The organism is Bradyrhizobium sp. CCGUVB4N (assembly GCF_024199945.1).
In the GTDB taxonomy this organism is placed as follows: domain Bacteria; phylum Pseudomonadota; class Alphaproteobacteria; order Rhizobiales; family Xanthobacteraceae; genus Bradyrhizobium.
Map to the genome: position 1 here is coordinate 8,687,128 of NZ_JANADP010000001.1, position 226,022 is coordinate 8,913,149.

211 protein-coding genes and 2 tRNA genes (2 of these 213 only partly in view) are annotated in these 226,022 nt (G+C 64.6%); 105 read left to right on the plus strand and 108 right to left on the minus strand.

The genetic code is table 11. From position 1 onward, the window contains the following. The 5 genes from NLM31_RS40525 to NLM31_RS40545 form a co-directional block, all read left to right on the plus strand. Positions 1-140: the final stretch of an ABC transporter permease gene (locus NLM31_RS40525; RefSeq protein WP_254195837.1), read on the plus strand. Its footprint begins 832 nt before the window's first position; only the last 140 of its 972 coding nucleotides appear in the window; the start codon falls outside the window, past its left edge; the stop codon is at positions 138-140. 46 nt (positions 141-186) lie between these two features. Then, positions 187-1,203 (plus strand): sugar ABC transporter substrate-binding protein, encoded by a 1,017-nt coding sequence (locus tag NLM31_RS40530; protein WP_254134739.1) that lies wholly within the window; start codon positions 187-189, stop codon positions 1,201-1,203. A gap of 79 nt (positions 1,204-1,282) precedes the next feature. Next, positions 1,283-3,406 (plus strand): SMP-30/gluconolactonase/LRE family protein, encoded by a 2,124-nt coding sequence (locus tag NLM31_RS40535; RefSeq protein WP_254134740.1) that lies wholly within the window; start codon positions 1,283-1,285, stop codon positions 3,404-3,406. Beyond that, positions 3,403-4,500, plus strand: a complete 1,098-nt coding sequence (locus tag NLM31_RS40540; RefSeq protein ID WP_254195838.1) for a hypothetical protein — start codon at positions 3,403-3,405, stop codon at positions 4,498-4,500. Before NLM31_RS40535 ends, NLM31_RS40540 begins: the two co-directional genes overlap by 4 nt. Continuing rightward, the gene (locus NLM31_RS40545; RefSeq protein ID WP_254195839.1) at positions 4,497-5,993 is read left to right on the plus strand and encodes a sugar ABC transporter ATP-binding protein; all 1,497 of its coding nucleotides are present in this window, start codon (positions 4,497-4,499) and stop codon (positions 5,991-5,993) included. The genes NLM31_RS40540 and NLM31_RS40545 overlap by 4 nt, the downstream gene beginning before the upstream one ends. 9 nt (positions 5,994-6,002) lie before the next feature. Here the strand turns inward: NLM31_RS40545 and NLM31_RS40550 are convergent, their stop codons facing one another. From NLM31_RS40550 to NLM31_RS40560, 3 genes are all read right to left on the minus strand, one after another. Beyond that, positions 6,003-6,491, minus strand: a complete 489-nt coding sequence (locus NLM31_RS40550; protein WP_254195840.1) for a DUF2059 domain-containing protein — start codon at positions 6,489-6,491, stop codon at positions 6,003-6,005. A 12-nt stretch (positions 6,492-6,503) separates the two neighbouring features. After that, a complete protein-coding gene (locus tag NLM31_RS40555) occupies positions 6,504-7,706 on the minus strand; it encodes an OpgC domain-containing protein (protein WP_254134744.1) in 1,203 nt (400 codons plus the stop codon). Between the two features lie 273 nt (positions 7,707-7,979). After that, a complete protein-coding gene (locus tag NLM31_RS40560) occupies positions 7,980-11,018 on the minus strand; it encodes an AAA family ATPase (protein WP_254195841.1) in 3,039 nt (1,012 codons plus the stop codon). A gap of 305 nt (positions 11,019-11,323) precedes the next feature. Between NLM31_RS40560 and NLM31_RS40565 the strand changes: the two genes are divergently transcribed. From NLM31_RS40565 to NLM31_RS40580, 4 genes are all read left to right on the plus strand, one after another. Beyond that, positions 11,324-11,824: a hypothetical protein gene (locus tag NLM31_RS40565; RefSeq protein ID WP_254134746.1), complete on the plus strand. Its 501-nt coding sequence runs from the start codon at positions 11,324-11,326 to the stop codon at positions 11,822-11,824. A 41-nt stretch (positions 11,825-11,865) separates the two neighbouring features. Then, positions 11,866-13,269: an MATE family efflux transporter gene (locus NLM31_RS40570; protein WP_254195842.1), complete on the plus strand. Its 1,404-nt coding sequence runs from the start codon at positions 11,866-11,868 to the stop codon at positions 13,267-13,269. A gap of 237 nt (positions 13,270-13,506) precedes the next feature. Continuing rightward, the gene (locus NLM31_RS40575; RefSeq protein WP_254134748.1) at positions 13,507-14,061 is read left to right on the plus strand and encodes a hypothetical protein; all 555 of its coding nucleotides are present in this window, start codon (positions 13,507-13,509) and stop codon (positions 14,059-14,061) included. 214 nt (positions 14,062-14,275) lie between these two features. After that, the gene (locus NLM31_RS40580) at positions 14,276-15,313 is read left to right on the plus strand and encodes a thermonuclease family protein (protein ID WP_254134749.1); all 1,038 of its coding nucleotides are present in this window, start codon (positions 14,276-14,278) and stop codon (positions 15,311-15,313) included. 114 nt (positions 15,314-15,427) lie between these two features. On the opposite strand, the gene NLM31_RS40585 is transcribed toward NLM31_RS40580, so the two are convergent. Further along, positions 15,428-16,180 carry an SDR family NAD(P)-dependent oxidoreductase gene (locus NLM31_RS40585; protein WP_254195843.1) on the minus strand — a complete coding sequence of 251 codons (753 nt, stop codon included), beginning with the start codon at positions 16,178-16,180 and terminating at the stop codon, positions 15,428-15,430. Positions 16,181-16,275: 95 nt separating this feature from the next. On the opposite strand from NLM31_RS40585, the gene NLM31_RS40590 reads away from it, so the two are divergent. Next, entirely contained in the window at positions 16,276-16,587 is a 312-nt protein-coding gene (locus tag NLM31_RS40590; protein ID WP_254135552.1) for a helix-turn-helix transcriptional regulator, read from the plus strand. Between the two features lie 237 nt (positions 16,588-16,824). Here the strand turns inward: NLM31_RS40590 and NLM31_RS40595 are convergent, their stop codons facing one another. Further along, positions 16,825-17,538: a GntR family transcriptional regulator gene (locus NLM31_RS40595; protein ID WP_254195844.1), complete on the minus strand. Its 714-nt coding sequence runs from the start codon at positions 17,536-17,538 to the stop codon at positions 16,825-16,827. 171 nt (positions 17,539-17,709) lie between these two features. On the opposite strand from NLM31_RS40595, the gene NLM31_RS40600 reads away from it, so the two are divergent. From NLM31_RS40600 to NLM31_RS40615, 4 genes are all read left to right on the plus strand, one after another. Further along, positions 17,710-19,350, plus strand: a complete 1,641-nt coding sequence (locus NLM31_RS40600; protein ID WP_254195845.1) for a sugar ABC transporter ATP-binding protein — start codon at positions 17,710-17,712, stop codon at positions 19,348-19,350. Continuing rightward, positions 19,347-20,684, plus strand: coding sequence for an ABC transporter permease (locus NLM31_RS40605; protein WP_254195846.1), 1,338 nt, complete (start codon positions 19,347-19,349; stop codon positions 20,682-20,684). The genes NLM31_RS40600 and NLM31_RS40605 overlap by 4 nt, the downstream gene beginning before the upstream one ends. Before the next feature lie 37 nt (positions 20,685-20,721). Further along, on the plus strand, positions 20,722-21,639 hold the full coding sequence (locus NLM31_RS40610) for a substrate-binding domain-containing protein (RefSeq protein ID WP_375167563.1): 918 nt from the start codon (positions 20,722-20,724) through the stop codon (positions 21,637-21,639). A 129-nt stretch (positions 21,640-21,768) separates the two neighbouring features. Beyond that, positions 21,769-22,362, plus strand: a complete 594-nt coding sequence (locus NLM31_RS40615; protein ID WP_254195848.1) for a DUF1349 domain-containing protein — start codon at positions 21,769-21,771, stop codon at positions 22,360-22,362. A 91-nt stretch (positions 22,363-22,453) separates the two neighbouring features. Here NLM31_RS40615 and NLM31_RS40620 read toward each other — a convergent pair whose 3' ends face one another. Then, a complete protein-coding gene (locus NLM31_RS40620) occupies positions 22,454-23,230 on the minus strand; it encodes a cyclase family protein (protein WP_254134756.1) in 777 nt (258 codons plus the stop codon). A 59-nt stretch (positions 23,231-23,289) separates the two neighbouring features. Continuing rightward, a complete protein-coding gene (locus tag NLM31_RS40625) occupies positions 23,290-24,279 on the minus strand; it encodes a fumarylacetoacetate hydrolase family protein (protein ID WP_254134757.1) in 990 nt (329 codons plus the stop codon). Positions 24,280-24,391: 112 nt separating this feature from the next. Between NLM31_RS40625 and NLM31_RS40630 the strand changes: the two genes are divergently transcribed. From NLM31_RS40630 to NLM31_RS40665, 8 genes are all read left to right on the plus strand, one after another. Then, positions 24,392-25,318 carry an ABC transporter substrate-binding protein gene (locus NLM31_RS40630; RefSeq protein WP_256561981.1) on the plus strand — a complete coding sequence of 309 codons (927 nt, stop codon included), beginning with the start codon at positions 24,392-24,394 and terminating at the stop codon, positions 25,316-25,318. A gap of 11 nt (positions 25,319-25,329) precedes the next feature. After that, entirely contained in the window at positions 25,330-26,034 is a 705-nt protein-coding gene (locus NLM31_RS40635; RefSeq protein ID WP_254134759.1) for a GntR family transcriptional regulator, read from the plus strand. Next, on the plus strand, positions 26,031-26,837 hold the full coding sequence (locus NLM31_RS40640; protein WP_254134760.1) for an ABC transporter ATP-binding protein: 807 nt from the start codon (positions 26,031-26,033) through the stop codon (positions 26,835-26,837). The genes NLM31_RS40635 and NLM31_RS40640 overlap by 4 nt, the downstream gene beginning before the upstream one ends. Then, complete coding sequence (locus tag NLM31_RS40645) at positions 26,834-27,598, plus strand: ABC transporter permease (protein WP_254134761.1); 765 nt, start codon at positions 26,834-26,836, stop codon at positions 27,596-27,598. The genes NLM31_RS40640 and NLM31_RS40645 overlap by 4 nt, the downstream gene beginning before the upstream one ends. Further along, positions 27,595-28,362: an ABC transporter permease gene (locus NLM31_RS40650; protein ID WP_254134762.1), complete on the plus strand. Its 768-nt coding sequence runs from the start codon at positions 27,595-27,597 to the stop codon at positions 28,360-28,362. The genes NLM31_RS40645 and NLM31_RS40650 overlap by 4 nt, the downstream gene beginning before the upstream one ends. 264 nt (positions 28,363-28,626) lie before the next feature. Next, on the plus strand, positions 28,627-28,833 hold the full coding sequence (locus tag NLM31_RS40655) for a DUF2892 domain-containing protein (RefSeq protein ID WP_254134763.1): 207 nt from the start codon (positions 28,627-28,629) through the stop codon (positions 28,831-28,833). Between the two features lie 5 nt (positions 28,834-28,838). Next, complete coding sequence (locus tag NLM31_RS40660) at positions 28,839-29,384, plus strand: RNA polymerase sigma factor (RefSeq protein ID WP_254134764.1); 546 nt, start codon at positions 28,839-28,841, stop codon at positions 29,382-29,384. Positions 29,385-29,666: 282 nt separating this feature from the next. Next, positions 29,667-30,167 carry an isoprenylcysteine carboxylmethyltransferase family protein gene (locus NLM31_RS40665; RefSeq protein ID WP_254134766.1) on the plus strand — a complete coding sequence of 167 codons (501 nt, stop codon included), beginning with the start codon at positions 29,667-29,669 and terminating at the stop codon, positions 30,165-30,167. 145 nt (positions 30,168-30,312) lie between these two features. On the opposite strand, the gene NLM31_RS40670 is transcribed toward NLM31_RS40665, so the two are convergent. Then, a tRNA-Met gene (locus tag NLM31_RS40670) sits at positions 30,313-30,389 on the minus strand. Positions 30,390-30,769: 380 nt separating this feature from the next. Between NLM31_RS40670 and NLM31_RS40675 the strand changes: the two genes are divergently transcribed. The 5 genes from NLM31_RS40675 (at position 30,770) to NLM31_RS40695 (ending at position 36,699) form a co-directional block, all read left to right on the plus strand. Next, a complete protein-coding gene (locus NLM31_RS40675) occupies positions 30,770-32,146 on the plus strand; it encodes a coniferyl aldehyde dehydrogenase (RefSeq protein WP_375167564.1) in 1,377 nt (458 codons plus the stop codon). Positions 32,147-32,320: 174 nt separating this feature from the next. Continuing rightward, positions 32,321-33,919, plus strand: a complete 1,599-nt coding sequence (locus NLM31_RS40680; protein WP_254195851.1) for a GMC family oxidoreductase — start codon at positions 32,321-32,323, stop codon at positions 33,917-33,919. Positions 33,920-34,239: 320 nt separating this feature from the next. Continuing rightward, a complete protein-coding gene (locus NLM31_RS40685) occupies positions 34,240-34,752 on the plus strand; it encodes a CvpA family protein (RefSeq protein WP_254195852.1) in 513 nt (170 codons plus the stop codon). Positions 34,753-34,930: 178 nt separating this feature from the next. Then, the gene (locus NLM31_RS40690) at positions 34,931-35,713 is read left to right on the plus strand and encodes an SDR family oxidoreductase (protein ID WP_254195853.1); all 783 of its coding nucleotides are present in this window, start codon (positions 34,931-34,933) and stop codon (positions 35,711-35,713) included. Next, on the plus strand, positions 35,710-36,699 hold the full coding sequence (locus tag NLM31_RS40695) for a zinc-binding dehydrogenase (protein WP_254195854.1): 990 nt from the start codon (positions 35,710-35,712) through the stop codon (positions 36,697-36,699). The genes NLM31_RS40690 and NLM31_RS40695 overlap by 4 nt, the downstream gene beginning before the upstream one ends. 70 nt (positions 36,700-36,769) lie before the next feature. Here NLM31_RS40695 and NLM31_RS40700 read toward each other — a convergent pair whose 3' ends face one another. Next, complete coding sequence (locus tag NLM31_RS40700; protein WP_254134772.1) at positions 36,770-37,201, minus strand: DUF3775 domain-containing protein; 432 nt, start codon at positions 37,199-37,201, stop codon at positions 36,770-36,772. Positions 37,202-37,333: 132 nt separating this feature from the next. On the opposite strand from NLM31_RS40700, the gene NLM31_RS40705 reads away from it, so the two are divergent. From NLM31_RS40705 to NLM31_RS40745, 9 genes are all read left to right on the plus strand, one after another. Then, positions 37,334-38,185, plus strand: coding sequence for an MBL fold metallo-hydrolase (locus NLM31_RS40705; RefSeq protein WP_254195855.1), 852 nt, complete (start codon positions 37,334-37,336; stop codon positions 38,183-38,185). Positions 38,186-38,404: 219 nt separating this feature from the next. Continuing rightward, a complete protein-coding gene (locus NLM31_RS40710) occupies positions 38,405-39,247 on the plus strand; it encodes a fumarylacetoacetate hydrolase family protein (protein WP_254134774.1) in 843 nt (280 codons plus the stop codon). A gap of 186 nt (positions 39,248-39,433) precedes the next feature. Then, complete coding sequence (locus tag NLM31_RS40715; RefSeq protein WP_254195856.1) at positions 39,434-40,045, plus strand: glutathione S-transferase family protein; 612 nt, start codon at positions 39,434-39,436, stop codon at positions 40,043-40,045. Between the two features lie 24 nt (positions 40,046-40,069). Next, a complete protein-coding gene (locus NLM31_RS40720) occupies positions 40,070-41,260 on the plus strand; it encodes a serine hydrolase (protein WP_254134776.1) in 1,191 nt (396 codons plus the stop codon). Between the two features lie 17 nt (positions 41,261-41,277). Further along, positions 41,278-42,147 carry an MBL fold metallo-hydrolase gene (locus NLM31_RS40725; RefSeq protein ID WP_254134777.1) on the plus strand — a complete coding sequence of 290 codons (870 nt, stop codon included), beginning with the start codon at positions 41,278-41,280 and terminating at the stop codon, positions 42,145-42,147. Positions 42,148-42,370: 223 nt separating this feature from the next. Continuing rightward, a complete protein-coding gene (locus NLM31_RS40730; RefSeq protein WP_305884462.1) occupies positions 42,371-43,513 on the plus strand; it encodes an alpha/beta hydrolase in 1,143 nt (380 codons plus the stop codon). A gap of 87 nt (positions 43,514-43,600) precedes the next feature. Then, positions 43,601-44,572, plus strand: a complete 972-nt coding sequence (gene mbfA / locus NLM31_RS40735) for an iron exporter MbfA (protein WP_254134778.1) — start codon at positions 43,601-43,603, stop codon at positions 44,570-44,572. 98 nt (positions 44,573-44,670) lie between these two features. Beyond that, complete coding sequence (locus NLM31_RS40740; RefSeq protein ID WP_254195857.1) at positions 44,671-46,143, plus strand: amidase; 1,473 nt, start codon at positions 44,671-44,673, stop codon at positions 46,141-46,143. A gap of 135 nt (positions 46,144-46,278) precedes the next feature. Continuing rightward, positions 46,279-46,632 carry a nuclear transport factor 2 family protein gene (locus NLM31_RS40745; protein WP_254195858.1) on the plus strand — a complete coding sequence of 118 codons (354 nt, stop codon included), beginning with the start codon at positions 46,279-46,281 and terminating at the stop codon, positions 46,630-46,632. A 146-nt stretch (positions 46,633-46,778) separates the two neighbouring features. On the opposite strand, the gene NLM31_RS40750 is transcribed toward NLM31_RS40745, so the two are convergent. Both NLM31_RS40750 and NLM31_RS40755 read right to left on the minus strand, forming a co-directional pair. Then, a complete protein-coding gene (locus NLM31_RS40750) occupies positions 46,779-47,867 on the minus strand; it encodes a Zn-dependent alcohol dehydrogenase (protein ID WP_254195859.1) in 1,089 nt (362 codons plus the stop codon). A gap of 74 nt (positions 47,868-47,941) precedes the next feature. Then, a complete protein-coding gene (locus NLM31_RS40755; RefSeq protein ID WP_254195860.1) occupies positions 47,942-49,726 on the minus strand; it encodes an acyl-CoA dehydrogenase family protein in 1,785 nt (594 codons plus the stop codon). Between the two features lie 246 nt (positions 49,727-49,972). Here NLM31_RS40755 and NLM31_RS40760 point away from each other — a divergent pair, with 246 nt between their 5' ends. The 3 genes from NLM31_RS40760 (at position 49,973) to NLM31_RS40770 (ending at position 51,858) form a co-directional block, all read left to right on the plus strand. After that, positions 49,973-50,674 carry an SDR family NAD(P)-dependent oxidoreductase gene (locus NLM31_RS40760; protein WP_254195861.1) on the plus strand — a complete coding sequence of 234 codons (702 nt, stop codon included), beginning with the start codon at positions 49,973-49,975 and terminating at the stop codon, positions 50,672-50,674. Positions 50,675-50,790: 116 nt separating this feature from the next. Next, positions 50,791-51,621, plus strand: a complete 831-nt coding sequence (locus NLM31_RS40765) for an enoyl-CoA hydratase (protein WP_254195862.1) — start codon at positions 50,791-50,793, stop codon at positions 51,619-51,621. Between the two features lie 66 nt (positions 51,622-51,687). After that, complete coding sequence (locus tag NLM31_RS40770; RefSeq protein WP_254134785.1) at positions 51,688-51,858, plus strand: RNA polymerase sigma factor region1.1 domain-containing protein; 171 nt, start codon at positions 51,688-51,690, stop codon at positions 51,856-51,858. A gap of 10 nt (positions 51,859-51,868) precedes the next feature. Here the strand turns inward: NLM31_RS40770 and NLM31_RS40775 are convergent, their stop codons facing one another. Continuing rightward, entirely contained in the window at positions 51,869-52,777 is a 909-nt protein-coding gene (locus NLM31_RS40775; protein ID WP_254195863.1) for a LysR family transcriptional regulator, read from the minus strand. A gap of 119 nt (positions 52,778-52,896) precedes the next feature. On the opposite strand from NLM31_RS40775, the gene NLM31_RS40780 reads away from it, so the two are divergent. Beyond that, the gene (locus NLM31_RS40780) at positions 52,897-53,739 is read left to right on the plus strand and encodes an oxidoreductase (protein ID WP_254195864.1); all 843 of its coding nucleotides are present in this window, start codon (positions 52,897-52,899) and stop codon (positions 53,737-53,739) included. A 50-nt stretch (positions 53,740-53,789) separates the two neighbouring features. On the opposite strand, the gene NLM31_RS40785 is transcribed toward NLM31_RS40780, so the two are convergent. Then, on the minus strand, positions 53,790-54,413 hold the full coding sequence (locus NLM31_RS40785; protein ID WP_254195865.1) for a GNAT family N-acetyltransferase: 624 nt from the start codon (positions 54,411-54,413) through the stop codon (positions 53,790-53,792). Between the two features lie 69 nt (positions 54,414-54,482). After that, the gene (locus tag NLM31_RS40790) at positions 54,483-54,686 is read right to left on the minus strand and encodes a DUF1127 domain-containing protein (RefSeq protein ID WP_254134788.1); all 204 of its coding nucleotides are present in this window, start codon (positions 54,684-54,686) and stop codon (positions 54,483-54,485) included. A 110-nt stretch (positions 54,687-54,796) separates the two neighbouring features. Here NLM31_RS40790 and NLM31_RS40795 point away from each other — a divergent pair, with 110 nt between their 5' ends. Further along, positions 54,797-55,696, plus strand: a complete 900-nt coding sequence (locus NLM31_RS40795) for a transcriptional regulator GcvA (protein WP_254134789.1) — start codon at positions 54,797-54,799, stop codon at positions 55,694-55,696. Between the two features lie 145 nt (positions 55,697-55,841). Beyond that, a complete protein-coding gene (locus NLM31_RS40800) occupies positions 55,842-57,173 on the plus strand; it encodes an MFS transporter (RefSeq protein ID WP_254195866.1) in 1,332 nt (443 codons plus the stop codon). Positions 57,174-57,231: 58 nt separating this feature from the next. On the opposite strand, the gene NLM31_RS40805 is transcribed toward NLM31_RS40800, so the two are convergent. From NLM31_RS40805 to NLM31_RS40815, 3 genes are read right to left on the minus strand one after another with little or no spacing between them, the layout of a single operon-like run. Continuing rightward, positions 57,232-57,645, minus strand: a complete 414-nt coding sequence (locus tag NLM31_RS40805; RefSeq protein WP_212286813.1) for a Rieske (2Fe-2S) protein — start codon at positions 57,643-57,645, stop codon at positions 57,232-57,234. Then, positions 57,645-58,754 (minus strand): amidohydrolase family protein, encoded by a 1,110-nt coding sequence (locus NLM31_RS40810; RefSeq protein ID WP_254195867.1) that lies wholly within the window; start codon positions 58,752-58,754, stop codon positions 57,645-57,647. Before NLM31_RS40810 ends, NLM31_RS40805 begins: the two co-directional genes overlap by 1 nt. 25 nt (positions 58,755-58,779) lie before the next feature. Continuing rightward, on the minus strand, positions 58,780-59,838 hold the full coding sequence (locus NLM31_RS40815) for an amidohydrolase family protein (protein ID WP_254195868.1): 1,059 nt from the start codon (positions 59,836-59,838) through the stop codon (positions 58,780-58,782). Positions 59,839-60,006: 168 nt separating this feature from the next. Here NLM31_RS40815 and NLM31_RS40820 point away from each other — a divergent pair, with 168 nt between their 5' ends. After that, positions 60,007-60,489 (plus strand): CinA family protein, encoded by a 483-nt coding sequence (locus NLM31_RS40820; RefSeq protein WP_254134793.1) that lies wholly within the window; start codon positions 60,007-60,009, stop codon positions 60,487-60,489. Positions 60,490-60,538: 49 nt separating this feature from the next. Here NLM31_RS40820 and NLM31_RS40825 read toward each other — a convergent pair whose 3' ends face one another. The 13 genes from NLM31_RS40825 to NLM31_RS40885 form a co-directional block, all read right to left on the minus strand. Further along, positions 60,539-60,814 carry a DUF1488 family protein gene (locus tag NLM31_RS40825; protein WP_254195869.1) on the minus strand — a complete coding sequence of 92 codons (276 nt, stop codon included), beginning with the start codon at positions 60,812-60,814 and terminating at the stop codon, positions 60,539-60,541. An 84-nt stretch (positions 60,815-60,898) separates the two neighbouring features. Beyond that, the gene (locus NLM31_RS40830; protein ID WP_254195870.1) at positions 60,899-61,525 is read right to left on the minus strand and encodes a lipopolysaccharide assembly protein LapB; all 627 of its coding nucleotides are present in this window, start codon (positions 61,523-61,525) and stop codon (positions 60,899-60,901) included. A 145-nt stretch (positions 61,526-61,670) separates the two neighbouring features. Next, on the minus strand, positions 61,671-63,140 hold the full coding sequence (locus NLM31_RS40835) for an AMP nucleosidase (protein ID WP_254195871.1): 1,470 nt from the start codon (positions 63,138-63,140) through the stop codon (positions 61,671-61,673). Between the two features lie 214 nt (positions 63,141-63,354). Then, positions 63,355-64,689 (minus strand): HlyD family type I secretion periplasmic adaptor subunit, encoded by a 1,335-nt coding sequence (locus NLM31_RS40840; RefSeq protein WP_254134797.1) that lies wholly within the window; start codon positions 64,687-64,689, stop codon positions 63,355-63,357. After that, positions 64,686-66,434: a type I secretion system permease/ATPase gene (locus tag NLM31_RS40845; protein ID WP_254195872.1), complete on the minus strand. Its 1,749-nt coding sequence runs from the start codon at positions 66,432-66,434 to the stop codon at positions 64,686-64,688. Before NLM31_RS40845 ends, NLM31_RS40840 begins: the two co-directional genes overlap by 4 nt. Positions 66,435-66,689: 255 nt before the next feature. Continuing rightward, complete coding sequence (locus tag NLM31_RS40850; protein WP_254134799.1) at positions 66,690-66,959, minus strand: GlsB/YeaQ/YmgE family stress response membrane protein; 270 nt, start codon at positions 66,957-66,959, stop codon at positions 66,690-66,692. Positions 66,960-67,212: 253 nt separating this feature from the next. Beyond that, positions 67,213-68,187 (minus strand): ABC transporter ATP-binding protein, encoded by a 975-nt coding sequence (locus tag NLM31_RS40855; RefSeq protein WP_254195873.1) that lies wholly within the window; start codon positions 68,185-68,187, stop codon positions 67,213-67,215. Then, positions 68,184-69,599 carry an amidase gene (locus tag NLM31_RS40860; RefSeq protein WP_254195874.1) on the minus strand — a complete coding sequence of 472 codons (1,416 nt, stop codon included), beginning with the start codon at positions 69,597-69,599 and terminating at the stop codon, positions 68,184-68,186. Before NLM31_RS40860 ends, NLM31_RS40855 begins: the two co-directional genes overlap by 4 nt. Beyond that, the gene (locus NLM31_RS40865; RefSeq protein ID WP_254195875.1) at positions 69,596-69,793 is read right to left on the minus strand and encodes a hypothetical protein; all 198 of its coding nucleotides are present in this window, start codon (positions 69,791-69,793) and stop codon (positions 69,596-69,598) included. Before NLM31_RS40865 ends, NLM31_RS40860 begins: the two co-directional genes overlap by 4 nt. Before the next feature lie 11 nt (positions 69,794-69,804). Next, positions 69,805-70,851, minus strand: a complete 1,047-nt coding sequence (locus tag NLM31_RS40870) for an ABC transporter ATP-binding protein (RefSeq protein WP_254195876.1) — start codon at positions 70,849-70,851, stop codon at positions 69,805-69,807. A gap of 78 nt (positions 70,852-70,929) precedes the next feature. Further along, on the minus strand, positions 70,930-71,832 hold the full coding sequence (locus tag NLM31_RS40875; RefSeq protein WP_254134804.1) for an ABC transporter permease: 903 nt from the start codon (positions 71,830-71,832) through the stop codon (positions 70,930-70,932). 163 nt (positions 71,833-71,995) lie between these two features. After that, on the minus strand, positions 71,996-72,949 hold the full coding sequence (locus NLM31_RS40880; protein ID WP_254195877.1) for an ABC transporter permease: 954 nt from the start codon (positions 72,947-72,949) through the stop codon (positions 71,996-71,998). 190 nt (positions 72,950-73,139) lie between these two features. Next, a complete protein-coding gene (locus NLM31_RS40885; RefSeq protein WP_254195878.1) occupies positions 73,140-74,798 on the minus strand; it encodes an ABC transporter substrate-binding protein in 1,659 nt (552 codons plus the stop codon). Between the two features lie 212 nt (positions 74,799-75,010). Between NLM31_RS40885 and NLM31_RS40890 the strand changes: the two genes are divergently transcribed. Continuing rightward, the gene (locus NLM31_RS40890; protein ID WP_254195879.1) at positions 75,011-76,606 is read left to right on the plus strand and encodes an ABC transporter substrate-binding protein; all 1,596 of its coding nucleotides are present in this window, start codon (positions 75,011-75,013) and stop codon (positions 76,604-76,606) included. Between the two features lie 306 nt (positions 76,607-76,912). Here NLM31_RS40890 and NLM31_RS40895 read toward each other — a convergent pair whose 3' ends face one another. Together NLM31_RS40895 and NLM31_RS40900 are read right to left on the minus strand one after the other, a co-directional pair. Further along, a complete protein-coding gene (locus NLM31_RS40895; protein WP_254195880.1) occupies positions 76,913-79,147 on the minus strand; it encodes a CHASE2 domain-containing protein in 2,235 nt (744 codons plus the stop codon). A 76-nt stretch (positions 79,148-79,223) separates the two neighbouring features. Beyond that, on the minus strand, positions 79,224-86,321 hold the full coding sequence (locus NLM31_RS40900; protein WP_256561983.1) for a VCBS domain-containing protein: 7,098 nt from the start codon (positions 86,319-86,321) through the stop codon (positions 79,224-79,226). Between the two features lie 617 nt (positions 86,322-86,938). Here NLM31_RS40900 and NLM31_RS40905 point away from each other — a divergent pair. Both NLM31_RS40905 and NLM31_RS40910 read left to right on the plus strand, forming a co-directional pair. Next, positions 86,939-87,670: a transglutaminase-like cysteine peptidase gene (locus NLM31_RS40905; RefSeq protein WP_254134810.1), complete on the plus strand. Its 732-nt coding sequence runs from the start codon at positions 86,939-86,941 to the stop codon at positions 87,668-87,670. Positions 87,671-87,759: 89 nt separating this feature from the next. Further along, positions 87,760-88,884: a DUF1311 domain-containing protein gene (locus NLM31_RS40910; RefSeq protein WP_254195882.1), complete on the plus strand. Its 1,125-nt coding sequence runs from the start codon at positions 87,760-87,762 to the stop codon at positions 88,882-88,884. A gap of 175 nt (positions 88,885-89,059) precedes the next feature. On the opposite strand, the gene NLM31_RS40915 is transcribed toward NLM31_RS40910, so the two are convergent. The 6 genes from NLM31_RS40915 to NLM31_RS40940 all read right to left on the minus strand — a co-directional run bounded on the left by NLM31_RS40915 (position 89,060) and on the right by NLM31_RS40940 (position 95,805). After that, positions 89,060-90,259 carry an ABC transporter substrate-binding protein gene (locus tag NLM31_RS40915; RefSeq protein WP_254195883.1) on the minus strand — a complete coding sequence of 400 codons (1,200 nt, stop codon included), beginning with the start codon at positions 90,257-90,259 and terminating at the stop codon, positions 89,060-89,062. Between the two features lie 78 nt (positions 90,260-90,337). Then, positions 90,338-92,176: a long-chain fatty acid--CoA ligase gene (locus tag NLM31_RS40920; RefSeq protein ID WP_254195884.1), complete on the minus strand. Its 1,839-nt coding sequence runs from the start codon at positions 92,174-92,176 to the stop codon at positions 90,338-90,340. A 50-nt stretch (positions 92,177-92,226) separates the two neighbouring features. Beyond that, complete coding sequence (locus NLM31_RS40925; RefSeq protein ID WP_254195885.1) at positions 92,227-93,015, minus strand: ABC transporter ATP-binding protein; 789 nt, start codon at positions 93,013-93,015, stop codon at positions 92,227-92,229. Positions 93,016-93,018: 3 nt separating this feature from the next. Then, complete coding sequence (locus tag NLM31_RS40930; protein ID WP_254134815.1) at positions 93,019-93,777, minus strand: ABC transporter ATP-binding protein; 759 nt, start codon at positions 93,775-93,777, stop codon at positions 93,019-93,021. Continuing rightward, complete coding sequence (locus NLM31_RS40935) at positions 93,774-94,925, minus strand: branched-chain amino acid ABC transporter permease (protein WP_254195886.1); 1,152 nt, start codon at positions 94,923-94,925, stop codon at positions 93,774-93,776. The genes NLM31_RS40930 and NLM31_RS40935 overlap by 4 nt, the downstream gene beginning before the upstream one ends. Positions 94,926-94,929: 4 nt before the next feature. Continuing rightward, the gene (locus NLM31_RS40940) at positions 94,930-95,805 is read right to left on the minus strand and encodes a branched-chain amino acid ABC transporter permease (protein ID WP_254195887.1); all 876 of its coding nucleotides are present in this window, start codon (positions 95,803-95,805) and stop codon (positions 94,930-94,932) included. A 275-nt stretch (positions 95,806-96,080) separates the two neighbouring features. Here NLM31_RS40940 and NLM31_RS40945 point away from each other — a divergent pair, with 275 nt between their 5' ends. The 5 genes from NLM31_RS40945 (at position 96,081) to NLM31_RS40965 (ending at position 101,014) form a co-directional block, all read left to right on the plus strand. Next, positions 96,081-96,830: an ABC transporter ATP-binding protein gene (locus tag NLM31_RS40945; RefSeq protein WP_254196345.1), complete on the plus strand. Its 750-nt coding sequence runs from the start codon at positions 96,081-96,083 to the stop codon at positions 96,828-96,830. Then, entirely contained in the window at positions 96,827-98,353 is a 1,527-nt protein-coding gene (locus NLM31_RS40950; RefSeq protein ID WP_254195888.1) for a permease, read from the plus strand. The genes NLM31_RS40945 and NLM31_RS40950 overlap by 4 nt, the downstream gene beginning before the upstream one ends. Before the next feature lie 93 nt (positions 98,354-98,446). Beyond that, positions 98,447-99,262: an MBL fold metallo-hydrolase gene (locus NLM31_RS40955; protein ID WP_254195889.1), complete on the plus strand. Its 816-nt coding sequence runs from the start codon at positions 98,447-98,449 to the stop codon at positions 99,260-99,262. Between the two features lie 66 nt (positions 99,263-99,328). Beyond that, a complete protein-coding gene (locus tag NLM31_RS40960) occupies positions 99,329-99,850 on the plus strand; it encodes a hypothetical protein (RefSeq protein ID WP_254195890.1) in 522 nt (173 codons plus the stop codon). 111 nt (positions 99,851-99,961) lie between these two features. Next, positions 99,962-101,014 (plus strand): amidohydrolase, encoded by a 1,053-nt coding sequence (locus NLM31_RS40965; RefSeq protein ID WP_254195891.1) that lies wholly within the window; start codon positions 99,962-99,964, stop codon positions 101,012-101,014. Positions 101,015-101,096: 82 nt separating this feature from the next. Here the strand turns inward: NLM31_RS40965 and NLM31_RS40970 are convergent, their stop codons facing one another. After that, entirely contained in the window at positions 101,097-101,552 is a 456-nt protein-coding gene (locus NLM31_RS40970) for a cupin domain-containing protein (protein ID WP_254134822.1), read from the minus strand. Between the two features lie 237 nt (positions 101,553-101,789). Between NLM31_RS40970 and NLM31_RS40975 the strand changes: the two genes are divergently transcribed. Beyond that, positions 101,790-102,344, plus strand: coding sequence for a hypothetical protein (locus NLM31_RS40975; RefSeq protein ID WP_254195892.1), 555 nt, complete (start codon positions 101,790-101,792; stop codon positions 102,342-102,344). A gap of 217 nt (positions 102,345-102,561) precedes the next feature. On the opposite strand, the gene NLM31_RS40980 is transcribed toward NLM31_RS40975, so the two are convergent. Together NLM31_RS40980 and pcaB are read right to left on the minus strand one after the other, a co-directional pair. After that, positions 102,562-103,818: an aminopeptidase gene (locus NLM31_RS40980; protein WP_254134824.1), complete on the minus strand. Its 1,257-nt coding sequence runs from the start codon at positions 103,816-103,818 to the stop codon at positions 102,562-102,564. A 112-nt stretch (positions 103,819-103,930) separates the two neighbouring features. Further along, complete coding sequence (pcaB, locus tag NLM31_RS40985) at positions 103,931-105,292, minus strand: 3-carboxy-cis,cis-muconate cycloisomerase (protein WP_254195893.1); 1,362 nt, start codon at positions 105,290-105,292, stop codon at positions 103,931-103,933. 393 nt (positions 105,293-105,685) lie between these two features. Between pcaB and NLM31_RS40990 the strand changes: the two genes are divergently transcribed. Together NLM31_RS40990 and NLM31_RS40995 are read left to right on the plus strand one after the other, a co-directional pair. Further along, the gene (locus tag NLM31_RS40990) at positions 105,686-106,093 is read left to right on the plus strand and encodes a BA14K family protein (RefSeq protein WP_254134826.1); all 408 of its coding nucleotides are present in this window, start codon (positions 105,686-105,688) and stop codon (positions 106,091-106,093) included. A 223-nt stretch (positions 106,094-106,316) separates the two neighbouring features. After that, a complete protein-coding gene (locus NLM31_RS40995) occupies positions 106,317-107,876 on the plus strand; it encodes a winged helix-turn-helix domain-containing protein (RefSeq protein WP_254134827.1) in 1,560 nt (519 codons plus the stop codon). Between the two features lie 175 nt (positions 107,877-108,051). Here NLM31_RS40995 and NLM31_RS41000 read toward each other — a convergent pair whose 3' ends face one another. Next, positions 108,052-108,474, minus strand: coding sequence for a GFA family protein (locus NLM31_RS41000; RefSeq protein ID WP_254195894.1), 423 nt, complete (start codon positions 108,472-108,474; stop codon positions 108,052-108,054). 106 nt (positions 108,475-108,580) lie between these two features. Then, positions 108,581-109,369, minus strand: coding sequence for a methanethiol S-methyltransferase (mddA, locus tag NLM31_RS41005; RefSeq protein ID WP_254195895.1), 789 nt, complete (start codon positions 109,367-109,369; stop codon positions 108,581-108,583). A gap of 133 nt (positions 109,370-109,502) precedes the next feature. On the opposite strand from mddA, the gene NLM31_RS41010 reads away from it, so the two are divergent. Beyond that, complete coding sequence (locus tag NLM31_RS41010; protein ID WP_254195896.1) at positions 109,503-111,053, plus strand: winged helix-turn-helix domain-containing protein; 1,551 nt, start codon at positions 109,503-109,505, stop codon at positions 111,051-111,053. Positions 111,054-111,071: 18 nt separating this feature from the next. Here the strand turns inward: NLM31_RS41010 and NLM31_RS41015 are convergent, their stop codons facing one another. The 3 genes from NLM31_RS41015 to NLM31_RS41025 all read right to left on the minus strand — a co-directional run bounded on the left by NLM31_RS41015 (position 111,072) and on the right by NLM31_RS41025 (position 113,227). Then, positions 111,072-111,641 carry a DUF2147 domain-containing protein gene (locus NLM31_RS41015; protein ID WP_254195897.1) on the minus strand — a complete coding sequence of 190 codons (570 nt, stop codon included), beginning with the start codon at positions 111,639-111,641 and terminating at the stop codon, positions 111,072-111,074. A gap of 32 nt (positions 111,642-111,673) precedes the next feature. Then, positions 111,674-112,336, minus strand: coding sequence for a DUF3313 domain-containing protein (locus tag NLM31_RS41020; RefSeq protein WP_254195898.1), 663 nt, complete (start codon positions 112,334-112,336; stop codon positions 111,674-111,676). 252 nt (positions 112,337-112,588) lie between these two features. Continuing rightward, positions 112,589-113,227 carry a TetR/AcrR family transcriptional regulator gene (locus NLM31_RS41025; RefSeq protein WP_254195899.1) on the minus strand — a complete coding sequence of 213 codons (639 nt, stop codon included), beginning with the start codon at positions 113,225-113,227 and terminating at the stop codon, positions 112,589-112,591. 217 nt (positions 113,228-113,444) lie between these two features. Between NLM31_RS41025 and NLM31_RS41030 the strand changes: the two genes are divergently transcribed. From NLM31_RS41030 to NLM31_RS41045, 4 genes are all read left to right on the plus strand, one after another. Next, complete coding sequence (locus NLM31_RS41030; protein WP_254195900.1) at positions 113,445-114,995, plus strand: ABC transporter substrate-binding protein; 1,551 nt, start codon at positions 113,445-113,447, stop codon at positions 114,993-114,995. A 185-nt stretch (positions 114,996-115,180) separates the two neighbouring features. Continuing rightward, positions 115,181-116,152, plus strand: a complete 972-nt coding sequence (locus NLM31_RS41035; RefSeq protein ID WP_254134835.1) for an ABC transporter permease — start codon at positions 115,181-115,183, stop codon at positions 116,150-116,152. Further along, positions 116,149-116,988: an ABC transporter permease gene (locus NLM31_RS41040; protein ID WP_254134836.1), complete on the plus strand. Its 840-nt coding sequence runs from the start codon at positions 116,149-116,151 to the stop codon at positions 116,986-116,988. Before NLM31_RS41035 ends, NLM31_RS41040 begins: the two co-directional genes overlap by 4 nt. Before the next feature lie 2 nt (positions 116,989-116,990). Beyond that, a complete protein-coding gene (locus NLM31_RS41045; RefSeq protein ID WP_254134837.1) occupies positions 116,991-118,610 on the plus strand; it encodes an ABC transporter ATP-binding protein in 1,620 nt (539 codons plus the stop codon). Positions 118,611-118,625: 15 nt separating this feature from the next. Here NLM31_RS41045 and NLM31_RS43510 read toward each other — a convergent pair whose 3' ends face one another. Beyond that, entirely contained in the window at positions 118,626-118,895 is a 270-nt protein-coding gene (locus NLM31_RS43510; protein ID WP_254134838.1) for a hypothetical protein, read from the minus strand. Between the two features lie 336 nt (positions 118,896-119,231). Between NLM31_RS43510 and NLM31_RS41055 the strand changes: the two genes are divergently transcribed. The 4 genes from NLM31_RS41055 (at position 119,232) to NLM31_RS41070 (ending at position 121,223) form a co-directional block, all read left to right on the plus strand. Next, the gene (locus NLM31_RS41055; RefSeq protein WP_254134839.1) at positions 119,232-119,396 is read left to right on the plus strand and encodes a hypothetical protein; all 165 of its coding nucleotides are present in this window, start codon (positions 119,232-119,234) and stop codon (positions 119,394-119,396) included. Next, positions 119,393-119,602 (plus strand): hypothetical protein, encoded by a 210-nt coding sequence (locus NLM31_RS41060; RefSeq protein WP_212327671.1) that lies wholly within the window; start codon positions 119,393-119,395, stop codon positions 119,600-119,602. Before NLM31_RS41055 ends, NLM31_RS41060 begins: the two co-directional genes overlap by 4 nt. Positions 119,603-119,706: 104 nt before the next feature. Beyond that, entirely contained in the window at positions 119,707-120,642 is a 936-nt protein-coding gene (locus NLM31_RS41065) for an AEC family transporter (RefSeq protein ID WP_254134840.1), read from the plus strand. Between the two features lie 74 nt (positions 120,643-120,716). Continuing rightward, positions 120,717-121,223, plus strand: coding sequence for a PaaI family thioesterase (locus tag NLM31_RS41070; RefSeq protein ID WP_254134841.1), 507 nt, complete (start codon positions 120,717-120,719; stop codon positions 121,221-121,223). A gap of 24 nt (positions 121,224-121,247) precedes the next feature. Here NLM31_RS41070 and NLM31_RS41075 read toward each other — a convergent pair whose 3' ends face one another. From NLM31_RS41075 to NLM31_RS41085, 3 genes are all read right to left on the minus strand, one after another. Further along, complete coding sequence (locus NLM31_RS41075) at positions 121,248-121,535, minus strand: hypothetical protein (protein ID WP_254134842.1); 288 nt, start codon at positions 121,533-121,535, stop codon at positions 121,248-121,250. 126 nt (positions 121,536-121,661) lie between these two features. Next, the gene (locus NLM31_RS41080; RefSeq protein WP_254134843.1) at positions 121,662-122,003 is read right to left on the minus strand and encodes a hypothetical protein; all 342 of its coding nucleotides are present in this window, start codon (positions 122,001-122,003) and stop codon (positions 121,662-121,664) included. Between the two features lie 58 nt (positions 122,004-122,061). Continuing rightward, positions 122,062-122,355 carry a LexA family transcriptional regulator gene (locus NLM31_RS41085; RefSeq protein WP_254128687.1) on the minus strand — a complete coding sequence of 98 codons (294 nt, stop codon included), beginning with the start codon at positions 122,353-122,355 and terminating at the stop codon, positions 122,062-122,064. A gap of 37 nt (positions 122,356-122,392) precedes the next feature. Between NLM31_RS41085 and NLM31_RS41090 the strand changes: the two genes are divergently transcribed. The 7 genes from NLM31_RS41090 (at position 122,393) to NLM31_RS41120 (ending at position 133,656) form a co-directional block, all read left to right on the plus strand. Further along, the gene (locus NLM31_RS41090; protein ID WP_254191295.1) at positions 122,393-123,523 is read left to right on the plus strand and encodes an IS630 family transposase; all 1,131 of its coding nucleotides are present in this window, start codon (positions 122,393-122,395) and stop codon (positions 123,521-123,523) included. Between the two features lie 90 nt (positions 123,524-123,613). After that, positions 123,614-123,934: a hypothetical protein gene (locus tag NLM31_RS41095; RefSeq protein ID WP_254134844.1), complete on the plus strand. Its 321-nt coding sequence runs from the start codon at positions 123,614-123,616 to the stop codon at positions 123,932-123,934. 223 nt (positions 123,935-124,157) lie between these two features. Next, the gene (locus NLM31_RS41100) at positions 124,158-124,880 is read left to right on the plus strand and encodes an outer membrane protein (RefSeq protein WP_254134845.1); all 723 of its coding nucleotides are present in this window, start codon (positions 124,158-124,160) and stop codon (positions 124,878-124,880) included. Positions 124,881-125,046: 166 nt separating this feature from the next. Beyond that, a complete protein-coding gene (locus tag NLM31_RS41105) occupies positions 125,047-127,188 on the plus strand; it encodes a methyl-accepting chemotaxis protein (protein ID WP_254134846.1) in 2,142 nt (713 codons plus the stop codon). A 136-nt stretch (positions 127,189-127,324) separates the two neighbouring features. Then, positions 127,325-128,386 (plus strand): MBL fold metallo-hydrolase, encoded by a 1,062-nt coding sequence (locus NLM31_RS41110; protein ID WP_254134847.1) that lies wholly within the window; start codon positions 127,325-127,327, stop codon positions 128,384-128,386. A gap of 215 nt (positions 128,387-128,601) precedes the next feature. Next, entirely contained in the window at positions 128,602-129,831 is a 1,230-nt protein-coding gene (gene hemA / locus NLM31_RS41115) for a 5-aminolevulinate synthase (RefSeq protein WP_254195901.1), read from the plus strand. 315 nt (positions 129,832-130,146) lie between these two features. Beyond that, positions 130,147-133,656, plus strand: coding sequence for a PAS domain-containing hybrid sensor histidine kinase/response regulator (locus NLM31_RS41120; protein ID WP_254134849.1), 3,510 nt, complete (start codon positions 130,147-130,149; stop codon positions 133,654-133,656). 13 nt (positions 133,657-133,669) lie between these two features. Here NLM31_RS41120 and NLM31_RS41125 read toward each other — a convergent pair whose 3' ends face one another. From NLM31_RS41125 to NLM31_RS41140, 4 genes are all read right to left on the minus strand, one after another. Next, complete coding sequence (locus tag NLM31_RS41125; protein ID WP_254196346.1) at positions 133,670-134,494, minus strand: SDR family NAD(P)-dependent oxidoreductase; 825 nt, start codon at positions 134,492-134,494, stop codon at positions 133,670-133,672. Between the two features lie 9 nt (positions 134,495-134,503). Further along, a complete protein-coding gene (locus tag NLM31_RS41130; RefSeq protein WP_254134850.1) occupies positions 134,504-135,058 on the minus strand; it encodes a cytochrome P460 family protein in 555 nt (184 codons plus the stop codon). Positions 135,059-135,131: 73 nt separating this feature from the next. Further along, complete coding sequence (locus tag NLM31_RS41135) at positions 135,132-136,157, minus strand: alpha/beta fold hydrolase (protein ID WP_254195902.1); 1,026 nt, start codon at positions 136,155-136,157, stop codon at positions 135,132-135,134. Between the two features lie 33 nt (positions 136,158-136,190). Then, the gene (locus tag NLM31_RS41140) at positions 136,191-136,610 is read right to left on the minus strand and encodes an organic hydroperoxide resistance protein (protein ID WP_254195903.1); all 420 of its coding nucleotides are present in this window, start codon (positions 136,608-136,610) and stop codon (positions 136,191-136,193) included. Positions 136,611-136,808: 198 nt separating this feature from the next. On the opposite strand from NLM31_RS41140, the gene NLM31_RS41145 reads away from it, so the two are divergent. After that, positions 136,809-139,649, plus strand: a complete 2,841-nt coding sequence (locus NLM31_RS41145) for a winged helix-turn-helix domain-containing protein (RefSeq protein ID WP_254195904.1) — start codon at positions 136,809-136,811, stop codon at positions 139,647-139,649. Positions 139,650-140,003: 354 nt separating this feature from the next. On the opposite strand, the gene NLM31_RS41150 is transcribed toward NLM31_RS41145, so the two are convergent. Further along, positions 140,004-140,675 carry a response regulator transcription factor gene (locus NLM31_RS41150; RefSeq protein ID WP_254134854.1) on the minus strand — a complete coding sequence of 224 codons (672 nt, stop codon included), beginning with the start codon at positions 140,673-140,675 and terminating at the stop codon, positions 140,004-140,006. 345 nt (positions 140,676-141,020) lie between these two features. Between NLM31_RS41150 and NLM31_RS41155 the strand changes: the two genes are divergently transcribed. Next, a complete protein-coding gene (locus NLM31_RS41155) occupies positions 141,021-142,685 on the plus strand; it encodes an MFS transporter (RefSeq protein WP_375167565.1) in 1,665 nt (554 codons plus the stop codon). Between the two features lie 71 nt (positions 142,686-142,756). Here the strand turns inward: NLM31_RS41155 and NLM31_RS41160 are convergent, their stop codons facing one another. Together NLM31_RS41160 and NLM31_RS41165 are read right to left on the minus strand one after the other, a co-directional pair. Continuing rightward, entirely contained in the window at positions 142,757-143,230 is a 474-nt protein-coding gene (locus tag NLM31_RS41160; RefSeq protein ID WP_254195906.1) for a secondary thiamine-phosphate synthase enzyme YjbQ, read from the minus strand. 49 nt (positions 143,231-143,279) lie between these two features. Further along, positions 143,280-143,798, minus strand: coding sequence for a hypothetical protein (locus NLM31_RS41165; RefSeq protein WP_254195907.1), 519 nt, complete (start codon positions 143,796-143,798; stop codon positions 143,280-143,282). 383 nt (positions 143,799-144,181) lie between these two features. On the opposite strand from NLM31_RS41165, the gene NLM31_RS41170 reads away from it, so the two are divergent. The 5 genes from NLM31_RS41170 to NLM31_RS41190 all read left to right on the plus strand — a co-directional run bounded on the left by NLM31_RS41170 (position 144,182) and on the right by NLM31_RS41190 (position 146,817). After that, complete coding sequence (locus tag NLM31_RS41170) at positions 144,182-144,556, plus strand: AtpZ/AtpI family protein (RefSeq protein ID WP_254134858.1); 375 nt, start codon at positions 144,182-144,184, stop codon at positions 144,554-144,556. A 112-nt stretch (positions 144,557-144,668) separates the two neighbouring features. After that, positions 144,669-145,418, plus strand: a complete 750-nt coding sequence (locus NLM31_RS41175) for a F0F1 ATP synthase subunit A (protein WP_254195908.1) — start codon at positions 144,669-144,671, stop codon at positions 145,416-145,418. A 53-nt stretch (positions 145,419-145,471) separates the two neighbouring features. Next, the gene (locus NLM31_RS41180) at positions 145,472-145,699 is read left to right on the plus strand and encodes a F0F1 ATP synthase subunit C (protein ID WP_018643436.1); all 228 of its coding nucleotides are present in this window, start codon (positions 145,472-145,474) and stop codon (positions 145,697-145,699) included. A 60-nt stretch (positions 145,700-145,759) separates the two neighbouring features. Then, a complete protein-coding gene (locus NLM31_RS41185) occupies positions 145,760-146,326 on the plus strand; it encodes a F0F1 ATP synthase subunit B (protein ID WP_254134860.1) in 567 nt (188 codons plus the stop codon). Between the two features lie 5 nt (positions 146,327-146,331). Further along, positions 146,332-146,817, plus strand: coding sequence for an ATP F0F1 synthase subunit B (locus NLM31_RS41190; protein ID WP_254134861.1), 486 nt, complete (start codon positions 146,332-146,334; stop codon positions 146,815-146,817). 236 nt (positions 146,818-147,053) lie between these two features. On the opposite strand, the gene NLM31_RS41195 is transcribed toward NLM31_RS41190, so the two are convergent. From NLM31_RS41195 to NLM31_RS41215, 5 genes are all read right to left on the minus strand, one after another. Further along, entirely contained in the window at positions 147,054-147,701 is a 648-nt protein-coding gene (locus NLM31_RS41195) for a hypothetical protein (RefSeq protein ID WP_254195909.1), read from the minus strand. A 116-nt stretch (positions 147,702-147,817) separates the two neighbouring features. Beyond that, complete coding sequence (locus NLM31_RS41200) at positions 147,818-148,405, minus strand: GNAT family N-acetyltransferase (protein ID WP_018316343.1); 588 nt, start codon at positions 148,403-148,405, stop codon at positions 147,818-147,820. A gap of 37 nt (positions 148,406-148,442) precedes the next feature. After that, complete coding sequence (locus NLM31_RS41205) at positions 148,443-149,732, minus strand: pitrilysin family protein (protein ID WP_234682064.1); 1,290 nt, start codon at positions 149,730-149,732, stop codon at positions 148,443-148,445. After that, on the minus strand, positions 149,729-151,147 hold the full coding sequence (thrC, locus tag NLM31_RS41210) for a threonine synthase (protein ID WP_254134863.1): 1,419 nt from the start codon (positions 151,145-151,147) through the stop codon (positions 149,729-149,731). The genes NLM31_RS41205 and thrC overlap by 4 nt, the downstream gene beginning before the upstream one ends. Before the next feature lie 526 nt (positions 151,148-151,673). After that, complete coding sequence (locus tag NLM31_RS41215) at positions 151,674-152,318, minus strand: response regulator transcription factor (RefSeq protein ID WP_254195910.1); 645 nt, start codon at positions 152,316-152,318, stop codon at positions 151,674-151,676. 86 nt (positions 152,319-152,404) lie between these two features. On the opposite strand from NLM31_RS41215, the gene NLM31_RS41220 reads away from it, so the two are divergent. After that, the gene (locus NLM31_RS41220; RefSeq protein ID WP_254195911.1) at positions 152,405-153,736 is read left to right on the plus strand and encodes a histidine kinase; all 1,332 of its coding nucleotides are present in this window, start codon (positions 152,405-152,407) and stop codon (positions 153,734-153,736) included. Here NLM31_RS41220 and NLM31_RS41225 read toward each other — a convergent pair. From NLM31_RS41225 to coxB, 9 genes are all read right to left on the minus strand, one after another. Next, positions 153,733-154,098: a nuclear transport factor 2 family protein gene (locus tag NLM31_RS41225; RefSeq protein ID WP_254195912.1), complete on the minus strand. Its 366-nt coding sequence runs from the start codon at positions 154,096-154,098 to the stop codon at positions 153,733-153,735. The two genes, NLM31_RS41220 and NLM31_RS41225, sit on opposite strands and share 4 nt — an antisense overlap. A 107-nt stretch (positions 154,099-154,205) precedes the next feature. After that, positions 154,206-154,970, minus strand: coding sequence for an SURF1 family protein (locus NLM31_RS41230; RefSeq protein WP_254195913.1), 765 nt, complete (start codon positions 154,968-154,970; stop codon positions 154,206-154,208). After that, positions 154,967-155,368: a DUF983 domain-containing protein gene (locus NLM31_RS41235; protein ID WP_254195914.1), complete on the minus strand. Its 402-nt coding sequence runs from the start codon at positions 155,366-155,368 to the stop codon at positions 154,967-154,969. Before NLM31_RS41235 ends, NLM31_RS41230 begins: the two co-directional genes overlap by 4 nt. Positions 155,369-155,464: 96 nt before the next feature. Beyond that, entirely contained in the window at positions 155,465-156,361 is an 897-nt protein-coding gene (locus NLM31_RS41240; protein ID WP_254134869.1) for a cytochrome c oxidase subunit 3, read from the minus strand. Positions 156,362-156,424: 63 nt separating this feature from the next. Next, positions 156,425-157,081 (minus strand): cytochrome c oxidase assembly protein, encoded by a 657-nt coding sequence (locus NLM31_RS41245; protein WP_254195915.1) that lies wholly within the window; start codon positions 157,079-157,081, stop codon positions 156,425-156,427. A 5-nt stretch (positions 157,082-157,086) separates the two neighbouring features. Continuing rightward, entirely contained in the window at positions 157,087-157,263 is a 177-nt protein-coding gene (locus NLM31_RS41250) for a CoxF protein (RefSeq protein ID WP_254195916.1), read from the minus strand. Next, a complete protein-coding gene (locus NLM31_RS41255; protein WP_254195917.1) occupies positions 157,260-158,204 on the minus strand; it encodes a heme o synthase in 945 nt (314 codons plus the stop codon). Before NLM31_RS41255 ends, NLM31_RS41250 begins: the two co-directional genes overlap by 4 nt. A gap of 60 nt (positions 158,205-158,264) precedes the next feature. Next, on the minus strand, positions 158,265-159,881 hold the full coding sequence (gene ctaD, locus NLM31_RS41260) for a cytochrome c oxidase subunit I (protein ID WP_254134873.1): 1,617 nt from the start codon (positions 159,879-159,881) through the stop codon (positions 158,265-158,267). Between the two features lie 87 nt (positions 159,882-159,968). Continuing rightward, the gene (gene coxB, locus NLM31_RS41265) at positions 159,969-160,823 is read right to left on the minus strand and encodes a cytochrome c oxidase subunit II (protein ID WP_254134874.1); all 855 of its coding nucleotides are present in this window, start codon (positions 160,821-160,823) and stop codon (positions 159,969-159,971) included. 439 nt (positions 160,824-161,262) lie between these two features. Between coxB and NLM31_RS41270 the strand changes: the two genes are divergently transcribed. Further along, positions 161,263-161,796 (plus strand): invasion associated locus B family protein, encoded by a 534-nt coding sequence (locus tag NLM31_RS41270; protein WP_254134875.1) that lies wholly within the window; start codon positions 161,263-161,265, stop codon positions 161,794-161,796. Between the two features lie 7 nt (positions 161,797-161,803). Here NLM31_RS41270 and NLM31_RS41275 read toward each other — a convergent pair whose 3' ends face one another. Beyond that, positions 161,804-162,091: a hypothetical protein gene (locus NLM31_RS41275; RefSeq protein WP_254134876.1), complete on the minus strand. Its 288-nt coding sequence runs from the start codon at positions 162,089-162,091 to the stop codon at positions 161,804-161,806. A gap of 172 nt (positions 162,092-162,263) precedes the next feature. Here NLM31_RS41275 and tldD point away from each other — a divergent pair, with 172 nt between their 5' ends. The 4 genes from tldD to NLM31_RS41295 are packed head-to-tail and all read left to right on the plus strand — an operon-like array spanning position 162,264 to position 165,396. Beyond that, positions 162,264-163,691, plus strand: a complete 1,428-nt coding sequence (tldD, locus tag NLM31_RS41280; RefSeq protein WP_254134877.1) for a metalloprotease TldD — start codon at positions 162,264-162,266, stop codon at positions 163,689-163,691. Further along, positions 163,688-164,464 (plus strand): signal peptidase I, encoded by a 777-nt coding sequence (gene lepB, locus NLM31_RS41285; RefSeq protein ID WP_254134878.1) that lies wholly within the window; start codon positions 163,688-163,690, stop codon positions 164,462-164,464. The genes tldD and lepB overlap by 4 nt, the downstream gene beginning before the upstream one ends. Before the next feature lie 9 nt (positions 164,465-164,473). After that, positions 164,474-164,821, plus strand: coding sequence for an MmcQ/YjbR family DNA-binding protein (locus NLM31_RS41290; protein WP_254134879.1), 348 nt, complete (start codon positions 164,474-164,476; stop codon positions 164,819-164,821). An 8-nt stretch (positions 164,822-164,829) separates the two neighbouring features. Further along, positions 164,830-165,396, plus strand: coding sequence for a nucleotidyltransferase family protein (locus NLM31_RS41295; RefSeq protein WP_254135557.1), 567 nt, complete (start codon positions 164,830-164,832; stop codon positions 165,394-165,396). A gap of 157 nt (positions 165,397-165,553) precedes the next feature. Here NLM31_RS41295 and NLM31_RS41300 read toward each other — a convergent pair whose 3' ends face one another. The 3 genes from NLM31_RS41300 to NLM31_RS41310 all read right to left on the minus strand — a co-directional run bounded on the left by NLM31_RS41300 (position 165,554) and on the right by NLM31_RS41310 (position 168,233). Then, the gene (locus NLM31_RS41300; protein WP_254134880.1) at positions 165,554-166,129 is read right to left on the minus strand and encodes a PAN domain-containing protein; all 576 of its coding nucleotides are present in this window, start codon (positions 166,127-166,129) and stop codon (positions 165,554-165,556) included. Positions 166,130-166,263: 134 nt separating this feature from the next. Further along, entirely contained in the window at positions 166,264-167,634 is a 1,371-nt protein-coding gene (locus NLM31_RS41305) for a glutamate--cysteine ligase (protein WP_254134881.1), read from the minus strand. A gap of 101 nt (positions 167,635-167,735) precedes the next feature. Further along, positions 167,736-168,233 (minus strand): MarR family winged helix-turn-helix transcriptional regulator, encoded by a 498-nt coding sequence (locus NLM31_RS41310; RefSeq protein WP_254195918.1) that lies wholly within the window; start codon positions 168,231-168,233, stop codon positions 167,736-167,738. Between the two features lie 126 nt (positions 168,234-168,359). Between NLM31_RS41310 and gstA the strand changes: the two genes are divergently transcribed. Next, on the plus strand, positions 168,360-168,974 hold the full coding sequence (gstA, locus tag NLM31_RS41315) for a glutathione transferase GstA (RefSeq protein WP_254134882.1): 615 nt from the start codon (positions 168,360-168,362) through the stop codon (positions 168,972-168,974). A gap of 228 nt (positions 168,975-169,202) precedes the next feature. Beyond that, positions 169,203-169,511 carry a hypothetical protein gene (locus NLM31_RS41320; protein WP_254195919.1) on the plus strand — a complete coding sequence of 103 codons (309 nt, stop codon included), beginning with the start codon at positions 169,203-169,205 and terminating at the stop codon, positions 169,509-169,511. Positions 169,512-169,962: 451 nt separating this feature from the next. On the opposite strand, the gene NLM31_RS41325 is transcribed toward NLM31_RS41320, so the two are convergent. Genes NLM31_RS41325 through NLM31_RS41340 form a run of 4 tightly spaced genes read right to left on the minus strand, consistent with a single transcriptional unit; the run spans position 169,963 to position 175,663 of the window. Then, positions 169,963-172,176, minus strand: coding sequence for an FAD-dependent oxidoreductase (locus tag NLM31_RS41325; RefSeq protein ID WP_254195920.1), 2,214 nt, complete (start codon positions 172,174-172,176; stop codon positions 169,963-169,965). A 19-nt stretch (positions 172,177-172,195) separates the two neighbouring features. Continuing rightward, complete coding sequence (locus tag NLM31_RS41330) at positions 172,196-173,404, minus strand: acetyl-CoA C-acetyltransferase (protein WP_254134885.1); 1,209 nt, start codon at positions 173,402-173,404, stop codon at positions 172,196-172,198. A 48-nt stretch (positions 173,405-173,452) separates the two neighbouring features. Next, positions 173,453-175,243 carry an acyl-CoA dehydrogenase C-terminal domain-containing protein gene (locus NLM31_RS41335; RefSeq protein ID WP_254134886.1) on the minus strand — a complete coding sequence of 597 codons (1,791 nt, stop codon included), beginning with the start codon at positions 175,241-175,243 and terminating at the stop codon, positions 173,453-173,455. Positions 175,244-175,276: 33 nt separating this feature from the next. Continuing rightward, on the minus strand, positions 175,277-175,663 hold the full coding sequence (locus NLM31_RS41340; protein ID WP_254195921.1) for a nuclear transport factor 2 family protein: 387 nt from the start codon (positions 175,661-175,663) through the stop codon (positions 175,277-175,279). A 174-nt stretch (positions 175,664-175,837) separates the two neighbouring features. Here NLM31_RS41340 and NLM31_RS41345 point away from each other — a divergent pair, with 174 nt between their 5' ends. Then, positions 175,838-176,440, plus strand: coding sequence for a PadR family transcriptional regulator (locus NLM31_RS41345; protein WP_254134888.1), 603 nt, complete (start codon positions 175,838-175,840; stop codon positions 176,438-176,440). Between the two features lie 5 nt (positions 176,441-176,445). On the opposite strand, the gene NLM31_RS41350 is transcribed toward NLM31_RS41345, so the two are convergent. Further along, on the minus strand, positions 176,446-176,622 hold the full coding sequence (locus tag NLM31_RS41350; RefSeq protein WP_254195922.1) for a DUF2934 domain-containing protein: 177 nt from the start codon (positions 176,620-176,622) through the stop codon (positions 176,446-176,448). 276 nt (positions 176,623-176,898) lie between these two features. On the opposite strand from NLM31_RS41350, the gene NLM31_RS41355 reads away from it, so the two are divergent. From NLM31_RS41355 to NLM31_RS41365, 3 genes are all read left to right on the plus strand, one after another. Continuing rightward, a complete protein-coding gene (locus NLM31_RS41355; protein ID WP_254195923.1) occupies positions 176,899-180,387 on the plus strand; it encodes a hypothetical protein in 3,489 nt (1,162 codons plus the stop codon). A gap of 345 nt (positions 180,388-180,732) precedes the next feature. Next, entirely contained in the window at positions 180,733-181,650 is a 918-nt protein-coding gene (locus tag NLM31_RS41360; protein WP_254134891.1) for a sulfite exporter TauE/SafE family protein, read from the plus strand. Beyond that, positions 181,647-182,417 carry a TIGR02186 family protein gene (locus tag NLM31_RS41365; protein WP_254195924.1) on the plus strand — a complete coding sequence of 257 codons (771 nt, stop codon included), beginning with the start codon at positions 181,647-181,649 and terminating at the stop codon, positions 182,415-182,417. Before NLM31_RS41360 ends, NLM31_RS41365 begins: the two co-directional genes overlap by 4 nt. Positions 182,418-182,592: 175 nt before the next feature. On the opposite strand, the gene NLM31_RS41370 is transcribed toward NLM31_RS41365, so the two are convergent. Together NLM31_RS41370 and NLM31_RS41375 are read right to left on the minus strand one after the other, a co-directional pair. Further along, complete coding sequence (locus tag NLM31_RS41370; RefSeq protein WP_254134893.1) at positions 182,593-183,366, minus strand: MBL fold metallo-hydrolase; 774 nt, start codon at positions 183,364-183,366, stop codon at positions 182,593-182,595. 14 nt (positions 183,367-183,380) lie between these two features. Then, positions 183,381-184,289: a DMT family transporter gene (locus NLM31_RS41375; RefSeq protein WP_254195925.1), complete on the minus strand. Its 909-nt coding sequence runs from the start codon at positions 184,287-184,289 to the stop codon at positions 183,381-183,383. A gap of 95 nt (positions 184,290-184,384) precedes the next feature. Between NLM31_RS41375 and NLM31_RS41380 the strand changes: the two genes are divergently transcribed. Then, complete coding sequence (locus NLM31_RS41380) at positions 184,385-185,245, plus strand: LysR family transcriptional regulator (protein ID WP_254134895.1); 861 nt, start codon at positions 184,385-184,387, stop codon at positions 185,243-185,245. Between the two features lie 233 nt (positions 185,246-185,478). Here NLM31_RS41380 and pdeM read toward each other — a convergent pair whose 3' ends face one another. The 4 genes from pdeM to NLM31_RS41400 form a co-directional block, all read right to left on the minus strand. Further along, positions 185,479-186,150: a ligase-associated DNA damage response endonuclease PdeM gene (pdeM, locus tag NLM31_RS41385; RefSeq protein ID WP_254134896.1), complete on the minus strand. Its 672-nt coding sequence runs from the start codon at positions 186,148-186,150 to the stop codon at positions 185,479-185,481. Between the two features lie 52 nt (positions 186,151-186,202). After that, positions 186,203-188,776, minus strand: coding sequence for a ligase-associated DNA damage response DEXH box helicase (locus tag NLM31_RS41390; RefSeq protein ID WP_254195926.1), 2,574 nt, complete (start codon positions 188,774-188,776; stop codon positions 186,203-186,205). A 51-nt stretch (positions 188,777-188,827) separates the two neighbouring features. After that, positions 188,828-190,057 (minus strand): ABC transporter substrate-binding protein, encoded by a 1,230-nt coding sequence (locus NLM31_RS41395; RefSeq protein ID WP_254195927.1) that lies wholly within the window; start codon positions 190,055-190,057, stop codon positions 188,828-188,830. Positions 190,058-190,174: 117 nt separating this feature from the next. Further along, complete coding sequence (locus NLM31_RS41400) at positions 190,175-191,101, minus strand: class I SAM-dependent methyltransferase (protein WP_254195928.1); 927 nt, start codon at positions 191,099-191,101, stop codon at positions 190,175-190,177. A 52-nt stretch (positions 191,102-191,153) separates the two neighbouring features. Between NLM31_RS41400 and NLM31_RS41405 the strand changes: the two genes are divergently transcribed. From NLM31_RS41405 to NLM31_RS41420, 4 genes are all read left to right on the plus strand, one after another. Continuing rightward, positions 191,154-192,191 carry a ligase-associated DNA damage response exonuclease gene (locus tag NLM31_RS41405; RefSeq protein WP_254195929.1) on the plus strand — a complete coding sequence of 346 codons (1,038 nt, stop codon included), beginning with the start codon at positions 191,154-191,156 and terminating at the stop codon, positions 192,189-192,191. Continuing rightward, positions 192,188-194,056, plus strand: coding sequence for a cisplatin damage response ATP-dependent DNA ligase (locus NLM31_RS41410; RefSeq protein WP_254195930.1), 1,869 nt, complete (start codon positions 192,188-192,190; stop codon positions 194,054-194,056). The genes NLM31_RS41405 and NLM31_RS41410 overlap by 4 nt, the downstream gene beginning before the upstream one ends. A 168-nt stretch (positions 194,057-194,224) precedes the next feature. Next, positions 194,225-194,527 (plus strand): DUF6460 domain-containing protein, encoded by a 303-nt coding sequence (locus NLM31_RS41415; protein WP_254134902.1) that lies wholly within the window; start codon positions 194,225-194,227, stop codon positions 194,525-194,527. 85 nt (positions 194,528-194,612) lie between these two features. Then, positions 194,613-195,995, plus strand: coding sequence for an MATE family efflux transporter (locus NLM31_RS41420; protein WP_254195931.1), 1,383 nt, complete (start codon positions 194,613-194,615; stop codon positions 195,993-195,995). Between the two features lie 86 nt (positions 195,996-196,081). Here the strand turns inward: NLM31_RS41420 and NLM31_RS41425 are convergent, their stop codons facing one another. Together NLM31_RS41425 and NLM31_RS41430 are read right to left on the minus strand one after the other, a co-directional pair. After that, a complete protein-coding gene (locus NLM31_RS41425; RefSeq protein WP_254195932.1) occupies positions 196,082-197,179 on the minus strand; it encodes a quinone-dependent dihydroorotate dehydrogenase in 1,098 nt (365 codons plus the stop codon). Beyond that, a complete protein-coding gene (locus NLM31_RS41430; protein WP_254195933.1) occupies positions 197,176-197,520 on the minus strand; it encodes a DUF952 domain-containing protein in 345 nt (114 codons plus the stop codon). The genes NLM31_RS41425 and NLM31_RS41430 overlap by 4 nt, the downstream gene beginning before the upstream one ends. A gap of 213 nt (positions 197,521-197,733) precedes the next feature. Here NLM31_RS41430 and NLM31_RS41435 point away from each other — a divergent pair, with 213 nt between their 5' ends. Next, on the plus strand, positions 197,734-198,387 hold the full coding sequence (locus tag NLM31_RS41435; protein WP_254195934.1) for a helix-turn-helix transcriptional regulator: 654 nt from the start codon (positions 197,734-197,736) through the stop codon (positions 198,385-198,387). Between the two features lie 194 nt (positions 198,388-198,581). Here the strand turns inward: NLM31_RS41435 and NLM31_RS41440 are convergent, their stop codons facing one another. The 5 genes from NLM31_RS41440 to NLM31_RS41460 all read right to left on the minus strand — a co-directional run bounded on the left by NLM31_RS41440 (position 198,582) and on the right by NLM31_RS41460 (position 202,931). Then, on the minus strand, positions 198,582-200,225 hold the full coding sequence (locus NLM31_RS41440) for a lysine--tRNA ligase (protein WP_254195935.1): 1,644 nt from the start codon (positions 200,223-200,225) through the stop codon (positions 198,582-198,584). A gap of 226 nt (positions 200,226-200,451) precedes the next feature. After that, complete coding sequence (locus NLM31_RS41445; RefSeq protein WP_254196347.1) at positions 200,452-201,399, minus strand: transporter substrate-binding domain-containing protein; 948 nt, start codon at positions 201,397-201,399, stop codon at positions 200,452-200,454. A gap of 92 nt (positions 201,400-201,491) precedes the next feature. Then, positions 201,492-202,082 (minus strand): SCO family protein, encoded by a 591-nt coding sequence (locus NLM31_RS41450; protein WP_254134908.1) that lies wholly within the window; start codon positions 202,080-202,082, stop codon positions 201,492-201,494. A 24-nt stretch (positions 202,083-202,106) separates the two neighbouring features. Continuing rightward, entirely contained in the window at positions 202,107-202,301 is a 195-nt protein-coding gene (locus tag NLM31_RS41455) for a hypothetical protein (RefSeq protein WP_254134909.1), read from the minus strand. 108 nt (positions 202,302-202,409) lie between these two features. Next, the gene (locus NLM31_RS41460; RefSeq protein WP_254134910.1) at positions 202,410-202,931 is read right to left on the minus strand and encodes a hypothetical protein; all 522 of its coding nucleotides are present in this window, start codon (positions 202,929-202,931) and stop codon (positions 202,410-202,412) included. Between the two features lie 250 nt (positions 202,932-203,181). Here NLM31_RS41460 and NLM31_RS41465 point away from each other — a divergent pair, with 250 nt between their 5' ends. The 4 genes from NLM31_RS41465 to NLM31_RS41480 all read left to right on the plus strand — a co-directional run bounded on the left by NLM31_RS41465 (position 203,182) and on the right by NLM31_RS41480 (position 206,745). Beyond that, positions 203,182-204,852 (plus strand): FAD-binding dehydrogenase, encoded by a 1,671-nt coding sequence (locus tag NLM31_RS41465; protein WP_254195936.1) that lies wholly within the window; start codon positions 203,182-203,184, stop codon positions 204,850-204,852. Positions 204,853-204,855: 3 nt separating this feature from the next. Beyond that, on the plus strand, positions 204,856-205,773 hold the full coding sequence (locus NLM31_RS41470; RefSeq protein WP_254195937.1) for a PHB depolymerase family esterase: 918 nt from the start codon (positions 204,856-204,858) through the stop codon (positions 205,771-205,773). A gap of 100 nt (positions 205,774-205,873) precedes the next feature. Further along, positions 205,874-206,224 (plus strand): RidA family protein, encoded by a 351-nt coding sequence (locus NLM31_RS41475; protein ID WP_148774597.1) that lies wholly within the window; start codon positions 205,874-205,876, stop codon positions 206,222-206,224. A 155-nt stretch (positions 206,225-206,379) separates the two neighbouring features. Further along, the gene (locus NLM31_RS41480; protein ID WP_254195938.1) at positions 206,380-206,745 is read left to right on the plus strand and encodes a nuclear transport factor 2 family protein; all 366 of its coding nucleotides are present in this window, start codon (positions 206,380-206,382) and stop codon (positions 206,743-206,745) included. 194 nt (positions 206,746-206,939) lie between these two features. Here NLM31_RS41480 and NLM31_RS41485 read toward each other — a convergent pair whose 3' ends face one another. The 14 genes from NLM31_RS41485 to NLM31_RS41550 form a co-directional block, all read right to left on the minus strand. Then, the gene (locus NLM31_RS41485; RefSeq protein WP_254195939.1) at positions 206,940-207,782 is read right to left on the minus strand and encodes an amidohydrolase; all 843 of its coding nucleotides are present in this window, start codon (positions 207,780-207,782) and stop codon (positions 206,940-206,942) included. A gap of 3 nt (positions 207,783-207,785) precedes the next feature. Next, complete coding sequence (locus tag NLM31_RS41490; RefSeq protein ID WP_254195940.1) at positions 207,786-208,766, minus strand: aldo/keto reductase; 981 nt, start codon at positions 208,764-208,766, stop codon at positions 207,786-207,788. A 97-nt stretch (positions 208,767-208,863) separates the two neighbouring features. Next, positions 208,864-209,796 carry a sugar-binding protein gene (locus tag NLM31_RS41495; RefSeq protein WP_254134916.1) on the minus strand — a complete coding sequence of 311 codons (933 nt, stop codon included), beginning with the start codon at positions 209,794-209,796 and terminating at the stop codon, positions 208,864-208,866. Between the two features lie 175 nt (positions 209,797-209,971). Then, positions 209,972-211,042: an ABC transporter permease gene (locus NLM31_RS41500; protein ID WP_254134917.1), complete on the minus strand. Its 1,071-nt coding sequence runs from the start codon at positions 211,040-211,042 to the stop codon at positions 209,972-209,974. Beyond that, on the minus strand, positions 211,042-211,800 hold the full coding sequence (locus NLM31_RS41505; RefSeq protein WP_254195941.1) for an ATP-binding cassette domain-containing protein: 759 nt from the start codon (positions 211,798-211,800) through the stop codon (positions 211,042-211,044). Before NLM31_RS41505 ends, NLM31_RS41500 begins: the two co-directional genes overlap by 1 nt. A gap of 8 nt (positions 211,801-211,808) precedes the next feature. Next, positions 211,809-213,131, minus strand: coding sequence for a xylose isomerase (xylA, locus tag NLM31_RS41510; protein ID WP_254195942.1), 1,323 nt, complete (start codon positions 213,129-213,131; stop codon positions 211,809-211,811). Next, positions 213,132-214,586 (minus strand): xylulokinase, encoded by a 1,455-nt coding sequence (xylB, locus tag NLM31_RS41515; RefSeq protein WP_254195943.1) that lies wholly within the window; start codon positions 214,584-214,586, stop codon positions 213,132-213,134. Positions 214,587-214,731: 145 nt separating this feature from the next. Then, complete coding sequence (locus NLM31_RS41520) at positions 214,732-215,790, minus strand: LacI family DNA-binding transcriptional regulator (RefSeq protein ID WP_254195944.1); 1,059 nt, start codon at positions 215,788-215,790, stop codon at positions 214,732-214,734. A gap of 91 nt (positions 215,791-215,881) precedes the next feature. Continuing rightward, complete coding sequence (locus NLM31_RS41525; RefSeq protein ID WP_254196348.1) at positions 215,882-216,343, minus strand: GNAT family N-acetyltransferase; 462 nt, start codon at positions 216,341-216,343, stop codon at positions 215,882-215,884. 2 nt (positions 216,344-216,345) lie between these two features. Continuing rightward, positions 216,346-216,858, minus strand: a complete 513-nt coding sequence (locus NLM31_RS41530) for a GNAT family N-acetyltransferase (RefSeq protein ID WP_254195945.1) — start codon at positions 216,856-216,858, stop codon at positions 216,346-216,348. Then, a complete protein-coding gene (locus tag NLM31_RS41535; protein WP_254134923.1) occupies positions 216,858-217,439 on the minus strand; it encodes a helix-turn-helix domain-containing protein in 582 nt (193 codons plus the stop codon). Before NLM31_RS41535 ends, NLM31_RS41530 begins: the two co-directional genes overlap by 1 nt. A gap of 155 nt (positions 217,440-217,594) precedes the next feature. Beyond that, a complete protein-coding gene (locus NLM31_RS41540; protein ID WP_254195946.1) occupies positions 217,595-220,717 on the minus strand; it encodes a VCBS domain-containing protein in 3,123 nt (1,040 codons plus the stop codon). A 249-nt stretch (positions 220,718-220,966) separates the two neighbouring features. Further along, on the minus strand, positions 220,967-221,392 hold the full coding sequence (gene rpiB / locus NLM31_RS41545) for a ribose 5-phosphate isomerase B (RefSeq protein ID WP_254134925.1): 426 nt from the start codon (positions 221,390-221,392) through the stop codon (positions 220,967-220,969). Between the two features lie 37 nt (positions 221,393-221,429). Beyond that, a tRNA-Gly gene (locus NLM31_RS41550) sits at positions 221,430-221,503 on the minus strand. A 176-nt stretch (positions 221,504-221,679) separates the two neighbouring features. On the opposite strand from NLM31_RS41550, the gene NLM31_RS41555 reads away from it, so the two are divergent. From NLM31_RS41555 to NLM31_RS41580, 6 genes are all read left to right on the plus strand, one after another. Continuing rightward, complete coding sequence (locus NLM31_RS41555) at positions 221,680-222,258, plus strand: methylated-DNA--[protein]-cysteine S-methyltransferase (protein WP_254134926.1); 579 nt, start codon at positions 221,680-221,682, stop codon at positions 222,256-222,258. 9 nt (positions 222,259-222,267) lie between these two features. After that, complete coding sequence (locus NLM31_RS41560; RefSeq protein WP_254195947.1) at positions 222,268-223,107, plus strand: helix-turn-helix transcriptional regulator; 840 nt, start codon at positions 222,268-222,270, stop codon at positions 223,105-223,107. Between the two features lie 80 nt (positions 223,108-223,187). Beyond that, complete coding sequence (locus tag NLM31_RS41565; protein WP_254195948.1) at positions 223,188-223,466, plus strand: hypothetical protein; 279 nt, start codon at positions 223,188-223,190, stop codon at positions 223,464-223,466. Positions 223,467-223,601: 135 nt separating this feature from the next. Further along, the gene (locus NLM31_RS41570; protein WP_254195949.1) at positions 223,602-223,961 is read left to right on the plus strand and encodes a VOC family protein; all 360 of its coding nucleotides are present in this window, start codon (positions 223,602-223,604) and stop codon (positions 223,959-223,961) included. A 139-nt stretch (positions 223,962-224,100) separates the two neighbouring features. After that, complete coding sequence (locus NLM31_RS41575; protein ID WP_254195950.1) at positions 224,101-224,502, plus strand: SRPBCC family protein; 402 nt, start codon at positions 224,101-224,103, stop codon at positions 224,500-224,502. Positions 224,503-224,602: 100 nt separating this feature from the next. Further along, positions 224,603-225,082, plus strand: coding sequence for a hypothetical protein (locus NLM31_RS41580; protein WP_254195951.1), 480 nt, complete (start codon positions 224,603-224,605; stop codon positions 225,080-225,082). An 89-nt stretch (positions 225,083-225,171) separates the two neighbouring features. Here the strand turns inward: NLM31_RS41580 and NLM31_RS41585 are convergent, their stop codons facing one another. Continuing rightward, positions 225,172-226,022 carry the 3' portion of an MATE family efflux transporter gene (locus NLM31_RS41585; RefSeq protein WP_254195952.1) on the minus strand. The gene runs 592 nt beyond the window's last position, so only the last 851 of its 1,443 coding nucleotides appear in the window; the start codon falls outside the window, past its right edge; its stop codon occupies positions 225,172-225,174.

A 226,022-nucleotide genomic window follows, 5' to 3' on the forward strand; every position in this document is an offset into this window, starting at 1 on the left:
TGCTCAATGGCATGACCATCATGGACATCTCCTACGCCGGGCAGAATTTGATCAAGGGCGTGGTTCTGCTGCTCGCCGTCATCACGGACTCTTTCCTGAATCCGCGCAACGAAGAAACGGCACAGCAGGGCGATATCTGAACGACCGACAAGAACGACAATGACAAATACAACCAAGGAGGAAGCAATGAAGACCTTTGGCAACCCGACACGGGTGACCCTCGCCGCACTGGCTCTCGCGGCACTGACCGGACCGGCACTCGCTCAGCAAGGCCTGGACGAACCATTCCAGAAGCCGTTCAAGGAAGCGCTCGCCGGCAAGACCGTGGCCTATGTGCCGGTCGCCATGAACTTCGACCTCACCGAGGGCTGGTACGCCGGCCTGAAGAAGGAGCTCGAGCCATTCGGCGTCAAGTTCGTGATCCGCGATGCCAACTGGAACACCAATGCCGGCGCGCAGGCCGTCACCTCGTTGATCTCCGAGAAGCCGGCGGTGATGGTCGTGCATAATCCGGACGTGCAGACCTATGCCAAATTGCTCCAGCGCGCCGAGAGCGAAGGCATCTACGTCATCCAGATCAACATGGGCTCGGCCTACCGCAGCTCCGCCTTCGTCGGCGCCAACTGGGTCGAGATCGGCGAACGCCAGACCGAAGGCGTGGTCAAGGCTTGCGAGGGCAAGTCGAACAAGATCGCGATCATCCAGGGCGCGCTGTCGGCGGCCGCGAGCGCCTACACGCTGAAGGGCGTCGAGAACGTGCTCGCCAAGCATCCGGAGATCAAGGTGGTGTCGAGCCAGGCCGCTGACTGGGATGCCGCCAAGGCCAAGGCAATCACGCAGACGGTGCTGAAGCAGAATCCCGATCTCTGCGGCATCGTCGGCTTCTGGGACGGCATGGATATCGGCACCGCAGCGGCCGTGAAGGAAGCAGGTCTCACCGGCAAGGTGTTTCTCGCGACATCGGGCGGCGGCGAGCGGAAGGGCGCCTGCGAGCTGGTGAAGTCCGGCGCGTTCGACCTCAACATGAGCTACGACGTGCCGACCCAGGCTGCGCAGATGGCCGGCACCATCAAGTGGCTGCTGTCGTCGGGCGCCAAGCCTGGCTCGATCAAGGGCTCGGAATACACCACGCTGATTCCGATCACCAAGGAGAACGCCGACAGCCAGACGGCCTGCTGGAATCTCAGCGACCTCAAGAAATAGTTCGACGCTGACGCACGCGATCCCCGGGCGCATCAACGCCCGGGGACCCTCCGCCCGATAATTTCCATGCCCTGCTGGAATGCCGATGCGCGACACAATCACAAGCCTGCGTTACCGCTACTGGCCTGACCATCTCCTCGGTGAAATCCTGTCCAAGCGATGGACCGAGACTGCCATCCCGGTCATCCTGCTCCTGATCGTGGGCTTCGCGTTCAGCCGATCCATCGACAACTTCCTGTCACCGGCGAGCCTCGCCGACACCGCGCGCCAGGCCGGAGAGATCGGCTTCATCGCACTTGGGCTCGCGCTCGTCGTCATCGTCGGCGGCATCGATCTGTCCGTCGGTTCGATCTTCGCGCTGACGGATTTCTGCGCGCTCTATCTGCTCGACGTTGCCGGCTGGCCGGTTCCGGCCGTGGTGATCGCCACGCTGCTCTGCGGTGCGATGCTCGGCGCCGTCAACGGCATCCTGGTCGGATATCTGCGGCTACGCGCTTTCATCACCACGCTGATCACGCTGATCATCTATCGTTCGGCTTACGATCTCCTGATCCAGCGATACTCCAACGCCATTGCCTCAGCTTTCCCCGACATCCCGTCCTGGGATTTCATCGGCGCAGGCAGCATCTTCGGCATCCCGACCGTGGCGCTCGCCTATATCGCGATCGCCATCTTCGGCCACATCTTCATGACCCGGCTGCGGCCGGGCTGGCACATCACCGCGATCGGCGGCTCGCGTCGTTCGGCCTACAATTCAGGCATTCCCGTTCGCCGCACCATCGCGCTCTGCTACGTCGCAAGCGGCGCGCTGACCAGCGTCGGTGCGCTGTTCTTCGCCTCGCGGCTCGGCACCGTCGGCGGCGACATCGGCGTCGGCCTGGAAGTGATCGTGCTGACCGCGACCGTGCTCGGCGGCATCACGCTTGGCGGCGGCAAGGGCTCGGTCGCGAAATCCGCAGTTGGTGTCCTGATCGTGCTCCTGATCACCAACGGCCTCACAACCATGAACGCGCGCGGCGGCGTCAACCGCATGGCGCTCGCCGGCATTCTGCTCGTCGCAGCCATGGTCGACATCCGCTGGCAGAAGAACCGAACCCGCATCATCAGCAAGGTCTATGTCGCGCCGACCTACCACGAACTGCCCCCGCCGCCACCAACCGAAATCGGACAAGGCGGCCCGTTCGAGCAGAACGACAAGCTGCGTATCGTCGAGGCGATCGGCCTTGGCCGCATCGAGGCGCCGGAAGACGTCATCCTCGATCGCCACGACAACCTCTATGCCGGCTCACGCCATGGCGACATCATGCGCTTCCTCGCGCCCGACTACGAGAAGATGGAAGTATTCGCCCATATCGGCGGCCAGCCGCTCGGCATGGCCTTCGACCGCGAAGACAATCTCTATGTCTGCATCGGCGGCATGGGGCTCTATCGTATCAAGCCTGACGGCACGGTGGAAAAGGCGACCGACGAGACCAACCGCAGCATGCGCTCGGTCAACGATGACAGCCGGCTGCGGCTCGCCGACGACCTCGACATCACCGACGACGGCCTGATCTTCTTCTCGGAAGCGACGGTGCGCTACGAGATGGACGAGTGGCCGATCGACGGACTGGAGGCCCGCGGCAACGGCCGCATCATCTCCTACGACACCAAGACCGGTACCACGCGTACCGAGCTGCGCGGCCTCAAATTCCCGAACGGCATCTGCGTCGCCAGCGACGGCCAGTCGATCCTGTTCGCCGAGACCTTTGGCTGCTCGATCAAGCGCTACTGGTTTGCTGGACCGAAGAAGGGCCAAGTCGAAGTGGTCATGGACAACCTGCCCGGCTACCCCGACAACATCAACCTCGCCTCCGACGGCAATTACTGGCTGGCACTGGTCGGGATGCGCAGCCCTTCGCTCGATCTCGCCTGGAAGATGCCGGGCTTCCGCCGCCGCATGGCCAAGCGCGTGCCGGTCGACGAATGGCTGTTCCCCAACATCAACACCGGCTGCGTGGTCAAGTTCAACGAGCAGGGCAAGATCGTCGAATCGTTCTGGGATCTGCATGGCGAGAACCATCCGATGATCACATCGATGCGCGAGCATCGGGGCTATCTCTATCTGGGCGGCATCCTCAACAACAGGATCGGCCGCTACAAGCTCGACAACGCCGATCCGAACTTCGTCCAGTATGACAAGCGATGGGGGAAGCTCTCGTGATCGCTGCCGTCAAAGACTTCGCCAACCGCTTTCTCGGGCGCGGCGACGCCACCATCACCGTGCCGTCCTTCGACGGCGCATTGAAGCCCAACCAGAAGCTGGAATCGGCCGAGACCTTGCTGACGTGCGAGGCGCCGGAGGATATCGCCACCGAGGGAAGCAACCTCTTCATCGCTGACGGCCGGCGGCTGATGTGCCTGAGCGGCGGCACGGCATCGGAGGTACGCAGCTTCGAGCGGCCGATCTCGGCGCTATGCGCTCTTCCCGGTGGCGGCCTGACCGTCGCACTCGGCGGGCGCGAAGTGCGCGTTTACGCAAGTCCCTCGGCGGAGCAGCCGCGCGTCGCGTTCACCGATGCCGCGTTCAACGCCGTCAATGCGCTGGCATTCGCGGAAGACGGCACGCTGATTGCAACCGACGGCTCGACGACATGCGGCGTCGACGATTGGGCGCGCGACCTACTGGAGCTCAATCGGACGGGCCGCGTGTTCAAGCTCGATCCCGGCAGCAAAGCCGTGACCCGATTGGCACAGGGGTTCGGCTATGCCTTCGGCACCTGCGCCCACGGCAACGCCATGCTGGTCAGCGAGAGCTGGCGTCATCGTCTCGTTCTCGTCTCGCCCGGCGCATCCCCAAAGGTCGTGCTCGCTCACCTCCCCGTCTATCCGTCGCGACTGACAAAAGCTTCCGGCGGCGGCTACTGGCTCACCGCCTTCACCGCGCGGACCCAGCTTGTCGAGTTCGTGTTGCGTGAACCGGGCTACCGGCGCCGCATGATGGCCGAGATCGATCCGGCCTATTGGGTCGCGCCGCGGTTGCGCTCCGGGCGCTCGTTCAAGGAGCCGATGCAAGGCGCGCACATCAAGACCATGGGCGTGATCAAGCCGTGGGCACCGCCGCGCTCCTACGGCCTCGTCATCCGTCTCGATGCGGATGGCCAGCCGCTCTATTCGCTACACAGCCGGGTCGACGGCATCAATCACGGCGTCGTTGCAGCCATCGAGATGGGCGGCGACCTCGTCCTGATCGCCAAGGGACCGGGCCGCGTCCTGCGATTGCCACTTGCTGGCCTTGCCGAGGAGTTTCGCCCATGAGCGACATCGCACTCTCGTTGCGCAAGGCCACAAAACTCTACGCCGGCGTACCCGCCATCGACGGGGTCGACTTCGACCTCCGCCGCGGCGAGATCCACGCGCTGGTCGGCGAGAACGGCGCCGGCAAGTCGACCCTCACCAAGGTGATGGCCGGCGTGGTGACATTGACCTCGGGGACGATGACGGTCGACGGCGCCGATGTCGCGCCGAAGACGCCATTGGAGGCACGCAATCTCGGCATCGCCATGGTGTTCCAGGAGAACAGCCTGGTGCCGACGATGACGGTCGCGCAGAATTTGTTTCTCGGACAGGAGAAGTTCTACAACCGCCTGCGCGGCATCTACATCGCCGCGCAGCAATTCCTGCAATCGCTCAATTTCGACGTCACGCCGACCGCCACCGTCAGCGGCCTCGGCGCAGCCAAGAAGCAGATGGTCGAGATCGCGCGCGCAGTCCTGCACCGCGCCAAGGTCATCATCTTCGACGAGCCGACGGCATCACTGACGCCGGAGGAGAAGAAATACTTCTTCGACCTCGTCCGCGACCTCAAGAAGCGCGGTGTCTCGATCGTCTTCATCTCGCATGCTCTCGAAGAGGCGCTGCTGCTGGCCGACCGCATCACGGTGCTGCGCGACGGCAAGCATGTCGTGACCGACGATGTCGCCAAGTTCGACCGCGCCGCGATCGTGCAGGCCATGGTCGGGCGCGATCTCTCCAACACGCTCTATGGCGCGCGGAAGAGCACCGTGAGGCCAGCGGGCGCGCGCGTGCTCACGGTGCAAAATCTGAAGATGGCACCGATGGTGAAGAACAATTCGCTGTCGGTGTTCGCGGGCCAGATCACCGGCGTGTTCGGCCTCGTCGGTGCGGGCCGCACCGAGACGTTCAAGATCGTTGCGGGCGTGCTCAAGCGCGATTTCTTCCATGGCGGCGAGATTCTGCTGCACGACCAGCCGGTGCGCTACCGGGTACCGGCGCCGGCAGTCAAGGCCGGCATCGCCTATGTCACGGAGGATCGCAAGGTCGAGGGCTTCTTCGAGACGTCCTCCATCGCGCGCAACATCTATCTCGGCCTGCTGTCGAAGTTTCCGAAGGGCCGCATGATGCTGTCGCGGCGGGAAACCGACACGGTCGGCAAGACCTGGATCGAGAGGCTCAAGGTTCGTGCCATCGGCGACGACGGCAAGGTGGTCGAGCTGTCCGGCGGAAATCAGCAGAAGGTCGTGATCGCGAAATCGCTGGTGCAGGAGCCCGATTTGATCATCTTCGACGAACCGACCCGCGGCGTCGACGTCGGCGCCATCGTCGAGATCCACGAGCTGATCAACCGGCTCGCCGACGAGGGCAAGGCGGTTGTCGTGATCTCATCCTATCTGCCCGAGATCATGGCGCTGTCCGACCGCATCCTGGTCTCACGCCAGGGCAAGGTCGTGGAGGAGTTCTCCGCGCTGGAGGCGACGGAGGAGAAGATCATGTACGCGGCGATCCACTGAGGGCGGCCGCTACAGCTTGTGCCCCTTCTGCCGCAGCGCCTCGATCAGGCGCTGCTTCAATTGGTCGGCGGCCTTCTGGCTGACATCCTGGGCGATCTGCGTGGTCGCCTGCGCCAGCGCATCGGATTGCGCGAGCAGCTTTTGTCCGACCGGCTGGGCGTAGAACGCCTCGATCTGGCGCAGCTCATCCAGGGTGAAAGTCGCGGCATAGACGGCGGCGATCTGGTCGACCATCGCGGCGAAGAACGGCGCGTAGATCTCGGCACCGGGGGCGGTCATCGCGTCATAGTCGCGCTCGATCTCGGGCCTGTCCTGCGACACCACCGGCCGCAGCTTGAGCAGCAGCTGCGGCAGCAGCGCGCGATACTGATCGGCGATCTTGAGCGTGACGACGAGCTTGCGCGCCGCAGCCATCGCCTCCGGCGACGGCGTCTCCGCGGACGCACCGCAGGCGAGGAGCAGGAGAATGCCGGTGATCGCTAGCAAACGTCTGGACATGGACCTCTCCACTCAGCGGCTCGCATTGGCGGCTGGCGCGCTCTCGACGGCGGTCTCGGGTTCGTCGACGTCGGTCACCTTCACAAACAGGTTCGGCACCCGCTCGGCGCGATCGAGCACCCAGGCGGCGGCGATCATGATGACGATACCGGTGAGCGAGACGGCGAGCTGCTCCCACGTGCCCTTGGTGTATTGGGTGAGGATCCAGTGGGCGGAGAACGACAGGAAGACGCCGAGGCAGAAGATCGGCAGCGAATGCTGGCCGCAGAGGATGACCGGCCGCAGCCACACCGTGTGCAGCGCCTTCCATTTGCGCGAGACGAAATGCGTCACCCAGATCGCCAGCGCCAGGAAATGCGTGAAGCGCAGCATGTCGAGGTCGGTCTTGTCGATCGGGTAGATCGCCTTGATCATCCATTTCGGGATCATGGCCTCGAGCGCGGGGACGTGCCAGGTCATCACGATCAGGAGGGCGAAGACGAGCCACGCCGCGGCCAGCGCCATCGCCGTCTTCGACCAGACCAGGGTCGAGAACTTCTCGATCTGGCCGATGCCGCACCAGGCGGCGAACACGAACATCAGCTGCCAGCAGAACGGATTGAAATACCAGGTCGTGCCGGGCGGATAGGAGGCGATGTTCCAGTCGAACCAGCGCGACAGCACGTAGAGCACGACGGACGCCGCGAGCGTCAGGTTCGGCCGGCGCACCAGGCACCACATGATGAAAGGCGAGGCGAACACCAGCGTGATGTAGAGCGGCAGCACGTCGAGATTGACCGGCTTGTATTTCAGCAGGATCGCCTGCCCGATCAGCTCGTCCGGATGCGCCAGGAAATTGAACACGTTGAACTCGTGCTCGTACATCGGATTGTCGAAGCGGCGGGCGGTGCGGGCGATCTGCGCCGTGAACAGCAGGAACAGCATGATGTGGGCGACATACATTTCCGTCGCCCGCCGCCACAGCCGCTTCAGTGCGGCGAGGAACCAGCCGCCGGCGACAATCGGCCCGTAGATCCAGCCGACCAGATAGCCGGAGATGAAAACGAAGAACTCGGCGGCATCGCTGAAGCCGTAATTGCGCAGCGTCAGCCAGGCCACGACGTCGTGCGGGATGTGATCGAGGAAGATCATCCACAGCCCGATGCCGCGGAAGAGGTCGAGCCGCAAGTCGCGCTCGATCGGCGCCAACAGTGCTGACTGGTCCCGTATGATCATGGCCCCCGCCTCGTCCGGTGGGCGTCGCGCCGTCGCGGCGCCGATGAAGTCGGATGCTAAAATAGATCAATCAAATCGTCACCTAACCCGGCGACTGGAAACCGGACGGTAGCCCACCTTGAGGCCCGCGCAAGGGACTTTGTCATGACAACGCGCGGGCCCTCCCACAAAAGGCGACCAAAACAACCCCATGCACAGTAGCTAAGTGCTTGCGTTATTTACGAAACCTGGTCGACCCGTCGGGCGGGACCGCCGCCGGTCGCGCGCAGCGGCTCAACTCGGCTGATCGCCCGCGGCGCGCATGCCGTTCAGCATCGCTTCGGCCTTATGCAGCAGCGGCTTCGCCCCGCTCTCGGAGGCGATCGCGATTGCGGCGCGCAGCGCGGAAAAGATGATGGTCCGGTTCTCCTGGTTCGTCGGCGGCGTCACCACGGCCTCGCCGAACAGGGCCTCGGCCTCGAGGCCGGAAAAACCCTGCTGGCGCGCGGTATTGCGCGCCTCGCGCAGCATGTTCTGCGCCGCCTGGGCATCGCCGAGCCGGTTGGTCGCCAACGCCAGGTAGATCGACGAGCGCAGCACCGCCGAGGTGTAGCCGACGCTGCGCGCCTCTTCGCGCGCCTCGGCCAGCATGCCGCGCGCCCGGTCGAACAGACCCTGCTCGAGATAGGCGATGCCGAGATGGCAGCCGAGCACCGGCACGAACAGCCGGATGCCGTGTTTTTGCGCCAGCACGAAAGCCTGTTCGAGGATAGCCGCGCCTGCCGCGGGATCGTTGCGGCCGAGCTTCAGCCAGCCGCCGCTATAGGCTGCCGCAACGCGGTCATAAGGGCGATTGGTTTCTTCCGCGATCGCATCGGCATGCCGCTGCATCTGTTCGGCGACGTCAAGGTCACCCATGACGGTGTGGTTGATGCTGCCCATCATGCAGCAAAGCAGCAACGCGTATTTCGCTGTCGTCCCGAAAGGTGCACTCGCCTCCGGCCCCATCAATTGGGCGCGGGCCCGTGCGAACAAACCGTCCGCCTCGCGATAGCGGCCGGCGAGGAAGTACACCTGACCGAGGCCGTATTGCGCAGCGTTGAGCCAGCCCGAGCTGTCCGACTGCTCTGCGAGGCCCACGACTTCCTCGTTGAGCTTGATCGCTTCGGCCGGCGAACCATAGAAATTCTGCGCTGCTGCCATGACCGTCATGGCCGCCACCTTCCGCCCGATGTCGTTGATCGCATCGGCGCGACGCTCGGCTTCCTTGCCGAGGTTCAGCCACTCGGACAGGTGGCCGGATCCAATGAACGCCGCGCGGGCCTCGATGCGAATATCCACGGCGCTCGCTTCCCGGGCGGGGGTAGCCAGCGTCATATCCAGCGATCGCATCGCGGTCTCGAAATAGTCTGCAGCATCAGTGAACGCGGATCGCGCCAGGCATTTTCGCGCCGAGGCCCGGCCATAAGCGAAAGCCTTGTCCCAATCCTTGGCCCGCGTGGCGTGATAGCAGAGCTTGTCGGAATCCTCGGCCTCGCTGCCTTCGAGTGCGGCGAGAATGCGCGCATGGATGTCCTCGCGCACCTTTTCGACCATCGAGTCGTAGGTGACCTGGCGAACCATCTCGTGACGGAACTCCAGCGAATCCTCCAGTTCGCTGTCGATCCGGACCAGCAGCTCGGCGCGATCGAGCGAGACGAGGCAGCCGTGGAGGGCATCTTCGGGCAGGATCGCAATCTTGCGCAGTATGGCCTCGCTCGACCGCGCCCCCAGCGCGGCCGCGATCTGCAAGATGGACCGTTCCTGCTTCGACACACGGTCGAGCCGCGCCGCGATCACGCCCTGAATGCTGGTGGGAATACCGAGCTCGTCGATCGGACGCACCAAAGCGAGGTCGCCCCACTCGCCGCGCAGGGTGCCGCTGTCCTTCAGCCCGCGGCAGACCTCCTCGATGAACAGCGGCACGTTGGCGGTATGGGAGACGATCCGGTTCTTCAGATCGGCGTTGGTCGCGGACGATCCGAGCATGTCGGACAGCATTTCCAGCCCCGAATCGTCGTCGAGCGGCCGCATCGCGACGACCTCGGCGTGGCAGCGCGCGATCCACACCGGCATGCCGTTCGGGCGAGAGGTGAGCAGCACGAGGAGATCGGGCACTGCCAGCGAAGCGATGGCGGCCACGACGACATCGCTGGCCCGGTCGATCCAGTGCAGATCCTCCAACAGCAGGATGGTCGGCTGGCGGCTGGCGAGGGCCTGGATCACGGCGCAGCTCGCATCGGAGATCACGCGTCCGCGGGCATGAGGCTCGAGCTCGTCCCATTGCGGATTTGCGATCGGCACATCGAGCACCGCGTCGAGGGCACTTTGCTGGATCGCGGATAGGTCCTTCAGGGGACTGCCGGACTCCCTCGCGGCTGCGTCCATGGCCGACAGCAGGATTCGCTTGAGCGTGCTGAAGGGCGCTCCTTGTAGATTCGGGCTGCATTCGGCGTCGATCAGGCGCCAGCCCTCGGCCCGGAGCTTCTGGGCGAACTCGTGCGCCAGCCGCGATTTGCCAATGCCGGCATCGCCGAGCAGCAGGACGGTCTGCCGGCTGGCTTTGGCCTGCCCGGCCGCGCGGTCCAGCAGGGCTCGCTCGGTGGTCCGATCGACGAACCGGGAGACGCTGCGGGCGCGCCGGACCCGCCAGCTCGACAGATCGCTGGCGCCGACGATTCGGTAGACCGTCACGGGCTGGCTGAAGCCGCGCAGGGATTTGCCGCCCAGAGATTCGAACCGGACATGCCCGTCGGCAAGACTTTGACAGGCTTCCGAGACGTAGATCTGGTTCGCCTCGGCCTCCTGCTCCAGCCGCGCGGCCAGATGCTGCGCGGCGCCGCCGATCTCGTAGACCTTGGAGAATTCGCTGGCGACCATGTAGGCGACAACGTGGCCTGAGTGGAGGCCGACCCGGACCTGAAGGGCGGGATCGCCGAGGCTGGCGACGCGCCGGACCAGCTCGATCGCGGCATGACACGCCAGCGGCGCGTGGTTGTCGTCCGCGATCGGGGCGCCGAACACCGCGGCAAGCCCGTCGCCCAGCTCCTTGCTGACGATGCCGCCGAATTGTCGGACCGCGCCGCGCATGGCGGCCAGGGCCGGCTCCAGGCGCGAGACCGCCGCCTCCGGATCCAGCTCGGCGACGAGGCCAGTGGAATCGATCACGTCGGCGCGGAGGATCGTGACGAATCGACGTTCGCTGTCGGGATCAGGGCGCCGGACGGCCGTGCCGCATTTGGGGCACCGGCTATCGCCCGGGGCGAGCGTCGACTGACATGCAGCGCAATGCATTCCCGTGCTCTCAAGTGATTCCAAAGGCACTGTCGATCGGGCTCCCACGCGCGGATCGCAACAAGATCGCTTATCGAACCTTGCTTAGCAACGCCTAGTAATAGGGCAGCCGATCCATCCCCGGCGGAGTGCTGGCCAAGCGGTTGCTAATCTGGACGATTCACAGTCTGTGGTGGTAGCCTCATGAATGTCGCGCGAAAAAGAGGCTGCGAATCGTGGGCTGCCAAGCACTCGTTCGAGCCGGCGAGTTTCGCAGAGCGGCATATTTCCCGGGGAAGCCAAGGGACTCATTGAGGGGCAAACATATGGGCATGCGAGTTTATACGGGCCGGCCATTTAAAGATCTGATGAATGCAAATTACTTTCCTTTGGAGAACATGAAGAAGAGCGTCAAAAAGCTCAAAGCGTCTGAAAACATTCACCTGCCGACTCTGGAATATGGCCAGTATCATTTGATCCTGGTGCCGAAGAGCAAGTGGCCGCAGGGCAGCGCGAAGCACTGGCAGAAGGAAAAGGGCCGCGCCCGCGTCGATCTCACCAACCAGCCGAACAAGACGCCCCTGTCCAAGGACGAGCCCAAGGTCGTTCCGCTGACCCGATGCGCGCTGCTCGATGCCTGCGTCCGCAAGTGCTTCAATTCGGAGCCGCCGATTCCGATGAAGACCAACATCATCACGCACGAGGCGACCGACCGTAACGCCGACCAGCACGAGATTCGACTGGAGTGGGAGTACGAGGGGAGCAGCAAGACGCCGACGCTGCTCAACCTGACGATGGTCTGCCCGCACAAGCCGGCCAAGTCCTGATCTCGCGGCAAACCTGACAGGTCGACGAGGAGGAAGGTCCGATGTCATCGCCACCTCGCTCAGCGGCGAATGCGTTGCTCGACGGACCGATCCTGCGTACACTGCTCTCGCTCGCTTGGCCGAATGCGCTAGCGTTTTCGGCCGGCACTCTGGTTGCGATCGCAGAAACCTCGTACATCGGCAAGCTTGGAATCGAAGCTCTGGCGGCGATGGCGCTGGTGTTTCCTTGCGTGATGTTGACCATGAGCATGTCCGGCGCGGCCATGGGCGGCGGCGTAGCGTCGGCCATCGCCCGGGCACTCGGTGCCGGCGACCACGACCGGGCTGAGAACCTCGCCACGCACGCGCTCCTGATTGCGATCTTCTTCGGCCTCGTCTTCATGCTGGGCATGCTGGTCGGCGGCCGGAAACTGCTGGAGCTATTGGGCGGCCAAGGGGACGTGCTGGCACTGGCGGTCGCCTACAGCCAAGTCTACTTCGGCGGGGCCGTACTCACCTGGCTGGTCAATATTCTGGCCGGTGTCCTGCGCGGCACCGGCAACATGAAATTGCCCTCGATGATGATCGTCAATTCCGCGATCTGCCAAATCATCCTTGGCGGAACGCTAGGTCTTGGTCTCGGGCCTGTCCCGCAATTCGGGATGCCGGGGGTCGCAACGGGATCTTTGATCACCTATTCGATCAATATCGCGATCATGAGCTGGTACCTGTTCTCCGGCCGGGGGCGCATCGTTCCCCGGCTGCAGGGGTTTCGCATGCAATGGGCGTTGTTTGCCGACATCCTCAAGGTTGGTGCTGTCGCTTGTCTCTCCCCGCTGCAAAACACGCTGACCAACTTAACCCTCACCCACCTGCTGGCCATTTTCGGCACCGCCATCCTCGCTGCTTACGGCATCGGCGCGCGCCTGGAATACGTGCTGGCGACCATCGCTTTTTCTGTCGGTATCGGCTCGGTCCCGATGATTGGCGTGGCGATCGGCGCTGGGCGTATCGCGCGTGCCCGGCGTATTGCCTGGACGACCGGCCTTGTCGCGCTCGTGGTGGTTGGGGCGCTCGCGTGCGCGGTCGCTCTCCTTCCAGACCCGTGGGTTCGCCTCTTCACCGACAACGCGGAAGCGCATGCCGACAGCCGGCAGTTTCTCCGGACAGTCGCACCGTTCTACGCCTTCATCGGGCTTGCCTCGGCGATGTACTTCTCGTCACAGGGCGCCGGCAATGTGCTCGGTCCCGTGCTGGCGCAAACGGCGCGCCTGCTCTTTATCGTGCTTGGCGGCTGGTATCTGACGTCGCAGGCGGCGAGTGCCGCGAGCTTTTTCTCGCTCACGGCAGCTTCGATGATGTTGCTCGGCCTTCTCTCCTGCGCATCAGTTGCGTTTACCCGCTGGGGACCGCGCACGACCAACGTGAAAGGCCAACTGAATTTGGCGAACGCTGGCGACAAGTGAGAGCGCAAGGCCTGCACAACAAAATCGCCCTCAGCGTTGCCTTAAGATGCGGCGTCAACGAGCGCTCCGGCACGAGCGTTAAGCGCACTGCTGTTGTTGATCTGGACAACTCACTCTCAGGTAGTATCATTCCAACGCCGTGCGAGGCGGGGGGCTTCAAATCGTGAGCTGCCAGGCTTTCGTTCCAGCCGACAAGTTTCGCGGGGCTGAGATAGAAACATATTGAGGGAAAAGGCGATGGGCTCGAGACCTTACACCACGGCTGCATTCAGAAACCTGATGAACAGCAACTACTACCCTCTGGCGAACATGAAAAAGAGCGTGGCCAAGCTCAAGGCATCGGCTCACATCGATCTGCCGACCCTGGAATACGGCCAGTACCACCTGATACTGACGCCGGCCTCGAAGTGGCCTCAGGGCAGCGCGAAACACTGGCACAAGGAGAAGGGCCGGGTGCGCGTCGATCTCGCGGCACAGCCGAACACCGCCCCGCTGTCCAGGGACGAACCCGACGTCGTCCCGCTGACCCGATGCGCGCTGCTCGATGCCAGCGTCCGAAAGTGCTTCAATTCGGAGCCGCCGATTCCGATGAAGACCCACATCACGACGCACGAAGCGACCGACCCCGGCGCGGACACGCATGAGATCCGACTGGAGTGGGAGTACGAGGGAGACAGCAAGACGCCCACGCTGCTCTACCTGACAATGGTCTGTCCGTATAAGCCGGCGCGCGATGCTCGAGCTGTCGATAGTCGGTCCGTAGAAGCCGGCGAAGGGCTGAGCCTGGGCTAGATCGCAACTGCATTGCCTGATCTGAACGGCGCGGGTCGGCTATTCGCCGGCTCGCGCTTTTTGTTGCGTGGGTTGCAAGCGCCCACAAAACGACACTGCGGCGCTATGCCTCCGCCCCTCCTCCCGTCACGGGCCTGTCGTACGAAGATGGTCGGCTGCGTCTCATTGCGAGCGAGTCGCGTTGCGGCCGCGGGCTCATCGGAAGGAGCGGCCAATGCCGGTTGGATTGCTGGAGGTCGAAGGCACGATCGAGGTCAGCCAGTTCTGGCCGGAGGGACGATCGGACGCCGACACCACCAAGGTCGTGGTGAACGTCGCCCCCGACGCGATCCGCTTCCGCAAGAACGATCAATCGCCGTTCCAACCGACCCACGTTTTCGACAACGCCAAGGTCAAGGGGCGAACCAACACGGCGCCGATCAAGAACGGCAAGCTCACCATCCGCCTCCAGGGCATCGACGCGCCCGAGCTGCACTATATGCCGTCGCCGCTCTCGCCCGCCGAGAAGAAGGGGCTGACGGACGCCAGGAAGCAGGCCTATCACGAGGTCACGCATTCCTACCGGCAATTCCTCGGCGCGACCTCGACCAAGGCCCTGCATGACCTCCTCGCCGGCACCGGCGAGGCGACGCTCGCCTGCCGGGTGTTCACCCATGTCGACGCACCGAACGAGGTGTTCGACACCTACGGGCGGCTGGTCGGCGACATCGAGGTGACGATCGCGAACCAGACGATCGACATCAACCACTGGCTGGTCGAGCAGGGCTTTGCCTATCCGACCTTCTACTCCTCGATGAACGACGACGAGATCAAGGCCTTCCTGGCGCTGACCAAGACCGCGCGCACCAGGAAGCTGCCGGTCTGGAAGAACCTCGCCAAAACCATTCCCACCTTCGACTTCGATTTGCGCGAGCCCAAGAAGAACGAGACCGAATTGCTAGCGACCGACAAGGGCCCGGTGATCCTGCCAAAGCTCTTCCGCCGCCAGACCAACTGGTCGGCGCGCAAGAAGGCCAAGGTGACGAGCCAGAATTTCCAGACATTTTTGAGCGAAGGCTCCGGCGGCAAGCCCGACACCTGCTACGAGATCAACGACTTCCTGGCCAACGGCGTACACTCGGCCAGCCCGCGGAATTTCGCGGAATTCGTCGAGGGCGGCAAGACGATCAAGTTTCAGCCGGACGGGCTGGTGTTCGGCGAGGCGCCGTCGACGCTGGTGGGAGCCGACGGCAAGCCGATTACGGGGTTTTGAGCGCCCGAGCCACCAGACAAAAATGGCCCGCGCGAGGCGGGCCATTTTCTCATCGGAAGCCGTGAAGTCCAAACTTGGCCTTCAGCGACGTCGGGCCGCCAGAGCACCACCGCGTCAGCGAAGGCCGCCGGTGACGTGAAGTGTCTCGCCGGTCACGTAGGACGCGTCGTCCGAAGCGAAGAAGGCCACCGCGGCGGCGATCTCCTCGACCTTGCCGATGCGGCCAAGCGGGGTGGTGGATTCGATCCACTTGCGCATGTCGCCCTCGTGCAGGCCGGCCGACACGACGCCTTCGGTGGCGATCATGCCTGGATTGACGGCGTTGACGCGAATCTTGCGCGGTGCGAGCTCCTTCGACAGCACGGAGGTGATCGCATCCACCGAGGCTTTGGTCGCGGTGTAAACGGCGGTGTTCGCCGGTGCGATGGTCGATACGCCGGAGCTGATGTTGATGATGCTTCCGCCATTGGCGTTGAAGTGCTTCGCCGCTTCACCCGAGACCAGCAGCAAGCCAAGCACGTTGAGGTCGAAATGCTTGTGGAAATGCTCGGGCGTGATGGCCTCGAGCGCGGCGAACTCGTAGATGCCCGCGTTGTTGACGAGGATGTCGATCGCCCCGAACGCCTTCACGGTCTCCGCGACAACGCTCTTCACGTCCTTGGCGTCGGCCAGGTTACCATGAACCGCGACGGCTTTGCCCCCCTTGGCGATGATGGCAGCGACCACGCGGTCCGCGGCCTGCTTGCTGGAGCTGTAATTGACGGCGACCGCCGCGCCCTCAGCCGCGAGCCGGGCGGAGATTTCGGCACCAATGCCTTTGGATGCGCCGGTCACCAGCGCAACTTTGCCTTCGAGTCTCTTGGTCATCGCATGTCTTCCGTTGTTCGGCGGGATGCCGATATTCAATAGTTCAATACTAGTGAACTATTGAACGACTTCAAGGGGCATGCTATGTTTTGGGGATGGTGCAGTTCGTTCACCCATCGCGGGACGAGATTACGCTGGCCGGAGTGCTCGGAGCCCTCGCGGATCCCATGCGGCTGCGTATCGTCAAAAGCCTGGTCGCTCAGAAGGATTGCATGTCGTGCACCGAGGCGGCGCCTTGCCCCGACATGGCGAAATCGACCCTGTCGAACCATTTTCGCATTCTGCGGGAGGCCGGCCTGATCCGGACGTCGAAGCAGGGTGTCCAGCACCGCAACGTGCTTCGTGAGGAGGACATCAATGCCCGGTTTCCGAAGCTGCTCAAGACGATCCTGAGCTGTCCGGAGTGAGGGATTAGCTTGCTCTCTCACATCACGACGGCTTGGCGCCCGGCAACAGCTTCCCGAGACCCCAAACAAAAATGGCCCGCATCAAGCGGGCCATTTTCGTATCGGAACCGGTCATCCCGAATTTGGTTGCGGGGATAGGATTTGCTTAAGAGCCTGATGAGCCACCGGGCTGCCCACCCCGCTTTAAACCGTTGCTTTCAAGATCGCCGAACCTCGCGACATGCAGCAGCCGGATCGCTAACTCTCGAAGAAGCCGGGATGCTTCTCCACGAAGGCGTGGAGCTCGCGCGCGACGCGATCGAGATGGTTGGCCATCTCGGCCCTGGCCCTCTCGGGATCGCGATCCGCGATTCCGCGGTAGATCGCCTCGTGCTCGGTGTAGGTTCCTTTGGGGCGGCCCGGCTCGGGCAGCAACGTGCGGCGCACGCGTTCAAGATGCGTTCGGATCGTATCAAGGGCTTCGCCGACGCGCGCGAGGCCCAGGCTCTCTGTCATCTGATGGTGAAACCTCGTATCGAGCTCGTGGAAGCCTTCGAGGTCTCCGCTCGCGATCGCGGCCTTTTGATAGGCGAGATTCTGGCTGAGCGCGCCGATCGCATCGTCCGACATGCTGGCCGCACAGACGCCGACGATTTCGACCTCCAGCGCGCGACGCATCAGCATCCACTGCCTGACGTCCTCAAGATGAATCCTGGCAACATAGGAGCCGCGCTGTGGCTCGACCACGACGAGTCCTTCAAAGGCAAGCCTGTTGATGGCGGTCGTGATCGACAGCTTCGACACGTCAAAGCGTGCACACCACTCGTTCTTGTCGATCGGCGTTTCGGGCGCGAGCGCGCCGGAGACGACGGCACGCTTCAGCGCGAGATAGGCCTGATCGACTTTCGACCCGCCTGCGCTGCGTCCGCGCGCTGGCCTCGCGCCGCCACTGAATCCGCCGACTGAATGCATGCTGTGTTCCCCCGGCCGATCTACACATATCGATGCCGCAACGCCAATCGCGCGGCCAAAAGGCTTGACGAGCATCAACTGATATAACTAGCATATCAGATAACAAACAAAGCATCACCTGCGGCTCTGATGTCTTCCCAAGGACTGACGGCACGCCGGGAGGAAATTGCAATGGAGACACGCGTCGGCGCGCTCGGGGCTGACGATGAGCGCGGCGTGTCGCGCTCCTCTCGCGTGGTCGAGCTTGGCAGTCGCGCGAGCGTGCCGGGCGGACATACCGTGCTCTGCGCGGAGCGGGTCTCCAAATCCTTTGCCGGCGTGAGGGCGCTCCAGGACGTCGACTTCGACCTGCGCCATGGCGAAGTGCATGCGCTGATGGGCGAGAACGGTGCCGGCAAGAGCACCCTGATGAAAATCCTGGCCGGCGTGCATACGAGCTACGACGGCACCATTCTGGTCGAGGGACAGAGCGCGTCCTTCTCCGGCGTGCGCGACGCCGAAGAGGCCGGCGTCGCCATCATCCACCAGGAGCTCAATCTCGTTCCCGAGCTGAGCGTCGCCGACAACATCTTCCTTGGCCGAGAGCCGCTGATCGGCGGCGTCCTGATCGACCGGCGCCGGATGGTCAGGGCGGCCGAGCGCCTGCTCGCGCGCCTCGGCGTCACCATCGCGCCCGACACCAGGATCGCGGGCCTGCGCGTCGGCGAGCAGCAGCTCGTCGAGATCGCCAAGGCACTGTCGCTCAATGCGCGCATCCTCATCATGGACGAGCCGACATCGGCGCTGTCCTCGTCGGAATGCGACACGCTGTTCAAGATCGTGCGCCAGCTCGCGAGCGAAGGCGTCGCGATCATCTACACATCGCACCGCATCGAGGAAGTGCTGGAGCTTGCCGACCGCGTCACGGTGCTACGCGACGGAAAGCGCGTGGTGACGGCACGAATCGATGAACTCTCGCGCGGCGCCATCATCTCGGCGATGGTCGGCCGCGAGATGGCCGCGAACGAACGCGGCGCGACGGCGCAGGACGGCGCGGTCGTCCTCTCGGTGCAAGACCTCACCCTCGATACGCCGGGTCCGCACCGATGGCGGCGGACACTGCACGGTGTGAGTTTCGAGCTGAAGCGCGGCGAGATTCTCGGTGTCGGCGGCCTGCTCGGATCCGGCCGCACGGAGATCCTGGAGTCGATCTTCGGCGTGGCCCGCGGCTGGCGCGAGGGGCGCATCGCGATCGACGGTGCGGCGGTCGACATCACCTCTCCGTCCGACGCCTACCGTCTCGGCGTCGCGCTCGTCAGCGAGGACCGCAAGGAGCGCGGCCTGCATCTGGCCGCCTCGATCTGCGACAATGTCGCGCTGCCCTCTATCGGCGCGCTCTCGCGATTTGGCCTGCGCACGTTCGCCCGCGAGCGCGCACTCGCCGCCGACATGGTGAAGCGGCTCTCGGTTCGCTGCACCGGCATCGGCCAGGAGGCCGCCGCGCTGTCCGGCGGCAACCAGCAGAAGGTCGTGATCGGCAAATGGCTGGCCACCGAACCGCGTATCCTGCTGCTCGACGAGCCGACCCGCGGCATCGACATCGGCGCCAAACAGGAGATCTACCGATTGATCTTCGATCTCGCCGCGCAGGGGCTCGGGATCATCGTGGTGACCTCGGAGATGCCCGAGCTGTTGCTGCTGTCCGACCGTATCCTCGTCATGTGCGAAGGACGGCAGACCGGCATCCTCGCACGCGAGAATGCGACGCAGGAGACGGTGATGCGCCTTGCCGCACCGGGGATGATGAACTGGTCGCAGGAAGCCGCATCATGAAAGCCCTGCTCCGCCTGCTCTCCCGGACCAAGCTCTATTGGGGGCTTGTGCTGATCTGTCTGATCGGCGCCGTCATCTCGCCGCACACTTCATCCGGCCACAACATCTTCCTGTCCTACGGCAATTTGACCGACGTGCTGCGCCAGGTCTCGATCACCGGCCTCGTCGCAACCGGAATGACCATGGTCATCCTGCTCGGCGGGATCGATCTGTCGGTCGGCTCGGTGATGGGCTTCTCGACGGTGATCTGCGCGATGCTGCTGACCAAGCCCGGCTGGACCACGGCGTCCGTCATGGGCGTTCCGGCCGCGATCCTCGTCGGCGGCGCTGCCGTGGCGCTGGCGGCACGCTTCGTGTTCGCTGGCCTCGCGCGTGGCCGCGACGTCAGTGCGGGACGGCGGCGTGAGATTGCGCTGCCGTGCTGGCAGAGCACCGGCATTCCGGGATTGCTGGGCCTTGTCGCCGCCATCGCGATCGGCTGGTGGACGATGAACCAGGTGCCGGCCAAATTCGGTGTTCTCGGTGTCCTGCTGATCGCGCCCTGCCTCGCGATGGTGCTTGGCGGCATCAACGGTCTCCTGATCGTCACCGGCCGGCTGCAGCCCTTCATCGCGACGCTTGCGATGATGGTCAGCGCACTCGGCATCGCGCGATTGACGGCAGGCTCCGACAACGCCGTGGTCCCGGTCTACACCGGCACCAATGCGACCGAGGACTTCGAGCTGCTGCGCTCGATGCTGTGGGGCGTGTTGCCCGTCCCGAGCGTCTTCTTCCTCGCGGCCATCTGCCTGTTCGGCGCGATCCTGCGCTTCACCACCTTCGGGCGCTACGCCTATGCGATCGGCGGCAATGTCGAAGCCGCAAAGCTGTCCGGCATCAAGGTCGCGCAGGTGCAGCTCACGGCCTATCTGTTGTCGGGCCTGCTCGCGGGGATCGCCGGCGTGCTGTTCGTCGCGCAGTACCGCCAGGGCAAGCCCGACGCCGGTACGGGCCTCGAACTCGATGCGATCGCCGCCGTGGTGATCGGCGGCACCAGCCTGATGGGCGGCCGCGGCGGCCTCGCTGGCACCTTCGTCGGCGTCCTGATCTTCGGCCTGCTCTCCGACATCCTGCAGCTTCAGAACATCGACTCCAACGTCCAGCTCGTGATGAAGGGGCTGATCATCGTCTGCACCGTGCTGGTGCAGGAACAGAATCTCGGCCAGCTCGTCGCGCGATGGCGGTTCCGCCGATCGGGCGAGGCCCAGGCCGATCCGAAAACAGCCGAGCCCCGTCGGCTGCCAAGCGCCGCAAAGGCCCAACTCGCAAGGGAGGATCTCGATGAAGCGTCGTGAATTCCTGAAACTGTCGACCACCGCGGCGGGTGCCGCAATGACCATCTATCTGCCGGCCGGCTGGACGCCTGCAAGGGCCGCCGGCAAGTCGAAAGTCGGCTTCAGCCAGTGCACCACGCTGGAGCCGTGGCGCGTGCAGTTCAACAAGGACATCCAGGCCGAGGCGAAGAACCATCCCGACATCGACCTCATCATTACCGACGGCCAGGACAAGACCCAGAAGCAGGTCGCCGATTGCGACAATCTGATCGTGCAGCAGGTCAACGTGCTCCTGATCTCGCCCAAGGAGTCGGCCGGCCTGACCGGCGTGGTCGAAAAGGCGATCGACGCCAAGATTCCCGTCATCGTGCTCGACCGCAACGTCGACACCAAGCGCATCACCCAGTTCATCGGCGGCGACAACGTCGCGATCGGCAAGGCAGCCGGCGAGCATGCGGTGAAGCTGCTCGGTGGTCCCGGCAAGGCGGCCGGCAACGTCGTGGAAATCTGGGGTGGCATGGGCACCCAACCCGCGCATGACCGGCACGACGGCTTCCATGCCTTCACCGACAAGGAACCAGGCATCAAGTACCTGCTCAACAACCAGTCGGGCGACTGGAAGCAGGACAAGGCCTACGACATCATGACGACGGCGCTGCGCAACAACGAGAAGATCGACATGGTCTACGGCCATAACGATCCGATGGCTTACGGCGCTTATCTCGCCGCCAAGGACGCCGGCCGCGACAAAGACATCAAGTTCATCATCGGCATCGATGGATTGCCGGACGAAGGCGTCACCTGGGTCTCCAAGGGCCAGCTCTCTGCGACATTCCTCTACGCAACACCCGGCGCGGAAGGATTGCGGCAGGCGGCAAAGCTGCTGAAGGGCGAGAAGCTCGAGCCGGTCATCACCCTGCCGACGATGCTGATCACCAAGGAGAACGCGTCGGAAATCCTGAAGAAGAACGGGTAGCTCTGAACCGTCAGCACTGAAATGTGCCTCGGAGAGCCGGTGATCGCACCAGGCTCTCCGTTCTTTTCACGGACCTATCGCGCGAGATCGACGTTTGCTGGTATCGGCAATTTTTCTTCGAGGTTCGACATGAGCGCTGCCATCTTCGCCAGACAGGATGGTGTCTGGCTGAATGAACCACAGCGATGGACTGCGCAGGGCGACAGCCTCGAGATCATCACCGACAAGGCCACCGACTTCTGGCAAAAAACCCACTACGGCTTCCGCCGCGACAGTGGGCACTTTCTGGGGTTTCGGACCGCAGAGGCGTTTACCGCCGAGTTGCGCGTCCAGGGCAATTTCCAGGAGCTCTACGATCAAGCCGGCATCATGGTGCGCATCGACGCCGAGCACTGGATCAAGGCCGGAATCGAGTTTTCGGATGGACGCGCCATGCTATCGAGCGTGTTGACCGTTGGTCAGTCCGATTGGGCAACAGCCCCGTACGCGCATGATGCCAGTGATTTCCGGATGCGCGTCACGGTCGCGGACGGCGTTGTTCGGTTGCAGACGTCGACCGACGGCAAGACCTGGCCGCTCGTCCGATTGGCGCCTTTCCCCAAAGCGCAATCCTATCTCGTCGGGCCGATGGCCTGCACACCCGAACGAGCGGGATTGCAGGTGAAGTTCACCGGATTTTCCCTGAAGCCGCCGCTCGGCAAGGATTTACACGATCTGAGCTAGAGCGGGGCAAGCCATGGTGCTGCGGTAACGGACGCCGAACTCGCGCCTTAAATAAAAATGGCCCGCGTCAAGCGGGCCATTGTCGTGTCGGCTAGCTTTCCAAAATCGCGACCGCGCGCGTCCATCCGGCCGAGGCGCGCTCGATCTTCACGGGGAAGCATGACACCTTGAAGCCGGTGGGCGGCAGCTGTTCGAGATTGTGCAGCTTCTCGAGGTGGCAATAGCCGATATGGCGGCCGGCCTTGTGGCCTTCCCAGATCAGGCTGGCGTCCTTCGTCTCGGCGTATTTCTTCGCGGTGTGAACGAACGGCGCGTCCCAGCTCCAGCCGTCGATGCCGGTCAAGCGCACGCCGCGCTCGAGCAGGTACATGGTCGCTTCATAGCCCATGCCGCAGCCCGACGTGACGTAGTCCTGTCGGCCATATTTGGCGCCGGCGCTGGTGTTGACGACGACGATCTCGAGCGGTTTCAGCTCGTGGCCGATGCGCTTGAGCTCGGCCTCGACATCCTCTGCGGTTGCGACATAGCCGTCCGGCAAGTGACGGAAGTCGAGCTTCACGCCGGGCTGGAAGCACCATTCCAGCGGCACCTCGTCGATGGTCCAGGACCGCTCGCCGCGATTCATGGTCGGGTGAAAATGCCAGGGCGCGTCGAGATGCGTGCCGTTGTGGGTCGAGAGGCTGACCTGTTCCACCGCCCAACCTTGCCCGTCCGGCAGATCCTCGGCCTTCAATCCGTCGAAGAACTGCAGCATGCGCGGCAGGCCCTGCTGGTGATTGATGTATTGGATGGTCGGATGATTTCCGGGCGGGTCGGCCGGCACGTCGTTCTGCAGGGGGACGGAGATATCGATCAGCTTGGTCGTCATGGCGCTTCCTCGTTGATTGTTTTCGTTAGCGGCCGTCAGGCGTCCCTTCAAACGAACCTTTAGACATCCTGCCGCTCGACGCGGTTCTTCAAGATACCGATCTTCTCGACCTCAAGCTCGATCGCATCGCCGTGCTCGAGATACCATCCGAGCTCGAGGCCGCAACCATTGCCGACCGTGCCGGAGCCGATGAATTCGCCGGGCATCAGCGTCTCGTCCTGGGTGACGTGGGCGATGATCTCCTCGAACGAAAACAACATGCCCTCGGAGACGCCTTTCGAACGGACCTCACCGTTGACGCGCGCTTCCATCTTCAGACGATAGGGATCGCCGATCTCGTCCGGCGTCACGATCCAGGGACCCATCACGTTGCCGCCGTCGAAACTCTTGCCCTTGGCCGGGCCGAGCCGTCCCTCCATCTCGATGCGCTGGGCGTCGCGCGCGGAGAAATCGTTGAAGATGGTATAGCCGAAGATGTGATCCCCAGCCTTCGCGGCAGAGATGTTTGAGCCCTTGTTCCTGGTGATGATCCCGAACTCGAGCTCGTAATCCATCACCTTGCTGTAGCGCGGCCATTTCACCGTCGTGTTGGTGCCGCGGACGCTGAAGCGGTTGGTGATGTAGAAGATCGGCTGCTTGCGATAGACCTCGGGCAACTCGCCGAGCGGTTCGGCGTCGATGCGCGCCAATTCCGCCATATCGCCCTTGGCGCGCGCCGCGAGCTTTTGCTGCCCGCGCGGCGCTTGCAGGATGTGCAGCGGAAACGACATGCCGTCGCGCATCTGCCTCGGCTCCGGCACCGGCGCGAGGATGTCGACGGCGCTGACCGCCGCCGACAGCGTTGCGTCCCGGCCGTGCTTGTCGAGCAGGGCCCGGGCCCGATCGAGCGCGCGGGGTCCGGCATCAATCAGCGCCAGCATCGAGCCGAAAGCCGGATCGGCCTGGCCGTCCCGCGCAGCGGCGGCGGCGAGATCGAACACCTGACTCTCATTGGCATGGACGGCGCCGATCTTCTCCTGACCGGCCGATCTGAATGTTGCGAGCTTCACCTTGGGCACCCCTTGCTATCGTTTCAAATATATGATCAGATAAAATATCGATAAACAAGATAGAAAAATACAAATTGGGGAGAGCGCGGTGAGACGAACGCAGATAAGGGCGATGTTGGCGGGTCTCTCACTCGGAGTTGGTGTGTGCGTTGCTTTGACGGCACCCGCGCTGGCGCAGGCCAAGATCCAGATCGGCTGCACCGCGACCACTGACTGCGCCTCGGCAATGGTCGCGGTCGACGAGGGCATCTTCAAAAAGCACGGACTGGACGTCGAGATGACGCCGATCGCGATCAACTCCAATATCCCGGCGGCGATCCTGTCGAACTCGATTCAGGTGGGTGGCCCGACCTCCACCGTCTTCCTCCAGGCCGTCGACGGCGGCCTCGACCTCGTCGCAATTGCCGGCGCCTCGGTCATGAACACGACCTCGAACACTGCGATTGCCGCGTTCGTCCGCAACGGCCTCACCATCAAGGAGCCGAAGGATTTCGTCGGCAAGAAGATCGGCGCGCCCGGCCTGAACGCCTTTCTCCATGTTTTGTTCGTGAAATGGCTGGTGGAGAAAGGCGTCAATCCCAAGAGCGTCAATTTCGTCGAAGTCACCTTCCCAACCATGGCGGACATCATCAAGTCAGGTGGCGTCGACGCCGTGCTCACGGCCGAGCCGTTCGTCACGCGCATGACCAACGCGGGGCTTGGTTCGGTCGGCGCGCGGTACGGCGCCGAACTCGGCCGCACCGATCCGATCATCTTCTATGCGGCGTCGCGCGACTGGGCGGAGAAGAACGCGGCGACGGTGAAGAAATTCCGCGAGGCCATCGCGGAGGCCGCTCCAATCGTCAACAGCGATCGCGAGAAGGCCTCCGCCTCGATCGCCAAATTCACCAAGCAGCCGCTCGATCTCGTCAAGGCGACGCCGCCGAACCAGTCCGAACCGAACCTCAAGCCGGAAAACCTGTCCTGGTGGATCGACGTGATGTCGTCGCAGAAGATGCTGCAATCGAAACTCGACACCGCGAAACTGGTGCTGAACTGAGGATATCGACGATGCCCGCTCCCGAGCGCACTCTCGAACGCCCGCCGGCGGAAGCCGGCACCTTGAGCGAGCGCGCCGCAAATCTAATCGAGCGGGACATCCTGGCCGGAGATCTCGCGCCGGGATCGCGGCTCGGCATCGTCGACCTCGTGCAGCGCTACGAGATCGGCGCCACACCCTTGCGCGAGGGCTTGTCGCGGCTGATGTCGCGCGGCCTGATCGTCGGCATCGGCCAGCGCGGTTTCCGTGTCGCCGAGGTCAGCCGCGACGATCTCGCCGACATCACCTGCATGCGGACGGCGGTCGAGATCGAGGCCGTCAGGCTCGCTATCCTCCAGGGCGACGCCGCCTGGGAGGCCGGCATCATCAGCGCGTTGCATCAGATGCGCCGGCATATCGAGCGCACCGGCAATGAATTCCGCGAGGGCGCGGCTGACTTCGACCGGCTGCACAAGGGCTTTCACACCGCGCTGCTCGCCGCCTGCGGCTCACGGCGCATGCTGGCCGCCCATTCCGACCTCTACGACCAGGCCTATCGCTACCGCCGCGTGATGATGGGTGCCATCGACAGCGCCGAGGGGTTCATCCGGAGTCACCAGATGCTCGCCGACCACGTGCTCGCCCGCGACCTGGCCGCCGCGCAAAAAATGCTGGCCGCGCATCTGCACGCGACCATCGATTTCGTCTATCCGCCTGCCAGCGAGGAACAATCATGAGCGCCGTTGCCAGGCTCGACGAGGCGCGCGCCGCGCGGCGACAAAAGACGCTGATCGCCTTCAGCGCCGCGACGCTGCATCTCGGCGGCAAGACCATCATCGAGAATCTCGATCTGAAGGTGCGGCCGGGCGAATTCCTCTGCATCGTCGGCGCCTCCGGCTGCGGCAAGACCACGGCGCTGCGGCTCGCCGCGGGCCTCTATCGCCCCACGAGCGGTGCAGTCACGTTCGACGGCGAGCCGATCAATGAGCCGCGCCGCGAGGTGGCGATCGTGTTCCAGGATTACGGCAAGGCGCTGTTGCCGTGGCGGACCGCGGCCGGAAACATCTCGCTGGCGCTGGAAGCCTCCCGCGTGCCGGTGCGTGAGCGCGGTGCGCGCATCGAGGCACTGCTGCGCAAGGTCGGCTTGCCCGGCCATGCCGACAAATATCCGACCGAAATGTCGGGCGGCATGCAGCAGCGCCTGCAGATCGCGCGCTGCCTCGCGCAGGAGCCGACGACGCTGCTGATGGACGAGCCGTTTGGCGCACTGGACGCGATGACGCGCCAGGGCTTGCAGGACGAGGTGCTGTCGCTGACGCAATCGAGCCAGACGACCGTGATCTTCGTGACCCACGATCTCGACGAGGCGATCTATCTCGGCGACCGCGTCGTCGGCCTGCTGCCGCATCCGGGCCGGATCGGGATCGAGCTCGATGTCGACCTGCCGCGTCCGCGCGACCAGCTCGCCACCCGCGAACATCCGGAATTCCTGCGGCTGCGCCGGCAATTGTTCGACTTCATCAAGGCGAGCGAACATTGAGCCTCGATCGCACGAGGCCCTTGCTGCTGCCGCTGGCGCTGATGCTGGCGTTCGAGCTCTGGGCGCGGCTCACGCATCTGCAGAGCGACAGCCTGGCTCCGCCAAGTGCGATCCTCGCGGCGCTGACCGCGGCACTTGCCGATCTCTCGATTCCGATCGCGACCCGCGACACGCTGTTCGCCGCCTTTGCAGGATTGGCGATCGGTAGCGCAATAGGTCTTTCGCTCGGCATCGCCTTCGGCATCTCGCGTCCCCTCGACCGGCTGATGGAGGTGACGGTCGAGGCGATCCGCCCGATTCCCTCGATCGCGCTGCTGCCGATTGCGCTGATCGCGCTCGGCTTCGGCTATCGGATGGAGATCGTGATCGTGGCGTTCGCCTGTGTCTGGCCGATGCTGATCATGACGCGCAGCGCGGTGCGCAGCATCGAGCCGCGATTGATGGAAGTGTCGCGGGCCCTGCGGATGAGCGCGGCGCAACGGATCGCGAAGATCGTGATCCCGGCGGCACTGCCGCGGATCTTCGTCGCGTTCCGCCTGTCGGCCGGCATCGCCCTGATCGTCGCCGTGACCGTCGAGATCGCGATCAATCCGATCGGCCTCGGCGCCGGCATCATGCTGGCGCAGCAGGCGCTGCGCGCCGATTTGATGCTCGCTTATCTGCTCTGGATCGGCGTGATCGGCTACGCGCTGAACATCCTGTTGATCGCGGCCCAGCGCCGCCTGTTCGGCCGCGCCGCGCTCGGCGGAGACAATCAATGAACCGCGCGGCGATCCTCTGGCGTGTCGCCAGCATCCTCGTCGCGGCCGGCTTCATCGCGGCGTGGCAGCTCGTCGCCAACCTGCGGCTGGTCTCGCCGGTGTTCCTGCCCGGTCCCGACAAGGCCTGGGCCGCCCTGGTGCGAGGTTTCTCGAGCGGCGACCTCGCGGGCAAGCTGATCGGCACGCTCGAGCACATGGCCTATGGCTGGCTCGCCGCCTCGATTGCCGGCATCGCGCTCGGCGCGCTGATCGGATCGTCGAAGATGATGCGCGCCTATATCGCGCCGTCCCTGGAATTCTTGCGGCCCCTGCCGGTCTCGGCGATCATCCCGGTCGCAATCGCGATGCTCGGGCTGACGCAAGGCATGGCGCTGTTCGTCATCGCCTTCGGCGCGATCTGGCCGATCATGCTGGCAACCATTCACGGCTTTGCCGCGGTCGAGCCGCGGCTCTACGAGGTCGCCCGCTCGCTGCAGATGTCGCGCGCATCAGTCATTGCCAAGATCGCACTGCCCTCGGCCTTGCCTGATATCCTCGCGGGCATGCGGCTCAGCCTGACGGTCGCGTTGATCCTCTCGGTGGTCTGCGAGATCCTGGCCGGGCTCGACGGCCTCGGTCAGTGGGTCCTGCTCTCGGCCCGCGCGTTCCGATCAGCCGACCTCTTCGCCGGTGTCATCCTGTTAGGTGCGACCGGATATCTGACGTCGATTGCGGTATCGCTCGTCGAACAGCGACTGCTCGCCTGGCAGACTGCGGCGCGGTAGGGCTGCAATCACATTGGCAGACGCCCATCGTCGGCGGGTAGAAGCACGCACCAATCTGCCGACTATTCTTGATGAATCCGTCGAAATGCCCCCTCAAGAGAACATTGCGGGCGATTACGGTTGGCGTAGGGTGGACAAGTCGGACCCCCAGTAGGTGCGGCCCCCTCAAATTATTTTTTGTGCCGCGACCCCGGCGCCGGATTTGCGCCCTCTCATCTGGGTGAACGCGCCATAGCGGCGCGTCACGAACCGGAGCACAGAACCATGTGGTATAGGAAGAACGTTGGCGGGTGGGGGCGCGCGGCCAGGCTGATCGGCGGGGGCTTGATGCTCATCTGCGGCGTGGTTGCGCTGCACGCTTCGCCGCTCGGGCTACTGCTCAGCGCCGCGGGTGTCGTGATGCTGGTCACCGGCATGTTCGGTTATTGCCCCGCCTGCGCCATCGCCGGGCGCGAGCCAGTCAAGGGGTGACCGCCTTGGCGCGCGTATCAGACGATCTCTTGCTCGCGGCACAGTCGGGTGACCGGCACGCGCTGACACAGCTATTGGTGGCGCTGCAGCCGGACGTTCGACGTTACGCCCGGCGCCTTTGCTACCGCGCCTCGGTCATCGAAGATGTGGTGCAAGAAGCACTCATCGTCGTGTACCGACGCGTGGGCACGATCCGCAGTCCAGCTGCACTCGCCGGCTGGCTGGTGACTGTCATCGCGCGCCTTTGCATGCTGCCCGCGCTGATGCTGATGCGCGGAGTCGAGGAGCTCGCCAGCCTGGAAGCGTCGCGCGAGTTCGCAAAGGTCCCGCCGGACGAGTTGCGCATAGACCTGGTCGATGCGATCGAGTCGCTTTCGCCGTCGCATCGCGAAGTGCTGCTGCTGCGAGACCTCGAAGATCTGACGATCTGGGAAATCGCCGGGCGGCTCGGCGTGACGCGCGAAGCGGCCAAAAGCCGCCTTCGCCGCGCCCGTGCACTTGTGCGCGAATACCTGCTCGGCACAAAGAACAGCGGACGAGAGAGCACATGAATTACTTTCGTGGAGTCGGCGTGTTCGGGAGCTCCTTCCTGGGCGCACACCTGATGCGCGGCGCGGCTGCGGCCGCGCTACTCGCTTGGGCCATCGTCCACCAGACCGCGCACCCCTGGCTATCCTTTGGCGCGGGCGTTGCCGCCCTCGTCGCGCTGCGCGGATGTCCAATGTGCTGGACAGTCGGCCTGGTCGAGACGCTTTCGCAAGGCCGGCGCGATTCAACCGCTGAACGCGCTGACCGGACATGACTGCATTAACATTGCGACAAGGACGGGACGCATGTCGAAGCTCACGGCAATCCTGGGTTCCGCGCTGTTTTTCCTCGTTGCACCGGCGGTGTTGGCGGGTGTCATCCCGTGGTTGATCACGCATTGGGAATTTCGGCCACCCTTCCTAGCCGTCGAAGCGACCCGCTTGGCTGGGCTAGCGTTCATTATTGCCGGCGTGCCAGGATTGTTGGATTCGTTTGCGCGCTTTGCGTTGCAGGGTCTAGGCACGCCCGCGCCGATCGCGCCACCACGCAATCTCGTTGTGAGCGGATTATATCGCTATGTGCGCAATCCGATTTATGTTGCAGTCGTTGCCGTCATTCTTGGTCAGGCGCTGCTATTCGCTGACTGGCATCTCCTCGGCTACGGTGCGTTCATGTGGCTCTTTTTTCACGCTTGGGTCGTTGCCATTGAGGAGCCGGGGCTCCGCGAAAGCTTTGGAGCCGAGTATGAAAGCTATTGCGCCGATGTGCCGCGCTGGCTTCCCCGACTCATTCCGCGAGCCGTCTAACCGATTTGAGGCTCGGTGGGGTCGAAACGTCTGAATCCGGCCGATCGCGACACACCAGGGTTCAAGGCGAGATAACGCCGCCCCCAAACAAAAATGGCCCGCATCAAGCGGGCCATTTTCGTATCGGAACCGGTCATTCCGAATTTGGTTGCGGGGATAGGATTTGAACCTATGACCTTCAGGTTATGAGCCTGACGAGCTACCGGGCTGCTCCACCCCGCGTTAAATCGTTGCTTTGCCTCTGCGAAAAGGCCGGGGACGGTGGATTGAGGGCCGACGCTGTTCGCGTGGCTGCTTCTCCCGTCCCGAAGGCTTCCCTGGAAGGCAACCCCGGGGCAAAGCCCGTCGGGTGCGAGGGGTATGTACCAACCCGAACCGCCTTTGGAAAGGGCCGCCGGGACGTTTTTTTCGACTTTATGACAGGTTGCGGGCGCGGATTCCCGCCGATTTGCCACGGACTTGCCAGAAGTTCCACAAACCGCCAGCTTGCGGCAACAAAACAGAGGCGAAACGCCGATTTGGGGAGGACCGCCTTGAACAACACGTTCGATCGCCCCTTGGCGAGCGCCCCGCTGGCGGCGCTCAACGACAGCTTCCGGGCCATGGCGGCGCGGTCGCGCGCCGAGTCGGCGCCTGATTGCGCCGCGCGGCTCGACCGGCTGGCGCGGTTGCGCGCCGTGGTCGCGGACAATGAAGAGCGGTTCCGGAAGGCCATCTCGGCCGATTTCGGCCACCGCTCGGCGGTCGAGACCAATATCGCCGAGACGATGCTGGTGTTCTCCGAGATCCGGCATGCGACAAAACATCTGAAAGGCTGGATGGCGCCGCAGCGCATCGCAACCGCGCTGCAATTCCTGCCCGCGCGCAACCGGCTGATGCCGCAGCCGCTCGGCGTGATCGGCATCATCGCGCCGTGGAATTATCCGCTGCAGCTGACGCTCGCGCCCGCGATCGGCGCCATCGCCGCCGGCAACCGCGTCATCATCAAGCCGAGCGAGCTCGTGCCGCACTTCTCCGCGCTGTTGAGGGAGACGGTGGCCGAGAGGTTCGATGCGACAGAGTTACTCGTCACCGGGGTCGAGGACGAGATCGCAAAAGCCTTCGCACACCTGCCGTTCGATCACCTCGTCTTCACCGGCTCGACCCGGGTCGGGCGGCTGGTGGCGGAAGCCGCGGGGCGCAATCTCACGCCTATCACGCTCGAGCTCGGCGGCAAGTCGCCGGCGATCATCGATGCGTCGGCCGATCTCGACGAAGCCGCCGAACGCATCGCCTACGGCAAGCTGCTCAATGCCGGACAGACCTGTATCGCGCCCGACTATGTGCTGGTGCCGGAGGGCGCGCTGCAGGCCTTCACGGAAAAGGTCCGCGCGCAGATGCGGCGCATGTTCGGCACCGACCCCGCCAACAAGGACTACACCTCCATCATCTCCGACCGGCATTATGCGCGGCTCGAAGCGCTGGTCGCGGATGCGGCGCAGCGCGGCGCAAAGATCCTGCAGCCGGCGAAGGCGGACGATCCGAACTGGAAGGCGCACCGCAAATTCCCACCGACGCTGATCGTCGGGGCCACCGAAGAGATGGCGGCGATGCAGGAGGAGATCTTCGGCCCCGTGCTGCCGGTGCTCGGCATTCGCGCGTCCGCAGACGCCATCACCTTCATCAACCGCCGCGACCGGCCGCTGGCGCTGTACTGGTTCGGCAGGGATCGCGACGCGCGCGACGAGGTGCTGGCGCGCACCGTTTCCGGCGGCGTCACCATCAACGATTGCCTGTTTCACTTCGCGCAAGCCAACCAGCCGATGGGCGGCGTCGGCGCCTCCGGCACCGGCGCCTATCACGGCGAATGGGGATTTCGCACGTTCAGCAAGCTGAAGCCAGTGTTCTATCGCTCGAAATTCAACCGCCTCGCCGATCTCTATCCGCCCTATGGCGGCAAGATCGCGCGGCTGGAGAAGATGATGCGGTTCATGTCGTAGGCATCCATCATTGCGAGCGAAACAAAAGCAGGACCCTCACCCTGAGGAGCGCGCCAGCGGCGCGCGTCTCGAAGGGCGAGGCCACAGACCGGGCCTTCATCCTTCGAGACGCGCGTTCCGCGCTCCTCAGGATGAGGAACTCATAAATAACGAAGAATGCAGGGGGAAACATCAGTGACTGACACATTCGACTTCATCGTCGTGGGCGCGGGCTCCGGCGGTTGCGCGGTGGCGGGGCGGCTGTCGGAGGATGCGGCGACGTCCGTGGCACTGCTCGATGCCGGCGGTACGAACGACAATTGGCGGATCACCACGCCGTTCGGGCTCGCTTTGCCATACAAGGCGGCCAACTGGGCCTTCGATACCGTGCCGCAGAAGGGATTGAACGGCCGTATCGGCTATCAACCGCGCGGCAAGGGCCTCGGCGGCTCCTCGGCGATCAACGCCATGGTCTACATCCGCGGCCACAAATGGGACTACGACCATTGGGCCGCGCTCGGCAATGCCGGCTGGTCGTATTCGGACGTGCTGCCCTATTTCAAGCGCTCGGAGAACAACAGCGATTTCGACGGCGAATATCACGGCAAGGGCGGCCCGCTGCACGTCAACAGGCTGCGCTCGGACAATCCGATCCATGACGTCTTCCATCAGGCCGCGCGCGAGGCGCAATTCCGCATCCGCGACGATTTCAACGGCGAGGATCACGAAGGGCTCGGCAGCTACCAGGTGACGCAGCACAAGGGCGAGCGCTGGAGCGCGGCGCGCGCCTATCTGCAGCCCCACATCGACAAGCGGGCCAATCTGCGCGTCGAGACCGGGGCCCATGCCACGAAAATCCTGTTCGAGGGCGGGCGCGCGGTCGGCATCGAATATGTGCAGGGCAAGCAGACGAAACGGCTTCGCGCCCGCCGCGAGGTGATCCTTGCCGGCGGCGCGTTCCAGTCACCGCAATTGCTGATGCTCTCGGGCGTCGGCGATGGCGCTACGCTTGGCAAGCACGGTATCAACGTCACGCATCATCTGCCGGGCGTCGGGCGCAATCTGCAGGACCATCCGGATTTCGTGTTCGTCTACGCCTCGGACTACCCGCACTTCGTTCACGGCTCGATCAGTCGGGTGCCTTCCCTGCTGCGCGCCATCCAGCGCTATCGCAAGGAACGGCGGGGCCTGATGACCAGCAATTTCGCCGAGTGTGGCGGCTTCCTGAAAACCCGCCCCGACCTCGATGTGCCGGACATCCAGCTGCATTTCGTCATCGCGATGCTCGACGACCACGGCCGCAAGAAGCACAAGGAGGCAGGCTTCTCATGCCATGTCTGCCTGCTCAGGCCGAAGAGCCGCGGCAGCGTCTGGCTGAAGAGCGCGGACCCGCTCGCCGCTCCAATGATCGATCCGAACTTCCTGGGGGAGGACGAGGATCTCGAGTCGATGGTTGCGGGCTTCAAGACAACGCGACGGCTGATGGAGACGCCCGCGCTGCGCGCGCTGCAGAAGAAGGACATGTTCACGTCCGGCGTGAAGACCGACGACGACATCCGCAACATTTTGCGTAATCGCGTCGATACCGTCTATCACCCGGTCGGCACCTGCAAAATGGGCACCGATGCGGCGGCCGTGGTCGATCCGAAGCTGAAGGTGCACGGCGTCGACGGTCTGCGCATCGTCGATGCTTCGATCATGCCGACGCTGGTCGGCGGCAACACCAATGCGCCGACCATCATGATCGGGGAGAAGGCGGCGGACATGATCAGGGCGGAGATGCGGGTGAGTTAGCGGCGTTATCTCCACATCGTCGTCCCGGCGAAGGCCGGGACCCATACTCTCGAGGCGTCGTGATGCGCCGAACTGGTAACCACGAGTCATCGCCAAACTACTGCTTGTGGTTATGGGTCCCGGCCTTCGCCGGGACGACAGCGGAGTATCTGTCACCGATTGAGGCAATAGTGTTTGATGATGCTTTCTTTACCGACGTCGAATAGTCCTGAATCGACACAATCCCGAGCTGCTGGAGCGAAAGAATACAGACGATTTTAGCGATCTGAAACCGGAACGATCGGTTCAGCGTTCATTCGTTCCACGGCAGGGTTTCGCTCATGAACAAATTCGATCTGGCGGTCTATGCCGCCCTCGTTATCGCGATCGGCTTCGGCTTCAAGACCGGCCTGCTGCGCAGCGCCATGACCATCCTCGCCTATCTCCTCGCCGCTCCCATCGCGGTTTCGCTGATGCCGATGATCGCGCCGCAGATCACCGGCAATCCGAATGCGCCGCTGGTCCAGAACTGGATCTGGTTCTTCGGCATCTTCCTGGTCGTCGGCATGCTGCTCGGATATATCGGCCGCTTCGTGCTGGACGACACGATCCGCGAGGCCGGGATCGGCGACCGGCTCGGCGGCGCCGCGCTCGGCGCCATCAGGGTCGGCCTTGTCGCCACCACGCTGGTGCTGGTGTTCGACCAGATCGTCCCGGCCAACCACCAGCCGCCCTTCCTTGCCGGGTCGCAGCTGCGGCCGCTGTTCTCGGCGGTCGGGCAGATGGGCTTCAAGTCGCTGCCGCCGGAGGCCGCGGCCGCGATCGACCGGCTCAAGCAGGAGCGGCGTATCTAGGGCGTTTGGGCATGATCTTTTCGGAAAACCGCGGCACACTTTTCCGGATCATGCCCGTTTGCATCGCCACGGCGAGCGCCATGCATTTTGACGCGGCTCCATCCCTTATCAGCGGCGTCGAGGTTGGCTAGAGTGCGCCCCGTCCAAAAACCTGCCTGCTATTTTCGGGAGTGAAACTGTGGATCTTGGGATCAAAGGTCGCCGCGCCATCGTCTGCGCATCCAGCAAGGGCCTGGGGCGCGCTTGCGCCATCTCGCTGGCCGAAGCCGGCGTTGACGTCACGCTGACCGCGCGCGGCGCCGGCGCGCTGAAGAAGACGGCCGACGACATCCGCAAGGCCTATCCGAGCGTGAAGGTCACCGAGATCGTCGGCGACATCACCACGCCCGCGGGCCGCGAGGCCGTGCTCAAGGCCTGCCCCGAGCCGGACATTCTCATCAACAATGCCGGCGGCCCGCCGCCCGGCGATTTCCGCAACTGGACCCGCGACGACTGGATCAAGGCGATCGACGCCAACATGCTCACGCCGATCGAGCTGATCAAGTCGACGGTCGACGGCATGATGGCGCGCAAGTTCGGCCGCATCGTCAACATCACCTCGGCCGCGGTGAAGGCGCCGATCGACATCCTCGGCCTCTCCAACGGCGCGCGCGCCGGCCTCACCGGCTTCATCGCCGGCTTGTCGCGCAAGACCGTGATCAACAACGTCACCATCAACGGCCTCTTGCCGGGCCCGTTCGAGACCGACCGCCTGACCGGCACCGCGAAGGCCGAGGCCGACAAGCGCGGCACGACGCCCGAGCAGATTTTGGCCGAGCGCGCCAAACTCAACCCGGCCGGCCGTTTCGGCCAGCCCGACGAGTTCGGCTATGCCTGCGCCTTCCTGTGCGGCGCCAAGGCCGGCTTCATCACCGGCCAAAACATCTTGCTCGACGGCGGCGCTTTCCCCGGCACGCTGTGAGGGCGGTCTGGTACGAGCAGACAGGGCCGGCAGTCGACGTTCTCACCTATGGTGAGATGGCGACGCCGGTCGCGGGCCCAGGCGAAGTCCGCATTCGCCTGGAAGCCTCCGGCATCAATCCGGCCGATGTCGGCAGGCGCGGCGGTTCTTATCGCGCGATGGAATTCTCGCGCGTGATTCCGAACAGCGACGGCGCCGGCTTCGTCGACCAGATCGGCGACGGCGTGACACGCTTCAAGATCGGCGACCGGGTCTGGCTGTTCAACGGCCAGCGCAACGGCCGCGCCTTCGGCACCGCGGCGGAATATATCGCGCTTGCTGAGCAACTGGTGACGCCGCTGCCGGACACTCTCTCTTTCGCGGAAGGCGCCACGCTCGGCATCCCCGCGATGACCGCTTGGTGCGCGCTGTTTGCGGATGGGCCGATCGTCGGCAAGACCGTTCTGGTCACCGGCGGCGCCGGCGCGGTCGGGCACTATGCGGTGCAACTGGCAAAGTGGGGCGGCGCGCAGGTGATCGCGACCGTCAGCTCGGCGATGAAGGGCGAGCAGGCCCGGCGTGCGGGCGCCGATCTCGTGGTCAACTACAAGGACGAGGACGTCGTTGCAAAGACGATGGCCTTCACCGGCGGGCGCGGCGTCGACCGCGTCGTCGACGTCGATTTCGGCGGCAACATCGCCACCACGCTGAAGCTGATGGCGATGAATTCCACCATCGCGGTCTACGCTACCAACGGCAACCGCACGCCGACGGTGCCGATGCGCGAGCTGATGGAGAAGTGCATCAACCTGCGCGCCCTGGTGCTGTTCGCACTGCCGCCGGCGCTGCTCGCGGCGGCGCAGGCCGACATTTCAAAATGGCTGGCGGCCGGGCCGCGGCTTCACAACGTCGCGGCCCAGTTCGCGCTGTCGGATACGGCGCAGGCCCATCTCGCCGTCGAGAGGGGCGACAAGCTCGGCACCGTGATCGTCGACTGCGCGCGGTGAGCACCGAGTTAGTCGCTCGAAGTCTCCACAACCGTCATGGCCGGGCTTGTCCCGGCATGACGACGTCTCGCTACGCCACCGGCGTCGTCCGCTCGTCGCTCCAGTCGATGCCGAGCTCATCCATGCCGTCGGCCAGGAGATCGCCGAGCATCGGCTCTCCCAGCAGATATTGAACCGTCTCGCGCCGGGGAGCCTTGTACTCGCTGCGCGCTTCCACGGCCCGCTCGCGCAGATCGTCCCATTCGTCCACATCGCCATCGCCGCGGCCGAGCCACATCAGCGTGACGAGGTCGAGCTGCTCGTCCTCGTTCAGCGCCCGGATGAAGCCGGAAAGCTCCGCTGCGACCGGATCGGAATTGCTGTCCTCGAGCACATCAATCTCGTCGTCGTCGGACGGATTAGAGCCCGAGTCCGGATCTGAGGCCGCTTCCTTGACGTCGAATTCGCGGGCCTTCTCGATGATGAAGGCGACCTTGTCGGCGGAAATCGCAAGCTCTGGCATGGGCTCCCCCTGCTGGTCGTTTGGCTGGTTCCAGCCTCCCCGGATAACGCAACATCACGACAGATGATCCATTGCGTTCGACGGCGGAAGACCGCATCTTTCGCGAAAGCAAGAAAATGAGGGGCACGCCCGATGCAGTGGCAGGTCGGCAACGTCAAGATCACAAAGCTCGTCGAAATGGAGACGATCGGCTCGACCCGCTTCATCCTGCCGGCCGCAACCAACGACGAAATCCGGAAACTGCCCTGGCTGATCCCGCATTTCGCCACCGAGGAGGGTCGGCTGAAAATGTCGATCCATTCGCTGGTGGTGGAGACGCCGTCGCGCCGCATCCTGGTCGATACCGGGCTCGGCAACGACAAGCAGGGCCGCGGCGTCCCGGTCTGGAATAACCGCGACACGCCATTCCTCGAGATCATGGCGGCGGCAGGCTTTCCCCCGGACAGCATCGACACCGTGCTGTGCACCCATCTTCACGTCGATCACGTCGGCTGGAACACAAGGCTGGTCGGGGGCAAATGGGTGCCGACGTTCCCCGGCGCGCGCTACCTGTTCGGCAAGACCGAATATGAATATTGGCGTGACTATACGGCCGAGCCGGACAAGGTCGCGGTGTTCAACGATTCCGTGAAGCCGGTCGTCGATGCGGGCCTGGTCGACTTGATCCCGAGCGATCACCGGCTCTGCGAGGAGATCAGCGTGATCCCGACCCCCGGCCACAGCCCCGGGCACATGAGCGTCCTGATCGAGTCCGCCGGTGAGCGCGGGCTGCTCAGCGGCGATGTGGCCCATCATCCCTGCCAGATGGCGCATCTCGACTGGTGCTCCGTCGTCGACAGCGATCCCGCCCAGTCAGCGGCGAGCCGACACACGATATTCTCGCGCTTTGCCGACACCCCGACCCTGGTGATCGGCGGACATTTCTCGGCCGGGCACATCAAGCGGGACGGCGACGCGTTCAGGTTCGAGGCGCTGGGATCGTAGGCTTCGTAGGGTGGGTTAGCCGAAGGCGTAACCCACCGCGTCTGCCTCCGTTGAAGCAGAAGAGGTGGGTTGCGCCCGGACTGCGCTTCGCGCAGCCGCGTGCTAACCCACCCTACGAATGAAGGGCTGCAATGCAGCCCTTTTCCGCGGTTGAATTTCCCGCCGCGCTGTTCCATGAAGCTATTCAACCGATCAGTCCATCCCAAGGGAGAAACCAGAATGAAGCTTGTTCGTTACGGCGAAAAGGGTGCGGAAAAACCCGGCCTGATCGACAAATCCGGCCAGTTGCGCGACCTGTCGGCGCATGTGAAGGATTTCACCGGCGAGGCCTATTCGCCGGAGTCCCTGAAGAAGCTGGCGGCGATTGATCCCGCCTCGCTGCCTGCCGTGTCCGGCAAGCCGCGGTTCGGCGCGCCCGTCACCGGCATCTCGAAATTCGTCGCGATCGGCCTCAATTACAGCGACCACGCCAAGGAGACCGGCGCCGCCATTCCGACCGAGCCGATCATCTTCATGAAGGCCAACACCTCGCTGACCGGCCCGAACGACAAGGTCGAGAAGCCGCGCGGCTCGACCAAGCTCGACTGGGAAGTCGAGATCGCCGCGATCATCGGCACCCAGGCAAAATACATCTCGGAAGCCGATGCCCTGAACTACGTCGCCGGCTATTGCGTCTGCAACGACGTCTCCGAGCGCGCCTTCCAGACCGAGCGCCTGGGTCAGTGGACCAAGGGCAAGTCGCACGACACGTTCGGCCCGGTCGGTCCCTGGCTCGCCACCAAGGACGAGATCAAGGACGTGCAGAACCTGTCGATGTGGCTCGACGTCAACGGTCAGCGCCGCCAGACCGGCTCGACCAAGACCATGATCTTCTCGATGGCCAAGTGCATCTCCTACGTCTCGCAGTTCATGACGCTGCTGCCGGGCGACATCATCACCACCGGCACCCCGCCCGGCGTCGGCCTCGGCATGAAGCCGCCGACCTTCCTCAATGTCGGCGACGTCGTCACGCTCGGCATCGAAGGCCTCGGCGAGCAGCGCCAGGAGATCGTCGCGGCGTAAGTCGCCGTCCTCCCTCATCCTGAGGAGCGCGCAACGCGCGCGTCTCGAAGGATGTGCCAGGAAAAAAGTCGCCCGACGTTCGCGCCGGGTGACGAGCGAAGATACCTCGTTGTCCATCCTTCGAGACGCGCGCCAAGTGGCGCGCTCCTCAGGATGAGGACCGTCTGTCTCGATAGAGGACATCCCATGAAACTCTCCTTCTCCGCCGCCTCGCCCTTTGCCCGCAAGGTGCGCATCGCAGCGATCGAGCTCGGGCTGATCGACAAGATCGAGTTCACGCCGGCAACGGTCGCGCCGGGCACGGTGAACGAGGACTATTCGAAGATCACGCCGCTGAAGAAGCTGCCGGTGCTCATCACCAATGACGGCGACGTCATCCTGGATTCCTACGTCATCGTCGAATATCTCAACGAGATGGCCGGCGGCAATTTGATCCCGTCTTACGGCCCGCGGCGCTGGAAGGCCAAGACCAATCATTCGCTGATCAACGGCATGCTCGATTCCATGCTGCTGTGCCGCTACGAGAAGATGGTGCGGCCGCAGGGCCTGCAATGGCAGGCATGGTCTGACGACCACTGGAACCGGGCCTGGACCGGCATGGCGCGCTTCGAGAACATGCCTGATGTGCTGAACGGCCCGTTCGACATCTCGCAGATCGGCCTCGTTTGCGTGCTCGGCTATGCCGACTTCCGCTTCGCCGATTGCGGCTGGCGCAAGGCCTATCCGAAACTCGACGCGTTCCACCAGAAGATGCTGGAGCGGCCCTCGGTGAAGATCTCGGTCCCACCGGCCGCGTAGCGACAGTATGCCGGGAGAATGACGATGCGCGATCAATTCTCCCGGTTCTCAATTCTCAGCGCGAGCTTCGTGCTCGCGCTCTCCGTCTCAGCCACCCATCTGCGGGCCGAGAGCATGCCGCCTGGACCAACCGATCAGGCCTGCGGAGCGCCCTCATCGATCGATGATGGCTGGGAGATCGCCTCGCCCGACACTGTCGGCATGGACGGCGCGAAGCTGTGCACTGTCGCCGCGCGGCTCGCGCAGCGGTCGACCGCGGTGCATTCGGTCGTCGTCATCAGGCATGGCAAGCTCGTCTTCGAGCAATATTTTCCCGGCTACGACCAGCCCTGGGGACAGCCCGACGGCCAGTACGAGTTCACCGCCACGACGAAGCACGACATGCGCTCGGCATCCAAGAGCGTGACCTCGCTGCTGATTGGAATCGCGATCGACCGCAAGCTCATCGCAGGCGTCGATGAGCCCGTCCTGAAATTCTTTCCCGATTATGCCGCGGTGAAGCAGGAGGGATGGGACGCCATCACGCTGCGCCACCTGCTGACGATGTCATCCGGCTTCAAATGGGACGAGGCGCGAGCCTGGACCGATCCGAAGAACGAGGAGCCGCATCTCGTCACCGAGCCGGATCCGCTTGGCTATGTACTATCACGACCCATCGCAGCACCGCCCGATACGCTATGGGCCTATAGTGGCGGCGGCACGGAATTGCTCGGCAACATCGTCATGCGCGTCTCGAAACAATCGCTGGAGGCGTTCGCGCGCGAAGCGCTGTTCCAACCGCTCGGCATTACCGACGTCGAATGGAAGAACTACAAGAACGGCAAGATCGCGGCGGCCGCGGGCCTGCGCTTGCGGCCGCGCGATGCGGCGAAGATCGGCCAGCTCGTTCTCAATCGTGGCCTGTGGAACGGCCGGCAAATCGTCTCGGCCGACTGGATCGCACAATCGATCACGCCGCGTTTCCAGGCCGTCGGCTATTTCGGCAGCACGCAATTCTATGGTTATCAATGGTGGATGGGTCGCTCGTTCGCCGGCGACAAGGAGATCAAATGGGTTGCTGCCTTCGGCTGGGGCGGTCAGCGCATCTTCGTTGTACCCGAGCTTGATCTCGTCATGATGACCACTGCTGCGCAATACGGCCAGCCCAAGGAGGGCGTGGCCGCGATCGACATCCTCTCCAATATCGTCATTCCATCCGTGCGCGACGTGCACTGATCACAAAGGAAGCGAGCATGAGCCTGAAATATTCGGTCGGCGATCTCACCATCCAGCGCGTCATCGAGCAGGAGACCTCGTTCGTTCCGGCACTGGAGATGCTGCCGGGACTGACACCTGAGGTGCTGGCCGAGAACCGGGACTGGATGCGGCAAGCCAAGGCGCTGGACGATCAGGACGTGCTGATCCTGGCCTTCCAGTCCTATGTGGTGAAGACGCCGCACCACACCATTTTGATCGATAGCTGCATCGGCAACGACAAGCCGCGCCCCAATCGCGCGAAATGGAACATGAAGACCGATGACACCTATATGCGTGCGCTCAATGCCGCGGGCGTCTCGGTTGACGACATCGACTTCGTGATGTGCACGCATCTGCATGTTGATCACGTCGGCTGGAACACGCGGCTGGAGAACGGCCGCTGGGTGCCCACTTTCCCCAAGGCACGCTACGTGTTCGCCAAGCAGGAATACGACCACTGGTTCGCAGAGAATGCGAAGGCGGAGATCCCGCCCTTCGCCGACAGCGTGCTGCCAGTGGTCGAGGCCAAGCGGCACGAGCTCGTCAGCAACGATCACCAGATCGGCGATCACGTCCGCATCGTGCCGACGCCGGGCCACACGCCCGGCCATATCGCGATCGCGATGGGACGCGGCAAGGATGACGCGGTATTCTCCGGCGACCTCATGCATTCGCCGCTGCAGACGCTCTATCCGGAGCTGTCGATCAAGTTCGACACCGATCCGGCCAAGGCGGCCACGACGCGGCGGAGCTTCCTGGAACGCTATTGCGACACCGACACGTTGTGCTGCACGGCGCATTTCCCCTCACCATCGGTGGGGAAGATCAAGCGCAAGGGCAACGCATTCGTGTGCGCGGCGGTTTGATTTAGCGCGGCTCGCACGGCGAACTCCCATCCTCCCCTGGAGGGGAGGATCGGATCGCATACAGCGAAGCGGAATGCGATCCGAGGTGGGGTGACGGTCTATCCTCGCTGAAACCGCCCGTGTTGAGAGATCACCCCACCCCGCTCGCGCTTCGCGCGATCGACCTACGAGCGAGCTACGCTCGTCTCGGACCCCTCCAGGGGAGGGTAAGGAGACAACATCGATGACAACACTCCCCGACATTCCTCTTCCCGCCGGCATCCGCTCGCGATACGTCGACGGCATCAACGGCCTGCGCATGCATGTGCTCGAAGCCGGCTTCGAGACCAGGGGCCGTCCCTGCATCCTGCTGCTGCACGGGTTTCCCGAGGTCGCCTTCTCGTGGCGCAAGGTGATGCCGGCGCTGGCCGCCGCCGGCTATCACGTGCTCGCACCCGACCAGCGCGGCTATGGCCGCACCACCGGCTGGACCGCCGATTACGACGACGATCTCACCCCGTTCTCTCTTCTCAACCTCGCGCGTGATGCGCTCGCTTTGGTGTCGGCGTTCGGCTACAGGCAGGTGGACCTCGCCGGACATGATTTCGGCAGCCCGGTCGCGGCGTGGTGCGCGCTGATCCGGCCCGACGTGTTTCGTTCGGTGACGCTGATGAGCGCGCCGTTCGGCGGGGCGCCGCCGCTGCCGTTCAATACGGCCGATGGTCCGGCGAAGACTGCGGTCGAGGATCCCGTCCATCGCGAACTCGCCGCGCTGCCGCGCCCGCGCATCCATTATCAATGGTACTACGCGACGCGCGCCGCCAACGCCGACATGCAGCACGCGCCGCAAGGCGTGCATGATTTCCTGCGGGCCTATTATCATCACAAGAGCGCGGACTGGATCGACAACAAGCCTTATCCGCTGAAGTCGTGGTCTGCAGGCGAGCTCGCAAAGCTGCCGACTTATTACGTAATGGACCTCGGCGAGACCATGGCCGAAACGGTCGCGAAGGAGATGCCCTCGCCGGCTGCGATCGCCGCCAATCGATGGCTGCCGGACAGCGACCTCGCTTACTACAGCGCCGAATATGGCCGCACCGGATTCCAGGGCGGTCTGCAATGGTATCGCTACGGCACAACGGGCATGCTCAACAGCGAGATGCAGCTGTTCTCGGGCCGCAGCATCGACGTGCCCTCGTGCTTCATCTCGGGCAAGCAGGATTGGGGCACTTATCAACGCCCCGGCGTGTTCGAGGCGATGCAGGGACGCGGTTGCACGAGGATGCTCGGCTGTCATCTCGTCGACGGTGCCGGCCATTGGGTGCAGCAAGAGCAGCCCGCCGAGGTCAGCCGGCTGCTGCTGGACTTCCTGGCAAAAACAGCCTGACCAAGTCCGCCGACGCCCGATTTGACCCGGCAACCACGGCGCCCTATATAGTTTAGAATTATTCTAAACTAGCGAGACAGGGCCGTCGTGAAGAATTTTGCCGATCTGACCGAGCGCGAGGTGCTTGCGGTCGCGATCTCCTCCGAGGAGGAGGACAGCCGCATCTATATGAGCTTCGCCGAGGACTTGCGGGAACGCTATCCGGATACGGCGAAGATCTTCGAGGAGATGGCGGAGGAAGAGCGCGGCCACCGACATCGCCTGCTGCAACTCTATGAAGAGCGTTTCGGCCCGCATCTGCCGCCGATCCGGCGCGAGGACGTCAAAGGGTTCCTGCGTCGGCGTCCGATCTGGCTGACCAAGAACCTGCCGCTCGACACGATCCGCAAGGAGGTCGAGACCATGGAGCTCGAGGCCGAGCGCTTCTACGCGCGCGCCGCCGAACAGGCCGAGGATGTCGGCGTGCGCCGCCTGCTCGGCGACCTTGCCGAAGAAGAGAAGCACCACGAGAACCGCGCGGTCGCGCTCACCGACGAGATCCTGAAGCCCGACGTGCGCGCGGAAGAAGACCGCACGCGGCGGCGGATGTTCGTGCTGCAATATGTGCAGCCGGGCCTCGCCGGCCTGATGGACGGCTCGGTCTCGACGCTGGCGCCGCTGTTCGCGGCGGCCTTCGCCACGCACCAGAATTGGCAGACGTTTCTGGTCGGCCTCGCCGCTTCGATCGGCGCCGGAATCAGCATGGGATTTGCGGAAGCGTTGTCCGACGACGGCTCCCTCACCGGGCGCGGCTCACCCTGGCTGCGCGGCATCACCTGCGGCGCGATGACGACACTCGGCGGGCTTGGACACACCATGCCCTATCTCGTGCCCGATCACTGGGCCAACGCGTTTTGGATCGCCACGGGAATCGCCGGCATCGTCGTGTTCTTCGAGCTCTGGGCGATCGCCTTCATCCGCGCACGCTACATGGACACGCCGTTCCTGCAGGCCGTATTCCAGATCGTGCTCGGCGGCGCCATCGTGCTGGCGGTGGGGATCTTGATCGGGGCGGCCTGAGGCCTTCCGCACCACGGCATGGCAATCGCGATCAAACGGCGGTTGCGGCCTTCCGGCAAACTGCGCATCATCCCCCAGGTGAAGCGCAGGAGCATGTCGTGGCGAAATCGGAATGGAGTTACAAGAGCGCGGTCGAACTGTCAGCCGCTTTGGCAGCGAAGAAAGTCTCCGCTGTCGAGCTCACGCAGGACGCGATCGACCGCATCGAGCGTCACGACGGCAAGGTCAACGCGATCTGCGTGCGAGACTTCGATCGCGCGCTGAGCGCCGCGCGTGATGCGGATGCCGCATTGGCCCGCGGCGAGCGCAAGCCGCTGCTCGGCCTGCCGATGACGGTGAAGGAGTCCTACAACATCGCCGGGCTGCCGACGACCTGGGGCAATCCAGCGCAAAAGGATTTCATTGCCAAGGAAGACTCGCTGCCGGTCACGCGGGTGAAGGACGCCGGCACCGTCGTGCTCGGCAAGACCAACGTGCCGGTCGCGCTCGCCGACTGGCAGAGCTACAACGACATCTACGGCACCACCAATAATCCCTACGATCTCGGCCGCACCCCGGGCGGCTCATCCGGCGGCTCGTCGGCGGCGCTCGCCGCGGGCTACGGTCCGCTCTCGCTCGGCTCGGATATCGGAGGCTCGCTGCGCGTGCCCGCGTTTCATTGCGGTGTCTACGCACACAAGCCGACCTTCGATCTGTTGCCCTCTCGCGGCCACACGGCGCCGCCGGCTCCGTCGCTAGCCTATGAGCGCGATCTCGCCGTGATAGGCCCGATGGCGCGCAGCGCCGGCGATCTATCCTTGCTGCTCGACGTCATGGCCGGGCCGGACCCAATCGACAACGGCAAGGCCTACAGGCTCGAGCTGCCGCCTGCGCGTCACGGCGCGCTAAAGGATTTCCGCGTCCTCGTGATCGATACCGATCCGGTGCTGCCGACCGACACCGCGGTGCGCGGCAGCATCAACACGCTCGCCGACAATCTCGCCAGGGCGGGCGTCAGAATCGAGCGCAGCAGTCCGCTGCTGCCGGATTTCGCGGCGTCCTCGCGCCTCTATATGCGGATGCTGCTGTCGTTTCTTGCCGCCAGCTTCCCGAGCGAATTCTACGCAGGCGCGGTCGCCGCGGCCGCCACCCTGCCGGCCAGCAACAACAGCCTGCAGGCCGAACGCCTCCGCGGCATCGCGCTCAGCCATCGCGACTGGGTGACCGCGACCGTCGGCCGGACACGGCTGCGCGCACAATGGCGCGAACTGTTCACATCCTTCGACGCGGTGATCTGCCCGATCATGCCGACACCAGCCTATCCGCACGATCATTCGCCGGATCAAGAGCAGCGCCGTATCGTGATCGATGGCAAGGAGCACGTCTATACCGACCAGCTCGCCTGGCCCGGCATCGCCACGCTTCCCGGCCTGCCCTCGACCGCGAGCCCGACCGGCTTCGCGCCGGACGGCCTGCCGCTCGGCGTCCAGATCGTCGGCCCGTGGCTGGAGGACCGCACGCCCTTGAGGCTGGCCGAACTGATCGAACGCGAGTTCGGCGGGTTCATGCCGCCGAAGATGTTTGACGACTAGACGAGAACCTCATCCTGAGGAGACCGCGAAGCGGTCGTCTCGAAGGATGGCCACAGGAGAGATCGGGGCCTTCATGGTTCGAGACGGCGCTAACGCGCCTCCTCACCATGAGGGTCGAATCGGGAGAGAAGCATCATGAGCCAGGACCTCGAACAGCTCACCGCACTCAACCGCGACTACGTCGCCTCCGTGCAGAACTGCGACGTCAAACGCTTCGACGAGATTTTGGCGCCGGAGTTTTACTGCTCCAATCCCGACAAGACGCTGGTCGACCGCGCCGCCTTCCTGGAGCAGACCGCGCGGCCGATCGCGATCCGCAATCTGCACGCCTTCGACGTCATCATCCGCATCATGGGCGACTTCGCCATCATCCACGCGGCGACGAGCTTCACCACCGCGGATGGTCAGCAGGCGACCGGGCGCTATACGGACTGCTGGACGAAGAAGAACGGCACGTGGCTGGCGGTGTCGGCGCACGTGTCACGGTGAGTTGATGCAGGCCATCCCCACACTCCGCAGTCATGCCCCGGCTTGACCGGGGCATCCAGTACACCGCGGCAATAGTTCGTTCACGCAACTTCCGCCGCAGAGTACTGGATCGCCCGCCTTCGCGGGCGATGACACCGTCCTAGACGTCAACTATCAAACACAATCACGCTCCGCAGCGTCTTGCCGGCTTTCATGTTGGCAAAACCCTCGTTGATCTCGCTGAGCTTCAGCTTGGCCGAGATCCAGTCTTCCAAATGCAGCCGGCCGCGCAGGTAGAAGTCGACCAGGCGCGGCATGTCGACGCGGAAATGGTTGGATCCCATCGACGAGCCCTGGATCCGACGCTCCCGCAAGAAATCGAAACCGTGCAGCTCGATCTTCTGGCCGAACGGGATCATGCCGACGATGGTCGCGGTGCCGCCGGAGGCGAGCATGCCGAAGGCTTGCTCGGCGGTTTCCTTGCGGCCGAGCACCTCGAAGGAATGCTGCACGCCGCCATTGGTGAGGTCGCGAACCTGCTTCACCACGTCGCCGTCGGCGGGATTGATGATGTCGGTCGCACCGAGCTTGGTCGCGAGCTGGAGCTTTGCGGGATTGGTGTCGATGGCAATGATCCGCCCGGCACCGGCGATCTGCGCGCCGTTGATCGCGGCCATGCCGACACCGCCGCAGCCGATCACCGCCACGGTCTCGCCCGCGGTCACCTTCGCCGTGTTCACCACCGCGCCATAGCCGGTGATGACGCCGCAGCCGATCAGCGCGGCGAGATCGAGCGGCATCTCTTTGCGGATTTTGACGATCGCATTCTCGTGCACCAGCATCTGCTCGGCAAAGGACGAGAGGTTGAGGAACTGATGCAGCTTCTCCGACCTGTTCCACTGCATCCGGTCCGAAGCGCCCGGCAGCATCTTCACCGTGGTGTCGGTGCAGAGCACGGTGCGGCCCGTGGTGCAATTGTCGCAGGTGCCGCAGAACACGGACAGACAGGTCACGACGTGATCGCCCGGTTTCACATAGGTCACGTCAGAACCGACCTGCTCGACAACACCGGCGGATTCGTGCCCGAGCACCGCGGGCAGCGGATGCGGGTAGAGGCCTTCCATGAAATGCAGATCGGAGTGGCAGAGCCCGGCGACGGACGTGCGGATCAGCACTTCGCGCGGGCCGGGCTTCGGCAGGCTGACATCCTCGATGACCAGCGGCTTGTTGACTTCATAAAGGACGGCGGCCTTCATCGGTGCTTCCTCGTTGTTATGATTTTTCGTTGAGCGTCGTTTCCACCTCTCCCATAGGGAGAGGTGAAGAGAGCCTACGCTGCCAGAACCAGTTCGCCAACCTCGCTCATGGAGGCCACGCGGTCGCCGAGCAGAAGCGCTGCGATCTTTGCTTGCGTGGCATTTTCCGTCAGCCGGAACGGATCGCTCGGCTCAACGCGATGGTCGATCACCAGCCGCGACAGCAGCAGCCGGCGCGCGTCGCCGCGCATGTCGTGGATGCGGTGCGCCTCCCAGGCGAGCGCAACGGCGCTTGCGACGTGATAGAGCAGGCTCGTGGCACGGCGCGCATCGGCCTCGTTCTCCGACTTGCCTGCGACCTCGCGCGCGAAGCCGACGGCACGATCGACGAAGCCGCGCAAATTGTCGCACCAGGCCTGCGGCACGGAGCCGCTGTCGTCGAGGCGGGTGTGCAGATCGGCGGCAAGCGCGGACTCGGCACCATGGCGGCCAACCGCGCGGCGGAGCGCATCGATCGCGACGATGTTGCCGGTGCCCTCCCAGACCGAGCCGAGATGGGCATCGCGCAGCAGGCGCGGCGTCGCGAATTCCTCGATGTAGCCGATGCCGCCGCGCATCTCGAGCGCATCGCCGCAGACTTTTCGCGCATCGCGCGTCGCGCGGAATTTCAGCGTCGGCGTCAGGATGCGCAGCAACGCCGCCGCATCCTGGCTGCCGGCCTCCGCACGATCGAGCGCATCGGCGGTGAGAAAGCTCATCGACAGCGCCTGCTCGACCGGCAGCATGATCTTCAGCATCTGCCGCCGCCCGAGCGGCAGGTCGATGATGCGGTTGCCGAACACGACGCGGTTCTTCGCCACCGTCATCGCGTCGTGATAGGCGCGGCGCATCAGCGCGGTCGATTTCACGCCGTTGGAGAGACGCGACGAGTTCACCATCTCGGCCATCTGCACGAAGCCGCGGTCGAGCTTGCCGACCGCGTACGCAATCGCGCCTTCGAGCTTGATCTCGCCCGAGGCCATCGAGCGGGTGCCGAGCTTGTCCTTGAGGCGCACGATCCGGTAGTGGTTCTGCGAGCCGTCGTCGAGGAAGCGCGGCATCAGGAACAGTCCGACGCCGCGCGTGCCGGGCCCGGCACCTTCGGGGCGCGCCAGCAGCATCACCACTTTCGCGTCGGCATTCGAGCAGAACCATTTTTCGCCATGAAGGCGCCAATGGTCGCCCTCCTGCACCGCGCGCGTGGTCAGCGTGCCGACATCGGAGCCGCCTTCCTTCTCGGTCATGAACTGGCCGCCCTGGGTCAGCTTGCTCATGTCGGTCGAGGTCAGGCCGTCCAGATATTTCGCCTTCAACGCCTCGCTGCCGAAATTCGCCAGCAATTTAGCGCAACCGTCGGTGACGTTGATCGGGCAGCCCATGCCGAATTCAGTCTGGTTGAAAAGAAACGTGAAGGCGTGCTTTGCCACCACGGGATATTTGTCCGGCCAGCCCATGATGCCTTTGCGGATCGAGAGCGCGTGGATACCGAACTCGCCGAAGGCGGCGTCCTCCAGCTCGCGATAGACGGGGTGATATTCGATCCACTGCACGTCGCGGCCGAACTTGTCGCGCTGGTGCAGCACCGGCGTATGCCGGTCGGCAAGCCGCGCGCAGTCGTCGAGACGGCCGCCGGCGAGTTCACCGAGACGGTCGAGATGCGGCTCGATGTGGCGGAATAGCTTCTCCGGCAGATGGATGCGCAAGAGATCCGTCAGCGCCTGATCGGCGCGGTAGAAATTCATGCCTGACGTATCGGGCGCCAGCAGGCCCGACTGCTCCGCCGCGACATTTTTCGGCTGCGCTGTGGCCGGCTTGTGCATGATCGTCCTCTTCGTTTCCGCCCAACGGCAATTCTTATTGCTTGCCGCTTGAGATGATGTCGATCATGCTCCCATCGCGAGAGGCGATAAAGCCGCAAATTGTCAGGGAGGCATGATCACCGTGAAGGAGCAATTCGCTCTGCGGAATTGTGATCAGCTGGCCTTAGGTCGTGGCTGGTTGTCCGCGCAGCGGATGCCTAGATCAACGGTTTCCCGTCCCCGAAAGATCACGCCAGAGACCACATCATGGAACATCCGAAATACAAGATCGCCCTCATCGTCGGCGCCGGCGAAGGCCTGAGCGCTTCGCTGGCACGGCTGCTGTCCGCGCAGGGCATCCGTGTTGCCCTTGCCGCGCGAAAGATCGAGAAGCTGGGTGCGCTCTGCAGCCAGACTGGAGCGAAGGCCTATGCCTGCAACGCCACCGAGCCTGAGGAGGTCGAGCGCCTGTTCGGCCTGGTCGAGCGTGAGATCGGCACGCCGGACCTCGTCGTCTACAATGCCAGCGGCCGCGCGCGCGGGCCATTCGTCGATCTGGTCCCGGCTGATGTTGCCAACGCGATTGCGGTCAGCGCCTATGGCGGCTTCCTGGTGGCGCAGCAGGCGGCCAAGCGCATGGTGCCGAACCAGCACGGCGCGATCCTGTTCACCGGCGCATCGGCCAGCGTCAAGGGCTACGCGCAATCCGCGCCATTCGCGATGGGCAAGTTCGCACTGCGCGGGCTGGCGCAGAGCATGGCGCGCGAATTGTCGCCGCAAGGCATCCATGTCGCGCATTTCGTCATCGACGGCGGCATCCGCAGCACGGCGCGGACGGAGCCTGCGGACAAGCCGGATTCGATGCTCGATCCCGACGCGATCGCGGAGAGCTACTGGAGCGTCTTGCAACAGCCGCGCAGTGCCTGGAGCTGGGAGCTCGAGCTGCGGCCCTGGGTGGAGAAGTTTTGAGGCAAGACTGCCGTAGGGTGGGCAAAGGCGCAAAGCGCCGTGCCCACCATCCCAAATACGGAAAGACAACGTGGGCACGCTTCGCTTTGCCCACCCTACGAGAGCGGGGAGAAACAATGTCCACTGAAACCACCGTCGACACCGGCACCCACGAGCTCCTCTGCGTCATCCGCGACCGCGTCGCCATCATCACGCTGAACCGGCCGGAGGCGCGTAATTCGCTGTCGGATACGCTGACGCCGGCGCTGCGCACGATGATCCGGACCTGCGGCGAGAACCGCGATGTCGGCGCGCTCCTGATCACCGGCGCGGGCGAAGCGTTCTGCGCCGGCGGCAACGTCAAGGGCATGGGCGCGCATCGCGATCCCAAAAAGCTGGAGATGTCGCTGGAAGATCGCGTCGCCGATCTGCAGGAGCGGCAGCGGCTGCTCACCGGCGCGCTGGTCTCGGTACGCAAGCCGACCATCGCCGCCCTGCCCGGCCCCGCGGTCGGCGCCGGGCTTGCACTCGCCATGGCCTGCGACATCCGCATCGCCGCACAATCGGCCTTCGTCGCCACCGGCTATGCCCGTATCGCGCTCTCCGGCGACTACGGCATCGCCTGGCTGCTGACGCGCCTCGTCGGCACCGCGCGGGCGCGCGAGCTGCTTTTCACCGGCGACCGCGTCGATGCCGTCCGGGCGGAGACCATCGGCCTCGTCAACCGCGTCGTGCCCGATGACAAGCTTCAGGCCGAGGCCTTCGCCCTGGCCAAGTCGCTCGCCGAAGGCCCGCGCCTGGCGCTGCGTTACATGAAGGACAATCTCGACGAAGCCCTGCTGTTCGATTTCGAGACGGCCCGCGACCACGAGGCCGAGCGGCTGGTCCGCCTGACCACGACCGCCGATCACAAGGAAGCCGTGCAGGCCTTCATCGAAAAGCGCAAGGCGGTGTTCACGGGGAAGTAGGGGCCGAGCGGCCAAGACCATCAGATCATTCCATAGGGTAGATACCCCCTTTTTTGGGAGAGCCACATGGACTGGTCTGAGGTGGTGCGGAAAGCCGTCATCCTGGCGGAGAAGACGGGCTACGTCACTTTCGATCAACTGAACGAGTTGTTGCCGTCGGCCAAGGTGGAACCGAAAGACATCGAGGCGATCCTGACCGCTTTGAGCGAGCGGGGTATCTGGATTGCCGAGGAATAGGCCGGCACCGTCATCTCCTCGATTGGGCCGCGCCGGCCTCGCCCCGCGCAAAATCCACGAACGCCCGTAGCGCGGCCGGCAACTGGCGGCGGCTCGGGTAGTAGAGGAAGAAGCCGGGATAGGCCGGGCACCAGTCGGCGAGCACGCGGACCAGCTTGCGCCTGGCGAGCAGCGCTTCGACCTGGGCCTCGAACACATAGGCGAGACCAACCCCGTCGAGCGCGGCATCGACCATCAAATCCTGGTCGTTCATCGTCAGCGGCCCGGTGACGTCGATGGTGAGCTCGATGCCGCCGCGCTCGAACTCCCAGTGATAGAGCGCGCCGGAGGTGAAGCGGTAACGGATGCAGGGCAGGCCTTTCAGGTCGCGCGGCGTGGTGGGCGGCTTGTGCACCTTGAAGAAAGCGGGCGAACCGACCACGGCAAAACGATGCCGCGGGCCGATCGGGACCGCGATCATGTCGGCGGCGATGGTTTCGCCAAAGCGCACGCCGGCATCGAAGCCGGCCGCGACCATGTCGATCAGAGCGTCGTTGATGACGATCTCGACGCTGACGTCAGGGAACCCTTTCAGGAAACGCGTCACGATCGGCAGCAGCACGAGCTGTGCCGACTGGCGCGCAGCGGTGAAACGCAGCATGCCGGCGGGCTTGCCGCGGAAATTGTTGAGGTCCTCCAGCGCATCGTCGATGTCGCGGAAGGCGGGCGTGATGCGCGCAAACAGGCGCTCGCCGGCTTCCGTCAGCGCCACGCTGCGGGTGGTGCGGTTGACGAGCCGCAAGCCCAGTCGTTCCTCGATATTGCGCAAGCCATGCGACAGCGCCGACGGTGTGACGCCAAGCTCGGTCGCCGCCGCGCGAAAGCTGCGATGGCGGGCAATGGCGAGGAAGGTCGCGAGGTCGGACGGGTCGATCCGCATTGATGAATTTTTCTCAGGAGCTTGCGAAATATATAGCTGATTATCTCAGTTATGGCGAGCCGCTACACCTTGCCCATCGGCTTCGGCACATCGCCGGCCAAATTGGAAAGGGCAACATCATGCGTGTCTGGTTCATCACAGGAGCATCCCGCGGTTTTGGCGCATTGATCGCCGAGGCAGCCCTGAAGGCCGGCGACGCCGTGGTCGCAACCGCGCGCGATCCGTCGACCATCACCGCGCGGCTGGGCAACCACGAGCGGCTGCTCGCCACCCGGCTCGACGTCACCAGCGAGGCCGAGGCCCATGAGGCGGCCGGCCAGGCGGTGAAAAAGTTCGGCCGCATCGACATCCTCGTCAACAATGCCGGCTACGGCCTGTTGGGCGCGATCGAGGAAGCGAGCGGCGCGGAAACGCAAAAGCTGTTCGCGACGAACGTGTTCGGCCTGCTCGGCGTCACCCGCGCCGTGCTGCCGCATATGCGCCGGCAGCGTTCGGGCCACGTCATCAACATCTCGTCGGTCGGTGGCTACACCGGCTATCCCGGCTGGGGCGTTTATGGTGCGACCAAGTTCGCGGTCGAGGGCCTCAGTGAAGCGCTGGCCGGCGAAGTCGCGCCGCTCGGCATCAAGGTGACCGTGGTCGAGCCGGGCTTCTTCCGCACCGACTTCCTCGACGAGTCCTCGCTGTCGCGCACGGCGCACACGATCGACGACTATCACGAAAGCGTCGGCAAGACTCGCGCGCATGCGGCCGAATTCAATCACGGCCAGCGCGGCGATCCGCGCAAGCTGGCCCAGGCCTTCCTGAAGCTCGCCGATGCCAGGAACCCGCCGCTGCGGCTGCCGCTCGGCAGCGACACGGTGGAGCGGATCGAGACCAAGAACGCCTTCGTAGCGAAGGAGCTCGCGGCATGGCGGACGGTCGCGACGTCGACCGACTTCACCAATGACGATCCTGCGTGAAGACAAAAAAAGCCCGGCGCTGGCTTGGCCAGGCCGGGCTTGGAGTGGTGTCAGGCCGAGGCTGAGGGGCTATCGGCCTGACGGGAAAGCGCTGCAAGACGCCAGCTCGCGCAGGGAATGTCCTTGGGAGCGACGTGGATCTCCTTGTCGAAGCGCACCAGCTTCCAGTCGTCAGGATGATTGACGAAGGCGAAGCCGGATTTACGCGCGAGCGAGATCATGGTCTGGTTGGAACGCAGCGTGTCACCAAAGATGCACTCGGCACCAAGCGCAGCGGCGCGGCATTCGAGATTCTTCAGAAGTGCGGTCGCAATGCCGTGGCCCTGCCAGCGGTCGTCGACCGAGAGGCCGAATTCCAGTGTCGAGGTCTCGACATGGAAGGCGTAACGCGCTTCAGCGACAATGGTCTCGAAGCCGTCCACCATCTTGGTCGCCACGACGGTAAAGCGCTCGCGCGCTCCGACATCGAGGAACTCGCTCAGCAGGCCTTTCGGCAGCTCACTGAGGGCGCCGAAGAAGCGGTTGTACCGGGAGCGGGTCGAGAGCGAACGGAAATAGTGCTGAAGCTCCTCGGTGTCGCCGGGCTCGACGAAGCGGACGTTGAGCGGTTCGCCCTGTCGGGAGCGCAGCACGTCCGAATATTGCTTCAGATCTTCCAGGCGAAGGATGCTCATGACACGAGCCTCAAAGGAAGAGGGACCGCCGGCGCCCCTGTGATCAGGCGGCGCCGGCCTGGCGGCCAATCAGGCCCGCCAGAAAGGTTTGTCGGCCTCGTACGCGACATCGGTCCAGGACAGGCCGACGTCGTGGAGATCGCGGGCGGTCCAGTTGGTCAGCTCGCGACGGGTCCGGTAACGCTCGTGCCAGACATGGAGGGTCTCGCCGATCTGGTAGAGCAGGCCGGGTGCATGATGATTTGTCATCGAATTGTCGGTGCAAGTAGACATTTTCAGCTCCTCGAGCTAAATTTGAAGCGAATATCCTCCTGCGCGCGTCGTTCGACAAACGACAATTTGTACCTCTTCGCATGAAATAAGCTCATGCATCCTGCTGCCAAATGACTGCCAGATTGCCCTCCCTGAACGGATTGCGGGCGTTTGAGGCCGCCGCGCGCCATCTCAGCTTCACGCTGGCCGCCAGCGAGCTGAACGTGACGCAGACCGCGATCAGCCATCAGATCCGGCGGCTCGAGGAGGAACTCGGCATCCGCCTGTTCATCCGCCAGAACCGCGCGCTGGCCCTGACAGCGGAGGCGCGCGACTACCTCCCGGGCGTCCGCGCCGCCTTCAACGACCTCCGCCTGGCGACCGACCGGTTGCTGCGCAAGGACGACGACAAGGTGCTGACGGTCTCGACCCTGGCCTCGCTCGCCGCCAAATGGCTGCTGCCGCGGCTGACTGATTTCCAGGAGGCGCATCCCGGCATCGACGTCCGCATCACCACCTCGACCAGCCTCGTCGACTTCCAGCGCGACGATGTCGATGCCGCAATCCGTTACGGCCGCGGCCAGTGGCCGGGCCTGCGCGCCGACTGGTTGATGGCGGATGAGCTGTTCCCGGTGTGCAGCCCATCTCTGCTGCGCGGCGACAAGCCGCTGCGCCGGCCGGAGGATCTCCGCGGCTATCCGCTGCTGCACACATCCAACGCCAACAGCGACGACTGGCGGCTGTGGCTGACGGCGGCGGGCCTGCCGGCCGACATCGCCAAGCAGCCCGGCATCACCTTCGACATGATCTTCATGACCATCCAGGCCGCGATCGACGGCATTGGCGTTGCAATGGGCCGCACCTCCTACGTGAGTGACGACATCGCCAAGGGGCGATTGGTGGTTCCCTTCAAGATCGCCCTGCCAGCCGACGCCGGCTTTTACCTGGTCTCGCCGGAAGGCCGTCGCGAGGCGCCAAAGCTTGCCGCCTTCCGCCAATGGATGATCGCTGCAACGCAGAATAAAGCCTGAAAAATCATCAGCTTCCGCAGCGAAATGGGTTGACTCGCAAGGCCTCGCGCGAGAGGGGTTAGACAGATTGTCGCAGTAACAATCTGTCGCCTTGCCGTGAAAATGAGTTCCGGTCCGGCCACGTCTTCCAGGGGAGCAAACGTCAATGGCTGGACCAGCAGCATCAACCAATCCGCCCGAGATCAAGTCGCGCATCGGCGCGATCCTGCGCGCCACGTCGGGCAATTTCCTCGAACAGTTCGACTTCTTCCTGTTCGGCTTCTACGCCGCCGCGATCGGCAAGGCGTTCTTCCCCTCCACCAACGAGACCGCATCGCTGCTCAACACCTTTGGCGTGTTCTGGCTCGGCGCGCTGATGCGCCCGGTCGGCGCGATCGTGCTCGGCGCCTACATCGACCGCATCGGCCGCCGTCAGGGCCTGATCGTCACGCTCGGCATCATGGCCATCGGCACCGTCGTCATCGCATTCTGCCCGAGCTATGCGACCATCGGCATCGCGGCACCGATCATCGTGCTGATCGGGCGCCTGTTGCAGGGCTTCTCCGCCGGCGTCGAGCTCGGCGGCGTCTCGGTCTATCTCGCTGAAATCTCCACGCCCGGCAATCGCGGCTTCTACACCTCGTTCCAGTCGTCGAGCCAGCAAGTCGCGATCTTCGTGGCCTCGATCCTCGGCTACATCCTGTCCGAGCTGATGCCGGCCGATACGGTCGCGTCCTGGGGCTGGCGCATTCCATTCTTCGTCGGCTGCCTGATCATTCCCCTGATCTTCTTCCTGCGGCGCACGCTGGAGGAAACGCCGGCCTTCCTCGCGATGAAGAAGCACCCGACCGCCAGCGAAGTGTTCGCTTCCGCGCTCGCCAACTGGCGCATCGTCATCCTCGGCATGATGATCGCGATCCTGACCACGACGACGTTCTACTTCGTCACCGTCTACACGCCGACCTTCGGCAAGACCGTGCTGAAGCTGTCGACGCAGGATGCGCTGCTGGTCACGCTGCTGGTCGCCGTCACGAACTTCATCTGGAATCCGGTCGGCGGCGCGCTGTCCGACCGGATCGGCCGAAAGCCGGTGCTGCTCGCCATCGCCACGCTGGCGCTGCTCACCGCCTATCCGGCGCTGAGCTGGCTGGTGGCCGCGCCGACCTTCGGCAAGCTGCTCGCCGTCGAGATGATGTTCTCGTTCTATTTCGGCATGTACAGCGGCACCATGCTCGGTGCACTGGTCGAGATCGTGCCGGCGCATGTGCGCACGACCTGCTTCTCGCTGGCCTTCGCGCTCGCGGCCGCGCTGTTCGGCACCTTCACGCCGTTCGCGTCCACCTGGCTGATCGAGCAGACCGGCAACAAGGCCATGCCCGGCGCCTGGCTGATGTTCGCGGCAGCACTCGGCATCATCGCCGCGCTGATCGTCTATCGCGACGGCGGCAAGGCGGTGCCGACATATGATACGGCGGCGGAGCCGGCGACGGGGCATTAGCAGTCACTTGGATCACCGCGAATCTTCACCCTCCCCCTCCAGGGGAGGGTAAGCGCAGCTACAGCTCCACCACCACGTAGTCGCTCTCGACCTTCACCGGGATCGTCTCGGCGACATACGGTCCCTTCACCACGCTCGCGCCGGGCTCGACATGGGCCGGATAGGCCTTCACGCGGAAGCGGCGGGGGTCGCAATAGGACTGGCCGGTACGGATGTCGAACTCCCAGCCGTGCCAGGGACAGCGAATGATCTCGCCGAGTTTGGTGTATTCGATCTCGCCGGGGTCACGCGACTGTGCGAGCCCGATCAGCGGCCCCTCGCACAGCGCCGCGCCCTGATGCGGGCAGCGGTTCATCAGGCCGAAATACTCGCCCTTGATGTTGAAGACAGCGATGGGCCGGCCGTCGATCTCCAGAAATTTTCGCGTGCCGGGCGGAAGCTCATCCACCGCGGCAATGACATGACGCGCCATCAAGCAATCCCGTAAAGCTGCTTGGCATTGCCGAGATAGAACGCCGAGCGATTGGCTTCACTGACACCCGCCGGCAGCACGCGCGACGGCTCGTCGTAGTCCCAATGCGGATAGTCTGTCGCGAACAGCAGACGGTCCCAGCCGATCCAGTTGATGACGTCGAACAGATCCTCGCGCCGCTCGGGGTCTTCCATCGGCTGCGTCGTCCACCACACCTGCTCGCGGATATATTCCGACGGCGGTCGTTTGACGTGCGGCACTTCGCTGCGCAGCCGCTGCCAGACCTTGTCGAGCCGCCACGCCAGCGACGGCGCCCAGCCGAAGCCGGCCTCGATCATCACCATCTTCAGTTTCGGGAAGCGCTCGAACACGCCTTCCAGAACAAGGCTCGCCAGCGCCGATTGCTGGCACTGCGAATGCCCCACCATCTCCTCGATGTAATAGGACGGCCAGCCTGACGGCGTGATCGGATTGCCGCCGAAGCCAAAGGCGTGAACGCCAACGGGAAGACCCGCCTCTTCCGCAGCCTGATAGATCGGCCAGTAGCGGCGCTGGCCGAGCGGCTCGACATTGCGGCTGAGCAGCAGCACCTGCACGAAGTTCTTGTCGCCGGCACGCTCGCGGATTTCGGCCGCGGCCGACAGGCCGTCCTCATTGCCGACGACGATCGAGGCCTTCAGCCGCTTGTCCTTGCTGGTCCATTTGTCGATCTGCCAGTCGTTGATGGCCGAGCACAGCGCGGCCGAGAGCTCGTGATTGCGGATGCCCTGCCCGGTGTTGAGCGGATTGAGCACGCCGAGCTGGACATTGTTCGGATCGAGCAGCTGCTTTTGCATGAAAGACAGCGAGGAACCCTGCGGGCCGCCCTCCGGCGGATAGGCATCGCGGCGCGAGGCGTTGGGCTGCGCCTTCGGATAGGGCGGGCCTTCCATCATGCCCTGATAGGCATGGACGCCGTAGACCTCGAGATGATGCTGCCAGCGTTTGGCGAGATAGGGATAGAGCTCGGTACGGGTCGCGCGCGCCGGATGGATGTCGCAGTCCGCGATCGCGGTCTTGGTCGTCAAGGGAGAAGCGGCTTCGGAGTTTTCGCGGAACTGGATATTCATCGCCTTGCCTCCTTTGGCAGCGCGCTCACGTCAGGCGGGGATAGGTTGCATGCGGATTGTCGATCATGATCTTGCGCACGAGATCGGGAGACAGACCTTGAGGCAGCGCGTCCAGGCCGTCGAACTGCCAGTGCGGATAGTCCGTCGAGAATAGGACTAATTCGTCGGACTGCATATGATCAAACAGGCGAATTAATGTCGCTTCGTCAGGCGGCGCATCAAATGGCTGTAACGAGAAGCGGATGTTGCTGCGCACAATTTCAAGCGGAGCGCGATCGACCCAGGGCGTCTCCATCCGCACCCCGCGCCAGAACTTGTGCAGACGCCAGAGATAGGGCGAGATCCATGAGACGCCGGATTCCAGCATCACCATCTTCAGCCGCGGATATTTGGCGAACACACCCTCGACGATCAGGCTGGTGAGCTGGGTCTGGAACGCCTGGGCCTGACCAACATAATCCTCGATGTGATAGGACCCCCATCCCACCGCGGTCGGCGGATTGTGATAGGCGGAACCGGCGTGGATCCCGATCGGCAGGCCGTGCCGTTCCGCCGCCTCGTAGATCGGCCACAGCGCGCGCTTGCCGAGCGGCGTGTCGCCCATGACAAGCATCAGCACCTGCACGAATCGCTTGTCCTCAGCACAGCGCTCGATCTCGGCGACGGCCTTCTCGATGCTTTGCGTCGGGATCACGATCGAGCCGCGCAGCCGCTTGTCACGGTCGAGCCATTCCTTCGCGAGCCATTGGTTCAGCGCGCGGCAGAACGCGGCCTGCATGTCTTCGGAAAACACCATCTGCACGCCGTAAAGCGGGTTGCAGATGGCGTGCGTCAGCTGGAAGGGATCGAGCACATGGCGCTGCATGTCCTCGAGGCTCTCGCCCGGCTTGCCGTTCTCGGGGCGCCAATCCGGTCGCGCCATGATCGGCGAGTTCTTCGGATAGGATTGCGAGACGAGATCGACCATGCCGCGCGTCGTCACCTGATCGCGCCAATAGTCGCTCAGGTAGGGCAGCAGGCTGGTCAGATGCGGCACGGCCGGATGCACATCGCAATCCACCCCGCCGGCGATCAGGGACGCCATCACGTCTCCCTTCTCACGTTTCCTCGTCATCTCTTGTCGCGGGCGGCGCTCAGCCGCCTCGCCTTGTCCGCCATTCAAGCAGGCCTGCCCTCCGCCCGCAACTCGGCCAAGGCTTCTGTCATATGCTAGGAAGGCTGAGCTCAGTTGCGAGGGAATAAGGGGTCAGGAATGAAAGAGCTCGTCAGCATTGCGGAACAGGTCGCGGCAAAACTGATCGCGCGCAAACAGACCATTGCGGTCGCGGAATCCTCGGCCGGCGGCCTGATCGCGGCGAGCCTGCTCGCAGTGCCCGGCGCATCCGCCTATTTCCTCGGCGGCGCTGTGGTCTACACCCGCGACGCCAGGCGCGTGCTGATGGATATTTCGGATGAAGGAATGAAGGGCTTTCGTTCCTCCTCGGAGCCCTACGCAAAGCTTCTGGCCGACCAGATGCGCGGCCGCTTCGCATCGGACTGGGGCCTGTCCGAGACCGGCGCAGCCGGCCCGACCGGCAACCGCTACGGCGACGCCGCCGGCCATAGCTGCATGGCGGTCGCTGGACCCGCCACGGAGGTGATGACGCTCGAGACCGGGAGCAACGACCGGTTCGCGAACATGCAGGTGTTCGCGGCGACGGCGCTGAACTTGTTGTTGAAGAAGCTGTCAGACTAGCTGCAGCGTTTCAGTGGCGTCCTGGCGAAAGCCAGGACGACACCAAGGCTCATCTTCCCAGATGCCGCGTAAAGATCCGCACCACGTAGCCCTTGAATCGCGGCGCCTCGTCGTAGAGATCCGAGGCCAGTCGCTCGATGGTCTCGCGCAGCGACATGAACTGCGCCTGCCGCGCGCTGCTTTCGGTGCCTTGCATGCCCGCAAGCTGGTCCATCGCGGCATCGCTGATCTGGCAATGCACGACATCCTCGTCATTCAACATGGTGAAGCGGAAAGCCAGACGTTCGAGGTCGTGGCCGATGATCTTGTCGCGCGCCAGCGGCATCCCATTGTCCCGTTCGCACCCCCGAACGGGACAATGCAAAAAATCCGACGCCTTGTCACCTTGGCCGCAGGACCAGCGCGGCCCCTAATAGGCCAGCGCCGTTCCAGTCGGCTTGTCGAGTGCCGCGGCCAGCGATTTATACTCCGCGCAATCCGTGCCGCAGATGGCTGCAATCCGGCTGAGATGATAGAGCGCCTGCTCGCGGTTACCCCGCTCGAGCTGCCACAGACCGTAATACTGCCATGTCAGGACGTGGTTCGGATCCGCCTTCAGCGCGCGCTCGTACCAGACCTGCGACTGCTCGTAGTCGCCGAGCTTCCGGTAGGAGTAGCCGATGAGGTTGGCGACGTTCGGATGATCGTCATGGCCAAGCGACTTCAATTGCGCGATCGCGCTCGCATAATCGTTGCGCTCGTAGATGGTGTCATAGGCCACGCGGTAGCCGGCCGCGAAGGCGGGATCGTCGATACTCGACTGGTTGTTCGGCTTCTTGCCTTTCTGGGTCGCCTTGGTGCGGCTCGGGTAGGTCGGGGCCGGCGTGCTCTGGCTGGACGAGGGGTGCGCGAAGGGGTCCATGCCGCCCCCGCCGCCACCCCCGCCTCCGCCGCCACCTCCGCCGCCTGCCGCCAAGGCAGGACCAGACCCGGTTAGGGCGACGAGCGCCGCGAGATACGCGCAGCGAACGACAAACCTGATGATCGGAGCGAGCATTGTGGTCTCCTGATGTCTGCTGGAAGTCACCCCGGATGAGATGACAACCCTGCCCTGGCGCGGATATTCCCGGGATACGCGCGCGAGCACATCAGGAGCTCGGCACGACAGCTGTGCTGCCGTTGTTCAGGCCGCTCCGGCCGGCTTACTGGAACGCGACTTCGGCAAAGCTACGCAGCTTGCGCGAATGCAGCCGCTCCGATTCCTGCTGCTTGAGCCGCTCCAGCGCCTTGAGGCCGATCTCGAGATGCTGGCCGACGCGCCGGCGGTAGAATTCGCTGGCCATGCCGGCGAGCTTGATCTCACCATGCAGCGGCTTGTCGGAGACGCAGAGTAGCGTGCCGTAGGGGACGCGGAATCGGTAACCGTTGGCGGCGATCGCGGCCGATTCCATGTCGAGCGCGACCGCGCGCGATTGCGACATGCGGCGGATGACCTCGGGCCCCGAGATCTCCCAATTGCGGTTGTCGACGCTGGCGACGGTGCCCGTGCGCATCAGGCGCTTGAGTTCGAAACCTTCCAGACCCGTGACGTCCTCCACCGCCTGTTCCAGGGCGACCTGCATCTCGGCCAGCGCCGGAATCGGCACCCACAGCGGCAGCTCGCGATCGAGCACGTGGTCCTCGCGCACATAGCCATGCGCGAGCACGTAGTCGCCGAGCCGCTGCGTGTTGCGCAAGCCGGCGCAATGCCCGAGCATCAGCCAGGCATGCGGCCGCAGCACCGCGACGTGATCGGTGACGTTGCGCGCGTTGGACGGACCGGTGCCGATATTGATCAGGGTGATGCCGCGATAGCCGGGCATCATCAGATGGAAGGCCGGCATCTGCGGAATACGCGTGGGCGCGTCTCCGGTCGTCACACCGCCGCTGCGCGTGATGACGTTGCCCGGCGCGACGAAAGCTTCGAGGCCGGCCTCGCCGGATTGAAGCCGCTGCTGACACATCTGCGCAAAGGCATCGACGTAGAACTGGTAGTTGGTGAAGATGACAAAGTTCTGGAAATGCTCGGGATCGGTGCCGGTGTAGTGATAGAGCCGGCGCAGCGAATAATCGACGCGGGCGGCGCGAAACAACGACAGCGGCTCGGGCGCGCCGGCCTGAAGCTCGAACGTGCCGTCGGCGATCGCGTCGTCCATCGTAGCGAGATCAGGCACGTCGAACGCATCGCGCAGCGAGCGCGTGACGGACGAATTCTCGCTGGTGCTGATGGCGGCTTCGATGTTGATGTCGCGGCGATAGGCGAAATGGATCGGGATCGGCTCGGCGGACTCGCCGATCTCGACGGGAACGCCGTGGTTCTGGATCAGGAGCCCGATCTGCTCGGTGAGATAGGCGCGGAACAGATCCGGCCGCGTCACGCTGGTCTCGTGCACGCCGGGCCCCGCGACGAAGCCATAGGCGAGACGCGAATCCAGCCGCGCATGCGTCGCGGTGGTGAGCCGGACAAAGGGATAATAGGCCCGCACCCGCGTCGTGATCGCCTCGCCCGAGACATAGGCCTCGAACCGGTCGCGCAGGAATTTGGTGTTGCGCTCGTAGATCTCTTCGAGACGGGCGACGGCGAGGCCCGCATCGGAGAAGGATTTCGTGGCGATGGGAGATGGGGATTGCATTGTTCGACCGCCGGGTTGATGGGCTTGAGTCGAACTATAGCAAAGAAGAACGTCTCGTAGGGTGGGCAAAGCGGAGCGTGCCCACGATCTTCCTCGTCATTCAGAAATCGCGGGCACGGCGCATTGCGCCTTTGCCCACCCTACGAGATCGAACCTGCGGCGCGAGATCCCGGATGCGCGCTAAGCGCGCTCCGGGATGACGCGCTTTCGCGCGTCACTTCTCGCGGAAGGCCCGCATGAACTGGTCGTGCAGCGGCTTCAGCAAGTACGACAGCATCGTACGGTCGCCGGTCTGGACGAAAGCCTCCACCGGCATGCCGGGGATCAGCTTGGAATCGCCGAGCCGGGCGACCTCCTCGGGCGACATCGAGACGCGGATGGTGTAGTAGCTCTGGCCCGTGCGCTGGTCCGTGGTGACGTCGGGCGAGACACGGCTGACGACGCCGTTGAGCTCGGGCGTGGTGCGCTGGTTGAAGGCGGAGAGGCGCAGCAGGGTCTTCTGGCCGATCTGGAGCTTGTCGATGTCGACCGGATTGACCTTGGCCTCGACCTGGAGGTCGTCGGCCTGCGGCACGATCAGCATCAGCGCATCGCCGGCGGTGACAACGCCGCCGACGGTGTGCACCGTCGATTGCAGCACCATGCCGTCCTGCGGCGCGCGAATGTCGACGCGGCGGAGCTGGTCCTCGGCCGCGACCTTGCGCTCGATCAGTTCGCCGCTCTTGTCGTTGGTCTCGCGCAGATCCTTGGAGACCTCGCTCACCATGTCCTTGTCGACCTGGATGATCTGAAGCTCGGTCTCGGTGATCTTGCCCTTGGCCTGCGCTCGCGAAGCGATGTATTGGGCGCGCTCGCCATTGAGGCGGGCCGAGTCGCGCTCCAGCGTGGTCAGGCGCGAGATCTGCACCAGGTGCTTGTCATAGAGATCGCGCACGCCGGTGAGCTCCTGCTGCACCAGCACGATCTCCTTGTCCTTGGCCTTCTCCTGCGCGGACAGACCTTCGATTTCCTCGTTGAGCTGCTGGATGCGCTCGCGCAGCTGCGCCTTCTGGCCGGCACGGCCGTTGACGCGGACGTCGAACAGCTTGGCTTCGGCAGAAAGCAGTGCCTTGACGTCGGGATCGTCGCCGCGATCGAGCAGCGATTGCGGGAACTCGATCTTGTCGAGACCGCGCTGCTCGGCCTGCAGCCGTGCCGCGCGCGCCTGCGCGGCGTCGAGATTCTTGGTGACGATGGCGAGATTGGCCTTGGTGACGGTGTCGTCGAGCCGCACCACGATATCGCCGGCCTTGACCACGTCGCCGTCGCGGGCGCGCACCTCGCCGACCACGCCGCCGGTCGGGTGCTGCACCTTCTTGACGTTGGATTCGACCACGATCTGGCCCGGCGCGATCAGCGCGCCGGAGATCAGCACCGTCGAGGCCCAGCCGCCAAGGCCCAAAGCCAGCACCAGCACGATCGAGATGCCGAGGATCAGGTGAAAGCGGATCGATTCCCGCACCGTCCTGTTCGCGGCGGGCTTCGTGCCGCCAACCGTCATGGTGCTCATGGTTTGGCCACTCCGCCTTCGCTGACGATCTTGATCGGCGCCGGCGGCGCGACGCGGGGCTGCAGCACCTGGGCGAGCACCTGCTCCTTCGGACCGAAAGCCTGCATGCGGCCGTCGCGAAGCACCAGGATCTGGTCGACCGCCTCGACGCCGATGGGCCGGTGCGCCACCACGATGACGATGGCGCCGCGCTCGCGCGCGCTGCGGATCGCGCGGGTCAGCGCCTCATCGCCTTCGGTGTCGAGATTGGAGTTCGGCTCGTCCAGCACGATCAGGAATGGATGGCCATAGAGCGCACGCGCCAGCGCCACGCGCTGGGCCTGGCCCGCGGAGAGCGAAGCGCCCTGCTCGCCGACCTGCGTGTTGTAGCCCTCGCGCATCTTGATGATCATCTCATGCACGCCGGCTTCCTTGGCCGCGGAGATGATGCCGTCGGAGGTCGCCTCGGGGTCGAAGCGGCTGATGTTCTGCGCGATGGTGCCGCCGAACAGCTCGACATCCTGCGGGAGATAGCCGATGTGACGGCCGAGCACGTCGGACGACCATTGGTCGAGCGCCGCACCGTCGAGCCGCACCTTGCCGCGGACCGGATACCAGACGCCGACCAGCGCGCGGATCAGCGAGGATTTGCCGGAGCCGCTCGGCCCGATCACGCCGAGACCGTTGCCGGCTTCGAGAGCGAAGGTGACGTCCTGCACGATCAGGCGCTGGTCGCCCGGGGCCACCATGGCGATGCCTTCGACCGAGAGGCGGCTGGTCGGCGCCTGCAACTGGGTCGGCGTCGCCTGCGCCGGCATCTGTTCCAGCAGGCGGCTGAGGCGGTGCCAGCTCTGGCGCGCCGCGACGAAGGATTTCCAATGCGCGATCGCGAGATCGACCGGCGCCAGCGCGCGGGCCGAGAGGATCGAGCCCGCGATGATGATGCCGGCGGTCGCCTCCTGATGGATGACGAGATAGGCGCCGACCGCGAGCACCGCCGATTGCAGCATCATGCGCAGCACTTTTGCGATCGCGCCAAGGCCGCCGGCGACATCGCTCGCACGCTGATTGCCGACAATGTATTTTTCGTTGGCCTCGCTCCAGCGCGCGTTCAGCCGGCCAGCCATGCCCATCGACACCAGCACTTCGGCGTTGCGGCGGCTGGACTGGGCGAGATCGTTGCGCTGGGCGGCAAGGCCCATCGCCTCCTTCGCCGGCTGACGGGACAGGTACTCGGTGACCAGTGTCAGGCCGACCAGGATGATGGCGCCGACCAAGGCGGTCACGCCGATCATGACGTGGAAGGCGAAGCAGATGGCGAGATAGAGCGGCAGCCAGGGCAGGTCGAAGAACGCGCTCGGGCCCATGCCGCCGAGGAAGGAGCGGACATTGTCGAGGTCGCGCAGCGGCTGCAGCCCTTCGTTGCGGTTACCGACCAGGAGCGGCAGGCGCACGATGGTGTCGAACACGCGCTTGTTCAGGGCTTCGTCGAGCGCGGTGCCGACCCGTCCGAGGATGCGGCTGCGGATCATGTCGAGCACGCCCTGCGCCATGTAGAGGCCGCTGGCGAGAACGATCAGGCCGACCAGCGTCGGAATGCTGCGGCTCGGCAGCACCCGGTCATAGACCTCCAGCATGAAGATCGACCCGGTCAGATAGAGCAGGTTGATCATGCAGCTCATGAAGCCGACGCCGACGAACGCTGTGCGGCAGGCACGGAGCGCGTCACCGAGCTCTGAACGGCGGAGGCCGGGAACGGCTGCCATCAGTCTGATCTCTTCCGGGTAAGGGGTAATACCCCTGATTTAAAACGCAAATCGAGGCGTACGCGCCCAGGATTAATATCGGGTTCTCCCCGGCTGCAATGCAATCGAATTAATCCGGGCCTTCGCCACATCTACCCCGGACGGCCCGATCCGCAAGTCCGGTATTTCACAGTCTTTGCGGCTTTTTATAGCAAAGACAAGCGCCTCTCCCCAGGGTCGCGGGGGAGAGGCGCCGGTTCCGATCAGTCGAACGGCCTAGAGCCGGCCACCGCCGCGCACCAGCCGCACCACCAGCAGCAGGATGATGGCGCCGATGGCGGAAAAGATGATCTCCGAGACCAGCCCGACGCCAATATGGATGCCGAGCTTCGGGAACAGGAAGCTCGCGACAAACGCGCCGGCGATGCCGATCACGATGTCGCCGATGATGCCGAACCCGCTGCCGCGCACGACCTTGCCGGCGAGCCAGCCGGCGACCAGGCCGACGAACAGGATGACGATGAGGCTTTGGCCAGAAATGTACATAAGTTGAAGTCCCTCTCCATTAACCGGGCCATGGAACCGGAACCGGGATGAATGGGGTCTGAATGGTTCCCGGAGGGGACGCTCAGACAGGAACCGCGAAAACAACCCCATGCACAGTAGAGCGGGGGGTGAAAAAGTGGGGGACGCAAGCGAGGTCTGAGTTCGTGGCTACCCCTCTCCCCCGCCCTCCCCCGCAAGGGGGGAGGGAGCGCAGTGGTGCACGAGGCGATGGATGCGCTGAATCTCTTGGGCGCTACGGCGCCGCCACCGGCTCCGCCAGCACGCACCTTGCTGCCCTGCCCGGGCCGACCTCCACATTCGCAGGCAGTTGTTCGACACAGCGCGGCTCGGCGAGCTTGCAGCGGGGGGCGAAGGAGCAATTGTGGGGTTTCTCGGCCAGCGACGGCGGGGTGCCGGGGATGGTCTCCAGCCGCTGGCCCCGCCTGGCGCCGTGGATGGTCGAGGCGAGCAGGCCCCTGGCGTAGGGATGCACCGGGGAGCGAACGATGTCGCGCAGACTACCCTGCTCCACAATCTGGCCGGCATACATCACCGCGACGCGGTCGCAGATCTCGATGGCGACGCCGATGTCATGGGTCACGAAGATGACGGACATGCCGAACTCGCGCTGCAGCTCGCGCAGCAGCAGCAGGATCTGGATCTGCACGGTGGCATCGAGCGCCGTGGTCGGCTCGTCCGCCAGCAGGATTTTTGGCCGGCAGGCGAGCGCGAGCGCAATCATCGCGCGCTGGCGCATGCCGCCGGACATTTCGTGCGGATAGGCATCTAACCTTCGCTTGGCCGACGGGATGCGCACGACCTCGAGCATCTCCAGCGCCCGTGCCCTGCCCTCCGCATAAGACTTGCCTTCGTGGCGCACGACGCTTTCGGCGATCTGCGCGCCGATGGTGTAGACCGGATCGAGCGCCAGTGCCGGCTCCTGAAAGATCATCGACACCGTCTGACCGCGGAACGACGACAGCTCCTCGTCGTTCATCGCGAGCACGTCACGGCCCATCACGTTGACCGTCCCTGAGATCTGCGTGCGCTTCTTCGGCAGCAGCCGCATCAGCGCACGCAGGGTCACGCTCTTGCCCGAGCCGGATTCGCCGAGCAGGCCCAGCACCTCGCCATCACCGAGCGAGAGATTGAGATCGTTCACGGCATAAACCGTGCGCTCCCCGGTGAAGCGGATGTTGAGGCCTGAGATCTCGACGAGCTTTGTCATGACGGCAGTTGGGGTACCCGGTCGTGATAGTCGGTGACGCGCTGGAAGGCGGCGCCGATGGTCAGCAAGGTCGCTTCATCGAAGGAGCGGCCGATCAGCTGCATGCCGATCGGCAGGCCGCTCCTGGTGAAGCCCGAAGGCACCGTGAGCGACGGCAGGCCGAGGAAGTTCACCGGACGGGTGAACAGCGTGATCCGCTGCAACAGCGCCGGCGCATTCGGTCCACCGCCCACATCGCTCTCCTCGATCGTCGGCGCAGGAATCGGCGAGGCCGGTGCGATGATCGCGTCGACGCCTGCGGCGGCCGCATTGTGCGCCGCGAGTGCCGGGCCGCGCCAGCGCATCGCCTCGAGGTAGGTGATGGCGGGAACGGCGAGGCCGTTTTGCAACCGCATCAGCGTCTGCGCGCCATAGTCCTGCGGCCGCTCGATCATCCAGCGCTTGTGGAAGGCAGCGGCTTCGGCCGCGAGCACGAGCTGGCTCGCCGCCTGCAATTGCCGCTGGTCCGGCAGCTCGACCGTGAGGATGTCGGCGCCCTCGCGCTTGAGCACCGCGATGGTTTCGTCCAGCACGCGTGCGACTTCGCTATCGAGATCGTCGACATAGAACGACGCGGGCACGCCGATCTTGAGGCCCTTCAGCGAGCCCTTGGTCGCCGCGACATAGTCCGACAGCGGCTCATGGCTCGTGGTCGAATCCTCGGGGTCGAGGCCCGCCATCAGCGCCAGCAGCAGTGCGCAATCTTCCGCAGTGCGCGCGAGCGGCCCGACGGTGTCGAGCGATTGCGACAACGGCATCGCACCGGCGCGGCTGACGCGACCGACGGTGGTCTTCAATCCGGTGACGCCGCAGAAATGCGCGGGCATGCGGATCGAGCCGCCGGTGTCGGAGCCCAGCGCCGCATAATTCATCCGCGCCGCGACCGACGCGCCGGAGCCCGAGGACGAACCGCCGGTGATATGCGCGACGTTCCAGGGATTGCGCACCGGGCCGTAATGGGCGTTGTGGCCGGTCGGGCCATAGGCGAACTCGGCCAGATGCAGGGTGCCGAGGCGAACCTGGCCCGCATCCTTCAAGCGCTGCAAGGCGGTGGACGTGACGGACGGAACGAAATCGCGGCGGATCAGCGAGCCGCAGGTCGCGACGTGGCCTGCGTCGTAGTACATGTCCTTGTGCGCGAGCGGCACGCCATGCAGGGGACCACGGACCTCGCCCTTGGCGAGCGCGGCGTCGGCGGCATCGGCGGCCTTCAGCGCCGCCTCCGACTCGATCGACATGAAGGCGTTGAGATGCGGCTGCCATTGCGCGATGCGGTGCAGTAGCGCGCGCGTCACCTCATGGGAGGACAATTGCTTCATCGCGATCGCACGCGCGACCTCGGTGAGCGTCATCAGGGTAGGCTCGGTGCTCATTTCGACACCTTCTGCGTCTGGGCGAGCGGATAGAGCGCGGGCTCGAGGTCGAACGGCAGCGTGCCGGCGATCGCCGCAAAACCTTCGAAGGCCGACCCGATGGAATTTGAGATGCGCGTCGCGATCTCGTCATTCACGGGAACACCGGCGACTTGAGCCGTCGCCTGGATTTCTTTTGTCGTTGGTCTCGTCATGCGGTTTCCTCTCAGGGCGCGCGGCTATGGCCTGAACCCGGAATCGCCATGTAGCACGCGGCCTCGTGGCCCATCTTATCCACGGCCGTGAGCTTTGGTGCAGCATTTGCGCAGAGCGGCTCCGCAAACGCGCAACGCGTGTGGAAGCGGCAGCCCGCGGGCGGGTCGATCGGATTGGGTGGATCGCCCGAGATCGGCGGCTTCTCGGTGCGGCGGTCCGGATCGGAGGACGGCATCGCAGCCAGGAGCGCACGCGTATAGGGATGGGCCGGCTGGTCCCAGACCTGATCGACCGGGCCGAGCTCGACCACCTCGCCGAGATACATCACCAGCACACGGTCGCTGATGTAGCGCACGACGTTGAGGTCGTGGCTGATGAAGAGATAGGTCAGGCCGAACTCGCGCTTGAGGTCGGCCAACAGATTGAGCACCTGCGCCTCGACGGATTTGTCGAGCGCGGAGACGGCTTCATCCAGGATCACCAGCCGCGGCGACAGCGCCAGGGCGCGCGCGATGTTGACGCGCTGGCGCTGGCCGCCGGAGATCTCGTGCGGATAGCGGTTGGCAAAATTTTCGGGACGCAGGCCGACCTTGCCGAGCAGCTCGCGCGCCAGCACGCGCGCCGCGCCATCGGCCATGCCGTGGACTTTCGGACCAAAGGCGATCGATTCCTCGATGGTCAGGCGCGGATTGAGCGACGCATAGGAGTCCTGAAACACCATCTGCATGCCGCGGCGCAACTCCCGCAGCGATAGCGACTGGCCGACGGTCATGCCGTCATAGATGATGTCGCCGGTGTCGCGCGGCATCAGGTGCATCAGCAGGCGCGCGGTGGTCGACTTGCCGCAGCCGGATTCACCGACGATGCCGACGGTCTCGCCCTTCGCCACGGAAAAGGAGACATTGTCGACCGCACGCACGGTGCGCTTGGCGGCGAACAGACCGCCGCGAACAGGGAAATGTTTCGTCAGGCCGTTGACCTGCAGCAGCGGCTGCGCGACGCCGCCGACGTCTTCGACGGGCTCCAGCATGGCGACGGATGGAGTGGTCTCGATCATAGCCGCGATCTCCCACCTCTCCCCATCGGGGAGAGGTGTGGCACCGTCGCCGTGGCGAACCGCGTCTTTCTCATCATCTCAGTTCCTGATGTCCATGGCGCTGCGCAGGCCGTCCGAGAGCAGATTGAAGCAGATCGAGACCGCAAAAATCATCGCGCCCGGCAAGGCCGCCACCCAGGGGTTGACGTAGATCGCGGTGCGCAGGGTGTTGAGCATCAGGCCCCATTCCGGCTCCGGCGGCTTGGTGCCGAGACCAAGGAAGGAGAGACCGGCGGCCAGAATCATCGAGACCGAGATCAGGCTCGTCGCATAGACGAAGATCGAACCCAGCACGTTGCCGAGGATGTGCACCCGCATGATGGTGAAGGGACCCGCGCCCGAGGCGCGCGCGGCCTCGACGAAATCCATGTTGCGCACGCCGGTGGTGACGCTTTCGGCGACGCGGGTGATCTGCGGCACGAACACCACGGTCAACGACACGATGGAGTTGAGGATGCCGGCGCCGAGTGCGCCAGAGATCGCGATCGCCAGCAGCACGGAGGGGAAGGCGTAGAACACGTCGATCGTGCGCATGATCGCAGTGTTGAGCTTGCCGCCGACATAGCCGGCAACGAGGCCAAGCGAGGTGCCGATGCAGAAGGCGAGGATCACGGGCAGGATGCCGATCACCAGCGACAGCCGCCCGCCATAGATCAGCCGCGCCAGCATGTCGCGGCCGAGCTCGTCGGTGCCGAGCGGGTAGCCCACCGTGCCGATGTGGCGGAGGCGGCGGATCATCGAGCCCTTGTAGGGATCTTCGAGACCGAGCCAGGGCGCGAGGATCGCGGAGAGGAAGATCAGCAGCAGCACCAGCGCGCAGGCCATGCTGACCTTGTCGCGCAGGATACGGCGGCCGACGGTTGCCCAATAACCGCGCGCCTTGGTCGCGGGTGCGGCCTGCAGCGCGGCATCGGCGGCGGCGGATAATGGAAGCTCGCTCATTGGCGCAATTTCCGCCGTCGTCCCGGCGAAAGCCGGGACCCATAGCCACGAAAAGTAGTTTGGCGATGACTCGTGGTGACCATCTCGTCCCACAATCTCCTGCCGGGGTTATGGGTCCCGGCCTTCGCCGGGACGACACTGAATGTGTGGTGCGTCATCCCCGCTAGCCCCGCTTGATGCGCGGGTCGATCGCGGCTTGCGCGATGTCGACCAGCAGATTGAGGAAGACGAAGAACAGCGCCAGCACCAGGATCGTGCCCTGCAGCAGCGGCAGGTCGCGCTGGAAGATCGCCGAGTTGAGCAGGAAGCCCGAGCCCGGCCAGGAGAACACGGTCTCGATCAGGATCGAGCCGCCGAGCATGTAACCGAGCTGAAGCCCCATCACGGCGAGCGCGGTGGGTGCGGCATTCTTGATGACGTGGCGGAACACGCCGGTTTCGTGCAGGCCCTTTGCGCGCAAGGCTTCGACGAAATCCTGGCTGAGGATATCGCCGGTGAGCGCGCGTACGGTGCGGGTAACGATGCCCATGGGAATCACCGACGTCGTGATCGCGGGCAGCACGAGATATTTCAGGTGCTCCCAATCCCAGGCCCAGGCGGCCGAGCCGCCGGGCCCCGCGCCGACCGCGGGCAGCCAGTTCAGCTCCACCGAGAAGATGATGACCAGCACCATGCCGAGCCAGTAATGCGGCACCGAGACGCCGGCGATGGCAAACGACGTTGCCATCTTGTCGATCCAGGTCTCGCGAAAGTAGCCGGCGATCAGGCCGAGCAGGATGCCCATGGTGAAGCCGATGATGGCGGCCGCAATCGCCAGCGTGACGGTGTTACCGACCGCGCGCATGACTTCCGCGAGCACGGGCCGCCCGGTCGCGATGGAATTGCCGAGATCGCCATGCAGCGCGCGCAGGAGCCACAGGCCGAACTGCACCGGCAGCGGCCGGTCGAAACCGTAGGCGGCGCGGAGCTGCGCGGCGAGCTCCTGCGAGGCATCGGCCGGCAGCACCGCGACCAGCGGATCGCCCGGCGTGATGTGCACGAGCAGAAAGCACACCAGCGCCACGCTGATGACGATCGGGATGACATAGACGATGCGTCTGGCGATGTAGGCGAGCACTGGGTAACCTAACGAGATGTTGCACAATACGGTGCGCGGGCTTGAGTAAGGGACGCGAGATGCGAGGGTTCCCTCCCCCCTTGCGGGGGAGGGTTAGGGAGAGGGGTGGCCACACAGGGACCGCCCGTGTGGACCCCCTTCCCCAACCCCTCCCCGCAAGGGGGAGGGGAGCCCTACCAGCGTGCTCACCTCACGGCGTCATCGAGATCGGCGAGAAGTCGATGAACCAGCTTTTCGGCTGGACCACGCCGGTGACCTTCGGGCTCATGGCGCGCGGGCCGACGTCGTGGGCGACGTAGAGGAAGGCCGCGTCGTCGACGGAGGCTGCGTGCAGCTCGGCGAGCGCGGCGTCACGCGCGGCGGGATCAAAAGTCTGCCGCGCCTTCTTCACCAGCTCATCGAACTTGGGATTGTTGATAAAACCCCAATTGTTCGAGACCGGCGGTGCCATGCTCGATTGCAGGAAGCGCACCAGCGCGAAGAACGGGTCCATCGCCGCATAGGTGACGTTGGTCGCGTTCGCGCCGTTGGCCGAGGGATCCTTGGCGCCGCGGCGCCAGTTGGTGAACAGCGTGTTCCACTCAATGACATCGAGCTGCACGTCGAAATAGCATTCGGCGAGCGCCTGCTGGAGATATTCGTTCATCGGCAGCGGCTGCATCTGGCCCGAGCCGGATGCCGAGGTCTGGATCTTCACCGTCAGCTTCTTGTTCGGACCAAAACCTGCCTCCTGCATCAGCTTCTGCGCAGCCGGCTTGTCATACTTGATCTCGAAGGTCGGCTTGCCGCGCCAGGGATGGCCGGGCTCGAAGGTGCCGGTCGCCGGCACCATCAGCCCTGCCAGCAGCCCGTCCTTGAGGCCTTCGCGATCCACGCAGAGATTAGCGGCCTTGCGGACGCGGATGTCGTTCCAGGGCGAGCCCTCGACGCGCGAGAACTGCCACGGCCAGACATGCGGCTGCTCATTGGCGTAGAGCTTGAAGCCGCGCTGCTTGAGCTCGGGCAGCGCATCCGGCGCCGGCGCCTCGACCCAGTCGACCTGTCCGGACAGCAGCGCCGCGGTGCGCGCGTTGGCTTCCGGCATCGGCAAGAGCACCATCTTGTCGATCTTGGGCACGCGGGCCTTGTCCCAATAATCCGCGTTCTTCACCAGCTCGAGCCGCTCGCGCGGCGTGAAGCTCGCCATCTTCCACGGGCCGGTGCCCGCGGCGTCCTTGGCGAAGGCAGTCCAGGCCGCCTGCGACTTCGCTTTGGCGTCGGCGCCTTCCGCCTTGTCGTAGAAGTGCTGCCACTTCGCCGGGCTCGCCATGAAGAGGTTGGTGAGATTGATCGGCAGGAAACTGTCGGGCTCCTTGGTGGTGAGCTCGACCGTCATGTCGTCGATCTTCTTTGCGGACGCCAGCGTCGGCATGCGAGATGCGGTGACGCCGACCTGGCTGGCGTCGAATTGCGGCGCGTCCTGCTTCAACACCTTGTCGACGTTCCAGACCACCGCGTCCGCATTGAACGGCGTGCCGTCGTGGAAGGTGACGCCGGGGCGCAGCTTGAAGGTCCATTTGGTCTTGTCGGCGTCATCGACCTTCCACTCGGTCGCGAGCCCGGGGATCACCACGCTGGCCTTCTCGGCGGACGACAGGTCCCAGCCGGTGAGCGCGTCATACATGGTGACGCCGGTGAAACGATTGCCTTCAAAACCCTGGTCGGGCTGACCGAGCGTGCGCGGAATATCGGCAGCCGTCATGCCGATGCGCAGCACGGTTTCGGCGCTGGCAGCGCGCGGCCATGCGGCCGCCGTCGTCAGGGCTAGCGCCGCGATCAGCGCTGCGCGCGCGGTTGTCTTGATAAGCATTGCCTCAGTCCTCTTCCGGCTTTCAATGATTAATTTTGATGCAATGGCTGTGCCAAATGATCCGCAATGGCGATGCCAAGGAGAAACTTATTCTGCAAATTAGCCCTGCGACGACAAGTCCTTGTGATCGCGGGAAGGCTGAGCAGCCGCGCTGCCTATTCTGGCATCAAGATTGCAAGTTTGGACCCAATCTTCTCTGGGAGCTTTGGGCCATGCGTATTCGTTTATCGACCTGTCTCGCGGTGCTTGCGCTGGCGTTATCGGCAATCCCGGCGCGCGCCGAAACGGTGGTGCGCTACGGCATCTCGATGGCGGACATTCCGCTGACGACGGGCCAGCCCGACCGCGGTGCCGGCGCCTATCAGTTCACGGCCTACACGATCTACGATCCGCTGGTTGCGTGGGAAATGGACGTCGCCGACCGCCCGGGCAAGCTGGTGCCGGGACTCGCGACCGAGTGGAAGGTGGATGACACCGACAAGACCAAATGGCGCTTCAGCTTGCGCAAAGGCGTGAAGTTTCACGACGGCAGCGAGTTCAACGCCGACGCGGTGATCTGGAATCTCGACAAGGTGTTGAACGACAAGGCGCCGCAATTCGACAAGCGCCAGAGCGCGCAGGTGAAGACCCGCCTGCCCTCGGTCGCCAGCTACGCCAAGATCGACGACTTCACCATCGAGATCACGACCAAGACCGTGGATTCCTTCTTTCCCTATCAGATGCTGTGGTTCCTGGTATCGAGCCCGGCGCAATATGAAAAGCTCGGCAAGGATTGGGACAAGTTCGCAAGCCAGCCCTCCGGCACCGGCCCGTTCAAGCTGACGAAACTGGTGCCGCGCGAGCTCGCCGAGCTCAGCAAGAATCCGGACTATTGGAATCCGAAGCGTAGTCCCAAGGTCGACAAGATCGTGCTGGTGCCGATGCCGGAGGCGCTGACACGCACCAATGCACTGCTCGCAGGCCAGGTCGATCTGATCGAGACGCCGGCGCCGGATGCCGTGCCGCAGTTGAAGGCCGCCGGCATGAAGATCGTCGACAACGTCACGCCGCATGTCTGGAATTATCATCTGAGCGTGCTGCCGGGCTCGCCCTGGACCGACATCCGGCTGCGCAAGGCGCTGAACCTCGCGATCAACCGTGACGAAGTCGTCGGCCTGATGAATGGCCTCGCCAAACCCGCCAGAGGCCAGGTCGACCCGTCGAGCCCGTGGTTCGGCAAGCCGAGCTTCGAGATCAAATATGATCTCGCTGCCGCCAAGAAGCTGGTCGAGGAGGCCGGCTACTCCAAGGCGAAGCCTCTGAAGGCCACCTTCATCATCGCCCAGGGCGGCACCGGCCAGATGCTGTCGTTGCCGATGAACGAGTTCCTGCAGCAAAGCTTCAAGGAGATCGGCATCGACATCGAGTTCAAGGTGGTCGAGCTCGAGACGCTCTATACCCACTGGCGCAAGGGCGCCGCCGACGAAATGAACGCCGGCATCACCGCCAACAACATCGCCTATGTCACCTCGGACCCGCTCTATGCCATCGTCCGCTTCTTCGCCTCCGACCAGATCGCGCCGGTCGGCGTCAACTGGGGCGGCTACAAGAACCCGAAGGTGGACGCGCTGATCAACGAGGCCAAGCAGACGTTTGATACCGCCAAGCAGGACGATCTGATCGCCCAGGCGCACGCGTTGATCGTCGACGATGCCGTGCTGGTCTGGGTCGTCCACGACACCAATCCGCACGCGCTATCGCCGAAGGTAAAGCAGTTCGTGCAGGCACAGCACTGGTTCCAGGACCTGACGACGATCGGGGTGGAGTGAGGGGGGCAAGCACAGCTGCCGTAGGGTGGGCAAAGCGCAAGCGTGCCCACCAATTGCCGCGGTTAAGAAGACGTGGGCACGGCGCATGCGCGCCTTTGCCCACCCTACGGGAGCTGATGGTGAGGCCACACACGGCGCGTCAAACTCAGGCGTCGTCCCGGCGAAAGCCGGGACCCATAACCACAGGATTGAGTTTGGCGAAGATCGTCAACTCCGATCTCGCGCAACAAATTCTGCTGCGGAGTATGGGTCCCGGCTTTCGCCGGGACGACACCGGTGTTTTAGCCCGAGCGAAGCACCTCAACCCTACTTCGTCAGCAGCGCGTACGCTCCCGACCAGCCCTCCGGCGGAGGATTGGCCTTGAATTCCTTGATCCGCGCTTCGTACAGCTTGAACAGCTTTTCCAGCGTGTCGGCGTCCTCGCTGCGGCGGCCGCGCTCGATGGCGTCCTGCGCGCCCTGCCAGTCGCGGCCGCGGTAGCAGCTGAGCATCTCGATGGTGATGTTGCGCAGGCGCTGGAACGCGGCCGACTGCATCACGTCCTCGCGGCCGGCGATGGCGTAGATCACCTCGGGCTCGGTCTTGCCCTTGACCATGATGAAATCGAGCTCGAGGATCGCGAACTTTTCCTTGGCGGCGAGCGCCGTGCGGGAGCCGACGATGATCGGAAAACCATATTCCTTGGTCTGGCCTTCCAGGCGTGACGCGAGGTTCACGCTGTCGCCGAGCACCGAATAGTTCTTCTTCAGATCGGAGCCCATGTTGCCGACCACGCCGATGCCGGTGTTGAGGCCGATGCCCACGTTGAGCGGGATGTAGACGTGGCCGCCCTCGGCGGCTTCCTGCTCGCGCTCCTTGTTGACGACATCGATCTTCTCGAGCATCTGGATCGCGGCCTCGCAGGCGTTGACCTGGTGTTCGGCATCGTCGAGCGGCGCATTCCAGAACGCCATGATGGCGTCGCCCATGTATTTGTCGACGTAGCCCTTCTGCTCGATGATCACGTCGGTGAGCGGCGTCAGGAAGCGGTTCATCAGCGTGATCAGGCCTTGCGGATCCTGCTTGTAGCTCTCCGAGATCGTTGTGAAGCCGCGCACGTCGGAGAACATGATGGTCAGCTCGCGCTCCTCGCCGCCGAGCACGACTTTCTCCGGCGATTGCGCGAGCTGCTCGACCAGCACCGGCGACATATATTGCGCGAAGATGCCGCGGATCTGCACGCGCTGCCGCTGCTCGCGCACGAAGCTCGAGAAGATGAAGGTCAGGTAGATCGCGGTGGTCGACAACAGCGGATAGGTGAAGTCGACGAGGTAGCGTTTCTGCCAGTAGTAGAACCAGGACGTGCCGACCAGCACCGCGGCGAACATCGCACCCGCGAGCACCAGCCGCACCGGCCCAAGGTTCGGCGTGAAGATGATAACGAGAAGGCCGATGATCAGCGCGGCCAGCAGCTCGATGCCGAGCGCATAATTCGGCTGCGAGATCACCGCGCCGCCGCTCAGCACGCTTTCGAGTATCTGGGCGTGAATCTCGACGCCCGGCATGGTCGAGGACACCGGCGTGGTCTTGATGTCGTTCAGCCCGGCCGCGGAGGTGCCGATCAGCACCAGCTTGCCGGCGAGCTTGCTGGGCGGCACGGTGTTGTCGAGCACGTCCGCTGCCGACACATAGATCGAAGGATCCCGGCGAGCGTAATGCACCCAGAGCTGCCCGTTCTTGTCGGTTGGGATCTCGACGCCCTTGAGGCGGATGGCGCGGATGCCGGTCTTGTCGGTGCGAACCAGCAGTGTCGGGGTACCCGTGACGACCCGCAGGATCTCGAGGCTGAGCGAGGGCATGATATTGCCCTGGGCCCACATGATCATCGGCACGCGGCGGATGAAGCCGTCGCGCTCGGTCTTGATTGAGAACAAGCCACGACCGGCGGCGACCTTCTCGATCACCGGTACGTTGCGCAACAGGCCGGGGAATTCAAACAAGAATTTTTCGGCATTCTCCTCGCCGACCGTCGCGACGCCGGTGAAGGGGAGCGTCTTGTCGAGTTCGGATTCGACTTGTGGCAGCCCGGTTTCGCCGAGGACGACTTTCGAACGCTTGATCGCTTCGGAGAGAATCTGGTCGTTGCTCGGCAGCTCGCTCAGCTTCATCCGCGTGGCGTCGTCCAGATAGCGCATCTGGTTGGCGACCAGCTCGGGATTGAGCCGGTCCGGTTCCGAGAACACCACGTCGAAGCCGATCGCCACCGCGCCGTTGTTGGTGAGATTGATGATCAAATCCGCGATCCGCGTGCGAGACCACGGCCACTGGCCGAGCCTGGCGAGGCTCTTGTCGTCGATGTCGACGATGGTGACCGGCCGCACCGTCTTGTGGCGCGGGTCGATCAACTGGAACAGATCGAAGGTGCGCAGCCGCAATTCCTGGACCGGCGGCGGATCCCAGACGCGCAAGCCGGCGAAGACGACCAGCAGCGCAAGGCACACCAGCCGCGCCAAGCCGAACTTTCGCGCGAACCACCGCCGCAGGATCTTGAAACGTTTCATGCCGAATGAATATCACGCATTGCCGGCCAATGGCAGCGCCGAACGCACCTGTGGGCGATCGGCACCGTCCGGGCGATCATCCGGAATGGACGATGAAGTCGCTCGCGTGGAGGTTGGCGGCGTTGACGCCCTTCAGGAGGATCGTGTCGGCGGAATCGATCGTGATCAGGGTATCCGCGGAGTTGGCCGGCGAAGCCGCGACGTGCTGCGCGATCCATGCGGCGTCGATGTCGGTCGCCACGACCGCGGTCAGGTTGATGTGATCCTGGTTGGGCGTGAAATTCACGATCGTATCGTGGTTCGAATTGGCCCCGAACACGAATTGTTCCTGATAGCCGGTCCCGAAGAAGACATCCTTGCCGGTCGTGCCGGTGAGGCTCACGTGATCGTCCGCGCTCTCGGCGAGATTGAAAATCAGGTTGACCGTATCGGTCGCGCCGTGGCCGTCGGTCACGGTGAGCGCGACCGTATCCGTGGAAGGCTCTTCGCTGCCTTCATTGTAGGTCAGGGTGCCCAGCATCGTGTTGATGTCGGCAAGAGAACCCGAGCCAGACGACGGACTGACATCGCCTGCCTTCGCGCCGGTCGCAAGAAGCGTGAAGGTTTCATCGGCCGCGGCATCGACATCGGTGACCTGGAGGCCGTGAACGACGATCTGTTCGTCGTCCAGCTGGGTCACGCTGATCTTGTCGAGGTTGAAGACGGGCGCATCGTCCGCACCGGTCACGTCCACGGTATATGTCGCCGTGGTGGCGGCACCATGCGAGTCCGTCAGCTGGACGGTGAAAGCATCCGAATAGGAGCCTTGAGGCAACGCATTGATCGAGGCGGCATCGGGGACGTAGGTGTAGCTGCCGTCGGTGTTGAGCGTCAGCGCGCCATAGTGACCCGTGAGGGTGCTGGTCGCGTGATGATCCGAGTTCAGCAGAGCATAGGTCAGCGTATCGCCGGTATCGGCATCGGTCCCGGCCAAGTGGCCGGTGAGGTCGGAGAAAGTGTCGGCGGCGGCCGTGTCGGTGAGCTTGCCGAGGCTGCCATCGGACAGCACCGGCGTGTCGTTGGCGCCGGTCACGTTCACCGTGAATGTCGCGGTGCCGGTCGCGCCGTGCGCGTCGGTGGTCTGCACCGTGAAAATATCGACATAGGAGCCTGCCGACAGCGCGTTGATCGCGGTCGCATCGGGCGAATAGTCGTAGGTGCCGTTGGCGTTGACCGTGAGCGTGCCGTAGTGGCCGGCGAGAGCCGATACCGCGTTGTTGTGCGAATCGAGCACGGCGTATTTCAGCGTCGCCGTCTCGCCATGATCCGCATCGGTCCCGACCAGCGTCCCCGTGATATCGGAGAAGGTATCGGCGACAGCCGTATCCACGAGCGGCGCCGTCGTCACCGCGGCCAGCGTCGGCGCGTCGTTCTGGCCGGTGATCGTGATCGTGACGTCGGCCGTCGTCTTCTGGCCGTGGCCGTCATCGAGCGTGATAGTCGAGACGACCTTCGCGGTCTGGTCCTGGCCGAGGAAATCCAGCGCACCGTCGGCGATCGAATAGCTCCAGGTGACCGTGCCGTTGTTCTTGCCGGTCTGCTGGAGCGTCAACGCATTTTCCAGCGCCGCGATCTCGCCGGGCGTCAGCGATGCCGTGAGGTCGGTGCTGTGATCGGCCCCCAGCGAGGTCACGACCTGGCCGGTGATCTTGGCTGCCGGCAGGTCGGTCAGATCGATATCGGTGAAGTCGACCGAGCCGGTCGCAGGCGTTGCGGTATCGATCGTGGAGAAGTCGCCGGTTGCGTTCGCCTGCTCCGAGACGCTCGCGGCCAGCACTCCGCCGCCGGTGAAGGCCGGCGCGTCGTCCGTGGCATGGACCGTGATCAGCGTGTGGCCGGTGCCGTCATCGCTGCCTGCGAAGGTCGTGTTGCTGTAATCGGCGCCGGTCAGCGTCAGGCTGATGTGGTGACCATAGGCGTCCGTCACGGTCAGCACACCGCCGGTCGAGGCATCGGCGTTGGCAACGTAAACCGCGCTGGTGCCGAGCCCGTACTTGATGGTCGACAGGTCGATCGTGTCGGTCTTGGACAACGCCGCGATCGATCCGCCGAAGGTCGAGGTATCAATCTGCAGGTGGGCGCCGTCGCCGGCCAGCGTGATCGTCTGCGAGACCGTGCCCTCGACCTCGAGCGTCGCGCCGGCGTCGACGGTGACCGAACCGGAGCCGGACAGCGAGCCGAGCAACGACAGACCGCCGTCATGGACCTCGATGGTTCCAGTGTTGGTGATGGTGCCCGAAATCGACGCCACACCCCAGCTGTCGATGGTCGCGTCATTCGTGATGCTCAGCCCGGCCCCGGAAATCGAAGCACCGTGCAGATCGATGTCGCCGTGGTTGACGATCGACGACGCATCGCCGAACACGCCGCTGCCTGCGACCGTCCAGGTGCCGCCGGCGTTGTTGTCGAACGTGGCGCTTGCGACCGAGATGTTGCCGTTGATGTGGCCGCTGTTGTTGATCGTGATCGCGCCACCGGTCTCGACGATCGCGTAGGACGTCGAGGTCACGCTGGCGCCGTCGGGGCCGATCGTGCCGGAATTGTCGATCGTCGCGGACCCGGTCGTGTTCTCCTGGATGGAGATCGCGGCGACACCATCGGCGCCGACCACCGTGCCGGCGTTGATGATGTGCGTCGAGCCGGTCGCGCCGGAATCGTCCTGGTCGACATGAAGGCCGAACGAAACCGTGCCCGTGATGTGACCGTTGTTGGCGACGGTGACGGCGCCCCCGCCATAAGAGACGACGTCGAGCCCGACCGCGCCGGACGCGGCGCCGCCGATGGTCGCGGTAATATTGCCTGCGCCGGTCGCGCCGTCGTGCAGCACGATGCCGTCACCAGTCTTGCCGGTGACGTCGCCAACCGTCGTCAGCGAGATATCGCCGATGCCGTTCTGGGTGACGACAATGCCGTTGTTCGCGCCGCTCAGCGCGCCGGTCGGCGTCAGCACGATGTTGGCGCGATTGTCGCTCGTCCCGCCGGACGCCGTGACGTCGAGCGCATCGCCCTTCGACGTCGTGATGTCGGCATCACCGGTGACCGTGAAGGTGCCGCCTGTCGACGACTGGGCGGCGATGGTGCCGGTGAAGCTGTGGCCGGCGACCTTGTCGAGCTCAAGCGTATTGGTGCCGCCGGCGAAGGTGACGGTCTGCGCATCCGCGCCGCCGAGCGCGAGCGTCGCCTTGTCGTCGATGATCAGCGTACCGACGCCGGTGATGCCGCCGGACAGGCTCAGCGTGCCGCTCTGGACCTCGATGGTGCCCGTGTTGGTGACGCCACCGGTGACCGTGTTGAGGCCGACGCTGTAGAGATTGCCGGCATTGGTGAGGCTGCCGCCATTGATCGAGACGTCGGTCAGATAGAGTTTCGACGTGCCGTCGACCGAGATCGTGGCGCCGGCGTTGGTGATGGTGGCAGCCGTCAGCTTCAGCGTGCCGCCGGTCTCAGCCTTGATCGACCCGTGATTGGTGATGGCGTGGCTCGTCGTGGGATCGATCGTCAGCGTGCCGCTGGTGACGGAGACCGTGCCGGTGCTGGCAACCGTGATGTCGGCGTTGTCGATGGCGCTCGCGCCGGTCGATTCCAGCGTGCCCGCGATCGTCACGGTGCCGCCGTCGATCGTCGCAGCCTGGAGATCGAGCGTCGAGCCGGACTCCACCGACACCGTACCGTCGGTGTTGGTCACGATGTTCGAGATCAGCTTCAGCGTGCCGTCGTTGATGGCAGCCAGTGTCCCGGTGTTGGTGACGGCTTCGCCGTTGATGTCGAGCTCGGCGCCATTCGCCCGGAGGGTGCCGCCATTCGTGATCGCAGTGGTGGACGTCGTCGCGACCAGCGCAAGCAGGCCGCCCAGCGTCGACTCCAGCAGATTGGAGTTCCAGATATTGGCATTGGTGATCGTCGTCGCGCCGGTCGAATCCAGCGTGCCGGAGACCGTCAGCGTGCCGCCCGTCAGGCCCGCGCCCTTCAAGGTCAGCTTCCTGCTGCCGTCGACCTTGACCGTGCCGTGGTTGGTGATCGCGGTGCCCGCAACAGTGGCATCGTCGAGCGTCAGCGTAACATCGCTCTCGACCGTGACGGGGCCCGTGGTGAGGGTCGCATTGCCATCGATCGTGCTGTCGCTGGTCACGTCGATCGTGCCGGCGCCCTTGATGGCGCCGCCGCTGATCGTCGCGCCGTCCAGGGTCAACGCGGCGTCGACGATGACGTTGCCGCTGGAATTATCGACCGTCGATCCCGAACCGATGGTGAGTGCGCCGGAGAGCACCTCGATGGTGCCGGCATTGGTGACCACTTCGTAGTTGAGCGCGTTGCCGGTACCGCTGACATTGAGGGTGCCGTTGTTCTTCAGGATGCCGTTGCTGAGCACGGCGTTGCCGGTGAGGTCGAGCTCGCCGTTGTTCGTGACCGTGCCGGCGCTGCGCAGTCCGCCGATGTCCGTCCCCTCGGTGCCCTCGCCCTCACCACCTTCGCCCCCCGGAATTCCGTGGAAGACGGGGGTCGCACCACCGTCGATTGTCGCGCCGTTGACTGTGAGCTTGCCGGCGGCATCGATCTTGACGTTGCCGGTGTTGGCAATGCCGGTCTTCAGCGCCAGGGTTCCGCCGGAAAGCTCGATCGTGCCGGAATTGGCGATGGTCGTCAGGGTATCGATCACGCCGCCCGCGGCCAGCGTGAGCGTGCCCGCATTGGTGATCGTGACGGTATTGACGACGACCTCACCGGTTTTCCTGGTGATCGTCTCGACATCGATCGCGCCGCCGACGAGAACCTGGCCATCGGCGGCGTTGGTAAACTTCGCGTCGGCATTGAGCGTGAGCGAGCCCGCGAGCGTCAACGTGCTGTGGTTGATGACCTCCGGCACGGTGTGGTTCCGCGTCGTGTCGTAGTCATCCATCGTCAGCGACTTGCCGAACGCCGCGAGGTCGATCGTGACCGGATAGGACGGCGTCAGCCCGTGCAACTGATCGGTGATGACAATGACGTCGTCATTGATCGTCGGCGCGTTGCCGGTTTCCCAATTCGCGCCGTCCTTCCAGAAGCCACCCGCGGGAGATCCCTCGGTGTTCGTCGCGATCCACACCACGGCAGGTGCATCGGTGCCGGTGATGGTGACCGTAACGGTCTGGTCCGAGGTCGCGCCTTGCGAGTCCTTGACCGTCACGGTGTACGTCACCGTCAGCACTTCACCCTTCGGGATGAAGTCGGCGAGGTAGACCGGGATGTCTTTCAGCGACCAGTCGATCGATCCCGTGCCGGTCCCGGTGCTGTCGTGGCCGGATGCGATCGAGACCAGCAAGGCACCCGCGAGGAAGTCCGAGATGGCTTTGGGGACCGTCCCGCCGGGCAGCACCGCACTGAATTTGCTGACCGACACGGTGTGCGTATCGGTGAGGTCGACATCGGTGAAGCTCAGCGTGCCCGAGGTCGGGACCTCGCTGGTGAGCGGGCCACCCGGGACGCTGGTGCCGCCCGAGAACGTGATGGTCGGGACGCCCGAAGTAATCACCGGCTTGTCGTTGGTGCCGGTGATCGTGATGGTGATCGGGATGGTCCTGGCTTCGGGCTGGACCGAGAAATTGTCATTGACGCTGACCATGTAGGTCAGCGTCAGCGTTTCGCCGGCCCCCAGAAAATCGAAGGCGTGATCGGGGACCGTGTAGGTCAGGGTCGCCGAACCGTTGTTGTTGTTGCCAGCGTCGGCGGCGACGGCGATCTGGACCTGCGTCGCCGCGATGTCCTGCTTCTGGAGAGCCGTGAGCGAGGCGGTGACGTCGTGATGGCCGGAGTCGGTATAGGTGTAGTTTGATGCATCGAGGCTCACCGACACCGTCGGCCGGTCGCCCAGGTTTTGGTCAACGAAGTTGACCCGGAAGATGATCGTTTCGGGAGACACGGGAGCGCCGGTCGTGTCCGCGCGGTCGCCGGTCGCCCCCGCGTGCTCGGTCGTCGCGAACGCCGTCGTCACATTGCCGTTGGCATCGAGGATGCGCGCGTCGGGCGGCCCAGGAATACGGTCGGCCGACTTGTCCCCCCCGCCTTGCCCCGAACCGGAGCCATTGGCGTTAACAGTGTTGGTGAAGATCGCCGTCGCGGACGCACCGCTCGCCGTCTTGATCAGGAGGTTGTTGCCGTCCTGCGTAATGCTGTCGGTGAAGTTCGTGGTCAGCTTGGTGTTGGTGTTGTTGTCCGTGAACTTCAGCGTGAACACGTCCGTGATCAGCTTCTGCACGTCCGGCGACAGCAGCCCATTGGTGATCGAGACGTTGCCGCCGCTGATCTGGATCATCTGGCCGGCCTGGTTGACCGTCGCGATCGGCAGCAGCGTCAACTTGTCGAACAGGATGTAGGAGCCGGTGGTGCCGTTGGGCTCGACCAGCACCTGGAAGTTCGCCTGCGGCTGAGGATCGCCGCCGCCTGCGGGAACGACGAAGTTGATCTCGGTCAGCACCGCCGTGCCGCGGATGCCCATGGTGGCGACCGGCGTGTCGATCTTCATGTCGCCGTGCTTGGCGGTCTCGCCGGCAACGAAGGTGATGGTGCCCGCGACCAGGCTGAGCAGCGAGGAATTGTTCGACCCGTTGGGGTCGTAGACCATCTCATTCAGCACCATCCGCGCGTTGGAGGACAGGCCGAACACGGTGCCGTCGATGAAGGTCACGCCGAGCGTCGAGTCCGAACCGGTCGAGACCACGTCGCCCTTCTCGACGTTGTCGCCGTTGTTCAGGATGACCGAGACGCCATTGCGGACCGCGGTCGCGCTACCGGTCAGCTTGGTGACGTGGCCGATGACCTGCGCCGCTGCGGTACCGGGCGCGGCCTGCGCGACCTGGACGTAACCCGTAAGCGCGCTGACGATGTCGCCGGTGAGATGGGCGCCATCGGGCGAGGCGATTGCGGCGCGCTTGTCGCCCCTGAAATAATCGTGAACGACGAACTCATGGCCATCGTGCGACAGCACGAGATCAACACCCGTGCGCTTGAACTCGCCGTTGAAGATCAGGTTGGGGTCGGCAACGACGACCGCGCCTTCGGGCACGTGGCCGTGCGCTTTGGCTATAAATGAATCGACGTGGTGGCCATTCGAATGGCCATCAAAAGAGAGCGCGGCGTCAAATTTGCCAGCGTAGTTCAACCGGGCACCGTAAAAGGGTTAAAATCTAAGTAAGTATCCACCGCCTAAGCTTGCATAGCATTACCAAGTCCTTAGCGAAACCATCTATTGCTTGTGTGATTCCGCATCACTTGGCTGTCCACGACTATGCCTACGGCGACATCCATAGATGAGTTGAGGTATTTTTTCGAATATTTTGAAGTCGAATCCGGCTTATTGCGCACATTTCAAGTCGTTTAAAGTAATCAGCCGCAGGGATTTGACGGCGGATACTTATGTCATCTTTTCTTCGTAGTCCCCCGGAACATCCTGCGGCAAATACGGAGTTAAATCTGTGACCCAACTAACAGAACTCGTGAACTAGCCGGTCATTAGCCATAAGCGACGAATCGGCCCGCCCACAATTTCTCCCTGCGATTTGTTCGTTCTCGCGGCATCGCGGCAACACATACCCGGCGAATCGTAAAATTTTACGCAATTGCGGCAGGCCCGATTCAGCCTGCCCCACGGTTTCGGCGCCCTGCCCAAGCGCGTTAAGCAGAACAAAACGGCCCGCCTCGCACTATCTCCGCGAAAGCAACAAGCCCGGCACGTCGAGGTCGAGGGGGACCTGACGAAGCCGGATAAGGGGATGTCAGATGGAGACCGCTGCTCGCTCGCGCGCCTGGCGCGCTATCCTTGTCCTGTGCGGATTGATCCTGCTCGGCTCGGCCGCCGACCTTCGTGCCGGCACATTGCTGTCGCCGGGCGCCGGCATGCTCGTGCGCAAATCGGCCGAGCCTTTCGGCGTGTTCGCCTTCGCCATTTCCACCGGCGGCCTGCGGACGAAATGGCTCGCGCTGAAAGAGAGGCTCGACGACGACATGGTGCAGCTCGCGCTGTGCGACGGCGACCGCGACAATTGCGCCTCGCCCGCGGCGCTGAAGCTGCTCGCCATCGTCGACCAGGCCCGCACCCGCGACGGCCGCGCGTTGTTCGGTGAGACCAACCGCGCGATCAACCTCGCCATTCGCGCCGAAAACGACGGAGCCGAGGACATCTGGAGTTCGCCGCTCGAGACCTTCGAACGCGGCGCCGGTGATTGCGAGGATTACGCCATCGCCAAGCTGGCCGCGCTGCGGCTTGCCGGCGTCGCCGCGGAGGACCTCCGCCTCGTCGTGGTGCGCGACACCCGCAGCGGCGAAGGCCATGCGGTCGCCTCGGCAAAGCTCGACGGCCACTGGCTGATGCTCGACAACCGCCGCATGACGATGGTCGAGGATGACGACGCACGCAACTACCAGCCGCTCTACGTGCTCTACCAATCCGCCGTGCTGAGATATGCCGGCGAACCCGTGCGGTTCGCCGCGGTCGCCCCCGAGGCGAATTGACCGTCGTGATCGCGTAGCCCGCCACAAATCCGTTTCGCCGCACGATCCGGGACGCTAGCATGGCGATGGCCATGCTGGGGACAATTGGAATGCGGTTGATCGTGCTGACTGTGCTTGCGCTGCTGGCCTGGCCGGCAGCATCAGGCTTCGCGCAATCCGGCAGATCCGACCACTCCGTTGCCGACAGGCTGCCGCTGTACACGGGGAATAACTGCCAGCAGATCCGCGATCCCGGCAATCAATTGTTCTGCGGCGATCCCGAACTGTCTGCCGCCGCCGAGAAGCTCTCTACCGCCATCGAGGCACGGCTCGCCCGCCTGCCCGATCGCCTGCCCGCCATCGAAGAGAACGCGATCTGGATCCGCCAACGCAATCTCGGCTGCGGCATCGTCGGCCAGACCGCGATCCGCATCGAAGATTTCGACCGGGTGAAGGCCTGCCTCCTCAAGGTGACCGAGGATCGCGCCGCGATCGTGCGCGATCCGGATTACGATTGCCTCGCGGCCAACACCGCGGCCGGCGCGCTGATCTGCGCAGACCCCTCGCTGGCGCTCACCGAGACCGAGCTCAACAGCCAGGTGCTCGGCCTGATCGGCAGACTGGACCCGACCGCGGCACGCTTTGCCTTCGCCGAATACGGTCGCTGGACGCGCGAGCGCGATCGCAAGTGCAATCTGGTCGGCAAGGAGAACGTGCCGCCGCAGGAGCTTGGCTCCGCAGAAGACTGCCTCGCCGATTTTCTGAAACGCAAGACCGACGAGATCGCCGCCGCCAAGGGTGATCCGAAGAAGGTGTTCGGCCGGCAAGTCGCGGCCAGGGAGCCCGACACCGACGCCGTCGATTTCTGCGCCGCGCGCATCCACGCCGCCAATTCGTGCGGCAATTTCCTCCGCATCAACCGCGTCTACGCGCTCGACAGCCAGGTGACGGATCAGGAGGCGCAGGTCACCGGCGAGATCGAGATGGTCGTGCTGGCGCCGTTCACTACCTGCAGCACGGTCGCATCGACCTGCACCGGCACCTGCTGGGACGCAGCGACCGGCCGCCCGCAACCGGGCGCCAACAACAAGGAGCGCTCCGCAGCAGCCTTCAACGTCACGCGCCGCCTGCGAATCCAGCGGACCTTCGCCTTCGTGAAAGCCGCCGACGGCTGGCGTTGCCGCGAGGACGAGCTGGCGCCGGTGAGCTCCGGCAACGCGGGCGGGGGGTCGTAGGCTGTCTTCTTCCTTCTCCCCTTGCGGGAGAAGGTGGCGCGAAGCGCCGGATGAGGGGTTCTCACCACGCGCAAGTCTGCTCGTGAGGATAGATACCCCTCACCCGGCTCGCCGCTTCGCGTCGATCCACCCTCTCCCGCAAGGGGAGAGGGTGCACCGTCCTCGCGGCGAAACATCAAAACATCAGATTGTCCTTCACGAGCACCCAGCGGCCGCCCTTGACCTGCTGCACCTGGGTGATGGTGTTGGCGAGGTGGTCGGTCTTGGAGAACTTGGTCGGCGGCGAGTTGAAGATGTCGAGGAACTTCTCACCCGACTCCAGTGAATCGAGCATCTTCTGCCCGGTGAGATCCTTGCCCGCCCTGTCGGCGTAGAAGGCGAACGTCATCACCGCGTTGTAGCCGATGATCGCCTGCGGATTGGCCTCGGTGCCGAACATCTTCCTGTAGCTGACCATCCAGTCCTTCACTTTTCCCTTGGCGGTGTCCTCATAGGGAATCTCGAACAGGCTTGCCGCGTAGAGCCCTTCGACGGCGTCCTTGCCGAGCGCCGGCACTTCGGGGACGTTGGTTGGCGAGGCGCCGAGGAAGGTGACATCCCAGCCGAGCTTCTTCGCCTCGGTCATCGCGCCGATGGTCTCGCGAAGGATGGTGCCGAGCACGACGAGATCGCAGCCATCCGACTTCATCTTGGCGACTTGCGCGCTGAAATCCGACGCGCCGCGCTTGTAGCTCGTGATCGAGGCGGGCTGCACCTTCATGGCCGTGAGCTGCTGATTGAAGCCGTCGAGCACGTTCTTTCCGTACTCGTCGTCCTGATGCATGAGGCAGGGCTTCTGGAAGCTCTTCCACTCCATCATGTATTTCAGCGCTGCGCGGGTGCTCTCGACGTAGGGCAAGAGGTTATTGAACTTGAGCCGCTCCTGCGGCTTGGCCGGATCGAACTTGAAGGTGAATTCGGCCGCCGTCAGCGGAAACAGCTGGAACACGCCGGCGTCGAACAGGATGTCCTGCGCGGCCAGTGTCGGTGCCGAGCCCATCGAGCCGATCATCGCAAAAATCTTGTCGCGCTCGACCATCTTCTGCGAGGCCAGCACGCCCTTCTTCGGGTCGTAGCCGTTGTCCTCGAGGATCATCCGGATCTTGCGCCCCTGGACACCGCCGGCCGCGTTAACCTCCTCGACCGCCATCTTCATGCCGTTGGAAACCGGCACGCCCCACGTCTTGATCGGGCCGGACAGATCCTGATGGGTGCCGATGACGATCTCGCTGGCCGAGATGCCTTCATTGGTGACCTTGGTTTGCGCTGCGGCCGGCAGACAGGTGAGCGCCACCGCACCCACCGCAAGGCCGAACGCTTTCAACGATCTCGACATTGACGTCTCCTCTCCTTGGGCCCGTATGACGCGAAGGGCGAGGGCCATCGCCGCTCCGCTGCTTGATGTGCGCATCTGCTAAGCCACCGCGCGCGCGCGATACATCGCATCGATCTCGGCGGCATAGCGCTTGTTCACGAAATTGCGCTTCAGCTTCATGGTCGGCGTCAGCTCCTCGTCCTCCGGGGTGAGCTGGCGTTCGATCAGGTAGAATTTCTTGATGGTCTCGACGCGGGCGAAGTTCGCATTGACGCCTTCGATCTCGCGCCAGATCAGGTCCTGGATCTCGCCGGCCCGGCACAGGCTGGCATAATTGGTGAAGGGGATGTCGTGGTCCTGGGCGAACTTCTCGACATTCTCCTGGTCGATCATCACGAGGCAGGTGAGATAGGGGCGCTTGTCGCCGATCACGACCGCATCCGAAATGTAGGGCGAGAACTTGAGCTGATTTTCGATTTCCGACGGCGTGATGTTCTTGCCACCGGAGGTGATGATGATGTCCTTCATCCGGTCGGTGATGCGGACGAACCCCTCATTGTCGATGGTGCCGACGTCGCCGGTGTGCAGCCAGCCGCTGATATCGATGGTCTCCGCCGTCTTCGCAGGCTGGTTCAGATAGCCCATGAACAGGAAGTCGCCTTTGATCAGGATCTCGCCGTCGGGCGACAGCGCGACCTCGCCCCAGGGCACCGCCGTGCCGACCGAGCCGAGCTTGATGCGCGCCCCCGGCATCATGGTCGCGACCCCGCAATTCTCGGTCTGGCCGTAGACCTCGTGGATGTCGATGCCGAGCGCGAGATACCAGCGGATCAGATCCGGCGCGATTGGCGCAGCACCCGTGAAGGCGATGCGACAGCGATCGAGCCCGATCATGCGGCGGATGTTGCGGAAGGCGAGCCAGTAGGCGAACTGGTTGGCGACGCGCAGCGACAGCGGCGGCGTCTTGCCCTCGATCCGGCAATTCGTCATGCGCAGACCGACGTCAATGGCGCGGCGATAGACCCATTGCTGGAGCGGCGTCGCATCCTTCAGCGCGATAGTGATGGCGGAATAGAATTTCTCCCAGATGCGCGGCACCGCGAAGAAGACGGTCGGCTGCACCTCGCGCAGATTATCCGGCACCGTCTCCGGGCTCTCGGCGAAATTCATCACCGAGCCAAGCGCGACCGAGATGTAGTAGCCGGCGACTCGCTCGGCGACGTGGCAGAGTGGCAGGAAGATCAGCCGGTCCTCGTCCTCTCGTGCCGAGATGAAATCGTTGGCGTGACGCATTTGATGCGTGACGCTGCGGTTAGCATGCATGGCGCCCTTGGGCGGGCCGGTCGTGCCGGAGGTGTAGACGAGAACGGCGAGATCGCCGGCACTGCGGCTGTTGATCATCTCCTGCCACAGCGCGTCGCGGCCGACCATGGTATTGCGCCCGAGCGCGCGAAACTCGTCGAGCGACATCACCATGTCGTCGGAGAAGCCGCTGAGGCCCTCCATGTCGAACACGATGATCCGTTGCAGGTTGGGACAGCACGCCCGGCAGGCCAGGATCTTGTCGAGCTGCTCCTCGTCCTCGGCGAAGATCACCCGCGTTGCGGAATCATTGATGAGATATTCGACCTGCGCCGAGGCATCGGTTGGATAGATGCCGGACGAGACGCCGCCGGCGCAGAGGATGCCCATGTCGGCGTAGATCCACTCCGGGACCGCGTTGGCGATGATGGAAGCGACGTCGCCGGGCATGAAGCCGATGGCGCGAAGGCCGTAGGCGATTTCTTTCGAGATCTGCAGCCATTCGCGCCAGCTCGTCGGCTGCCAGATGCCGAACTTCTTCTCGCGGATCGCAGGCCTGTCGCCGCGCACCTCTGCTGCGCGCAAAAAGCTCCTCGCGATCGTATCGGCGACCGTCAGCACCGCCGGTCGGGCCATGCGCGTCTCCTCGTTGCCGTCCTAACGCAGTTTCTTCATCTCCAAGTTCTTCATCTCCAAGTCTTCTTCTTTTTCCAACGCCGCTCGCCGCGTGCGCCCTGCTCCTTGGCGCCAAGGTAGAATTCCTGGATGTCCTGGGAATGCATCAAGCGGTCGCAGCTGTCGTTCATCACGACGCGGCCGATCTCCAGCACGTAACCGTAATGCGCGGTCTCCAGCGCCACGCGCGCATTCTGCTCGACCAGCAGGATCGACATGCCCTGCTCCTCGTTGACGCGGCGGATGATAGTGAAAATCTCCTTCACCAGGATCGGCGACAGGCCGAGCGAGGGCTCGTCGAGCAAGAGCAGCGTCGGCCGGTTCATCAGCGCGCGCCCGATCGCGAGCATCTGCTGCTCGCCGCCGGAGAGCTGGCCGGCCGGCTGGTTGATACGCTCCTTCAACCGCGGGAAATAGCCGTAGACCCGCTCCAGGTCTTCCGCCACGCCGTCTCGATCGTGGCGCGGATAGGCGCCCATCATCAAATTCTCGCGCACCGAGAGGAACGGGAATACCTCGCGCCCCTCGGGCACATGGCTGAGGCCGAGCCGCACGATGCGGTCGGCCTCCATGCGCTGGATCGGCTTGCCCATGAACTCGATCGAACCCTTTTGCGGATCGAGAATGCCCGAGATGGTCTTCAGCACCGTGGTCTTGCCGGCACCGTTGGCCCCCAGCAGCGTGACGATGCGGCCGCGCGGCACCTCCAGCGAGATGCCGCGGATCGCCATGATCGGCCCGTAATAGCTCTCGATGTTGGAGAGCCTCAGGATGATGTCGGGCGCCGGGGTCGCATCCATGCATCACGCTCCCAGATACGCAGCGACGACGTCGGGATGCTGCTGCACCTCGGCCGGCGAGCCCATCGCCAGCACACGGCCGTAGTTCAGCGCGATGACGCGGTCCGAGACGCGGCTGACCAGCGACATGTCGTGCTCGACCATCAGCACGGTGACGCCGAGCTCGCTCTTCATGTCGCGGATCCAGAACGACATGTCGTCGGTCTCCTCGACGTTGAGGCCCGAGGACGGCTCGTCGAGCAGGATCAGTTTTGGTTCCGAGCACAGCGCGCGCGCCAGCTCGATCACCTTGCGTACGCCGTAGGGCAGGCCCGAGATCAGCTTGTCCCGGTAGGGCTCGAGGTCGAGGAACTCGATCACCTGTTCGACCCGGCGGCGATGCACCTTCTCGTTGGCGCGCACGCTCGGCAGGAACAGCAATTCCTGCCAGAGCTGCGTGGTCGAATGGCGGTGGCGGCCGACCAGCAGGTTGGACAGCACCGTCGCGTTCTCGAACAGCTCGATGTTCTGGAAGGTGCGGGCGATGCCGAGCTTTGCGATATCGTAAGGCGGTTCTTCGGTGATGTCCTGATCCTCGAAGAAGATGCGGCCCGAGGTCGGCCGGTAGATCCGCGAGATCAGATTGAAGATCGAGCTCTTGCCGGCGCCGTTCGGCCCGATGATCGAGAGGATCTCGCCCTTCTCGACCGCGAACGACACCGCATCGACGGCCCTGAGGCCCCCGAAATGCAGCGACAGGTTTTCGGCGCGGAAATAGCTCATCGGTTCCGCTCCGACTTCACGTAGATCTTCTGCCGCTTGAAGGTCGCGCGCTTGTAGAGCGGGAATAGCTGGAAGAAGAGCTTGATCTTCAGCCAGCGGCCGTAGATGCCGAGCGGCTCGAACAGCACGAACAGCATGATGATGATGCCGTAGATCGCGCCCTTCAGCCCGTTGAGCGAGGCAAAGGCCGCGACCTTGGACTGGATGTTGCCCGCTGTCGCCGTACTCGCCCCAAAGGTCGCGGCAATGCCGGCGATCACGCCGGGCATGTCGTCCTTCAGATAAGTCAGGAACGGATCGATCATCACGATGAAGATCGCGCCCAGCACCGCGCCGTGCAGGCTGAAGGTACCGCCGATCAGGATCACGATGATGAACTCGATCGAGAGCTGCAGCGTGAACATCTCCGGCGAGATGAAGGAGAGCTTGTGCGCGAACAGCACGCCGGCAAAGCCGGTGATCGCCGCCGAGATCGCAAACGACTTCACCTTGTAGAGCGCGACATTGACGCCCATGCTGCGCGCCGCCGTCTCACTGTCACGGATCGCGACGAAGGCGCGGCCCGTCGGGGAGCGCAGCAGATTGAGCGTGCCGACGATGGTCAGCACCAGCACCGCAAGGCAGAGGAAATAGAAGGTCGGACTGTCGCGCGAGACCGTCACGCCGAGCAGCGACACCGCCTTGATCCGCAGGCCCTCGTTGCCGTTGGTCACGCTTTCCCAGCGCGCCAGAATCTCCTCGACGATGAAGGCGAAGGAGATGGTGGCGATGACGAGATAGATGCCCTGCAGCCGCAGCGCGGGGAAGCCGACCAGTGCGCCGATGCAGCCGGTCAGGACGCCGGCGGCGAGGAAGTAGACCGGGAACGGCACGTTGTATTTCTGCAAGTAGGCGGCCGTGTAGGCGCCGATCGCGAGGAACGCGGCATGCCCGAGCGAGGCCTGCCCGGTAAAGCCGGTCAAAATCATCAGTGCCACGCCGACGGTCGCATAGATGCAGACGAAGACGAGCTGGCTCATCAGATAGCTGGAGAGAACGTAGGGCGCGATCAGCAGCACCGCGAGCAGCAGGCCGTATGAGACCACATAGCCGGAATGCGGGAAGAGCCTGATGTCGTCCTCATAGTCGGTCTTGAACAGGAAGCGCATGCGCTCAGACCTTCTTGCGGGCGTGCAGGCCGAACAGGCCTTCGGGCTTCAGCAGCAGCACGGCCAGCAGCACGAGGTATGGCGCGACATCTTTCCAACCCTCGGCCAGATAGAATCCGGCCATGCTCTCGATCACGCCGATCAGCACGCCACCGACGACCGCGCCGGGGATCGAGCCGAAGCCGCCGAGCACCGCGGCCGGAAACGCCTTGAGGCCGAGCACGAGGCCGACATTGGAGTGGATGAAGGTGATCGGCGCCAGCAGCACGCCGGCGCAGGTTGCGACCGCCGCGCTGATGGCCCAGACGATCGACACCACGCGCTTGACCGGGATGCCCATGTAATAGGCCGCAAGCATGTTCTCGGAGCTGGCGCGCATCGCGGTGCCGAGCGTGGTCTTGTTGAAGAACAGCCAGAGCAGCGTGCAGAGGATGACCGTCGCAGCGATCACCGAGAGCTTGTCATGCGCGAGCACCAGCGAGCCGATGCGCAGCACGCCCTGGCTGAACGGCGTCTCGATCTTGAAATCGTCGGTGCCCCAGATCATGCCGGCGACCGAGCGCAGGAAATAGCCCAGCCCAATGGTGGCCATGATGATGGAGAATTGCGGATAGCCGAGGATCGGCCGCACCACGATCCGCTCCGCCAGCATGCCGAACAACGCCATCGCGGCCACCGCGCCGGCAAAGCCGATCCAGTAGTTCAGGCCCATCATGCCGATGAAGGTGAAGGCGAAGAAGCCGCCCAGCATCATCAGGTCGCCCTGGGCGAAATTAACGACTTCGGTGGCCTTGTAGACGAGCACGAAGCCAAGTGCGATCAGGCCGTAGACACAGCCGAGCGCAACACCGCTGACCAGCTGCTGAACGAAATCCAGCATCGCCGCGTCCTCCCGATGCAACCAGCGGTTCTTGACGACCGCCTTGCCGCATCTTGTGTCCAGCCGCTACGCAGTCGTTTCGCCGCGTGAGCCGCCATTTGTCCCGTCACCAATTCAGCCTGAACGCCCCTGCCCTGTCAACAAACGGTGACTTGCTAGGGGGCCTTGCCTTTAGTCCAAGATGGATGCCGGAATTTGCGGCAGCGCGATTCACCGTGCCGAAACATCTTCGGGTCATGGTCGCGACCGATGCAAAACCGGATGGTGTGGCCGTCATGAAGCCGGACAGCTCGGCACTGGAAGTCCGAGGGTTAACGAAGCGTTTTGACCGTTTGGCGGTCGACAGCCTCGATCTCACCATCCATGCCGGCGAATTCTATGCGCTGGTCGGCCCCAACGGGGCCGGCAAGACCACCACTTTGCGCATGGTTGCAGGCCTGCTGCGGCCCGACGACGGCGGCGTGTCGATCTTCGGCATCGATGCGCTCAAGAATCCGGTCGCGGCCAAGCAGGTGATGGCGTGGGTCTCCGACGAGCCCATGATCTATGACAAGCTCACGCCGCTCGAATATCTCGAATTCGTCGCCGGCCTCTGGGGCATCGCACCGTCCACCTCAAAGCCGGTCGCCGAGGAACTCCTGAGCTCGCTCGGGCTCGAGCCGCACCGGCACGAACGCTGCGAAGGTTTCTCCAAGGGCATGCGCCAGAAGGTGGCGCTTGCCGGCGCGCTGGTGCACGATCCCCGTCTCATCATCCTCGACGAGCCGCTGACGGGCCTCGACGCCGTCTCCGCCCGCCATGTGAAGGGCCTGTTGAGCGAGCGCGTCCAGGCCGGCTGCACCATCATCATGACCACGCATATTCTCGAGGTGGCCGAGCGCATGGCCGACCGCATCGGTGTGATCGCCGCGGGCCGCCTGGTCGCCGAGGGCACGCTGACAGAGTTGCGCCAGCAGAACGGCCATGGCGACACCAGCCTGGAAGACCTCTTCATCGCGTTGGTGACGCTCCAGGAAGCTGCATGAGCTCCGCGACCGCCCTGTCGTGGTTTGCCCGCCACGAGCTTCGGCTCGCCTGGCGCGAATGGTTCGCCATGATGACGGGCGGCCGGCGCCGGCGCGCCCGCGCCGCCGTGGTCGGCCTGCTGTTCTTCGCCGCGCTGCTGCATGTGCCGGCCTGGGCCGTGATCGGCCGCTTCGCCAATCTGCAACTGCCGCTCGACAAATCCTCGCTGATCGTGATCTCGGCGACGATCTTTCTCGCCTGGACCTTGATGCTGTCGCAGGCGATCGAATCCGTGACGCGGGTATTTTACGCCCGCGCCGATCTCGACCTCATCATGTCGTCACCGGCGACACTGGCCAATCTGTTCTCGGTGCGTATCGCCGCGATCGCGCTCACCGTCACGGTGATGGCGCTGTTGTTCTCGACACCCTTCATCGACGTGCTGGTGATCGGTGGTGGCGCGCGGTGGCTCGCCGCCTTCGGCGTCGTCATCGCGATGGGCCTGTCGGCCGCGGCGATCGCGATTGCCGTCACCATCCTGCTGTTTCGCCTGATCGGCCCGGCGCGCACGCGCTTCGTGGCCCAGATCCTGGCTGCGATCATCGGCGCGGGCTTCGTCATCGCGCTCCAGGTCGCGGCGATCATCTCCTACGGCACGCTGTCGCGCTTCACCATCCTGACGTCGGGCACCCTCGCCGCCCATGCGCCCGACGTCGACAGCATCTGGTGGTGGCCGGCGCGGGCGACCATGGGCGACAGCGAGGCGCTGCTGTTGCTCCTCGCGCTCGGGCTGGTGCTGCTCGGATGCGTCATGGCGATCTTCTCGGGCCGCTTCGCCGATACCGCGATCGATGCCGCGGCCTACGGCACATCGAACCGCAAGCGCGCGAAGGACCGTCCGTTCCGCGGCGGATCGCGGCAGCAGGCGCTGCGGCGCAAGGAATTCGTGCTGCTCTGTCGCGATCCCTGGCTGATCTCGCAGACCCTGATGCAGCTGCTCTATCTGGTGCCGCCGGCGCTGTTGCTGTGGCGCAGCTTTGGCGACAGCTCTGCAGCGCTGACGCTGATCTCGCCCGTCATCGTGATGGCCGCGGGTCAACTCGCAGGCGGGCTCGCCTGGCTGACGATCTCCGGCGAGGACGCGCCCGATCTGGTCGCGACCGCGCCGCTGACGCCTGCGAGCGTCATCCGCGCCAAGATCGAGGTGGTGCTGATTGCGATCACCGTCATCTTCGGCCCGCTGGTGGTCGCGCTCGTTTTCGCCTCGCCGTTCCAGGCTGCCGTCACGGCAGCGACGATCCTGATCAGCGCGGCCTCCGCCACCGCGATCCAGCTTTGGTTCCGCGTCCAGGCCCGGCGCAGCCAATTCCGCCGCCGCCAGACCTCGTCGCGGCTCGCCACCTTCGCCGAAGCCTTCTCCTCGATCGGCTGGGCCGCCACCGCCGCGCTGCTGCTCACGCTCCCGACCGCCGGCATCGTCAGCGGCCTGATCACCGCGGGCCTGGTTGCGGTGACCTGGAAGTTCAGCCCAAGGCGGGAGTAAGAGTGCGACACTGACGCGCTGTTGATCGCGTCCTGTTGGCCACGCGCTGCATTGCACGCTAGACTTTCCCCTGGAAGTCACCGGGGACTGGATATGTGGCGACTAGCTTCAGCGGCGTTTGCGCTGTTCGGCGCGTATCTCTCACCTGCCCTCGCCCAGCAGCCACCTCAACGCAGCGAGTGCCTGGCGATGGCGAACGCTGCGCCCCGCATCATGCCGGTCGCCTTCCGGCAGGCGGCCGCCGCGGCCGAGGTCGAGATCACCTATGCCGGTCACTCCACCTATTTCATCGACACCCCGGGCGGCGTGCGCATCGCGACCGATTACAGCGGCGCCTACCAGGTCGGCCGGCTGCCCGATGTCGTCACCATGAACCGGGCGCACAGCACGCACTATTCACTCAATCCCGACAAGCGCATTCCCCATGTGCTGCATGGCTGGGGCGAGGACGGCAAGCCCGCTATCGTGTCGGAACGCATCGGCGACACCTTCATCCGCAACGTCACGACCGATATCCGCCGCTACTTTGGTGACGATTCCGGCACGGACATGATCCGCGACGGCAACTCGATCTTCATCTTCGAGGTCGCGGGCCTCTGCATCGGGCATCTCGGCCATCTCCACCACAAGCTCGACGACAGTCATTTCGCCCAGATCGGACGGCTCGACATCGTGATGGTGCCGATCGACGGCACCTACACCATGTCGCTCGACGGTGTCTCGGAGATCACCAAGCGGCTACGCGCCTCGGTGGTGCTGCCGATGCACCGCTTCGCCACCCCGCTCGACGAATTCATGCAGCGCATCGGCCAGCAGTTCGAGATCGACCGCCGCACAGAACGCACCTTGCGAATCTCGCGGGACACGCTGCCGACGACGCCAACGGTGATCATCCTCGACGGGGTCTGACGCGCAATTTTCTCCAAGTCGACCGCCGACCGGTCGTGCTGATCTCCTTGGCAACAGGAGATCGACATGACCGACTTTGCGAGATTGTTGCACGCGGACGGACCCAACCCCGAGCACGCGGCGGCGCTTGAGCTCTACGGCCGCTTCGTCGGCGACTGGGATGCCGGGATCACAGCCCACGGCGCTGATGGGACCAAACACACCGCGCCCGGCGAAATCCATTTCGGCTGGGTGCTGGAGGGCCGCGCCGTCCAGGACGTCTGGATCATTCCGCGTCCCGCGGATGCCATGGCCTTCCCGATCGCCGGCAATTGGTACGGCACGACGCTTCGCGTTTACGATCCCTCCATTTCCGCATGGCGGATTTCCTGGTTCGATCCTGGCCGCTCGGTGTTCCGTCAGCAGATCGGCCGCCCGCGCGGCGAAGACATCGTGCAGGAAGGCACGACCGAAGCCGGTGACCTCACGCGCTGGAGTTTCGTTGAAATCACGGATGATTCCTTTCACTGGCTCGGCGAAGTCAAACCCGCCACGACCGCCGATTGGCGGCTGGTGGTGGATGTGAGGGCGACGCGGCGCAAGAGCTGACTCAACCGCTGCCGCGCTCGCGACGAGGGGCGCAGTTGCGCAACCCGCGCTGCTGCGTGGCAAGATCAGGTGCTAGGCTCCCACGACAAAAGATAGAGGGAGCGAATTTCGATGGCTGCAAGCGGTCTGCCCGCCAACACCAGTGGGCTATTCGTCGAACCGCGCGAGGATTGGCTCGCGCAATATCAGGAAGAGATCATCGATCCCGCGCGGCCGATCGTCGATCCGCATCATCACCTCTGGAATCGCGGCCATCGCTATCTGATAGAGGAGATGGCTGCCGACATCGCCTCCGGCCACAACGTCATCGCCACCGTCTATGTCGACTGCCGCTCGATGTATCGTGCGCATGGACCCGAGGCGTTCCGGCCCGTCGGCGAGGTCGAGTTCGCCAACGGCGTCGCCGCGATGAGTGCGAGCGGCGGTTACGGCAACGCCGCGATCTGCGCCGGCATTGTCAGCCACGCAAACCTGCTGCTCGGCGATGCCGCGAAGCCGGTGCTGGAGGCGGAGATCGCCGCCGGAAACGGCCGCTTCCGCGGCATCCGGCATTCGTCCGCCTGGGACCAGGACCCTGTCGTCGCCGGCATGTACGCGAACCGGCCGAAGGGACTGTTGCAGGATCAGAGCTTCCGCAAGGGCTTTGCCTGCCTTGCACCCCTGAACCTCAGCTTCGATGCCTGGCTGTTTCATCCGCAGATCGGCGAGCTGACCGAGCTGGCGCGCGCCTTCCCCGACACCCAGATCGTGCTCGACCATTGCGGCGGACCGGCCGGCGTCGGCCGCTTTGCCGGGCGACGCGAAGAAGTGTTTCCGCAGTGGCGCACCTCGATCCAGGAGATCGCGAAATGCGAGAACGTGGTGGTGAAGCTCGGCGGGCTCGCGATGTGCCTGCTCGGCTACGACTTCCATCTGCGCGCCAAGCCGCCGTCATCCGAAGAACTGGCCTCGGTATGGAAGCCCTATGTCGAAACCTGCATCGAAGCGTTCGGGCCCAAGCGGGCGATGTTCGAAAGCAATTTCCCGCCGGACAAGGGCCAGTGCAGCTACCAGGTGATCTTCAACGCTTTCAAGCGCATCGCGGCACCAATGAGCGAAGCCGAGAAGACGGCGCTGTTCTCGCAGTCCGCAACCGACTTTTACCGGCTCGAGCTGCCGTCATGACGCGAAAGAGGGGCCGGGATGTTGGTCCCGCCCCCTCTTCCGTCGTGGCCGCTGGGAAGCGTCCTTTAAAGAGATAAAGAGACTAGCCGGCACCCATCAGGGTTGCGGGACGGCGCTCGCCGGGCGAGAGGAACATCCGCTTCAGCTTGTTGACGACGCGGACCATGAAGCCGATGACGGCCGGGTTGGTCTTGCGGCAGAAGGCGATCTTCTTGACGTGGCCCTCGACGTGCCATTTGGCGTGCGCGCCATCGCGGAAGAAGATGACATCGCCGACGCCGTAGCGCTTCGGCGGCATGCCGTCGCTTTCGAGCACGATCGACCCTTCCAGGATCATGATCGTCTCGTCGAAATCATAGTACCAGTTGAAGCGGCCCTCGGTGCAGGACCAGATGATGGTCGAGGAGGTGCCGTCGGAGCTGGTCGACAGGATGTGCGAGCGCGAGACCGGGTTGCCCTCGATGATCCAGGCCGGCTCGATCGGCCGCAGCTCCAGATCCACGTTGCAACTACCGATTTCAATCAATGCCCGCGACATCTGCATCCCCAGGGGTACAATATGATTAACCGGGCTTAACCCCGGATTGTTTCCAAAGATGCTGGGAACGCTAGTAGCCGGTTTTTAATTCTTCCTTACGCAGGCCCCGACAATCAGCCGCAAGTTGCAGATGCGAAGCAGTTAACGTCGCGATTTCCCTGCAAATTCGCACACATGAACCTATCTTTTCCGGGGTGCGACAAAGTCGCGCGGAACGACCTAGAAGGAGCCCCATCGATGCCCCTGACCCCAGAGGTTCTGACAGCCAACGGCGAGGTCGTCGCCTGGCTCGGCAGCCTCGATGTCTCCTTCGCGCCGGACGAGGAGCCCTGGTTCACGATCGACGGCGTCGAAAGCCCCCGGCAGATCGGCAGTGACGGCTCAGGCGGCGCCTTCGTGCTGCTGCCGTCGCAGAATGTGCTCTACGTCTCATCGGAGGGGCGCGCCGGCGTCATCGCCGAGAGTTTCGAGGCGTTCATCCGGCTCGTCGTCGCCCGCCCCTATTGGCTCGACATCCTGAAATTTTCCGCCGGCGGTGATCTCCAGGAAATGCGGCGCGCCGCGGATGCGCTGGAGGCGACGCTCGACGACGAGGACGACATCAACGAGGCGAGAGAGGAAATCCGCGAAAGCCTCGACCTGCCGGACGCGGACGATCCGGTCGGCGCGCTTTACGAAGCGGTCGCGGCATCCGACGCCATCGTGCGGGCCACCGACGGCAGCCCCTTCACGACACTGTTCAACCGCTTCAGCATCGACAACAACCCGATGCTGCGCGAGGCGGCGGCGTGATCTGGTGAGTTGAGGAAAGATCGTCGCCGCGAGCTTACCTCTCCCCGACGGGGAGAGGTCGGATTGCGCCTGGCGATGCGAAGCATCGTCCAGTGCTATCCGGGTGAGGGGCCGCGGCACCCAGTGAGACCAGACGCCCTCACCCGGATCGCATCTTCGATGCGACCCGACCTCTCCCTACGGGAGAGGTGAAGAGCCGCCGGGGCGCGATTCGGCCTTACTTCGCCCACTCGCCCTTGCGGAACACCGGCACCTTGCTGCCGTCGGCCAGAATGCCGTCGATGTCGGTCTCGGCCGAGCCGATCATCCAGTCGATATGGATCAGGCTCTGGTTGCCGCCCTGGGCTGCGATCTGCTGTGGCGTGAGCTGCGCGCCGTTGATGAAGCACTTCGAGTAGCACTGGCCGAGCGCGATGTGGGACGCCGCATTCTCGTCGAACAGCGTATTGAAGAACAACAACCCGCTCTGCGAGATCGGGGAGGAATGCGGCACCAGCGCCACTTCGCCGAGCCGGCGTGCGCCCTCGTCGGTGTCGAGCACCTTGTTCAGCACCTCCTCGCCGCGCGAGGCCTTGGCGTCGACGATCCTGCCGTCCTCGAAGCGCACCGCGATATTATCGATCAGCGTGCCCTGGTAGGACAGCGGCTTCGAGCTCACGACATGGCCGTAGACCCGCCGGCAGTGCGGCGTGGTGAAAACCTCTTCGGTCGGGATGTTGGCGTTGCAGCTGATGCCGTTCTTGGCGAGCGAGGCGCCGCCTTCCCATTCATGACCGTCGGCAAGCCCGATAGTGAGATCGGTGCCGGGCCCCGAATATTGCAGCGCGCGGAAACGCTGGCCGTTGAGCCAGTTGGTGCGCTCGCGCAGCACCGCATTGTGGCTCGCCCAATTGGCCGTGGCGTCCTCGCGATCGACGCGGGACGCGGCGAAGATCGCGTCCGCAAGCTTGCCGATCGCAACCTCTTCGGGATCGTCCGGAAACACCTGCTTGGCCCAGGACGGACTCGGATAAGCGATGATGTTCCAGTTGGTGTCGAAATTGACGATCTTTTCCAGCGCCGGCTGATAGGCAATCGAATTGGCTTTGCTGGCGCGCGCGACCTTGGAAGCATCTTCGCCCGACAGCAGCATCGGATTGTCGCCGACGATGGCGAGACGCGCGGTGTTGTTCGAGAACGCCGTCGCCATGCCCTCGTAGAGCCAGTTGGCGGCGCGATCAAAGCTGTTGTCGTGGCCATGGCGATAGCGCGCCAGCGTCATCTCTTCGTCGGAGAGGATCGGCGTCACGATGCCGGCGCCCGCCTTGTAGGCGTGAACGGCGATGCGCCGCACCAGCGGCAGCGCGATCGCCGGCGCCGTCAGAAGCAGATCCTGCCCCGGCCGCAAGCCCAGTCCCACCTTCACCGCGACCTCGGCCAGCCGGTCGAGTTTCACGGGATCGATGGAAGTGGCGGAATTGCGTTGATCGGTCATGCGGGGTCCTCTGCGGGAATCTCTCGTTCAATCTAAGTCTAGCATCACGGGACACAAGTGTGCGAGCGCCTTGCGAGACCTGAAAGATACGGAGTTTTACGCAGTTTGGTTTTCAACGCGTTGCCGATTTCAGCACCCGATCGACCATTTCAGGCGCAAGGCCGAGGTAATTTTTCGGTGAAGTCAGAGCCTCGATGGTTGCGCGATCGATTTGGGTCCCGACGCGCGGATCGGCGGACAGCGCATCGGCAAGGCCGATGCCCTTTTCGTTGGCGAGCCGGCAGGCGTCGTAGACCACGTCGTGCGCATCCTGCCGCCCCATCTGCGGCGCCAGCCCCATCATGACCGCTTCGGCCACAATCAGACCCCGACTAAGGGCGAGGTTGTCGTTCATCTTCGCCTCGTCCACGATGAGGCCGGCGAGCGCGAACTTCGCCTGATGAAGCGCGCCGGCGGTCAGCACGAAGCTCTCGGGGATCGCCATCCATTCTGCGTGCCACGGACCGGTGGCGCGCTCGAAATCCTGCACCATGGCATCGAGCATCAGTCCCGCCTGCTGGCGCACCGCCTTGCTTGCCGCGAGCATCAGCTCCGAGGAGATCGGGTTGCGCTTCTGCGGCATAGTCGAGGAGGCGCCGCGCCCCTTGACGAACGGCTCGTAGACCTCGGCGAATTCGGTCGAAGCCATGATCATGATGTCGAGCGCGATCTTGCCGAGCGAGCCGGTGACCAGCGCGAGAAAATTCACGGCTTCCGCGAAACCGTCGCGTGCGACGTGCCAGGTCGAGACGGGAATGCCGAGCTTCAGCTCGGCGCAGAGCGCCTCCTGCACCTCAAACCCCTTGTCGCCCAGCGAGGCCAGCGTGCCGGCGGCGCCGGCGAACTGCCCGACGAGAACCCGCGGCTTCAATTGCTCGAGACGCTCGGCGTGGCGGTCGAACATCGCGAGCCAGATCGCCGTCTTGTAGCCGAAGGTCACCGGCAGCGCCTGCTGAAGATGGGTGCGGCCCGCCATCGGCGTGTCGCGATGACGCTGCGAGAGGCCGGCGAGAATTTTTCGCAGCTCGGCGATATCGCGTTCGACGATCTCGAATGCGGCACGCAACTGAAGGACCACGGCGGTGTCCATGATGTCCTGCGTGGTCGCCCCCCAATGCACGTAGCGGCCGGCCTCGCCGCACTGCTTCACCATCTGGTGCACCAAAGGGAGGATCGGATAGCCGACGATGTCGGTCTCCTGCCGCAACAGATCGAAATCAAACGCGGTGACATCGGTCCGCGCCGCGATCTGGTCAGCGGCTTCCTTCGGGATCACACCGCATCGCGCCTCCGCCTTCGCCAGCGCCACTTCGACCTCGGCATAGCGCGCCACCAGCGCGACATCGGAAAACACCTCGCGCATCGCAGGCGTGCCGAAGGCATTGCGAAACAGCATGGAGTCGAGCACGGTGGTCGAGGCGGGAAAAGCGGGCATGAGCGTTTCTTTGCGGCTGTTGTGACGTGTGGGATATAGCTTACGCGGGCGGTGGTGTTCGGCAATGGACATTCATCGTTCGTCACATATTCGATGCGCGAACGATGGCTTCGCCGTCGCGCTACAGAACCTCAGCTCCGTCATCCTGAGGTGCGAGGCGCGCGATGCGAAGCAGCGTGCGCAGAGCCTCGAAGGATGCACGGCCGCGATACAGCCGGGCCGTCTATCCTTCGAGGCCTCCGCTACGCTTCGGCGCCTCCAGCGACAATGGCGTAGCCATTGCGCGGGGATGACGGTGATAAATTTCTGTCCAAACTTTAATTCAGTGCGCCTCTCCACTTGCACTATCAATTTCGCGCGGCGCGAGAGCCGCCGCATGGCGAGGAGAGCACAATGTTGAAATCGTTTCGCTTCGTTGCTGGCGGTTGTCTGCTGGCGAGCCTGTCGGCCGCGACATCGACCGCGGCGTCGGCGGCGCCGATCGGACAGCCGCTTGCGATGACGCAGGCTGCGCCCGATCAGGTCGAACACGTGCGCTGGTACGGGCATCGCGGCTGGGGCTGGGGCGGCGGCGCGTTCGTCGGCGGGCTCGCGGCCGGCGCGATCATCGGCGGCGCAGTCGCGGCACCTTACTATTACGGATCACCTTATTATTACGGGCCGGGCTATGGGCCGCCGCCCGCCGGCTATGGACCACCGCCCGAGGGCGACGTGCAGTACTGCATGCAGCGCTACAAATCCTACAATCCGAATACGGGCATGTATCTGGGCAACGACGGCAGGCGCCATCCCTGCCCGTGACGATCAATGCGGCGGCATCCGGGTATCGCCCGGACGCCGCGACAATCTGACCAAAGCCGCAACATTCTAATTCGAGTTGCATTCCTCCGCGCAATTCACATGGCAGCCATCCGGCGGCTGCAATGAACCCGGCCGACCTTACGGCGGACTTACAGACTTCACGGCGAAATCCATTTTGATTTCATCATTTGCCTGAAGTCATTGTGAGGCCCGAGTTTCCGACGTGCAGTTTCTGTTCCGGGACCACCTTCTCGATACCGACTTGCGCGAGCTGAGCCGCGAGCAGGTTCCCGTGTCCGTGGAACCGCAGGTTTTCGACCTCGTCGTCCATCTCATGGAAAACCGCGACCGGGTCGTCAGCAAGGACGAGCTGATCGACAAGATCTGGCACGGCCGCAGCGTCTCCGAATCGACCCTGACCAGCCGGATCAATGCCGCGCGCAAGGCGATCGGCGACAGTGGCGCGAACCAGACCTTGATCCGCACGATCGCGCGAAAAGGCTTTCGTTTCGTCGGCAATGTCGAGACCAAGTCCGGGGCGGCGACGATGGAACCGCGCCGCAGCGTCACAACGTCGCACGCGACGCCTGCGCCGCCCGACCGCCCCGCGATCGCCGTGCTGCCCTTCACCAATATGAGTGGCGACCGCGAGCAGGACTATTTCTCCGACGGCATCAGCGAAGACATCATCACCGCTTTGTCGAAGCTGCGCTGGTTCTTCGTCGTCGCCCGGAACTCCTCGTTCGTCTACAAGGGCCGCGCCGTGCATCTCCACGAGATCGCGCGCGAGCTCGGCGTGCGCTACGTGCTCGAGGGCAGCGTGCGGCGAAGCGGCGATCGCGTGCGCATCTCGGCCCAGCTCAACGATGTCTCGACCGGCGGCCATCTCTGGGCCGAGCGCTACGACCGCGAGCTTGCCGACATCTTTGCCGTGCAGGACGAGATCACCGAAGCCATCGTCGCCGCGATCGAGCCGCAGCTCTACGCCGCCGAGAACTTTCGCGCCCAGCAGAAGCCGCCGGGCAGTCTCGATGCCTGGGACTTCGTGATGCGCGCGCTGTCGCATTACTGGCACATCACGCGCGAGGACAATGCATCGGCGCAGGCGCTGCTGGAGCAGGCGATCGCCATCGACCCCGCCTATGGCAAGGCGCTGGGCCTGCTCGCCACCAGCCACATTTTTGGTGCGCATATGGGCTGGGCCGATATGGCCGCGACTGTCCCGGTGGCCGAGCGCGCGGCACTTGCCGCGGTGGAGGCCGATCGCGACGACGCCTGGGCCCATCACGGCCTGGCCTATACCTATCTGTTCCGCCGCCGTTTCGACGACGCGCTGGCGGAGTTCGAGCTGGCCTTGAAGCTCAATCCGAATTTCGCGATGGCGCATGCCTTCTACGGCGTCACGCTGTGCTACGCGGGACGATGGCAGGACGGCGATGCGGCTGCACGCCGCGCGCTGCAGCTCAGCCCGCGCGACCCGCTCGCGGCGATCTATTGCGGCGTTGCCGGCTACGCCCAGTTCATCGGGCGCAATTACGAGGACGCCATGCATATGGCGCGCGAATCGATGCGACAGCGCGCCGATTTCGTCGGTGCGCATCGCGTGCTCACGGCGGCCGCCGGCATGTCCGGCGACCCCGCACTTGCCGCCGCCGCGCTGGAGGGATTGCGGCGCACCCAGCCCGGCATCTCGCTTGCCTGGATCACGCAGGAGCTGCCGATGCTGCGCGAAGAGGACCGCGCGCATTATCTCGAAGGATTTCGGCGCGCGGGAATGAGGTAGAGCCGCAGTGTCGGTGCACCCTCTCCCCTTGTGGGAGAGGGTGGATTCGATGCGGAGCATCGAAGCCGGGTGAGGGGTCTCTGTCCTCACGAGCGATCTCGCGAGTGGAAAGAACCCCTCATCCGGCGCTTCGCGCCACCTTCTCCCGCAAGGGGAGAAGGAAGAGCAGAGCACATTACTCCTGCATCATCTCGCCGCTGCCGCCGAACTCGGCGGGAAAATCCTTCAGCTTGGGCAGGCCGTCGCGCATCGGCAGCACCGTCTCGGAATAATTCACGTGGACGCCGGGCGTGAAGCCGAGCGTCGGGATCGTGGCGGTGAAGACGTCGATCAGATCGAGCGGCGGGTGATTGGTCATGAGATGACCGCCGCACTTCCCGCAATATTTGCGCTGGCTGAGCGGCGTCTTGACGAAGGTCTCGACGTTCTGCGCGCCTTCGGTGATGCGCACGGCTTCCGGCTTCCACAGGCTGAAAGCGTTGACCGGTCCGCCCGACCACGACCGGCAGGAGCGGCAATGGCAATAGCCCATCGCCGCCGGTTCGCCCGTGACCTCGATCGTGACCGCGCCGCAGAAGCAGTGTCCGACATGTTTCATCTTGGTCGTCTCCTGAGATGGAAATTGGGATTGAAATCCTTGAGTTGCAAATCAAGTTCCGTCGCGCGTCCTCCGATTGGCGGACGCGCGACGAAGCGCGCGGCGGCTAGACTGACCGGCGCCAGGGAATAAGCATCGACACCCGTTGTTTGTACTGCCGGTATTCGTCGCCGAAGAGATCGATGAGATCGTGCTCCTCCAGCGCGATGCCGACGAAGATGTAGGCCGTGGTCACGGCCGCAAACAGCAGATGGCCTGCGGTCATGGTAGGAGCCGCCCAGAAGGCGATGATGAAGCCGAGATAGATCGGATGACGGACGAATTTGTAGAGCAACGGCGTCTTGAATCGCGGCGGCGCAGCCTCCTTGCCGACGAGATGGTTGGTCACCTGATTCAATCCGAACAATTCGAAGTGATTGATGATGAAGGTCGAGGTGAACACCAGCACCCAGCCCGCGAAGGACAGCGTGACCAGCGTCACGGCAAGATCCGGATTGGTGACGTCCCATATGACCGACGGCAACGGACGCCACTGCCAGAACAGGAGAAGCAATGACAGGCTCGCGAACAGCACGTAGGTCGAGCGCTCGACCGGCTTGGGGACGAATTGCGTCCACCATGCCTTGAAGCGCTGCCGCGCCATCACGCTGTGTTGAACGGCGAACAGCGTCATCAGCAACAGATTGATGATCACGGCTTCGACCGTCGGCGTGTCGGGCCCGGTGTCGATGGTTTTCGGCACCACCAGCCCCATCACAAAGCCGATCGCGTAGACAATCGTAACGAAAAAAACGAGATACGCCGCAATTCCGTAAAGAAAGGCGATGAACTTGAAAAAGCGTGAGCCCGCAATCTCCGGGCTAATGGAATGCACCTGATGATCGAGTTGGGTCATAGAAAGCTCCGTTGTGCCGAGGCATCGGCACTGTTTGGTCTCTGCACCATGCCGGACCTGACGGCGGAAGACTTTCGCGGACGGTTGATTTTCGCCTGAGACGACTTTGATTTTTGCTTGAGACGACAGAAACGTGCGATTTCTCTTTGAAAACAATGTGCTCGATGGCGACCTGCGCGAACTGACCTGCGCCGGGACGACCGTGCCGCTGCAGCCGCAGGTGTTCGATCTGCTGCTTTACCTCGTCGCGGAACGCACCCGCGTCGTCACCAAGGACGATCTGATCAGCCAGATCTGGAGCGACCGGATCGTCTCGGATTCGGCGCTGAACAGCCGGATCAACGCCGCGCGCAAGGCACTCGGCGACGACGGCGCGACGCAGCGGCTGATCAAGACGATTCCGCGCAAGGGTTTTCGTTTCGTCGGCGACGTCCGGGAAGAAGCGGCAGTAAAGCCAGCGCCGGTCGAGGCCGCGCCGGGTTCCCCGCGGGTGGCGACCGACCGTCCGGGCATCGCGGTGCTCGCCTTCGAGAACATGAGCGGCGATCCCTCCCAGGAGTATTTCGGCGACGGGATCAGCGAGGACATCCTGACCGCGCTGTCGAAGCAGCGCTGGTTCATCGTGATCGCCCGCAACTCGTCCTTCACCTACAAGGGGCGCGCGGTCCACCTCAGGCAGATCGCCGAGGAGCTGGGCGTCCGCTACATCGTCGAAGGCAGCGTGCGCAAGGTGGATAACCGCGTGCGGATCACCGCGCAGCTCAACGACGCCACCACCGGCGGCCATCTCTGGGCCGAGCGCTACGACCGCGAGCTGGTCGACGTCTTCGCCGTGCAGGACGAGATCACCGAGCGAATCGTCGCGGCGATCGAGCCGCAGATCCATGCCGCGGAGAATTTTCGCACGCATCGCAAGCCGCCATCGAGCCTGGATGCCTGGGACCTGCTGATGCAGGCGCTGTCGCATTACTGGCGGATCACGCCGCAGGACCACGCCGCGGCGCAGAAGCTGCTCGAGCGCGCGATCGCGATCGATCCGGATTACGGCCAGGCGCTGGCGGTCCTCGCGGCAAGCCACATGTTCGGCGTGCATCTGGGCTGGGCCGAGCTCGCCACGACGGCACCGATCGCGGAGAACGCCGCGCTTGCCGCGATGCGCTGCGACCATGAGAATGCCTGGGCTCATGCCGCCCTCGGCAGCGTCTGTTTCTCGACCAGCCGGCTTGCGGATGCGTTGTCCGAGTTCGAGCAGGCGCTCGCGCTCAATCCGAACTTCTCGCTGGCGCAGGGCTATTACGCGCTGGCCCTATCCTATGCCGGACGCCCCGGCGATTTGTTCGAGGCGGCGCAAAAGGCGATCAGGCTATCGCCGCGCGATCCGTCGCTGGCGATCTATTACGGCATCGCCGGCTATGCGCGCTTCACCGAGCGGCAGTATGACGAGGCCATCGCGCTGGCGCGCGAGGCGATCCGCCATCGCGGCGATCTCACCGGCGCCTATCGCGTGCTCGCCGTCTCCGCCGGCATGACCGGAGACGGCGCGCTTGCGGACATGGCGCTGGGCGAGCTTCGCCGCACCCAACCCAATATCTCGCTCGACTGGATCGCAACGCAGCTGCCGTGGGCCAATGACGCGGACCGCGAGCACTATCTGGAAGGATTTCGGCGCGCAGGACTGCAGTAATCCAGCGCAGGTCGCCCCCTACTTCGCCTTAGCCGGTATCGGCTTCGGTGGCAGCACTTGCGCCCATTCCTTGTCGGCACGGGGACCATTGAGATCACCGGTGAGGCCGATCAGCTGGCCGGGCTGGGCGTCGAGGGTCTGCTGCCAGGTCTGGGTCTGGCACAACAGCTTGATCAGGCAGCCCTTGAGCTTGAGGCGGTCGGCGGATTCGCGCCACAGCGAGACCGAATAGAACTTGCCGTCCTCGGCATTGTAGATGTCGCCGGCGAACCGGCCATCGGATGTCGCCTGCAGGCCCATGATCAGCTGGTGGCCGAGCAGCGCGCGAGCGCGCTTGTCGGGGTCGGGATTTTCCTTGTCGCGATACGGCTGGCCGCGCTTGTCGGCCGGCTCCTTCATCCAGACGATGAAGCCGCAGATGCGGTCGCGCGACGGGCCGCAGCGCTCGAGCCTGATGCGGGCGCGGCCATCCTCGACGAGCCAGGTGCCGCTGGGGTCGTTGGGCGGGACGGCGCCGACGCGACCGCCGAGGACCATCATCACGATGGTGACGGCGACGCGCAGCACGAAGCGAATCAGAAAATTCATCAGCGGCACCTTTCGTTCGGAGGATTGCGGCGTCAGTTCAATTGCGCCATCAGCGCATCGGCGCCCTTGTCGACGCCGGCATTGGCGGCCGCGAGCGCGCCGGCCGTGGCCTTGATGTCGTAGGCGCCCGGGTATTGCTTGGTGACGTAGGCGCTGATCAGGCGTGAGGTCGACGCATCGAAGATTTCGACGCCATAGATGACCGATCCGGTCATCATGCCCTCGCCGTCGCGCGCCGCCTGCACGCCGTTGTAGACCGCACCGGCCATATCGAAGCGGGAGAGCGTGCCGAGCACCGGCGTGTTGGCGACGGCGCCGGTCAGCGTTAGCCGGATCCGCAGCGTGTTCGGGGCGCGCTCGCGCACCAGCACGAAGCGGCCACGCAGTCTCTCAGCGAAGCGGGTCTGCATGTAGGCGGCGAGCGTCGCCTTGTCCTGGTCGGACATGTCGCCGAACTGATGATCCTTGCCGCGATAGACCACGACGGGTTCGAGGATCACTTTATTATAGGCACGCCAGTCGACCGGCGTGGAATAGCGGTAAGGCACACGGCCGGATGCGTCCGACTTGTCTGGCGCCATATAGGCCGAGGACGCCATCTCCGCATAGGGCACGGGCGCGACCGAGGCGCAGCCTGTCACGGCCGCCCCAAGCATCAGCGTTCCCAGACCGCGCAGGGCGATCGAGCGATCCATTCCAGACTCCTCTTGCAGCTTGTCGAACGGCAAAGGCGACCGCAGCCGCGTGCGGGACCCGACGCGGCTGCTGCGCTCACCTTTGCCAACCCAAGGCATCGTCCGGGGCCAATTCAGAAGCCTTGGGCCGTCTCAGTGTCTGGAGTTATAAAACCGACCAGTTGGTTTGTAAAGTCTGGAAATAACGAGCTGGCGCATTTGGCCGCAGGCGCGACTTTGGGCAGCGATCAGCAAGAAATCGTTAACGATGAATCAGGCGCGTTTGCGCGGGGTTGCGGCCTTTGCCGGAGGCGTCGCCGCGGATTTGGCGGCGCGCACCTTGGCCGGCTGTTCGAGACCCGTCCACTGCGCATCATCCAGCAGCCGCGCGAACAGGCGCCGGTGCTCATCCGCGCTCAGCGGCGACATGCCGAACAGATTGCTCAGAAGCAGCCCGCGCGCGGCGGCCCAACGCAACATCGCGAGATCAGGATCGGTCGCCTCCGCCTTGATGGCCGCGACCCGCTTCATTTCACGATCGCGCGGCAGTGACATCAGGCCGGGGTTCTCGACCATGGCCGCGACCAAGGCCAGCGCGACCGAATTCACGGACAACGCCGCCTCGCGCACGGTGGCGAGCTCGGTCGCCAGTTCCGGCGTGGCCGAGGTCGTGCTCACCTTCGCCATGACCCCTTTCGAGAATTCCTCGAAATGCACCATCTGCCGCTCGAGCAGCGCCTTCAGCACCGCTTCCTTGGTGCGGAATTGATGCATCACGCCGCCCTTGCTCAGGCCGCTCTCGCGCGCGATCGCGTCGAGCGTCAGCCGGCCGGGTCCGTCGCGCGCAATGATCGCGATGGCCGCTTCGAGCGCGGCATTGCGGGATCGTTCGGAACGGCTGGCATTGTCCATGGGCCGACTTGTCTCCGTGACAAGGCAATGAATCAAGTGAAAACAGGACGCGCTGTACATTTTTTGTGCGAACGGTGTCGAGACTTTCATCTTGCGGCGCGGAAGGGGACCGTGTGAGCCTCGCGCCCGGATGGGGACTGGGATGGGACAGCCGTCGCTTTGCGCGCGAGGACGTCGCAAAGCGGTGACGGCTGGTCTCGCTTGAGAAAGATACGAGATGTCGAAACGCGTGTTGCTTGGTCTCCTCCTGGCTTGCGGCCTCACGGCCTCGGCATTGGCGCAAGAGCCGAAGACGGGAGGCGTGATCAATGCGGTGATCCAGCCCGAGCCGCCCGGCCTGATGCTTGCAATGATCCAGAACGGTCCGACCCAGATGGTGTCGGGCAACATCTTCGAAGGCCTGCTGCGCTACAGCCCCAAGCTCGACCCGCTTCCGGAGCTCGCCGAGAGCTGGAGCGTCAGCGAGGACGCCAAGACCTACACCTTCAAGCTCAGGAAGGGGGTCACCTGGCACGACGGCAAACCCTTCACCGCGGCCGACGTGCTGTTCTCGGTCGAGATGCTGAAGCAGACCCACGCGCGTGCGCGCAACAACCTCGCGCAGGTCGACAAGGTCGAGGTGCCTGACGATTACACGGTCGTCTTCACGCTGAAGCAGCCGTTCGGCCCGTTCCTCGGCATTTTCGAGGTCGGCTCGATGCCGATGGTGCCGAAGCATCTCTATGAAGGCACCGACTGGAAGACCAATCCCTACAACAACGCGCCGGTTGGCACCGGCCCCTTCATGTTCAAGGAATGGCAGAAGGGCTCGTTCATTCGGCTGGTCAAGAACCCGAACTATTACGAGAAGGGCAAGCCCTATCTCGACGAGATCTACTGGCAGATCATTCCCGACGCCGCCGCGCGTTCGGTGGCCTACGAGACCGGCAAGGTCGACGTGCTGCCCGGCGGCTCGGTCGAGAATTTCGACGTGCCGCGACTGTCCAAGCTGAAGGACACCTGCGTTACCGGCGCGGGCTGGGAGTTCTTCTCGCCACTGGCCTGGCTGTGGTTGAACAACCGCCAGGGCCCGCTCGCCGACAAGCGCGTGCGGCAGGCGATCATGTACGCGATCGACCGCGATTTCGCCAAGGACGTGATCTGGAACGGGCTCGGCAAGGTCGCGACCGGCCCGTCCGCCTCGACCATCAAATACTACACCGACGACGTGCCGAAATACGCTTACGACCCGGCCAAGGCCAAGGCACTGCTGAAGGACGCCGGCTACAAGGGCGAGAAGATCCGCATCCTGCCGCTCGCCTATGGCGAGACCTGGCAGCGCTGGGGTGAAGCGGTGAAGCAGAACCTCATGGACGTCGGCATGAACATCGAGACGATCTCGACCGACGTTGCCGGCGGCAACCAGAAGATCGGCGACTGGGATTACGACATCGCCTTCACCTATCTCTACCAGTACGGCGATCCCGCCCTCGGCGTCGGCCGCAACTACGTCTCCAGCGCGATCGCCAAGGGCCAGGTGTTCAACAATGTCGAGGGCTACTCCAATCCCGAGATCGACAAGCTGTTCGCCGATGGCGCGGTGGCAACGCCCGACTCCAAGCGCAAGGAGATCTACGAGAAGGCGCAGAAGATCCTGGTCGAGGACGTGCCGGTGGCCTGGATGCTCGAGCTGCAATTCCCGACCATCATGCGCTGCAAGGTCAAGAACCTGATCACCACCGGGATCGGCGTCAATGACGGCTTCAAGGACGCATGGCTCGACAAGTGAGGGCGGTGCCCACCTCTCCCGGAGGGAGAGGTCGGATCGCATCGTCAGATGCGATCTGGGTGAGGGGTTGCGCTCTCTCATGGGACCTTAGCCCCCTCACCCGCGCCTGCGGCGCGACCTCTCCCCGTTGGGGAGAGGTGTTACCCGCGGCACGACTATTTCAACCAACTAGCTTACGAACCTAGATGCTCTCCTTCGTCGCTCAGCGTGTCGTGAAGGGCGTGATCGTCCTGCTCGCGATCGTCGTCCTCAATTTCTTCCTGATCCGGCTCGCACCCGGCGATCCCGCCGTCGTGATGGCGGGCGAGGCCGGCGCCAGCGACCAGGTCTTCGTCCAGCAGCTTCGGGAAAAGTTCGGCCTCGACAAGCCGCTGCCGGAGCAGCTCCTCATCTACGTCAAGGGCATCGCGACCCTCGACCTCGGCTTCTCCTTCCGCCAGCAGGCGCCGGTGTCGAAGCTGATCCTCGAGCGACTGCCGGCAACGCTGCTATTAACGCTGACCGCGTTTGCGATCTCGCTCGCGCTCGGTGTCCTGTTCGGCACCTTCGCCGCGCGCTTCGCCGGGACCTTCCTCGATACCGCCATCACCATCTTCGCGCTGATCTTCTACGCCATGCCGATCTTCTGGGTGGCGCTGATGGGCATCCTGCTGTTCTCGGTCACGGTGGATTGGCTGCCGAGCTTCGGTTACGAGACGGTCGGCGCCAATTTCACCGGCTTTGCCCATGTGGTCGACGTCGCAAAGCACCTGATCATGCCGGCGATGACGCTCGGCCTGTTCTTCATGGCGACCTACACCCGCATGACGCGCGCCTCGATGCTGGAGGTGAAGCGGCTCGACTTCGTCAAGACCGCACGCGCCAAGGGCCTGTCCGACAGCGTGATCCAGCGCCGCCACGTGCTGCGCAACGCGCTGCTGCCCGTCGTGACGCTCGCCGGCGTCCATGCCGGCACGCTGATCGGCGGCGCCGTCATCACCGAGACCGTGTTCGCCTGGCCCGGCATCGGCCGGCTGATGTACGACGCGCTGCTGCAGCGCGACTACAATCTGCTGCTCGGCGTCTTCGTGACCTGCTCGGTCATGGTGCTGATCTTCAACCTCATCACCGACCTCGTCTATCGCCTGGTCGACCCACGCATCGAATTCGCCGCATGAAACAGTTCTGGAAATCGATGCTGAAGAGCCCGAGCGGCGTCATCGGGCTCGTCATCCTCCTGCTTGCCATCTCGGTTGCGGTGTTCGGGCCGTTGCTGTTCCCGAACTCGCCCTGGCGCATGGTGCAGCGGCCGTTCCTGCCGCCGTTCACGCTCTCGACCGTGCCGCTCGGCACCGACGCACTCGGCCGCGACGTGTTCGCCGGCATGATTTTTGGCGCACGCGTGTCACTATTGGTCGGCCTCGTGTCCACTCTCGTCGCGCTGGTGGTCGGCGTTCCCATTGGCGCCATGGCCGGCTATTTCGGCGGCAAGGTCGACGATGTGCTGATGCGCTTCACCGAGTTCTTCCAGACCATTCCGAGTTTTGCGCTCGCGATCGTGCTGGTCGCGATCCTGCAGCCGTCGATCTATTCGATCGTGGCCTCGATCGCCGTGGTGAGTTGGCCGCCGGTCGCGCGCCTCGTCCGCGGCGAGGTGCTGTCGCTGCGAACGCGCGAATATGTCCAGGCCGCCGTGGTCACCGGACAGAGCAACACCTGGATCATCCTGCGCGAGATCCTGCCGAACGCACTGTCCCCGGTGATCGTGCTGGCCTCGCTGATGGTGGCGACCGCGATCCTGCTGGAATCCTCGTTGTCCTTCCTCGGCCTCGGCGATCCCAATCTGATCTCCTGGGGCTACATGGTCGGCGCCGGCCGCACCGTGATCCGCCAGGCCTGGTGGATCACCGTGTTTCCGGGCGTCGCGATTCTGATCTCGGTGCTCGGGCTGAACCTGATCGGCGAAGGCCTCAACGACGCGCTCAATCCGCGCCTGTCGCGGGAAGGACGCTGACGATGACCGCTCCGCCCGCCGTCTCCATCAAGAACTTGCGGATCGCGCTGCCCAAGGGCGCCGAGCGCCCCTTTGCCGTCGACGGCGTGTCGCTCGACCTTCGGCCCGGCAAGATCGTCTGCGTCGTCGGCGAATCCGGCTCCGGCAAGTCCATGTGCGCGCATGCGCTGATGGGTCTGCTGCCCGACACGGTGTCTGTCGCCTCCGGCGAGATCCAGTTCGAAGGCCGCGACCTGCTCAAGCTCGACGACGATGGATGGCGCGACCTGCGCGGCCGCCGGCTCGCGATGATCTTCCAGGAGCCGATGACGGCGCTCAATCCCCTGATGCGGATCGGCGACCAGATGGCCGAGATGTTCGAGGCCCACGGCCTGCTGACGCCCAGGGAACGGCGCGCAAAGGCGCTGTCGCTGGCGCGCGAGGTCGGCCTGCCCGACCCCGAACGCATCGTGCGCGCCTATCCGCACCAGCTCTCCGGCGGCCAGCGCCAGCGCGCCATGATCGCGATGGCGCTCGCGCTCGAGCCGGCCGTGCTGGTCGCCGACGAGCCGACAACCGCGCTCGACGTCACCACACAGGCGCAGATCCTGAAGCTGATCCGCAACCTCCAGCGCAATCGCAACATGGCGGTGATGTTCATCACCCATGATTTTGGTGTCGTCGCCGACATCGCCGATCAGGTCGTGGTGCTGCGCCACGGCAGGGTCGTGGAGGAAGGCCCTGCCGCGACCGTCTTCAACGAGCCGCAGCACGATTACACCAAGGCGCTGCTCGCCGCCGTGCCGTCGATGCACCCGCCGGCGCGCGCGCCGCTGGACGATCAGGCCAGAGCGGTCGAGGTGATCGGGCTGGACAAGACCTACGTCACATCCGGCGGCTGGTTTCGCGAGGACCGTCGCGTCGATGCCGCGCGCGCGGTCAATTTCAACATCCTCAAAGGCGAGACGCTCGGCCTCGTCGGCGAATCCGGCTCCGGCAAATCGTCGGTGGCGCGCCTCGTCATGCGGCTGATCGAGGCCGATCGCGGCACGGTGCGGATCGGCGATACGGATCTCACGCAGCTCGCGGGCAAGGCGCTGCGCGCCGAGCGCCATCGCATCCAGATGATTTTTCAGGATCCATTCGCCTCGCTCAATCCGCGCCGCAAGATCGGCCACATCATCGCCGACGGCCCGATCGCGGCTGGCACCGAACCAAAAGTGGCATTCGATCGCGCGCGCGATCTCCTCAAGCTGGTCGGATTGGACGCCGGCGCGCTCGAGCGCTATCCGCATGAATTCTCCGGCGGCCAGCGCCAGCGCATCGGCATTGCGCGCGCGCTTGCGCTCGAGCCCGAAATCATTGTCGCTGACGAAGCCGTGTCTGCGCTCGATGTCTCCGTGCAGGCGCAGGTGCTGCGGCTGCTCGAAGATCTCAAGGCGCGGCTCGGCCTTTCGATGCTGTTCATCACCCACGACCTGCGCGTGGCCGCCAAGATCTGCGACCGCATCGCGGTGATGCAGCGCGGCGCCATCGTCGAGCTGAAGCCGACCGCGCAGCTCTTTGCCGCGCCGGAGCATCCCTATACACGCGAGTTGCTCGCGGCCGTGCCGGGACAGAAGGAACGTGCGCCGGCGGCGTGAGGCGACAGATCGGGACTATCGCCTCGCCGGAGGGTTCGTGTTGTTCCAGGTGGGGACCGAGTTCGTCACGCCGACAGACGGCTGGGTCGACGTTCCGATCGATGGCGCGGTGACCGTCCCGACAGTTTGTCCCGAACTTCCATAGGTGCCTTGATTTGCCGGCACGCCCGGGCTCAAGCGCGTGCTGCTTTGTGCCCCCGCCGACGTTTGGGCGCTTGCGGCGAGCGGCACAGCCGCCAATCCGAGGGTAACAAGTGTGGCGATGGCGCGTCTTGTTCTTGCCATGACTGATCCTTTCGAGCGCGGTCACTCAGTCGCGCCAGCCGTTCGTCAGGTCGATCCGCTCGTGCACTGAACGACCTTTACAACTCCACGCGCGCGCAAATGTGCCGCGGCACGTCGGCGCGCGGGACTCATCCTGCATCACGATGCTGCGAAACGGCCTCCCATCAGCTCGACGCGCCGCTGCGGTATTCCCTTCCGCTCGGGAACGGAATTGTCACGGGCTTTTTATCCCTTGTGAACGCCTGCACGGCTGCAACGACGAAGCCGGCACACCATATCGGCATGGAATGATTTCCATCATCTGATGGTGGATCGAGGATCCATTTGGAGGCCGCCATGGGCGAGGTTATTCAGTTTGTCTCGAAATCAGAACGCGAGCGCATTCGCCTGATTCAGGAGGCGCGCGCGATTTACGACAGCATTTTCCCGCCGGCCGATCCAAGCGGCGAGCAGTCGAGCGGAGCCAATGTGCGCCAGAGCGACAGAGGCAACCTCGCATGATCAAGATCATCGCCGTGCTCTGCAGCCTCGCCTCTCCTTCGAATTGCCACGAGCAGCTCGTCACCAGCTCCGACTTTGCACAGGTCTCGGTGCAGTCATGCCTGATGGGCGCGCCGCAGCTCGCCGAATGGATGAACCAGCATCCGGCAGAGCGCCTGGCGGCCTGGCGCTGCGTGATCGGTCAGCAGAACGGCCGCGGAATTTAGCGGCACCAGGCCGCCCGTTCGGGGCGGCGCGGTCCGGTTGAGCCGTGACGAGCAGGCGTCGCCAAGCTAGAGTGGCGATGCTGCTTGGCAAAGGGGGACACCGGATGGAGGTCGCCAGCCTCGTTCTTCCCGTCTTCGCGATCATCGTCACCGGCTGGTTCGCCGGCGAGTTCGGCTATCTGTCCCGTTCACTCGCCGACGCGCTGGTGCATTTCGCCTACAACGTCGCGATGCCGGCGCTGCTGATCGTCACGATCGCGCAGGAGCCGGCTCGCAATCTGCTGGAATGGCGTTTCCTGCTCGCGTTCGGCGGCGGCTCGCTCATCTGCTTCGCATTGGTCTTCCTGGCGGTTCGCGCTGGCGGAAAGCACGATCTCGCCAGCAGCACGATCCACGGCATGGCGGCGGCGATGACCAATACCGGCTTCGTGGCGCTGCCGATCCTGCATGCGATCTACGGCCAGCCCGCCGTCTTGCCGGCTGCCGTCGCGACGGTGTTCGTTGCTGCCGTGATGTTTCCGATCACGGTCATCCTGCTCGAAAGGGATGCGCGCGGACCTGCGCAGTCCGCGGGGCTAGTGAAGCAGATCCTGCTCAATCCGATGGTCCTGTCGACGCTCATTGGTCTCGTCTGGGCGATCACGGGCCTGCCGATTCCCGCAGCCGTCGCGGCCTATCTGAACATCATCGCCGCGGCACTCACGCCTTGCGCGCTGTTTGCCATCGGCCTCGGCCTGTCGGTCGAAGGCCTGAGGTCGAACCTCGGGGCATCTTTTGCGCTCGCGGCCGTGAAGCTGGTGTTGATGCCGCTGCTCGTCTACGGACTTTGCGTGATCATCGGCCTCAATCCGCTCTACACCGTCGCCGCCGTCATCTGCGCGGCCGTGCCGACGGCGAAAACCGTCTACGTGCTGTCGCATGAACACAAGGTCGAAGAAAAACTGGTCGCAGCCACGGTCTCGGTGACGACAATGTTGTCGGTCGCGACCCTGCTGGTTGCGCTGTATCTGCTCTCCGGCCTCGCGACCGTCACGCACTGAACGGGGCTTTTGACTCGTCCAATCCCCTCATCATATGATCTTTGTCATCTCATAGAGCTTTCTGGGGGCTAGTGATGGTCGACGGCAGTTCCAGCAAGCAGGCAACCGAATTCGGCGTCGTGCCCCTTGAGGTGATGGCGTCGATGCCGGGGCTCGATTTCGTCCGCGCGATCTTCGCACGGCAATTGCCGGAGCCGCCGATCATGCAGACGGTCGAGCCGTTCGACTGCACGGCCGAGGCGGGCGTTGTGGTGATCCACAGCGTGCCGGGCCTGCGGCATTACAATCCGATCGGCTCGGTTCATGGCGGCTATGCCGCGATCCTGCTGGATTCCGCGATGGGCCTGGCGGTGCAGAGCACGCTGCCGGCGGGCACCGGCTACACCACGCTGGAATTCAAGATCTCGTTCGTGCGCGGCATGAGCGAAGCGAGCGGCACCGTCCGCACCGAAGGCCGCGTGCTCAACGCCGGCCGCCGCGTCGCCACCGCCGAAGCGCGCATCACCGATGCGAAGGGCCGGCTGGTCGCGCATGCGACGACGACGTGCCTGGTGTTTCCGATCGGCGGCGCGGAAGGCTGACGCGCGCAACGACCGCCTCGCACCTCACTTCGGATTGGTATTGCTCCAGGTCGGAACGGCGTTGGTCACGCCGACCGATGGCCAATTGTAGGTTCCGATCGAGGGCGCCGTCACCGTCCCGACAGACTGACCGGAGGTCCCGTAATACGTCCTCGGCTGCACCGCGGTCGCTCCGGCGCCGCCATAGCTCGGCGCCATCACGCTCGTGGTGGTATGTCGGCTCGACCTGTGCTTCTTCGCTTCCGCCGCGAACGGCGTGGCAAGCAGTCCGGTCGTGACGAGTGCGGCAATGACGAGCCTGGTCGTTGTCATGACTGATCCCTTCATGCGCTGCGGGCTTGTTAAGCCATGTGTTCATTCATTGAAGAATTCCCAGAGGCTTCCGTTCATAACTCCGTGTGCGCGGAGACATGCCGGAGGCGCCATGTCGCCACACGATCAGCGCCGCTTGGGCCGGCACGCCGCCCGGCCGTGGCGCTCCTTCACGGTCGCGACGGAATGCATCAGCTCCTTGAAGGCGATAATCGCCTTGTCTTGTCCAAGCGCATGTCCAGGGTGCGCCTCCAGATGCTCAATGACCGCGAGCAGCGCATCCGCGACCTGGCCGATCTGCTTGCCGTAGCTCGCGACATCGGACAGCACGTCCTTCTCGACCTCGGGCGCCGAGGATTGCCCGACAGTGATGTTGACGAGACCGAACTGGCCGCCGGTAGGGCTGAAGAACGACGGGTAGATGGACTGAACGACATCTCCCGACAGGGGCAGCTTGAACACGGGCATAGGACATCCCTCGTTGACGCTGGACCGGCGCGGAGACACTAGTACCTCGTCACACTGATTATGACTGGTTGATTCCGAGCCAGTTCAGGATGGGCAGGTCTTTCGGAGCCACGAGGATTTGGATGCTTCGAGCGACGCCGGGTTGGCGCCGAATGAGACCATTTCGTTCGAGGGTCACGATCATCTGGTGGACCGAAGGCGGGCTGACTTGAAAGTGGCGCTGCATGTCGGTCTCGGCGGGCGGGCGTCGGAACATGTGCGCGTAGGTGTAGATGAAGGCCAGGTACTGGCCCTGCTTTTCGGTGAAGCCTTGAGGGCTGAGGCTGCGAGCGGCGCCTGATTTTCGATTCATTTGTCGATTCGTCCGGTCCTCCGACAAGGAGGTCGCGATGAATGTACGTTATCGGGTCGAATTGAGCCAAGCCGAACGCTGTGAACTCACCGCGATGTTGAGCAAGGGCAAGCGGGCTGCCCGCAAGCTCAAGCGCGCCCAGATATTGCTGGCGGCCGATGCCGGCCGCAGCGATGAAGAGATTGCCCGCGCCGTGGCGGTGGGCGGTTCCACCGTGTACCGGACCAAACGGCGCTTCGTGGAAGGCAATCTGGAGCGGGCGCTGAGCGAGGATCCGCGTCCAGGCGCGGAGCGCAAGCTCACCGGCAAGGAGGAAGCCCTGCTGGTGGCAACGGCTTGCGCAACCCCTCCCGAGGGTCGCGCCCGCTGGACGCTGGAGCTTTTGGCCGACGCCATGGTCAGGCTCACCGACCACGAGAGCCTGTCGGGCGAGACGGTGCGCCGGCGGCTGGCCGAAAACGGCCTCAAGCCGTGGCGCAAGGATATGTGGTGCATTCCAAAGGTCGATGGCGAATATGTCGCCCGCATGGAAGACGTGCTCGACCTATATGCCGAGGCGCCTGATCCCGACCGGCCGGTGGTCTGCTTCGACGAGAGCCCGGTCCAGCTCATCGGCGAGGTTCGCGAGCCGATCCCCGCCGAGCCGGGCCAACTCGAACGTTACGATTGCGAGTATCGCCGCAACGGCACCGTCAATCTCTTCGTCTGCATCGACGTGCATCGGCCATGGCGCAAAGTCAAAGTCACAGAGCGACGGGCGGCAGAAGATTACGCCCAGTGCATGCGCGAACTCGTCGATGTTCATTATCCCGACGCCGGGTGCATCCGCGTCGTGCAGGACAATCTGTCGACCCACTCCGTAGGCTCCCTCTATGAGGCATTCGCGCCTGACGAAGCCCGGCGAATTCTGCGCCGCCTGGAGTTCCACTACACCCCAAAGCACGCCAGTTGGCTCAACATGGTCGAGATCGAGATCGGCGTGCTCCGCGGTCAGTGCCTCGACCGCAGGATCGACGACCCAAACTGGCTCCGCCGCGAAATCGCCGCATGGGAGAAACAACGAAATGCCGCTGGCGCCCGCATCAAATGGATGTTCACGACCGAAAAAGCCCGCGCCAAAATGGGCCGCGCCTATCCCGCAACGTCCAAAGAGTCACAATCACTGTGACGAGCTACTAGCACAATCACGGCTGCCTTCGGATGGACCCGAATCAGCGCTAGTGCATTGGCTTCAGCCACTCTCCCGAATGCGATCAACATGACCGGCCCCGAACTGAAGCAACTCCGCGCCGACCTCTCCGACGCCATCGAACGCAAGCTCACCGCCGCCGACATGGCGAAACTGTGCGCCTTGCCGGAGAAGGGCGGCGCCGACACGATCCGGCGCTGGGAAGTGAGCGGGCCGACGCCGGCCGCGACCAAGGTGCTCCGCGTGCTCGCGATGGCGAGCGAGCGCTATCCGATCCTGGAGAAGTTCGACATCTTCGATCGCCACGACGTGCGCGTGGAAGATCGGCCGGCGAAGCGCGCGGCCTTCCGCGCGCAGATGCGCGATGAGGTGCTGCGGCGTCTTGGTTAACGAGACGCGCGCGGAGGTTACCGCAACTCGCGCGAATTAAGCCTTCCTTCACCACTTCTTAAGCCGGCATTAATCACGAAAATCATTTAGCGCCCAATAAGTTAGGTTGGGCGCCGCTGTGCCATGCATGTGACAGCATTTTCGTCAAAAGGAAGCTATCTGCAAAACCAACGCGGCGCGGACAGCGCGCCTGCTGGGGACCTGAGTGTTGGAGTTCAAGACGATGAAGAAGATTCTGTTTGCGACCGTTGCGCTGCTCGCATTGAGCGCGGCTGCGCCGGCCCTCGGTGCCGATCTCGGCGCCCGCCCCTATTACAACAAGGCGCCGGCCTATGCTGCGCCGATCTACAACTGGACCGGCTTCTATATCGGCGCGCATCTCGGCGGCGCGTTCTCGAGCGACAACAATTTCAACGGCCTCTCCACCGGCAACAACGGCAACGGCCGTTTCCTCGGTGGTCTGCAGGCTGGCGCAGACTGGCAGTTCAACCCGAACTTCGTGGTCGGTGCTGAAGCCCAGTACTCCTGGCTCTCCGGCAGCGTCGGCGCGGTGTTCCCGGGCGGCGTGGCCTACACCAACGACCAGCGCGGCCTCGGTTCGATCACCGGTCGCGTCGGCTACACCTGGGGCCCCGGCCTGCTCTACGTGAAGGGCGGCTACGCCTATTCCGACAACAACGAGAAGGTGACGGTGGGCGGCGTGCCGACCGGCTTCATCATCTCCGGCGATCACCGCAACGGCTACACCGTCGGCGCCGGCCTCGAATACATGTTCGCGCCGAACTGGTCGGCCAAGGCCGAGTACCAGTACTACAATTTCGGCGACGCGCATTTCACCGCGGGTCCGCTGGTCGGCACCGGCAACTTCACCACCGACGACCACACCTTCAAGGCGGGCGTCAACTATCGCTTCAACTGGGCGAGCCCGATGGTCGCGCGCTACTGATCGCGCCTGACACGATCCTTTCGCATCAAGGGCCGGCAGCACTGCCGGCCCTTTCTTTTTCGCTCTGCGGAACTAGCCAACCAATTGTGCAACTTGCGATTTTTTAACCCGCACCAAGGATACTCCGCGGCGAAAATATAAGAGTAAGGGCGTGGGGGAATTTTCGATGGCGATCCGTCTCAGCGTTGGCCGTTTCAAACCTCGTTTCAAAATGCCGAAATGGGGCCTGCGCGGCAGCCTGTTTGCGGCATTCGCCGTGATCGCGGGCATGGGCCTGCTGATCGCAGCGGGCGCCGGCTTCGTGTTCAACCATCTCGGCTCGACCATGATGGATCTCAGCGGCCGCGACATCCCGCGCCTCTCCGCCAGCCTTCAACTCGCCTCGCAGAGCGCGACACTGGCAGCGCAAGGACCCGGCCTGCTCGCCTCGCCCTCCGACGAGGCGCTGGCCGAGCGCACCAAGAAGGTTCAGGAAATCCAGCAACAGGCCATGGCCAAGGTCGGCGAGATCATCGAGCTCGGCGCCGACAAGCAAGTCGCCAGCGCGCTCGGCGAAACCGTCAAGAGCATCGATGAAGCCACCAAGAGCCTGGTGTCGGCGGCGAAGGAGCGCCTCGACACGATTGCGCTACATGACAAGCAATACGACGCGCTGCGGAAGGCGCAGCTCGCCTTCGTCGGCGCAGCCAACCCCGCAATGCTGGATACCCAGACGCGGCTGAGCGCAATCCTGGCATCGACGAACGTGTCGGCAGACGATGCCATGGAGGCCGTCCGCTCCGTTGGTCAGATCAGCACGGTGCTTGCCAACGGAAATCTGATGGCCGCTGACATGATGGCCGCGTTGTCCGCGAACTCCAGCGACACGCTGGAGACGATCGAGCACGAATTCAAGGCGGTCCGCGACCGCGTCAAGTGGAACCTGGAGGACCTGCCCGACAATCCCGCAACCACTGCGGTGAAGGTCGCAATGCAGAAACTGCAGACGTTCGGCGAAGGCAAGACGGGCGTGTTCAAGCTCCGTCAGAAGGAGCTCGACTCCATCGACTACGGCCAGACCATCCTGGACGAGACCCGCAAGCTCAATGTCGGCCTCGGCATCAGCGTGCAGGCGCTCGTCGACGGCGTGCAGAAGGAGACCAATGCGTCGACCTTCCAGGCGCGCCAGGAGATCTCGCTCGCCACGACCGCAATGCTGGCGCTCGGCGGGCTCACTCTGATCGGCTCGGCGCTGTTCGTCTGGCTCTATGTCGGCCGCAACATCCTGCGCCGCATCCGTGAGCTCCAGCGCGCCATGCAGCTGCTCTCGGCCGGCGACCTCGACACCGAGATCGTCCGTTCCCGGCAGAACGACGAGATCGGCGCGATGAAGGAAGCGCTGACGGTGTTCCGCGACAGCATGATCGAAGCCCGGGCGCTTGCGAGCGATCAGGACAAGGATCGTGTCGTCAAGGCGGAGCGTGCCGCACATATGGAGGCGAAGATCGCGGAGTTCGAGGGCACGGTGCGCAGCGCGCTCGACAATCTCGCGCAATCGGCCAATTCGATGCAGACGACGGCGCAAAGCATGTCGACCACCGCGGATCAGTCCAACGCGCTGGTGAACGCGGTCGCTTCCGCCGCCGAGGAAACCTCGGTCAACGTGCAGACGGTATCGTCGGGCACCGAGCAGCTGTCCTCCTCGATCGAGGAGATCAGCAAGCAGGTCGTCACCTCGGCCGCGATCGCCAAGAAGGCGGTGGATGAGGCCGGCGCCACCGACACCACGGTGCAGAGCCTTGCCGACAGTGCGAGCCGCATCAGCGTCGTGGTCGACCTGATCCAGACGATTGCGTCGCAGACCAATCTGCTCGCGCTCAACGCCACCATCGAGGCGGCGCGCGCGGGCGAGGCCGGCCGCGGCTTTGCGGTGGTTGCCTCCGAGGTGAAGAGCCTCGCCAGCCAGACCGCGAAGGCGACGGAGGAGATCCGCACCCAGATCGCCAGCATGCAGCAGGTCACGACCTCGGCTGTCGGCGCGATCCAGGGCATCGGCCGGATCATCGGCGAGATCAACGACGTCACCACGACCATCGCGGCTGCGGTCGAGGAACAGGGTGCAGCGACCCGCGAGATCGCCCGCAACATCCAGCATGCGGCCGGCGGCACCAGCGAGGTCTCCAGCAATATCGTCGGCGTCTCCACGGCTTCGGCCGAGGCCGGCGCCGCAGCAACCGAGGTGCTGAGCGCATCGGACGCCCTCCGCCGCGAAGCCGATATGCTGCGCGGAGAGATCGACGCGTTCCTCAACAACATGCGGGCGGCGTAAGGACGCCGCCCCGTGGCCCGGATTTCGCTGCGCTCTATCCGGGCTACGGAATACGGCCGGTATGACGGCCATGCGACGGCCGCTGCGCGTTCTTTTTCGGCTGGCGCGGCGCCCCCGGCGGGTTTAAGCCGGTAGCATGAACGCAAAAACCGACATCGTGCAGTCTTCCGCCGAGGCCCTCCGCTATCCCTGGGACCAGCATCCCGGCCCCGAAGAGGTCGTGGAGGTCAGGCCCGGCGTGTTGTGGGCGCGGCTGAAGCTGCCGTTCCGCCTCAACCATGTGAACATCTATCTGCTCGCCGACGGCGACGGCTATGCGATGATCGATGCCGGCTTCGGCAATGAGGAGACGATCGAGGCCTGGACGAAACTGTTCGAAGGCCCGCTGAAGGGCGTCAACATCACGCGCCTCATCGTCACCCACTCGCACCCCGATCATGTCGGCCTTGCCGGGTGGATCGTCGAGCGGTTCAACTGTCCGCTGGTGATGTCGCAGGTCGAATATCTGCAATCGGTCTATCATCAGAACCGCGGCACCGAAGAGCGGCGCGAGGCGCAGCGGCTGTTCTTCCGCCGCCATGGCATGGACGAGTCGCTCACCGAAAAACTGCTCGGCCGCGGCCAGGATTATCTCAAGCGCGTCTCGGTGCTGCCGCCGTCCTACCGCCGCATCTCGCATGGCGACGAGGTCGTGATCGGCACGCGCCGCTTCAAGGTGATCACCGGCGGAGGGCATGCGCTCGACCAGGTGATGCTGTATTGCGCCGACGACAAGCTGTTTCTGTCCGCCGACCAGGTGCTGAGCAAGATCTCGCCGAACGTCAGCGTCTGGGCCGTGGAGCCCGACCAGAACTCGCTCGGCGAATATCTGGCGTCGCTCGCAAGCCTCACCACCACCCTGCCCTATGATTTGCTGGTGCTGCCCGGCCACGGCGTACCGTTCTACGGACTGAAGACCCGCATCAAGCAGCTCGCCGACCACCACGAGGAGCGCTGCCGCCTGATCGCGGAAGCCTGCCGCGAGGTGCCGCAGACCTCGCGCGCCCTGGTGCCTGTGGTCTTCAACAAGCACGTGCTGGACGAGCACCAGATGGGCTTTGCCGCCGGCGAGCTCGTCGCCCACGTCAACTACATGATCGTCGAGGGCCGGCTGACGGCCGAGACCAAGGACGGCGTGCTCCAGTTCCGGACGACGTGACAGCAAGTGCCGGTTAACACCGGCATTTCGGCGAATGGTGCAGAGCAGCATCAAGGCTCGCGCGGACTTGATCGGGATCAAGTTTCAAATCGCACGATAGGGCATTTTGCCCAAATGCCCCTCACGCCCAAATGTGGGATAGCGCATAGACACTAGAGCTGGAAAAGCTCTAAGTAGATGCGCCCTTTTGGTCAGTTCCGTCTCAGGTTGCACCGATGGATTACGCTCAATTCTTCAATTCCGCCCTCGATCGCCTCCATACCGAGCGCCGCTATCGCGTGTTCGCCGACCTGGAACGCACGGCCGGCCGGTTCCCGCATGCGGTCTGGCACTCGCCGAAGGGCAAGCGCGACGTCGTGATCTGGTGTTCCAACGATTACCTCGGCATGGGCCAGCACCCGAAGGTGGTCGGCGCCATGGTCGAGACCGCAACCCGCGTCGGCACCGGGGCAGGCGGCACCCGCAACATCGCCGGCACGCATCATCCGCTGGTGCAACTCGAGGCCGAGCTCGCCGACCTCCACGGCAAGGAAGCGGCGCTTCTGTTCACCTCGGGCTATGTCTCGAACCAGACCGGCATCGCCACCATCGCAAAGCTCATTCCGAACTGCCTGATCCTGTCGGACGAGCTCAACCACAATTCGATGATCGAGGGCATCCGGCAGTCCGGCTGCGAGCGGCAAGTGTTCCGCCACAACGATATCGCCGATCTCGAAGCGCTGCTGAAGGCTGCCGGTCCGAACCGGCCGAAGCTGATCGCCTGCGAGAGCCTCTACTCCATGGACGGCGATGTCGCCCCGCTCGCCAAGATCTGCGATCTCGCCGAGAAGTATGGCGCGATGACCTATGTCGACGAAGTCCACGCGGTCGGCATGTACGGCCCGCGCGGCGGCGGCATTGCCGAGCGTGACGGCGTCATGCATCGCATCGACATTCTCGAAGGCACGCTGGCCAAGGCGTTCGGCTGCCTCGGCGGCTACATCGCCGGCAACGGCCATATCATCGACGCCGTGCGCTCCTATGCGCCGGGCTTCATCTTCACCACGGCGCTGCCGCCGGCGATCTGCTCGGCCGCGACCGCCGCGATCAAGCACCTGAAGTCGTCGAGCTGGGAGCGCGAGCGCCACCAGGACCGCGCCGCCCGCGTCAAGGCGATCCTCAACGCCGCCGGCCTGCCGGTGATGTCGAACGACACCCACATCGTGCCGCTGTTCGTCGGCAATCCCGAGAAGTGCAAGCAGGCCTCGGACATGCTGCTCGAGGATCACGGCATCTACATCCAGCCGATCAACTATCCGACCGTCGCCAAGGGCACCGAGCGCCTGCGCATCACGCCCTCGCCCTATCACGACGACGGCCTGATCGATCAGCTCGCCGAAGCCCTGCTGCAAGTGTGGGACCGCCTCGGCCTGCCGCTGCGCGAAAAGTCGCTGGCGGCGGAGTAGGCGTTTCTTCCACCCTCCCCTGGAGGGGGAGGGTCGCTATGCATGTAGCGAAGCGGAATGCGTAGCGGGGTGGGGTGACAGTCCCTCCGCATGCCACGCCGCCCATGTTGAGAGATCACCCCACCCCGCTCGCGCTTTCGCGCGATCGACCCTCCCCCTCCAGGGGAGGGTAAGCGACAGCACCGCCCCCTTAACGACAACCCCAGTTCCCGCCCGCCTGGGGCATTTCGCTGTCGCCTCGCCCCGCCCAACGCGCTAGATTTACTGGGAAAATGTGATCTGGCGCTACCGCGCCTTGGGAGAAGCACGCTCGCCATGCTGCACGACTGGGGCGTGATCGCTGCCGCCTTCGGCTACATCGGGTTCCTGTTCCTGGTGGCGAGCCATGGCGACCGCCGCTCGCAGGCCAAGGCCGGCCGCGCGTCCGGGCTGATCTACCCGCTGTCGCTGGCGATCTACTGCACGTCCTGGACCTTCTTCGGCTCGGTCGGCTTCGCCACCCGCACCTCGACCGACTTCCTCGCGATCTATGTCGGCCCGATCCTGATGATCGGCCTCGGCGCCGGCGTGCTCCGCCGCGTGATCCAGCTTGCGAAAGCGCACAACATCACCTCGATTGCCGACTTCATCGGCGCACGCTACGGCAAGAGCCAGGCCGTGGCGGCAACGGTGGCGCTGATCGCGATCATCGGTTCGGTTCCCTACATAGCGCTCCAGCTCAAGGCGGTCGCCTCCTCGCTGGAAGTCATCCTGAGCGAGGACCAGGCGTTCTCCCACATCCCGATCCTCGGCGACATGGCGCTGATGGTGACACTGGCGATGGCGGCCTTCGCGGTGCTGTTCGGCACGCGACAGACCGACGCCACCGAGCATCAGCACGGCCTGATGCTCGCGGTCGCGACCGAATCCATCGTCAAGCTGGTCGCCTTCCTCACCGCCGGCATCTTCGTCACTTTCTGGATGTTCTCGCCGCACGAATTGATCGAGCGCGCGATGAAGACGCCGGAGGCGGTGCGTGCCATCGATTATTCGCCGTCGATCGGTAACTTCCTCACCATGACGCTGCTGTCGCTGTGCGCGGTCATGCTGCTGCCGCGCCAGTTCCATGTCAGCGTGGTGGAGAATTCCTCGGACGCGGAGGTCAGCCGCGCGCGCTGGCTGTTCCCGCTCTATCTCGTCGCCATCAATGTCTTCGTGATCCCGATCGCGCTCGCCGGCCTTGTCAGTTTCCCGTTCGGCGCGGTCGACCCCGACATGTACGTGCTGGCATTGCCGATGGAGGGCGGGGCGGGGCTGCTCAGCGTTGCCGTCTTCGTCGGCGGCCTGTCGGCTGCCACCGCGATGGTGATCGTCGAGTGCGTCGCGCTCTCCATCATGGTCTCCAACGACCTCGTGGTGCCGCTGGTGCTGCAACGACGGCCCGAGGGACGCGCCGGCAGCTCCGATTTCGGCGACTTCCTGCTGCGGTCGCGGCGGCTCGCGATCTTCGCCATCATGGTGATGGCCTATTTCTACTACCGCGCGCTCGGCAACACCCAGCTCGCGGCGATCGGCCTGCTGTCCTTTGCCGCCATCGCGCAGCTCGCGCCCGCCTTCTTCGGCGGCCTGTTGTGGCGGCGCGCCACCGCGCGCGGCGCCATCGGCGGCATGATGGTCGGCTTCGCCGTATGGCTCTACACGCTGTTCATCCCGAGCTTCATGGATTCCTCGACCGCCGGCATCCTGCTGCTCCAGCACGGCCCGTTCGGCATCGAGGCGCTGCGGCCGCAGGCGCTGTTCGGCGCCGATCTGCCACCGCTGATGCATGGCGTGGTCTGGTCGCTCTCGCTCAACGTCCTCACTTACGTGCTGCTGTCGCTGGCACGGCGGCCCTCGTCCATCGAGCTGGTGCAGGCCGATCTGTTCGTGCCCAACACGCTCGCGCCCATCGCCCCGAATTTCCGCCGCTGGCGCACCACCATCACGGTGCAGGACATCCAGACCACGGTCGCGCAATATCTCGGGCCCGATCGTGCCCGGCATTCGTTCGAGGCGTTCTCGGCACGGCGCAATATGCGGCTGGAATCCGGAGCGCCCGCCGATTTCGAGCTGCTGCAGCACGCCGAGCACCTGATCGCCTCGTCGATCGGAGCTGCGTCCTCCCGCCTCGTGATGTCGCTGCTGCTGCGCAAGCGGACCGTGTCCGCAAAGGCCGCGCTGAAGCTGCTCGACGATTCCCATGCGGCGCTGCATTTCAACCGCGAGATCCTCCAGACCGCGCTCAATCATGTGCGCCAGGGCATCGCGGTGTTCGACGCCGATCTGCAGCTGATCTGCTCCAACCGGCAGTTCGGCGATCTGCTCAACGTGCCCCCGCATTTCATCCAGTTCGGCACGCCGCTCCGCGAGATCCTGGAGTTCATGGGCGTCAGCGATCCCGCCGATCAGGCCGACCGCGAGGCGATGATCGAGCAGCGGCTCGTGGCCTACACCACCGACAGCGAGCCCTATCTCGAACGCCTGCCGGAACGGCACATGGTGATCGAGGTGCTCACCAACCGCATGCCCGGCGGCGGCTTCGTCATCACCTTCACCGACGTCACGCCGACCTTCGAAGCGGCGGAAGCGCTGGAGCGCGCCAACGCGACGCTGGAGAAGCGCGTGCGCGACCGTACCGAAGAGCTGACCCGCCTGAACTCCGAGCTGGCGCTCGCCAAGAGCAGCGCTGAGGATGCCAGCATCTCCAAGACGCGCTTCCTCGCGGCCGCCAGCCACGACATTCTCCAGCCCCTGAACGCAGCCCGGCTCTATGTCACGAGCCTGGTCGAGCGCCAGCACAATGGCGAGGAGACCCGGCTGGTCGAGAACATCGACGAATCGCTGCAAGCCATCGAGGAAATCCTCGGCGCGTTGCTCGACATCTCCAGGCTCGATGCCGGCGCGATGACCACCTCGATCTCGAGCTTCAAGATGGCCGATCTGATGCGCTCGCTGGAGATCGAGTTCGCGCCGATCGCGCGCGCCAAGGGCCTCGACCTCGCCTTCGTGCCCTGCTCGCTGCCGGTCGAGTCGGACCGGCTGCTGCTGCGGCGGCTGCTGCAGAACCTGATCTCGAACGCGATCAAATACACCCCGCGCGGGCGCGTGCTGGTCGGCTGCCGCCGCCAAGGCCCCTCGCTCAGGATCTGCGTCTACGACACCGGCGTCGGCATCCCCGCGGTCAAGCGCGGCGAGATCTTCAAGGAGTTCCACCGCCTCGAGCAGGGCGCGCGGATCGCGCGCGGACTGGGGCTGGGACTGTCGATCGTCGAACGGCTGGCGCGCGTGCTCAAGCATGACATCGCCATCGACGCCAATGCCGGCGGAGGCTCGTTGTTCTCCGTGACGGTCCCGACGGCGAAGGCCGTGACCCTCACCGCGGCGGTGACCAGCGCAACACCGCTGGCGCGCACATCGATCTCCGGCGCGCTGATCGTCTGCATCGAGAACGACGCCGCGATCCTCGACGGCATGCGGACGCTGTTGATGGCCTGGGACGCCGAGGTGATCGCTGTCGCCGATCCCGAAGGCGCGATATCCGCGATCGAGGCCGCCGGTCGACGCGTCACCGGCCTGCTGGTCGACTATCACCTCGACCGCGGCAACGGCATTGCCGCGATCCGCGAGATCCGCCGCCGCTTCGGCGACACCATCCCTGCGATCCTGATCACCGCCGATCGCAGCCCCGCCGTGCAGATGGCCGCGCGCGACGAGAACATCGCGGTGCTGAACAAGCCGGTGAAACCGGCCTCGCTGCGCGCCCTGCTCGGGCAATGGCGGACGCAGCAGATGGTCGCGGCGGAATAGCACGCGCAGCCGTTCAGTAATCCGTCGAGACGCTGAGCCCGCGCCATCGTTCCAGCTCGTCGAGGCGTTGCCGATCCGTCGCCGCGATGGCGTTCACGGCGTCGCTGCCGAGCGCGATCCGCAGAGGCGGATGATCCATGCCAGCAAGCTGCAGCACAGCGGCAGCAGCCTTGGCGGGATCGCCGGGTTGGCGGCCATCGTATTCGCGTTGCATCCTGACGGCGGCGCCAACGACGGCGTCGTACTCCGCGCGCCCTTCGTCCGTGTCATGTGCCGTTTGGGCAAAGCCGGTCCGGAAGCCGCCGGGCTCGACGATCGTCACATGCACGCCGATCAGCGCCATCTCGCGCGCCAGCGATTCCGAGAAGCCCTCGATTCCCCATTTCGCAGCCGAATAGGCCGCACGGACCGGCGCACCGATCCGGCCGCCGACCGAGGAGAATTGCACGATATGTCCGCGGCGCTGCCGGCGCAGCACCGGGATCGCCGCTTTCGTGACGATGATGGTGCCGATCAGATTGGCTTCGATCTGCTGACGGAATGACTCCAGGCTCGTGTCCTCGACCGATCCGAGCTCGCCGTAGCCGGCGTTGTTCACCACCACGTCGATGCCGCCGAAGGCCTCGACGGCAAGCGCGATCGCGGCTTGCGCGGCCGCCTCATCGGTGACGTCGAGCGTTGCGAGCCGCAGCCGTTCACCAAAGCGTCCGCGCAGGGGCTCGAGCGGGCCGATGCCGCGGGCGGTCGCAACCACCTGATCCCCGGCCGTAAGCGCGGCTTCCGCGATCGCACGCCCGATCCCGCGCGAGCTGCCGCTGATGAACCATGTCTTCACGATGAGACCTCCTTAGGGCGCGAGCCGCGTGAAGACGTAGTCATGGCCCTTGGCCCGTGCTTCGTGGCACGCGAAACAGGTGCGATGTTGCGCTTCGTCCACCGGCTTGCCGTTGATGAAGCGGCCAAAGCCCCAGCCGCCGGTCGCGGCATATTTCTTGGAGTCCTTGACCATGACCTGGACCGTGGTGGCGGCGCCCGGAATGGTCGCGGATGCGAAGTCGGGGGACTGCGTGCGCTTCCAGGCACGCTTCACCAGGATGGTGCCATCGGGAAACGGCAGCTTGCCACCCTGATAGGCATCGATCGCGGTCTGGTTGCCGACGACGGCACGCAGCTCATTCAGCGGCGCCGCTTCCTCGGCCGGCGCGATCAGCTCCCACTGCTTGTAGCCCGAAGGAATCGTGACGCCGAAGATCGGCGACGCAGCTTCCGTCGCAGGGCCTTCCGCCAGCGCGATCGAGACCAGATAGGGCACGCAGGTCAGGAGAACGACGAGCAGCAGCACGGCCAGCGTGATGACCATGGCATAGGAGGATTTTTTCGTTTTGGATTCGATGGACGGCATGTCTTTTCTTCAAGCTGGGATCGCGGCATCGCCTCGGTCCGGCGCAGGCCGGACCGAGGTCTTGAACGAGCGCTCAGGCGCCGCCGTCGGCATCGATGACGGCCTTGGCAAAGGCTTGCGGCGCTTCCTGCGGCAGATTGTGGCCGATGCCGCCGGTGATCAGGCGGTAATCGTAGCGGCCGGAGAATCTCTTGGCGTAGGCGCTGGGATCGGGATGCGGTGCGCCGTTGGCGTCGCCCTCCATCGTGATGGTCGGCACATCGATGACCGGTGTTGCCGCGAGCTTCTTTTCGATCTCCTCGTACTTCGCCTCGCCCTTGGCGAGCCCGAGCCGCCAGCGATAATTGTGGATCGTGATCGCGACGTGATCCTTGTTCTCGAACGCCTTCGCGCTGCGATCGAAGGTGGCGTCGTCGAACTTCCACTGCGGCGAGGCCAGCTTCCAGATCAGCTTCGCGAAATCATGGGTATACTTCTCGTAGCCGGCGCGGCCGCGCTCGGTGGCGAAATAGAACTGGTACCACCATTGCAGCTCGGCCGCCGGCGGCAGCGGCGCGTTGCCCGCGGCCTGGCTGGAGATCAGATAGCCGCTGACCGACACCAACGCGCGGCAGCGCTCCGGCCAAAGTGCCGCAATGATATCGGCGGTACGCGCGCCCCAGTCGAAGCCGGCAACGACCGCCTTCTTGATGTTGAGCGCATCCATCAGCGCGATGATGTCGACGGCCAGCGCGGCCGGCTCGCCATTGCGCAGCGTCTCGCTGGAGAGGAAGTGGGTCGAGCCGTAGCCGCGCAGATAGGGGATGATGACGCGATAACCGGCCTGCGCCAGGATCGGCGCGACATCGACGAAGCTGTGAATGTCGTAGGGCCAGCCGTGGAGCAAAATCGCCACCGGACCGGTCGCGGGGCCGGCTTCGGCGTAACCGACGTTGAGCACACCGGCATTGATCTGCTTGATCGCGCCGAATGAGGCGTTGGAGGATCGCGGCGCCTCGGTCTCGGCGCGCGCGAGGTCGATCACGCCGAGACCGACGGCAACGGTCCCGGCGGCCACACCGAGGAACTGGCGGCGATGCTGATCGATAATCTGTGTCATGGTCGTGATCCTTGTTGATGGTCGTCGGAATTGTCAGAGCAGATCGACAGTGACGTCGATGTTGCCGCGAACGGCCCTGGAATAGGGACAGGTCTGGTGCGCCTCATCGATCAGATCGCGCGCGACATCGCGATCGAGGCCGGGCAGGCTGACGCCAAGGCGCGCTCTGAGTGCGTAAGCGCCTTCGTCGAGGACGAGATCGATTTCCGCATCGATCGCGCTTTTGCTTGGAAGCACGATTTTCCGCTTGCGCGCTGCGATCTCCATCGCACCCTCGAAGCAGGCAGACCAGCCGGCGGCGAACAATTGCTCGGGGTTGGTGCCGATGCCGGCGCTGCCTGGCGGCGACAGCCGCACATCGAGACGGCCGTCAGAGCTGCGGGACATGCCGTCCTGACGCCCGCCGGCGGTGCGGGTCCGCGCCGTATAGAGCAGTTTTTCCGTTTGGCTCATGATGAAGCCTCCTCGTCGTTACGCAACTGACTATCAGCGTGTTACGCGGGGCGCCCGTTTGGAGTTGTGAGATGTTGTGAGGCTGGCCGGGAACCCGATGGCGAGGCCTGCAAACGCGGCCTGATGCCGCTGCAAGGGTGGCCTTGCCGGATCGCTGCGCGCTCGTTATCCGGTTCTGCAAATGAGCAAGATTTCGTGATGACCGCGCCGATCGGGCCTGCCGCAATAACACTGTCGTTCGGGCCATTCATCGTGACGCCGCATGAGCGGCTGGTGACGCGCGACGGCGTCGCGCTGCCGATGGGCGCCAAGAGTTTCGATACGCTGATCGCGCTGATGTCGCGGCCGAACGAGGTCGTCAGCAAATGGGACCTGATGGGCCTGGTCTGGCCCGGGATGGCGGTCGAGGAAACCAATCTGCGATTCCATATCGCGGCACTCCGGAAGGCGCTCGGCGACGGCAAGGACGGCGCCCGCTACATCACGACGCTGTCGGGCCGCGGCTACTGCTTCGTGGCGCCGATCTCGCAAATCGGCGCTCGGGCTGAGCCGCGCCTGGCGCCGCGCGCGGAATTGCCGCCCGTAAAACTACCTAACCGATTGCAGCGCATGGTCGGACGCGCCGACGCGGTCGCCGCTGTATCGGACAAGCTGATCACCTCCCGCTTCGTCACGATCGTCGGCCCCGGTGGCGTAGGCAAGACTGCTGTTGCAGTCGCGATCGCGCACGACCTGCTCGCAACATTCGCCGACGCTGCACACTTCGTTGATCTTGCCGCACTCAGCGATCCCGATCTGGTGATCACCTCGCTGCTGCTGATGCTCGGACTGCCGGCCCAGGCCGACGATCCGATGCCGGCCTTGCTCGCGCATCTGCGCGACAAGCGCATGTTGCTGGTGCTGGACAATTGCGAGCATGTGATTGCGGCGGCAGCACCGCTCGCAGCCGAGATCTTTCAAGCCGCGCCGCAGGTCCATATCCTCGCCACCAGCCGAGAGGCGCTGCGCGTCGAGGGCGAGCAGGTCTACCGGCTGGCGCCGCTTGGCGTGCCGCCCGATGAGTCCGGACTGACGGCCGCGATCGCCCGGACCTATCCCGCGTTCGAACTCTTCCTCGAACGCGCAAAAGCCGGCGGCGCCCAGATCGTGCTCGACGATGCCAATGCCGCCATTGCCGCGCGAATCTGCCGCAAGCTCGACGGCATGGCGCTCGCGATCGAGCTCGCAGCCGGCCGGGTCGAAGCCTATGGCCTGGAGCAGACAGCGATGCTGCTTGACGAGCGCCTTAACCTGCTCTGGCAGGGTCAGCGCACCGCGCCGCCGCGACAGAAGACGCTGCAGGCCACGCTGGACTGGAGCTACGAACTGCTGTCCGAGCTGGAACGCCTGGTGCTGCGCAGGCTCGCGGTCTTCGCCGGGCATTTCACCATCGACGCCGCGCTCGAGGTCGTGCCTGACGAGCAGGTCGACCGCTCGCGTCTGTTCGACGCCATCGACAGCCTGGTCGCCAAATCGATGGTTGCGCCGCGGCCGATCGGCGCCATGATGCGCTACCGCCTACTCGACACCACGCGCGCCTATCTGCTCGCGATCGAGGACGACGGATCGGCCCTCGCAGCCCGCCACGCCGCCTATTACAGGCGATGGCTGCAACAGGCCGGCACCAAATGGGCGACGGTACCAAGCGCCGATGAGCGCGCCATCCATTTCTCGGCGCTCCACAACGTACGCGCCGCGCTCGACTGGTGCTTTGGCCCCGCCGGCGATGTCGGCATCGGCATTGCGCTCGCGGCGGCTGCAGCGCCCATCTTCCTCGCGATGTCCCTGTTGACCGAATGCCGGCGCTGGTCCGAGCGGGCGCTGGCGGCGATCGATTCCGCCTCGCGCGGCAGCGCAGACGAGATGCATCTGCAGGCCGCGCTCGGATTGACCCTGATGTTCACGCGCGGCGGCAGCGAAGCCGCGCGCAACGCCCTGACCCGGGCGCTTGCCATCGCGGAAACGCTCGGCGATGCGCCGAACCAGCTGCAATTGCTCGGCCGCATGCACATCTTCCACGAGCGCATCGGTCAGTTCGAGGCTGCGCTCGACTATGCGCAACAGAGCCTCGTCGTCGCCGAAGCACTGGGCGATCCTGCGTCGCTTGCGCTTGCGCAGTCCCTGCTCGGCGTCTCGCTGCATCTGGACGGCGCGCATCGCGACGCGCTGAAGATGCTGGAGGCGGCCTGGCGCGGGCCCGGCACGGAGCGGATCAGCACGGTCTATGGCTTTGACCATCGCAACCGGGCCGGCATCTCGCTGGCGCGCGAGCTGTGGTTGCAGGGCCGCCCCGAGCAGGCACGGCAGCTGGCGCAACAGACCGTTGCCGAGGCCGCACAGATGGATCATCCGATCACGCTCTGCATCGCGCTGATCTGGGCTGTCTCGATCGACCTCTGGACCGGTGACCTCGCCGCTGCGGACGAGAACATCGACCGCTTCATCGCGCACGCCTATTCGCGCTCGATGGGACCCTATCTCGCGGCCGGCCGAGGCGTCAAAGGCGAGCTCGCGATCCGGCGCGGCGACGCAGAGAGCGGTGTCGCGACGATCGAGCGCTGCCTGCAGGAACTCCACGAGTCCGGCTACGAGCTGCTCACCACGACGTTCAACATCGCGCTGGTGCAGGGGCATCTCGCGCTCGGACAAATCGAGAGAAGCGCGCATCTGGTCGACGACGCGATCCGTCTGGTCGAACGGAGCGGAGATCATCTGTACATGCCCGAGCTGCTGCGCATGAAGGGCAAGGTCCTGCTCTCGCGGCCACAGCCGAACATCGAGGAAGCGGAGGACCTTCTCCAGCAGTCGCTGGAACAGAGCCGCCGCGCGGGCGCGAAAGCCTGGGAGCTGCGCGCAGCGATTGATCTCGCAATGCTGATCGGCAAGCGCGGGCGGCGCGAGGACGCGAAACTGTTGCTTCAATCCGCGCTCGAAGGATACGTCGCGGGCTCCGCGACGGCGGACATCCGAGTGGCCAACGAGATTTTGGAGAGCCTGTAGGTCTCTCGTGTCCCGGACGCGCCGCAGCGTGAAACGCTGCTGCGCAGAGCCGGGACCCAGGAAGCCGCCAACTGAGGCGCCCTTACTTTTTGGGTAGTAGCCCCAAGACGAACCATTGAGCCGGGAAGAGGGGGAAGAATAGCGCTCCGCAGAGGAACCAAACGCGTCTCGACCGGCCTCTCTCTTCCGCGAAATTGGCCGTTACGCGCCCGCACCAAATCATCAAGGCGACAACAACCAAAGCGAACACTATCGAACCGAGCATCGCGGGCTCCTGCGGATGGGTTCTCCCAGAGGATATAGGATTTACTTCCCCGCCAGCCAGGGACATTCGCGAACTAAAGAGTAAGCGCCCTACCCCGTCGGCGTACCCTGCCTCCACTGGCCGCCGGCGATCTTTGCCGCGGCGATCACGGCCTGGGTCCGGCTCTCGACGCCTAGCTTCTGCAGGATGGCCGAGACGTGCGCCTTGATGGTCGCCTCGGAGACGCCGAGCTCGTAGGCGATCTGCTTGTTGAGCAGTCCTTCGGACAGCATCATCAGCACCCGCACCTGCTGCGGCGTCAGCGTCACCAGGCGATCGCGCAGCTTTGTCATGTCGGGATCGGAAGCGGCCGACAGGTCGGTGTCGGCGGGAACCCAGACGTCGCCCTCCATGACCTTGAGGATGGCGTCGCGCAGCGTCTCGACGCCGAACCGCTTCGGGATGAAGCCGGAGGCGCCGAAATCGAGCGAGCGCCGGATCGTGGCGCTGTCGTCGGAGGCCGAGACGATCACCACCGGGATCGCCGGGTATTGCGCGCGCAGATAGATCAGGCCGGAGAAGCCGGAGATGCCGGGCATCGAGAGGTCGAGCAGGACCAGGTCGACGTCGGAGGTCTGTTCCAGGAGTTTGGTCAGATCCTCGAACGACCCGGCCTCGTCGATCTTCGCCGTGGAGAGGACGCCCGCCACCGCCTGCCGCAGCGCATCGCGGAACAGCGGATGGTCATCGGCAATGACGAGATGGGTGGAGGGAGCGCTCATCGATCTCATGCTGTCGTTCACGTCAGCGCCAGTAGTCCGGACCGGCGCAATGGTCAATTCTTCCCCGGCCGGCCGTGGCATGCAAGGGCACATTATTCCTTTGCGGGAAAGGGGTTAATCCGCAAGCCGGGCGCCGCAGCGCGGCACTATAGGTCAGCACCGTCAGTTGCGTGTCAGTGCGCAAGGCCGAAAGTCGTATTGGGGCGGGTTTCACGCCGATGTTACCTTGGGGGCAAGACCCAGGTTGATCCGGCATGCCCGGACAGCCGGGACGCGAGGAAACGAATTTCGGGGAGCGCATTCACGATGTCCACACTAGCTGCAACGTCGGCACGGTCGACCGGCATGACGAAGGACGAGAGGTTCGTCATCCTCGCTTCGTCCCTCGGCACCGTCTTCGAGTGGTACGACTTCTATCTCTACGGATCGCTGGCCGGCATCATCGGCACGCAGTTCTTCACCATCGCCGGCGCCGACGGCAAGCCGATGTTCGACCAGGCCACGCGTGACATCTTCGCGCTGCTGGCCTTTGCGGCAGGCTTCCTGGTGCGCCCGTTCGGCGCGATCGTGTTCGGCCGCGTCGGCGACATCGTCGGCCGCAAATACACCTTCCTCGTCACCATCCTGATCATGGGTCTGTCGACCTTCATTGTCGGCCTGCTGCCGGGTGCCGCCCAGATCGGCATCGCGGCTCCGATCATCCTGATCGGCCTGCGCCTGCTGCAGGGCCTCGCGCTCGGCGGTGAATATGGCGGTGCGGCAACCTACGTCGCCGAGCACGCCCCGCAGGGCAAGCGCGGCTACTACACCTCCTTCATCCAGACCACCGCGACGCTCGGCCTGTTCCTGTCGCTGCTGGTGATCCTGTTCACCCGCTCCGCGACCGGCGAGGCTGCCTTCGCCGGCGCGCCCGGCTCCTATTGGGGCGGCTGGCGCATTCCGTTCCTGGTGTCGGTTGCGTTGCTCGGCATCTCGGTCTGGATCCGTCTGCGCCTGAACGAATCGCCGGTGTTCCAGCGCATGAAGGACGAGGGCAAGGGCTCCAAGGCGCCGCTGACCGAGGCCTTCGCCACCTGGAGCAACGCCAAGATCGTGATCCTGGCACTGTTCGGCCTGACCATGGGCCAGGCGGTGATCTGGTACACGGGCCAGTTCTACGCGCTGTTCTTCCTGCAATCGATCCTGAAGGTCGACGGCTACACCGCCAACCTGCTGATCGCCTGGTCGCTGCTGCTCGGCACCGGCTTCTTCCTGGTGTTCGGCGCGCTGTCCGACCGGATCGGCCGCAAGCCGATCATCCTGGCGGGCTGCCTGATCGGCGCACTGACCCTGTTCCCGATCTTCAAGATGATCTCCTCCAACGCCAACCCGGCGCTGGAAAAGGCCTATGAAACGGTCAAGGTGCAGGTGGTGGCGGATCCCGCAAGCTGCGGCGATCTGTTCAACCCGGTCGGCACCCGCGTCTTCACGGCGCCTTGCGACACGGCACGCGCCTTCCTCGCCCAATCGTCGGTGAAGTACTCCACCGTTCCGGGACCGGCCGGCGCGGTGAAGATCACGGTCAACGACAAGGAAGTGCCCTACACCGATGCCAAAACATCGAACCCCGCGATCACCGCGGCGGTACAGGCGGCGGGCTATCCGAAGGTAGGGGACGCGGGCATCATCAAGATGGCGCACCCCTTCGACATCTTCCGTCCGCAGGTGTCGGCCGTCATCGGGCTGCTGTTCATCCTCGTGATCTACGTCACCATGGTGTACGGCCCGATCGCGGCCATGCTGGTCGAACTGTTCCCGACCCGCATCCGCTACACCTCTATGTCGCTGCCCTATCACATCGGCAACGGCTGGTTCGGCGGCCTGCTGCCGGCGACCGCCTTCGCTATCACCGCCTCGACCGGCGATATCTACTCCGGCCTGTGGTATCCGGTGGTCTTCGCGTTGATCACGGCCGTGGTCGGCTTCCTCTTCGTCCCCGAGACGAAGGACGTCGACATCACCAAGATGTAAGTCGCTACGCAGACACTGACAAAACAACCGGCCGCGGAGCGATCCGCGGCCGGTTTGCTTTTCTGGCAGCGCTACTTGTTGCTGCCGATGAACTGAAGCACGATTTCGCGCCGGTGCGGACGTGCGCGATGCTCGACCAGATAGATCCCCTGCCAGGTGCCGAGCGCGAGCCTGCCACCCAGCACCGGCACGTGCAGCGATGTCTGCGTCAGCATCGTCTTGACGTGCGCGGGCATGTCGTCAGGCCCTTCGGTATCATGTGTCCACGGCACGTTATCCGGCGCCAGCCGTGACAGCGCGGTGGTGAGATCGGCGAGCACGGAAGGGTCGGCGCTCTCCTGAATCGTCAGCGACGCCGAGGTGTGACGGATGAACAGCGTCAACGCGCCCTCGCCTGCGCGGGCCTCGTTGATGAACTTCGCCACCTCGCTGGTGAAATCTGTGAAGCCGCGGCCGGGCGTCTGCACGGTGAGCAGCGAGGACACGATCGCGGTGGCCTGCACGGTCGATGGCGCCGAGCGTGTGACGGATTTGGCGGATGTCATCAAACGTCTCTCAACTCGAACGCTGCCGTAGGGTGGGCATGTGGATAGATCAAATCTTCCCCGACACGTCCCTCTGCACGCGGTTGGCCATGTCGATCAGCCGGCGCCACGCTTTTTCCAGGAACGACATCGCCCGATCGAGATCCTGGTCGCTGGGCAGCGGGATCTCGAGCTTGCGATCCCCCTCCGCGACCTTGGGCTCGCCCTTCTTCAGGGAATCCGATTTCGGCAAGGCCTCGTCGATCTTGCCGGAAACGGTCGGACCGGCGGCGATCTGCCCCTTCAGCTTCTCCACCTCGGCCTGGAGGCGGCCGATCTCGGCATCGAGCGCGGAGCGCTCGTCAGGCACGGCGTAGCAGGCCCAGCCGGCGCCATTCTTGGTGCAGGTCGAGACCGTGCCGGTGCGGGTGTCAAGCCGCAAGACGCCCTCGGGAATCGGGGTCATGCTGTAGCGGCCGTTTTCCCCGTCGGGTGCCGATTGCGCGGCAACCAGGCCGCTACTGACCGTCATCACGGCAACGATCGCCGCAGCACACCATGATGTTGTGGATGATTTCGCCGGTCTCATCGCGCTCTCCGCCACGCCGCGCAGGTGGCACATCCCGAAATTCTACACCCCGGCGGGCGACGGCGCACCGCCCGCGCGTTCGAATCCGCCGCCAAAACCGCATCCGCGGAATCAACGATGGCGGCACCTCCTTTGATCCCGAAGCCACGGCGAAATGTCGGTCCTGTCGGCAGATCGCGCGGAGAGCTGCTGCGGTGCGGCGTCACGCTGTGTGCAGCGCTGGCGCAAAAGCCAATATCACCAATCAAATCAGATACATAAACGAACACGACGCGATCGTGACTTGGCTTGACTTGATTATGAGCGGTCAGTATGGTCCGCGCGGCTTTTGAGGGTGGCGGGCGTAATTTCCATTCAACCGCGGCGTTTCTGGTCTTCGTGGCATGGCTCAAGACACGGGACACGGCGAGAATGGAGATCGCGATAGATCGCCCGAGGAAGCTGCGCTTTCCGAACGGCTCGGAAGTCTTGATAAGCGGTTGTCCGAATTTCGCGACCGCAAGATCAAGACCGAGCAACCCGCAGGTGACGGTGGAGACGGAGCGGCCAGAGCCTCGGCGATGGCGCTTGGTTTTCGGTTATCCTCCGAGTTGGTCGCCGGTGTCGCTGTCGGAGCGGGGATTGGCTGGGGGTTCGACCGCTTGCTGTCGACGTCGCCTTTCGGATTTATCGTGTTCCTGCTGCTGGGCTTCGTGGCCGGCGTGGTGAATGTGGTGAGATCGGCGGGCGCGGGTCAGAACAGGCGCGGTGGTTCTTAAGGCCGATCCGGACAGGAGAGGAATTTTCGCACCGGCTCCGCCGGTGCGGGCCGGCCCGGCCGGCAGACCGAGACACGCCGGCTAGCCCGGCAGACCAAGAGATGCCGCGCCGATGAAAATCGATCCGATCCACCAGTTCAACATCGAGCCTCTCTTCACGATCGGCCATATCGGCAATCATACGATCGCCTTCACCAATTCATCGCTCTACATGCTGGTGGCCGTCGCCATCATCTCGATCCTGATGCTTGCCAGCGGCACGCAGCTGGTTCCCGGGCGCCTCCAGTCGGTCGCCGAGATTTCCTACGAATTCGTCGCCTCGACCATCCGTTCGACGGCCGGCGCGGAAGGCATGAAGTTCTTCCCGCTGATCTTCTCGCTGTTCATGTTCATCTGCGTCTCGAACCTGGTCGGCGTCATCCCCTACACCTTCACGATCTCAAGCCACCTGATCGTTACCGTAGGACTCGCGCTGCTGGTCTTCTTCACCGTTCTGATCTACGGCGTCGCCAAGAACGGCCTGAAATTCTTCTCGATTTTCGTTCCGCATGGCGTCCCCGGCTACATCCTGCCGCTGGTCATGTTCATTGAAATCCTGTCGTTCTTCCTGCGCCCGGTCTCGCACAGCATTCGTCTGTTCGCCAACATGCTGGCCGGCCACATCGCGCTGAAGGTGTTCGCGGGCTTCGTCGCCATGCTGGGCTTCTCCCTCGGCGCCCTCGGCTGGGTCGGCGGCGTGCTGCCGCTGGCGCTCACGATCGCGCTTTACGCCCTCGAGATCCTGGTCGCGTTCCTGCAAGCCTATGTGTTTGCGATCCTGACCTGCATCTATCTCAACGACGCCATTCATCCGGGACACTGAGCGGTCCGGGGAATTTCCACCCACAACCCAATCTTTCTTCCAAGGAGTCTAAAATGGATCCGGCAGCAGCAAAACTTATCGGCGCGGGCATCGCGTGCATCGGCATGGGCGGTGCGGGCGTCGGCGTGGGCGTGATCTTCGGCAACTACCTCGCCGCAGCCGTTCGCAACCCGTCGGCCGCTCAGGGCCAGTTCGGCAACCTGATCTTCGGCTTCGCCGTGACCGAAGCGCTCGGCATCTTCTCGCTGCTGATCGCGCTGCTTCTGCTGTTCGTTTTCTAAGAACGACTTCTTTCGCGCCGCTTCATCCGAAGCGGCGCGTGACAGCAACAGGAGTACTCCATGGCCGAGAGTCATGGCGGGGCAAAAGAACCGGCGGCGGGCGCCCACACCGAAGCCGATGGCGGTCATCACGGCGGCGGCTTTCCGCCGTTCGAGAGCAGCACTTTTGCTTCACAGCTGGTGTCGCTCGCGATCTTCTTCGTCCTGCTTTACGTGATCGTGTCCAAGCTCGCTCTGCCGAAGGTCGGCGGCGCGATCGAAGCGCGTCAGAACAAGATCGAGGGTGACCTCGCCGAAGCGCAGAAGCTGAAGGATCAGTCCGAGGCGGCGCTGAAGGCCTATGAAGGCGAGCTCGCTTCGGCGCGTTCGCGGGCACAGGCGATCGGCAACGAATCCCGCGACAAGGCGAATGCGCAGGCGGACGCCGAGCGCAAGGCCCTGGAAGAGCAGCTGGCGGCCAAGCTCGCCGAGGCGGAGAAGACCATCGCCTCGACCCGCGCGACCGCCATGAGCAACGTCCGCGGCATCGCGGCCGATGCGGCAGGCACCATCGTCCAGCAGCTCACCGGCGTTGTTCCGGATGCGGCCTCGGTCAGTGCTGCCGTTGACGCGTCCTTGAAGGGTTAGTCGAGATGTTCTTCGATCCTGAAACCTGGGTCGCCGTCGCCTTCGTGATCCTGATGGTCGTGTTCGGCTATCTCGGGGTCTTCAAGTCGGCGATGACCGCGCTCGACCATCGCGCCGAGCGCATCAAGGCCGAGCTCGACGACGCGACGCGCCTCAAGCAGGAAGCCGCCAAGGTGCTCGCCGACTACAAGGCGCGCAGTGCCTCGGCCGAGCGCGAGGCCGCCGACATCATCGCCAACGCCAAGTCCGAAGCCGAGCGCATCGCGACCGAGGCCAAGGCGAAGATGGAAGACTTCGTCGCCCGCCGCACCAAGACCGCGGAGAGCAAGATTGCGCTCGCCGAGGCGCAGGCGCTGGCCGATGTTCGCGCCGCAGCCGCGGAAGCCGCCGTCCAGGCCGCCTCCACGATCCTGTCGCAGTCGGTCAAGGGCCAGGTCGCCGACGATCTGCTCGCCAAGGGCATCACCGAGGTTCGCCAGAAGCTGAACTGAGGGCAGACGCCTCACCCATCAAAAAGCCGGCGCGATGAGCGCCGGCTTTTTTGTTGGTGCGAGACCTCGACCACAACACAGGTGTCATGCCCCGCGAAGGCGGGGCATCCAGTACGCCGCGGCCTCCCGGTGAACGACTGACGTCTCTGGAATACTGGATCACTCGCCCCAGTGCGCAATTGCGCACAAGGCGGGTGATGACAGCGGAAATTGCGGCGACAGCTGAGCGTGTGGCCCTACTTCTTCTTCCGCGCCTTCGGCTCGGGCGTCAGCGCCTGCGGGTCGAAGCCGACATAGAAGATGTAGTTGTCGGCGACTGCGGCTGACGGCACCGGGTAGGACAGGTCCTCGGCAATGAACGTAAACGGCACGCTGCCGCCTTCCGACATCGCGACCGTGGTCCGGTAGGCTTTCGAGGCGATCACCTTCTCGCCGACGCCGCCCAGCACCACGGCGACGCGCAGCGGAACCTCGACCGTGTTCGGCGCGCCGGCTGGGCCGGCGATGACGCGGCCCTGGATGCCGATGCGCGCGGTGATCTCGCCGCCGTTGCGGACGCATTCGCGCGCCATCTTGGTGATCGAGGCCTGGAAGCGCACGTCGTTGCCGACGGCCGGCTTGCCTGTCGCCCCGACCCCATAGGTGGAGGCTCCGGCGCGCACCGTGACCTGCGGGCAATCGATGTCGTCATCGGCCGCCGGCTGGCCCGGCGCCGGCGCCGGCTTGGCCGCATCGTCGGATTTGCCACCGAACAGATTCTTGAAGCGGTCGGTCAGAGACTGTGCCGCGACCGGCGAGACGGATGCGAACGACACCGACAGCGCCAGTGCGATCACCGGACCCCGCCGCAGCGCATTCCGCAATGAGCGAAGCTCGTTCATCAACGCCTGTACTCCATGACAACATTCCGGCCGATCGCCGGTGTGATGCGGTTTATATCGCCAAAATCGGCGATCCCAAGGCAGGAAAAAAGGCAGGAAAAGCTGACTTTGGCGCGCGTTCAGCCGCGAAAATCCTCGTGCAGCAGGCCGAACAGCAGATGGTCCTGCCAGACCCCGTTGATGCAGAGATAGCGGCGCGCAAGGCCCTCGCGGGAGAAGCCGCACTTCTCCAGCACCCGGATCGACGGCGCATTGGTGGGGATGCAGGCGGCCTCGACCCGATGCAGATTGAGCTCGCCGAACAGCGTCGGCAGCAGCACCCGCAGCGCCGCGGTCATGTAGCCGCGATGGGCGTGGGGCTGGCCGACCCAATAGCCGATGGTGCCGGCCTGGACGATGCCGCGCCGCACATTGGCGAGCGTGATGCCGCCGACCATGGCGCCGTCGAGCTCGCGGAAGATCAGGAAGGGGTAGGAGCGGTCCGCGGCGATATCCTCGGAATAGCGGCGCAGGCGGCGGCGAAAGCCGGACCGGGTCAAATCGTCCGACGGCCAGATCGGCTCCCACGGGGTCAGGTAATCGCGGCTGGTCTCGCGCAGATGCGCCCACTGCAGGAAATCCGACATCTGCGGCGCGCGCAGCAACAATCCGTTGCCGCGGGGGGCGAGAGCAGCAGGTCCACTGGATGGCAGGCGAAACAGGGCCATGGTGATGCTTCCCGGGACGGCGCGGTTCGCGCGGCTCCTAATGCAGCCGCGCCTTGGCCCGCGCCTTCGTCAATCCTTCCGCAAAAGACACCGCCGTGTCCAGACCCCTGCCGCTGCCCAATGCAACCACCGCAGGGCGGCTGCGCGAAAGCAGTGCACGCGCCGCATCGCGGGTCGATTCGACGCTGACCGCGTCGATCCGGGCCACCAGCTCCTGCACCGTCTGCGGCCGGCCATAGGCCAGCACGTGCCGGGCCAGCTGCTCGGCGCGCGAAGAGCAGCTCTCCAGCGCCATCAGCAGGCCCGCTTTCATCTGAGCCTTGGCCCGCGCAATCTCGGCTTCGGTCAGGGTCTCGACCGAATCGTTCATGATGTCGACCACGACCTCCATCATCTCCGGCGCGTCGGCGGGATCGGTGCCGGTGTAGAGGCCGAAGAAGCCAGTGTCGGTATAGGGCGCGTGAAACGAGTAGATCGAATAGCAGAGGCCGCGCTTCTCGCGGACTTCCTGGAACAGCCGCGACGACATTCCGCCGCCGAGGATGTTAGTGAAGACCTGGAGCGAGAACAGCGACAAATCGGTCTGCGGCACGCCTTCCAGCGCCAGCGTCAGGTGCGCCTGCTCCAGCTCGCGATGCACGACCTTGGCGCCGCCCTTGCCGAACTGAGCCGCCTGCGGCTTCGGCCCGGGCGTCGCGTCAAAACTCGCAAAGCGCTTCTCGACCTCGGCGACGACCTGCTTGTGATCGACCGCACCTGCCGCCGCGACCACCATGTCGGGCCCGCGGTAATGCGTCGAGAGATAATCGCGCAGCGAGTCGCGGTTGAAGGCGCGCAGGGTCTTGGCGGTGCCGAGCAGCGAGCGGCCCATCGGCTGGTCGGGATAGCAGAGCTCGTTGAGATGCTCGAACACGACGTCGTCGGGCGTGTCCTGGGCCGCGCCGATCTCCTGCACGATGACGTTCTTCTCGCGCTCGAGCTCGTCCGGCTCGAAGGCGGGATTGGCCAGGATGTCGGCGAGCACGTCGAGCGCCAGCGGCACGTCGGCCTTCATCACCCGGGCATAATAGGACGTCGTCTCGGTCGAGGTGCCGGCATTGAGGTCGCCGCCGACCGCCTCGATCTCCTCGACGATCTCGCGCGATGAGCGCCCCGTGGTGCCCTTGAACGCCATGTGCTCGAGCAGGTGCGAGATGCCATGCTCGTTCGGCTTCTCGTCGCGGCCGCCGACGCCGGCCCAGACGCCGAGCGCGGCGGTCTCGAGATGCGGCATGTTGTCGGTGACGACGGTCAGGCCGGACGCAAGCTTGGAGATCTCGACGCTCATCCGGCAACTCCCTGTTTTGCGGCACGGCTGACCGACAGCACGAACCGCTCGACCTCGGCCTGATCGTTCTTCATCACCTTCATATGTTCGGATTTGGTCATGAGACCGTCGAGCCAGGCCGGCAGCTGCGGCCGCTGGCCACAGGCCGCATCCACGGCATCAGGGAATTTGGCGGGATGGGCGGTCGAGAGCACGATGTTGGGCACGGTCGTATCGGTGGTGTCGCGATCGGCGACGGCGAGCGCCACGGCCGTATGGGGATCGACGAGCTCGCCGGCCTCGCGCCAGGCGGCACGGATCGCAGCCGCCGTTTCGGTCTCGTCGGCACGGCCGGCGTCGAATTCCTCGCGGATCGCGGCCAGCGTCGCATCCGGCAGCACGAAGCGGCCCGACTGTTTCAGCGAGTCCATCAGCCGGCGCACGCTCGCCGCATCGCGCTTGCTCGCTTCGAACAGCAGGCGCTCGAAATTCGAGGAGATCTGGATGTCCATCGAAGGTGAGGCGGTCGCGTGCACCTCGCGCACCTCGTAGATGCCGGTCTTGAGCGTGCGGGCGAGGATGTCGTTGACGTTGGCGGCGATGCGCAGGGTGCGCACGGGAAGGCCCATGCGCTTGGCAACGTAGCCTGCAAAAATATCGCCGAAATTTCCGGTCGGCACGATGAAGTCCACCGCGCGCGCCGGTGCGCCGGCGGCGACCGCGGAGGTGAAATAATAGACCACCTGCGCGACGATGCGGGCCCAGTTGATGGAATTGACGCCGGACAGCGAGGTCGCATCGCGGAAGCGATGGTTGTTGAACATACCCTTCACGAGTGCCTGGCAATCGTCGAAATTGCCCTCGATGGCGAGCGCGTGGACGTTGGCGGCGCCGGTCGTCGTCATCATCCGCTGCTGCACCTCGGAGATGCGCTTGTGCGGAAACAGCACGATGAGGTCGACATTCTCGAGCCCCGCGAAGGCCTCGACCGCGGCACCTCCGGTATCGCCGGAGGTCGCGACCACGATGGTGGTGCGCTGGCCGCGCTTGGCAAGCACATGGTCCATCAGCCGCGAGATCAGCTGCATCGCCACGTCCTTGAAGGCGAGCGTCGGACCGTGGAACAGCTCCAGCACGAATTGATGCGGCGACATCTGGCGCAGCGGCACCACCGCCGGATGACGGAAGGTGGCGTAGGCCTCGTTCGCCATGCGGCCGAGCTCGGCATCCGAAATCTCGCCGCCGACGAAGGGACGAATGACGTCGACCGCGACCTCCCAATAGGGCCGGCCAAAGAAGCCGGCGATGGTCTCGACGGAGAGCTGCGGCCAGGTCACCGGCACATACAGGCCGCCGTCGCGGGCGAGCCCGGTCAGCATCACGTCGCAGAAGCCAAGCTCAGGGGCCTCGCCCCGGGTCGAGATATAACGAGTCAAACTGCCCTCCAAAGGCCGGCCCGACCTGAATTCGGGCCTTAAGCCTTTGATTTCACGATGTTCCTAGTTCACAGCCAGAGGCTTTGCGGCACCATAGAGTGTTTTCCGGGGCCGCACCATGCCCAACGAAAAAGGGCTGCGGCAATGCCGCAGCCCTTCTCTTGGAAGGTCTGTCGTTGTGTGTGCAGACCCGGTTTCCGTGCCGGGGCGTCGGCCCCAAAAATCGTTCCCGCGAGCTTTCGTCGCCTGTCACGAAATCGTCAAGCATAAAAACGGCGCGCGACGCCAAAAGTTCCTGTTTTTCCCGATACGCCGCGGCGAGGCCGACGAGCAGACGGCCGGGCGCGCGGCCCGACTGCCGTTTCTTCCCGATAGAGGCGTCAGATAAGGAACGAACGCCTCACCGGCCCATTGTGTCGGCGGATGGTATCCGCCGTCGTCCACGCATTGCCCGGATGCGCGGCGGTGCCGATCCGTCGACTGAGCCGGCTGCATCCTGGAGCAGCCGGCCCAGTCCCTGACGGCGTCAGGTCATTCCGATTTCAACCGCGATCCGGATCAGGTCGGAGTGGTTCTTGGCCCCCAGCTTCTGCTTGAGCAGGGACGTGGTGTTGGCAACGGTCTTGTACGAGATGCCGAGCGCCTCGGCGACCTCGACGATCTTGTTGCCGCGCCCGAGCAGGCGGAGAATTTCGAGCTCCCGCGGCGTCATCTGCGAGGCAGGATTGGCCTTGATCGCAGCGCCCGAGAAGGTCACGGCCTCCGCGAGCTGCGGCGAAATGTAGCTATCGCCCGCGACCACCTTGCGCACGGCCTTGAGCAGGATCCTGGGATCGTCGCCCTTGGAGACATAGCCCTGCGCCCCGAGCTCCACAGCACGCACCACGAAGGCCGGATCATCGTTCATGCTGAACATGATGATCTTGGCGTCCGGATCGTCCTTGCGGATCCGGCGCATCAGCTCGAAGCCCGAGACATCAGGCAGGCTGATGTCGATCACGGTCACGTCGGGCCGCTTGCTGACATAGGCGCGATGGCCCGATTTCGCGTCGGTCGCCTCGTCGATCCGGATCGAATGGTCGGATGCGAAAAGGGTGCGGCAACCGGACAGCACCACGGGATGGTCGTCGACGATCAGGACCCTGGTCGCCAGCTTGGCGGTATCTTGCATCGCACGCTCTCTTGTTATCTCACTCATAAACCGGCGGGAACAAATGGAAAGAGAAAATCCCGCCGATGCGCGTTAGAATTGACCTAATGTGGCAACGACTCTCGTTCAGGACCCAGCTGTTTCTTCCGCTCGGCGTGATGTTCATCGCGGCTCTGCTGATGGGCGGCATTCTCCTGCACGTTTTTACAACCGGCCAGCTCGCCGAAGAGAACGAACCGGCACAGCGATCGACCCGGGCGGTCGCCGAGGCCCTGAACAGCGCCCTGCGGTCGTCCGAGAACCCGCGCAGGACCCTCGACGATTTCGTCGGGAGGCTCGACGCTTCGTCTGACATCCAATTCCATTCCGCGGAGGCTGGTTCTCCCCCGTTTGCGCCGAGGCCCCTGCAGGGCCCGCATAGCCCGCCGGGATGGTTCGTCGATCTCCTCGCCGTCCCCGACCTGCATATCGCATTTCCCGTTACCATCGGCAGCCAGCGCGTCGGCGACATCGTGTTCTCGCCCGATCTGTCGGCCGCGCTGTTTGAGACATGGGCCGGCTTTCTCGCGCTCGCCGGCGTCCTCGTCGTACTGGCCGGACTGACCGCGGTCATCGCCTACGTGCTCGCAGGCTCGGCGCTGCGTCCGCTGCAAGATCTCGGCGCGGGCCTCACCCGCATCCGGCGCGGTGATTATGCGACGCCGATCCCGGTGGTCGGGCCGCCGGAAATCCGGCAGAGCTGCAAGGAAGCCAACGCGCTCGCAGCGACACTCGCGCAATTGAGCCAGGACAATCGCGAGCTGCTCCACCGGATGGTGTCGCTGCAGGACGATGAGCGCCGCGATCTCGCGCGCGAGCTGCACGACGAGCTTGGCCCGTTGCTGTTCAGCATCCGTGCCGGCACGATCGCACTGAGCGAGACGTCGCCACGGACGGGAAATCTCGGCAACTCCATGCAGGAGGTGATGCGATCGGTCGAGGCGCTGCAGCACACCAACCGCCGCATCCTGGACCGGCTGCGGCCGCTCTACATCGAGGAATTGGGACTCGAGGCGAGCGTGCAGACGCTGCTCAACAATTTCCGCAGACAGGCGCCCCATATCGGCCTGACGGCTGCGCTCGATCCTGGTCTGAACGGGATTGACGGGCCGCTGGCCCAGACTGTCTATCGCCTGATCCAGGAGGCGTTGACCAACGTGCTGCGCCATGCCGCTGCACGCAATGCCCATGTGCAGGCGAGCATCGCCGGCGAGGCGCTCGCCATCGATATCTCTGACGACGGCGCCGGCTTTCCCGCCGATAATGTCTTCGGCCGAGGTCTCACCGGAATGCATGAGCGCGTGCGCGCGCTCAGCGGATCGCTGTCACTGCTGCGCGCGGACGATCGAACCTATGTGCGCTGCCGCCTTCCGCTCGCGGGCGTCCCGATTTCCGCCTAGCACGCACCGCAATGATGCGGACCCTGCTGCGCCGGTTCGCACAGCGTGCTGTGGATCTTGCCTTCCGCACTGAAGCGAAACGAGGCGCGGATGCGCAGCGCGCCCGCGACGGAGTATTCGAGATCGACGCCGTTCTGCGCGGGATGGATCTCTTCGAGGCCGAAGCCCGCCGACGAGAACGCGTTGAGCTTCGGACCCCAATAGGTCTCGAGCTCATGCCGGCCGCGATAGAGCTGCATGCCGTTGCACGTGCATTCGACCTCACCATCGTCGGCATAGAGGTCGAGCAGCGTCGCGAGGTCACCCTTGCGGCAGGCATCTACCCAATCGACAACAAGTCCCATCTGATCGAAATCGCGCACGCCAGCAATCCTGTTTGCCGCGGAATATCCAGAGGCGGCTTAAGGTCACCCTCGTGAATAAGCGCTGAATAATAAAGCCCGGGCGATACCGGGTTCCCTCCGGGAACCTACGGGTTCGCTGCGCTCTTTCGTCGTCCCCGCACCCACGCCGCGAATGCGATCAGCACCGCGCCCGCGAGCGCGAACCAGGTGATCGCGTATTGCAGATGGTCGTCTTTCAGATTCACGTCGAGCGGCCCCGGGCGTGGAATGTTGTTCTCGGGCGCCGGCTGCTCGAGGTCGACGTAGAACGGCGCGGTCGTCCCCCAGCCGAGCGCGCTTGCGATCGCCAGATGATCGCGCACGAACCACAGCCGCTTCTCGCGGTTTTCCGCCGGCGTGAGCCATCCCGGCGCTTCGGGAAATCGCAGATAGCCGGTGAGCGTGACCGGCGTGCCGGTGACGAGTTTCTTCACCGCGCGATCCTCGACACTGCGCTCCTGCATCGTGTTCTCGACGAAGCCCGCATCGATCACGACGATCTCGCCGCTCGGCAGCCGTGCCGGCAGGAACGCCCAGGTGCCGGGGCCGGAGGCATCCTTGCGCACGGCGGAGCCGGACGAATAGACCATCGCATCCGGCGCGGCCGCATAGGTTGCGGTGAAAGTGACACGACGGAATTCATCGCGCGCGGGATTCAGCGCGGCCCATTGTGCCGGCGGCGGCAGCGCGATCGGTGCTGCCGCGAGGCGCTCGGTGAGTGCGGCGATCAGTTCGTGCTTGGCGGTACGGCGCTGCAATTGCCAGACACCGAGCGCGACAAAGGCCGCGGTGAGCAGAAGCGTGAACAGCATGAAGCCGGCCACGCCCGGCTTGCGCGCAAGCTCGCTCATTTCGCGCGGTCGATCAGCCGGCCAGGTGCTGCCTTGTGGTGGAATTGCAGCGCGATCAACAGCGATTTCATGGAGCGCAATGGCAGCAGCGTGGTTGCGAGGATCAGCGGAAACCACAACACCGCGTGCAGCCAGAACGGCGGCTGATATTTGACCTCGACGACGAGCGCACAGCCGACCACGATCGCGCCGGCCAGCATGATGATGAAGATCGCCGGTCCGTCGCCGGCGTCGATGAAGGCATAGTCGAGGCCGCAACGGTCGCAGGACGGCGCGAGCGTCAGGAAGCCCGCATAGAGCTTGCCCTCACCGCAACGCGGGCATTTGCACGCGAGCCCGCGCAGCGCGCTTTGCAGGACGGTGGGCTGGGGTTCGGGAGTGCCGGCAGGTTCGCTCATGACGCGCAAGCCTATCACAGTTTCAGTTTGGCCTCGGCCACTGGAAAGCAAAAGGGCGGCCCTGCGGCCGCCCTTTCCGGATCGATTCGCGGCGGCTCAGTGCGCGCCGTGGGCCATGGCCTCGGCGCCGTGTCCCCAGACATAGATGCACAGGAACAGGAACAGCCACACCACGTCGACGAAGTGCCAGTACCAGGCGGCGAACTCGAAGCCGAGATGCTGCGTCGGCGTGAAGTGGCCGGCATAGGCGCGGAGCAGGCAGACCAGCAGGAAGATGGTGCCGACCAGCACGTGGAAACCGTGGAAGCCGGTCGCCATGAAGAAGGTCGCGCCGTAGACGTTGCCGCCGAACGAGAACGCGGCGTGGCTGTACTCATAGGCCTGCACGCAGGTGAAGGCAGCGCCCAGCAGGACGGTGAGGATCAGGCCGTACTTCAGGCCCTGGCGATCGTTCTCGAGCAGCGCGTGGTGCGCCCAGGTGACCGTGGTGCCGGAGGTGAGCAGGATCAGCGTGTTCAGCAGCGGCAGATGCCAGGGATCGAAGGTCTCGATGCCATGCGGCGGCCAGGTGCCGGGCACGGTGCACGCACCAGCCGCAGTGCCGAGGCCGCAGCCGAACACGGCGTCGCGGGTGGCGTGGACGGCGTCGGCCGGGAACAGCGCGGCGTTGAAATAGGCCCAGAACCAGGCAACGAAGAACATCACCTCGGAGGCGATGAACAGGATCATTCCGTAGCGATGGCTGATCTGGACAACCCGGGTGTGGTCGCCCTTGTACTGGGCTTCCTTGATCACGTCGCCCCACCAGCTCGCCATGGTGTAGAGCACGCCGACGGTGCCGATACCGAAGATGATCGGCGCGGCCGAGACCATGTGGTGCATCCAGGTGATCGCGCCGACCGCCATGATGAAGGCCGAGATCGAGCCGACCGCCGGCCACGGAGAGGGATCGACCAGATGGTAGTCGTGATGCTTGCCTTGCGCGGTAGCCATTGCGGTCTGTCTCCTCAATCCCGTGCCTGTCCGGCACTTATCCCCTTATTCCAACCGTGAGCGTCAACCCGGCGGCTGGAGATTTCCCTTGCGTTTGTCGTCATCACCGGATGCGAGCGGCTTCACCACCGGATCCTTCACTGGATAGAACGTGTAGGACAGCGTGATGGTACCGAGCCCGTCATTGTCGTGGTCGTCGACGATCGACGGATCGACGTAGAACACCACGGGCATCTCCCGCTTTTCGCCGGGCGCCATGGTCTGCTCGGTGAAACAGAAGCAGTTGATCTTCTGGAAATAGGACCCGACCGTCAGCGGAGCGACGTTGTAGGCGGCTTGCCCGGAGGTGGTGCGCGCGGCCTGGTTGGTCACGGTGTAGTAGATCGTGGCGACCTGGCCGATGTTGACTTCGACCTCGGTCTGCTCAGGCTCGAACTTCCAGGGCAGGCCCGGCGCGACGTTGGAATCGAAGCGCACCGCGATCTTGCGTGCGATCGGGCCGGTGGCCGGCGCCGAGGTCGCGACCTGGGTCGTGCCATTGAAGCCGGTGGCGCGGCAGAACCAGTTGTAGAACGGCACCGCCGCATAGGACGCGCCGACCATCAGCGCGACCACGCCGCCGCAGATCGAAGCGACCAGCGCATCGCGACCCAAGCCCCCTGAACGACCCTTCCTGGCCGTTCGGCTCTGATCCTGCGATATGGTCTGCTTCTGATCCATCTCTGTCACATCGGGCGAACTAGAACGCCGGGTCCCTTGACCATCGTAACGGCGAAGAAAAGGATGACGAGCACACCGAGCGCCAAAGCAATCGCAATGGAGCGCTGACGACGGCTCTTCTTCTGCGCCTCGGTGAGGACGATTCCATCTGGCTCGGGTTTGTCAGCCATCGCCGTGATCATGCGCCCCCTACCATCGGAGCAAGCGCCCGGAAGACGACCTCGGCCAGCAAGGTCGCGAACAGCGCGAACAGATACAGGATCGAGAAGGCAAACAGTTTGCGTGTCGCGCGCAAGGACTGGCTGCGCTCGCGGCGGATGTAGACGTTGATCGCGAGCACCAGCATGCCGGCGCCGAGCACCAGCGAGGTGACGCCGTAGATGGCGTCGAAATAGCCGAGCGCCCAGGGCGCCGCAGCCACGGCGATCAGCACGATGGTGTAGAGCAGGATCTGCAGACGGGTCGCGTCGGGGCCGGCGACGTTGGGCAGCATCGGAATGCCGGCGCGGGCATAGTCGTCGGAGCGGAACAGCGCCAGCGCCCAGAAGTGCGGCGGGGTCCAGAAGAAGATGATCGCGAACAGCAGCAGCGGCTCGACGTCGACCTTGCCGGTCACGGCGGCCCAGGCCACCACCGGCGGCAGCGCGCCGGCGGCGCCGCCGATCACGATGTTCTGCGCGGTCCAGCGCTTCAGGCCCATCGTGTAGATCACGACGTAGAAGAAGATGGTGAAGGCGAGCAGCGCGCCCGCGATCCAGTTGACGAGGATGCCGAGCGTCATCACCGAGAAGAAGGCGAGCGTCATGCCGAACGCCATCGCCTCGGGCCGGGTGATGCGGCCGCGCGGGATCGGGCGGTTCGCGGTGCGCGACATCTTGGCGTCGATGTCACCCTCGAGCGCCATGTTGAGCGCGCCGGAGGCGCCGGCGCCGACGGCGATGCAGAGCAGCGAGGTGATCGCGAGCACCCAGTGGAAGTGTCCCGGCGCCATCGCCATTCCGACCAGCGCGGTGAAGATCACGAGCGACATCACCCGCGGCTTCAGCAGCGCGAGGTAGTCGCCGACCTCCGCCTCGGAGATGCGGGGATTGATGTCGATGGCGTTCTGGTCGAGGACGGACACTAGTTCAACTCGCTTCGTTATAGAGCCGCGGCGCCCGTCTCGGGCGCCGCGGAAGTTGGCTTACTGCACGCGGGGCAGCACTTCGAACTGGTGGAAGGGCGGCGGCGAGGACAGCGTCCACTCCAGCGTGGTGGCGCCCGCACCCCAGGGATTGTCGCCCGCCGGGACCTTCTTCATGAAGGCGTCGAGAACGCAGTAGAGGAAGATCAGCACGCCGAAGCCGGAGATGTAGGAGCCGATCGACGAGATCAGGTTCCAGCCGGCGAACGCATCCGGATAGTCGACATAGCGGCGCGGCATGCCCGACAGGCCGAGGAAGTGCTGCGGGAAGAACACCAAATTGACGCCGACGAAGGTGAACCAGAAGTGCGCCTTGGCCAGCGTCTCGTTGTACATGTAGCCCGACATCTTCGGGAACCAGTAGTACCAGCCGGCGAAGATCGCGAACACCGCACCGAGCGACAGCACGTAGTGGAAGTGCGCGACGACGTAGTAGGTCTCCTGCAGCACGCGGTCGACACCGGCGTTCGCCAGCACGACGCCGGTGACGCCACCGACCGTGAACAGGAAGATGAAGCCCACCGCCCAGATCATCGGGGCGCGGAATTCGATCGAGCCGCCCCACATCGTGGCGATCCAGGAGAAGATCTTCACGCCGGTCGGAACCGCGATGACCATCGTCGCAGCGACGAAATAAGCCTGCGTCGCCGACGACATGCCGACCGTGTACATGTGGTGCGCCCACACCACGAAGCCGATGCCGCCGATCGCCACCATGGCGTAGGCCATGCCGAGATAGCCGAACACGGGCTTGCGCGAGAAGGTCGAGACGATCTGGCTGATCATGCCGAAGCCGGGCAGGATCAGGATGTACACCTCGGGGTGACCGAAGAACCAGAACAGATGCTGGAACAGCACGGGGTCGCCGCCGCCGTCGGGCGCGAAGAACGTCGTGCCGAAATTGCGGTCGGTGAGCAGCATGGTGATCGCACCGGCGAGAACCGGCAGCGACAGCAGCAGCAGGAACACCGTCACCAGGATCGACCACACGAACAGCGGCATCTTGTGCAGGGTCATGCCCGGCGCGCGCATGTTGAAGATGGTGGTGATGAAGTTGATGGCGCCGAGGATCGACGAAGCGCCCGCCAGATGCAGCGACAGGATCGCGAAGTCGACGGCCGGGCCGGGATGGCCGGAGGCCGACAGCGGCACATACATGGTCCAGCCGGCGCCGACGCCGTTGGCGCCGGGCTCACCCTCGACGAAGGTCGACATCAGCAGCAGACCGAAGGAGGCCGGCAGCAGCCAGAACGAGATGTTGTTCATGCGCGGGAACGCCATGTCGGGCGCGCCGATCATCAGCGGCACGAACCAGTTGCCGAAACCGCCGATCATCGCGGGCATGACCATGAAGAAGATCATGATCAGGCCGTGCGAGGTCACGAACACGTTATAAGTGTGCGTTTCGTGGAATATCTGCACGCCCGGATACATCAACTCGGCGCGGATCGCGATCGACATCGCGGCACCGATGATGCCCGCGATGACCGCGAAGATCAGGTACATCGTGCCGATGTCCTTGTGATTGGTCGAATAGACGTAGCGCCGCCATCCGGTCGGATGGGCGTGCTCGTGGTCATGCGCGTGATCGCCGTGTGCCGCTGCGCTGGTTGCCATTTTCAAATCCTGCCTTGCGTCCCATTCGGACCGTGTGCGGTCCCGCCCTTTATGTCGCTTTCAGTCCCTCAAGCCGTCGCCCGGCGCTTACTGCGTCGGGCCGGCCGCGGAGGCGAAAGTGCTGGTGCCGCCGCTCGCATATTTCTTCTTCGCCGATTCAACCCAGGAGGCGAACTCCTGGTCGTTCACCACGCGAATGGCGATCGGCATGAAGGCGTGGTCCTTGCCGCAGAGCTCCGAGCACTGGCCGTAGAACATGCCGGTCTTGGTGGCCTTGAACCAGGTCTCGTTCAGCCGCCCCGGAATGGCGTCGATCTTGACGCCGAAAGCCGGTAGCGCGAACGCGTGGATGACGTCGGCGCCGGTGACCTGAACGCGAATCACCTTGTTGACCGGCACCACCATCTCGTTGTCGACGCCGAGCAGGCGGGGCTGCTTGTCCTGGGCCATCAGCGAGTCGAATTCGAACTTGCCGTTGTCCGGATAGGCATAGGACCAGTACCACTGCTTGCCGGTGGCCTTGATGGTCAGATCCGCCTTCGGCACGTCGAGCTCGAGGAACAGCAGGCGGAACGACGGCACCGCGATGCCGACCAGGATCAGCACCGGCACCAGGGTCCACACCACCTCGATCAGCGTGTTGTGGGTGGTCCGCGACGGCACCGGATTGGCCTTCGAATTGAACTTCACCACCACGACCACGAGCAGCGCCAGCACGAACAGCGTGATGACGATGATCAGGACGGACAGGAAGTCATGGAACCAGACGATGTTGTCCATCACCGGGGACCCGGAGGCCTGGAGATGCCATTCCCACGGCTCGGGCTGCCCGAGCTCGGCAAATGCCGCACCGCCCGTCGCCAACATGATGCCAGCCGACACCAAGGCGATGGTGGCCAATCCCAGCAAATGCCGGCCCACCCGACTCTTCGACATCCTCATGCCGCTCGCGCTCCCCTTACGAAATCACCCCAAGTGCATTGCCCTATTTCCGGGAAATGCTTATTCGACCCGCCCGTCCGACAAACCGCCGCGCAAGAATACCTCTAAGAGGAATTGGGGCCAGATCGCTCAAACGCCGAAATCAAGCCTCTCAAACCATAATTCTTGATCTATCGCAATGCAGTCTTGAGCCCCCTCTGTCTGCCATCACCCGCAAGATATTTCCCAGCAACATCAGACAAAAATACCGTTTCCCGGGATGCCGTGGCTTGACAGCCGCATTGCCCGCGGTAGGCACTGGCGGACAGTTGCGCAGGAACCTGATTCGTGCCGGCGGTGGCGGGCCAAGGCGGCGCGGGATTTGCTTGGGAATTGCCTTCAAGACGCCGTCATTGCCGTATCAGTCCACCAGCGCGAGCGAGCAGAGGGACCGACCCCGATGGGGCTTTCGAGATGGATGGCAAGGCCGGCTGATGGCCTCAAGGCGCTGATCGGCCTGCTGGCCGCCGCCCTTTTCCTTGCCCTGCCGAGCCCCGCCCATGCGCAGGGCGCGGTGCGCTCCGTCCATGGCGACTGGCAGATCCGCTGCGATACCCCGCCTGGCGCCCAGGCCGAGCAATGCGCCCTGATCCAGAGCGTGGTGGCGGAAGACCGCTCCAATGCCGGCCTCACCGTGATCGTGCTCAAGACCGCCGACCAGAAGAGCCGCCTGATGCGCGTGGTCGCGCCCTTGGGCGTCCTGCTGCCCTCCGGCCTCGGGCTGAAGCTCGACAACCAGGACGTCGGCCGCGCCGGCTTCGTCCGCTGCCTGCCCAATGGCTGCGTCGCCGAGGTCGTCATGGACGACAAGCTGCTCGGCCAGCTCCGCAGCGCCAAGACCGCGACCTTCATCATCTTCGAGACGCCGGAAGAAGGCATCGGCTTCCCGCTCAGCCTGAACGGGCTCGGCGAAGGCTACGACAAGCTGCCGTAGGGCCCCCTCACACGCTATCCACGCGATAGAGTTCCGCGTCACACCAGGTGCAGCGATAAAGGCGCCCCACAGGGGGCACCGCCATGCTCGCCGCCTTCTGGCGGCATTTCGCGCAAACGATGCCGTCTGCCGTGTCGCAGCCCGGATGGGCCGCGAGATAGGCCGCGCGCGTCGGATAGGATGTCCAGTTACGGCGATAGATGAGCAGATTTGCGAGCAGAACCAGCGCGAGAACGGCGAAGCCGATGATCAGGCCTTGATACTGATCAAGCAATGCCAGCAGGTAATTCCACATGCCGAGGCTCTCGCGACGTCAGTCCGGATGAGCCATCCTGATAGACTGAAATTTTGAAAGCCGGCTTAAGGGGAAGGCGTATCTATCGTTTCCGTAATGTGACGGCCCGCCCCTCGCGGAACTGCCGGGAAACCATTATCTTGCCTCACATCCCCCGATAATGGACGGACGCATGACCAACCCTGCCACAACCTCCCTGCTCGACCGCGCCAATCTCGACCGCGACCAGGTTCGCCACGAGGTCGCGCGCGGCCTTGCCGGTGCCGACGACGGCGAATTGTTCCTGGAATACAGCCAGACCGAAGCGCTGATGTTCGACAACGGGCGGCTGAAGCAGGCGACCTACGACACCTCGCAAGGGTTTGGACTGCGCGCCGTAAAGGACGATGCGGTCGGCTATGCGCATTCCTCCGACGTGTCGCTGCCGGCGCTGATTCGCGCCGCCGACGCGGTGGCCGCCGTCCGCGGCGGCTATTCCGGCAGCTTCGCGGCCCCGCCGGCCCATACCAACGTCCGGCTTTATAGTGACGACAATCCGCTGGACGCGCCGGGCTTCGAGACCAAGGTCAAGCTGCTCGCCGAAATCGACGCTTACCTGCGCGACAAGGATCCGCGGGTGCGGCAGGTCAGCGTCAGCCTGGGTGCGACCTGGCAGGTCGTCGAGATCCTGCGGCCCGACGGCGAGAGCTATCGCGATATCCGCCCGCTGGTGCGCGTCAACGTCTCCGTCGTCGCCGGCCAGGGCGACCGCCAGGAGAGCGGCAGCAAGGGCTATGGCGGCCGCGCCGGCTATGCCGAATTCATCGAGAGCAAGAACTGGCGCGACGCCGCCGACGGCGCGCTGCGCGAGGCGCTGGTCAATCTGGAATCGATCCCCGCCCCTGCCGGCGAAATGGACGTCGTGCTCGGCGCCGGCTGGCCCGGCGTGATGCTGCACGAAGCGGTCGGTCATGGCCTCGAGGGTGACTTCAACCGCAAGAAGACGTCTGCGTTCGCCGGCCTGATGGGCCAGCAGGTCGCGGCCAAGGGCGTCACCGTGGTCGACGACGGCACCATTGCCTCGCGCCGCGGCTCGCTGTCGATCGACGACGAGGGCACGCCGACCAATCGCACCGTGCTGATCGAGGACGGCATCCTGGTCGGCTACATGCAGGACCGCCAGAACGCGCGGCTGATGAACATGAAGCCGACCGGCAACGGCCGCCGCCAGGGCTATGCCCATGTGCCGATGCCGCGCATGACCAACACCTACATGCTCGCGGGCGACCGCGACCCGGCCGAGATTCTCGCGTCGGTGAAGAACGGCGTGTTCGCCGCCAATTTCGGCGGCGGCCAGGTCGACATCACCTCGGGCAAATATGTCTTCCAGTGCACCGAGGCCTACAAGATCGAGAACGGCAAGATCGGCGCGCCGCTGAAGGGCGCCATGCTGATCGGCAACGGGCCGACCGACCTGCATCGCATCCGCATGATCGGCAACGATCTCGCGCTCGATACCGGCATCGGCACCTGCGGCAAGAACGGTCAGGGCGTGCCGGTCGGCGTCGGCCAGCCGTCGCTGCTGATGGAACGCATTACGGTGGGTGGAACGGGCGCATGAGCGTTGAGAAAGTAACTGTCAGCACCAAGCGGAAGAGCAGCGGTTGGGGCGGTCAGCTGGTGCAGCTCGCCGGCATCGTCGCGGCCGTCTTCATCGCCAAGGGCGCGCTGGCCGAGCCGTTCTACGTGCCGTCGGGCTCGATGGAGCCGACGCTGCTGATCGGCGACGCCCTGCTCGCCTCGAAATTCCCCTACGGCTACGGCACCTCGTCGCTGCCGATCCAGATCAATTTGCCGGAAACCGGCCGCGTTTTCGCGGAAACGCCGAAGGCGGGCGACGTCGTCGTGTTCCGCTGGCCCGGCGACCGCTCGCAGGCCTGGGTCAAGCGCGTCGTGGGCCTCCCCGGTGACCGTATTCAGATGCGGCAGGGGCAGCTCTTCATCAACGATCGCCCCGCCGAGCTCAAGCCGGATGGCGTTGGCGCCGCCGAGGACGACAATGGCGGCAGCGAGCCTGCCTACCGCTACATCGAGACGCTGCCGAATGGCGTCAAGCACCTGATCTTCAAGATGCGCGACAACGGTCCGCTCGACAACACGCAGGAAGTGACGGTGCCGGCCGGCCATCTGTTCGTGCTCGGCGATAACCGCGACAACTCCGCCGACAGCCGCGTGCCGCTGCGCTCCGGCGGCGTCGGCCTGCTGCCGGTCGACAATCTCGTCGGCCGTGCCGACGCCGTGCTCGGCTCCTGGGATCTCGGCATGCGCGGCCAACCGGTGTGGACCTGGCTCTCCGGCTTCCGCCTCGCGCGGTTCTTCACCGCCGTGCACTGAGCCGATCTCATGAACTTCGACGACGTCAGAAAATTTGCGCTGACGTGGCCGGAGGTCGAGGACGGCACCTCCTACGGCACGCCTGCGCTAAAGGTGCGCAAGAAGATGCTGGCGCGCCTGAAAGAGGACGGTGACAGTCTGGTGATGCCGGATGTCCCGATCGACGAGCGTGCGATGCTGGTCGAGAGCCAGCCGAAGATCTTCTATTTCACCGATCACTACGCTGATTATCCGATCGTGCTGATCCGCCTGTCCAAGGCGAAGCGCGCGATCGTCGAACCATTCCTGCGGCGGCGCTGGCGCACGCTGGCCTCGAAGGCGGCGCGAGCGGATTATGATGCGCGCGCGAACGCGTGACGCACATGATGGATAAAGCCCGCTTCCTCGCGCTGGCGCTGAAGAACCCGGTCAACGTCGCGATCCTCGACGAACTTCATCGGATCGCGCTGCCGGATGCGTGGCTGGTGTCGGGATGTCTCGTGCAAACGGTGTGGAATGTTCTCACCGGCCGCGCCATCGATCACGGCATTGCCGACTATGACATCTTCTACTTCGACCCCGATACCTCCTGGGACGCGGAGGACTCCGTAATCCGCACACTGCAAGCCCGGCTCGGGCATCTCGACGCCAAGATCGAGATCCGCAACCAGGCGCGCGTGCATCTGTGGTACCCGGCCAAGCACGGCCTGCCCTATCCGCCATTGTCGTGCTCGACTGACGGTATCGACCGCTTCCTCACGCAGAACACACAAGTCGGCGTGAGGCGCGCTGGTGACGGGTTCGCGGTCTATGCGCCGCACGGCTTCGATGACGTCGCAGGCCTGATTGCACGCCCCAATCCCGGCCCGAACTTCTCCGCAGCGAATTACATGACGAAAGTCGCGAGGTGGAGAGCGCTGTGGCCAGAGCTCACGGTGATTGCGGCGGAGTGAGCTCTCGTAGGGTGGGCAAAGCGACTTGTCCGCCGTAGCTCGAAGAGCGAAGGCGGAAGCGTGCCCACGACCTCTCGCAATCATTGAATGATGGTGGGCACGGCGCTTTGCGCCTTTGCCCACCCTACAGGACCGATGCCTTGCTACGGCACCGTGTCTACCGCACCACGCCCGACGTGAACCCGGCCTTCCGCCGCGGCGGCTTGATGTCTTTTTTCAGGAAACAGCGCGCTTCGCGGCCGGTATAGCCGGGACGGGCATAGGTGAAGGCGCGGCATTTGTTGTCGGCGGTACAGGCGGCCTTGCAGGCGTCCTCGCCTTCGCCTTCCTTGAGTTCGAAATTGCGCAGGTCTCCGCCGGGGCGGTCGATCGAGGTCTCCACGCCCTCGACGCGCGGCTCGATCACGCCGGCGCCGCGGACCCCGGAGATACAGCAATTGGCGGGTTGTCGCGGCGGCACGGTATTCTTGAGCCAGCACACCGCCGCGGCGCCGTCGATATCGGGATAGCTGAAGCTCCAGGAGCGGCACTTGCGATCGCGCTCGCAGAGCAGCGCGCAATCCTCGGGATCGCCCGAGGTGACCGGCGTGCTGAAATAATCGCCGCCGGGCCGGTCGAACGCGGTCTGGGCGCGCACAGGCGCGCTCGCAAGGGCGAGCGACAGCAGCGTGACGCAAGCCACGACGCTGGCCAAGACCTTGGCCATGACGGCAGGCAGGCGGCCCTTCCCCATCGGAACAGCTTTCGAGTTATTGACGGCGCTCAGGTTTTTCGGCCGGTCATTTGATCGCCGCAAACCTGTATGGGCGATGAACGGCCTAAATCCTGGTCGTTGGCCTATTTGCCTAGAGCGGGAGGGAGATGGCTCTAGAACGCGTATTCCGCGTAGGCCGGTTCCACCGAGCCCTTCCAGGCGCCGTTGAATTTCTCGAGCATCTCCTCGGCCGGGGTCCGGCCGGAATCGATGATACGGTCGAGCGGCTCCAGATGCCGGGTCTCGTCGCGACCGATCGCGTCGATGCGGCCGCGGCGACGCAGGCCCGCATGGGCCAGAACAAGGCACTCCTTGGCGATCTCGAACAGATAGCGGTCCTTGATCCGTGACTTGAAGCCGAACCGCGGCACGTCGTCGCGCAGGGCCTGACGCTCGGGCGCGGTCCAGTGCTTCACCAGGTCCCAGGCGGCGTCGAGCGATACGTCATCATAGAGCAGCCCGGCCCAGAACGCGGACAGCGCCGGCAGGCGGCCCCACGGGCCGCCGTCGGAGCCGCGCATCTCGAGATAGCGCTTGAGCCGCACTTCCGGGAAAATCGTCGACAGATGGTTGGCCCAGTCCGACAGGGTGGGACGCTCGCCGGGCAGATTGTTGTTGCGGCCGTCGAAGAAGGCGCGGAACGAGGAGCCCGACACGTCGATATAATCGTCGCCGCGCTTGACGAAATACATGGGCACGTCGAGCGCGTAGTCGACATAGCGCTCGAAGCCCATACCGTCCTCGAACGCCCACGGCATCATGCCGGAGCGCGCATTGTCGGTGTCGCGCCAGATCTCGGAGCGGAACGACAGAAAGCCGTTCGGCTTGCCTTCGGTGAAGGGCGAGTTGGCGAACAGCGCGGTTGCGACCGGCTGCAGCGCCAGCGAGACGCGCAGCTTCTTGACCATGTCGGCTTCGGACGAGAAGTCGAGATTGGTCTGCACCGTGCAGGTCCGGTACATCATGTCGAGGCCGTATTGGCCGACCTTCGGCATGTAATTGGTCATGATCTTGTAGCGGCCCTTCGGCATCACCGGGATGTCGGCCCGCGACCAGGACGGCGTCATGCCGAGCCCGAGAAAACCGATGCCGAGCGGGGTCGCGATCTCGCGCACCTGCGCCAGATGCGCCATCAGCTCGCTCTGGGTCTGGTGCACGTTCTCGACCGGTGCGCCCGAGAGCTCGAACTGTCCGCCGGGCTCCAACGAGATCGCGCCGCCGCCGGTGACATCGTAGAGGCCGATGATGTTGCCCTTCTCCATGATCGGCTCCCAGCCGAGCAGGAGCTTCATGCCTTCGAGCAGTGCGCCGATGCCGCGCGCGCCCTCATAGGGCACCGGACGGTGGCCCTCGAGCGTGAACGGCGTCTTCTCGTGCTCGGTGCCCATCCGCCATTCGGACGGCGGCTTGCAGCCGGCCTCGAACCACGCGACGAGCTCGTCGCGCGATTGCAGCGGCGTCATATCGATCTGGTCTCGCGCCATATCAAACTCTAATCAAAAGGGCGCTTCGATCGAAGGCGCGCGGGTGACGGGGACGGTCCGCGAACCCATCGGGTCCACGGACGAGCTGGTGTGCCGCGCGGTCATCGCGACGGCGAAGTTTCGTTGACGTTGACGGCCGGCGGCAGCTTCATCTCACCGCACGAGCAACCCAGGCGGTCGAGCAGACCGCTGAGCTTGACGGCATCGGCATCGGACAGTTTCGAGCCGACATATTTCTCGATTGCGGCCGAATAGGCCCCCCACATCCGCTTCTGCAACTCGCGGCCGGCCTCCGTGATCTCGACGAATTGGCCGCGCTTGTCGATCTTGCATTCGCGCCGGCAGGCGAGCCCCTCATCGACCAGCCGGTCGATCAGGCGCGAGGTGGAGTATTGCGGGATCAGCATTTGCCGCTCGAGTTCCACCGGGCGCAGCTCACCGCTCGGTGCGCGCGACAATTCGAGCAACGCGTCGTACCACGCCAGGGGCGGGAACCCGGCCTTCTTCAGGTCCTGCTCGACGCAGTCGAGCACACGGCTCTGCACCCGCATCAGGCGGATCCAGGCACTGGTTGCCTCGGTCGATGGTTTGCGTTTCATGGTCCCGCTCAAGCTCGTCGTCCGCTTCTTACCCCACTCGATGCACCTGCATCAATCTTGACTATTGCATGCAGGTGCATGTAGGCGTTCTTTCGCCCCAACCAAGCGTCAAGAGGAGGAAATTCCATGAAACTGTATTACTCGCCCGGCGCCTGCTCGCTGTCCCCCCATATCGCGCTTCTCGAAGCCGACCTTCCCTACGAGCTGGTCAAGGTCGATATCCGGGCCAAGAAGCTCGAGAACGGTGAAGACTATCTGAAGGTCAATCCGAAGGGTCAGGTCCCCGCGCTGGGCCTCGACAGTGGTGAGATCGTGACCGAAGGCCCGGTCATTGTCCAGATGATCGCCGACAAGGCCCCGGCGAAGGCGCTGGCGCCCGCACGCGACAGTTCCGAGCGCTACAAGCTGCTCGAATGGCTGAACTTCCTCACCTCCGAGGTGCACAAGAGCTTTGGCCCGCTGTTCGCACCGGCCCTGAACGACGACGCCAAGGCGTTCTTCAAGGACCGCGTCATGGGCAAGCTAAAGCACATCGACAGCGAGCTCGCCGGCCGCGACTACCTGATGGGCAAGCAGTTCTCGGTCGCCGACGGCTATCTCTTCACGATGCTGACCTGGGGTGACCGGATGAAGTTCGACCTCTCGGCGATGCCAAACCTCACCGCCTACAAGGCCCGCGTCGCCGCACGGCCGAAGGTGCAGGAGGCCTTGAAGAAGGAAGGGCTGGCGCAGGCCGCCTGACCGCTCGCAACATGCAGCAAGCCAAAAGGCCGGATCGACGATCCGGCCTTTCTCGTTGGTCGTCAGGCGACAGCGGCGCAGAACCCTCTCGCCGGACTATCGTACCTCTTATTAGACTTATGAACTACTGTTCGCAGAATGTAAGTGGTGCTGTCTTGTCAGTACCCGCAAAGCGGGCGAGCTTGGCGTGATTGATTGAATAATTTTTGACTCGTATCGGGGTTGAACTTGACGATTGCCTTCGTCCTGATCGTTGCGAGCGTATTGGTAGGAATAGCGACAGGTTTTTTTTTCAGGATCTGGGCGCTGGTCGTGCTTTCGCCCTTCATCGCGATATTCGCGGCGATCGTTCTTCGCGCTTACGGATTCGGAATGATGCCGGGCGTGGCCGTCGTTGCCATCTGTCTTGCCGTCTCCCAGCTCGCCTACTTCGCGACGACCTATCTGCGCTACGCGCGCGACATCTCACCGCATGACGAAATCGACGGCGAGCCAGGCGAGATAGGCGAGAAGAAAATCCGCCCCGAGCACAAGTAGCGCAAACGCCGCCCAAAGCATGGGCCCCCTGCGCCGCAAACGGACCGCCTTTCGCGCCGGCAGAACGCGGCCGAGCGCAGGCGTAACAACATATTTCGCGGCGAGATCGCGATCGAACGCGGTCTTCCGCAGCACCAAAGAGTTCATCAAGGACACTTTCTTATTTCGTCTTCAACTTGCCGGTGGTGCGGCAAGTGTCCCAACAAGGTTTCGTTCCTCGACTGGTCAGCAAGAGTAGTGCCAACCCAAGCAAAAGAACGGCGCCGCTTTGACGCGCATATGACAATTACGCGACGGGGCGCACCGAAGGATTCTCGCACGGTTCCTACCCGGATTTTGTGACCGGTTCCACAACCTGGGGATTAATCTGACGTAACCGTGATGAAGGGCCCTGACATGCGAAAGGCCGGATCAATGATCCGGCCTCCGCCTTTGAGCGATTTTCAAGCGATCAGGCAGCAGCCGCCTTCTTCGGCGCAAAGCGGCCGTAGAACGTTTCTCCCTTCGCAGCCATCTCCTCGAGCAGCTTCGGCGGCGTGAAGCGCGAGCCGTACTTGGCCTCGAGCTTGTGGCAGAGCTCGACAAACTTCTTCGTGCCCATGAAGTCGATGTAGGACAGCGTGCCGCCGGTGAACGGCGCGAAGCCGAAGCCGAGGATCGAGCCGACATCCGCCTCGCGCGGATCGGTGATGACGTGATCCTCGACCGTGCGCGCGGCCTCCACCGCCTGCACCACCAGGAAGCGCTGCTTCAGCTCCTCGACGTCGAGCGTGTCGGGGTCGAGCTGCTTCGGCTGCAGCGCTGAGAGGCCCGGCCACAAGCTCTTCTGGCCCTTGCCCTCGGGATAGTCATAGAAGCCCTTCTTGTTCTTGCGGCCCAAACGGCCCTGCTTCTCGACCATCTCGACCATCAGCTTCTTCTGATCGGGGTTGATGGCGTTGGGGCCGAGATCGGCCTCGGTCGCCTTCATGATCTTCAGACCGAGGTCGAGCGCGACTTCGTCCGAGAGCGAGAGCGGGCCGACCGGCATGCCGGCCATCTTGGCGCAGTTCTCGATCATCGCCGGCGGCACGCCTTCGAGGAACATCTCGTTGCCTTCGGCGACATAACGGCCGACGCAGCGGTTGGCGAAGAAGCCTCTGGAGTCGTTAACGACGATCGGCGTCTTGCCGATCAGCCGGACGTAATCGAGCGCGGTCGCGAGTGCGACATCGCCGGTGTTCTTGCCGAGGATGATCTCGACCAGCATCATCTTCTCGACCGGCGAGAAGAAGTGGATGCCGACGAACTTGCCCTGGTCCTTGAAGGCCTCGGCCAGCGAGGTGATCGGCAGCGTCGAGGTGTTCGACGCGAAGATCACGTCCGGCTTGAGATATTCCTGCGCCTTCGCGAACGTCTCCGCCTTGACCTTGCGGTCCTCGAACACCGCCTCGATGACGAGGTCGACGTCCTTCAACGCGGCATAGTCCGCCGTCGGCGTGATGCGCGCGAGCAGCGCCTCAGCATCAGTCGGCTTGGCGCGGCCCTTCTTGATCTGGTCCTCGATCACCTTCTGCGCATGCGCCTTGCCCTTGTCGGCGCTCTCCTGGTCGCGATCGATCAGGACGACGTCGAGGCCGGCGCGGGCCGAGACGTAGCCGACGCTCGCGCCCATGAAGCCGGCGCCGATCACGGCGATCTTCTTCACCTTGGTCGCAGGCACGTCCTTCGGGCGGCGCGCGCCTTTGTTCAACTCCTGCATCGACAGGAACAGGCTGCGGATCATCGCGGCCGCTTCCTTCGAGCGCAGCACGGAGGTGAAGTAGCGCGACTCCACGCGCAGGGCCGCGTCGATCGGCAACTGCAGCCCTTCATAGACGCAGCTCATGATCGCGCGTGCAGCCGGATAATTGTCGTAGGTCTCGCGGCGATAAATCGCGTTGCCGGCCGGGAACATCATCATGCCGGCCTTGGAGAACACAGGACCACCGGGCAGCTTGAAACCCTTTTCGTCCCAGGGCGCGACAGCCTTGCCGCCGCCCTTGATCCAGTCCTTCGCCGCCTTGACGAGGTCGGCAGCCGGCACGATGGCGTGAATCAGATTGAGCGCCTTGGCCTTGTCGAGCGTCACCGGATCGCCCTTGAGCAGGATCGTCATCGCGTCCTGCGGCGGCACCAGGCGCGGCACGCGCTGCGTGCCGCCGGCGCCGGGGAACAGGCCGACCTTGACCTCGGGCAGGCCGAGGCGCGTCTTGGGATTCTCGGCCGCCACGCGATAGTGGCAGCACAGCGTGATCTCGAAACCGCCGCCGAGCGCGAGGCCGTTGATCGCGGCCGCCCACGGCTTGCCCGACGTCTCGATCGAGCGCAGCACCTGCGAGAAGCGGCGGCTCTGGTCGAACAGCATCTGGTTCGCGGCGGTCTCGCCCTGCTCCTTGAGAACCTTGGCATAGGCCTGGTTCATGCCTTCGAGCATGGAGAGGTCCGCACCGGCGCAGAAGGCGTCCTTGGCGGAGGTGATGACGACACCCTTCACCGCGGCGTCGGCCGTGGTCGCCTTGACGATCGCGTCGAGCTCGCTGGTCGAGGTCTCGTCGAGCACGTTCATCGAGCGGCCCGGGATGTCCCAGGTGACGAGCGCGATGCCGTCGGAATCGGTTTCAACCTTGAAGTTCTTGTAAGCCATGTTGGTTGCTCCCCTACCCTTAGACGCGCTCGATGATGGTCGCGGTGCCCATGCCGCCGCCGATGCACAGCGTCACCAAGGCGGTGGATTTGTTGGTGCGCTCGAGCTCGTCGAGCACGGTGCCCAAAATCATCGCGCCGGTGGCGCCGAGCGGATGACCGAGCGCGATGGCGCCGCCATTGACGTTGATCTTGGCGTTGTCGATGTCGAAGGCCTGGATGTAGCGCAGCACGACGGAGGCGAAGGCCTCGTTAAGCTCGAACAGGTCGATATCCGACTTCTTCATGCCGGAACGCGCGAACAGCTTTTCGGTGACGTCGACCGGACCGGTCAGCATCATCGCGGGCTCGGAGCCGACGTTCGCGAAGGCGCGGATCTTTGCGCGGGGCTTCAAACCGTACTTCGCGCCCGCGTCCTTGCTGCCGAGCAGAACGGCGCCGGCGCCGTCAACGATGCCCGACGAGTTGCCGGCGTGATGCACGTAGTTGACGCGCTCGATCTCCGGGTGCGACTGCACCGCGACGCCGTCGAAGCCGCCCATCTGCGCCATCATCGTGAACGACGGCTGCAGCTGCGCCAGCGACTGCATCGTCGTCGAGGGACGCATGTGCTCGTCCTTGGCGAGGATGGTGAGGCCGTTGATGTCCTTCACCGGCACGATCGACCTGTCGAAGCGGCCTTCCTCCCAGGATTTTGCTGCACGCTGCTGGCTCTGCACGGCATAGGCATCGACGTCGTCGCGCGAGAAGCCGTATTTGGTGGCGATCAGGTCGGCCGACACGCCCTGCGGCATGAAGTAAGCGGGCACCGCCATCGACGGGTCCATCGGCCAGGCGCCGCCGGAGGCGCCGATGCCGACGCGGCTCATCGACTCCGCACCGCCGCCGATCACGAGCTCATGCTGGCCGCTCATCACCTGCGCGGCGGCGAAGTTCACGGCATCGAGGCCGGAGGCACAGAAGCGGCTGATCTGCACGCCGGGCACGGCTTCGCCGAGACCAGCCTTGAGCGCGGCAAAGCGCGCGATGTCGGAGCCGGCTTCGCCGACCGGATCGACGACGCCGAGCACGACGTCATCGACGGAATCTTCCGGCAGGTTGTTGCGGTCCTTGAGCGCCTTCAGCGGCACGGTGGCGAGCGCCAGCGCGGTGACTTCGTGCAGCGCGCCGTCCGCCTTGCCGCGGCCGCGGGGGGTGCGAACGTGATCGTAGATGAATGCCTCAGGCATGACGCCCTCCTGATCTGGTGTTCGAATTCTGTTAGCGCGGAAGCAGGCTCAGAACGCTTCCGCCGGCAGTTCCATGATGGTCGCGCAGCCGGACTGGATGCGCGCGAGATTGGCCGCGGTTTCCGGCAGCATGCGCTCCATGAAGAAGCGGCCGGTGACGAGCTTGGTCGAGAGATAGGGCGTCGCGCCGCTGGCGGCAATCTTGGCTTGCGTCACCTTCGCCATCTTCGCCCACATGTAGCCGAGCGCGACGAAGCCGAAGAGATGCAGATAGTCGGTCGCGGCGGCGCCGGCATTGTCCGGCTTCGCCATCGCGTTCTGCATCAGCCACGTGGTGGCCTGCTGGAGATGGCCAAGCGAAGCCGAGAGCGGGGCGATGAAGGGCTTGAGCGCCTCGTCGCCACCGTTCTCCTTGGCGAAGGCCATGACCTCGCCGAAGAACGCCATGATGGCGCGGCCGCCGTCGCGCGGCAGCTTGCGGCCGACGAGGTCGAGCGCCTGAATGCCGTTGGCGCCTTCATAGATCATGGCGATGCGGGCATCGCGCACGAACTGCTCCATGCCCTGCTCGGCGATGTAGCCGTGGCCGCCATACATCTGCTGCGCCTGCACCGCGTTGGCGAAGCCGTAGTCGGTGAGGAAGCCTTTCAGCACCGGCGTCATCAGGCCCATGTGATCATCCGCGGCCTGACGGTCCTTCGGGTCCTCGGAGCGGTGGGCAACGTCGCTCTTCAGCGCGGTCCACATCACGAAGGCACGCGCGGCCTCGTTGAAGGCGCGGATCGACAGCAGCGTGCGGCGCACGTCGGGATGCACGATGATCGGATCGGCCGGCTTGTCCGGCGCCTTCACGCCGGTGAGCGAACGGCCCTGGATGCGCTCGCGCGCATAGGCGACTGCGTTCTGATAGGCGACCTCGGACTGCGCGAGGCCCTGAACCGCGACGCCGAGGCGGGCCTCGTTCATCATCACGAACATGCCCTGCATGCCCTTGTTCTCTTCGCCGATCAGCCAGCCGGTGGCACCGTCGTAATTCATCACGCAGGTCGAATTGCCGTGGATGCCCATCTTGTGCTCGATCGAGCCGCAGACCACGCCGTTGCGGGCGCCGACCGAACCATCCGGATTCACAAGGAACTTGGGCACCACGAACAGCGACACGCCCTTGATGCCGGCGGGCGCGCCCTCGATGCGGGCGAGCACGAGGTGGATGATGTTGGGGGCGAGGTCATGCTCGCCGGCCGAGATGAAGATCTTGGTGCCCGTGATCTTGAAGCTGCCATCGGCCTGGCGCACCGCCTTGGTGCGGAGCATGCCGAGATCGGTGCCGCAATGCGGCTCGGTCAGGTTCATGGTGCCGGTCCACTCGCCGGCGACCATCTTCGGCACGTAGGTCTGCTTCTGCTCAGGCGAGCCGTGAACGATCAGCGCGGCGGTCGCGCCCATGGTGAGGCCGCCATACATCGAGAACGCCATGTTGGCGGAGATCTGGAATTCGTTGACCGCCTGCGAGAGCGTCACCGGCAGGCCCTGGCCGCCGAACTCGGTTGGCGCCGACAGGCCAAGCCAGCCGCCTTCGGCGACCTGCTTGAAGGCGTCCTTGAAACCCTTCGGCGTGGTGACGCTGCCGTCATCGGCGCGCTTGCAGCCTTCGAGATCGCCCACACGATTGAGCGGCTGCAGCACCTCTTCGGCAAGCTTGGCGGCTTCGCCGAGGATCGCCTCGCGCACGTCGCTCGATGCATCCGAGAAGCCGGCGAGATTGTCGTAGCGGTCGATCTGGAAGACGTCGTTCATCAGGAAGTTCACGTCTTCGACGGGGGCTTTATAGATCGGCATTGCGGTCTCCCGGCATGGGCTCTGACTATTGGTTTATGATTGAGCGGCGGCGAGTTGCTCCGCCATCAGGCGGTGCAGCATGTTGATGGCCTTGAGCGGGCGCACCATCACCTTGAAATTCGTGATTCGTCCCTCGGCATCGAAAGTGATGATGTCGACGCCGTTGATCTCGATGCCGTCGATGATGGTCTTGAATTCGAGCACGGCACCATTGGCGTTTCGCCATTCGCCGACATAGCTGAAGCCCGGGCCGCCAAGCACCTTCTCGGCGCTGGCGAGATATTTGAAGGTGATGTCGCGACCGCGCTGCGGCGAGTGCACGACGGGGCTTTCGAACACCGCGTCGGGGTGGAGCAGGTCCCAGAGCGCTTTCGCGTCATGAGACTTCATGAAGGCGTACCAGGAATCGAGGCCGGTCATTGTCAGGTGCCTCCCAAAGGGCTTTGGCAAAAACGCGAAAACAACCCCATGCACAGTAGCGTCAAGGGTGCTCTTCCGGGGGTCTGAAGCCCCACCTCATATGCACATTGACGCATATGCGTCGATACGCATAAAGTCAAGCTGCTTGGTTAAGGTCACAGGGAGGCAGGTCACATGGCGCTGGGCGACGCGATCCTCGCATGCCTGACGGAACGTCCGATGACGGGCTACGAGCTCGCCAAGACATTCGATTCCTCGATCGGCTTCTTCTGGAAAGCCGACCACCAGCAGATCTATCGCGAGCTCTCCAAGCTGCGCGACCGCGGCTACATCCAGGGCCGTGAGGTCGTACAGTCCGGCAAGCCCAATAAGCTCATTTATACGCTCACTCCGGAAGGACGAACAGCGCTGCGGCACTGGGCCGCGCGGCCGAGCACCCCTCCGTCCATCAAGGACGACCTGCTGGTCCGGCTGCATGCCCTCGACAGCATCGACATCGAGCCCATCCGCACCGATTTGATGGACCGCCTGGAGCATCACCGCGATCGGCACGAGAATTACGAGCGGATCCTGAAGAAGCGTTTTCCCGAAGGAACGGCGTCTGATGTGCTCGACCTCGGCAATCTGCTGCTGCTCCGCCTCGGCGCGCGGCACGAGCAGATGGTGGCGGACTTCTGCGAGGAAGCACTCGACGCGCTGTCGGCGATGAGCGGCAAGGATAAGGGGTCCGGCACGGTGGTGCCGCTGGACGACGGCAAGCGCGAGGGGAAGGGCTGAGGGCGCTAGACCGGCAAATTGTCAGTCATCCCGGGCGGCACCTCGCCCTGCTTTGACCGCTCGGCCAGAAGCTGCTTTTCGGCCTCATACCAGAAGGTGTCCATTTTCCCGCTGGGCTCGCCTGCGCCTTTCCAAATCTCGTAGGCGCGCTTGCGGACATCCTCTTCGGTCAGACCTGCCATTTTGAGCCATCCTTCGTTGCTGAAGTTCCAAGCTGCCAACACGCAGAGAGTTCCTGCCAGGGCGGGATTCCGACCGTACCCACGGGCGAGGCAGGCCGAGGCCGCCCAACTTTAAGACACCGGCGACGCGTTCCTTAACCCGTTATTTACCGTAACAGGAAAAAGTCGGTTTTCGAGGCAGACGACCCGCGTCAAATCCGATTGTCTTAACAACCGGCACGCGTGGGGAGACTGGAGGCGCCGGGTGGGGCGCCGGAGTCGGAACCGGACAGAGTCATGAATTCGCGCGTATCGTGGAGTGTTGACGGTATCGATCCATCCGTCAGGGAGCGGGCCGAAGCTGCTGCGCGCAGAGCCGGCATGTCACTCAACGATTGGCTGAACTCCACACTCGGCGAGACTGCCCCGCAGAACTTTCGCGGGCCTTACGATCCGCGTCAGGATCAACGTCCCGATCCGCGCGCGCAGCAGATGCAGAGTCAGGAAAGCCGCGACGTCGCCGACATCCATCAGCGCCTCGACGCGATCACCCAGCAGATCGAACGGATTTCGAAGCCCGCAGCGCCGCGCCAGGATTCGTCGCGTGAGAGAGACGTGTCGCGCGAGCAGGGCGTTGCCCGCCAGCTCAACGACGCGATCTCGCGGCTCGATGCCCGGCTGTCGCAGATCTCGCGGCCCCAGCCGCCGCAGCCTCAAGCGCAGCAGCCCCAAGCGCCACAGCCTCAACCACCGCGACCCGCACCGGTCGAGACGCGCCAGCGCCAGGCCGATGCGGTCGAGCGTGCGGCCGCGCAAGTCTATCGCAGCTCGCCTCCCCTGAGCCCCGCGTCGTTCGACGTCGCGGTCGCCGAGATCACCGCACGGCAGAGCGAGCTCGACGGGTTCGCACCGCGCCAGCTGCCGCCGCGCGCCGCGCCGTCGATCGCGCCTTCGGCTGCTCCCTATGCTCCGCCAATGGCGCCGCCCGCGACCGCCTATGCTCCGCCGCCGCCGCAAGCAGGGCCGGATTTCTCCGCGCTCGAACGCCATCTGCTCAAGATCACGAGCCAGATCGAGTCGCTGCAGCGCCCCGACAACACCGAGCAGGCGATCAACGGCTTCCGCGCCGAGCTCGCCGAGATCCGCAACGCCATCACCGAGGCGATGCCGCGCCGCGCGATCGAATCGATCGAGAACGAGATCCGCTCGCTGCACCGTCGCATCGACGAGACCCGCTCCAACGGCACCGACGGCCAGATGCTCTCGGGCATCGAGCGCGCGCTCGCCGACATCAAGCAGGTGCTGCGTACGCTGACGCCGGCCGAGCAGCTCACCGGCTACGACGAAGCCATCCGCAATCTCGGCGCCAAGCTCGATCTGATCCTGCGCGCCAATGACGACCCCTCGACCGTACGCCAGCTCGAAGGCGCGATCTCGGCATTGCGCGGCATCGTCTCGAACGTCGCCTCCAACGAAGCGCTGGCACGGCTCTCCGAGGACGTGCAGCTGCTGTCGTCCAAGGTCGACCAGGTCAATCGCTCCTCGGACCGCGGCGACAGCTTTGCCGTGCTGGAGCAGCGCATTGCCGCACTCACCGCCGCGCTGGAAACGCGCGAGCGGCCGCAACCTGTCGAGAGCACCGAACATCTGGAAGCCGCGATCCGCGCGCTGTCCGACCGCTTTGATCGCATGCCGGTCGGCAACGACTCGGCATCGGCCTTCGCGCATCTGGAGCAGCGGGTCTCCTATCTGCTGGAGCGGATCGAGGCCAACTCCGATTCGCGTGGCGGCAATCTGAGCCGTGTCGAGGACGGGCTGCACGACATCCTGCGCCACCTCGAGCGGCAGCAGGCCACTTATTCTGCGCTCGCCGAAAGCCGAAGCTCCGGGCCGTCTCCCGATTCCGGAATGGTCGACCTCGTCAAGCGCGAGCTGTCCGACATCCGCTACAGCCAGGCCGAAACCAACCGCAGCACGCAGGATTCGCTGGAGGCCGTCCACAACACGCTCGGCCATGTCGTCGACCGCCTTTCGATGATCGAGGGCGATCTGCGTGCGGTGCGTACCGCGCCGCCGGCGCCGATGCCAATGGCCGCGCCCATGCCGATGGCCGCACCGATGCCGATGGCGGCACCGGCTGAGCCGGCGCCGATGGCACGCGAGCAGCAGCCGCCGAAATACGATCCGAAGCCCGAGCTGCAAAATCCCGCCGCCGCGCAGCATGCGCACTCCACCTTCGTGGCCGCGCCGCGCGAATTCCATGCTGCCGTGCCCGCTGCGCCTCCGCCGCTGCCGATGACGCCGGTTCCGCCGCGCGCGATCAGCGAAATCCTCGAGCCGCACACGGCGCCGGCCCGCGCCGCGATCGCGCCCGAACTGCCGCCGGATCATCCGCTCGAGCCCGGCACGCGCCCGAACGGCCGCCCCGCCACGCCGTCCGAGCGCATTGCCGCGTCCGAAAGCGCGATCAGCGAAATCCCCGCCGCTCCGAAGGAACCGGTGTCGTCGTCGAGCTTCATCGCGGCCGCGCGCCGCGCCGCGCAAGCTGCCGCCGCGCAGCCGCCGGAGAAGCCCGCCCGCGGCGTCAAGGCCGCCATCGCGGCCCGCGTCAAGGACAAGGGCCAAGGTCAGGCACAGGCGCAAGCACAGCAAGGCGCCTCGACCATCACCTCGAAGATCCGCTCGCTGCTGGTCGGCGCGAGCGTCGTCGTGATCGTGCTCGGCACCTTCAAGATGGCGATGAACCTGCTCGAAGGCGGCAGCACGCAGCCGGCCCCGCAGGCGATGGAGAACACGAGCCAGCCCGCGCCGCAGGCGCCGCCACCGGTCGAGAACAAGCCCGCCGTGCCCGAGCAGGTCACGCCGTCGATGACCTCGCCGACGCCGATCGGCAAGCAGTCCCTGAACAATGCCGCACCGGCGCCCGCGCCTGTGACGAACTCGGGCAACACGGCGTCGGTCGAAATTCCTCCCGCGCCCGCCGCAGCCCCGCCCGCGTCCTCCAGCGACGTGACCGGCGCGCTGTCGGGCACGAGCCGCGGACGGCTCGGCACGATCCAGGTGCCGCCGAGCGAGAAGCTGCCTGACGGCATCGCTGGTCCCGCCCTGCGCACCGCCGCGATGAAGGGCGATGCGACCGCGGCCTACGAGATCGGCGTACGCTTTGCCGAGGGCAAGGGCGTGGCCGCGAATTACGACGAAGCGGCGAAATGGTACGACCGCGCGGCGCAGGCCGGCGTGGTGCCCGCGACCTTCCGTCTCGGCACGCTCTACGAAAAGGGCCTCGGCGTGAAGAAGGACGCCGACATCGCCCGCCGCTACTACACGCAGGCCGCCGAGCGCGGCAACGCCAAGGCGATGCACAATCTCGCGGTGCTCGACGCCGACGGCGGCGGACGCGGCGCCAACTACAAGAGCGCGGCGCAGTGGTTCCGCAAAGCCGCCGACCGCGGCGTCGCCGACAGCCAGTTCAACCTCGGCATCCTCTATGCCCGCGGCATCGGCGTCGAACAGAACCTCGCCGAGTCCTACAAATGGTTCACCCTCGCCGCCGGGCAGGGCGACGCGGACGCAGCGACCAAGCGCGACGACGTCGCCAAGCGTCTCGACCCGCAATCGCTCGCCGCTGCCAAGCTCGCGATCCAGACCTTCAGCGCCGAGCCGCAGCCCGACGACGCCGTCAACGTCCAGGCGCCCGCCGGCGGCTGGGACAGCGCTCCGCAGGCGGCTGCAAAGCCGGCGCCGAAGCCGGTTGCGACCAAGAAGTCGGCCTCGGCCGCGCATTGAGCTCGATGAGATTCGGCCCGGTGTCCACCTCTCCCCCAGCGGGGAGAGGTCGGATCGCTTTGGCGCGCAATTGCGCGCCTGAGCGATCCGGGTGAGGGGCCGCGGCACTCACCGAGACTGTAACCCCTCACCCGGATCGCATCTTCGATGCGTTCCGACCTCTCCCTTCGGGAGAGGTGATCCGCGTCCCTGGCTTGCATCAGTTCAGACAAGCTGGTCCCGATCATTCACCACGCGCCAATTTCCCGGTCCCTCCCCGCGCCGAATTCCGCTATTGAAGGGCGCGGCATGCCCTTCGAGCGAGCGCTCCGCGAAATCGATCCGTCTCGCCGGAGCGTGGGTCCGATGCAGCTCTACCTTCCGATCGCCGATCTTCCGGTCAACGTGTTCCTGGTGCTGGCGATGGGCGCGGCCGTCGGCTTCGTCTCCGGCATGTTCGGGATCGGCGGCGGCTTCCTGATGACGCCATTGTTGATCTTCATCGGCATCACGCCCGCGGTCGCGGTCGCCTCCGTCGCGAGCCATATCGCGGCCTCGTCGTTTTCCGGGGCGCTGACCTATTGGCGACGTCGCGCGATCGATCCGGCGCTGGCGAGCGTGTTGTTGTGCGGCGGCGTGACCGGCACGGCTCTGGGCGTCTGGACCTTCACGCAGCTCCGCGCGCTCGGCCAGCTCGATCTGATGATCGCGCTCTCCTACGTGGTGCTGCTCACCACGGTCGGCAGCCTGATGTTCTCCGAAGGCCTGCGCGCATTGATGCGGACCCGGCGCGGCGCCGTGCCGCCGCGCCGCACGCACAGCTGGATCCACGGCCTGCCGCTGAAAATGCGGTTCAAGCGCTCCAAGATCTATCTGTCGGTGATCCCGGTCGTCGTCATCGGCGTCGTGATCGGCTTCATCGGCGCGATCATGGGCATCGGCGGCGGCTTCATCCTAGTTCCGATCATGATCTATATCCTGCGCGTGCCGACCTCGACGGTAATCGGAACCTCGATGATCCTGACATTGGTCACCATGCTGTTCGCGACCATGCTGCATGCGGTGACCAATCATCTCGTCGACGCCGTGCTGGCGCTGATCCTGATGGTCGGCGGCGTGACCGGCGCGCAATTCGGCGCCCGCGCCGGCCAGAAGATCCGCGGCGAGCAGCTGCGGCTGCTGCTGGGCCTGCTGATCCTTTCGGTCGGCGTCCGCTTCGCGGTCGAGCTGGTGATCCGCCCCGAAGACCTCTTCACCATCCGTGAGCTGGGAGTGAGCGGATGACGCGCGTTGTTCTCGCGGCGCTTCTGGTGCTGTGGCTCGGCGCGTCCGCGCGGGCCGAGCGGCTGATCGTGTCGGTCTCCAACCACCGCGTCACGGTGACGCCAAACTATTCCGGCGAGGAGCTGGTGCTGTTCGGTTCGGTGGAGAAGGACGCTTCCACGCCGGCCGACCGCACGGCCTACGATCTCGTGGTCACCGTGATGGGCCCGCGCGCCGACATGGTGACGCGGCGCAAGGAGCGCACCTTCGGCATCTGGATCAACACCGACTACCGGCAGTTCCTGCAGGTGCCGAGCTATCTGGCGCTGTTCGCCAATCGGCCGTTCGACAGCATCACCTCGCCCGAGATCGCGCGGCGGCAGCAGATCGGGCTGAACAACGTGCTGCTGACCCAGCGCGTCAGCGGCGATTACGCCGACGTGGTGCCGAACGACGCCTTCCGCTCCGCGTTCATTCGCTTGCGCACCCAGCGCGGGCTCTATCGCGAGGATGCGAGCGCGGTGACGTTCCTGACGCCGACGCTGTTCCGGACCGGCATTCCGCTGCCGGCGGAGGTGCCGATCGGGACCTATGAGGTGGACATAAAACTGTTCGCGAACGGCGCGTTCATCGGCAAGACCGAGACCGCGTTCGAGATCGTCAAGGTCGGGTTCGAGCAGTTCGTCGCGACGACGGCGCGGCAGAACGGGCTGGTCTATGGCCTCGTCACGGCGGCCATGGCGCTGATGACGGGATGGATGGCGTCGATCGTGTTTCGGAAGGATTAGCCTCCGCCGTCATTGCGAGTGAAGGCACGCGGTAATCTCTCCGGGTCGTCCTGGCGAAAGCCAGGACCCATAACCACAGGCAGTCGTGATTGCGGAGACTCGGAGTTACCATCACGAGCCAAACTGCTCCCTGGGGTAATGGGTCCTGGCTTTCGCCAGGACGACGTCGGGGCAACTACGGCGCCTCAACCACCGTCGGCACGCCGGGCTCAAGCAACCGCAACCGCGTCCCGAAACCCAGCACGTCAAACGTCTTGCGCAGATCCTCGCTGTTCTGGCGGAAATGCGCCCAGCCTTCGGTATGCACGGGCACGATCATCGCGTCAGGGAAAGCGCGCGCGGTCTCGATGGTGTCGTTGGTGTCCATGGTGAGATGGAACGGCCCGCGCGTCTGCGCAGCACCCGCAAAGGGCAGCACCACGCCGCATTTGAAGCGGCGCGCGACCTCGGCGACGCCGTCGAACCAGGTGGTGTCGCCGCTGATATAGACCGCGCTCGTGTCCTTGCGGCTCGACTGCACCACGAAGCCGATGACATCGCCCGACAGCGGCTCGATGCCGGCCGGGCCGTGACGCGCCGGCGTGGCGGTGATGGTCAGCGTGTTGCCGTCGGCGTCCTTCAGATGCGCCGTCGCCCAGGGCGCGAGGCCCTCGACATGGCCGCCGAGACGTTTTGCGCCGGCCTCGGTCGTCAGCGCGCGCGGCGCCTTGAGCAGATAGTCGCGGCCGGACTTGTCGAGATTGTCGGAGTGCTGGTCGTGGCTGAGCAGCACGGCATCGATCGGGCCGATCGCGTCGGCCTTCACCGCGGGACCGATGGTCTTCTCGAGCTTCACATGCGGCAGCTGATAGGCGCCGGGCGCATCGAAGGTCGGATCGGTGAGCAGGCGAAAGCCGTCGATCTCGATCAGCGCGGTGGGGCCGCCGATCAGGGTGATGGACACAGGCATGAGGGGAACTCCTCTTACACGATCGCCTTTGCGGGGCGCGTCACCAGGTAAATGCCGAGCGCCACCGGAATGATCCCCAGCAGGTCGCGCATCTCGACATGCTCGCCGAGCACGAGGAAGGCGAACAGCATGCCGAGCGGCGGCATCAGGAAATGATAGGCACTGGCAGCCGTGGCGCCACACACTTTCAGGAGATGAAACCAGAGCCAGTAAGCCAGGATCGAGCCGCCGAGCACGAGGAAGGCGAAGGCACCGATCAGGCTTGGGGTGACGTCGATCGCATGAACGTCGGCGAAGGTGAGCGCGACCGGCGTCAGCACGATGCCCGCCGCGAGATTCTGCACGCCGTTGCCGATCCACAAGGACCCCTTCGGCGCGAACAGCTTGAACAGGATGGTGCCGGCGACGATGGAGGCGAGCGAGGCCAGCGTGAAGAGGATGCCGTGCAGAGAGTCCGTGCCGACCGCGAGGCGATGCCAGACGATCAGGGTGACGCCGATGATTCCAAGCGAGAGGCCGCTCGCCTTGCGCCAGGTCATGCCCTCGCCGAGCAGAAGCGCCGCGAGCGCAGCCGTGAACACCGGGTTGGCCGAGACGATCAGGCCGCCGAGGCCGGCGGAGACCGATTGCAGGCCGGTGTAGCCGAGCCCGAGATAGAGCGCGTTGTTGGCGATGCCGAGCACGGCAAAGATCAGGGCATCGCGCCACGACAACGACCAGTCGCCGCGGATAGCGGTGGCGCCGAGGATCAAGACGCCGGCGAGCGAGAAGCGCGCGGCCAGCAGGATCAGCGGCGGGCAATGGGTGACGCCGATCTTGCCGGCGACGAAAGCATAGCTCCAGAGCAGGCAGAACACGCCGATGGCGAGAGGCAACGTGTTGAAGCGGCTGCGGGGGACCGAAATCGAAGGGGCGAGGGACATGGCATTCTCCTGAGCCCTCGATCTAGGGACGCCGCTTGCTATTTGGAAATTAAATGATTAACTCGTCATCAGTGGATTTTCGAATGGAGGCGCCCATGCTCGATCTGGAGCTCCTGCGCAGCTTCGTCTCAGTGGTCGAGGCCGGCGGCTTCACCCGCGCGAGCGAACGCGTCCACCGCACGCAGTCGACCGTCAGCCAGCAGATCAAGCGGCTGGAGGAGGACGTCGGTCAGGTGCTGCTGCACCGTGACGGCAAGGACGTGCGCCCCACCGAGGCCGGCGAACGGCTGCTGTCCTATGCACGGCGGCTGCTGTCGCTGGCGGAAGAGGCGCGCGACGTGCTGCGCGAGCCCGACGGGGGCGCGGTCCGGCTCGGCATCCCCGAGGATTTTGCGGCGTATCGGCTGGCAAAGCTGCTCGGCGCGTTCTCGCGCTCTCATCCGAACCTGCGGCTCGACGTGCGCGCCGACCAGAGCAAGAACCTCGCCCGCGATCTCGAACGCGGCGAACTCGATCTCGCGCTCTACAAGCGTGAGGCCGGCGGCAAGGAAGCCATCGCGATCTGGCCGGAGGAGGTGCACTGGGTCACCAGCAAGAGCCATCCGGTCGATATCAACGTGCCGTCGGTGCCGCTGATCGGCTTTCCGCTCGGCTGCCTCTACCGCGCCGGCGCCATCCATGCGCTGGAAACCGCCGGCCGCGCCTGGCACATGTCATACTCGTCATCGAGCCTCGCCGGCATCCAGGCCGCCGTCGCCGCCGGCATGGGCCTGAGCATTCTGTCGGAAATGTCGATCCTGCCTGACCATCGCGTGCTGACGGCCAAGGACGGCTTTGCGCCGATCAACCGCACCGAGGTGGCGCTGATGGCCGCCCCGAACGCCAGCTCCGCGACGCTGCGGCTGGCGGATCGACTCGCTGAGTTTTGCGAGGACGTGCAGGCGAAGGCGGCTTAGTTGCCGTAGGAGAAATCTGCCGCCGCGATTCCAGTGCGTTCCCTCCCCCCTTGCGGGGGAGGGCTAGGGAGAGGGGTACCACACGGGGACTCTCTCGGTGAGCGCGTACGGCACGAACGAAGCTAGATAGACCTCTTCCTGGGCCCCCTCTCCCCCACCCTCCCCCGCAAGGGGGGAGGGAGCGCAGTTGTGCGCGTAGAGAGAGCGTTCGATCCGAATTGAGACGGCGCCAATCAATAGCAGCGCGACGCCGCAATCGCGTGCACGCGACGGTCGCCGAGCAGATGCGCGACAAAGCTGGTCTTCGGAAAGATCTTTGCAAACGCCGCATCGCGGATGCTGAGGCCGCCGGCATAGGCGCCGAAGGCCGGCATCACGGCGCGTAGGCCGTCGCTGGCGAAGCAACGGCGCTCCATCGAACGGCCGCGCGCGGAAACGCGCGCCTTGGGATGCAGATGGCCGGCGATCTCGCCATGCGCGCCGGTCGGCTCGTGGCGGAACGTGATCGGGCCGATCGCGACTTCATCGGCGACAGTGCCGCCGAGATCGCGCGGCAGCATGGGATCGTGATTGCCGGAGATCCAGATCCAGTCGCGGCCACTTTGGAGCGCGGCGACGGCGTCGCGGTCATCCGCGGAGAGGCGCTCGTGCGCGGCGCGATCGTGAAAGCTGTCGCCGAGCGCGATGACGATCTTTGGATCATGGCGGGAGATGACAGCAGCGAGCCGGCTCAGCGTCGCCAGCGTATCATAGGGCGGCAGCAGCACGCCGCGGGTGGCGAAGCTGGAACCTTTTTCAAGATGCAGGTCGGAGACGACGAGCAGGCGCTGCTCTTCCCAGAACAGCGCGCCGGAGAGATCGGCCGCAAAAGTCACATCGCTGATGCTGACCCTGGAAACGCGCATGTCCTCGACATCCTCTGAAACCAGCGCGCCCAACGTCACGTCAAAACCTGCTCTATCCCATCGCCTCTTTGACCAGCTCGTCGGCGGCTTCCGCCAACAGCTCGTCGCCAGCTTCGCCATAAACTGACTCGCGGCCGATTTCCAGCATCACGGGGACGGCGAGCGGGGAGACGTGGTCGAGTTCCCGGTGGGTGATGCGGCCCTGGATGCGGGCGAGCATGTCGCCGAGACGGCGCAGGTCGAGCAGGCCGGTGGCCGCGTCCGCGCGCGCGGCGCGCAGGAGTACGTGATCGGCCTGGTGCTTGCGCAGCACGTCGTAGACGAGATCGGTCGAGAACAGCACCTGGCGGCGGCTCTTCTCCTCGCCGGTGTGGCGGCGCGCGATCAGGCCGGAGATGATCGCGCAATTTCGGAACGTGCGCTTCATCAGAGCGGATTCGGCGAGCCAGGCCTCGAGGTCGTCGCCGAGCATATCGGGATCGAATAGCGCGTTGAGATCGAGCCTGCCGTTGCGGATCATGAAGGACATGTCGCCGAGCGCCCAGATCGCCACCGCATATTCGTTGGCGACGAAGCCGAGCGGCCGCGCCCGCGCGCGTTCCAGCCGGCGCGTCAGCAGCATGCCCAGCGTCTGGTGCGCGAGACGGCCTTCGAAGGGATAGCAGACGATGTAATGCTTGTTGGCGCGCGGAAAGCTCTCGACCAGCAACTCGCGCACCGCGGGCACGCGCGACACGTCCTTCTGCAATGACAACCAGTCACGCACCTGCTCCGGCAACGCTTTCCACGCGCGCCCGTCATCGAGCAGCCGGCGGACGCGTTCGGCGAGATAGGTCGAGAGCGGAAACTTGCCGCCCATATAGGACGGCACCTTGGGATCCTTGTCATGCGCGCGCGAGACATAGACCTGGTCCTCGACCAGGGTTTCGTAGCGCACGACCTCGCCGCTGAACACAAAAGTGTCGCCGGGGCTCAGGCCCTCGATGAAGGCCTCCTCGATCTCGCCGAGCAATCGGCCGCCGCGCGCGATCACGCCGGTCGCGCCACCTGCTTTTCCTTGCCCGCCGCCGCGCGAGCGCACCAGCCGCACCTTCAGCATGTCGTCCTCGACAATTGTGCCGACATTCATCCGGTAGCTCTGCCGCACTTTTGGATTGGCCACGCGCCAGCGGCCCTCCTTGTCCTGCTTGATGCGGGCGAAGCGCTCATAAGTTTTTAGCGCGTAACCGCCGGAGGCGACGAAGTCGACGACGTCGTCGAAATCCTGTCGCGTCAGATCGGCGTAAGGCGCCGCAGTGCGCACCTCGTCGTAAAGCGCCTCGGAGAAAAACGGCTCGCCGCAGGCGCAGCCGAGCACGTGCTGGGCCAGCACGTCGAGCGCACCGATGCGCAGCGGCGGCGTGTCCTGTGCGTTCTCGGCGATGGCGTCGATGGCGACGCGGCATTCCAGCACCTCGAAGCGATTGGCCGGCACCAGCACCGCGCGCGAGGCCTCGTCGAGGCGATGGTTGGCGCGACCGATGCGCTGCATCAGGCGCGACGCCCCCTTGGGCGCGCCGATATTGACGACGAGATCGACGTCGCCCCAGTCGACGCCGAGGTCGAGCGAGGAGGTGCAGACCACGCCGCGCAATTTGCCCGCCGACATGGCATCCTCGACCTTGCGGCGCTGCGCGACGTCGAGCGAGCCATGATGCAGCGCGATCGCCAGATTGTCGTCGTTCATGCTCCAGAGATTCTGGAACAGCATCTCGGCCTGGCTGCGGGTGTTGACGAAAACCAGCGTGGTCTTGTTCGCCTTGATCAGCTCGTAGATTTCAGGAAGCGCGTGGCGCGCGCTGTGACCGGCCCAGGGCAGCCGTTCGCGCGTATCGAGCATCTCGACCTGCGGCGGCGCCGCGCCGCCGGCGATGACGATGTCGGCGGAGCAGGCCTCTTTCGGTTGCGGCACCAGGAAGCGGGCCAGCGATTCCGGCTCGGCGACCGTTGCAGACAGGCCGATCGCGCGCATCTGCGGCGCCAGCCGCCACAGCCGCGCCAGGCCCAGCGAGAGCAGATCGCCGCGCTTGGAGGTCACCAGCGCGTGCAGCTCGTCCAGCACGATGCGTTTGAGCGAGGAAAATAAAAACGGCGCGTCGTCGGAGGAGAGCAGCAATGCGAGCTGCTCCGGTGTCGTCAGCAGGATGTCCGGCGGATAGCGCCGCTGCCGCTGGCGCCGCGACACCGGCGTGTCGCCGGTGCGGGTCTCGATCTTGATCGGCAGGCCCATCTCGGCGACCGGCCGCTCCAGATTGCGCGCGATGTCGACCGCGAGCGCTTTCAGCGGCGAGATGTAGAGCGTGTGCAGGCCGCTGCCGCGTTGCACGGCGCGGCCGGTGGAGACGACGGATTTCGCGGGAGAGGTCGGCGCGGCACTTAGTTCCACCAGCGTCGGCAAGAATCCCGCCAGCGTCTTGCCGGCGCCGGTCGGCGCGATCAGAAGCGCGCTAGCGTCCTCGCGCGCCTTCTCCAGCAGTGCGAGCTGATGCTCGCGCGGCGCCCAGCCACGGGCCGCAAACCACGCCTGGAAGCGCTCGGGCAGCAATGCGGCCGGCTCGGCCGGTATTTTGAGGATGCGGGGCGGCACGGCGTAAGAGGTAAGCCGTGCCGGCGGGTTCGTCGAGGGGTGGGGAGGTCCCTACTCCGACATCGGCTTGTCCGAGATATCCCAATCCTTGCCGCTGAAGATCGAGATGAACAGCGTCTTCATCGGCGTGTAGTCGTCGGGCGTATAGTCGTAGGTGACGCCGTCGAGGAAATAGGGCGAGTGGAAGCCCTTCAGCGTGGAGGCCTGCTTCAGCACGTTGGCGCGGGTGAGCTCGTCGCCGCAGCGGCGCAGGATCTCGCCCATGGTCACGGCCTGGCCGTAGCCGGCAAAGGCGATGGTGTTGTCCTGATCGATCGCCGGCGTGTACTGCTTGCGCAGTGCCTCGAACGCCATCACGTCGGGGTCCTTCTCCCATTTCGGCAGACCGACCTCCTTGTTGTAGCGGATGGCGACGATGCCCGCGGCGTTCTCGAGGCCCGCGGCGTTGAGGATCGAGCGGCCGGTCGAGCCCGCCGACAGCAGCTGCAGCGGCTTCCAGCCGAGCTCGGCGACTTTACGGATCGACTGCGACGTCGCCTTACCGGTGGTGATGTTGTAGAAAACGTCCGCGCCCGATTTCGAGAGATTGATGAGCTGGGAATCGACCGTGGGATCGGTGAGATCGTAGGTCTGTTCCATGATCACCGATGCGGTGCCGCCGGCATCAGCCAGCACCTTCTTGAAGGGACCGAGGAAGTCGCGACCGAAATCATCGTTCTGGTAGAGGATGCCGACCTTGGCATTCGGCTTCGTGGCGACGACGTGCCGCGCCAGGATGCGTGCCTCGGTCGGATAGAGCGGCAGGCCCGCCATCGTCCATTTGAACTCTTTCGGGTTATTCCACTTCGAGGCGCCGGTGTTGAGCAGCAGTTGCGGCACGCCCTTGGAGTTCAGGTATTTGTGCACGGCGGTCTGCGGCGCGGTGCCGAGCGAGCCGTAGAGCGCCAGCACCTCCTCCTGCTCGACGAGGCGGCGCGTCGCCTCGACGCATTTCGGCGCGCTGTAGGCGTCGTCCATGGTCAGGAACTTGATCTTGCGTCCGTTGATGCCGCCCTTCTCGTTCAGCATCTGGAAATAGGCTTCGCCAATGCGCCCGAGCACCCCGTAGAGCGAGCCGGGACCGGAGTGCGGCACGGTCTGCCCGATCTTGATCTCGGTGTCGCTGGCGCCCGCATCGTATTTCTTCTCGGCGGCCCAGACATACGGCGCGGGCAGAACGGATGCGGCAATGGTGGCGAGCGCGGCGGCGCTGACATCGCGCCGCGATGGATTCTTGGTCATTGTTGTTTCTCTCCCTAATGCGCGCATTGTGCTGGCTTCGCCGCACCGCTCGCAAGTAGGAAGATCGTCGCTGAGCGACGCATGACGCTTAATTTGCAGCGTGTTTAGCGCCTAGACTCAAGTTTTCTCGGCAACGACGACGAGACCGCGCACCGGCTCGTTGTTCTCGTTGCGCGGCGAGCACGGCTCCAGTGTGAGAAGCTTGAGGCCGGCCTTCGCGATCGCACCGCGCGCATATTCCGCCGAATGGGCATAGCGCAGGCCTTCGCCGAGAACAGTGCCATCGCCGTCATGCGTCTCCAGCGTGAAGGCAAGCACGCCGCCGGTCGCAAGCACGCGCCTTGCTTCCGTGAGCACCGGCGCGAGATCGGAGAGATAGACGAAGGCGTCAGCGGCGACGACGAGGTTCGCGTATCCGTCCGCCTTGCTGCGCAGGCCTTCGATCATGTCGGCGACCTCGAGCTCGGCGTAGAGCTCGGTGGCGCGCGCCTCCTTGATCATGCCGGGCGACAGATCGATGCCGATAAAATAGTCGACCTGTTTTGCGAAGGCAGCCGCCGCCAGGCCGGTGCCGCAGCCGAGATCGATGGTGCGTTTGAAAAACGCCGGCTTCTTCGCCGCGACGCGCGCGGCCAGCACCGCCTTGAAGATCAGCGACGGCGCGCGATAGCCGAGATCGTTGATCAGCGCGTGCTCGAAGCGCGGCGCGTATTGGTCGAACAGCGCCTGCACATAGGCCTTGGGCATCTCCGCCATCTCGGTATCGCCAAGCCGCATCAGATGCAGGCCGGCGCCGTGCTGGTCCTCCGGATCGGACTCGCGGGCTTTGCGAAATGCCGCGATCGCCTTGTCGCGCTCGCCGAGCTGCTGGCGGATCTCGCCGAGCGTGAACCAGGCGGAGGTGAAGTTTGGCGCGAGCTCGATCGCCTGCTCGATCAGATCGGCGGCGGCGGGCAGATCGCCCTTGAGCTGGAGGTCGCGTGCGAACTCGAAACGGCGGTCGGCCATGAGATCGCCGGAGGTCAGAAACAGGCGGAGCGGCATTGGGAACCAGGTGGTGACTCGAAGATGCGGTGGAGCGACCTATATACCAATCATGCGCCCGCAAGACATCCTGCTGCCAACTGCTGACGGCCTGTGCTGCAAGCCCGGCGGCTTCCACATCGACCCCGTCCGCCCGGTCGAGCGCGCCGTGATCACCCACGGCCATTCCGACCATGCCCGCGCCGGCCATGGCGCGGTGCTGGCGACGCAGGAAACCCTGGACATGATGCGGCTGCGCTACGGCGAGAATTTTGCCGGCGCGACGCAAATCATCAGCTATGGCGAGGAGATCCGCCTCGGCGACGTCAAGGTGAAGTTTCATCCCGCCGGCCATGTGCTGGGCTCGGCGCAGATTGCCGTCACCTGCAAGGACACCTGCATCGTCGCCTCCGGCGACTACAAGGACGCGCCCGACCCGACCTGCGTACCGTTCGAGCTGGTGCCCTGCGATGTCTTCATCACCGAGGCCACGTTCGGCCTGCCGGTGTTTCGCCATGGCGATGCGGCCCTCGAGGTGAAGAAGCTGCTCGCCTCCGTCGCGCTGTTTCCGGAGCGCGCGCATCTCGTCGGCGCCTACTCGCTCGGCAAGGCGCAGCGCGTAATCGCGCTGCTGCGCCTCGCCGGCTATGACGCTCCGATCTACCTGCACGGCGCGATGGAGAAGATCACCGAATATTATCAGAGCCGCGGCATCGCGCTCGGCGAGCTCAGGCCGGCGATGGGTGTGAAGAAGGCGGCATTCGCCGGCACCATCACGCTGGCGCCGCCGTCGGCGACATCAGATATCTGGGCGCGACGCTTCCCCGATCCCGTCACCGCCTTCGCCTCGGGCTGGATGCGCGTGCGCGCCCGCGCGCGGCAGGGTGGCGTCGAATTGCCGCTGGTGATCTCCGATCACGCCGATTGGGACGGCCTCACCGCCACCATCGCCGCGACCGGCGCCGGCGAGATCTGGGTGACCCACGGCCAGGAAGATGCGCTGGTGCATTGGTGCAAGACGAAAGGCCTGCGGGCGCAACCGCTCGATCTCGTCGGTTATGGCGAGGAAGAGGAGAGCGAGCCGCCGATGCAAGGCGAGGCCGAGGCATGAACCGCTTCGCCGAGCTGCTCGACCGCCTCGCCTATGAGCCCGGCCGCAACAACAAGCTGCGGCTGCTTACCAGCTATTTTCGCGAGGTCGGCGATCCCGACCGCGGCTACGCGCTGGCCGCGCTCACCGGCGCGCTCAGCTTCAAGCACGCGAAGCCGGCGTTGATCCGCGACTTGATTGCGTCGCGCACCGATGAGGTGCTGTTCGGGTTGAGTTACGATTATGTCGGTGATCTCTCGGAGACGGTGGCGCTGATGTGGCCGCGCAGAATCGTCAACAATGACAAGTCTTTTCCGAGCCACCCCTCTCCCCCGCCCTCCCCCACAAGGGGGGAGGGAGCGCAGTTGCGCGTGCCGCAGCAGTTCACCTCGATAGTCGATCATGGTTCAGCGAGTGATGGACGCACCACTCTCACCGTTCCCTCCCCCCTTGTGGGGGAGGGGCAGGGAGAGGGGTATCACACGGGCGGTGTCACTTTTGACTCACGCCACAACAACCCGCCTCCCCCAACCCTCACCGAAGTCGTCACTACGCTGCGCACGCTCGGCAAGAGCGAACTGCCGAAGCAACTCGAACGATGGCTCGACGAGCTCGACGAGACCGGCCGCTGGGCCCTACTAAAACTCGTCACCGGCGCGCTTCGCATCGGCATCTCCGCGCGGCTGGCGAAGACGGCTGCCGCGGCGCTTGGCGACAAGGATCCGCATGAGGTCGAGCTGATCTGGCCGGGCCTCACGCCGCCCTATCTCGACCTGTTCGCCTGGCTGGAAGGCCGCGCCGAGAAGCCGGTCAATCGCGATCCCGCGCCGTTCCGCCCCGTCATGCTGGCGCATGCGATCGAGGACAGCGATTTCCAAAACCTCGATCCAGCCGACTACGTCGCCGAATGGAAGTGGGACGGCATCCGCGTGCAGGCGGTCGCCGGCCGCGACGACCGCGGGCAAATCACGGCGCGGCTCTATTCGCGCACCGGCGAGGATATCACCGGAAGTTTTCCGGACCTCGTTCCATCACTGCGCCTGCTGGGCGCGATCGACGGCGAGCTGCTGATCCTGCGCGAAGGCCGCGTGCAGAGTTTCAACGTCCTGCAGCAGCGGCTCAACCGCAAGGCCGTCTCGCCGAAGCTGATCAAGGAATTTCCGATCCATCTGCGCGCCTATGATCTGCTCGGCGACGACGGGAACGATTTGCGCGAACTGCCGTTCGCGGAGCGACGCGAGCGGCTCGAAACCTTCATCTCAAAGCTCGGCGATCCCCGCATCGACCTCTCGCCCACCGTCCCCTTTGCGAGTTGGGACGCACTCACCGCCGCGCGCGCCGATCCCGCGAGTGCCGGCGCGGGCGAGGATGCTGACGCCGTCGAAGGCGTGATGCTGAAGCGGCGCGATGCGCCCTACGTGCCGGGCCGGCCGAAGGGGCAGTGGTGGAAGTGGAAGCGGGACCCGCACATCATCGATGCCGTGCTGATGTATGCGCAGCGTGGCCACGGCAAGCGCTCGTCCTACTATTCCGACTACACGTTTGGCGTCTGGACCGAGACCGAGAGCGGCGAGGAGCTGGTGCCGGTCGGCAAAGCCTATTTCGGCTTCACCGACGAGGAGCTGTTGCAGATCGACCGCTTCGTCCGCCGCAACACCACCGAAAAGTTCGGCCCCGTCCGCCACGTCGTGCACGAGGGCGACAAGGGGCTGGTGCTGGAGGTGGCGTTCGAGGGGCTGCAGCGCTCGCCGCGGCACAAATCCGGCGTCGCGATGCGCTTTCCCCGCATCAGCCGCCTGCGCTGGGACAAGCCACCGCGGGAGGCGGACCGGCTGGAAACGCTGGAAAAAATGCTGAAAGCGGAAGCGGCGGAGGTTGAGGCGTGAGGCATGGCAAGTGCGCCCCCTCTCCCGCTTGCGGGAGAGGTTGCAGCCAGCCCGCGGCACGCGCTTGCCCAAATTAATATCCTGTAAGCCGATTGACGCACCCTTACGGGTTCCCCATGTCCCCCGCCGTGACCTATAATCCGGGCGAATCCGCCCAAGGAGTTTGAGATGGCCCACGACGTCAGAGATTTGCCGGCCGGCCACAGCGATGGCCTGCACCGCTTTCTCGGCGGCTCGCCGCTGGCGGTCGCGTTTCGCCTGGTGCTGCTCTCGATCCTGGTCGGCGTCGTGCTGGCCGCGATCGGCTTCGATCCCTGGAACATCCTCATCAGCATTCGCCTGCTGTTCCAGCGCATCTGGGATCTCGGTTTCGATGCGGTGAACTGGCTGTGGCGCTACTTCCTGCTCGGCGCGGTCATCGTGATCCCGATCTGGCTGTTGTCGCGCATCTTCGGCTCGCCGCGCCGCTAAGGTCCTTTGAAATGCGCGGCCGGCGCAAGCACGCCATGCCGGCCGCGATGGTGCAATTGGGCGGTTGGTCGGGTAGACGCAGCTGATGCACGCCCCCGTTCACCCCAAGGTCGGCAGCCGCCAGGTCTTCGCCATAGCAGGCCCAGCGATGGTCGCGAACCTGACGACGCCGCTGATCGGCGTGGTCTCGACCACCGCGATCGGCCGGCTCGACGATGCCGCGCTGCTCGGCGGCGTCGCGATGGCCTCCGTCATCTTCGACTGCCTGTTCTGGCTGTTCGGCTTCCTGCGCATGAGCACGCTCGCCTTCACCGCGCAGGCGCTCGGCGCGGGCGAGACGCGCGAGCAGACCGTGATCCTGGTGCGCGGCTTCATCGTCGCCGGCCTGATCGGCGGCGCACTGATCGCGCTGCAATTGCCGCTGGCCGGTGCGCTGTTCGATTTGATGGGCGGCAGCGCGGGCGTGACGCACGCGGCAAAGACCTATTTCATGATCCGGATCTGGTCGTCGCCGTTCGCGTTCGCCAACTACGTCATTCTCGGCTGGCTGGTCGGACAGGCTCGCGCCAATCCGGCGCTGCTGCTGCAGGTCGTCATCAACCTCATCAACATGGCCGCGACGATCCTGCTGGTGCTGGTCTACGACACCGGCATTGCCGGTGCGGCGATCGCCGCGCTGCTGTCGGAGGGCATCGGCTTCGTGCTTGGCGTCATCGTCTGCCGGCGCCATGCCGATGGGGGCTTTGCCGTTCCCACCGCAACGCTGTTCGATCGTGCCAAGCTGATGCGGCTGCTGGCCGTCAATTCCGACATCATGATCCGCACCGCGGCGCTGATCACCGTGTTCCTGTTCTTCACAGCCAAGGGCGCCCGCGCCGGCGACGTCACGCTGGCGGCGAACTCCGTGCTCAACAATTTCCTGCTGGTCAGCGCCTTCTTCCTCGACGGTCTCGCCAACGCCGCCCAGCAGCTTTGCGGCCGCACCTTTGGCGCCCGCGATGCCAAGGGATTTGCGGATTCGACGCGGCTGGTGCTGCTGTGGGGCCTCGGCTTCGCGATCGTCGTCGCGGTGCTGTTCGCGCTGTTCGGGCCGAACCTGATCAACTTCATGACGGCAAGCGAGGATGTTCGCCGCGCCGCGCGCGAGTTCCTCCCGTTCATCGTGCTGGCGCCGGTCCCCGGCGTGTTCGCCTTCGGTTTCGATGGCATCTATGTCGGTGCCACCTGGGCGCGCGAGATGCGCAACCTGATGCTGGCCTCGCTCGCGATCTTCTTCGCCATCTGGCTGGCGCTGCAGTCGTTCGGAAACACCGGGCTGTGGTGCGCGCTGATTGCGTTTTACGTGGCACGCGGCGGATTGCAGGGGGCGCGGTATCCGGCGCTGTATCGGGCGACGTTCCTTTCTTCTCCTTCTCCCCGCTTGCGGGGAGAAGGTCGGGATGAGGGGGAGTCTCCGCAAGGACGGTGAGAACGGGATTCGCGGAGAGTCCCCCTCACCCGGAATTTGCTCACGCAAATTCCGGCCTCTCCCCGCACGCGGGGAGAGGCGAAGAACTACATCCCCGGCCAGTCTTCCGCCGTCAGCGTCGCCGCATCGGCACCGACGATCTCGGACAGCGAATCGCGCCCCGTGCGCAACAGGGTCGAGGTGAGGTCGCGCTTGATCTCGTCGACGAGGCCGAGGCCCTTGTAGACCAGCGACGAATAAAGCTGGATCAGGCTCGCGCCGGCGCGGATCTTTGTCAGCGCCGCACCGCCGGAGTCGACGCCGCCGACGCCGATCAGCGGGAAGGCGCCCTCGACGCGGACATAGGTCTCCGCGACCATGCGCGTCGACAGGCGGAACAGCGGCCGGCCCGACAGGCCGCCCTGCTCCTTCGACCGCATTTCCTCGCGCAGCGTGCTCGGCCGCGCAATCGTCGTGTTCGACACGATCATGCCGTCGACCTTGCGCGAGCGCGCGACCTGCACGACGTCGTCGAGCTGGGCGAGACTGAGATCAGGCGCGATCTTCAGCAGCACCGGCGTATCGCCGGCCTTCTGCCTGACACGCTCGCGCGCATCGATGACGCGTCCAAGCAGATCGTCGAGCAGCGCGCCTTCCTGGAGATTGCGCAGGCCCGGCGTGTTCGGCGAGGAAACGTTCACAGTGAAATAGCTCGCGACCGGCGCAAAGGTCTCGATCAGCTTGACGTAGTCGGCGACGCGATCCGGCGAATCCTTGTTGGCACCGACATTGACGCCGACGATGCCGCCGTTCGCCGCGCGCGCAGCGAGCCGGCGCAGCGCGACCTCGGCGCCGTCATTGTTGAAACCCATGCGGTTGATGACGGCTTCGTCACGCTCCAGCCGAAACAGCCGCGGCCGCGGATTGCCTCCCTGCGGCTTCGGCGTCACCGAGCCGATCTCGACGAAGCCGAAGCCGAGCCGCAGCAATGCATCGGGCACTTCCGCGCTCTTGTCGAAGCCTGCGGCCATGCCGATCGGGTTGGGAAAGTTGAGCCCGAACGCGCGCACCGCGAGTTTTGGATCGTCGTTGCGCGGCTTCACCGGCGGCAGAAAGCGCAGGCCCTGGATCGCCAGGCGGTGCGCATCTTCCGGATCGAGCCAGCGCAACACCGGCAGCGAGAAAGCATCGAAAGCGCGGATCACGGGGCGAGCTCCGGGGTATCGTGGCCGCCATCGGAGCGCATGTTGAGATTGATCACCGAGAGCACCGCGCCGAGATCGAGTTCCCCATAGAGATGCGGAAACAGCTCGTCGTTGCGCGAACGCTCCCAGCGCAATTCGGCTCCGAGCGCGTCGCCGTCGACCTCGACCAGGAACAGCGCGCGCTGGCCGAAATAATGCTTGCGCAAGGTCTCCGGAACCTGGGCGGCGGTCGAGAAGTGGATGAATCCATCGCGCGCGTCATCCGCGCTGCCGCTGTACACGCCGTGCCGTTCCGCCTCGCGCCAGGCCGAGGCCGGACAGATTTTGTAGATCTTGACCACCGCTACCGGAGCCCTGTTTGCCGCTGAGCCGCTTGTCGAGTCAGCCCATTGAGTCTTTTGGGTTTTTTCGTCTCTTGCGGGTGTTAAAACCCGGCGCGACCGTAAAGGCCGCCTTCCCTGAACTCAAGAGTTTGCCGCCACCCCTTGCGCGAAAAACGGAAAACCGGTTGATTTGAGGACAGTTTTCCTGAGTTGCGACGGGCTGGACCTTCTATGGTCAAACAGGCCAAAGCGCAGAGGATGCTGACCCACGACCAGATCTGGGGCGCGCTGGATCGCCTGGCCGCGCGCGCCGGGCTGTCGTCGTCCGGCCTTGCCAAGCGGGCCGGGCTCGACCCCACCACCTTCAACAAGTCCAAGCGCGTCACCTCCGACGGCCGCGAGCGCTGGCCCTCGACCGAATCGATCGCGAAGGCACTGGCGGCCGCGGAGTCCACGATCGACATTTTCGCCAGGCTGATCGGCGACGATTCCGGCGACGGCCGCACCGTGCCGCTGCTTGGCATCACGCAGGCCGGCGCGAACGGCGCGTTCGACGAATCCGGCTTTCCATCCGGCAAGGGCTGGAGCGAGATCGCATTGCCGGCCGCCGAGGACAGCCACGCCTTCGCGCTGGAGATTTCCGGCGATGCGCTCACGCCCGCCTATCGCGACGGCGATGTCATCCTGGTCTCGCCCGGCGCACCGATCCGCAAGGGCGATCGCGTGGTGGTGAAGACGAAGGCGGGCGAATTGATGCTCGCGACGCTGAAGCGCCGCACGGCGAAGGGGCTGGACTTGCAGCCACTCGATGCAACGCAAGACGAGCACGCGATGGCGGCGGGTGATGTTGCCTGGATCGCAAGGATTGTTTGGGCGAGCCAGTGAGGGGCGTTGAGCGGCCGCCACACCACCGGTGTCGTCCCGGCGAAGGCCGGGACCCATAACCACAGGGAGAGGTTTGGCGGAAGGTCGCAGTTGTACTTCGGTACGACGACCGCGACTCCTCGAGCGATCACGCGGTATGGGTCCCGGCCTTCGCCGGGACGACAGTGGTGGGTGGGGCTAGAACAACCCGCCCCTCACGCACTCCTTGCCAGCGCGCCGTCGATCATGTTGACCGCGTTCTGCACGCCGTACACCGCCACGAACGAGCCGAAGCGCGGGCCCTTCTCCTGGCCGAGCAGCACCTGATAGAGCATGTTGAACCAGTCGAGCGTCACGCCCGGACGGCCGTCCTTGCCCTTCTTGACCTGGTCGAGGAACGGCTCGCGGCGGCCGATCTCGTAGACGACGTTCTGGATGTCTTCGGCCGACGCGTCCGCCGGAAGCTGCGACAGCGCTTCGCGCAAATCCTGCAGCGCGGCGCGCTCCGTATCTGTCGGCACACGGAACTGCTTCGTCGGCGCGACGAAATCGCGATAATAATTGATGGCGTAGCCGACCATCGCATCCAGCTTCGGATGCGTCTGCGGGCTCACGCCGGGACGATAGCGGCCGATGAAACCCCACAGCGTCTCGGCGTTTTCCGCGTTCGACGACGACACCAGCGTCAGCAGAAGCTGGAACGTGACGGGCATATCGCCCTGCGGCGGGCGGCCATGATGGATGTGCCAGACCGGATTGCCGAGCTGCTGCTTGCCATCCTGCTTCGCGAAGCCATCAGTGAATTGCTGATAGTCGTCGACCTGGCGCGGGATGACGTCGAAAAACAGCCGCTTCGCCGCCTTCGGCTCGCGGTACATGAACAACGACAGCGATTCCGGCGAGGCGTAGCGCAGCCATTCGTCGATGGTCAGGCCGTTGCCCTTCGACTTCGAGATCTTCTGGCCCTTCTCGTCGAGGAAGAGCTCGTAGTTGAAACCTTCGGGCGGCGTGCCGCCGAGCGCCCTGGCGATGGCGCCGGAGAGCTTCACGGAATCGATCAGGTCCTTGCCCGCCATTTCGTAGTCGACGCCGAGCGCGACCCAGCGCATCGCCCAGTCGGCCTTCCACTGACACTTGACGTTGCCGCCGGTGACGGGCGTCTCAACCTCTTCGTTGGTATCGGGATCGACATAGGTCACCGTGCCGGCGGGGACGTCGCGGCGGATCATCGGCACCTGCAGCACGACACCCGTGGTCTTGCTGATCGGGAGGAACGGCGAATAGGTGGCGCGGCGATCCGGGCCGAGCGTCGGCAGGATGATCTCCATCACCTTGTCGTAGGCCGCGAGCATCTTGAGCAGCGTCGCATCGAAGCGGCCGGACTTGTAATAGACGGTCGAGCTCGCGAACTCGTAGTCGAAGCCGAAATGATCCAGGAACGCGCGCAGGCGCGCGTTGTTGGCGTCACCGAACGAGGGATGCTCGTTCGAGAACGGGTCGGGCACCGCGGTGAGCGGCCGCCCCAGATATTGCGCCAGCAGATCCTTGTTCGGCACGTTGTCCGGCACCTTGCGGAAGCCGTCCATGTCGTCGGAGAAGGCGAGCAGGCGCGTCTTGATCTTGTCCTCGGTCAGCACCCGAAAGGCATGGCGCACCATCGAGGTGCGCGCGACCTCGCCGAACGTGCCGATATGCGGCAGGCCTGAGGGACCGTAGCCGGTCTCGAACAGCACCTCGTCCTTCGGGCTTTTCTTCAGCCGCGCGACAATGGCCTTCGCCTGCTCGAACGGCCAGGCATTGGATTGTTCGGCGAGCGCACGAAGATCGCTCGGGGTCATGTTCGGGTCGATAACGGACATCAAAGGGCCTCCGGGCCGCGGAAAATAGCGATTTTTGCGCGGAATGCAAAAGTTGGTGCGGCTATCGCCGCTCTTACTCCCTCGCCCCGTTCTTACGGGGAGAGGGTTGGGGTGAGGGGCTGCTTCCGCGATCACGGTGAGAGCTGGACTCGCGGAGAGTCCCCCTCACCCGGATTGCATCTTCGATGCAATCCGGCCTCTCCCCGCACGCGGGGAGAGGCGAAGATCAAAACGGGCTCACCGAGAAATACCGTAGCCACAGATCCGTGTAGCGGCCTTTTTCCCAGACGCGGAACAGGGCCCAGTTCAGGGCCTGGCGCAGCACGTCGTTGCCCTTGCGCACGGCGATGCCGATGCCTTCGCCGAAGAAGCGGCTCTCGACGAAGGGGCCGCCGGAGAAGGCACAGCAATCGCCGGAATCGGTGCCGTTGATCCAGAACGCCAGCGAGATGGCGTCGCCGAAGATGAAATCGACCTCGCCCTTGCGGAGCGCATTGCGCAAGCTGTCGTCGTTGGGATAGCCGTGCAGCTCGGCGTCGGTGAACATCGCCTTGAGATAGGCCTCATGCGCGGAGCCCGCGATGACGCCGACCTTCTTGCCCTCGAGATATTCGGGCCGGATCTCCGGCATCACCGCATCCTTGCGCGAGGCGAAGCGCGCCGGCACGCGGTAATAGGGGTCGGTGAAATCGACGCGCGCGCGAAGCTGCGGGCTCACCGCCATGGACGCAATGATCGCATCGCCCCGGTTCGAGGTGAGCGCATCGACCAGCGTCTCGAAGCGGCGCATCTGCACCGTGCAGGTGACCTTGATCTCCTCGCACAGGCTGCGCGCGAGATCGACGTTGAAGCCGGCCGGATTGCCGTCGGCACCGGTGTAGTTGAACGGCGGATAGTCGGTCTCGGTCAGGAAGCGGATCACGGTCAGGCGCGACAGATCGGGCCGCTCCGGGCGCCGCCGCGGGTCCCAGAAGCCGGGCACGGCCTGGGGGGCGGCTTGAGGCGCAGCTTGAGGCGTAGCTTGGGTCGTGGCTTGCGGCGCAGCCGGCGGCTGCTTCGCCGGCGCCTGGGCGTTCGCGTTGGGCAGGCCTGTGAGCAGGCACGCGGCGAGGCCCAGCCCGGCCAGCAAGCCGCGGGCAGATTTGGACGATTTCGCCTGTTGCGATGGAGCCATCGGCCGGAAATGAATGAATTTCATTGGGATCGGAAGGCCTTATAGACCATCCGGCCGGGAACGCGAGCGCGGAATGTGATTAACCAGAGGCCTCAGAGATATCGCTTCAGCTCGGTCGCGGCCTCTTCGGGGCTGCGCTTCAGGTTGAACGGCGAGACGAAACGGCCGTCGCGGTCCATCAGGTAGATCAGCGCGGTGTGGTCCATGGTGTAGTCGCCGTCCTTGGTCGGGACCTTCTTGGCATAGACCCGGTAGGAGGTGATCACCTTGGCGGTCTCGGCGGGATCGCCGGACAGGCCCTCGAGATGCGGGTCGAAGCTGGCGAGATAGTCCTTCATGATCGCCGGCGTGTCGCGCTCGGGATCGACCGAGATGAAGACGGCGTTGACCTTGTCGGCATCCTTGCCCATCGCGCGCAGCACTTCCGAGATCTCGAACAGCGAGGTCGGGCAGACGTCGGGGCAATGGGTGTAGCCGAAGAAGATCAGGGTCGGCTTGCCCTTGAGGTCCTTGTCGGTGAAGGCCTTGCCGGCCTGGTCGGTGAGCTGGAACGGGCCGCCGATCGCGGCCGGCTGCGCCACCTTGCTGACCCCGCCCATGGCCCAGAACAGCACCAGCAGACCGACGACGAGGCTCGAGGCGAAGGCGGTCGCAATCACCAGCGGACGGGCAGTGGAGCTCATGAGCGGAAAACTTCCTGTCGCGGGTCAGAAGCAGGCGGCAAAGCCGGTCCTGATCATTTCGAAGAACACCTGGGAGCCGTAATGGAACCAGAGCGCGAGCGCGCCGATGACCATCAGCCCACCGAGCCCTGCACCGGCCAATAGCAGCACGGAGGCCGCGCGGCCGGCATTGGGCGAATTGTCCTCTAGCGGATGGGCCGTGTGCTTTGGTTGAGCCATCACAATTATCGGAGCGAAGGCCCCGGTTCCCAGGCTCTCAGATAAGCTTTGGCCCGCCTGCGGGCAAGGCGCCGCGGCGGGCCAGAACGATCCCTCAGGTCGGGAATGTCAGTGCAGGAGCTGGCCCCGGGCGGATTCGAGCTGGTCCGCTTGGGGGAGGGGCCCGCGCGACGGCTTGTTGGTCGAGGCCTGCGCGTCCAGATAGCAGGGCTTGTACATGGCCTGGAGCTGCCTGCCCTTCAGGAACAGCATGTGCGGCGTGAGGCCGCCGCGCTGCGTGATCCAGCGCTTCACCTGAGAGGGATACATCGCATAGAGCATCTGGGTCGCTTCGGCATTGGTCACGGCGCGACCGTTGGTGCCGAAATCCCAGGCGGCGTGGAAGCCGAGCGTCGCGTGCGAGGTGACGCAGATGCGGTCGTGCGGGATGGCGCCGAGGACGATGGTGCAGGCGGAGGCGCAGAGGCCGTCGATGATGACGGTATCACCGGACTGGCGCAGATCCTGGTACTTGTCGACGTAGGTTCCGATCCGGCCGCCGCGGTCATCCGCGATTCGAACCACTGCGTGAGACGCCCCCATGCAAGCGATCAGGCAAACCGTCGCAAGCAACCCCGTCAGAAACTTCATTATCCCCCGCCCCGGTCGTTTTCGAATCTGCGTGTCAGGTGGTGATGCGCGCCTAGCGTCGGTCGACTCCGTGGTTTTGTCTAGGCAGGCCGGCTCGCTCAAAACAAATTCAAATCCAGTGTTGCGTCCGCGCTGCACTCGGCCGGCCTTCATCCCAAAGTGGAACAAGTTAACGGTGTCTTACGCGCCATGCCCTTGATCTCAGTTACCGCAACTGGCTTCAATTCCGGGCAACTACAGGGGGGAACTCATGGCCGGGCATTCGACCGAGCAGGCTGACGTGATTGTCGTCGGCGGAGGACTATCGGGACTGGTCGCCGCGACCGAGATTGCGGATGCCGGCAAGCGCGTGATCGTCCTCGACCAGGAGGGCGAGCAGTCGCTCGGCGGCCAGGCGTTCTGGTCGTTCGGCGGATTGTTTCTGGTTGATTCGCCGGAGCAGCGCCGGCTCGGCATCAAGGACTCCTTCGAGCTGGCGATGCAGGACTGGCTCGGTACCGCCGGCTTCGACCGCGACGAGGATTATTGGCCGCGCAAATGGGCCGAGGCCTATGTGGCGTTCGCGGCCGGCGAGAAGCGCGACTGGCTGCGCGCGATGGGGCATCGCATCTTCCCCGTGGTCGGCTGGGCCGAACGCGGCGGCTACGACGCGATGGGCCACGGCAATTCGGTGCCGCGCTTTCACGTCACCTGGGGCACCGGCCCCGGCATCGTCGAGCCGTTCGAGCGCCGCGCACGCGAAGCCGCCGGGAGCGGCCGGCTGATCTTCAAATTCCGCCATCGCGTCGATGCGCTCTCGATCACCAACGGCACGGTGGACGGCGTCAGCGGCGCGATCCTCGCGCCTGATAACGTCGCGCGCGGCAAGAGCTCGTCGCGCGATGTCGTCGGCGAGTTTGCGCTGAAGGCGCAGGCCGTGATCGTGGCGTCCGGCGGCATCGGCGGCAATCATGATCTGGTGCGGGCGAACTGGCCGGAGCGGCTCGGCACCCCGCCAAAGTTCATGATCTCGGGCGTGCCCGAGCATGTCGACGGCCGCATGATCGGCATCACCGAAAAGACGGGCGCGCGGCTGATCAACCGCGACCGCATGTGGCATTATGTCGAGGGCATCCAGAACTGGTCACCGATCTGGCCACGCCACGGCATCCGCATCCTGCCGGGCCCCTCCTCGATGTGGTTCGACGCCACGGGCACGCGGCTGCCGGCGCCGCTGTTTCCGGGCTCCGACACGCTCGGCCAGCTCAAATACATCATGTCGACAGGCTATGATTATTCCTGGTTCATCCTGACGCAGGCCATCATCAAGAAGGAGTTTGCGCTGTCGGGCTCGGAGCAGAACCCCGATCTCACGGGCAAGAGCTGGCGCATGACCTTGCGCCGCGCCACCAACAAGGGCGCGCCGGCGCCGGTAGAGGCGTTCAAAAGCCATGGTGTCGACTTCATCGTGCGCGACAAGATCGAAGACCTCGTCGCCGCCATGAACAAACTCGCCGGCAACGATTTGCTCAAGCTCGACGAGATCAAAATGCAGATCGAGGCGCGCGACCGCGAGATCGCCAATCCCTACGTCAAGGACGCGCAGGTGATGAACATCCACAATGCGCGGCGTTACATCGGCGACAAGCTGATCCGCACGGCGTCCCCGCATCGCATTCTCGATCCGGAGAAGGGACCGCTGATCGCGGTCAAGCTCAACATCCTCACCCGCAAGACACTGGGCGGCTTCGAGACCGATCTCGACTCGCGCGTGTTCGGCGCCGAGGGCAGCGTCATTCCCGGCCTCTATGCGGTCGGCGAAGCCGCCGGCTTCGGCGGCGGCGGCGTGCACGGCTATCGCTCGCTCGAGGGCACCTTCCTCGGCGGTTGCCTGTTCTCGGGCCGCAACGCCGGCCGCGCCGCGGCAAAAGCGGTGGGATAAATCATGAAGTGGTGGATGCGCGTCGGGGCATTTGTTGCGGCACTCACCGCAGCGCCGGCGGCGTCCGCCGAGACGATCGACGTCAACGGTACGATGCGCTCCTACACCGTACAGCTGCCGGCGAAGAAACCGGCGCCGCTCGTGATCGTGCTGCATGGCAAGACCCAGCGCGGCGCCGACATGGTCACGCGGACGGCGTGGCCACAGGTCGCCAAACGCGAGGGGCTGGCTGTGGCGTTTCCCGACGGCCTCAACCATGCCTGGGCCGATGCGCGGACGAAGGCGGGGCCTGAACTGCGTGGTCCACCGCCGGGCACCGATGACATCGCCTTCATCACAAAGCTCGTCGAGAAGCTGGTGGCCGACGGCACGGCCGATGCCAAACGCGTCTATGTCACCGGCGTTTCCAATGGCGGCGCCATGGTGATGACGCTGATCTGCGCGCGCGCCGATCTGTTTGTGGCCGGTGCCAGCGTGATCATGAACCTCACCGATGAGACCGCCGTCACCTGCCATCCGTCGCGGCCGCTGCCGATGCTGATCATGAACGGCACGGCCGACCCGCTGATCCCCTACGAGGGCGGACGCGGGTCGAGCTATTTTGCCGCAGACGGCTTCTGGTCCACCGAGAAGACCGTGGCATTCTGGCGCGAGCTCAATGGCTGCGAGAGCGACGACGCCAGCGTGACCGATCTCCCCGGTAAGGCGCCCGACGATCAATCCAGCGTCACGCGGATCACATCACGCTGCCCTGCAGGGCACGACGTCCTGCTTTATCGCATCAACAATGGCGGACATCGCATGCCCGGATTTGCGCCGGATGCCCGCTTCCCGAAGGTTGCAACCGGCCTGCTCGGGCCGCAGAACGCCGATATCGACGGCGCCGAGGCGATTTGGGCTTTCTTCAGCCGGTTTCGTTGAATGAACGCATGCGTACCCGGCAATGCATGCGTGCCCGGGGTGGCACAGCGCGGGGTGCTGCGCTAGACAGGGCCGCCATTCCCACCAGGAGATCCCGTAAATGAGCATTCAGCGTTTTGAAACCGGCCCGCGCATGAGCCAGGTCGTCGTGCACGGCAACACCGTTTATCTCGCCGGTGTCGTCGCCAACAACGCGGCCGGCGAAAGCGTGACCAAGCAGACCCAGGACATCCTGAAGACCATCGACGGCCATCTCGCCAAGGCCGGCACCGACAAGTCGAAGCTGCTGTCGGCCACGATCTACATCACCGACATGAAGACGTTCCAGGAAATGAACGCCGTGTGGGACGGCTGGGTGTCGCCCGGCAACACCCCCGCCCGCGCCACCGTCGAAGCCAAGCTGGCGGCGCCGCAATACACCGTCGAGATCATGGTGACCGCTGCGAAGTAAATTCGCGCGGAACCGACATGCGACAAGAGCGCGATGAGACCATCATCGCGCTCTTTTTTTTGCGAACACATGATCTCCGAGGTAATCGATCCTCGCACGCGAACCTTCGATAGTCGGGTCAGCCGAACCACACGGCGCCATCGAAGGAGAGTTTCATGACCGACCACGTCACCATCGCCCGCCGCTACATCGATCTCTGGAACGAGCGCGCACAAGACCGCCGCCGCGAACTGCTCAGCGAGAACTGGACGGCGGATGCGAGCTATGTCGATCCGCTGATGAAGGGGGACGGCCGGGACGGTATCGATGCGCTGATATCAGGCGTGCAGCAGCGCTTTCCCGACTTCAAGTTCACGCTGCTCGGCGAGCCCAACGGCTACGGCGACCATGTCCGCTTCAGCTGGGGCCTCGGCCCTGATGGCGTCGATAGCCCGATCAAGGGCACGGATTTCGCCGTGCTGAAAGACGGGCGGATCAGGAGCATCACGGGATTTCTGGATCAGGTGCCTGCGGGCGCGTGAGGGCGATAAGCGCCGCCTCAAACACCGGTGTCGTCCCGGCGAAGGCCGGGACCCATACCGCGTGATCTATCGGATTGCGGGCGCTGCGAGTACCGAACGACTGATCTTCGCCAAACTCCTCCCTGGGGTTATGGGTCCCGCCCTTCGCCGGGACGACAGCTGTGATTAGGCGCGCGTTTGCGCCGATCACATCATCACGCCAGCCGATACGCCCGCTTCGCATTCACCCCGAACGCCTTCTCCCGCACTTGCGGCCCCAGCTTCGCCAGGCACGCCTCCAGCGCGCCCTTGATCTCGCCGTAGCTGCCCGCGAGCAGGCACACCGGCCAGTCCGAGCCGAAGATCAGGCGATCCTCGCCAAAGCCGTTCGCGACGTGCTGGACGTACGGAAACAGCCGCTCCGCGTCCCAATCATCCCACTTCGCCTCCGTCGCGAGACCCGAGACCTTGCACCAGACGTTGTCGCAGGCCGCAAGCGCCGCGATGCGGTCGGACCATTCGGCGCTGCCGCCATCGGCGATCGGCGGTTTTGCGGCGTGGTCGAGCACGAAGCGGCCCTTCGGAAAGGCTTTTGCAGTCGCGATCGCGGCGGGGAGCTCGCGGGTGCGGACCAGGAGATCGTAAGTGAGATCGTGGGCGAATACGGCCGCCAGTCCGCGCTGGACATCGGCGCGCAGCAGCCAGTCGGGATCGGCCTCGTCGTGGACCTGGTGGCGGATGCCGACCAGTTTTGCGCCGCCCGGCAGGCCGCGTAGCCGATCAAGCGTGTCGCCGAGCGCGGCATCGGTCAGATCGGCCCAGCCGACGACACCGATGACGGAGGGCGTCGCATGTGCGACGGCCAGGAATTCCGCGGTCTCCGCGAGCGACGAGCGGCATTGCACCACGATGCTTGCGTCGATGCCGTTCGCCTTCAGGAGCGGCGCGAGATCGGCGGGGCCGAAGGCGCGGCGGATCGGCGTGAGCTCTGGCGCCTCCATCCAGGGATAGTCGGCGCGCGCGGGATCCCAGAAATGCTGGTGGGCATCGATCGCCATGCCTCACGCTCCGCCAGGCAGCGGCGACCGTGCGTCGACGAGGTTTTTCGCGCGCAGCTCCTGCCAGAAGGCTTGCGGCACCGTGCGCTCCGACATCCCAATGTTGTCGGCGACCTCCGCGGCATTGCGCGCGCCCATCACGGCGACCGTCACGGCCGGATGGGCCATGCAGAACTGGAGCGCGGCGGCCTTCAGTTCGGTGCCGTGCTTGCGGCAGAGCTGTTCGAGCTCGAGCGCGCGCGCAACGAGCGCCGCATCAGCGTCCTCATAGTTGAACTTCGCGCCCGCATGCGGATTGGCGAGGATACCGCTGTTGTAGATGCCACCGAGCAGGATGCCGATGTTCTTCGCAACGCAAACCGGAAACAGCGCGTTCAGCGCGCCCTGGTCGAGCAGCGTATAGCGGCCGGCGAGCAGGAAGCAGTCGACCGGCACGGCTTCGGCGAAACGCGTCAGCATCTCGGACTGGTTCATGCCGGAACCGATCGCCTTCACGGTGCCATCATCGCGCAGACGCACAAGCGCGCGGAAGGCGCCGCTGACGGCATCGTCATAGTGATCGTCGGGATCATGCACGAGCAGGACGTCGACGCGATCGAGCCCGAGCCGGACCAGGCTCTCCTCGACCGAACGCATCACGCCGTCATAGCTGAAATCGAATTGCGGCCGCAGTGCAGGCGCATCCTTGTAGTGATCGTCCTCGATCGTCGAGCGACCAGGCGGGCGCAGCAGGCGGCCGACCTTGGTCGAGATCGCAAAGGACTCGCGCGGCTGCTGCCGCAGGAAAGCACCCAGTCGTTGTTCCGCCAGGCCAAAGCCGTAGAGCGGCGCGGTATCGTAAAAGCGGACGCCGAGCGACCAGGCCTTCGCGACGGTGGCCTCCGCGTCGGCATCGCTGACCGCCGAAAACAGGCCGCCGAGCGGCGCCGAGCCGAGACCGATCGAAGTGACATCGAGACCATCAGCAAGCTGGGTACGCTTCATTGCAATTTCCTTCCAAAGCAGCACTCCCTCCCCCGCGGCGGGAGAGGGAGTGTAACGCAGGAACGTCGGGGCTGGGAGACGTTCCTGCTTGACGTCTCTACTTCAAGAGTTGAGCGACGTTATCCTTCGTCACCAGGTCGAGACCGGTGTAGATCGTTTCCGGAACCTTCTGACCCTTCTTGATCGCCAACAGCGTATCCATCGACTTCTCGCCCATTTCGAACGGACGCTGGCCGGTGAGCGCGTTGGAGTAGCCGTCGCGCAGCAACTCGAGCTGCATCTTCAGCGTATCGGCAACGACGAGCGTCAGCTTGCCGCTGTCGATGTCCTTCTTGTTCTTGTTGACGAAGGCCTTGAAGCCTTCCGGCGCGAACATCGGCCAGCCGCCAACGGGAACGATCGCGGCGAGATCCGGCGTCGCGGTGCGCAGGTCGGACATCTGCTGGACCGCGAGCGTGGAATCGTCGTTGCAGAAGGTCGGCGACCCCTGGACCTCGACCCATTTCGAGCCCTTGAGTGCTTCGCGAACGCCATCGACGCGTTCGGCAAGGTTCTTCGCACCCGGGCCACCGGAGACCATGGCGTACTTGCCGCCCTCGGGCCGGAGCTGCAGCAATTGCTTGCCGAGCGCGACGCCGAAATCCTTGTTGTTGGTGCCGATATAGGATTGCCGCTTGGAACCCGGCGCGTCCGCGTCAAACGTGATGACGGGGATGCCGGCTGCAGCCGCCGCGTCGATCGACTTGGTCATCGCCGCGACGTCGGCAACCGAGATCGCGAGCCCATCCACCTTCTGGGTGATGAAGTCCTGGATGATCTGCGCCTGCGTCGCCGGCTCGTGCTCGATCGGCCCCTTGTAGATGCACTCGACGTTGCCGAGCTCCTTGGCTCGCTTCATGCAACCGTCACGCGCCACGTCGAAGAACGGGTTGTTCATCGCCTTGGGCACGACGGCGAATTTGTAGGTCTGGGCAAATGCCGGTGTCGCCATCATCGCGATGGTCACGCCGGCCAACAGAAGCTTCTTCATTTCTTCCCTCCACACTTTGTTGCCTATCCATTTGTGATGTGATGCCCCGGCAGGCGGATAGACGATGTTTCGTTGTCCTTCCGGAGTAACTCTCAGGTCTCTGTTTGAGCATGATCTTTTCGGAAAACCGCTTCACACTTTGCGCTAACGCGGCCCTCCGGGTCCGGATCATGCTCTAAGTCATGCGCGAGCGGATGCGGTCGACCAGCACGGCCAGGATGATGATCACGCCGACCAGCGTCTGCTGCCAGTAGGAGTTGACCTGCGCGAGCACGAGGCCGTTGCGGATCACCTCCAGCAGCACGCAGCCGACGATGGCGCCCAGCGGGCCGCCGAGGCCGCCGGCGAGGTTGGCGCCGCCGATCACCGCGGCGGCAATGACGTTGAGCTCGTAGGACGTCGCCATATTCGCGGGCGCGGATCCCAGCCAGCCCGAGATGATGATGCCTTGCAGGCCGGCGGCGAGCGCGCAGATCACGTAGACCTCGATCTTCACGCGCACAACCGGGATGCCGGTCAATTCGGCAGCCTTCTCGTTGCCGCCGAGCGCAAAGACGTGGCGGCCGAAGCTGGTGTGATGCAGCACGACCGCCATCACAACGGCGAGGATCACCAAATAGATGAAGGGCGCGGGCACACCGAGCACATCACCCGAGGTCAATCCGTAGAACAGGTCGGCGTCGGGCCCACCCGGAAAGCTGCCACGGCCATTCGAGACGACATAGGCGAGCCCGCGCACGATCGAGAGCATGCCGAGCGTGGTGACGAACGGCGACAACCCGAGCACCGCAATGCAGAAGCCGTTGACGATGCCGACGATGAACGCGACGAACAGACCTGCAAGCACCGAGATCAGGAGGATCAAGCCGGGCACATTGGCGACGACGGTCTTGCCGTCGGCGGCCAGATGGACGAACGCCGATCCCGGCGCCGACAGCTCCACCATGACCATGGAGGTGATCATCGCGGAAAAACACATCATCGAGCCGACGGAGAGATCAATACCGCCGGTGATGATGACGAACGTGATCCCGAGCGTGGCGATGGCGATGAAGGAAAAGTTCTTCGCCACGTTCTGCATGTTCCCTTCGGTGAAGAAATAGGGACTGGCAAAACGCATTACGATCATCAGCACGATGAGCGCCAGCAGGACGTAACCGGTCTGCGAGGCAAAGATGCCGCGGTGCCACCATTTGCTGCGACCGACATTGGTGAAGGAGATCGGGTTTTCCATGGGTACGGACATCACGCCGCCTCCTTCGCGCCGGTGATGAGGGCTGTAACTTCCTCGGGGGACGTCTCGTGGATCGGCTTGTCGGCCCGCTTCTCGCCGCGGCGCATGACGATGACGCGGTCACACACCGCGAACACGTCGGGCATGCGGTGGGAGATCAGCATCACGGCGACGCCCTGCTCTTTCAGACGATGGATCAGGCCGAGGACCTGCTCCACCTGGCGTACGGAGATCGCGGCCGTCGGCTCGTCCATCATCACGAGTCTTGCGTTCGAGAGCCGCGTCCGCGCGATCGCAACCGCCTGGCGCTGGCCGCCGGACATCTGCTTGACCAGATCGTGGGGGCGCGTCTCCGAGCGCAGCTCGCCGAACAGCTCCAGTGCACGCGATGCCATGGCCTTGTGGTCGAGCAAGGCGATGGGCCCGAATTTGCGCTTGAGCTCGCGGCCGAGGAATACGTTGGCTGCGGCCGTCAGATTGTCGGCCAGCGCGAGGTCCTGATAGACGACCTCGATCCCGACCGCGCGGGCGTCGATGGGCCGATTGAAATGGACCGCACTGCCACCGAAGCGGATTTCGCCATGGCTGGGGCGGAAATTGCCGGCGATGATCTTGACCAGCGTCGACTTGCCGGCGCCGTTGTCGCCCATCAGGCCAACCACTTCGCCCGGATGGACATGCATATCGACGTCATGCAGCGCGCGGATGGCGCCGAACTCCTTGCCAATGCCGGAGAGTTCGAGGACCGGTGTTGTGTCAGCACTTGCCATCAGCGACCTCAGACGTAGCGGTTAACGAGGGATTCCAGATATTCCTGCCGTCCCGAGCGCGGCTGCGGGTCGAAGCCCGACCCCAGCGCGCGATCGGCGAGATCGGCAAGCGAGCGCTGGCCGCCGAGAATGGCACGGCCCTCGGCGCCGGCCCATCCATTGTAGCGGTCGGCGAGCGGCGCCGTGAGGGCGCCGGCATCGAGCATGTCGGCGGCAGCGAGGAACGCGCGCGCGCAGGCATCCATCGAGCCGACATGGGCATGGATGAGATCGTCGGGATCGATCGACTGGCGGCGGATCTTGGCATCGAAATTGAGCCCGCCCGAGGTGAAGCCGCCGCGGTTCAGGATCTCGTGGAACACCAGCGCCAGCTCGCCCACATTCATCGCGAACTGGTCGGTGTCCCAGCCGAGCAGATCGTCGCCGCGGTTGATGTCGAGCGAGCCGAACACGCCGAGCGCCTCGGCGAGCGCGACCTCGTGGTGGAAGGAGTGTCCGGCGAGGATGGCGTGGTTCTGCTCGATGTTGAGCTTGACGTCCTTGAGCAGATCGTAGCGTGCGAGGAAGCCGTAGCAGGTGGCGACGTCGAAATCATATTGATGCTTGGTCGGCTCCTTCGGCTTCGGCTCGATCAGGATCGGGCCCTTGAAGCCGATCTTGTGCTTGTGCTCGACCACGAGCGAGACGAAGCGGCCGAGCTGATCGAGCTCGCGCTTGAGATCGGTGTTGAGCAGCGTCTCGTAGCCCTCGCGGCCGCCCCACAGCACATAGTTCTGGCCACCGAGCCGGTGCGTCACCTCCAGCGCGGCGCGGACCTGGCCGGCGGCATAGGTGAAGATCTCGGGGTCCGGATTGGTCGCGGCGCCTGCCATGTAGCGGCGATGCGTGAACAGGTTTGCAGTGCCCCAGAGCAGGCGGACTTTTGCCGTGGCCATCTTCGCTTCGAACAGGTCCGCGATCGCGTTGAGATTGGCCACGGATTCAGCGAGCGAGGCGCCTTCGGGCGCCGCATCGACGTCGTGGAAGGTGAAGAAGGGCACATCGAGCAGGCGGAACAGTTCGAAGGCGGCATCGGCCTTGGCGCGCGCCATCGCCATCGGATCGGAGCCGTGGTGCCACGGCCGCAAGAAGGTCTCGCCGCCGAAGGGATCGGCGCCTGGCCAGCAGAACGAATGCCAATAGCACACGGCAAAGCGCAGGTGATCCTCCAGCCTGCGGCCATGAACCATGCGATCCTTGTCGTACCAGCGGAAGGCGGGTGCATTTCCCGCATCCTTGCCGGCAAAGGCAACGGGTGCGCTGACATCGAAGAATTTGGCTGACGCGTTCACTTAAAGACTCTCCTTCACGGCAGGATAAAGTGCGCGCCAGCGGCGATAGGCCTCGTCATAGGCGGACGCTGCGGAGGCGCGGGGCACGAAACTGGCGAGCCGTCGGGGACGGGTGCAGATTTGGGCGGGATCGTCGCCGGTGGCGGCAAGCCGGCCGAGCCGCGCTGCGCCAAGCGCTGCGCCGACCTCGCCCTCCTCGACGCGGTGCACGGCGATGCCGAGCACGTCGGCGCAAATCTGCGCCCAGAGCGGCGAGCGCGAGCCGCCGCCGACGAGATCGACGTCCGTGATCGCTCCGCCTGCCGCGCTCAGCGCCGCCAGATTGTCGCGCGCGGCGAAGGCGACGCCTTCGAGCACGGCTTGGACGATCTGGCTGCGGCCGGTCGCCGCGCGCAGGCCGACGAAGGCGCCGCTCGCCGTGGCATCGTTGTGCGGGGTACGCTCCCCGTCGAGATAGGGCAGGAATTTGACCGGGCTCGGCCCGTCGACGCGCTCGCCGAGCGGCGCGAGGAGCGCGGCCGCAGGCGTCTCCATCACACCTGCGAGCCAGGCGAGCGAGGCGGCCGCCGACAGCATCACGCCCATCTGGTGCCAGAGCCCCGGCAGCGCGTGGCAGAACGCATGCACCGCCGCTTCCGGCGCCGGTGCAAAGCGATCGGTGACACGGAACACGACGCCGGACGTGCCGAGCGACAGGAAGGCATCGCCGGGGGCGATCGCACCGAGCCCGATCGCGCTCGCGGCATTGTCACCGGCGCCGCCGGCGACGACGACGTCGTTCGCCATGCCCCAGCGTTGCGCGAATTCGCCCGCAAGCACTGCGCTGACCGCGCTGCCCTCGACCAGGCGCGGCATGTGTTGCAGGTCGAGCCCGGTGGCATGCAGCAGCTCCGCCGACCAGTCGCGCCGGCCGACGTCGAGCCACAGCGTCCCCGCGGCGTCCGACATGTCGTCGGCCATCTCGCCGGTGAGGCGATAGCGGACATAGGCTTTCGGCAGCAACACCTTGGCGACGCGTTCGAAAATGTCGGGCTCGTGCCGCGCCACCCAGAGCAGTTTTGGCGCGGTGAAGCCGGGCATGGCCAGATTGCCGGCGATGGCGTGCAACGAAGGGCAGCGTCGCTCGAGCTCGACGCATTCGGCATGCGAGCGGCCATCGTTCCAGAGGATCGCGGGCCGCAGCGGGCGTCCGTCCGCGCCGAGCAGCGTCGCGCCATGCATCTGGCCTGACAGCCCGATGCCGCGCACCTGCGCGACGTCGCGCGGGTGCTGGCGCGCGAGATCATCGACCGCGCCGATCGCCGCATCGACCCAGGAATCGGGATCCTGCTCGGACCACAGCGGCGCGGGATGCGACAGCGCAAGCTCGCGCGACGCCGCCGCGACGACCGCGCCGGCTTCGTTCACGAGCACCGCCTTCACACCGGACGTGCCGATGTCCAATCCGAGATACAAACTCGTCCCTCCCTCATCGTTTGAGCGTGACCTGGTCGGAAAACCGCTGCCCGCTTTTCCGGATCACGCTGCCGCGGTGCACGAACTGACGCCGCGCTTTCCGCAATCACTCACTTCAAAACACAAGGCACCGCTCGCCTTGCGGCTACGGCAGATTGTCCCGCATCAGGATGTCGATGCGGATATTCTCCTGTTCGCTCAAGATCGGCTCGTTACGCGCTAGCGACAGCAGCACGCGCACGGCAGCGCGCGCCTCGTGCCCCGGGTTCTGCGAGATCGCGACATCCAGCGTGCCCTGCAGCAGCAGCCTTCGCGTCATCGCGGTGAGATCGTGGGCGATGAACATGATCTGCTTCTCGCGGCCGGCCTCGGTCAGCGCCTTGGCCACGCCTTGCGTGCCGGCGCCGACATTGTAGAGGCCGATGATGTCGGGATGCTTGCCGAGCAGCCGCGATATCAGCTGCTCGGAGCGGTCGTCATCGTCGCGCCCCTCGAGCAGGGGCAGGATCTCGAGGTCCGAAAATTCCGACGCCATCACCTGGTTGAAACCAAAAATGCGCTCGGCATGGTCGCGCAGGCCCTGCGATCCCGCGATGATGGCGATCTTGCCCGGCTTGTGGCCGACCAGCCGCCCGACCAGGGCGCCGGCGGTGCGGCCGGCGGCGATGTTGTCGATGCCGACATAATGGTGGCGGCGCGACGACGGCACGTCAGAAACCAGCGTCACCACCTTGGTGCCGGCATCGACGAGATCGTTGATCGCGGCGCGAACGCCGGGATGATCCAGCGCGACCACGGCAACGCCGTCGTAATCGCCCGCCAGCGCTTCGAGCGACGTCGCGAGCACGGACGGGTCGAACACATCGGTATTGATCAACTCGACGCTGAGACGGCGGGCCGAGAGCCAGGCCGACATCTCGCCGAGATAGGCCTCGATCTGCTGCATGAACGGATTCGCCCCCGTCGGCATGACGAAGGCAAACCGGCGGGCACGGCCGCGGGCGAGCTCGGCGGCCGCCACATGCGGCTGGAAGGCATTTCGCGCGATCGTCTCCTGGACGCGCCGGACCGTGTCCGGCCGCACGCCGGGGCGGTTATGCAGGACGCGATCGACCGTCGCCAAGCTGACACCGGCCTCGCGGGCGATGTCCTTCAACGTCAGCGCGGCGGAGACGGTCAGACTTTCGGAAGTCTCTTGGGCCATGCCTGAAGGCTAGCAGAGGCGTTTTGAGGTGCGCAACTCATTTTGAGGGACAGGACGATATTTTCGAGTCCCGGTTGCGCCGGGTTTGGCGCTAGGTCCCGAGATCGAGGGTCAGGAAGAGACTGTTGCGGTCCTCGACATAGCCCTCGAACGGGGCGCATGGCACGAAGCCGTGGGCCTGATAGAGCGCGTGCGCCGGCTTGAAATAATCCCACGAGCCCGTCTCGAGGCTCAGCCGCCCGATGCCGCGCTGGCGTGCCTCCGCGATGATGTGGCGGAGCATCAGGCCACCAAAGCCGCGGCGGCGCGTGGTCTGCAGCGTGTGCATCGACTTCACCTCGCCGTGGTCGGCGGTGAGCGTCTTCAGCGCGCCGGTCGCGACCAGCGTCTCGTCGTCCCAGCCGGTCCAGAACGCGACGTCATGAGCGCGAAGCCCTGCGAGATCGAGCGCATGCGCGCTGCCCGGCGCGGTCTGCGCCCGCGCGGCGGTGACGTGATGGTCGAGCAGCGCGACAACGCGCGGATCGAAGGTGTCGCCGGTGCGGATCTGCATGGTCATGGCCTTACGTCGCTCGCAAGCTGCTTCTGCATGAAGACGAGATCGAGCCAGCGGCCGAACTTGCAGCCGACCTCCGGCATGCGGGCGACCTCGCTGAAGCCGAGCGAAGCGTGCAGGCCGATCGAGCCGGCATTGGCAGCGTCGATCCCCGCGATCATGGCATGCTTGTTGAGCGCCGTGGCGCGCTCGATCAACGCGGCGACCAGGCTGCGGCCGATGCCTGCGCGATGATGCCGCTCGTCGACATAGACCGAATTCTCCACGGTGTGGCGATAGCCCGGAAAGGGACGGAAATCGCCGAACGAGGCGAAGCCGACGACGTCCCTGCCCTTCATCGCGACCAGCACGGGATAGCCCGCCTGCTGCCGCGCGCGGATCCAGTCGCGCCGCGAGTCCAGATCGGCCGGCCCGTCGGTCCAGACCGCCGTGGTGTTGATCGCGGCGAAATTGTAGATGGCGAGGATATCCTCGGCATCTTCGAGCGTAGCGTCCCGGACGATCAGCGACATCACATCTTCCCGTATGAGGTGCCGCGCCGCGTGATGATGACGTAGCGCGCATCCTGTTTGGTTTCGTTCTCGAAGGTGACCGCGCGCATGACATCGAAGTCGAGACAATCGCCGTCACGCAGCCGCACCGCCTTGGCGTCGATATGCACGCAGACCGCGCCTTCCAGCATCAGCAGTTGCTGGGTGAAGGCGCTGCGGCCCCAGGGGCTGTAAGCCACACGCGCGCCGGCCGGGAGGTCGACGACGATGATCTCGATGCCGCTCGCCGCATCGGCCGGCGAGGCATGACGCCGCCGATAGCCGCTGTCGGGATCGCGCCATTGCGGCTGATCGGCCAGCCGCGTCAACCGCTCCGGCGGTTTCTCGGAGAGCGCGACGACGTCGCTGAGCGAGACATCGAGCGCCGCACAGAGCTTGTTGAGCAGCGCCGCCGTGGCACTGCTCTGCGCCCGCTCGACCCGCCCGATCATGGCCCGGCTGACACCGGAGCGGCTCGCGAGTTCGTTCAAGGTCATGCCGGCCTGCGTCCTCAGAATCTTCAATCGGCGACCGATCGCCCTGTCGAGTTTTTGCTGGTCCATGGTCTTCCGATCCGAACATCGCCCGGCGCATGGACCGCATCCACCGGACCTTGGGAGCTTAGGCCGGAGGCGCGGTGCGTGCCGGGACCGAGGGGCTAATATATTGGAATCTTTGCGCGGCGCCGCGCTCTTCGCGCCAAGTTCCACGGAAATCCCTAGACGAGAAAATCCGACGCCGCGCCGTGGACCTGCGGGATTAGGGACCCAGGCGCGAGGTGAAGCGTCATCGCATGATGATCCGCATCGGTCAGCGTCAGAATATTGGTCTGAGTGTCAAAGACCACGTTGACCTGGGCGTCGAAACCATCCAGCACCAGCGTTGTGGCTGGCGAATAGTTCGTGATGACTCCAGACGTTTGCTTGGCACCGGGTCCGAAGACAAACGAATCCGTGCCGGTCAGAACGACGTTGTTGCTCAGATTGCCCGCGACCGCCAACGTCCCGTTATTGACGAAGACAGTTCCAGTCCCGCTCAAATTATCGACTTTGAGCACGGCACTGTCCAGGACCGTGCCGTTGTTGACAAGGTTGCCCGAGACGTCCACCTCGCTGCCGGCGCGTACATCGACGAGACCGCCCCCATTTGTCAGGCCATTCCTGAAGTCGATCGTGCCGCCCTGATCGGCAGCGATCGTTGCAAATCCGTTGACAACGGCATCGTCGAAATTGAGCGATGCGTGCGTGGCTTCGATCAGGCCGTTATTGGCGACAGAATTGCCGGTGTTCACCTCAAGCGGTTGAGACCCGCTCGCTTCAAGCGTGCCGGCGAAGCCGATAATCAAAGTGAGGCTGTGGTCTCCGTTGCCGATCGTGCCGGCGCCGTCGATCGTGCCGCCTTCAAGGTCGAGCGTATGATGCGCACCGCCGTTCAGGATCAGGGAGCCCGGATCGAGCTTGATCTCGCCGTTGCCGATGACGACGACGTCGCCGGTCAAGACGGTTTTGGTGGCATCGGAGAGCTCGATCTTGCCGTCGTTGTTCAGCAAGCCGCTGACATTCAGAACGCTTCCGGCATTGTCGTCGAACACGGTGCCGGCCTTGAGTGTCACGTTGTTGAAGCTGTTGGTGCTGCCTGCAACGGATTCGATGAGTCCCCCGGATGTCGCGCTCAGCGAGATCCCGTCGAGATGCGTATTGTCGAAGGTGATGGCACCGCCATTGGCGACGATCACGCCGAGGGAGCCGCCGAAGATGATATCGTTCGCGAAGGCGAGCGTCGCCTGGGTTTCGTTCAGCGAGCCGAGATCGCTGATCAGGCTGTTGCTGATGACACCGGTGCTGCCGGTCTCATGCAAATTCCCGGTCACGCCGATACTGATCGTTGCCCCATCGATCGATGTGAAGCCCGTCGATCCCGTGACAATCAGAACACCGCCGGAGGCGGTGTCACTCACGTCAGTGACCGTGATCGCGACGTTCTTTGTGGTGATTTTCTCGCCGTCGCTGACCGCTACAATGACGTCATAGACGTTGTCGTGGTTTGCGTCTTTCGGCGCTTCGAAGTCGGGCGCAGACTTGAACGTCACATCGCCCGTCGCCGACACGTTGAACAGAGCCGCGTCGGTGCCGGACAGCGAATAGGTCAGCGTCGGGCTGTCCACGTCGGTCGCCGCGATGTGGCAGGCGACGCCGGTGCCATTCTCCGCGAAGCTTGCCGTCGGGCCCGAGCCGATCACGGGCGCATCATCGATACCCGTCAGCGTCACGGTGATGGTCTGCGTCGCGGAACCGCCGTGGCCGTCGTCGAGGGTCAAGGTGAAGGTGTCGGTATGGGTCTGTCCGGCCGCGAGCGGAGCGATGTTGGCGTGAGAGACATCATAGCTCCACGTCACCTTGCCGTCGGCATCGTTGACGATAGCCGTGAGTATGCCGAGATTGCCGTTTTGCGATGCCACCGAGACCGTCTGGATGTCGGTCTTGTCGGCGTCCGAAAAGAACACCGCCCCCGATGTCGAAACATGGGCAGCGCCATTGTCCGTCAGCTTCGCTCCGGTGACGGACGGCGTTGCAATATCTTTCACAAAGATGTCGGACGTGCCGTTGGTATCGCCCGGCACCAGGTTGCTGCCTGAAGACTCGAATACCAGCTTGGTGCCGTCAGCCGAGAAGCCGGGAAGCTGGCTGTAGCCATTTGCCTGCGCCCCACTCGCGTTGGTCGAGATAACGGTGACGGCCCCAGTGATCAGGTCCTTCACATAGACCTCGTCGCCATAATAGCCGACACCCGGCACGAGATTTTGGGCCGCAGAATAAAATGCAATCTTGGTGCCATCAGGCGAGAATACGGGCTTCTGCGCTTCGCCGTTGTTCTGAGGGGCTCCGCCGGCATCGGCCGATACCAGCGTGACCACGCCCGTGGTCAAATCCTTAACGACAATATTGCCGATTCCGATGTTGGAGCTACCCGGCACAAGATTATCGGCAAAGGTATAGAACGCCACCTTGGTGCCATCGGGCGAGAACACCGGGTCGTAGCTACCGCCATTCCCACGAACGCCGCTGGCGCTGTCCGACACCAGTGTGGTGGCCCCGGTCGCAAGATCCTTGATGTAGATATCGTTGCCCTGGCCGAATCCCGTGGTGGACCCGAACACGATTTTGGTGCCGTCGGGCGAGAACGAGGGGGCGTATGTATAGCCATTCTGATCCCCACCATTGGTGCCGTCTCCCCCGTTGTACGGGCTGGGCCCCACAAGCGTTGTCGCGCCAGTGGTCAGGTCCTTCACGAAGATGTCGCGCATGTGGTCGGTATCGCCCGGCACGAGATTGTCGGCGTCGGAATAGAACGCAACCTTGGTGCCGTCAGGCGAGAATACCGGGTTGGTGCTCTGGAAGCCGTCCGCCTGTGCCCCGACGGCACTGGTCGACACACGCGTAATGGCGCCGGTGGTCAGGTCCTTCACGAAGACGTCCCAAGCCTGATTGGTATCGCCCGGGGCCAAATTGTCGGAAGCAGATGAGAACGCCAGCTTGGTACCATCGGGGGAAAAAACCGGCTGATAGCTCCAGCTATCCCCCTGCACCCCGCTCGCATTGATCGACACGAGCGTGATCGCACCGGTCGTCAGGTCCTTCACGAAGATGTCGGGCACGCCGTTGGTATCGCCGGGCAGCAGATTGTCGGCATAGGATTCGAATACCACTTTCGTGCCGTCGGGCGACAACACGGGCTGGTGACTTTGGTCATCAGCCTGTGCCCCGGTTGCGCCGGTCGATACTCGCGTGACGGAACCGTCGCTACCACTGTCAGCGGTGAAAACAGGTGCTGAGTTTGTCATCCATGCCTCCGTTTGCCCGGCAACAGGCCGGACCCGAATGTCTTGTGAGATGATCAGAGGCAAAAACGCGGCGCCAATGAGTCCCTGCTGACCAAGGCAAGTTTAGTGCCCCTGGATGACGAGCGCTTGATGCCGCTCGGTGCGCTATGGCGCCCGGGCTGCGGACACTGGACGCAACAGGAGCGGCCGGCCGAGGTGAACGCGGCGCTCTTGGAGTTCTTGCGGAGCCTGCCGAACTGAGGACGGCCGCTACCCCAGCTTGTCGATACGCTTCTGGTGGCGGCCGCCTTCGAATGCCGTGTTGAGGAACGCTTCGACGCATTCCTTTGCGACCACATCGCCGGTCGTGCGTCCGCCCAGCGCCAGAACGTTCGCATCATTATGCTGGCGGCACAGCCGGGCACCCGTGACATCGTGCACCAGCGCGCAACGGATGTGCGCATGGCGGTTGGCGGCGATCGAAATGCCGATCCCCGATCCGCAGATGAGAATGCCGCGCGCGGCCTTGCCGTCCCTGATGGCGTCGGCCAGCTTGTTGCCGAAATCCGGATAGTCGACGGACTCAGCACTGTTCGTGCCGAGATCGAGCCAGTTCAGATCGGGCAAAGCGACTTTCAGCGCTTCCTTGAGAGCAAAGCCCCCGTGATCACAGGCAATGGCGACGGTATCGAGCATGTCCATGCCCTCCGGGTGCTTTGTGCGATAAAGGGGTTGGAGCGGGCGAAGGGAATCGAACCCTCGTATGCAGCTTGGGAAGCTGCCGTTCTACCATTGAACTACGCCCGCTTATGCGCGTGTGCTGCGCCCGTCCTGATTAGCCGAGACGGTGTCCGGCGCCAAGCGCTTTGGCGAGTCAGGCCGGACAGTTGTTAACGTCCCGGTAAGATTCCAGGTGCGCCGAATTGTGGCAGTGTTATGATCGCTGCAGGGGTTGAGACACGTGCGATCAGTGGGGCGTGCGCATGGTGGGGCGTGCTTACACGACATTCGACACGGCCATAGGCCGTTGCGGCATCGTCTGGAGCCATTCCGGCGTGGTGGCCGTTCAATTGCCGGAGGCGCGGGAGATCGACACCCGCCGCCGGATTTTTCAGGTCCATCCCGAGGCGCGCGAGCAGGCGGTCCCGCTCAACACCGAGCTGGCGATCGAGGGCATCGTGACCTTGCTGCAAGGCAGCGATCCTGATTTTTCCGACGTCAGCCTGGACGCCGGCGGCGTTCCCGCCTTCAACCGGCGGGTCTATGAATATGCCTGCACCATCCCGCGCGGCGAGACGCGCAGCTATCACGAGATCGCCAAGGCGCTGGGCGCGTCCGGCGCCGCTCATTCGGTGGCGCAGGCGATCTCCAGAAATCCCTACATGATCATCGTGCCGTGCCACCGGGTGCTGGAGGCCGGCGGCTATGCCGACCGGATCTCGCCTTACGGCGGGGTGATCTCCAAGCGACGGCTGCTGGCGCTCGAGGGCGCTCATCCGATCGCCAGCAAGACGCTGTTCGAGGTGCTGCTGCCCGTTGCCCCGCCGCGGTCACCCACCTAGATAGGTGGAATGGATGCGACCAGGCTGCTGACGTCACAATCGATGACGGTCTCCGAGTTTCGCTGCGACGCGGGACCGGGCGACAAGCCATTTGCCGAGTGCCGCACCGGTCATTCCATCGCCTATGTCCGCTCGGGCAGCTTTGGCTGCCATTGCCGCGCCGGCTTCTTCGAGCTTGTCGCAGGCTCACTGCTGGTCGGCGCGCCCGGCGACGAATACACCTGCACGCATGAGCACGTCTGCGGCGACGTCTGCCTGTCTTTCTTCTTCAGCGAGGATCTGGTCGAGGCGCTCGGCGGGCGGCGCGAGACGTGGCAGGTCGGCGCGACGCCGCCGCTGCCCGAACTGATGGTGCTGGGCGAGCTCGCCCAGACGGCGGCAGATGGCAACAGCGACCTTGGCCTCGACGAGGTCGGCCAGATTTTTGCGAGCCGCTTTGTCGATGTGGTCTCGGGCAAGCCGCGCAAGCCGGCCTCACCGACGGCGCGCGACCGACGGCGTGCGGTCGAGGCCGCGTTGTGGATCGACGACAATTCGCATGCCGAGATCGACCTCGAGCAGGCCGCGCGCCTGGCGGATCTGAGCCCGTTCCACTTCCTGCGGCTGTTTTCCAACGTGCTCGGCGTCACCCCGCATCAATATCTGGTGCGCTCGCGGCTGCGTCACGCCGCGCGCCTGCTCACTGACGACGACATCGCAGTGACTGACATCGCCTACGACGTCGGATTCGGCGACCTCTCCAATTTCGTCCGCACCTTCCACCGCGCCGCCGGCATGTCGCCGACCAAGTTCCGGCAGGCCGCGCGGGGAGAACGCGAGATTTTTGGGGAACGTCTGGCCCTCAACTGAGGCAGGCCTTGCTAAGGCTTCGTTGACCAGAGACAGCAGAATAGATCGCCGCCTCCTGCGCGCTGCGCTAGCGTTCAATCATGGAATGGGTCCTCTTCATCGGCTTGTGTGCCTTCGCCTACTACCGCGTGAGGCGTGCGCGCGAAAAGGCCGACGAATATGCCGCCGGCGGCCTGGCGCGATCACCGCTGTACTGGTCGACCGCGGCGCTTACCCTGACGCTGCTCGGCCTCTCCCTGTACATGGCTCATCTTGGGCACGAGGGACCGATCCCATGGCCGTATTGGTCCATAGTGGTCGTCTTGTTCGTCGTCATCCTGCTGCTGCGCCGTGCCTTGAGATGGCGCTACCCGATCTAGCTTGATGCGGAAATTGAAGTTCGACCGGGTGTCAGACGTGAAGCGCAAGATTCTCCAAGAGCAGCTTGCCCTCAACTGACTAGGGTCGTCTCCGGCGCGCGCCATCACGCGGCGCGCTTTGCAATGGAGATGACCATGTACGACCATATCGGACTGCGCGTTGCCGACCTCGACGCCGCCACGCGTTTCTACACCGCGGTGCTGGCGCCGCTCGGTTACGTGCTGTGCTCGAGCGGCGACGGCTATGCCGGCTTCGGGCCGAAGGGCGAGCCGGCGCTCTGGCTGCATCTGAACAAGGGCCGCAAGGCCGACGGCGCGCATATCGCGTTTCGCGCCAAGGACCATGACGCGGTGAAGGCGTTTCACAGCCAGGGCCTGAAGAGCGGCGGCCACGACAATGGCGGCGCCGGGCCGCGCAAGGATTACAGTGCGACCTACTACGCGGCGTTCCTGATCGATCCCGACGGCAACAATGTCGAGGCGGTTTGTACCTAGAGCCGCAGCGCGAGCACTCGTAGGGTGGGCAAAGCGATAGCGTGCCCACGCTCTGCGCGGGAGGATTTCGGTGAATGATGGTGGGCACGGCGCTTTGCGCCTTTGCCCACCCTACGGGACTTCATTTGAGGAAACGGTTATGGCCTCCATCTACAACGACATCCCACTCCCCGCGCCGGCCAACGACGTCTGGGACGCGGTGCGCGATTTCGGCGCGCTGCATCAGCGGCTGGTGCCGGGCTTCGTCACTGCTTGCCAGCTCGACGGCGATGCGCGCATCGTTACGTTCGCGAACGGCTCGGTGGCGCGCGAGGTGCTGGTCGATTGCGACGATGCGCGGCAGCGGCTGGTCTACGCGATCGACAACGAGCGGCTGAAGCACTACAGCGCCTCGGTGCAGGTGATCGCCGCGGGCGAGGCAAGGTGCCGGCTGGTCTGGATCATCGACATGCTGCCGAACGAGCTTGCTGCCTATGTGCAGGAGCAGACGAAGGCGGCCGTGACCGCGATGCACACGGCCTTTCCGGGTATGGCTGCGTGATCTTTCTCACAGAACGCCACCCTGCGCCGCCGTAACCATGGCCGCGTGCGTCCGGTTGGCCTCGCTCTCCCGGCGACGCCACGCACGCGAGGAGCATGCCATGAGAGGTGCGGACAAGGTGATCTGCCAGGCAGCCGCCGTGCTGCTGCTGTTTTCGGTCGCGAGCTCGCCGGCGAAGGCGCAGTTCCTGGGCGGCGGCGGAGGTGCCGGCGGCGAGGACATGATGACCCAGATGGCGCCGATGCTGGAGATGATGAAGGCGAAGATGGGCAAGCGCCGCTTCGCCATGCTGATGCAGACCATGGGCCCGATGATGAGCCGCATGATGGAGAATGGCGGTGGCGGCATGGGAGGCCTCGCCGGCGGCAATTTCGGCGGCGGCTACGGCGCGCCCAATTACGGCGGCTACACGCCGATGGGCGGCGGCACCATGCCGATGGGAATTGGCGGCATGGGCGGCGGCGATATCATGGGCATGCTCGGCGGCGCCGGCGGCGGCGACATGATGGCGATGATCCCGCAATTGATGCGGCTCGCCAATGTCGGCGGCGGAGGCCATCGCCGCCACAGGCATCGCTAGCTCGCGCCGGCATATCGCCGCCGCGCTTCAGCTTCTTGTTTGCGGATGATCTTGTCGGAAAACCGGTTCCCACTTTTCCGGATCATCCGCTAGTCGACAACCGACAGCACAGGCCGCACGGCCGGCTTCGTCTCGCGCGGTCCCCAGCGTGTCAGCACCACGCTCGAGCTTGAGAGCAGGCCCAGCACGACCATCGAGCTCGCGGCGAGCCAGAAGAAGCTTTGCGCCGTCGCATCATGCGTCGACAGCCACCAGCCCCAGGTCGCGATGTAGATGAGACGGGCGGTCTGCGCCAGCACCGGGCCGATCACCTTGGCCGCGCCTTGCGACGAGAAGTACATCGTCGAGGCAAGGCCGATGAAGGCGTAGAACGGTGCCACCGTCGACAGATATTGATGGCTGGTCGCGCGCACCGTCGCGCTGTCCGTGAAGATGTTGACCCAGAGGTCGGGGAACAGTGCAACGAGACAGGCCGGTGCGCCGACGGCAACGAAGGCACTGGCGCCCGCGATCCAGGCGATGCGCCGCGCGCGCCCGATGCGGCCGGCACCAACGGCCATGCCGATCATCGGCACCGAGGCGATGCCGAACGAGAACGCGATCGAGGTCAGCAGGAATTCGAGCCGCGCGCCGATGCCGTAGCCGGCGAGGATCGCGGTGCCGAATTTGGCCAGCATATGGGTGAAGATCGAGATCGTCAGCACCGATTGCAGCGGCGAGAAGCAGGCGATGGCGCCGACCTTCAGGATGTCGAAGAACATCGCCCATTGGATGCGCAAGCCCCGCAGTTTTGGAACGACGCGTGCACGGCCCGAGAACAGATACCAGCCCATCACGCAGATGTTCATGGAGTAGGCGATCAGCGCGCCGGCCGCGACGCCACGCATGCCGAGCTGCGGGAAGGGTCCGAGCCCGAGGCCCAGCGTGCCACCCAGCACGA

Excerpts from the sequence above, each read along its gene's own strand:
- NLM31_RS41575 (WP_254195950.1), top strand. The coding sequence starts at position 224,101 with ATGGCCTCCATCTACAACGACATCCCACTCCCCGCGCCGGCCAACGAC.
- rpiB (WP_254134925.1), bottom strand. The coding sequence starts at position 221,392 with ATGCTCGATACCGTCGCCATTGCCTGTGATCACGGGGGCTTTGCTCTC.
- NLM31_RS41145 (WP_254195904.1), top strand. The coding sequence starts at position 136,809 with ATGACCGCGCCGATCGGGCCTGCCGCAATAACACTGTCGTTCGGGCCA.
- NLM31_RS40820 (WP_254134793.1), top strand. The coding sequence starts at position 60,007 with ATGAAAGAGCTCGTCAGCATTGCGGAACAGGTCGCGGCAAAACTGATC.
- NLM31_RS41135 (WP_254195902.1), bottom strand. The coding sequence starts at position 136,157 with ATGACACAGATTATCGATCAGCATCGCCGCCAGTTCCTCGGTGTGGCC.
- NLM31_RS40865 (WP_254195875.1), bottom strand. The coding sequence starts at position 69,793 with ATGACGAGACCAACGACAAAAGAAATCCAGGCGACGGCTCAAGTCGCC.
- NLM31_RS40800 (WP_254195866.1), top strand. The coding sequence starts at position 55,842 with ATGGCTGGACCAGCAGCATCAACCAATCCGCCCGAGATCAAGTCGCGC.
- NLM31_RS40590 (WP_254135552.1), top strand. The coding sequence starts at position 16,276 with ATGGTGCAGTTCGTTCACCCATCGCGGGACGAGATTACGCTGGCCGGA.
- NLM31_RS40725 (WP_254134777.1), top strand. The coding sequence starts at position 41,278 with ATGAGCCTGAAATATTCGGTCGGCGATCTCACCATCCAGCGCGTCATC.
- NLM31_RS41000 (WP_254195894.1), bottom strand. The coding sequence starts at position 108,474 with ATGAAACATGTCGGACACTGCTTCTGCGGCGCGGTCACGATCGAGGTC.
- NLM31_RS40795 (WP_254134789.1), top strand. The coding sequence starts at position 54,797 with ATGACTGCCAGATTGCCCTCCCTGAACGGATTGCGGGCGTTTGAGGCC.
- NLM31_RS41170 (WP_254134858.1), top strand. The coding sequence starts at position 144,182 with ATGGCTCAAGACACGGGACACGGCGAGAATGGAGATCGCGATAGATCG.
- NLM31_RS41340 (WP_254195921.1), bottom strand. The coding sequence starts at position 175,663 with ATGACCGGCCTCGATTCCTGGTACGCCTTCATGAAGTCTCATGACGCG.
- NLM31_RS40585 (WP_254195843.1), bottom strand. The coding sequence starts at position 16,180 with ATGACCAAGAGACTCGAAGGCAAAGTTGCGCTGGTGACCGGCGCATCC.
- NLM31_RS41565 (WP_254195948.1), top strand. The coding sequence starts at position 223,188 with ATGGAATGGGTCCTCTTCATCGGCTTGTGTGCCTTCGCCTACTACCGC.
- NLM31_RS41540 (WP_254195946.1), bottom strand. The coding sequence starts at position 220,717 with ATGACAAACTCAGCACCTGTTTTCACCGCTGACAGTGGTAGCGACGGT.
- NLM31_RS41365 (WP_254195924.1), top strand. The coding sequence starts at position 181,647 with ATGACGCGCGTTGTTCTCGCGGCGCTTCTGGTGCTGTGGCTCGGCGCG.
- NLM31_RS41530 (WP_254195945.1), bottom strand. The coding sequence starts at position 216,858 with ATGTCGCTGATCGTCCGGGACGCTACGCTCGAAGATGCCGAGGATATC.
- NLM31_RS41080 (WP_254134843.1), bottom strand. The coding sequence starts at position 122,003 with ATGCCCGTGTTCAAGCTGCCCCTGTCGGGAGATGTCGTTCAGTCCATC.
- NLM31_RS40780 (WP_254195864.1), top strand. The coding sequence starts at position 52,897 with ATGCGTGTCTGGTTCATCACAGGAGCATCCCGCGGTTTTGGCGCATTG.
- NLM31_RS41105 (WP_254134846.1), top strand. The coding sequence starts at position 125,047 with ATGGCGATCCGTCTCAGCGTTGGCCGTTTCAAACCTCGTTTCAAAATG.
- NLM31_RS40815 (WP_254195868.1), bottom strand. The coding sequence starts at position 59,838 with ATGGCGTCCCTGATCGCCGGCGGGGTGGATTGCGATGTGCATCCGGCC.
- NLM31_RS41485 (WP_254195939.1), bottom strand. The coding sequence starts at position 207,782 with ATGGCGATCGATGCCCACCAGCATTTCTGGGATCCCGCGCGCGCCGAC.
- NLM31_RS40970 (WP_254134822.1), bottom strand. The coding sequence starts at position 101,552 with ATGTCGCGGGCATTGATTGAAATCGGTAGTTGCAACGTGGATCTGGAG.
- NLM31_RS40755 (WP_254195860.1), bottom strand. The coding sequence starts at position 49,726 with ATGCACAAGCCGGCCACAGCGCAGCCGAAAAATGTCGCGGCGGAGCAG.
- NLM31_RS41110 (WP_254134847.1), top strand. The coding sequence starts at position 127,325 with ATGAACGCAAAAACCGACATCGTGCAGTCTTCCGCCGAGGCCCTCCGC.
- gstA (WP_254134882.1), top strand. The coding sequence starts at position 168,360 with ATGAAACTGTATTACTCGCCCGGCGCCTGCTCGCTGTCCCCCCATATC.
- NLM31_RS41505 (WP_254195941.1), bottom strand. The coding sequence starts at position 211,800 with ATGGCAAGTGCTGACACAACACCGGTCCTCGAACTCTCCGGCATTGGC.
- NLM31_RS41360 (WP_254134891.1), top strand. The coding sequence starts at position 180,733 with ATGCAGCTCTACCTTCCGATCGCCGATCTTCCGGTCAACGTGTTCCTG.
- NLM31_RS40595 (WP_254195844.1), bottom strand. The coding sequence starts at position 17,538 with ATGCATTCAGTCGGCGGATTCAGTGGCGGCGCGAGGCCAGCGCGCGGA.
- NLM31_RS41030 (WP_254195900.1), top strand. The coding sequence starts at position 113,445 with ATGTCGAAACGCGTGTTGCTTGGTCTCCTCCTGGCTTGCGGCCTCACG.
- NLM31_RS41460 (WP_254134910.1), bottom strand. The coding sequence starts at position 202,931 with ATGAAGTTTCTGACGGGGTTGCTTGCGACGGTTTGCCTGATCGCTTGC.
- NLM31_RS41420 (WP_254195931.1), top strand. The coding sequence starts at position 194,613 with ATGCACGCCCCCGTTCACCCCAAGGTCGGCAGCCGCCAGGTCTTCGCC.
- NLM31_RS41060 (WP_212327671.1), top strand. The coding sequence starts at position 119,393 with ATGATCAAGATCATCGCCGTGCTCTGCAGCCTCGCCTCTCCTTCGAAT.
- NLM31_RS40745 (WP_254195858.1), top strand. The coding sequence starts at position 46,279 with ATGAGCCAGGACCTCGAACAGCTCACCGCACTCAACCGCGACTACGTC.
- NLM31_RS40630 (WP_256561981.1), top strand. The coding sequence starts at position 24,392 with ATGTTGGCGGGTCTCTCACTCGGAGTTGGTGTGTGCGTTGCTTTGACG.
- NLM31_RS40810 (WP_254195867.1), bottom strand. The coding sequence starts at position 58,754 with ATGAATATCCAGTTCCGCGAAAACTCCGAAGCCGCTTCTCCCTTGACG.
- NLM31_RS41015 (WP_254195897.1), bottom strand. The coding sequence starts at position 111,641 with ATGAATTTTCTGATTCGCTTCGTGCTGCGCGTCGCCGTCACCATCGTG.
- NLM31_RS41095 (WP_254134844.1), top strand. The coding sequence starts at position 123,614 with ATGACCGGCCCCGAACTGAAGCAACTCCGCGCCGACCTCTCCGACGCC.
- NLM31_RS41330 (WP_254134885.1), bottom strand. The coding sequence starts at position 173,404 with ATGCCTGAGGCATTCATCTACGATCACGTTCGCACCCCCCGCGGCCGC.
- NLM31_RS40685 (WP_254195852.1), top strand. The coding sequence starts at position 34,240 with ATGAACAAATTCGATCTGGCGGTCTATGCCGCCCTCGTTATCGCGATC.
- NLM31_RS41350 (WP_254195922.1), bottom strand. The coding sequence starts at position 176,622 with ATGGCAGGTCTGACCGAAGAGGATGTCCGCAAGCGCGCCTACGAGATT.
- NLM31_RS40535 (WP_254134740.1), top strand. The coding sequence starts at position 1,283 with ATGCCGATGCGCGACACAATCACAAGCCTGCGTTACCGCTACTGGCCT.
- NLM31_RS40935 (WP_254195886.1), bottom strand. The coding sequence starts at position 94,925 with ATGCGCTTCCTGTTCAAGACCGACTATGAGGACGACATCAGGCTCTTC.
- NLM31_RS41020 (WP_254195898.1), bottom strand. The coding sequence starts at position 112,336 with ATGGATCGCTCGATCGCCCTGCGCGGTCTGGGAACGCTGATGCTTGGG.
- NLM31_RS40805 (WP_212286813.1), bottom strand. The coding sequence starts at position 57,645 with ATGGCGCGTCATGTCATTGCCGCGGTGGATGAGCTTCCGCCCGGCACG.
- NLM31_RS41155 (WP_375167565.1), top strand. The coding sequence starts at position 141,021 with ATGACGAAGGACGAGAGGTTCGTCATCCTCGCTTCGTCCCTCGGCACC.
- NLM31_RS40760 (WP_254195861.1), top strand. The coding sequence starts at position 49,973 with ATGGAACATCCGAAATACAAGATCGCCCTCATCGTCGGCGCCGGCGAA.
- NLM31_RS40580 (WP_254134749.1), top strand. The coding sequence starts at position 14,276 with ATGCCGGTTGGATTGCTGGAGGTCGAAGGCACGATCGAGGTCAGCCAG.
- NLM31_RS41335 (WP_254134886.1), bottom strand. The coding sequence starts at position 175,243 with ATGCCGATCTATAAAGCCCCCGTCGAAGACGTGAACTTCCTGATGAAC.
- NLM31_RS40715 (WP_254195856.1), top strand. The coding sequence starts at position 39,434 with ATGAAACTCTCCTTCTCCGCCGCCTCGCCCTTTGCCCGCAAGGTGCGC.
- NLM31_RS41580 (WP_254195951.1), top strand. The coding sequence starts at position 224,603 with ATGAGAGGTGCGGACAAGGTGATCTGCCAGGCAGCCGCCGTGCTGCTG.
- NLM31_RS41235 (WP_254195914.1), bottom strand. The coding sequence starts at position 155,368 with ATGAGCGAACCTGCCGGCACTCCCGAACCCCAGCCCACCGTCCTGCAA.
- NLM31_RS41200 (WP_018316343.1), bottom strand. The coding sequence starts at position 148,405 with ATGGCCCTGTTTCGCCTGCCATCCAGTGGACCTGCTGCTCTCGCCCCC.
- NLM31_RS40945 (WP_254196345.1), top strand. The coding sequence starts at position 96,081 with ATGAAGCCGGACAGCTCGGCACTGGAAGTCCGAGGGTTAACGAAGCGT.
- coxB (WP_254134874.1), bottom strand. The coding sequence starts at position 160,823 with ATGAGGATGTCGAAGAGTCGGGTGGGCCGGCATTTGCTGGGATTGGCC.
- NLM31_RS40785 (WP_254195865.1), bottom strand. The coding sequence starts at position 54,413 with ATGAGCATCCTTCGCCTGGAAGATCTGAAGCAATATTCGGACGTGCTG.
- NLM31_RS40940 (WP_254195887.1), bottom strand. The coding sequence starts at position 95,805 with ATGCTGGATTTCGTTCAGCAGCTGGTCAGCGGTGTTGCGCTCGGCTGT.
- NLM31_RS43510 (WP_254134838.1), bottom strand. The coding sequence starts at position 118,895 with ATGGCAAGAACAAGACGCGCCATCGCCACACTTGTTACCCTCGGATTG.
- NLM31_RS40980 (WP_254134824.1), bottom strand. The coding sequence starts at position 103,818 with ATGACCGATCAACGCAATTCCGCCACTTCCATCGATCCCGTGAAACTC.
- NLM31_RS40545 (WP_254195839.1), top strand. The coding sequence starts at position 4,497 with ATGAGCGACATCGCACTCTCGTTGCGCAAGGCCACAAAACTCTACGCC.
- NLM31_RS41455 (WP_254134909.1), bottom strand. The coding sequence starts at position 202,301 with ATGGCTCAACCAAAGCACACGGCCCATCCGCTAGAGGACAATTCGCCC.
- NLM31_RS41295 (WP_254135557.1), top strand. The coding sequence starts at position 164,830 with ATGGATAAAGCCCGCTTCCTCGCGCTGGCGCTGAAGAACCCGGTCAAC.
- NLM31_RS40950 (WP_254195888.1), top strand. The coding sequence starts at position 96,827 with ATGAGCTCCGCGACCGCCCTGTCGTGGTTTGCCCGCCACGAGCTTCGG.
- ctaD (WP_254134873.1), bottom strand. The coding sequence starts at position 159,881 with ATGGCAACCAGCGCAGCGGCACACGGCGATCACGCGCATGACCACGAG.
- NLM31_RS41355 (WP_254195923.1), top strand. The coding sequence starts at position 176,899 with ATGAATTCGCGCGTATCGTGGAGTGTTGACGGTATCGATCCATCCGTC.
- NLM31_RS41120 (WP_254134849.1), top strand. The coding sequence starts at position 130,147 with ATGCTGCACGACTGGGGCGTGATCGCTGCCGCCTTCGGCTACATCGGG.
- NLM31_RS40960 (WP_254195890.1), top strand. The coding sequence starts at position 99,329 with ATGACCGACTTTGCGAGATTGTTGCACGCGGACGGACCCAACCCCGAG.
- NLM31_RS41160 (WP_254195906.1), bottom strand. The coding sequence starts at position 143,230 with ATGACATCCGCCAAATCCGTCACACGCTCGGCGCCATCGACCGTGCAG.
- NLM31_RS40835 (WP_254195871.1), bottom strand. The coding sequence starts at position 63,140 with ATGCAATCCCCATCTCCCATCGCCACGAAATCCTTCTCCGATGCGGGC.
- NLM31_RS40640 (WP_254134760.1), top strand. The coding sequence starts at position 26,031 with ATGAGCGCCGTTGCCAGGCTCGACGAGGCGCGCGCCGCGCGGCGACAA.
- NLM31_RS40885 (WP_254195878.1), bottom strand. The coding sequence starts at position 74,798 with ATGCTTATCAAGACAACCGCGCGCGCAGCGCTGATCGCGGCGCTAGCC.
- NLM31_RS40665 (WP_254134766.1), top strand. The coding sequence starts at position 29,667 with ATGTCGAAGCTCACGGCAATCCTGGGTTCCGCGCTGTTTTTCCTCGTT.
- NLM31_RS40650 (WP_254134762.1), top strand. The coding sequence starts at position 27,595 with ATGAACCGCGCGGCGATCCTCTGGCGTGTCGCCAGCATCCTCGTCGCG.
- NLM31_RS41075 (WP_254134842.1), bottom strand. The coding sequence starts at position 121,535 with ATGACAACGACCAGGCTCGTCATTGCCGCACTCGTCACGACCGGACTG.
- NLM31_RS40840 (WP_254134797.1), bottom strand. The coding sequence starts at position 64,689 with ATGAGCACCATGACGGTTGGCGGCACGAAGCCCGCCGCGAACAGGACG.
- NLM31_RS40830 (WP_254195870.1), bottom strand. The coding sequence starts at position 61,525 with ATGCTCGCTCCGATCATCAGGTTTGTCGTTCGCTGCGCGTATCTCGCG.
- NLM31_RS40765 (WP_254195862.1), top strand. The coding sequence starts at position 50,791 with ATGTCCACTGAAACCACCGTCGACACCGGCACCCACGAGCTCCTCTGC.
- NLM31_RS40955 (WP_254195889.1), top strand. The coding sequence starts at position 98,447 with ATGTGGCGACTAGCTTCAGCGGCGTTTGCGCTGTTCGGCGCGTATCTC.
- NLM31_RS41205 (WP_234682064.1), bottom strand. The coding sequence starts at position 149,732 with ATGAGCGTCGAGATCTCCAAGCTTGCGTCCGGCCTGACCGTCGTCACC.
- NLM31_RS41090 (WP_254191295.1), top strand. The coding sequence starts at position 122,393 with ATGAATGTACGTTATCGGGTCGAATTGAGCCAAGCCGAACGCTGTGAA.
- NLM31_RS40555 (WP_254134744.1), bottom strand. The coding sequence starts at position 7,706 with ATGATCATACGGGACCAGTCAGCACTGTTGGCGCCGATCGAGCGCGAC.
- NLM31_RS40750 (WP_254195859.1), bottom strand. The coding sequence starts at position 47,867 with ATGAAGGCCGCCGTCCTTTATGAAGTCAACAAGCCGCTGGTCATCGAG.
- NLM31_RS41525 (WP_254196348.1), bottom strand. The coding sequence starts at position 216,343 with ATGCAGATCCGCACCGGCGACACCTTCGATCCGCGCGTTGTCGCGCTG.
- NLM31_RS40915 (WP_254195883.1), bottom strand. The coding sequence starts at position 90,259 with ATGTCGAGATCGTTGAAAGCGTTCGGCCTTGCGGTGGGTGCGGTGGCG.
- NLM31_RS40965 (WP_254195891.1), top strand. The coding sequence starts at position 99,962 with ATGGCTGCAAGCGGTCTGCCCGCCAACACCAGTGGGCTATTCGTCGAA.
- NLM31_RS41375 (WP_254195925.1), bottom strand. The coding sequence starts at position 184,289 with ATGTCCCTCGCCCCTTCGATTTCGGTCCCCCGCAGCCGCTTCAACACG.
- NLM31_RS41040 (WP_254134836.1), top strand. The coding sequence starts at position 116,149 with ATGAAACAGTTCTGGAAATCGATGCTGAAGAGCCCGAGCGGCGTCATC.
- NLM31_RS41560 (WP_254195947.1), top strand. The coding sequence starts at position 222,268 with ATGGATGCGACCAGGCTGCTGACGTCACAATCGATGACGGTCTCCGAG.
- NLM31_RS40550 (WP_254195840.1), bottom strand. The coding sequence starts at position 6,491 with ATGTCCAGACGTTTGCTAGCGATCACCGGCATTCTCCTGCTCCTCGCC.
- tldD (WP_254134877.1), top strand. The coding sequence starts at position 162,264 with ATGACCAACCCTGCCACAACCTCCCTGCTCGACCGCGCCAATCTCGAC.
- NLM31_RS41440 (WP_254195935.1), bottom strand. The coding sequence starts at position 200,225 with ATGTCCGTTATCGACCCGAACATGACCCCGAGCGATCTTCGTGCGCTC.
- NLM31_RS40610 (WP_375167563.1), top strand. The coding sequence starts at position 20,722 with ATGACCATCTATCTGCCGGCCGGCTGGACGCCTGCAAGGGCCGCCGGC.
- NLM31_RS41180 (WP_018643436.1), top strand. The coding sequence starts at position 145,472 with ATGGATCCGGCAGCAGCAAAACTTATCGGCGCGGGCATCGCGTGCATC.
- NLM31_RS40565 (WP_254134746.1), top strand. The coding sequence starts at position 11,324 with ATGGGCATGCGAGTTTATACGGGCCGGCCATTTAAAGATCTGATGAAT.
- lepB (WP_254134878.1), top strand. The coding sequence starts at position 163,688 with ATGAGCGTTGAGAAAGTAACTGTCAGCACCAAGCGGAAGAGCAGCGGT.
- NLM31_RS40850 (WP_254134799.1), bottom strand. The coding sequence starts at position 66,959 with ATGTACATTTCTGGCCAAAGCCTCATCGTCATCCTGTTCGTCGGCCTG.
- NLM31_RS41220 (WP_254195911.1), top strand. The coding sequence starts at position 152,405 with ATGTGGCAACGACTCTCGTTCAGGACCCAGCTGTTTCTTCCGCTCGGC.
- NLM31_RS41475 (WP_148774597.1), top strand. The coding sequence starts at position 205,874 with ATGAGCATTCAGCGTTTTGAAACCGGCCCGCGCATGAGCCAGGTCGTC.
- NLM31_RS41415 (WP_254134902.1), top strand. The coding sequence starts at position 194,225 with ATGGCCCACGACGTCAGAGATTTGCCGGCCGGCCACAGCGATGGCCTG.
- NLM31_RS40790 (WP_254134788.1), bottom strand. The coding sequence starts at position 54,686 with ATGTCTACTTGCACCGACAATTCGATGACAAATCATCATGCACCCGGC.
- NLM31_RS40635 (WP_254134759.1), top strand. The coding sequence starts at position 25,330 with ATGCCCGCTCCCGAGCGCACTCTCGAACGCCCGCCGGCGGAAGCCGGC.
- NLM31_RS41570 (WP_254195949.1), top strand. The coding sequence starts at position 223,602 with ATGTACGACCATATCGGACTGCGCGTTGCCGACCTCGACGCCGCCACG.
- NLM31_RS40730 (WP_305884462.1), top strand. The coding sequence starts at position 42,371 with ATGACAACACTCCCCGACATTCCTCTTCCCGCCGGCATCCGCTCGCGA.
- NLM31_RS41270 (WP_254134875.1), top strand. The coding sequence starts at position 161,263 with ATGGGGCTTTCGAGATGGATGGCAAGGCCGGCTGATGGCCTCAAGGCG.
- NLM31_RS41465 (WP_254195936.1), top strand. The coding sequence starts at position 203,182 with ATGGCCGGGCATTCGACCGAGCAGGCTGACGTGATTGTCGTCGGCGGA.
- NLM31_RS40575 (WP_254134748.1), top strand. The coding sequence starts at position 13,507 with ATGGGCTCGAGACCTTACACCACGGCTGCATTCAGAAACCTGATGAAC.
- NLM31_RS40930 (WP_254134815.1), bottom strand. The coding sequence starts at position 93,777 with ATGAGCTATTTCCGCGCCGAAAACCTGTCGCTGCATTTCGGGGGCCTC.
- NLM31_RS41240 (WP_254134869.1), bottom strand. The coding sequence starts at position 156,361 with ATGGCTACCGCGCAAGGCAAGCATCACGACTACCATCTGGTCGATCCC.
- NLM31_RS41175 (WP_254195908.1), top strand. The coding sequence starts at position 144,669 with ATGAAAATCGATCCGATCCACCAGTTCAACATCGAGCCTCTCTTCACG.
- NLM31_RS40870 (WP_254195876.1), bottom strand. The coding sequence starts at position 70,851 with ATGATCGAGACCACTCCATCCGTCGCCATGCTGGAGCCCGTCGAAGAC.
- NLM31_RS40605 (WP_254195846.1), top strand. The coding sequence starts at position 19,347 with ATGAAAGCCCTGCTCCGCCTGCTCTCCCGGACCAAGCTCTATTGGGGG.
- NLM31_RS40600 (WP_254195845.1), top strand. The coding sequence starts at position 17,710 with ATGGAGACACGCGTCGGCGCGCTCGGGGCTGACGATGAGCGCGGCGTG.
- NLM31_RS40845 (WP_254195872.1), bottom strand. The coding sequence starts at position 66,434 with ATGGCAGCCGTTCCCGGCCTCCGCCGTTCAGAGCTCGGTGACGCGCTC.
- NLM31_RS41555 (WP_254134926.1), top strand. The coding sequence starts at position 221,680 with ATGGTGGGGCGTGCTTACACGACATTCGACACGGCCATAGGCCGTTGC.
- NLM31_RS40775 (WP_254195863.1), bottom strand. The coding sequence starts at position 52,777 with ATGCGGATCGACCCGTCCGACCTCGCGACCTTCCTCGCCATTGCCCGC.
- NLM31_RS40860 (WP_254195874.1), bottom strand. The coding sequence starts at position 69,599 with ATGAGCACCGAGCCTACCCTGATGACGCTCACCGAGGTCGCGCGTGCG.
- NLM31_RS40710 (WP_254134774.1), top strand. The coding sequence starts at position 38,405 with ATGAAGCTTGTTCGTTACGGCGAAAAGGGTGCGGAAAAACCCGGCCTG.
- NLM31_RS41025 (WP_254195899.1), bottom strand. The coding sequence starts at position 113,227 with ATGGACAATGCCAGCCGTTCCGAACGATCCCGCAATGCCGCGCTCGAA.
- NLM31_RS41380 (WP_254134895.1), top strand. The coding sequence starts at position 184,385 with ATGCTCGATCTGGAGCTCCTGCGCAGCTTCGTCTCAGTGGTCGAGGCC.
- NLM31_RS41275 (WP_254134876.1), bottom strand. The coding sequence starts at position 162,091 with ATGTGGAATTACCTGCTGGCATTGCTTGATCAGTATCAAGGCCTGATC.
- NLM31_RS41300 (WP_254134880.1), bottom strand. The coding sequence starts at position 166,129 with ATGGGGAAGGGCCGCCTGCCTGCCGTCATGGCCAAGGTCTTGGCCAGC.
- NLM31_RS41405 (WP_254195929.1), top strand. The coding sequence starts at position 191,154 with ATGCGCCCGCAAGACATCCTGCTGCCAACTGCTGACGGCCTGTGCTGC.
- pdeM (WP_254134896.1), bottom strand. The coding sequence starts at position 186,150 with ATGCGCGTTTCCAGGGTCAGCATCAGCGATGTGACTTTTGCGGCCGAT.
- NLM31_RS41410 (WP_254195930.1), top strand. The coding sequence starts at position 192,188 with ATGAACCGCTTCGCCGAGCTGCTCGACCGCCTCGCCTATGAGCCCGGC.
- NLM31_RS40890 (WP_254195879.1), top strand. The coding sequence starts at position 75,011 with ATGCGTATTCGTTTATCGACCTGTCTCGCGGTGCTTGCGCTGGCGTTA.
- NLM31_RS40770 (WP_254134785.1), top strand. The coding sequence starts at position 51,688 with ATGGACTGGTCTGAGGTGGTGCGGAAAGCCGTCATCCTGGCGGAGAAG.
- NLM31_RS41400 (WP_254195928.1), bottom strand. The coding sequence starts at position 191,101 with ATGCCGCTCCGCCTGTTTCTGACCTCCGGCGATCTCATGGCCGACCGC.
- NLM31_RS40570 (WP_254195842.1), top strand. The coding sequence starts at position 11,866 with ATGTCATCGCCACCTCGCTCAGCGGCGAATGCGTTGCTCGACGGACCG.
- NLM31_RS40975 (WP_254195892.1), top strand. The coding sequence starts at position 101,790 with ATGCCCCTGACCCCAGAGGTTCTGACAGCCAACGGCGAGGTCGTCGCC.
- NLM31_RS41215 (WP_254195910.1), bottom strand. The coding sequence starts at position 152,318 with ATGCAAGATACCGCCAAGCTGGCGACCAGGGTCCTGATCGTCGACGAC.
- NLM31_RS40530 (WP_254134739.1), top strand. The coding sequence starts at position 187 with ATGAAGACCTTTGGCAACCCGACACGGGTGACCCTCGCCGCACTGGCT.
- NLM31_RS41055 (WP_254134839.1), top strand. The coding sequence starts at position 119,232 with ATGGGCGAGGTTATTCAGTTTGTCTCGAAATCAGAACGCGAGCGCATT.
- NLM31_RS41100 (WP_254134845.1), top strand. The coding sequence starts at position 124,158 with ATGAAGAAGATTCTGTTTGCGACCGTTGCGCTGCTCGCATTGAGCGCG.
- pcaB (WP_254195893.1), bottom strand. The coding sequence starts at position 105,292 with ATGCCCGCTTTTCCCGCCTCGACCACCGTGCTCGACTCCATGCTGTTT.
- NLM31_RS41470 (WP_254195937.1), top strand. The coding sequence starts at position 204,856 with ATGAAGTGGTGGATGCGCGTCGGGGCATTTGTTGCGGCACTCACCGCA.
- NLM31_RS41450 (WP_254134908.1), bottom strand. The coding sequence starts at position 202,082 with ATGAGCTCCACTGCCCGTCCGCTGGTGATTGCGACCGCCTTCGCCTCG.
- NLM31_RS40920 (WP_254195884.1), bottom strand. The coding sequence starts at position 92,176 with ATGGCCCGACCGGCGGTGCTGACGGTCGCCGATACGATCGCGAGGAGC.
- NLM31_RS41150 (WP_254134854.1), bottom strand. The coding sequence starts at position 140,675 with ATGAGCGCTCCCTCCACCCATCTCGTCATTGCCGATGACCATCCGCTG.
- NLM31_RS40925 (WP_254195885.1), bottom strand. The coding sequence starts at position 93,015 with ATGGATGCGACCCCGGCGCCCGACATCATCCTGAGGCTCTCCAACATC.
- NLM31_RS40655 (WP_254134763.1), top strand. The coding sequence starts at position 28,627 with ATGTGGTATAGGAAGAACGTTGGCGGGTGGGGGCGCGCGGCCAGGCTG.
- NLM31_RS41130 (WP_254134850.1), bottom strand. The coding sequence starts at position 135,058 with ATGCCGTCCATCGAATCCAAAACGAAAAAATCCTCCTATGCCATGGTC.
- NLM31_RS41370 (WP_254134893.1), bottom strand. The coding sequence starts at position 183,366 with ATGCCTGTGTCCATCACCCTGATCGGCGGCCCCACCGCGCTGATCGAG.
- NLM31_RS40895 (WP_254195880.1), bottom strand. The coding sequence starts at position 79,147 with ATGAAACGTTTCAAGATCCTGCGGCGGTGGTTCGCGCGAAAGTTCGGC.
- NLM31_RS41035 (WP_254134835.1), top strand. The coding sequence starts at position 115,181 with ATGCTCTCCTTCGTCGCTCAGCGTGTCGTGAAGGGCGTGATCGTCCTG.
- NLM31_RS41245 (WP_254195915.1), bottom strand. The coding sequence starts at position 157,081 with ATGGATCAGAAGCAGACCATATCGCAGGATCAGAGCCGAACGGCCAGG.
- NLM31_RS41435 (WP_254195934.1), top strand. The coding sequence starts at position 197,734 with ATGGTCAAACAGGCCAAAGCGCAGAGGATGCTGACCCACGACCAGATC.
- NLM31_RS41480 (WP_254195938.1), top strand. The coding sequence starts at position 206,380 with ATGACCGACCACGTCACCATCGCCCGCCGCTACATCGATCTCTGGAAC.
- NLM31_RS41345 (WP_254134888.1), top strand. The coding sequence starts at position 175,838 with ATGGCGCTGGGCGACGCGATCCTCGCATGCCTGACGGAACGTCCGATG.
- NLM31_RS41185 (WP_254134860.1), top strand. The coding sequence starts at position 145,760 with ATGGCCGAGAGTCATGGCGGGGCAAAAGAACCGGCGGCGGGCGCCCAC.
- NLM31_RS41230 (WP_254195913.1), bottom strand. The coding sequence starts at position 154,970 with ATGAGCGAGCTTGCGCGCAAGCCGGGCGTGGCCGGCTTCATGCTGTTC.
- NLM31_RS41085 (WP_254128687.1), bottom strand. The coding sequence starts at position 122,355 with ATGAATCGAAAATCAGGCGCCGCTCGCAGCCTCAGCCCTCAAGGCTTC.
- NLM31_RS41250 (WP_254195916.1), bottom strand. The coding sequence starts at position 157,263 with ATGATCACGGCGATGGCTGACAAACCCGAGCCAGATGGAATCGTCCTC.
- NLM31_RS41500 (WP_254134917.1), bottom strand. The coding sequence starts at position 211,042 with ATGTCCGTACCCATGGAAAACCCGATCTCCTTCACCAATGTCGGTCGC.
- NLM31_RS40705 (WP_254195855.1), top strand. The coding sequence starts at position 37,334 with ATGCAGTGGCAGGTCGGCAACGTCAAGATCACAAAGCTCGTCGAAATG.
- NLM31_RS41490 (WP_254195940.1), bottom strand. The coding sequence starts at position 208,766 with ATGAAGCGTACCCAGCTTGCTGATGGTCTCGATGTCACTTCGATCGGT.
- NLM31_RS41190 (WP_254134861.1), top strand. The coding sequence starts at position 146,332 with ATGTTCTTCGATCCTGAAACCTGGGTCGCCGTCGCCTTCGTGATCCTG.
- NLM31_RS40825 (WP_254195869.1), bottom strand. The coding sequence starts at position 60,814 with ATGCCGCTGGCGCGCGACAAGATCATCGGCCACGACCTCGAACGTCTG.
- NLM31_RS41065 (WP_254134840.1), top strand. The coding sequence starts at position 119,707 with ATGGAGGTCGCCAGCCTCGTTCTTCCCGTCTTCGCGATCATCGTCACC.
- NLM31_RS41140 (WP_254195903.1), bottom strand. The coding sequence starts at position 136,610 with ATGAGCCAAACGGAAAAACTGCTCTATACGGCGCGGACCCGCACCGCC.
- NLM31_RS40620 (WP_254134756.1), bottom strand. The coding sequence starts at position 23,230 with ATGACGACCAAGCTGATCGATATCTCCGTCCCCCTGCAGAACGACGTG.
- NLM31_RS41045 (WP_254134837.1), top strand. The coding sequence starts at position 116,991 with ATGACCGCTCCGCCCGCCGTCTCCATCAAGAACTTGCGGATCGCGCTG.
- NLM31_RS40720 (WP_254134776.1), top strand. The coding sequence starts at position 40,070 with ATGCGCGATCAATTCTCCCGGTTCTCAATTCTCAGCGCGAGCTTCGTG.
- NLM31_RS40700 (WP_254134772.1), bottom strand. The coding sequence starts at position 37,201 with ATGCCAGAGCTTGCGATTTCCGCCGACAAGGTCGCCTTCATCATCGAG.
- NLM31_RS40875 (WP_254134804.1), bottom strand. The coding sequence starts at position 71,832 with ATGAGCGAGCTTCCATTATCCGCCGCCGCCGATGCCGCGCTGCAGGCC.
- NLM31_RS40905 (WP_254134810.1), top strand. The coding sequence starts at position 86,939 with ATGGAGACCGCTGCTCGCTCGCGCGCCTGGCGCGCTATCCTTGTCCTG.
- NLM31_RS41290 (WP_254134879.1), top strand. The coding sequence starts at position 164,474 with ATGAACTTCGACGACGTCAGAAAATTTGCGCTGACGTGGCCGGAGGTC.
- hemA (WP_254195901.1), top strand. The coding sequence starts at position 128,602 with ATGGATTACGCTCAATTCTTCAATTCCGCCCTCGATCGCCTCCATACC.
- NLM31_RS41395 (WP_254195927.1), bottom strand. The coding sequence starts at position 190,057 with ATGACCAAGAATCCATCGCGGCGCGATGTCAGCGCCGCCGCGCTCGCC.
- NLM31_RS41520 (WP_254195944.1), bottom strand. The coding sequence starts at position 215,790 with ATGGCCCAAGAGACTTCCGAAAGTCTGACCGTCTCCGCCGCGCTGACG.
- NLM31_RS41325 (WP_254195920.1), bottom strand. The coding sequence starts at position 172,176 with ATGGCTTACAAGAACTTCAAGGTTGAAACCGATTCCGACGGCATCGCG.
- NLM31_RS40990 (WP_254134826.1), top strand. The coding sequence starts at position 105,686 with ATGTTGAAATCGTTTCGCTTCGTTGCTGGCGGTTGTCTGCTGGCGAGC.
- NLM31_RS41535 (WP_254134923.1), bottom strand. The coding sequence starts at position 217,439 with ATGGACCAGCAAAAACTCGACAGGGCGATCGGTCGCCGATTGAAGATT.
- NLM31_RS40560 (WP_254195841.1), bottom strand. The coding sequence starts at position 11,018 with ATGCATTGCGCTGCATGTCAGTCGACGCTCGCCCCGGGCGATAGCCGG.
- NLM31_RS41165 (WP_254195907.1), bottom strand. The coding sequence starts at position 143,798 with ATGAGACCGGCGAAATCATCCACAACATCATGGTGTGCTGCGGCGATC.
- NLM31_RS40615 (WP_254195848.1), top strand. The coding sequence starts at position 21,769 with ATGAGCGCTGCCATCTTCGCCAGACAGGATGGTGTCTGGCTGAATGAA.
- NLM31_RS41070 (WP_254134841.1), top strand. The coding sequence starts at position 120,717 with ATGGTCGACGGCAGTTCCAGCAAGCAGGCAACCGAATTCGGCGTCGTG.
- NLM31_RS40675 (WP_375167564.1), top strand. The coding sequence starts at position 30,770 with ATGGCGGCGCGGTCGCGCGCCGAGTCGGCGCCTGATTGCGCCGCGCGG.
- NLM31_RS40855 (WP_254195873.1), bottom strand. The coding sequence starts at position 68,187 with ATGACAAAGCTCGTCGAGATCTCAGGCCTCAACATCCGCTTCACCGGG.
- mddA (WP_254195895.1), bottom strand. The coding sequence starts at position 109,369 with ATGACCCAACTCGATCATCAGGTGCATTCCATTAGCCCGGAGATTGCG.
- NLM31_RS40910 (WP_254195882.1), top strand. The coding sequence starts at position 87,760 with ATGCGGTTGATCGTGCTGACTGTGCTTGCGCTGCTGGCCTGGCCGGCA.
- NLM31_RS41310 (WP_254195918.1), bottom strand. The coding sequence starts at position 168,233 with ATGAAACGCAAACCATCGACCGAGGCAACCAGTGCCTGGATCCGCCTG.
- NLM31_RS41445 (WP_254196347.1), bottom strand. The coding sequence starts at position 201,399 with ATGGCTCCATCGCAACAGGCGAAATCGTCCAAATCTGCCCGCGGCTTG.
- NLM31_RS41305 (WP_254134881.1), bottom strand. The coding sequence starts at position 167,634 with ATGGCGCGAGACCAGATCGATATGACGCCGCTGCAATCGCGCGACGAG.
- NLM31_RS41495 (WP_254134916.1), bottom strand. The coding sequence starts at position 209,796 with ATGAAGAAGCTTCTGTTGGCCGGCGTGACCATCGCGATGATGGCGACA.